The sequence below is a fragment of the Microbacterium sp. A94 genome (genome assembly GCF_051842855.1).
GTDB lineage: Bacteria > Actinomycetota > Actinomycetes > Actinomycetales > Microbacteriaceae > Microbacterium.
The window spans coordinates 341028-567539 of sequence record NZ_JBPXMU010000002.1 but is presented as its reverse complement, the minus strand read 5'-3'; the positions used below and the strand labels follow the sequence as shown (position 1 = coordinate 567539).

General features: G+C 65.1%; 227 protein-coding genes, 3 tRNA genes and 1 riboswitch (2 of these 231 running past the window's edge). Of the genes, 130 read left to right on the top strand and 100 right to left on the bottom strand.

All coding sequences use genetic code 11. From position 1 onward, the window contains the following. On the bottom strand, nt 1-1153 hold the beginning of the coding sequence (locus ACSU1L_RS08635; RefSeq protein WP_439255443.1) for a metallophosphoesterase. It extends 7862 nt beyond the left edge of the window; the window shows 1153 of its 9015 coding nt (coding positions 1-1153); its start codon is at nt 1151-1153; its stop codon lies off the left edge, out of view. A gap of 246 nt (nt 1154-1399) precedes the next feature. Next, nucleotides 1400-1482, bottom strand: a tRNA-Leu gene (locus ACSU1L_RS08630). A 248-nt stretch (nt 1483-1730) separates the two neighbouring features. Between ACSU1L_RS08630 and ACSU1L_RS08625 the strand changes: the two genes are divergently transcribed. From ACSU1L_RS08625 to pknB, 7 genes are read left to right on the top strand one after another with little or no spacing between them, the layout of a single operon-like run. Continuing rightward, entirely contained in the window at nt 1731-2423 is a 693-nt protein-coding gene (locus ACSU1L_RS08625) for an FhaA domain-containing protein (protein ID WP_439255442.1), read from the top strand. Nucleotides 2424-2428: 5 nt separating this feature from the next. Next, nucleotides 2429-2947, top strand: coding sequence for an FHA domain-containing protein FhaB/FipA (locus ACSU1L_RS08620; RefSeq protein WP_439255603.1), 519 nt, complete (start codon nt 2429-2431; stop codon nt 2945-2947). Between the two features lie 7 nt (nt 2948-2954). Beyond that, nucleotides 2955-4280 carry a PP2C family protein-serine/threonine phosphatase gene (locus tag ACSU1L_RS08615; protein WP_439255441.1) on the top strand — a complete coding sequence of 442 codons (1326 nt, stop codon included), beginning with the start codon at nt 2955-2957 and terminating at the stop codon, nt 4278-4280. Then, on the top strand, nt 4277-5662 hold the full coding sequence (locus ACSU1L_RS08610; protein ID WP_439255440.1) for an FtsW/RodA/SpoVE family cell cycle protein: 1386 nt from the start codon (nt 4277-4279) through the stop codon (nt 5660-5662). Before ACSU1L_RS08615 ends, ACSU1L_RS08610 begins: the two co-directional genes overlap by 4 nt. Further along, nucleotides 5662-7116 carry a peptidoglycan D,D-transpeptidase FtsI family protein gene (locus ACSU1L_RS08605; protein WP_439255439.1) on the top strand — a complete coding sequence of 485 codons (1455 nt, stop codon included), beginning with the start codon at nt 5662-5664 and terminating at the stop codon, nt 7114-7116. Before ACSU1L_RS08610 ends, ACSU1L_RS08605 begins: the two co-directional genes overlap by 1 nt. Continuing rightward, nucleotides 7113-8909 (top strand): protein kinase domain-containing protein, encoded by a 1797-nt coding sequence (locus ACSU1L_RS08600; protein WP_439255438.1) that lies wholly within the window; start codon nt 7113-7115, stop codon nt 8907-8909. Before ACSU1L_RS08605 ends, ACSU1L_RS08600 begins: the two co-directional genes overlap by 4 nt. A 46-nt stretch (nt 8910-8955) precedes the next feature. Beyond that, on the top strand, nt 8956-10668 hold the full coding sequence (gene pknB, locus ACSU1L_RS08595) for a Stk1 family PASTA domain-containing Ser/Thr kinase (RefSeq protein WP_439255437.1): 1713 nt from the start codon (nt 8956-8958) through the stop codon (nt 10666-10668). Here pknB and ACSU1L_RS08590 read toward each other — a convergent pair. The 3 genes from ACSU1L_RS08590 to ACSU1L_RS08580 are packed head-to-tail and all read right to left on the bottom strand — an operon-like array spanning nt 10656 to nt 12278. Then, nucleotides 10656-11318 carry an anthranilate synthase component II gene (locus tag ACSU1L_RS08590; RefSeq protein WP_439255436.1) on the bottom strand — a complete coding sequence of 221 codons (663 nt, stop codon included), beginning with the start codon at nt 11316-11318 and terminating at the stop codon, nt 10656-10658. The genes pknB and ACSU1L_RS08590 overlap by 13 nt on opposite strands. Then, nucleotides 11315-11470 carry a hypothetical protein gene (locus ACSU1L_RS08585; RefSeq protein WP_438252446.1) on the bottom strand — a complete coding sequence of 52 codons (156 nt, stop codon included), beginning with the start codon at nt 11468-11470 and terminating at the stop codon, nt 11315-11317. The genes ACSU1L_RS08590 and ACSU1L_RS08585 overlap by 4 nt, the downstream gene beginning before the upstream one ends. A gap of 10 nt (nt 11471-11480) precedes the next feature. Further along, a complete protein-coding gene (locus ACSU1L_RS08580; protein WP_438252445.1) occupies nt 11481-12278 on the bottom strand; it encodes a class E sortase in 798 nt (265 codons plus the stop codon). Between the two features lie 78 nt (nt 12279-12356). Between ACSU1L_RS08580 and ACSU1L_RS08575 the strand changes: the two genes are divergently transcribed. Further along, nucleotides 12357-12596, top strand: a complete 240-nt coding sequence (locus tag ACSU1L_RS08575; protein ID WP_438252444.1) for a cell division protein CrgA — start codon at nt 12357-12359, stop codon at nt 12594-12596. A gap of 156 nt (nt 12597-12752) precedes the next feature. On the opposite strand, the gene ACSU1L_RS08570 is transcribed toward ACSU1L_RS08575, so the two are convergent. Together ACSU1L_RS08570 and ACSU1L_RS08565 are read right to left on the bottom strand one after the other, a co-directional pair. After that, complete coding sequence (locus tag ACSU1L_RS08570; protein ID WP_438252443.1) at nt 12753-13640, bottom strand: rhomboid family intramembrane serine protease; 888 nt, start codon at nt 13638-13640, stop codon at nt 12753-12755. A 25-nt stretch (nt 13641-13665) separates the two neighbouring features. Continuing rightward, the gene (locus ACSU1L_RS08565) at nt 13666-14223 is read right to left on the bottom strand and encodes a peptidylprolyl isomerase (RefSeq protein WP_438252442.1); all 558 of its coding nucleotides are present in this window, start codon (nt 14221-14223) and stop codon (nt 13666-13668) included. Between the two features lie 156 nt (nt 14224-14379). Between ACSU1L_RS08565 and ACSU1L_RS08560 the strand changes: the two genes are divergently transcribed. Continuing rightward, nucleotides 14380-14874 (top strand): DNA helicase, encoded by a 495-nt coding sequence (locus ACSU1L_RS08560; protein ID WP_438252441.1) that lies wholly within the window; start codon nt 14380-14382, stop codon nt 14872-14874. Between the two features lie 29 nt (nt 14875-14903). Then, nucleotides 14904-15365: an aminoacyl-tRNA deacylase gene (locus ACSU1L_RS08555; protein ID WP_438253052.1), complete on the top strand. Its 462-nt coding sequence runs from the start codon at nt 14904-14906 to the stop codon at nt 15363-15365. Nucleotides 15366-15390: 25 nt separating this feature from the next. Here ACSU1L_RS08555 and ACSU1L_RS08550 read toward each other — a convergent pair whose 3' ends face one another. After that, on the bottom strand, nt 15391-15813 hold the full coding sequence (locus ACSU1L_RS08550) for an NUDIX hydrolase (RefSeq protein ID WP_439255435.1): 423 nt from the start codon (nt 15811-15813) through the stop codon (nt 15391-15393). A gap of 111 nt (nt 15814-15924) precedes the next feature. Between ACSU1L_RS08550 and ACSU1L_RS08545 the strand changes: the two genes are divergently transcribed. Genes ACSU1L_RS08545 through ACSU1L_RS08535 form a run of 3 tightly spaced genes read left to right on the top strand, consistent with a single transcriptional unit; the run spans nt 15925 to nt 18256 of the window. Continuing rightward, the gene (locus ACSU1L_RS08545) at nt 15925-17031 is read left to right on the top strand and encodes a zinc-binding dehydrogenase (protein ID WP_439255434.1); all 1107 of its coding nucleotides are present in this window, start codon (nt 15925-15927) and stop codon (nt 17029-17031) included. A gap of 23 nt (nt 17032-17054) precedes the next feature. After that, nucleotides 17055-17804: an SDR family oxidoreductase gene (locus tag ACSU1L_RS08540; RefSeq protein ID WP_439255433.1), complete on the top strand. Its 750-nt coding sequence runs from the start codon at nt 17055-17057 to the stop codon at nt 17802-17804. Continuing rightward, on the top strand, nt 17801-18256 hold the full coding sequence (locus ACSU1L_RS08535; RefSeq protein WP_438252437.1) for a MaoC family dehydratase: 456 nt from the start codon (nt 17801-17803) through the stop codon (nt 18254-18256). The genes ACSU1L_RS08540 and ACSU1L_RS08535 overlap by 4 nt, the downstream gene beginning before the upstream one ends. 71 nt (nt 18257-18327) lie before the next feature. Here ACSU1L_RS08535 and ACSU1L_RS08530 read toward each other — a convergent pair whose 3' ends face one another. Beyond that, nucleotides 18328-19551, bottom strand: coding sequence for an acetyl-CoA C-acetyltransferase (locus tag ACSU1L_RS08530; protein WP_439255432.1), 1224 nt, complete (start codon nt 19549-19551; stop codon nt 18328-18330). 25 nt (nt 19552-19576) lie between these two features. Then, entirely contained in the window at nt 19577-20803 is a 1227-nt protein-coding gene (locus ACSU1L_RS08525; RefSeq protein WP_439255431.1) for an acyl-CoA dehydrogenase family protein, read from the bottom strand. Nucleotides 20804-20915: 112 nt separating this feature from the next. On the opposite strand from ACSU1L_RS08525, the gene ACSU1L_RS08520 reads away from it, so the two are divergent. From ACSU1L_RS08520 to ACSU1L_RS08500, 5 genes are all read left to right on the top strand, one after another. Continuing rightward, the gene (locus tag ACSU1L_RS08520; protein WP_439255430.1) at nt 20916-21584 is read left to right on the top strand and encodes a QsdR family transcriptional regulator; all 669 of its coding nucleotides are present in this window, start codon (nt 20916-20918) and stop codon (nt 21582-21584) included. A 45-nt stretch (nt 21585-21629) separates the two neighbouring features. After that, nucleotides 21630-22031: an acyl-CoA thioesterase gene (locus ACSU1L_RS08515; RefSeq protein ID WP_438252433.1), complete on the top strand. Its 402-nt coding sequence runs from the start codon at nt 21630-21632 to the stop codon at nt 22029-22031. Nucleotides 22032-22128: 97 nt separating this feature from the next. Then, nucleotides 22129-23163: a phosphotransferase family protein gene (locus ACSU1L_RS08510; RefSeq protein ID WP_439255429.1), complete on the top strand. Its 1035-nt coding sequence runs from the start codon at nt 22129-22131 to the stop codon at nt 23161-23163. Beyond that, nucleotides 23163-24377 (top strand): acyl-CoA dehydrogenase family protein, encoded by a 1215-nt coding sequence (locus tag ACSU1L_RS08505; protein WP_439255428.1) that lies wholly within the window; start codon nt 23163-23165, stop codon nt 24375-24377. Before ACSU1L_RS08510 ends, ACSU1L_RS08505 begins: the two co-directional genes overlap by 1 nt. Before the next feature lie 40 nt (nt 24378-24417). Continuing rightward, nucleotides 24418-25992, top strand: coding sequence for an AMP-binding protein (locus ACSU1L_RS08500; protein WP_439255427.1), 1575 nt, complete (start codon nt 24418-24420; stop codon nt 25990-25992). Here ACSU1L_RS08500 and ACSU1L_RS08495 read toward each other — a convergent pair. Further along, nucleotides 25958-26866: a helix-turn-helix transcriptional regulator gene (locus ACSU1L_RS08495; RefSeq protein ID WP_439255426.1), complete on the bottom strand. Its 909-nt coding sequence runs from the start codon at nt 26864-26866 to the stop codon at nt 25958-25960. The two genes, ACSU1L_RS08500 and ACSU1L_RS08495, sit on opposite strands and share 35 nt — an antisense overlap. A 151-nt stretch (nt 26867-27017) precedes the next feature. On the opposite strand from ACSU1L_RS08495, the gene ACSU1L_RS08490 reads away from it, so the two are divergent. Next, entirely contained in the window at nt 27018-27998 is a 981-nt protein-coding gene (locus ACSU1L_RS08490; protein ID WP_439255425.1) for a hypothetical protein, read from the top strand. A 74-nt stretch (nt 27999-28072) separates the two neighbouring features. Here the strand turns inward: ACSU1L_RS08490 and ACSU1L_RS08485 are convergent, their stop codons facing one another. The 10 genes from ACSU1L_RS08485 to ACSU1L_RS08440 form a co-directional block, all read right to left on the bottom strand. Continuing rightward, complete coding sequence (locus tag ACSU1L_RS08485; protein ID WP_439255424.1) at nt 28073-29359, bottom strand: ABC transporter substrate-binding protein; 1287 nt, start codon at nt 29357-29359, stop codon at nt 28073-28075. A gap of 7 nt (nt 29360-29366) precedes the next feature. Continuing rightward, nucleotides 29367-30404 carry a branched-chain amino acid ABC transporter permease gene (locus ACSU1L_RS08480; RefSeq protein ID WP_439255423.1) on the bottom strand — a complete coding sequence of 346 codons (1038 nt, stop codon included), beginning with the start codon at nt 30402-30404 and terminating at the stop codon, nt 29367-29369. After that, on the bottom strand, nt 30401-31279 hold the full coding sequence (locus ACSU1L_RS08475; RefSeq protein WP_438252425.1) for a branched-chain amino acid ABC transporter permease: 879 nt from the start codon (nt 31277-31279) through the stop codon (nt 30401-30403). Before ACSU1L_RS08475 ends, ACSU1L_RS08480 begins: the two co-directional genes overlap by 4 nt. Further along, complete coding sequence (locus ACSU1L_RS08470) at nt 31279-31998, bottom strand: ABC transporter ATP-binding protein (protein WP_438252424.1); 720 nt, start codon at nt 31996-31998, stop codon at nt 31279-31281. Before ACSU1L_RS08470 ends, ACSU1L_RS08475 begins: the two co-directional genes overlap by 1 nt. Next, nucleotides 31995-32756 (bottom strand): ABC transporter ATP-binding protein, encoded by a 762-nt coding sequence (locus tag ACSU1L_RS08465; RefSeq protein WP_439255422.1) that lies wholly within the window; start codon nt 32754-32756, stop codon nt 31995-31997. Before ACSU1L_RS08465 ends, ACSU1L_RS08470 begins: the two co-directional genes overlap by 4 nt. Before the next feature lie 102 nt (nt 32757-32858). Then, the gene (locus tag ACSU1L_RS08460) at nt 32859-33593 is read right to left on the bottom strand and encodes a glucose 1-dehydrogenase (protein WP_439255421.1); all 735 of its coding nucleotides are present in this window, start codon (nt 33591-33593) and stop codon (nt 32859-32861) included. Then, nucleotides 33590-34597 carry an NADPH:quinone oxidoreductase family protein gene (locus ACSU1L_RS08455; RefSeq protein ID WP_439255420.1) on the bottom strand — a complete coding sequence of 336 codons (1008 nt, stop codon included), beginning with the start codon at nt 34595-34597 and terminating at the stop codon, nt 33590-33592. Before ACSU1L_RS08455 ends, ACSU1L_RS08460 begins: the two co-directional genes overlap by 4 nt. After that, complete coding sequence (locus tag ACSU1L_RS08450; protein WP_438252420.1) at nt 34581-35174, bottom strand: TetR/AcrR family transcriptional regulator; 594 nt, start codon at nt 35172-35174, stop codon at nt 34581-34583. The genes ACSU1L_RS08455 and ACSU1L_RS08450 overlap by 17 nt, the downstream gene beginning before the upstream one ends. 45 nt (nt 35175-35219) lie before the next feature. Next, entirely contained in the window at nt 35220-35978 is a 759-nt protein-coding gene (locus tag ACSU1L_RS08445) for an SDR family oxidoreductase (protein WP_439255419.1), read from the bottom strand. A 200-nt stretch (nt 35979-36178) separates the two neighbouring features. Then, nucleotides 36179-37315, bottom strand: coding sequence for an aminotransferase class V-fold PLP-dependent enzyme (locus ACSU1L_RS08440; protein ID WP_439255418.1), 1137 nt, complete (start codon nt 37313-37315; stop codon nt 36179-36181). A 256-nt stretch (nt 37316-37571) separates the two neighbouring features. Between ACSU1L_RS08440 and ectA the strand changes: the two genes are divergently transcribed. From ectA to ACSU1L_RS08415, 5 genes are all read left to right on the top strand, one after another. Then, nucleotides 37572-38072 (top strand): diaminobutyrate acetyltransferase, encoded by a 501-nt coding sequence (ectA, locus tag ACSU1L_RS08435; RefSeq protein WP_439255417.1) that lies wholly within the window; start codon nt 37572-37574, stop codon nt 38070-38072. A 74-nt stretch (nt 38073-38146) separates the two neighbouring features. Next, on the top strand, nt 38147-39463 hold the full coding sequence (gene ectB / locus ACSU1L_RS08430) for a diaminobutyrate--2-oxoglutarate transaminase (protein WP_439255416.1): 1317 nt from the start codon (nt 38147-38149) through the stop codon (nt 39461-39463). Further along, nucleotides 39460-39852, top strand: a complete 393-nt coding sequence (locus tag ACSU1L_RS08425) for an ectoine synthase (protein ID WP_439255415.1) — start codon at nt 39460-39462, stop codon at nt 39850-39852. The genes ectB and ACSU1L_RS08425 overlap by 4 nt, the downstream gene beginning before the upstream one ends. A gap of 132 nt (nt 39853-39984) precedes the next feature. After that, nucleotides 39985-40881, top strand: coding sequence for an ectoine hydroxylase (gene thpD, locus ACSU1L_RS08420; protein ID WP_439255414.1), 897 nt, complete (start codon nt 39985-39987; stop codon nt 40879-40881). A 295-nt stretch (nt 40882-41176) separates the two neighbouring features. Further along, the gene (locus ACSU1L_RS08415) at nt 41177-42253 is read left to right on the top strand and encodes a 3-deoxy-7-phosphoheptulonate synthase (RefSeq protein WP_439255413.1); all 1077 of its coding nucleotides are present in this window, start codon (nt 41177-41179) and stop codon (nt 42251-42253) included. 128 nt (nt 42254-42381) lie between these two features. On the opposite strand, the gene ACSU1L_RS08410 is transcribed toward ACSU1L_RS08415, so the two are convergent. The 13 genes from ACSU1L_RS08410 to dnaA form a co-directional block, all read right to left on the bottom strand. Further along, complete coding sequence (locus ACSU1L_RS08410) at nt 42382-42660, bottom strand: hypothetical protein (RefSeq protein ID WP_438252412.1); 279 nt, start codon at nt 42658-42660, stop codon at nt 42382-42384. A 79-nt stretch (nt 42661-42739) separates the two neighbouring features. Continuing rightward, nucleotides 42740-42812: transfer RNA gene (locus tag ACSU1L_RS08405), tRNA-Ala, on the bottom strand. Nucleotides 42813-42837: 25 nt separating this feature from the next. Beyond that, nucleotides 42838-42911: transfer RNA gene (locus ACSU1L_RS08400), tRNA-Ile, on the bottom strand. Between the two features lie 52 nt (nt 42912-42963). Continuing rightward, the gene (locus ACSU1L_RS08395) at nt 42964-43983 is read right to left on the bottom strand and encodes a DUF4097 family beta strand repeat-containing protein (RefSeq protein ID WP_439255412.1); all 1020 of its coding nucleotides are present in this window, start codon (nt 43981-43983) and stop codon (nt 42964-42966) included. Then, nucleotides 43980-44669 (bottom strand): response regulator, encoded by a 690-nt coding sequence (locus tag ACSU1L_RS08390; RefSeq protein WP_438252410.1) that lies wholly within the window; start codon nt 44667-44669, stop codon nt 43980-43982. The genes ACSU1L_RS08395 and ACSU1L_RS08390 overlap by 4 nt, the downstream gene beginning before the upstream one ends. Beyond that, on the bottom strand, nt 44657-45946 hold the full coding sequence (locus ACSU1L_RS08385) for a histidine kinase (RefSeq protein ID WP_439255411.1): 1290 nt from the start codon (nt 45944-45946) through the stop codon (nt 44657-44659). The genes ACSU1L_RS08390 and ACSU1L_RS08385 overlap by 13 nt, the downstream gene beginning before the upstream one ends. 194 nt (nt 45947-46140) lie before the next feature. Next, nucleotides 46141-46545, bottom strand: a complete 405-nt coding sequence (locus ACSU1L_RS08380; RefSeq protein ID WP_438252407.1) for a DUF3566 domain-containing protein — start codon at nt 46543-46545, stop codon at nt 46141-46143. Then, nucleotides 46542-49127 carry a DNA gyrase subunit A gene (gyrA, locus tag ACSU1L_RS08375; protein ID WP_438252406.1) on the bottom strand — a complete coding sequence of 862 codons (2586 nt, stop codon included), beginning with the start codon at nt 49125-49127 and terminating at the stop codon, nt 46542-46544. The genes ACSU1L_RS08380 and gyrA overlap by 4 nt, the downstream gene beginning before the upstream one ends. Before the next feature lie 38 nt (nt 49128-49165). Beyond that, nucleotides 49166-51211: a DNA topoisomerase (ATP-hydrolyzing) subunit B gene (gene gyrB / locus ACSU1L_RS08370; RefSeq protein WP_438252405.1), complete on the bottom strand. Its 2046-nt coding sequence runs from the start codon at nt 51209-51211 to the stop codon at nt 49166-49168. Between the two features lie 119 nt (nt 51212-51330). After that, on the bottom strand, nt 51331-51822 hold the full coding sequence (locus ACSU1L_RS08365; RefSeq protein WP_438252403.1) for a DUF721 domain-containing protein: 492 nt from the start codon (nt 51820-51822) through the stop codon (nt 51331-51333). Then, nucleotides 51815-52999: a DNA replication/repair protein RecF gene (gene recF, locus ACSU1L_RS08360; RefSeq protein WP_439255410.1), complete on the bottom strand. Its 1185-nt coding sequence runs from the start codon at nt 52997-52999 to the stop codon at nt 51815-51817. The genes ACSU1L_RS08365 and recF overlap by 8 nt, the downstream gene beginning before the upstream one ends. 86 nt (nt 53000-53085) lie before the next feature. After that, nucleotides 53086-54228, bottom strand: a complete 1143-nt coding sequence (gene dnaN, locus ACSU1L_RS08355; protein WP_438252401.1) for a DNA polymerase III subunit beta — start codon at nt 54226-54228, stop codon at nt 53086-53088. Nucleotides 54229-54656: 428 nt separating this feature from the next. After that, nucleotides 54657-56003: a chromosomal replication initiator protein DnaA gene (gene dnaA, locus ACSU1L_RS08350; protein ID WP_438253051.1), complete on the bottom strand. Its 1347-nt coding sequence runs from the start codon at nt 56001-56003 to the stop codon at nt 54657-54659. 367 nt (nt 56004-56370) lie between these two features. On the opposite strand from dnaA, the gene rpmH reads away from it, so the two are divergent. The 10 genes from rpmH to ACSU1L_RS08300 all read left to right on the top strand — a co-directional run bounded on the left by rpmH (nt 56371) and on the right by ACSU1L_RS08300 (nt 63904). Next, nucleotides 56371-56508 (top strand): 50S ribosomal protein L34, encoded by a 138-nt coding sequence (gene rpmH, locus ACSU1L_RS08345; protein ID WP_438252400.1) that lies wholly within the window; start codon nt 56371-56373, stop codon nt 56506-56508. Nucleotides 56509-56513: 5 nt separating this feature from the next. Beyond that, complete coding sequence (gene rnpA, locus ACSU1L_RS08340) at nt 56514-56864, top strand: ribonuclease P protein component (protein WP_438252399.1); 351 nt, start codon at nt 56514-56516, stop codon at nt 56862-56864. Continuing rightward, nucleotides 56861-57211, top strand: coding sequence for a membrane protein insertion efficiency factor YidD (gene yidD, locus ACSU1L_RS08335; protein ID WP_439255409.1), 351 nt, complete (start codon nt 56861-56863; stop codon nt 57209-57211). Before rnpA ends, yidD begins: the two co-directional genes overlap by 4 nt. 3 nt (nt 57212-57214) lie before the next feature. Beyond that, complete coding sequence (gene yidC / locus ACSU1L_RS08330; protein WP_439255408.1) at nt 57215-58279, top strand: membrane protein insertase YidC; 1065 nt, start codon at nt 57215-57217, stop codon at nt 58277-58279. Next, a complete protein-coding gene (locus ACSU1L_RS08325; protein WP_439255407.1) occupies nt 58276-58770 on the top strand; it encodes a protein jag in 495 nt (164 codons plus the stop codon). The genes yidC and ACSU1L_RS08325 overlap by 4 nt, the downstream gene beginning before the upstream one ends. Nucleotides 58771-58801: 31 nt before the next feature. Then, the gene (gene rsmG / locus ACSU1L_RS08320) at nt 58802-59428 is read left to right on the top strand and encodes a 16S rRNA (guanine(527)-N(7))-methyltransferase RsmG (protein WP_439255406.1); all 627 of its coding nucleotides are present in this window, start codon (nt 58802-58804) and stop codon (nt 59426-59428) included. A 719-nt stretch (nt 59429-60147) separates the two neighbouring features. Continuing rightward, nucleotides 60148-61071, top strand: a complete 924-nt coding sequence (locus tag ACSU1L_RS08315; protein ID WP_439255405.1) for a ParA family protein — start codon at nt 60148-60150, stop codon at nt 61069-61071. Continuing rightward, the gene (locus ACSU1L_RS08310; protein WP_439255404.1) at nt 61071-62048 is read left to right on the top strand and encodes a ParB/RepB/Spo0J family partition protein; all 978 of its coding nucleotides are present in this window, start codon (nt 61071-61073) and stop codon (nt 62046-62048) included. Before ACSU1L_RS08315 ends, ACSU1L_RS08310 begins: the two co-directional genes overlap by 1 nt. Nucleotides 62049-62116: 68 nt before the next feature. Continuing rightward, nucleotides 62117-63559, top strand: coding sequence for a sugar porter family MFS transporter (locus ACSU1L_RS08305; RefSeq protein ID WP_439255403.1), 1443 nt, complete (start codon nt 62117-62119; stop codon nt 63557-63559). A gap of 9 nt (nt 63560-63568) precedes the next feature. Further along, complete coding sequence (locus tag ACSU1L_RS08300; protein ID WP_439255402.1) at nt 63569-63904, top strand: tryptophan synthase subunit alpha; 336 nt, start codon at nt 63569-63571, stop codon at nt 63902-63904. 83 nt (nt 63905-63987) lie between these two features. Here ACSU1L_RS08300 and trxA read toward each other — a convergent pair whose 3' ends face one another. The 4 genes from trxA to ACSU1L_RS08280 all read right to left on the bottom strand — a co-directional run bounded on the left by trxA (nt 63988) and on the right by ACSU1L_RS08280 (nt 69244). Beyond that, nucleotides 63988-64311 (bottom strand): thioredoxin, encoded by a 324-nt coding sequence (trxA, locus tag ACSU1L_RS08295; RefSeq protein WP_438252390.1) that lies wholly within the window; start codon nt 64309-64311, stop codon nt 63988-63990. Nucleotides 64312-64371: 60 nt separating this feature from the next. Further along, the gene (gene trxB, locus ACSU1L_RS08290) at nt 64372-65343 is read right to left on the bottom strand and encodes a thioredoxin-disulfide reductase (protein WP_439255401.1); all 972 of its coding nucleotides are present in this window, start codon (nt 65341-65343) and stop codon (nt 64372-64374) included. Between the two features lie 138 nt (nt 65344-65481). Continuing rightward, nucleotides 65482-67095 (bottom strand): murein biosynthesis integral membrane protein MurJ, encoded by a 1614-nt coding sequence (gene murJ / locus ACSU1L_RS08285; RefSeq protein ID WP_438252388.1) that lies wholly within the window; start codon nt 67093-67095, stop codon nt 65482-65484. Next, a complete protein-coding gene (locus ACSU1L_RS08280; RefSeq protein ID WP_439255400.1) occupies nt 67088-69244 on the bottom strand; it encodes a DUF6049 family protein in 2157 nt (718 codons plus the stop codon). Before ACSU1L_RS08280 ends, murJ begins: the two co-directional genes overlap by 8 nt. Before the next feature lie 106 nt (nt 69245-69350). Between ACSU1L_RS08280 and ACSU1L_RS08275 the strand changes: the two genes are divergently transcribed. The 4 genes from ACSU1L_RS08275 to ACSU1L_RS08260 all read left to right on the top strand — a co-directional run bounded on the left by ACSU1L_RS08275 (nt 69351) and on the right by ACSU1L_RS08260 (nt 72877). Beyond that, nucleotides 69351-70862: a class I SAM-dependent methyltransferase gene (locus ACSU1L_RS08275; RefSeq protein WP_439255399.1), complete on the top strand. Its 1512-nt coding sequence runs from the start codon at nt 69351-69353 to the stop codon at nt 70860-70862. A gap of 144 nt (nt 70863-71006) precedes the next feature. Further along, a complete protein-coding gene (locus tag ACSU1L_RS08270) occupies nt 71007-71231 on the top strand; it encodes a type II toxin-antitoxin system VapC family toxin (RefSeq protein ID WP_439255398.1) in 225 nt (74 codons plus the stop codon). Between the two features lie 42 nt (nt 71232-71273). Further along, on the top strand, nt 71274-72326 hold the full coding sequence (locus ACSU1L_RS08265) for an LLM class flavin-dependent oxidoreductase (RefSeq protein ID WP_439255397.1): 1053 nt from the start codon (nt 71274-71276) through the stop codon (nt 72324-72326). A gap of 44 nt (nt 72327-72370) precedes the next feature. Beyond that, nucleotides 72371-72877 carry a GNAT family N-acetyltransferase gene (locus ACSU1L_RS08260; protein WP_439255396.1) on the top strand — a complete coding sequence of 169 codons (507 nt, stop codon included), beginning with the start codon at nt 72371-72373 and terminating at the stop codon, nt 72875-72877. A gap of 125 nt (nt 72878-73002) precedes the next feature. On the opposite strand, the gene pilO is transcribed toward ACSU1L_RS08260, so the two are convergent. The 11 genes from pilO to ACSU1L_RS08205 all read right to left on the bottom strand — a co-directional run bounded on the left by pilO (nt 73003) and on the right by ACSU1L_RS08205 (nt 85081). Then, entirely contained in the window at nt 73003-73566 is a 564-nt protein-coding gene (pilO, locus tag ACSU1L_RS08255) for a type 4a pilus biogenesis protein PilO (RefSeq protein ID WP_438252382.1), read from the bottom strand. Nucleotides 73567-73570: 4 nt separating this feature from the next. Next, entirely contained in the window at nt 73571-74407 is an 837-nt protein-coding gene (locus tag ACSU1L_RS08250) for a hypothetical protein (protein WP_439255395.1), read from the bottom strand. After that, nucleotides 74407-75444, bottom strand: a complete 1038-nt coding sequence (gene pilM / locus ACSU1L_RS08245; protein WP_439255394.1) for a type IV pilus assembly protein PilM — start codon at nt 75442-75444, stop codon at nt 74407-74409. The genes ACSU1L_RS08250 and pilM overlap by 1 nt, the downstream gene beginning before the upstream one ends. A 40-nt stretch (nt 75445-75484) precedes the next feature. Beyond that, nucleotides 75485-76300 (bottom strand): prepilin peptidase, encoded by an 816-nt coding sequence (locus tag ACSU1L_RS08240; RefSeq protein WP_439255393.1) that lies wholly within the window; start codon nt 76298-76300, stop codon nt 75485-75487. Beyond that, nucleotides 76297-77865 (bottom strand): hypothetical protein, encoded by a 1569-nt coding sequence (locus tag ACSU1L_RS08235; RefSeq protein ID WP_439255392.1) that lies wholly within the window; start codon nt 77863-77865, stop codon nt 76297-76299. The genes ACSU1L_RS08240 and ACSU1L_RS08235 overlap by 4 nt, the downstream gene beginning before the upstream one ends. Next, nucleotides 77862-78524 (bottom strand): PulJ/GspJ family protein, encoded by a 663-nt coding sequence (locus ACSU1L_RS08230; RefSeq protein ID WP_438252376.1) that lies wholly within the window; start codon nt 78522-78524, stop codon nt 77862-77864. The genes ACSU1L_RS08235 and ACSU1L_RS08230 overlap by 4 nt, the downstream gene beginning before the upstream one ends. Next, nucleotides 78509-79129: a type IV pilus modification PilV family protein gene (locus tag ACSU1L_RS08225; RefSeq protein WP_438252375.1), complete on the bottom strand. Its 621-nt coding sequence runs from the start codon at nt 79127-79129 to the stop codon at nt 78509-78511. Before ACSU1L_RS08225 ends, ACSU1L_RS08230 begins: the two co-directional genes overlap by 16 nt. Nucleotides 79130-79223: 94 nt before the next feature. Next, a complete protein-coding gene (locus ACSU1L_RS08220; protein ID WP_438252374.1) occupies nt 79224-79685 on the bottom strand; it encodes a type IV pilin protein in 462 nt (153 codons plus the stop codon). A gap of 220 nt (nt 79686-79905) precedes the next feature. After that, a complete protein-coding gene (locus ACSU1L_RS08215; protein WP_439255391.1) occupies nt 79906-81147 on the bottom strand; it encodes a type II secretion system F family protein in 1242 nt (413 codons plus the stop codon). A 2-nt stretch (nt 81148-81149) separates the two neighbouring features. Next, complete coding sequence (locus tag ACSU1L_RS08210) at nt 81150-82928, bottom strand: PilT/PilU family type 4a pilus ATPase (protein ID WP_439255390.1); 1779 nt, start codon at nt 82926-82928, stop codon at nt 81150-81152. Nucleotides 82929-82981: 53 nt separating this feature from the next. Then, nucleotides 82982-85081: a GspE/PulE family protein gene (locus tag ACSU1L_RS08205; RefSeq protein WP_439255602.1), complete on the bottom strand. Its 2100-nt coding sequence runs from the start codon at nt 85079-85081 to the stop codon at nt 82982-82984. Nucleotides 85082-85424: 343 nt separating this feature from the next. Between ACSU1L_RS08205 and ACSU1L_RS08200 the strand changes: the two genes are divergently transcribed. From ACSU1L_RS08200 to ACSU1L_RS08185, 4 genes are all read left to right on the top strand, one after another. Next, on the top strand, nt 85425-86852 hold the full coding sequence (locus tag ACSU1L_RS08200; protein ID WP_439255389.1) for a CCA tRNA nucleotidyltransferase: 1428 nt from the start codon (nt 85425-85427) through the stop codon (nt 86850-86852). A 172-nt stretch (nt 86853-87024) separates the two neighbouring features. Next, nucleotides 87025-88302, top strand: a complete 1278-nt coding sequence (locus ACSU1L_RS08195; RefSeq protein WP_439255388.1) for a GAF domain-containing protein — start codon at nt 87025-87027, stop codon at nt 88300-88302. A 105-nt stretch (nt 88303-88407) separates the two neighbouring features. Next, nucleotides 88408-89958: an acetaldehyde dehydrogenase ExaC gene (gene exaC, locus ACSU1L_RS08190; RefSeq protein ID WP_439255387.1), complete on the top strand. Its 1551-nt coding sequence runs from the start codon at nt 88408-88410 to the stop codon at nt 89956-89958. An 81-nt stretch (nt 89959-90039) separates the two neighbouring features. After that, the gene (locus ACSU1L_RS08185; RefSeq protein ID WP_438252367.1) at nt 90040-90432 is read left to right on the top strand and encodes a DUF779 domain-containing protein; all 393 of its coding nucleotides are present in this window, start codon (nt 90040-90042) and stop codon (nt 90430-90432) included. Nucleotides 90433-90694: 262 nt separating this feature from the next. On the opposite strand, the gene ACSU1L_RS08180 is transcribed toward ACSU1L_RS08185, so the two are convergent. Further along, nucleotides 90695-91837 carry a hypothetical protein gene (locus ACSU1L_RS08180; protein ID WP_439255601.1) on the bottom strand — a complete coding sequence of 381 codons (1143 nt, stop codon included), beginning with the start codon at nt 91835-91837 and terminating at the stop codon, nt 90695-90697. Between the two features lie 71 nt (nt 91838-91908). Between ACSU1L_RS08180 and ACSU1L_RS08175 the strand changes: the two genes are divergently transcribed. Further along, complete coding sequence (locus ACSU1L_RS08175) at nt 91909-92265, top strand: hypothetical protein (RefSeq protein WP_438252366.1); 357 nt, start codon at nt 91909-91911, stop codon at nt 92263-92265. 20 nt (nt 92266-92285) lie between these two features. On the opposite strand, the gene ACSU1L_RS08170 is transcribed toward ACSU1L_RS08175, so the two are convergent. Continuing rightward, entirely contained in the window at nt 92286-92888 is a 603-nt protein-coding gene (locus ACSU1L_RS08170; protein ID WP_439255386.1) for an Lrp/AsnC family transcriptional regulator, read from the bottom strand. Between the two features lie 133 nt (nt 92889-93021). Between ACSU1L_RS08170 and ACSU1L_RS08165 the strand changes: the two genes are divergently transcribed. The 5 genes from ACSU1L_RS08165 to ACSU1L_RS08145 are packed head-to-tail and all read left to right on the top strand — an operon-like array spanning nt 93022 to nt 98242. Next, nucleotides 93022-94605 (top strand): ABC transporter substrate-binding protein, encoded by a 1584-nt coding sequence (locus ACSU1L_RS08165; protein ID WP_439255385.1) that lies wholly within the window; start codon nt 93022-93024, stop codon nt 94603-94605. An 8-nt stretch (nt 94606-94613) separates the two neighbouring features. Next, entirely contained in the window at nt 94614-95672 is a 1059-nt protein-coding gene (locus tag ACSU1L_RS08160) for an ABC transporter permease (protein WP_439255384.1), read from the top strand. Next, entirely contained in the window at nt 95669-96601 is a 933-nt protein-coding gene (locus ACSU1L_RS08155; RefSeq protein WP_439255383.1) for an ABC transporter permease, read from the top strand. The genes ACSU1L_RS08160 and ACSU1L_RS08155 overlap by 4 nt, the downstream gene beginning before the upstream one ends. Beyond that, entirely contained in the window at nt 96598-97410 is an 813-nt protein-coding gene (locus ACSU1L_RS08150; RefSeq protein WP_439255382.1) for an ABC transporter ATP-binding protein, read from the top strand. The genes ACSU1L_RS08155 and ACSU1L_RS08150 overlap by 4 nt, the downstream gene beginning before the upstream one ends. After that, the gene (locus tag ACSU1L_RS08145) at nt 97403-98242 is read left to right on the top strand and encodes an ABC transporter ATP-binding protein (protein ID WP_438252358.1); all 840 of its coding nucleotides are present in this window, start codon (nt 97403-97405) and stop codon (nt 98240-98242) included. The genes ACSU1L_RS08150 and ACSU1L_RS08145 overlap by 8 nt, the downstream gene beginning before the upstream one ends. Nucleotides 98243-98345: 103 nt before the next feature. Here ACSU1L_RS08145 and ACSU1L_RS08140 read toward each other — a convergent pair whose 3' ends face one another. Beyond that, entirely contained in the window at nt 98346-99323 is a 978-nt protein-coding gene (locus ACSU1L_RS08140) for a hypothetical protein (RefSeq protein ID WP_439255381.1), read from the bottom strand. Between the two features lie 167 nt (nt 99324-99490). Here ACSU1L_RS08140 and rpsF point away from each other — a divergent pair, with 167 nt between their 5' ends. From rpsF to ACSU1L_RS08105, 7 genes are all read left to right on the top strand, one after another. Continuing rightward, nucleotides 99491-99859, top strand: a complete 369-nt coding sequence (rpsF, locus tag ACSU1L_RS08135; RefSeq protein ID WP_438253718.1) for a 30S ribosomal protein S6 — start codon at nt 99491-99493, stop codon at nt 99857-99859. Nucleotides 99860-99864: 5 nt separating this feature from the next. Beyond that, complete coding sequence (gene ssb, locus ACSU1L_RS08130; protein WP_438253719.1) at nt 99865-100395, top strand: single-stranded DNA-binding protein; 531 nt, start codon at nt 99865-99867, stop codon at nt 100393-100395. A 66-nt stretch (nt 100396-100461) separates the two neighbouring features. Continuing rightward, complete coding sequence (gene rpsR / locus ACSU1L_RS08125; protein WP_017829850.1) at nt 100462-100716, top strand: 30S ribosomal protein S18; 255 nt, start codon at nt 100462-100464, stop codon at nt 100714-100716. Nucleotides 100717-100727: 11 nt separating this feature from the next. Next, nucleotides 100728-101180 carry a 50S ribosomal protein L9 gene (gene rplI / locus ACSU1L_RS08120; RefSeq protein ID WP_438253720.1) on the top strand — a complete coding sequence of 151 codons (453 nt, stop codon included), beginning with the start codon at nt 100728-100730 and terminating at the stop codon, nt 101178-101180. A 509-nt stretch (nt 101181-101689) separates the two neighbouring features. Beyond that, a complete protein-coding gene (gene dnaB, locus ACSU1L_RS08115; RefSeq protein WP_438253721.1) occupies nt 101690-103063 on the top strand; it encodes a replicative DNA helicase in 1374 nt (457 codons plus the stop codon). A 344-nt stretch (nt 103064-103407) separates the two neighbouring features. Then, on the top strand, nt 103408-103881 hold the full coding sequence (locus tag ACSU1L_RS08110) for an NUDIX domain-containing protein (RefSeq protein WP_439255380.1): 474 nt from the start codon (nt 103408-103410) through the stop codon (nt 103879-103881). 181 nt (nt 103882-104062) lie between these two features. Beyond that, the gene (locus tag ACSU1L_RS08105; RefSeq protein ID WP_439255379.1) at nt 104063-104413 is read left to right on the top strand and encodes a GNAT family N-acetyltransferase; all 351 of its coding nucleotides are present in this window, start codon (nt 104063-104065) and stop codon (nt 104411-104413) included. A 184-nt stretch (nt 104414-104597) separates the two neighbouring features. On the opposite strand, the gene ACSU1L_RS08100 is transcribed toward ACSU1L_RS08105, so the two are convergent. Continuing rightward, a complete protein-coding gene (locus tag ACSU1L_RS08100; RefSeq protein WP_439255378.1) occupies nt 104598-105506 on the bottom strand; it encodes a hypothetical protein in 909 nt (302 codons plus the stop codon). Nucleotides 105507-105662: 156 nt separating this feature from the next. Between ACSU1L_RS08100 and ACSU1L_RS08095 the strand changes: the two genes are divergently transcribed. The 3 genes from ACSU1L_RS08095 (at nt 105663) to ACSU1L_RS08085 (ending at nt 107353) form a co-directional block, all read left to right on the top strand. Continuing rightward, on the top strand, nt 105663-105980 hold the full coding sequence (locus tag ACSU1L_RS08095) for a hypothetical protein (RefSeq protein WP_439255377.1): 318 nt from the start codon (nt 105663-105665) through the stop codon (nt 105978-105980). A gap of 90 nt (nt 105981-106070) precedes the next feature. Next, nucleotides 106071-106664 (top strand): protein-L-isoaspartate O-methyltransferase family protein, encoded by a 594-nt coding sequence (locus ACSU1L_RS08090; protein WP_439255376.1) that lies wholly within the window; start codon nt 106071-106073, stop codon nt 106662-106664. A gap of 38 nt (nt 106665-106702) precedes the next feature. Next, nucleotides 106703-107353, top strand: coding sequence for a GNAT family N-acetyltransferase (locus ACSU1L_RS08085; protein ID WP_439255375.1), 651 nt, complete (start codon nt 106703-106705; stop codon nt 107351-107353). Nucleotides 107354-107385: 32 nt separating this feature from the next. On the opposite strand, the gene ACSU1L_RS08080 is transcribed toward ACSU1L_RS08085, so the two are convergent. The 3 genes from ACSU1L_RS08080 to ACSU1L_RS08070 are packed head-to-tail and all read right to left on the bottom strand — an operon-like array spanning nt 107386 to nt 110321. Further along, a complete protein-coding gene (locus ACSU1L_RS08080; RefSeq protein WP_439255374.1) occupies nt 107386-108087 on the bottom strand; it encodes an NADPH-dependent F420 reductase in 702 nt (233 codons plus the stop codon). Beyond that, nucleotides 108084-109169: an LLM class flavin-dependent oxidoreductase gene (locus ACSU1L_RS08075; RefSeq protein WP_439255373.1), complete on the bottom strand. Its 1086-nt coding sequence runs from the start codon at nt 109167-109169 to the stop codon at nt 108084-108086. Before ACSU1L_RS08075 ends, ACSU1L_RS08080 begins: the two co-directional genes overlap by 4 nt. Before the next feature lie 36 nt (nt 109170-109205). Beyond that, complete coding sequence (locus ACSU1L_RS08070) at nt 109206-110321, bottom strand: LLM class flavin-dependent oxidoreductase (RefSeq protein WP_439255372.1); 1116 nt, start codon at nt 110319-110321, stop codon at nt 109206-109208. Between the two features lie 86 nt (nt 110322-110407). Here ACSU1L_RS08070 and ACSU1L_RS08065 point away from each other — a divergent pair, with 86 nt between their 5' ends. Next, entirely contained in the window at nt 110408-110890 is a 483-nt protein-coding gene (locus ACSU1L_RS08065) for a MarR family winged helix-turn-helix transcriptional regulator (RefSeq protein WP_439255371.1), read from the top strand. A gap of 49 nt (nt 110891-110939) precedes the next feature. Here ACSU1L_RS08065 and ACSU1L_RS08060 read toward each other — a convergent pair whose 3' ends face one another. Further along, the gene (locus ACSU1L_RS08060) at nt 110940-111692 is read right to left on the bottom strand and encodes an SDR family NAD(P)-dependent oxidoreductase (RefSeq protein ID WP_439255370.1); all 753 of its coding nucleotides are present in this window, start codon (nt 111690-111692) and stop codon (nt 110940-110942) included. A gap of 131 nt (nt 111693-111823) precedes the next feature. On the opposite strand from ACSU1L_RS08060, the gene ACSU1L_RS08055 reads away from it, so the two are divergent. After that, nucleotides 111824-112774: an AraC family transcriptional regulator gene (locus ACSU1L_RS08055; RefSeq protein ID WP_439255369.1), complete on the top strand. Its 951-nt coding sequence runs from the start codon at nt 111824-111826 to the stop codon at nt 112772-112774. Here the strand turns inward: ACSU1L_RS08055 and ACSU1L_RS08050 are convergent. From ACSU1L_RS08050 to ACSU1L_RS08030, 5 genes are all read right to left on the bottom strand, one after another. Continuing rightward, nucleotides 112755-113459, bottom strand: a complete 705-nt coding sequence (locus tag ACSU1L_RS08050) for an NAD(P)H-dependent oxidoreductase (RefSeq protein ID WP_439255368.1) — start codon at nt 113457-113459, stop codon at nt 112755-112757. The two genes, ACSU1L_RS08055 and ACSU1L_RS08050, sit on opposite strands and share 20 nt — an antisense overlap. Nucleotides 113460-113475: 16 nt before the next feature. Continuing rightward, a complete protein-coding gene (locus ACSU1L_RS08045) occupies nt 113476-114213 on the bottom strand; it encodes a GOLPH3/VPS74 family protein (RefSeq protein ID WP_439255367.1) in 738 nt (245 codons plus the stop codon). Between the two features lie 102 nt (nt 114214-114315). Beyond that, nucleotides 114316-114915, bottom strand: a complete 600-nt coding sequence (locus ACSU1L_RS08040) for a small multidrug efflux protein (protein WP_439255366.1) — start codon at nt 114913-114915, stop codon at nt 114316-114318. Between the two features lie 86 nt (nt 114916-115001). Beyond that, nucleotides 115002-115751: a MerR family transcriptional regulator gene (locus ACSU1L_RS08035; RefSeq protein ID WP_439255365.1), complete on the bottom strand. Its 750-nt coding sequence runs from the start codon at nt 115749-115751 to the stop codon at nt 115002-115004. Nucleotides 115752-115759: 8 nt separating this feature from the next. After that, nucleotides 115760-116662 carry an alpha/beta fold hydrolase gene (locus ACSU1L_RS08030; protein ID WP_439255600.1) on the bottom strand — a complete coding sequence of 301 codons (903 nt, stop codon included), beginning with the start codon at nt 116660-116662 and terminating at the stop codon, nt 115760-115762. Between the two features lie 219 nt (nt 116663-116881). Here ACSU1L_RS08030 and ACSU1L_RS08025 point away from each other — a divergent pair, with 219 nt between their 5' ends. Together ACSU1L_RS08025 and ACSU1L_RS08020 are read left to right on the top strand one after the other, a co-directional pair. Continuing rightward, a complete protein-coding gene (locus ACSU1L_RS08025; protein ID WP_439255364.1) occupies nt 116882-119623 on the top strand; it encodes an ATP-binding protein in 2742 nt (913 codons plus the stop codon). A gap of 87 nt (nt 119624-119710) precedes the next feature. Then, entirely contained in the window at nt 119711-120148 is a 438-nt protein-coding gene (locus tag ACSU1L_RS08020; protein ID WP_439255363.1) for a VOC family protein, read from the top strand. Here ACSU1L_RS08020 and ACSU1L_RS08015 read toward each other — a convergent pair whose 3' ends face one another. After that, nucleotides 120149-120376, bottom strand: a complete 228-nt coding sequence (locus tag ACSU1L_RS08015) for an RNA-binding S4 domain-containing protein (RefSeq protein WP_439255362.1) — start codon at nt 120374-120376, stop codon at nt 120149-120151. It lies immediately after the preceding gene. Between the two features lie 140 nt (nt 120377-120516). Between ACSU1L_RS08015 and ACSU1L_RS08010 the strand changes: the two genes are divergently transcribed. The 4 genes from ACSU1L_RS08010 (at nt 120517) to ACSU1L_RS07995 (ending at nt 124155) form a co-directional block, all read left to right on the top strand. Next, entirely contained in the window at nt 120517-121755 is a 1239-nt protein-coding gene (locus tag ACSU1L_RS08010) for an MFS transporter (RefSeq protein ID WP_438253736.1), read from the top strand. Next, nucleotides 121752-122753 carry a DUF2804 domain-containing protein gene (locus ACSU1L_RS08005; RefSeq protein ID WP_439255361.1) on the top strand — a complete coding sequence of 334 codons (1002 nt, stop codon included), beginning with the start codon at nt 121752-121754 and terminating at the stop codon, nt 122751-122753. The genes ACSU1L_RS08010 and ACSU1L_RS08005 overlap by 4 nt, the downstream gene beginning before the upstream one ends. Before the next feature lie 95 nt (nt 122754-122848). Further along, nucleotides 122849-123844 (top strand): hypothetical protein, encoded by a 996-nt coding sequence (locus ACSU1L_RS08000; RefSeq protein ID WP_439255360.1) that lies wholly within the window; start codon nt 122849-122851, stop codon nt 123842-123844. Further along, nucleotides 123841-124155: a PadR family transcriptional regulator gene (locus ACSU1L_RS07995; protein WP_439255359.1), complete on the top strand. Its 315-nt coding sequence runs from the start codon at nt 123841-123843 to the stop codon at nt 124153-124155. The genes ACSU1L_RS08000 and ACSU1L_RS07995 overlap by 4 nt, the downstream gene beginning before the upstream one ends. A gap of 58 nt (nt 124156-124213) precedes the next feature. Here ACSU1L_RS07995 and zapE read toward each other — a convergent pair whose 3' ends face one another. From zapE to ACSU1L_RS07960, 7 genes are all read right to left on the bottom strand, one after another. Further along, nucleotides 124214-125215 carry a cell division protein ZapE gene (gene zapE, locus ACSU1L_RS07990; RefSeq protein WP_439255358.1) on the bottom strand — a complete coding sequence of 334 codons (1002 nt, stop codon included), beginning with the start codon at nt 125213-125215 and terminating at the stop codon, nt 124214-124216. Continuing rightward, nucleotides 125212-126135 carry a J domain-containing protein gene (locus ACSU1L_RS07985; RefSeq protein WP_439255357.1) on the bottom strand — a complete coding sequence of 308 codons (924 nt, stop codon included), beginning with the start codon at nt 126133-126135 and terminating at the stop codon, nt 125212-125214. Before ACSU1L_RS07985 ends, zapE begins: the two co-directional genes overlap by 4 nt. Beyond that, a complete protein-coding gene (gene pnuC, locus ACSU1L_RS07980; RefSeq protein WP_438254270.1) occupies nt 126135-126851 on the bottom strand; it encodes a nicotinamide riboside transporter PnuC in 717 nt (238 codons plus the stop codon). The genes ACSU1L_RS07985 and pnuC overlap by 1 nt, the downstream gene beginning before the upstream one ends. Before the next feature lie 73 nt (nt 126852-126924). Continuing rightward, a riboswitch (FMN riboswitch) is annotated at nt 126925-127053 on the bottom strand. Between the two features lie 42 nt (nt 127054-127095). Then, nucleotides 127096-128730, bottom strand: a complete 1635-nt coding sequence (locus tag ACSU1L_RS07975; protein ID WP_439255356.1) for a DUF222 domain-containing protein — start codon at nt 128728-128730, stop codon at nt 127096-127098. Between the two features lie 101 nt (nt 128731-128831). Further along, on the bottom strand, nt 128832-129755 hold the full coding sequence (locus tag ACSU1L_RS07970; protein ID WP_439255355.1) for a DUF808 domain-containing protein: 924 nt from the start codon (nt 129753-129755) through the stop codon (nt 128832-128834). A gap of 39 nt (nt 129756-129794) precedes the next feature. Continuing rightward, complete coding sequence (locus tag ACSU1L_RS07965; RefSeq protein WP_439255354.1) at nt 129795-130631, bottom strand: SDR family NAD(P)-dependent oxidoreductase; 837 nt, start codon at nt 130629-130631, stop codon at nt 129795-129797. 35 nt (nt 130632-130666) lie between these two features. After that, nucleotides 130667-131377 carry a FadR/GntR family transcriptional regulator gene (locus tag ACSU1L_RS07960; RefSeq protein WP_439255353.1) on the bottom strand — a complete coding sequence of 237 codons (711 nt, stop codon included), beginning with the start codon at nt 131375-131377 and terminating at the stop codon, nt 130667-130669. A 145-nt stretch (nt 131378-131522) separates the two neighbouring features. Between ACSU1L_RS07960 and ACSU1L_RS07955 the strand changes: the two genes are divergently transcribed. The 8 genes from ACSU1L_RS07955 to ACSU1L_RS07920 all read left to right on the top strand — a co-directional run bounded on the left by ACSU1L_RS07955 (nt 131523) and on the right by ACSU1L_RS07920 (nt 140623). Next, entirely contained in the window at nt 131523-133121 is a 1599-nt protein-coding gene (locus tag ACSU1L_RS07955; protein WP_439255352.1) for an ABC transporter substrate-binding protein, read from the top strand. A gap of 96 nt (nt 133122-133217) precedes the next feature. Then, nucleotides 133218-134174 (top strand): ABC transporter permease, encoded by a 957-nt coding sequence (locus ACSU1L_RS07950; RefSeq protein WP_438253747.1) that lies wholly within the window; start codon nt 133218-133220, stop codon nt 134172-134174. 2 nt (nt 134175-134176) lie between these two features. Further along, on the top strand, nt 134177-136231 hold the full coding sequence (locus tag ACSU1L_RS07945; protein ID WP_439255351.1) for a dipeptide/oligopeptide/nickel ABC transporter permease/ATP-binding protein: 2055 nt from the start codon (nt 134177-134179) through the stop codon (nt 136229-136231). Further along, nucleotides 136228-137034, top strand: a complete 807-nt coding sequence (locus ACSU1L_RS07940) for an ABC transporter ATP-binding protein (RefSeq protein ID WP_438253749.1) — start codon at nt 136228-136230, stop codon at nt 137032-137034. Before ACSU1L_RS07945 ends, ACSU1L_RS07940 begins: the two co-directional genes overlap by 4 nt. A gap of 28 nt (nt 137035-137062) precedes the next feature. Further along, a complete protein-coding gene (locus tag ACSU1L_RS07935; protein WP_439255350.1) occupies nt 137063-138004 on the top strand; it encodes a dihydrodipicolinate synthase family protein in 942 nt (313 codons plus the stop codon). Continuing rightward, nucleotides 138004-138945 carry an ROK family protein gene (locus ACSU1L_RS07930; RefSeq protein ID WP_439255349.1) on the top strand — a complete coding sequence of 314 codons (942 nt, stop codon included), beginning with the start codon at nt 138004-138006 and terminating at the stop codon, nt 138943-138945. Before ACSU1L_RS07935 ends, ACSU1L_RS07930 begins: the two co-directional genes overlap by 1 nt. Further along, a complete protein-coding gene (locus ACSU1L_RS07925) occupies nt 138942-139685 on the top strand; it encodes an N-acetylmannosamine-6-phosphate 2-epimerase (protein WP_438253752.1) in 744 nt (247 codons plus the stop codon). The genes ACSU1L_RS07930 and ACSU1L_RS07925 overlap by 4 nt, the downstream gene beginning before the upstream one ends. Next, entirely contained in the window at nt 139682-140623 is a 942-nt protein-coding gene (locus ACSU1L_RS07920) for a DUF4862 family protein (RefSeq protein WP_439255348.1), read from the top strand. The genes ACSU1L_RS07925 and ACSU1L_RS07920 overlap by 4 nt, the downstream gene beginning before the upstream one ends. Here ACSU1L_RS07920 and ACSU1L_RS07915 read toward each other — a convergent pair. Then, the gene (locus ACSU1L_RS07915; protein ID WP_439255347.1) at nt 140607-140963 is read right to left on the bottom strand and encodes an AraC family ligand binding domain-containing protein; all 357 of its coding nucleotides are present in this window, start codon (nt 140961-140963) and stop codon (nt 140607-140609) included. The genes ACSU1L_RS07920 and ACSU1L_RS07915 overlap by 17 nt on opposite strands. A gap of 110 nt (nt 140964-141073) precedes the next feature. Between ACSU1L_RS07915 and ACSU1L_RS07910 the strand changes: the two genes are divergently transcribed. The 4 genes from ACSU1L_RS07910 to ACSU1L_RS07895 all read left to right on the top strand — a co-directional run bounded on the left by ACSU1L_RS07910 (nt 141074) and on the right by ACSU1L_RS07895 (nt 145974). Then, nucleotides 141074-143722, top strand: a complete 2649-nt coding sequence (locus tag ACSU1L_RS07910; protein ID WP_439255345.1) for an exo-alpha-sialidase — start codon at nt 141074-141076, stop codon at nt 143720-143722. Between the two features lie 108 nt (nt 143723-143830). Continuing rightward, nucleotides 143831-144385: a peptide-methionine (S)-S-oxide reductase MsrA gene (gene msrA / locus ACSU1L_RS07905; RefSeq protein ID WP_439255343.1), complete on the top strand. Its 555-nt coding sequence runs from the start codon at nt 143831-143833 to the stop codon at nt 144383-144385. Nucleotides 144386-144577: 192 nt separating this feature from the next. Continuing rightward, on the top strand, nt 144578-145186 hold the full coding sequence (locus ACSU1L_RS07900) for a DUF4956 domain-containing protein (RefSeq protein WP_439255341.1): 609 nt from the start codon (nt 144578-144580) through the stop codon (nt 145184-145186). Beyond that, the gene (locus tag ACSU1L_RS07895; protein WP_439255339.1) at nt 145183-145974 is read left to right on the top strand and encodes a polyphosphate polymerase domain-containing protein; all 792 of its coding nucleotides are present in this window, start codon (nt 145183-145185) and stop codon (nt 145972-145974) included. The genes ACSU1L_RS07900 and ACSU1L_RS07895 overlap by 4 nt, the downstream gene beginning before the upstream one ends. On the opposite strand, the gene ACSU1L_RS07890 is transcribed toward ACSU1L_RS07895, so the two are convergent. Together ACSU1L_RS07890 and ACSU1L_RS07885 are read right to left on the bottom strand one after the other, a co-directional pair. Continuing rightward, a complete protein-coding gene (locus ACSU1L_RS07890) occupies nt 145967-147013 on the bottom strand; it encodes an NAD(P)-dependent alcohol dehydrogenase (RefSeq protein ID WP_439255337.1) in 1047 nt (348 codons plus the stop codon). The genes ACSU1L_RS07895 and ACSU1L_RS07890 overlap by 8 nt on opposite strands. 41 nt (nt 147014-147054) lie before the next feature. Further along, complete coding sequence (locus ACSU1L_RS07885; protein WP_439255335.1) at nt 147055-147855, bottom strand: alpha/beta fold hydrolase; 801 nt, start codon at nt 147853-147855, stop codon at nt 147055-147057. 147 nt (nt 147856-148002) lie between these two features. Here ACSU1L_RS07885 and ACSU1L_RS07880 point away from each other — a divergent pair, with 147 nt between their 5' ends. Both ACSU1L_RS07880 and ACSU1L_RS07875 read left to right on the top strand, forming a co-directional pair. Beyond that, nucleotides 148003-148467 (top strand): hypothetical protein, encoded by a 465-nt coding sequence (locus ACSU1L_RS07880; RefSeq protein ID WP_439255333.1) that lies wholly within the window; start codon nt 148003-148005, stop codon nt 148465-148467. 122 nt (nt 148468-148589) lie between these two features. Beyond that, complete coding sequence (locus ACSU1L_RS07875; RefSeq protein ID WP_439255332.1) at nt 148590-150062, top strand: MATE family efflux transporter; 1473 nt, start codon at nt 148590-148592, stop codon at nt 150060-150062. A gap of 32 nt (nt 150063-150094) precedes the next feature. On the opposite strand, the gene ACSU1L_RS07870 is transcribed toward ACSU1L_RS07875, so the two are convergent. After that, a complete protein-coding gene (locus ACSU1L_RS07870) occupies nt 150095-150580 on the bottom strand; it encodes an Lrp/AsnC family transcriptional regulator (protein ID WP_438253763.1) in 486 nt (161 codons plus the stop codon). Nucleotides 150581-150693: 113 nt separating this feature from the next. Between ACSU1L_RS07870 and ACSU1L_RS07865 the strand changes: the two genes are divergently transcribed. After that, complete coding sequence (locus ACSU1L_RS07865; RefSeq protein ID WP_439255331.1) at nt 150694-151929, top strand: trans-sulfuration enzyme family protein; 1236 nt, start codon at nt 150694-150696, stop codon at nt 151927-151929. An 81-nt stretch (nt 151930-152010) separates the two neighbouring features. On the opposite strand, the gene ACSU1L_RS07860 is transcribed toward ACSU1L_RS07865, so the two are convergent. From ACSU1L_RS07860 to ACSU1L_RS07845, 4 genes are read right to left on the bottom strand one after another with little or no spacing between them, the layout of a single operon-like run. After that, complete coding sequence (locus tag ACSU1L_RS07860) at nt 152011-153924, bottom strand: M3 family metallopeptidase (RefSeq protein ID WP_439255330.1); 1914 nt, start codon at nt 153922-153924, stop codon at nt 152011-152013. 22 nt (nt 153925-153946) lie between these two features. Beyond that, nucleotides 153947-154762, bottom strand: a complete 816-nt coding sequence (locus tag ACSU1L_RS07855; RefSeq protein ID WP_439255599.1) for a metal ABC transporter permease — start codon at nt 154760-154762, stop codon at nt 153947-153949. A gap of 38 nt (nt 154763-154800) precedes the next feature. Continuing rightward, on the bottom strand, nt 154801-155520 hold the full coding sequence (locus ACSU1L_RS07850) for a metal ABC transporter ATP-binding protein (RefSeq protein ID WP_439255329.1): 720 nt from the start codon (nt 155518-155520) through the stop codon (nt 154801-154803). Beyond that, nucleotides 155517-156512, bottom strand: a complete 996-nt coding sequence (locus tag ACSU1L_RS07845) for a metal ABC transporter substrate-binding protein (protein ID WP_439255328.1) — start codon at nt 156510-156512, stop codon at nt 155517-155519. The genes ACSU1L_RS07850 and ACSU1L_RS07845 overlap by 4 nt, the downstream gene beginning before the upstream one ends. A 265-nt stretch (nt 156513-156777) precedes the next feature. On the opposite strand from ACSU1L_RS07845, the gene ACSU1L_RS07840 reads away from it, so the two are divergent. After that, nucleotides 156778-157422: a ClpP family protease gene (locus ACSU1L_RS07840; protein WP_439255327.1), complete on the top strand. Its 645-nt coding sequence runs from the start codon at nt 156778-156780 to the stop codon at nt 157420-157422. After that, a complete protein-coding gene (locus tag ACSU1L_RS07835) occupies nt 157419-158015 on the top strand; it encodes a ClpP family protease (protein ID WP_439255326.1) in 597 nt (198 codons plus the stop codon). Before ACSU1L_RS07840 ends, ACSU1L_RS07835 begins: the two co-directional genes overlap by 4 nt. 204 nt (nt 158016-158219) lie before the next feature. Here ACSU1L_RS07835 and ACSU1L_RS07830 read toward each other — a convergent pair whose 3' ends face one another. Both ACSU1L_RS07830 and ACSU1L_RS07825 read right to left on the bottom strand, forming a co-directional pair. Next, entirely contained in the window at nt 158220-158558 is a 339-nt protein-coding gene (locus ACSU1L_RS07830; protein ID WP_439255325.1) for a helix-turn-helix domain-containing protein, read from the bottom strand. Nucleotides 158559-158650: 92 nt separating this feature from the next. After that, the gene (locus ACSU1L_RS07825; protein WP_438253771.1) at nt 158651-159622 is read right to left on the bottom strand and encodes an acetylxylan esterase; all 972 of its coding nucleotides are present in this window, start codon (nt 159620-159622) and stop codon (nt 158651-158653) included. Nucleotides 159623-159860: 238 nt separating this feature from the next. On the opposite strand from ACSU1L_RS07825, the gene ACSU1L_RS07820 reads away from it, so the two are divergent. Both ACSU1L_RS07820 and ACSU1L_RS07815 read left to right on the top strand, forming a co-directional pair. Then, a complete protein-coding gene (locus tag ACSU1L_RS07820) occupies nt 159861-161219 on the top strand; it encodes a cell division initiation protein (protein WP_439255324.1) in 1359 nt (452 codons plus the stop codon). Nucleotides 161220-161315: 96 nt separating this feature from the next. Further along, nucleotides 161316-162137 carry a sulfurtransferase gene (locus ACSU1L_RS07815; protein WP_439255323.1) on the top strand — a complete coding sequence of 274 codons (822 nt, stop codon included), beginning with the start codon at nt 161316-161318 and terminating at the stop codon, nt 162135-162137. Nucleotides 162138-162164: 27 nt separating this feature from the next. Here ACSU1L_RS07815 and ACSU1L_RS07810 read toward each other — a convergent pair whose 3' ends face one another. Then, nucleotides 162165-163079, bottom strand: a complete 915-nt coding sequence (locus ACSU1L_RS07810) for a hypothetical protein (RefSeq protein ID WP_439255322.1) — start codon at nt 163077-163079, stop codon at nt 162165-162167. 248 nt (nt 163080-163327) lie between these two features. Here ACSU1L_RS07810 and ACSU1L_RS07805 point away from each other — a divergent pair, with 248 nt between their 5' ends. Continuing rightward, entirely contained in the window at nt 163328-163993 is a 666-nt protein-coding gene (locus tag ACSU1L_RS07805) for an acyl-CoA synthetase (protein WP_439255321.1), read from the top strand. Then, complete coding sequence (locus ACSU1L_RS07800; protein ID WP_438253776.1) at nt 163990-164349, top strand: hypothetical protein; 360 nt, start codon at nt 163990-163992, stop codon at nt 164347-164349. Before ACSU1L_RS07805 ends, ACSU1L_RS07800 begins: the two co-directional genes overlap by 4 nt. 234 nt (nt 164350-164583) lie before the next feature. Here the strand turns inward: ACSU1L_RS07800 and purB are convergent, their stop codons facing one another. Together purB and ACSU1L_RS07790 are read right to left on the bottom strand one after the other, a co-directional pair. Beyond that, entirely contained in the window at nt 164584-165966 is a 1383-nt protein-coding gene (gene purB, locus ACSU1L_RS07795) for an adenylosuccinate lyase (protein WP_438254272.1), read from the bottom strand. 25 nt (nt 165967-165991) lie between these two features. Continuing rightward, on the bottom strand, nt 165992-166528 hold the full coding sequence (locus ACSU1L_RS07790) for a low molecular weight protein-tyrosine-phosphatase (RefSeq protein ID WP_439255319.1): 537 nt from the start codon (nt 166526-166528) through the stop codon (nt 165992-165994). Between the two features lie 129 nt (nt 166529-166657). Here ACSU1L_RS07790 and ACSU1L_RS07785 point away from each other — a divergent pair, with 129 nt between their 5' ends. Beyond that, a complete protein-coding gene (locus tag ACSU1L_RS07785) occupies nt 166658-166921 on the top strand; it encodes a hypothetical protein (RefSeq protein ID WP_438253778.1) in 264 nt (87 codons plus the stop codon). Further along, the gene (locus tag ACSU1L_RS07780; protein ID WP_439255318.1) at nt 166918-168189 is read left to right on the top strand and encodes a hypothetical protein; all 1272 of its coding nucleotides are present in this window, start codon (nt 166918-166920) and stop codon (nt 168187-168189) included. The genes ACSU1L_RS07785 and ACSU1L_RS07780 overlap by 4 nt, the downstream gene beginning before the upstream one ends. Before the next feature lie 11 nt (nt 168190-168200). Here the strand turns inward: ACSU1L_RS07780 and ACSU1L_RS07775 are convergent, their stop codons facing one another. Next, nucleotides 168201-168599 (bottom strand): phage holin family protein, encoded by a 399-nt coding sequence (locus ACSU1L_RS07775; RefSeq protein WP_439255317.1) that lies wholly within the window; start codon nt 168597-168599, stop codon nt 168201-168203. A 73-nt stretch (nt 168600-168672) separates the two neighbouring features. Here ACSU1L_RS07775 and ACSU1L_RS07770 point away from each other — a divergent pair, with 73 nt between their 5' ends. The 4 genes from ACSU1L_RS07770 (at nt 168673) to ACSU1L_RS07755 (ending at nt 173325) form a co-directional block, all read left to right on the top strand. Next, the gene (locus ACSU1L_RS07770; protein WP_439255316.1) at nt 168673-169752 is read left to right on the top strand and encodes a histidinol-phosphate transaminase; all 1080 of its coding nucleotides are present in this window, start codon (nt 168673-168675) and stop codon (nt 169750-169752) included. Between the two features lie 30 nt (nt 169753-169782). Beyond that, nucleotides 169783-170916: a thiamine pyrophosphate-dependent enzyme gene (locus ACSU1L_RS07765; RefSeq protein WP_438253782.1), complete on the top strand. Its 1134-nt coding sequence runs from the start codon at nt 169783-169785 to the stop codon at nt 170914-170916. After that, nucleotides 170913-171893: an alpha-ketoacid dehydrogenase subunit beta gene (locus ACSU1L_RS07760; protein ID WP_438253783.1), complete on the top strand. Its 981-nt coding sequence runs from the start codon at nt 170913-170915 to the stop codon at nt 171891-171893. Before ACSU1L_RS07765 ends, ACSU1L_RS07760 begins: the two co-directional genes overlap by 4 nt. Before the next feature lie 112 nt (nt 171894-172005). Beyond that, nucleotides 172006-173325 (top strand): dihydrolipoamide acetyltransferase family protein, encoded by a 1320-nt coding sequence (locus ACSU1L_RS07755; protein ID WP_438253784.1) that lies wholly within the window; start codon nt 172006-172008, stop codon nt 173323-173325. Between the two features lie 33 nt (nt 173326-173358). Here the strand turns inward: ACSU1L_RS07755 and ACSU1L_RS07750 are convergent, their stop codons facing one another. Together ACSU1L_RS07750 and ACSU1L_RS07745 are read right to left on the bottom strand one after the other, a co-directional pair. Beyond that, complete coding sequence (locus ACSU1L_RS07750; RefSeq protein WP_439255315.1) at nt 173359-174915, bottom strand: response regulator transcription factor; 1557 nt, start codon at nt 174913-174915, stop codon at nt 173359-173361. 172 nt (nt 174916-175087) lie between these two features. Beyond that, nucleotides 175088-175336, bottom strand: coding sequence for a LapA family protein (locus ACSU1L_RS07745; protein WP_438253786.1), 249 nt, complete (start codon nt 175334-175336; stop codon nt 175088-175090). 271 nt (nt 175337-175607) lie between these two features. Between ACSU1L_RS07745 and ACSU1L_RS07740 the strand changes: the two genes are divergently transcribed. The 5 genes from ACSU1L_RS07740 to ACSU1L_RS07720 all read left to right on the top strand — a co-directional run bounded on the left by ACSU1L_RS07740 (nt 175608) and on the right by ACSU1L_RS07720 (nt 182387). Continuing rightward, nucleotides 175608-176750: a DUF998 domain-containing protein gene (locus tag ACSU1L_RS07740; RefSeq protein ID WP_438253787.1), complete on the top strand. Its 1143-nt coding sequence runs from the start codon at nt 175608-175610 to the stop codon at nt 176748-176750. Next, nucleotides 176747-177859 carry a hypothetical protein gene (locus ACSU1L_RS07735; protein ID WP_439255312.1) on the top strand — a complete coding sequence of 371 codons (1113 nt, stop codon included), beginning with the start codon at nt 176747-176749 and terminating at the stop codon, nt 177857-177859. The genes ACSU1L_RS07740 and ACSU1L_RS07735 overlap by 4 nt, the downstream gene beginning before the upstream one ends. Further along, on the top strand, nt 177859-178530 hold the full coding sequence (locus tag ACSU1L_RS07730) for a GAP family protein (protein ID WP_439255311.1): 672 nt from the start codon (nt 177859-177861) through the stop codon (nt 178528-178530). Before ACSU1L_RS07735 ends, ACSU1L_RS07730 begins: the two co-directional genes overlap by 1 nt. A gap of 95 nt (nt 178531-178625) precedes the next feature. Then, the gene (locus tag ACSU1L_RS07725) at nt 178626-180338 is read left to right on the top strand and encodes a cation:proton antiporter (RefSeq protein ID WP_439255310.1); all 1713 of its coding nucleotides are present in this window, start codon (nt 178626-178628) and stop codon (nt 180336-180338) included. Nucleotides 180339-180362: 24 nt separating this feature from the next. Further along, nucleotides 180363-182387: an FUSC family protein gene (locus ACSU1L_RS07720; RefSeq protein WP_439255309.1), complete on the top strand. Its 2025-nt coding sequence runs from the start codon at nt 180363-180365 to the stop codon at nt 182385-182387. Here the strand turns inward: ACSU1L_RS07720 and ACSU1L_RS07715 are convergent. Beyond that, nucleotides 182358-183143 carry a tyrosine-protein phosphatase gene (locus ACSU1L_RS07715; protein WP_439255308.1) on the bottom strand — a complete coding sequence of 262 codons (786 nt, stop codon included), beginning with the start codon at nt 183141-183143 and terminating at the stop codon, nt 182358-182360. The genes ACSU1L_RS07720 and ACSU1L_RS07715 overlap by 30 nt on opposite strands. 3 nt (nt 183144-183146) lie before the next feature. Continuing rightward, on the bottom strand, nt 183147-183704 hold the full coding sequence (locus ACSU1L_RS07710; RefSeq protein WP_438253793.1) for an HdeD family acid-resistance protein: 558 nt from the start codon (nt 183702-183704) through the stop codon (nt 183147-183149). 203 nt (nt 183705-183907) lie between these two features. Here ACSU1L_RS07710 and ACSU1L_RS07705 point away from each other — a divergent pair, with 203 nt between their 5' ends. From ACSU1L_RS07705 to ACSU1L_RS07640, 14 genes are all read left to right on the top strand, one after another. After that, nucleotides 183908-184957, top strand: a complete 1050-nt coding sequence (locus ACSU1L_RS07705; protein WP_439255307.1) for a metal ABC transporter substrate-binding protein — start codon at nt 183908-183910, stop codon at nt 184955-184957. After that, on the top strand, nt 184954-185787 hold the full coding sequence (locus ACSU1L_RS07700; protein ID WP_439255306.1) for a metal ABC transporter ATP-binding protein: 834 nt from the start codon (nt 184954-184956) through the stop codon (nt 185785-185787). The genes ACSU1L_RS07705 and ACSU1L_RS07700 overlap by 4 nt, the downstream gene beginning before the upstream one ends. Next, on the top strand, nt 185784-186653 hold the full coding sequence (locus tag ACSU1L_RS07695; RefSeq protein WP_439255305.1) for a metal ABC transporter permease: 870 nt from the start codon (nt 185784-185786) through the stop codon (nt 186651-186653). The genes ACSU1L_RS07700 and ACSU1L_RS07695 overlap by 4 nt, the downstream gene beginning before the upstream one ends. A gap of 46 nt (nt 186654-186699) precedes the next feature. Beyond that, a complete protein-coding gene (locus ACSU1L_RS07690; protein ID WP_439255304.1) occupies nt 186700-187107 on the top strand; it encodes a Fur family transcriptional regulator in 408 nt (135 codons plus the stop codon). 53 nt (nt 187108-187160) lie between these two features. Continuing rightward, on the top strand, nt 187161-188159 hold the full coding sequence (locus ACSU1L_RS07685; protein ID WP_438253798.1) for a permease: 999 nt from the start codon (nt 187161-187163) through the stop codon (nt 188157-188159). Beyond that, nucleotides 188152-188943, top strand: a complete 792-nt coding sequence (locus ACSU1L_RS07680) for a TIGR03943 family putative permease subunit (protein WP_439255303.1) — start codon at nt 188152-188154, stop codon at nt 188941-188943. The genes ACSU1L_RS07685 and ACSU1L_RS07680 overlap by 8 nt, the downstream gene beginning before the upstream one ends. Next, entirely contained in the window at nt 188933-190543 is a 1611-nt protein-coding gene (locus ACSU1L_RS07675) for an Ig-like domain-containing protein (protein ID WP_439255302.1), read from the top strand. Before ACSU1L_RS07680 ends, ACSU1L_RS07675 begins: the two co-directional genes overlap by 11 nt. A 4-nt stretch (nt 190544-190547) precedes the next feature. Continuing rightward, nucleotides 190548-191210, top strand: a complete 663-nt coding sequence (locus ACSU1L_RS07670; RefSeq protein WP_439255301.1) for a DNA-3-methyladenine glycosylase — start codon at nt 190548-190550, stop codon at nt 191208-191210. A gap of 136 nt (nt 191211-191346) precedes the next feature. Next, nucleotides 191347-191583 (top strand): 50S ribosomal protein L28, encoded by a 237-nt coding sequence (gene rpmB / locus ACSU1L_RS07665; RefSeq protein ID WP_438253802.1) that lies wholly within the window; start codon nt 191347-191349, stop codon nt 191581-191583. Beyond that, nucleotides 191583-191753 (top strand): 50S ribosomal protein L33, encoded by a 171-nt coding sequence (gene rpmG / locus ACSU1L_RS07660; protein WP_438253803.1) that lies wholly within the window; start codon nt 191583-191585, stop codon nt 191751-191753. Before rpmB ends, rpmG begins: the two co-directional genes overlap by 1 nt. Nucleotides 191754-191755: 2 nt before the next feature. Then, nucleotides 191756-192061 carry a 30S ribosomal protein S14 gene (gene rpsN, locus ACSU1L_RS07655; protein WP_438253804.1) on the top strand — a complete coding sequence of 102 codons (306 nt, stop codon included), beginning with the start codon at nt 191756-191758 and terminating at the stop codon, nt 192059-192061. A 282-nt stretch (nt 192062-192343) separates the two neighbouring features. Further along, nucleotides 192344-193168, top strand: coding sequence for a type IV toxin-antitoxin system AbiEi family antitoxin domain-containing protein (locus ACSU1L_RS07650; RefSeq protein WP_439255300.1), 825 nt, complete (start codon nt 192344-192346; stop codon nt 193166-193168). Nucleotides 193169-193643: 475 nt separating this feature from the next. Further along, entirely contained in the window at nt 193644-193931 is a 288-nt protein-coding gene (locus tag ACSU1L_RS07645) for an HU family DNA-binding protein (RefSeq protein WP_438253806.1), read from the top strand. 79 nt (nt 193932-194010) lie between these two features. Further along, a complete protein-coding gene (locus ACSU1L_RS07640) occupies nt 194011-196023 on the top strand; it encodes a cytochrome c oxidase assembly protein (protein WP_439255299.1) in 2013 nt (670 codons plus the stop codon). Between the two features lie 52 nt (nt 196024-196075). On the opposite strand, the gene ACSU1L_RS07635 is transcribed toward ACSU1L_RS07640, so the two are convergent. Continuing rightward, nucleotides 196076-197134, bottom strand: a complete 1059-nt coding sequence (locus tag ACSU1L_RS07635) for a hypothetical protein (protein WP_439255298.1) — start codon at nt 197132-197134, stop codon at nt 196076-196078. A 70-nt stretch (nt 197135-197204) separates the two neighbouring features. Between ACSU1L_RS07635 and ACSU1L_RS07630 the strand changes: the two genes are divergently transcribed. Next, nucleotides 197205-198590: an ATP-dependent DNA helicase gene (locus ACSU1L_RS07630; protein WP_438253809.1), complete on the top strand. Its 1386-nt coding sequence runs from the start codon at nt 197205-197207 to the stop codon at nt 198588-198590. Nucleotides 198591-198593: 3 nt separating this feature from the next. On the opposite strand, the gene ACSU1L_RS07625 is transcribed toward ACSU1L_RS07630, so the two are convergent. After that, nucleotides 198594-199241: a heme oxygenase (biliverdin-producing) gene (locus ACSU1L_RS07625; RefSeq protein ID WP_439255297.1), complete on the bottom strand. Its 648-nt coding sequence runs from the start codon at nt 199239-199241 to the stop codon at nt 198594-198596. A gap of 48 nt (nt 199242-199289) precedes the next feature. After that, nucleotides 199290-199604 carry a DUF2470 domain-containing protein gene (locus tag ACSU1L_RS07620; protein WP_438253811.1) on the bottom strand — a complete coding sequence of 105 codons (315 nt, stop codon included), beginning with the start codon at nt 199602-199604 and terminating at the stop codon, nt 199290-199292. A 99-nt stretch (nt 199605-199703) separates the two neighbouring features. Between ACSU1L_RS07620 and ACSU1L_RS07615 the strand changes: the two genes are divergently transcribed. Genes ACSU1L_RS07615 through ACSU1L_RS07605 form a run of 3 tightly spaced genes read left to right on the top strand, consistent with a single transcriptional unit; the run spans nt 199704 to nt 202430 of the window. Continuing rightward, nucleotides 199704-200990, top strand: coding sequence for a serine hydrolase domain-containing protein (locus ACSU1L_RS07615; protein WP_439255296.1), 1287 nt, complete (start codon nt 199704-199706; stop codon nt 200988-200990). Nucleotides 200991-201019: 29 nt separating this feature from the next. Further along, on the top strand, nt 201020-201847 hold the full coding sequence (locus tag ACSU1L_RS07610) for a tryptophan-rich sensory protein (RefSeq protein WP_439255295.1): 828 nt from the start codon (nt 201020-201022) through the stop codon (nt 201845-201847). Nucleotides 201848-201881: 34 nt separating this feature from the next. After that, nucleotides 201882-202430 (top strand): Dps family protein, encoded by a 549-nt coding sequence (locus ACSU1L_RS07605; RefSeq protein WP_439255294.1) that lies wholly within the window; start codon nt 201882-201884, stop codon nt 202428-202430. Nucleotides 202431-202445: 15 nt separating this feature from the next. On the opposite strand, the gene ACSU1L_RS07600 is transcribed toward ACSU1L_RS07605, so the two are convergent. After that, nucleotides 202446-203624 carry a 4-hydroxybenzoate 3-monooxygenase gene (locus tag ACSU1L_RS07600; RefSeq protein WP_439255293.1) on the bottom strand — a complete coding sequence of 393 codons (1179 nt, stop codon included), beginning with the start codon at nt 203622-203624 and terminating at the stop codon, nt 202446-202448. A 90-nt stretch (nt 203625-203714) separates the two neighbouring features. Continuing rightward, the gene (locus tag ACSU1L_RS07595) at nt 203715-204464 is read right to left on the bottom strand and encodes an IclR family transcriptional regulator (RefSeq protein WP_439255292.1); all 750 of its coding nucleotides are present in this window, start codon (nt 204462-204464) and stop codon (nt 203715-203717) included. A gap of 106 nt (nt 204465-204570) precedes the next feature. Here ACSU1L_RS07595 and ACSU1L_RS07590 point away from each other — a divergent pair, with 106 nt between their 5' ends. The 3 genes from ACSU1L_RS07590 to ACSU1L_RS07580 are packed head-to-tail and all read left to right on the top strand — an operon-like array spanning nt 204571 to nt 207636. Beyond that, a complete protein-coding gene (locus tag ACSU1L_RS07590) occupies nt 204571-206451 on the top strand; it encodes an FAD-dependent monooxygenase (RefSeq protein WP_439255291.1) in 1881 nt (626 codons plus the stop codon). Between the two features lie 44 nt (nt 206452-206495). Further along, nucleotides 206496-206936, top strand: a complete 441-nt coding sequence (locus ACSU1L_RS07585; RefSeq protein WP_439255289.1) for a MarR family winged helix-turn-helix transcriptional regulator — start codon at nt 206496-206498, stop codon at nt 206934-206936. 43 nt (nt 206937-206979) lie between these two features. Further along, nucleotides 206980-207636 (top strand): nucleotidyltransferase domain-containing protein, encoded by a 657-nt coding sequence (locus ACSU1L_RS07580; RefSeq protein WP_439255288.1) that lies wholly within the window; start codon nt 206980-206982, stop codon nt 207634-207636. A gap of 206 nt (nt 207637-207842) precedes the next feature. Here ACSU1L_RS07580 and ACSU1L_RS07575 read toward each other — a convergent pair whose 3' ends face one another. Genes ACSU1L_RS07575 through ACSU1L_RS07550 form a run of 6 tightly spaced genes read right to left on the bottom strand, consistent with a single transcriptional unit; the run spans nt 207843 to nt 215109 of the window. Next, nucleotides 207843-209414, bottom strand: coding sequence for an FAD-dependent oxidoreductase (locus ACSU1L_RS07575; protein WP_439255287.1), 1572 nt, complete (start codon nt 209412-209414; stop codon nt 207843-207845). Then, complete coding sequence (locus ACSU1L_RS07570) at nt 209411-210769, bottom strand: FAD-dependent oxidoreductase (protein ID WP_439255286.1); 1359 nt, start codon at nt 210767-210769, stop codon at nt 209411-209413. The genes ACSU1L_RS07575 and ACSU1L_RS07570 overlap by 4 nt, the downstream gene beginning before the upstream one ends. After that, the gene (locus ACSU1L_RS07565) at nt 210766-212160 is read right to left on the bottom strand and encodes an FAD-dependent oxidoreductase (protein ID WP_439255285.1); all 1395 of its coding nucleotides are present in this window, start codon (nt 212158-212160) and stop codon (nt 210766-210768) included. The genes ACSU1L_RS07570 and ACSU1L_RS07565 overlap by 4 nt, the downstream gene beginning before the upstream one ends. Continuing rightward, a complete protein-coding gene (locus tag ACSU1L_RS07560; protein WP_438253823.1) occupies nt 212157-213527 on the bottom strand; it encodes an MFS transporter in 1371 nt (456 codons plus the stop codon). Before ACSU1L_RS07560 ends, ACSU1L_RS07565 begins: the two co-directional genes overlap by 4 nt. Before the next feature lie 50 nt (nt 213528-213577). Next, nucleotides 213578-214369, bottom strand: coding sequence for an SDR family NAD(P)-dependent oxidoreductase (locus tag ACSU1L_RS07555; RefSeq protein WP_439255284.1), 792 nt, complete (start codon nt 214367-214369; stop codon nt 213578-213580). Nucleotides 214370-214377: 8 nt separating this feature from the next. Further along, nucleotides 214378-215109, bottom strand: coding sequence for an SDR family NAD(P)-dependent oxidoreductase (locus tag ACSU1L_RS07550; protein ID WP_439255283.1), 732 nt, complete (start codon nt 215107-215109; stop codon nt 214378-214380). Between the two features lie 104 nt (nt 215110-215213). Between ACSU1L_RS07550 and ACSU1L_RS07545 the strand changes: the two genes are divergently transcribed. Beyond that, complete coding sequence (locus tag ACSU1L_RS07545; protein WP_438253826.1) at nt 215214-215969, top strand: IclR family transcriptional regulator; 756 nt, start codon at nt 215214-215216, stop codon at nt 215967-215969. Between the two features lie 10 nt (nt 215970-215979). Here ACSU1L_RS07545 and ACSU1L_RS07540 read toward each other — a convergent pair whose 3' ends face one another. Next, nucleotides 215980-216894 carry a LysR family transcriptional regulator gene (locus tag ACSU1L_RS07540; protein ID WP_439255282.1) on the bottom strand — a complete coding sequence of 305 codons (915 nt, stop codon included), beginning with the start codon at nt 216892-216894 and terminating at the stop codon, nt 215980-215982. Between the two features lie 120 nt (nt 216895-217014). On the opposite strand from ACSU1L_RS07540, the gene ACSU1L_RS07535 reads away from it, so the two are divergent. The 10 genes from ACSU1L_RS07535 to ACSU1L_RS07490 form a co-directional block, all read left to right on the top strand. Then, complete coding sequence (locus ACSU1L_RS07535) at nt 217015-218052, top strand: amidohydrolase family protein (protein WP_438253828.1); 1038 nt, start codon at nt 217015-217017, stop codon at nt 218050-218052. A 15-nt stretch (nt 218053-218067) separates the two neighbouring features. Further along, a complete protein-coding gene (gene ligK, locus ACSU1L_RS07530; protein ID WP_439255281.1) occupies nt 218068-218760 on the top strand; it encodes a 4-carboxy-4-hydroxy-2-oxoadipate aldolase/oxaloacetate decarboxylase in 693 nt (230 codons plus the stop codon). 2 nt (nt 218761-218762) lie between these two features. Beyond that, nucleotides 218763-219698 (top strand): amidohydrolase family protein, encoded by a 936-nt coding sequence (locus ACSU1L_RS07525; protein ID WP_439255280.1) that lies wholly within the window; start codon nt 218763-218765, stop codon nt 219696-219698. A 2-nt stretch (nt 219699-219700) separates the two neighbouring features. Further along, nucleotides 219701-221020 (top strand): protocatechuate 4,5-dioxygenase subunit alpha/beta, encoded by a 1320-nt coding sequence (locus tag ACSU1L_RS07520; protein WP_438253831.1) that lies wholly within the window; start codon nt 219701-219703, stop codon nt 221018-221020. A gap of 3 nt (nt 221021-221023) precedes the next feature. After that, nucleotides 221024-221986 (top strand): Gfo/Idh/MocA family oxidoreductase, encoded by a 963-nt coding sequence (locus tag ACSU1L_RS07515; RefSeq protein WP_439255279.1) that lies wholly within the window; start codon nt 221024-221026, stop codon nt 221984-221986. After that, nucleotides 221983-222981, top strand: coding sequence for an aldo/keto reductase (locus tag ACSU1L_RS07510; protein ID WP_439255278.1), 999 nt, complete (start codon nt 221983-221985; stop codon nt 222979-222981). Before ACSU1L_RS07515 ends, ACSU1L_RS07510 begins: the two co-directional genes overlap by 4 nt. Beyond that, nucleotides 222978-223682: a substrate-binding domain-containing protein gene (locus tag ACSU1L_RS07505; protein WP_439255277.1), complete on the top strand. Its 705-nt coding sequence runs from the start codon at nt 222978-222980 to the stop codon at nt 223680-223682. Before ACSU1L_RS07510 ends, ACSU1L_RS07505 begins: the two co-directional genes overlap by 4 nt. Nucleotides 223683-223813: 131 nt before the next feature. After that, complete coding sequence (locus ACSU1L_RS07500; protein ID WP_438253835.1) at nt 223814-224638, top strand: IclR family transcriptional regulator; 825 nt, start codon at nt 223814-223816, stop codon at nt 224636-224638. A gap of 87 nt (nt 224639-224725) precedes the next feature. Beyond that, nucleotides 224726-226030, top strand: coding sequence for a cytochrome P450 (locus ACSU1L_RS07495; RefSeq protein ID WP_439255276.1), 1305 nt, complete (start codon nt 224726-224728; stop codon nt 226028-226030). A gap of 1 nt (nt 226031) precedes the next feature. Next, a protein-coding gene (locus ACSU1L_RS07490; RefSeq protein ID WP_439255275.1) for a PEP/pyruvate-binding domain-containing protein crosses the window boundary here: on the top strand, nt 226032-226512 show its 5' portion. Its footprint extends 593 nt past the window's final position; the window shows 481 of its 1074 coding nt (coding positions 1-481); the start codon lies at nt 226032-226034; its stop codon lies beyond the right edge, outside the window.

The following is a 226512-nucleotide window of genomic DNA, read 5'->3' as shown; positions in this document are numbered from 1 at the left end:
CGAGGTTCGCGGCGGTACGGATCTGAAGCGGGGCCTCTTCTGAGCCATCTCCGGTGACACCGGAGATCGGTCCCTCGGGGAGTGACTCGAAGGCTCCCGGGTTGGGGTGCCTCAGGACGGAATCCCAGCGCCACGGGCTGGAGAAGTCCCAGCCGAGCGACTCATACGTGGCTTGGACGGCAAGGTCGTCGGCTGAGGTGGCAGTGCCGTTCTTATTGAACGGACCTGAGCCTTCCGGTGCCTGACCATCCAAGAGAACGCCGTCATTCACGAGGTTGTTCTCGGTGAGGAATCCTGCCTCACGCGGGCGCGAGAACACTCGGCCCATCTCCACTTCGTCGCCTCCGCTGGCGATCTTCACTGATCCGCCGAGAACGACGTTCTCCGCGATCCGGGTGACCGGATTCAGCTGCGAGTTCGCGTTACCGGCGTACGCGGCGACCATCCCACCGAATGCACCAGCACCGGTGGTCGCGATGTCGACCCGCACGAGGTTCTTCGTGATCTCCACGCTCTTGCGCACATACCCGGCGATGCCCGCTGGATAGCGGGCACTCGTCACCGACGCATCCACACGGTTTCCGGTGATCACGGTGTCGGTGTCGGCGGTCGCAGCGATACCGCCCGCGTAGTCGTGCCCCGTCGAGAGCACGGCACCGCGGACCGCGCTGCCCTCCACTCGAGCGCCGTTGATCGCGTCGACAGCGATGCCCGCCACGCGCTGTCCGTCGTCGCTCTGGCCCACTACCCCGTCGAGACCGAGATCATGAATGACACCGCCGTCAAGCGCACGAACGAGGGCGAGTTCGGTGCTCGCGGAACTGGGGACGTAGACGATATCGCTGATGGTGAAGCCTGCGCCGTCGAGGACTCCCGTGAACCGGTCGATTCCAGGGAAAGCACGACCCTCGTAGGCGATGTCTGCGGTCAGCTGGTAGTACGCACCGGCATACGCATCTGCATCCGCGTTGATTGCTGACGCCATCGCGTCGAGTTCTCCCGCCGACCCGATGAGGTAGGGCACGTCAGCGGTACCGTCACCGCCGACTCCCTCCAAAGGCCCAGCGGCGTAAGCCGGTACGACCGGTGCCGCGATGAGCGCGCCGACGAGAAGGACGGCAGCGGTAGGACGCAGCAAAGACTGAAATGACACGGAGTTTCCCTCGGGATGCCGATTCCGACGAGTCCGCGCCAGGAATCGGGGTGCTGGGAAAACGCGCGGACGTCATCGAAACAACCAGCACCGGATGACTCAGCCGTGACCGGAAGGTGAACGCGCGAGATCCTGCTGTTTCCTTAGAAGAAGCTCCGATGGTGTATCGCGCGTGGGGCTATAGGCATCCAGAAACGAAAAGGCCCGGCTCCTAAAAGGAACCGGGCCAGTCGTATTTCATTCGCGTGCGCGAGGGGGGACTTGAACCCCCACGTCCATAAGGACACTGGCACCTGAAGCCAGCGCGTCTACCATTCCGCCACTCGCGCGAGCGTCTTGCTCCGAAGAACTCAACTTCACAACAATATCACGCGATTTCCTCTGCTCCGAACCATAGCGGCGGCCACCAGCATCCGCCCGTCAGACCGCGAGAAACACCCTGCTGCATGAGAAACGTGCTGCCACGCCCTGTCTCGTGCTGGAAAGTGTTTTTCGCGGCCGCGACGCCCCACGCGGGCACACATCCAGCTCACCTGGCTACGATGTGTCTACCGGTCAGCCATGCCAGAGGAGCCCAGTGGGACTACTTGACAGCTTTGAGAAAGGTCTTGAGCGCGCCGTAAACGGCGCATTCGCCAAGACCTTCCGCAGCGGCATCCAGCCGGTCGAGATCGCCTCGGCCATCCGCCGTGAAGCTGACATCAAGGCCGCCGTCGTCAGCCGCGACCGCATCATCGCCCCCAACAGCTACGTCGTGCGCCTGAGCGCCGACGACTTCGACCGGATGCACGCGCTCGGCGGAGCACTCACCGACGAATTGCACGCTCTGCTTGACACCCACGCGAAGTCACAGGGCTACAGCTTCGCCGGCCCCGTCTCGATCGCACTCGAAGAGGACGAAAAAGTCGCCACCGGCACCGTGCGCGTCAACTCCGGAACCGTCGAGGGCCGCGTCAGCTGGCAGGGCGTCATCGATGTCGAAGGCCATCGTCATTCCCTCACCCGCGCCCGCACCGTCATCGGACGCGGCAGCGACGCCGACATCACCATTTCGGATGCCGGATCCAGCCGCAAGCACGTCGAAATCCTGTGGGATGGTGAACGCGCCATGATGCGCGACCTCGGTTCCACGAACGGCACGAAGGTCAACGGCACCAAGGTGCGCGAAGCGCCGCTGCCCACCGACACCACGCTCACGATCGGTCGCACCGACCTCGTCTTCAGAATCGTCCCCGTAACCATGGATCGCACGTCGGGAGTGAATCGATGAGCGAACTGAGTCCGTTGGTCCTCCTGCTGCTGCGCATCGGCTTCCTCGTGCTGCTGTGGTTCTTCGTGTTCGGCGTCGTCTACTCGCTGCGCGCCGACCTGTTCGGCGTGAAGGTGCGAAAGCTTCCCGCCGAAGTAGCACCCGCTGGCCCCGCCCCGGCCTCGGCACCTGCCCCGGTCGCACCGCGACCGCAGTCGACGCCGCGCACCACGGGAGCTGCCACCACCAGCACCGTGTCCAAGCTCGTCATCACCTCCGGTCCCAAAGCCGGACTCGAGCTTCCCCTGGGCACGCAGCCGATGACCATCGGCCGCTCCAGCGAATCCGGCCTCGTCATCCGCGACGACTACACCTCCAGCCACCACGCGCGCCTGCTGCTGCGCGGCGACACCTGGATCATCCAGGACCTCGACTCCACGAACGGCACCTTCCTCGCCGGAGCGCGTGTGAGCGGAGCTCCGGCACCCATCAGTATCGGCGACCCCATCAAGGTGGGCGCCACGACGTTCGAGCTGCGAGCCTGACGCGGACATGGTGTTCGAAGGCTCGAGTGCCGCGATCTCCCACACCGGGAAGATCCGCTCCAACAACCAAGACTCCGGCTTCTCCGGCGACAACCTCTTCGCCGTCGCCGATGGCATGGGCGGCCACGCCGGCGGTGACGTCGCATCCACGATCACGATCCAGCACCTCGAACGCCTCGACCGGGCCTATGAGAGCACCGATGACGCGCAAGCATCCCTGCAGGCCGCTGTCACCACGGCAGCAGGCGACCTCATCCGTGCCGCCAAAGAGCGCCCGGAACTCGCCGGCCTCGGCACCACCGTCAGCGCGATCATCATGGTCGACGATCACGCCGTCATCGGCCACATCGGCGACTCGCGCATCTACCTCTACCGCGACGATGCACTGACCCAGATCACTGCAGACCACACCTTCGTGCAGCGGCTCGTCGACTCCGGCCGCATCACCCCCGAAGAGGCCCGCTACCACCCGCGTCGCTCCGTGCTGATGCGCGTGCTCAGCGATATGGACCACGATCCAGAGCTCGACCTCTTCGTCATGCCGACGCTTCCGGGCGATCGCTGGCTGCTGTGCTCCGACGGGCTCTCCGGCGTCGTCGACGAAGTACACATCCTCAAGGCCATGCGCCTGGGCCTTCCCCCCGGCCGCACCGCCGACAACCTGCTCAAACAGGCCCTCGACGGCGGCGCACCCGACAACGTCACCATCGTGCTCGTCGAAGTCGGCGGTGCGCACCCGCTCTCCTCAGGACCTGCCACCATCGTCGGTGCAGCAGCCACTCCCTCCGGTGTTTTCATCCCGGCCGCTCGCGCCGCCCGCACGAACTGGCTGCACCCCGTGCGCCAGGCCGCGAACGAGCCCTCGCACTTCGAACCGGACGACGATTACCTCGAGGAGCTCATCGAAGAAGACCGCCGACGCGCGAAGCGTCGACGGATCGGCTGGATCGCCGGGCTCATCGTCTTCCTGCTCGCTCTCACCGGGGCGGGCATCCTCGCCTACAACTGGACGCAGACCCGTTACTTCATCGGCGCCGACGAAGACAGCGTGGTGATCTTCCAGGGCGTGCAGCAGAGCATCGGTCCGATCTCGCTGTCCACCGAGCTCGAAGACACCCACATCCTGCTCGCCGATCTGCCGCCGTATCAGCGTGCCTCCGTCGAGCGCACGATCAACGCCCGCTCGCTCGCCGATGCGATGGCGATCGTCGACCGGCTGCGCGCCGGCGCTGAAGCCGTCGTCGGCGAACCGCTCCTGCCCAGCCCCACACCGACCCCGGAGCCGACCACGCCTGCGCCCGCACCCACGACTGACGGGGAGGATGCCGGATGAGCGCCGACGTCGCCGCCGACACCGCGGTCATCAAAGCCCTGAAGCGGATCCGGATGCCGCAGACGCAGCGCAACCGGGAATTCTGGCTGCTGCTGTTCGCCTGCGCGATCAGCGGTGCAGCACTCACGCTGGTTCAGTTGGGCGCGCTCAAACTCATCGATCCGTTCATCCTGTTCATCGGCGGGGGGCTCGCGGTTCTCGCCTTCGCCCTGCACTTCGTGCTGCGGTTCGTGGCATCCGATGCTGATCCTTTCGTCCTGCCGATCGCGACCCTCCTCACCGGTCTCGGCATCGCGATGATCTACCGCCTCGACATCGCCGAGCACCTCACCGGATGGGCGGCGTACTCGACGAAGCAGCTGGTCTGGACGGCGATCTCCCTCGGCGGCGCCATCGCCGTGGTCATCCTGCTGCGCAACTACCGGGTGCTGTTCCGGTACACCTACCTGTTCGGCCTCGCCGGCATCCTGCTGCTGCTGCTGCCGTTCGTGCCGGGACTGGGCGTCTCCGAAGCGAACGCCGATGTCTGGGTGTCGCTCGGCGGACTGTTCTCGTTCCAGCCCGGTGAGATCGCCAAGATCTGTCTGGCGATCTTCTTCGCCGGCTATCTGGTGCGCACCCGCGAGAGCCTCACCTCGGTCGGCAAGTCCTTCCTCGGGATGACCTGGCCGCGGATGCGGGAGCTCGGACCCGTCATCGTCGTCTGGGTGATCTCACTCGGCATCATCGTCTTCCAGCGCGACCTCGGCACCGGAATGCTCATCTTCGGCATGTTCATCGCCATGCTCTACGTCGCCACCGGCAAGACCAGCTGGGTGCTGATCGGGTTGACGCTCGTGGCGGCCGGAGTGTTCGTCGCCACGCAGATCCTGGCGTACGTGCGCGGCCGCTTCACCAACTGGCTCTTCGCCTTCGACCCCGAGATCGTCGACCCGCAGGGCCCCGGATATCAACTGGTGCAGGGCATCTTCGGCCTTGCACACGGCGGCCTGATCGGCACCGGGCTCGGCCAGGGGCGCCCCGACATCACCCCTCTCGCCCAGAGCGACTACATCATCCCCAGCCTCGGCGAGGAACTCGGTCTCATCGGCCTGTTCGCGATCCTCTGCCTGTACATGGTGTTCGTCAGCCGCGGTGTGCGCATTGGTATCGCAGGTCAAGATGACTTCGGCAAGCTGCTCTCGATCGGCCTGTCGTTCACGATCGCGCTGCAGGTGTTCATCATGGTCGGCGGCGTCACCCGGGTCATCCCGCTGACCGGTCTCACCACGCCCTTCCTCGCCGCCGGTGGATCGTCGCTGGTCGCGAACTGGCTCATCGTCGCGCTGCTGCTGCGCATCTCCGACGGCGTTCGCCGCCAACCCCGGGTGGTGATCGGCTGATGACGAAAGAACTCCGACGCCTCAGCATCGTGATGCTGTTCATGTTCCTCGCGCTGTTCGCGGCGACCAGCTGGATCCAGGTGGTCGAGGCCGAGAACCTCGCCCAGGCCGACCGCAACACCCGCTCACTGCTGGACAGCTACGAGATCCAGCGCGGGTCGATCATCGCCGACGGTACGCCGATCGCCTATTCGGTGCCGTCTGAGGACGAGTACCGCTACCAGCGCATGTATGCCGACTCTGCGATGTGGTCCAGTGTCACCGGGTTCTTCAACCCGGCATTGCAGTCATCCACGGGCATCGAGAACGCACTGAACGCGGATCTGTCCGGTACCGGCGCAGGCGCCTTCTTCGCCGAGATCGAACGCATCGTCTCCGGCCAACCGCAACGCGGATTCAGCGTCGAACTGACTCTGGATGCTCCGGCTCAGCAGGCGGCGTTCGAAGCACTCGGCGACCTGCAGGGCGCCGTCATCGCGATCGAGCCGGCAACGGGCCGCATCCTCGCGATGGTCTCCAGCCCTGGGTACGACGCGAATCAGCTCGCCGTGCACAGTGCCGGTCAGGCCGAAGCGGCCTATGACGCTCTGGATGCCCAGAAGCCGAACCCGCTCATCAACCGTGCGCTCGGCGAACTCAACCCGCCAGGGTCCACGTTCAAGGTGCTGGTGGCCGCTGCCGCATACGAGACGGGCGAGTGGACCCCGCAGTCGACGCTGCCGAACCCGGCAAGCTACACACTGCCGGGAACGTCGACCGCCGTGCACAACGCGTGGAACGGCACCTGCGGACCCGGCGCGACGGTGACGATCGCCGAGGCCCTCCGCCTCAGCTGCAACATTCCCATGGCGCAACTCGCGGTCGAGATCGGCAACGCCGCGATCTTCGAGACGGCCGAGAAGTTCGGGTTCAACCAGAGTTTTGAAACTCCCCTCGTATCTGCCGTGTCGAGCTACCCGCGTGGCCTCAGCGCCGACAAGACGGCTCAGACCGGATTCGGGCAGAGGTCGGTCACCGCGACGCCGCTGCAGGTCGCCATGATCTCCGCCGGCCTCGCCAACGATGGCGTGGTGATGAACCCTCGCCTCGTGGATGCTGTGATCGGCAACGACCTGTCGGTGGTCCGTGAGTACGAGAACACCGAGTTCGGCCGGGCCGTAGATACTGACGTCGCCAAGAATGTGACCGATTCCATGGTGGCCAGCGTCACAAACGGCGCCGCAACGGGTGCAAGAATAGACGGGATCGACGTTGCCGGTAAGACGGGGACGGCCGAACACGATCCAGACGATCCGTACACACTGTGGTTCACCGGTTTTGCACCGGCGAACGATCCGCAGATCGCTGTAGCGGTCGTCGTCGAAAACGGCGGCGGAATGGGACAATCGGGAACCGGCGACACGCTCGCCGCCCCGATCGCGAAGAAGGTCATTGAGGCGGTGCTTTACAAATGAGGCCGACGCAGGGTGTGTCGTTCGGTGGTCGATACGAGCTCCAGTCGCGTATTGCGATCGGTGGGATGGGCGAGGTCTGGGAAGCGACAGATCACGTCATCGGACGGACCGTCGCCATCAAGATCCTCAAGGACGAGTACATGGGGGATCCGGGGTTCCTCGAGCGCTTCCGCGCCGAGGCCCGGCACGCCGCACTCGTCAACCATGAGGGCATCGCGAGCGTGTTCGACTACGGCGAGGAGAACGGCAGTGCCTTCCTCGTCATGGAACTCGTCCCCGGTGAAGCGCTGTCGACAATTCTCGAGCGCGACGGGGCACTGAGCGCCGACAAGACGCTCGACATCGTCGCCCAGACGGCATCCGCTCTGCAGGCAGCGCACGCAGCCGGTCTCGTGCACCGTGACATCAAGCCGGGAAACCTGCTGATCACCCCGGATGGGCGCGTCAAGATCACCGACTTCGGCATCGCCAGAATCGCCGATCAGGTACCGCTGACCGCCACCGGGCAGGTCATGGGCACCGTGCAGTACCTCTCTCCCGAGCAGGCCTCCGGCCACCCGGCGTCGCCGGCGACGGACACCTACTCGCTGGGCATCGTCGCGTACGAGTCTTTGGCCGGCAAGCGTCCGTTCACGGGCGAATCGCAGGTCGCGATCGCGATGGCGCAGATCAACGAGCAGCCTCCGCCGCTGCCGCCGACCGTGCCGATTCCCGTGCAGAACCTGGTCATGGCGATGATCGCGAAGAAGCCGGCAGATCGACCTTCCTCCTCGGCGACGGTCGCCCGTGCGGCGCAGGCTCTGCGCCGCGGCGATCTGAACTCGGCAGCAATCGCTGTTCCGGCGATCGCCTCCGGCGGAGTCGCGGCAGACGACGCCACCCGCATGCTCACGGCCACGGGCGATGACGGTGCCACGCGCATCCTCGCGACCACCGCCCAACTGCCCGCAGGCGGCGACGACGAGGTGCGCCCGAAGAAGAAGCGCAGTCCCTGGACCTGGCCACTCATCGCGCTCATCACGCTGCTGGTGATCGTGCTCGGCGGCACGGTCTTCGCGCTCATGGATCAGGGTGAGACGCCGGGACCGGCGCCCTCGTCTTCCACGCCACAGACCCCGAAGCCCGAACCGAGCACGCCCGCCCCGACGCCGACACCGACGCGCGTCAACGTCGACTCCCTCGGGCTGACCGGGCTGACCTGTGATGAGGCGACCGCGAAACTCAGCGAGAACGGCTTCACTTCCACCCTCGTCAGCTGCATGCCCGGCGACCCAGCCAGCACCGATGAAGACGTCAACAAGGTCTACGAGGTGGCCCCGGGCGGCAACGTGGCAGTCGACCAGACGATCACCCTCACCCATTACAGCGGCCGCACCCCACTGACGGCGCCCAGCGATGTTCCGATGATCAACGGCAACCCGAGCGAAGTCGAGGCGGGCTCGACCGTGACCATCACCTGGGGTGCCGGGTTCTCGTGCCCCAGTGGCACAACCGTGGCCGGATACACCCTGAATCTGAAGGAGGGGGCGACATTCGCCGACGGATCGGGACCCTCGTTCGGGGCGGACGTCCGCAGCGTTCAGGTGATCGTCGCCGAGGATGCAGAGCGGATGATCGTCTCGTACGCCGGCATCTGCAGCGGCGGCGGCGAACCGCGCACCTCGGACGACTCGAACGACCTCTCGGTCACGATCGCCCAGCCGGAACCGGACCCGACACCGACCACCGGTCCGGAAGAGGGCGGCGCCGGAGATAAGAACGAGTCGAACGGAAACGGCGCCAAGACCGACTGAGGGTAACCTTAGTCAATCGAGGTCACCAGCCCAGGGGGAATCTTCAGTGTCCACAGAGCCACGCATCATTGCCGAGCGCTACCGCGTGGACGAGCTCATCGGCCATGGCGGGATGGCAAAGGTCTACCGCGGCTACGACATCACGCTCGGTCGCGAGGTCGCGATCAAGATTCTTGACCCGGATCTCGCTCGTGACACTGCTTTTCGCACCCGGTTCCGCTTAGAGGCGCAGTCGGCATCTCGCATGTCGCATCCGTCGATCGTTCGCGTTTTCGACGCGGGCGATCCGACCTCTGCCGGTGACGGTGCCATCCCCGCCGGCGCTCCCGGCAGTGAGCCGTACATCGTCATGGAGCTCGTGCAGGGTCGGCAGCTGAAGGACATCATCGCCGAGGGGCCGGTTTCCACCGAGGATGCCCTCCGCTACATCGACGGCATCCTCGAAGCCCTGGACTACTCGCACCGCGCCGGCGTCGTGCACCGCGACATCAAGCCCGGCAACGTGATGGTCACCGACAAGGGCCAGGTCAAGGTGATGGACTTCGGGATTGCGCGCGCGGTCTCGGACTCGTCGTCGACCGTTGCGGAGACGACCCAGATCATCGGGACGGCCGCGTACTTTTCACCGGAGCAGGCCAAGGGCGAGCCGGTGGATGCCCGCGCCGACCTGTATTCGACCGGCATCGTGCTCTACGAGCTACTGACGGGTCGTCAGCCGTTCCGCGGCGAATCACCGGTGGCGGTCGCCTACCAGCACGTCAGTGAGACGCCGGTGCCGCCCACCGAGGTCAATGAAGACGCACCCGGCGCGCTCGATCCGATTGTTCTTCGTGCGCTGGCCAAGGATCCCTATCAGCGCTATCCGGATGCTGCGAGCTTCCGCGCTGCGCTCGACAGCGCGGTGGCCGGCAAGGCTCCCACCAAGAAGCAGCTGGGCGCGCTGACCAGCGAGTTGTACGGACCGTCGCCGCGTCAGGCGCAGGAGACTGCCCGTTCGCTGCGTCAGCTCAGCACCGACACGACGATGGCGCGCACGCAGTCCGGACCGCCGGTGGTCTGGATCTGGGCCGGTGTCGCTCTGCTTGCGGTACTGCTGGTGTCGGTGCTGCTGTGGGTTCTGCTGATGCCGCGGGGCGAGCAGATTCCCTCTTCGTCGCGCATCGTGCCCGATCTGGTCGATGTCTCCGCCCAGCGCGCACAGGACGACCTCGAAGACCTCGATCTGCTGTGGACGAGCGTGTCCGAGCAGAGTTCCGAGATCACCGAGGGGAATGTGGTGCGCACCGACCCCGCCGCCGAACAGACGGTCGAGGTGGGCCAGACGATCACGCTGTATGTCTCTGCCGGTGCGGAGACGGTGCTCGTGCCGCCGCTGGTCGGACTGTCGCAGCAGGCGGCCTCCGCAGCTCTCGAGGCCGCGGGTCTGCAACTGGGCAATGTGATTCCCAGCAACGATGCCGACAGTGCCGCCGAAACCGTGCTCGAGACGCAGAACGTGCAGGAGGGTGATGAGGTCGCCCCGGGAACGATCGTGAATCTTGTGGTCGCCAGCGGCCGAATCGCGCTGGCGGATCTGACCGGTTACACCATCGACGGCGCCACAAAGGCGCTCGAAGCTCAGGGACTCACGCCGCTGCCGACAGCTGTCGGCGAGTGCAACGCTGACAAGGGCGAGGCGCCCAATACGGTGCTGACGATGTCTTTGGCGCCGGGCGATGTGCCGGTGCACTCAGAGGTTGAGCTGCGCTACTGCGAGTGACGGGCAGGCAGGGCGCTCAGCCCGACTGACGCCTGCTCGGCATCGAATGCCGAACCGCCGGCGATCGCAACCTCAGCAAGCCAGTTGGCCAACAGCCGGTAGCCGTGCTGGGTGAGCACGCTCTCCGGGTGGAACTGCACCCCGCGGATTGGCAATTCGCGGTGGGCCAGCGCCATCACCGTGCCTGATCGCGTCCGCGCTGTGACGACCAGTTCTGGTGCGAGATCGTCCGCCGCGAGAGCGAGGGAGTGGTAGCGCCCGACATCGAAGGGCGCGGGGATGCCGTCGAACAGGGCGGATCCGTCATGGCGCACCTCAGAGACCATGCCGTGCATGAGCTCCGCGGCCTCGGTGACCGCGGTGCCGAAGGCGACGCCGATCGCCTGATGCCCGAGGCACACGCCCAGAAGCGGAGTCCTCGCGGCCGCAGCGATCTGCACAACGGCTACGGAGGCGCCGGCATCCTCGGGTCGACCGGGGCCCGGCGAGAGCATCACCGCATCGAAACGGGGCAGAAGACGCGCGAAGCCTGCTGCGGTCTCGGCATCCGCCTCGATCATCTCGGTCTCGGCACCGAGCTGGTGCAGGTAGCCGACGAGGGTGTGCACGAAGCTGTCGTGGTTGTCGACGACGAGCACCCGCACGCTCACTCCAGGTCGACCTCACCCGGGGTGATGAGCGGGCTCACCCAGGGGAACACGTAGAAGAACAGCCCGTACAGGATTGCGGCTACCGCGATGAGCAGGATCAGCACCCGCAGCCACCACGGGCCGGGCAGGATGCGCCAGATTGCTGCGTACATCAGATTCTCCTCACCACGACGGGGTCGCGACTTCGTCGACGGATGCCATGGATTCCGGGGCGCCCTCGGCGCGGGGCTGGAAACCTTCGAAAACCGCGTAGCCGACGATCCGCTCGGCGAGCGAGTACAGCGGCGAGCACGCGGTCAGCGTCAGATAGCGCTCACCCGTGACGGCCCCGGGTACCTGCGGTACATCCAGGAGCACGTCGACCTGATCGGGCTGGACGTACTGGAGCGTACGGAAGCGGTACGTGTACCAGCCCTCCTGCGTTTCGACGACGATCGCGTCGTCCAGCTTCAGCTTGTCCATGCGGTTGAGTGGGAAGCCCCAGGTCGTGCGGTGGCCGGCGACGGAGAAGTTGCCGACCTGACCGGGCATGACCGACTGGTTGTAGACGCCGATCCAGCCGTTGTCGAGGGTGACGGAACGGCTGGTCCCGCCCGCGATCTGCACGTTGTAGTCGTCGCCGAACCGCGGGATGCGCATCTGCGCGAGGTATTCGCCGCTTTCCGGATGCTCCATCAGCGGCGGCTCGTACCAGGTCTGACCGGTGGTCTCGTCTTCGATGACCGGCGGAGGCTCGGGCGGAGGAAGCTGTTCCCACTCCTGGGTGACCGCTTGGCCCTCGCTGTTGCTCTGAGCGCTGATGATGATGTCGCCGATCCACATCTGCCAGGCGACGAACAGCAGAACCAGCACGCCGGCTGTCAGCAGCAGTTCGCCGAGAACGCTGGTGAAGGTGGCCTGTGGTGCACGACTGCGCCGTCGGTGATCACGCCGGGTCAGCGGCACGGCGGAGGCAGTCATAGGGGTGATCTTATCTCTCGGTGATGAACGTGAACCCGAGAAGAGAATGGATCGGCCTGTGATGGGTAGAATGACCCCATGGCACGTGACCGCAAGAATGAAGAACCCGTCGTCGAGCGCGCGGAGGGCGAACAAGCCCCGAACGCCGCATGGTTCAAACCGGTGATGCTGGGCTTCATGCTGCTGGGCCTCGCGTGGATCCTCGTCTTCTACATCTCGGGGATGCAGTTCCCGATTCCGGGTATCGACTCCTGGAACCTGGCCATCGGCCTCGGCATCGCCATGATCGGCTTCCTCATGACCACCCGCTGGCGCTGACGCCGCATCCAGATTCTTCGAAGGGCCTCCGCGGTGCGGGGGCCCTTCGTGCATGTCGCCCAGAGTTATCCCCAGAGTTATCCACACCTGGGGAGAATTACACGGTTGTTATTCACAGGGGTGGACAACCCTGTTAACAACTCCTGAACTGGGCTGTTAAGTCAGAATCAGCGGAGCGACGAGGAACACGAGCGCCAGCAGCACCAGGGCCACGGCGATCAGCAGCAGGATCTGCCAGCGCCGCTGCGAACGCTTGCGGGTGCGCAGCACGATGAGGCCGACCAGCGCGCCGACGACAGCGCCGCCGAGGTGCGCCTGCCAGGCGATGTTGAAACCGGGAACGAATCCGATCACCAGGTTGATGCCCAGTAGCACGAACAGGCCGGTCATGTTCGCACCCAGATGGAGCCCGATCACCAGCAGCGCGCCGAACAGCGCGAACACCGCGCCGGATGCCCCGACGGTGACGGTGCCCGGGGCGATGAGCCCGACGGCGACCGAGCCGCCGATCGCGCCCAGCACGTAGAGCGCGAGAAAGCGCCAGCGACCGAGCATGGGCTCCAGGCTCCGGCCGATCATCCACAGCGCAAGCATGTTGAGGCCGATGTGCCAGATGCCGCTGTGGACGAGTGCAGCGGTCAGCAGGCGCCACGGCTGGAACGGGGCACCGGAGAGTTCCGGCAGCAGATAACCGATCCAGAACTGCAGCCACGCGGTGACATTCAGGCCCGGCACCAGTTGCAGCAAGCCGACGAAGCCCGTGACAGCGATGATGGCGTAGGTCATCATCGGTTTGCCGGACTGCACGGCCGTGATCGTGCTGCTGCGACGGCTGCCCCACTGGCGCTGCGCACGCTTCTGCGCCGGGGTGCGGCCCTTGCGCTCGGCCTTCATGCACTCCGGGCAGATGACGCCGACCGGCGCCTGGGTCTGGCATTCATGACAGACGGTGCGCATGCACCGCTGACAGAGCACGAAGCTCTGCCGATCCGGATGGCGATAACAGTAGTTCTCGCGATTGCTGGTGAACTCAGGCGTAGTCATCCGGATCGGCCAGTACTGACGTGGATCAGACGGCGGCGATGTCGACCGACTGCAGGACGACATCCTCGATCGGGCGGTCACCGGCACCGGTCTGCACCGCGGCGATCGCGTCGACGACCTTCTTGGAAGCGTCATCGGCGACCTCGCCGAAGATCGTGTGCTTGCCCTGCAGCCACGGCGTCGGGTCGGTGGTGATGAAGAACTGCGAGCCGTTGGTGCCCTCGGCCTTGCCGGTGATGGCGTTACGACGCTGGCCGGCGTTGGCCATGGCGAGGATGTAGGGCTCGTTGAAGTTGAGCTCCATATTGATCTCGTCGTCGAAGTTGTAGCCGGGGCCACCCACACCCTGACCGAGCGGGTCGCCGCCCTGGATCATGAAGTTCGGGATGATGCGGTGGAAGATGACGTCCTTGTACAGGGCGCCCTCGCCGGGCTTGCCGGTGGCGGGGTGCGTCCAGTCCTGAGTTCCGTCGGAGAGACCGACGAAGTTCTTGACGGTCTTGGGTGCGTGGTCACCGAAGAGGTTGATGACGATGTCGCCGTGGTTGGTGTGCAGAGTTGCAACGTGAGAGTGCTGAGCCATGCATCCATTCTCGCAGAGCTTCATATGACTTCGCTCGTGGCGGACGATGACGTTAGCGTGGAGAGTAAGAGTTGACAAGGGTCGGAAATTCCAGCCCGCAATACAGACTCGTCTGGCAAGATGGGGAACCCATACGCCAATGGACAGGAGAGCATCGTGAGCCTCACCCGCAAGCGGAAGAAAGAACTGCGCCGTCTGCAGAACGACGCCAATGAACTCTGGGAGTCTCAGCAGGTGCTTGTCGGCCACGCTGCAGACGTTGCCCGGGAGGCAAGTCGTCAGCTCGGCAACCTCGGCCGCGAGCAGGTTCTCCCGGTCGTGCAGGACACCTACAATCGCCGCTTCGCCCCGACAGTCGACCGCGGACTGAAGCTCGGCCGCCAGGTCGTTGACGACAAGGTCGTCCCGATCGTCGGCGGCGTCGTCGGCACTGCGCTGTCGGCGTGGGATGTCGCGAACGCAAAGCGTCAGGGTCTGTCGTTCTCGCATCACCCCGCCCCGAAGAAGAGCGGCCCCGGTGTCGGCTCGATCATCGCGATCGTTCTCGGTGCTGCCGCCGCAGCCGGTGTGCTCTACGCCGCCTGGCAGGCGCTGCGCGCGGATGATGAGCTTTGGGTTGCTGACGACCCGCTCTCCGCTCCGGACGCGTGAGTCCGTCTGCATCTGACCCGCATTCGCGGGTGCGGGATGCCGCGGCTGCTCGCGGGCTCGACATCGAGATCCGCGAGCGCCCGGCGGCGAACAGCCTGCATGAAGCGGCGGCCCTGCTGGGGATCGACCCATCCGGAATCGTGAAGACTCTGGTCGTCAAGCGCGCGGATGACACCTACCTGTTCGCGCTGGTACCGGGCGGACGATCGATCTCGTGGCCGAAACTGCGCGCCCTGGTGGGCGTGAACAAGCTGCGCCTGCCCGAGCCTGAGCTCGCTCTGGCAGCAACCGGCTACGAGCGCGGCACGATCGTTCCGATCGGCAGCAGCACCGACTGGCCGATCTACGCCGACGAATCAATCGTCGGCCAGCAGGTCGCGATGGGCGCGGGAGCACACGGCTTCAGCCTGTTTGTCGATGCGGATGCGCTGATTGCCGCCTACGGCGCGACGGTCGCCGATATCTCGGAGCCCGAGAAGCCCCGCTCCTGAGCGCCGCCCCCGTGCGGGATCCGCGTCACAGGACCTCGCCCATGTGCAGAGCGATGTCGACGAGCTTCACGCGCTGCAGCTCTGCAATGCTGGGAACCGTGAACCAGCCGGCCATGTCGGTGGAGCCATTCTCCTCGAAGCGGAGTTTTCCGCCGGAGATCTTGGCGCGATAGACAATGCGCAGGGTGTGCAGCGGCACGTCAGCCTTCTTCACGCGCCTGCCCGCGGGGATGACTCGCGAGTGGACGCCGAGAAGCTCCTGTACATGCACGGTGTAGCCGGTTTCTTCGCGCACCTCGCGGCGCACGGCATCCTCTGGATCTTCACCGGCTTCGAGGCCGCCGCCGGGCATCGTCCAGGCGACGCGGCGCCCTTCGGTCCAGCGCGCCAGCAGCACCTTCCCGTCGTCATCGGTGACGACGGCGTATGCTGCGACCCGCAGATCCATGTTCACACCCTACTGGCGTCACCGTGATCTGATCGACTGGATTACATACCGCCCAGTCGGTATGATTATCGAACCGCGATGCATCGGAGCATCGCGCGCGAAGGAGACCGGATGCTAATCCGTGGAGCCGTACTCGAGACATCCGGATCGAAAGCGCCCTTCGCGAGGTCGAATCCGTTCACGATCGGTGAGGTGGAGCTGGATCAGCCCGCCGCCGGCGAGCTCCTTGTCCGCATCGAAGCGGCCGGCATCTGCCACTCCGACCTCAGCGTCGTCGACGGCAACCGCACTCGCCCGATACCGATGCTGCTCGGACACGAAGCGGCGGGCATCGTCGAGCAGCTCGGGCCCGGCGTCTCTGACATCGCCATCGGCACGCGTGTTGTGATGACGTTCCTCCCGCGCTGCGGCTCCTGCGAGAACTGCCAGACCGACGGCAGACTGCCCTGCATCCCCGGATCGGCGGCGAACAGCGCCGGCACGCTGGTCGGCGACGGCATCCGACTCCATCGAACGGCCACCGGCGAGAGCGTTCATCACCATCTCGGCGTCAGCGCCTTCGCCACGCACGCGGTTGTCAACCGCCAGAGCGTCGTGGCTGTCGAGTCCGATGTCCCCGCCGAAATCGCCGCCCTGCTCGGTTGCGCCGTGCTCACCGGCGGCGGCGCGGTCATCAACGCGGCCCGCCCCGCGCCCGGCGAGCGCGTGATCGTGGTCGGTCTCGGGGGCGTCGGCATGGCAGCACTCCTGGTTGCCATCGCCCTCGGCCACGACGTCATCGGTGTCGACGCCGTGCCCGCCAAACTCGATCTCGCGCGGGAACTCGGTGCCTCAGCGGCGTTTGAGCCGGCCGCAATCATCGCCGCCGGGCACCAGGCGTCCGTCGTGATCGAAGCGGCAGGGTCAGCACGGGCCTTCGAGACGGCTCTCGCCCTCACGGCCCCCGGCGGAACCACGGTGACCGTCGGCCTGCCCCCGCCCGACGCCACCGCCACCGTCTCGCCACTGCAGCTGACCGCCCAGGCCCGAACCATCATCGGCAGCTATCTGGGTTCGGCCGTTCCGGAACGCGATATTCCCCGCTATGTCGACCTCTGGCGCACGGGGGCATTGCCGCTGGAACGACTGATCTCATCGAGAATCACCCTCGACGACCTGCCAGAGGCGATGGACCTCCTGGCCTCCGGCACCCAGCTGCGCCAACTGCTCACCTTCTGAATCACCCACTGAGAGGACACTTTATGACTCGCACTGCCATCGTGACCGGAGCCGCGCGCGGTATCGGCGCTGCCACCGCCATCCGTCTGGCCGCCGACGGATGCGCCGTCGCCGTGCTCGATCTGGACGAAGCCGCCTGCGCCGACACCGTGCAGGCCATCACTGATGCTGGCGGACAGGCCCTCGCCGTCGGCGCAGACGTCTCCGATGCTGCTGCCGTCGCCGCCGCCGTCGACCGCATCGCCGCCGAACTCGGAGCCCCGACGATCCTGGTGAACAATGCCGGCATCATCCGTGACAATCTGCTGTTCAAGATGACCGAGGATGATTGGGATCTTGTGCTGTCGGTGCATCTGCGCGGCGCGTTCCTGATGAGCAGGGCGGTGCAGAAGCATCAGGTCGACGCCGGCTGGGGTCGGATCGTCAACCTGTCGAGCACCTCGGCGCTCGGCAACCGCGGGCAGGCGAACTACTCCGCAGCCAAAGCCGGGATGCAGGGGCTCACCAAGACCCTCGCGATCGAACTGGGCCGCTACGGAGTCACCGCCAACGCGATAGCTCCCGGATTCATCGTCACCGATATGACGCGTGCAACCGCCGAGCGGATGGGCGTGGGATTCGACGAGTTCGTCGAGCACATGGCCAAAGAGGTTCCGGTGGGCAGGGCAGGAGCCCCCGACGACATCGCGGCCGCCGCGGCGTTCTTCTGTTCCGAAGAGGCGAGCTTCGTGTCGGGTCAGGTGCTCTATGTGGCAGGCGGGCCGACCGCATGAGCATCGTCGCAGATCACCCGTCCGCACTCGCCGATATGGTCGGCCGCAGCGCAACCGGCGACTGGTTCACCATCGACCAGGAGCGCATCCAGGCGTTCGCCGATGCCACGGAGGACTGGCAGTGGATTCACCTGGACGCCGAGCGTGCAGCATCCGGTCCTTTCGGCGCAACGATCGCGCACGGCTATCTCACCCTCTCGCTGCTGCCGCGCCTGACTGATGGCCTGCTCCAGGTCAGCGGAGCATCCATGGTCGTGAACTACGGACTCGACAAGGTGCGATTCCTGCAGCCGGTGACCGCCGATTCGCGCGTGCGCGCGATGACCGAGATCACCGCGGCGGATGGCGGGGCGCAGGGCTGGCGGGTGAGCGCCCGCACCACGATCGAAATCGAGGGGTCCGAGCGTCCGGCGCTGGTCGCCGAGACCATCGCCCTGTTCATTCCGGCGTAGTCGGCAGACGAACAGACGAGGCGCGACCCTCAGCGGGTCGCGCCTCGTCTGTCGCTGTGTGGTGTGCCTCGTCAGACGCGCTCGAGCACCATCGCCATGCCCTGCCCGCCGCCGACGCACATGGTTTCCAGACCATAGCGTCCGCCGGTAGCGGCCAACCCATTGATGAGCGTCGACGTGATGCGCGCGCCCGTCATCCCGAAGGGGTGACCGACCGCGATCGCCCCGCCATGCACGTTCAGCCGCTCCTCGTCGATGCTCAACTCGCGAGCCGAGGCGATCACCTGCGAGGCGAAGGCCTCATTGATCTCCACGAGGTCGATATCGGCGATGTCGAGCCCCGCCCGGGAGAGCGCGCGCCGCGAAGATTCCACGGGCCCCAGCCCCATGATCTCCGGCGACAGCCCGCTCACCCCGGTCGAGACGATCCGTGCCAGTGGTTGAAGTCCCAGCTCCTCCACCACCCGTCCCGACACGATCACCACGGCCGCTGCCCCATCGTTGAGTGGGCAGCAGTTGCCGGCCGTCACAGTGCCGTCCGGACGGAAGACCGGCTGCAATCCGGCGAGCGACTCCGTTGTGACCCCGGGGCGGGGCCCATCATCAGCCGACACCACCGTGCCGTCCGCGAGGCTCACCGGGGTGATGTCACGCCCCCAGAAACCAGAGGCGATCGCCGCTTCGGCCCGCTGCTGCGACCGTGCGGCGAAAGCATCCTGCTCCTCGCGGGTGATCCCGTGGATCTGCGCAACGTTCTCCGCGGTCTGCCCCATCGCGATATACGGATCGGGGAGCCGTCCGGCCGCCCGCGGGTCGGTCCATGCGGCAGCGGCGCCCCCCGAACGCGCCGTGGAGAGCGCGACGGCTTCATCGAATACCCGATTCTGAATCACCTGCCCCGGTGACACGTCTGCCATCCCCTGGCCGTAGCGACTGACCATCTCCACACCCGCGGACACGAAGATGTCTCCCTCGCCGGCCTTGATCGCATGGAACGCCATCCGGGTGGTCTGCAGTGAAGACGAGCAGTACCGGTTCACGGTGGTGCCCGCAACCGTGTCGAGCCCGAGCAGCACCGAGACGATGCGCGCAATGTTGAACCCCTGCTCGCCAGCCGGCTGGCCCGTGCCGAGCATCAGGTCATCGATGCGCGCCGGGTCCAGGCCCGGCACCTGGTCAAGTGCTGCCTGCACCATATTCGCGGCGAGGTCGTCACCGCGAAGTGACGTCAGTGAGCCCTTGCCCGCGCGGCCGATCGGTGAGCGGGCGGTGGCGACGATGTATGCCTCGGTCATGAAATTCTCCTGGTTTCGTAGCGGATCAGACGAATGCCGGGATGCCGGTGATGGCACGTCCGACGATGAGGGAGTTCATGTCATAGGTGCCCTCGAAGGTGTAGACGGCTTCGGCGTCGGCGAAGTAGCGCGCGACCCCGTAGTCGAGCTGGATGCCGTTTCCGCCGCAGATCTCGCGGCTGCGGGCCACGACCTCGCGCATCCGCTTGGTCACGAATGCCTTCGCCATTGCCGAGTGATGATCGCGCTGCTCACCCTCATCCTGCAGTTGAGAGACGCGCATGCACAGGGCGATGGATGCCGTGATGTCGGCGAGCGAGTCGGCGAGCTTCTGCTGCACGAGCTGGAACGACGCGATCGGTTTGCCGAACTGCATCCGCTGTTTCGCATAGGCCAGGGCGCCTTCGTAGGCACCGACGGCGACGCCGAGTGCCTGCCACGCGACGTCTGCCCGGGTAAGCCGAAGCACAACGGCGAGGTCGCGGAAGCTGTCGATGCGCTGCAGGCGGTCGCTCTCTGCAACCACGACGTTCTCCAGCACGATGTCCGCGTTCTCCACTGCGCGCAGCGACTGCTTGCGTTCGATCTTCGTGCCGGTGAATCCGGCGGTCGGGGTGCGCACGAGGAAGCCCTTCACCTGGTCGTCGGCGACATCACGCGCCCAGATGACGACGAGATCGGCGAAGGCGCCGTTACCGATCCAGCGCTTGGCACCGTTGAGCACCCACTCCTGTCCGCGGCGCTCAGCCGTGGTCTCCAACCCTTTCGCGGTGTCGGATCCGTGTCCGGGTTCGGTGAGACCGAACGCTGCGACCTGCTCACCGGCGGCGAGAATGGGCAGCCATTCCGCCTTCTGCTCATCGGATCCGCCCACCGCGATGGCGGTCATCGCGAGTCCCGAGTGCACGCCGATGAAGGTGGCCGTCGAGGGGTCGGCGCGCGAGATCTCCATCGCCACCCAGCCGCGGAAGACCGCGCTGTTGTCGAACTGCTGCGTCTCGGGGAAGGCGTTGCCGTAGAGGCCGAGCTCGGCGATCTGCGGCACGAGGCGGCGCGGACTCTCCGCACGCTCCCAGTGCTCATCGGCGAATGGGCGGACCTCGGTATCGAGAAACGCCCGGATCCCGCGCAGTGCGTGCTGCTCGGTGTCGGTCAGTCGGGTCTGGAAGTCGTAGAAATCGACGTCGAGAAGATCCGCGGGTGCAGGATCTGTCGTCGCCGCGGAGGTGGTTGCGGTCAGGGTGGTCGTCATGGGGGCTCCGATCGTCAGTGATCAGAATCGAGTATGCATCATTATTCAAAACGTTGCACTACAAATTCAGAAACGTTGCAAACAGACGCCTCGACCCGGGTAGAGTGCTGGCATGACCCGCACGGCCGCGCCCGCCATCACCCCTGCATCCACCATTACCGTGGCCTCGATCGCTGATGCCGGACTCACGGCAGCGCCCTCCTGGCTCTCCGAGCGCCTGAACACCCACGCCGATGCCCGCCGCGCCTTCGACTGCGCCCGCGAGATTTTCATCACCGGAGAACGCATCGACATGGGTGGTTTGGCCGCATCCCTCGGAATCGAGCGAACGTCACTTTTCCGCTGGGTCGGCAATCGTGACGCGCTGCTGGGCGAGGTGCTCTGGTCGCTCGCGACGCCCACACTCGCACAGGCTGATCATGCGACCGCTGATCTCAGCGGCGGAGATCGCATCGCGGGCATCCTCACGCACTTCGTGGATGATCTGATCACCGCCGAGTACTTCCGCCGATTCCTGCGGCGAGAGCCGGCGCGTGCGCTGCGCCTACTGACCACCAAAGAAAGTCCGATCCAGCGGCGCTATGTGGCGACCGTCGAATGGCTGGTGCATCGCGAACTCGGCGACGAGCCTCTCGGCGGCGCGATCGACCCGGCCGGCCTCGCCTACCTGCTGGTGCGGATGTCGGAGTCATTCACCTACGCGGATCTGATCTCTGGCGATCCCCCCAGCGCCGCACGCGCACGCACCGCGTTCCGGCTGCTGCTGCGTGTCGACGACTGACGAGCCTGCTGATCGAGCCTGCCGACCGAATCGAGGAGGATTCGCATGTCTGAATACCGCGTGCATGAGCCGTTCGCGACCCGCTGGAGCGACAACGACCAGTACGGTCACCTCAACAACACCGTCTACTACCTCGCGATGGACACGGTCATCAACACCTGGATGATCCGGGAGGGTGCCCTGGACCCTCAGGGCGACGCGATCGCCCTGTGCGCAGCATCGTCCTGCGAGTTCCACGCCCCGGCATCGTTCCCCGAAGCGCTGTCGGTGGGCATCGGGATCGAACGGCTGGGAACGACGAGCATCACCTGGAGCCTCGGCATCCTCCGCGATGACGAGCAGATCGCAACGGGTCGTTTCGTGCACGTGTTCGTGGATGCCGCCACCCGCCGACCCACACCCGTCCCGGCATCCATCCGGCAGGCGATCGACACGCAGCTGCGCTGAGCGGCGCGCATCCGTATCGGAATCGCTCGCACACAAACCGACCATCCGGTATGCTGACCTCGACGGCTCATCGCAGAGTCGCAGGAGGGTGGCGCAGATGCCTGAGGTTCCCGGTCTCGACGTGACGGCGCTGACCGCCTGGTTGGCACAGACGCACCCTGAACTCGCCACGTCGGCCGCACTGCGCGCATCCGTCATCGCCGGCGGGCGCAGCAACCTCACCTACGCCATCGACGGCGGTGCTGTTGCGCTGATCCTGCGACGTCCACCACTCGGGCACGTGCTCTCCAGCGCGCACGACATGGGCCGTGAGCACCGCGTCATCTCCGCGCTGTCTGCGACCCCGATCCCCGTTCCGGTCGCCATCGACCTGGTCGACGACACCACCGGAACCATCACCGGCACCCCGTTCTTCCTCATGGAGCGCGCTCCGGGACAGGTGCTGGTCTCGCCCGCGCAGAACGCCGAGTACGCCCCGGCGGCGCTGCGATCACTGAGCATCGAGCTCGCCGAGCACCTCGCCGACCTGCACGCCGTCGACCCCGGCTCGGTCGGTCTCGCTGATTTCGGTCGACCGGACGGCTACCTCAAACGTCAGCTGTCCACCTGGCGGCGCCAGCTCAAGGCATCCCGATCCCGCGCGACCCCGCACCTCGATCGGCTCCAGGCCTCGCTCGCCGATGGCATGCCCGAAACCACACGCACCGGCATCGTGCACGGCGACTATCGTCTCGACAACGCGCTGGTAGACGGCCCGGTCACCGCGCCCCATATCTCCGCGATCCTCGATTGGGAGATGGCAACGCTCGGCGACCCCCTCGTGGACCTCGGCATCTTCGCCCTGTACTGGGACATCGCCCAGCTGCCGGGCGCGGAAGCCGCCGTCGCCAGTGCCGTGGACCCGGATGCCGGCTACCCCAGCTTCGACGAACTCGCCGACGTCTACGCCGCCCACGCCGGAACCACCCTCCCCGATCTCGCCTGGTACCGCGCATTCGCCGCCTACAAGCTGGCCGTCATCCTCGAGGGCATCCACTACCGCTTTCGCACCGGATCCACCGTCGGCGAAGGATTCGACAGTATCGGCGGGCTCGTCGAGCCACTGGCCGAGAAAGGACTGCAGGTGCACTGATGGATTTCGCTCCGGACGCACGAACCACGACGATCACAGCGCAGGTGCGCACTTTCCTCGATGAGGAGGTGCTCCCTGCGGAGGCCATCCTCGACGAGCAGCTGGCCGCCACCCCGGATGACTGGTCGTTCCGGCCCATCGTGCGCGAACTCCAGCAGAAGGCGCGCGAGCGCGGCCTGTGGAATCTATTCCTGCCCGGAGATGCTTCCGAGACCGGGGCTGCTGGATTGACGAACCTGCAGTACGCCGCCGTGGCCGAGCTCACCGGGTGGAGTCCACGCCTGGCACCCGTCGCCTTCAACTGCGCGGCGCCCGACACCGGGAACATGGAGGTGCTGAACGACTTCGGCACCCCCGAGCAGAAGCAGCGCTGGCTGACGCCGCTGCTGAACGCCGAGATCCGCAGTGCGTTCTGCATGACGGAGCCGGATGCCGCATCCAGCGATGCGACCAACATCGGCACCCGCATCCGCCGTGATGGTGACGACTACGTCATCACGGGCCGCAAATGGTGGTCGACTGGCGCGATGAATCCGGATGCCGCGATCTTCATCGTGATGGGCAAGACCGATCTGGATGCGGCTCGTCACCGGCAGCAGTCGATGATCCTCGTGCCGCGCGAGACGCCGGGTGTGCGGATCGTGCGCCCTCTCACTGTCTTCGGTTACGACGATCGGGATCACGGCGGCCACGCCGAGGTGGTGTTCGACGAGGTGCGCGTGCCGGCATTGAACCTGATTGCCGCTGAGGGCGACGGCTTCGCCATTGCGCAGGCACGACTCGGACCCGGGCGCATCCACCACTGCATGCGTGCCATCGGCATGGGTGAGCGGGCGCTGTCCTTGATGACTGCACGCGCCAACGCGCGACACGCATTCGGCCGGCCGCTCGCCGAACAGGGCGTCATCCGGGAATGGGCGGCCGAGGCGCGCATCCAGTTGGAAGCGCTGCGACTGCTGGTGCTGAAGACCGCGTGGCTCATGGACACCGTCGGCAATCGCGAGGCGATGACCGAGATCCAATCGATCAAGATCGCCGTTCCCCGTGCCGTGCAGACCATCATCGACCGTGCCATTCAGGTGCACGGCGGTGCTGGTGTGTCCGGTGACACCCCCCTGGCCGAGCTCTACGCCGGTATCCGCTCGCTGCGCATCGCCGACGGCCCCGACGAAGTGCACCTTGCCAGCCTCGGGCGCGCGCAACTGCGCCGCTGAGCCACTCGCACCCGACAGCATCCACGTCAAAGGAGACATGATGACCCACAGCCCTGACCCCGCGATCGATGGCGCCGGCTTCCCGACGCTGTCGGTTGCCACCATCCTCGCCGAATCCGCCGTGCGTCATGCCGATCGGCCCGCAGTGCTCTTCGCCGGCACCACGACCACCTATCGCGAGCTGTGGGATCAGACCCGCGCCTATGCCGGGGCGCTCCGTGATCGGGGCATCGGTCGGGGCGACCGGGTGGCGATGCTGATCCCGAACGTGCCCGACTTCGCCCGCGTCTACTACGCGGTGCTGTCGCTGGGCGCGATCGCCGTGCCGGTGCATCTGCTGTTCAAGTCAGAGGAGATCTCCTATGTGCTGCGGGATGCCGAGGCCGACCTGCTCGTGGCCGCAGCACCTCTGCTGGCTGAAGCTGTTCCGGCCGCGCAGCAGGTCGGTGTGCCGCTGGTGACGGTGCTTCTGCCCGCAGATGCCGGGGTGGCGCTGCCGCGCCTGGAAGTCGAGGCGGCAGCATCCACCCCCATCGTCCGGCACGAGGCGACCAGTGCGCTCGATCCCGCAACGATTCTGTACACGAGCGGCACCACCGGCACCCCGAAGGGGGCGGTCGGCAGCCACCTGTCGATCATCGAACAGGTGCACTGCACCCTGATCGATGCCTTCGACCTCCGAGCCGATGACGTCGTGTTCGGCGGCCTGCCGCTGTTTCACACCTTCGGTCAGACCGCGGTGATGAACATGGCTTTCCGCGTCGGGGCATCCGTCATCCTGCTGCCGCGCTTCGATCCGGATGAGGCTCTCGCGCTGATGGTGGCGCAGCAGGCGACGGTGTTCACCGCCGTTCCGACCATGTATGTCGGGATGCTGGAGGCAGCACGACGCTCACCCGGTCGGCCGCCGTTGCGGTATGCCGTCTCCGGAGGCGCAGCTCTGCCGGTCGCCGTGCTGGAAGCATTCCACAGCGCCTATGCGGCCGAAGTTCACGAGGGTTATGGCCTGACTGAGACCGCACCGACGGTGTCATCAAACCCGCTGGGAACGCCCATCCGCCCCGGAACCGTCGGGCGCGCGATGTGGGGTGTCGATGTCGCGATCGCCGACCCCGAGATCGATGAGCGCGTCGTCCTGATCGATGACACGGACGCGCTGGGAGAGGTGGTCGTACGCGGCCACAACCTTTTCAAGGGGTATCTGGGCAGGCCCGACGCATCGGCAGGGGCGGTGGTGGACGGCTGGTTCCGCACCGGCGACCTCGGCACGTATATCGACGGCGTTCTGACCATCGTCGACCGCAAGAAGGACATGATTGTCCGCTCCGGCTACAACGTGTACCCCACCGAGGTGGAGGCGGTGCTCGCCCGGCATCCTGACGTCGCCGTCTCGGCTGTCTTCGGTATCGCCGACGACGTCAAGGGTCAAGAGGTGCACGCCGCCGTCGTCGCCCGCGAGGGTGCGTCAGTGGATGCCGATGAGCTGATCGCCTTCGTCCGTGAACACATCGCCGCATACAAGTATCCGCGCGTCGTGCATCTGGTGACCGAACTGCCTCTGGGCAGCAGCGGCAAGGTTCTCAAGCGCGAGCTGGTGGAGGAGTACTCGCGCTGAGTTCACTCGGGGCGAGCGCACCCGGAACGACATGGTGCAGGAGCGACAGCCCCTCCCGCGATGTCGAACCGGCTGGGGCGGTGTGCGTCACGAGCACCTGCGAATAGTTGCCCGGCGATTGCAACGACTGCTTCGTCACCGTGAGCGCGCCCACCAGCGGATGGCGCAGTTCGTAGACGGCGGTGCTGCGGGCCTGCACGCGATTATCTGCCCACAGTCGAGCGAACTCGGGGCTCTTCATCGACAGCATCCCGATCAGCGATGCCAATCCGGTGTCGTCCGGGTACTGGCCCACGGCCAGGCGGAGGTCGCCGACCACGGCACGACTCTTCGCCGTCCAATCCACATAGAGTGCCTTCAGCGCCGAGTCGAGGAAAACCAACTCAGCCAGCACAGGACGCGAGTGCGGATGCTGTGGGGCATCGAAGCTGAGATGCGGGGTCAGCAGCGCGTGGCCGACGTGATTCCACGCGAGAACCTCGCTGCGTCGCCCGAGCACCATCGCCGGGATGTCGGGCATCGAATCGATGAGTTCGAGCAACGCCGGATCGGCTGATTCCGCTGTGCGCACGGCACGCATCCGCAGCGTCCCGTCGTTATGGCTGGCCAGGGTGTGCAGGTGCGCACGCTCATCATCGTTGAGCAGCAGTGCGGCGGCAAGGGAGTTCAGCACCTGCGCGGATGGTCCGCCTGCCTGCCCCTGCTCGAGGCGCGTGTAGTACGAAGAACTGACGCCTGCCAGCATCGCGAGCTCTTCGCGGCGCAGTCCCGCCACGCGGCGATTGTCGCCGTACAGGGTCAAGCCCGCCTGCTCCGGCGTGATCCTCGCACGGCTTGCACGCAGGAACATGCCCAGCTCATTTTTCTCCGCCATCTCCCCATTGTGCCCGGGTCAAGCGGCGGCGGGGTATCCCTCTCGGGGATACCCACACGGCGGGCTGGTGCCTCCGATCAGGCGACCGCACAGTGGAATCCGGGCATCCCCCGCACCAACGCCAACACACCAACCAAAGAGGTACTCACTCATGTTCACCACCCGATTCGCCACTGTCAGCCTCGGCCTGCTTACCGTCGGGGCGGCGCTCGCCCTCAGCGCCTGCTCTGCACCCGCAGCATCGAGCGAGGCGACACCCGCGACACTCTTCTCGAGCGCGACCGATGCCACCATCGTTGCGTCCTTCGACCTCACCGCCGGGCAGCTGCCGGAGAACATCGTCCGTGCCGCCGGCGACGGCGTTGCTGTCACCTTCGCGGCCAGCCGTCAGATCGCAGAGATCTCCGCCGCCGGAGACATCGACATTCTGGGTACGCTGCCCGCCCCCGCCGCGGGAGGCACCGCCACCCCGGTGCTCGGTTTCCCGCTGGCAACCGGCCTCGCCTACGTCGACGGCTCGTACTTCGCGCTATATGCGACCGGCGAAGCAGATACCACCGGATTGTGGGAGCTCGACGGGGACGGGGAGTTCGATCTGATCGCAACGCTGCCCGCCACAGGCCTGCCGAACGGCCTCGCCTATGACGAGGAACATGATCAGTTCCTTGCGGCCGACTCGGTGCTCTCGGCGGTCTACAGCATCACGCGCGACGGTGAGGTGTCGACCTGGTCAGATGACGCCGCTCTCGCCCAGGGCGGGTTCCTCGGTGCGAACGGAGTGCAGCTGCACGGCGGTGACGTCTACGTCTCAAACCTGGATGCCGGAACCATTCTGCAGATCGACATCACCGCTGACGGGACTGCGGGCGAGATCAGCGTCGCCGCCGACGACCTTGTCGGCATCGACGACTTCGCCTTCACCGGACGCGAAGACCAGATCGTCGCGACGCTCGACCCGAGCAGCGAGGTCGTCCTCGTCCACGATGGCGAACGCACAACGGTGCTGACTGAGCACGACGGTCTCAGCAACCCGACCTCGGTGCTCGTGCAGGAAGGCACGATCTACGTACCCAGCGCCGCCTATGTCACTCAGGACAACCCGAACCTGTTGACCGCAATTCTTCAGCCGTAGTCGCCTCCGGTACGCAGAGGACGAGGAGTGGCTCGGATCTCAGGATCCGAGCCACTCCTTTCGTGTGTGAGAGGTCAGGATCCGGGCACGCCCTCAGCCGTGAGCGCCACCGGCGCCGGTTCGACCGACGTGACGGTGCCGCCCTCAACCATGTAGGTCGCGCCAGCGTAGTCCTGCACACCCTGGTCAACCAGGCTGATGCCAACACCCAGATACGCCGCATGGTTGTCTTCGCTGAACGACAGCGGCAGGATGCCGTTACCGGCGAGGTCACCGGAGCGAACAGCATCCACCAGCGCCTCGCGGGTCGGGTTCTCGCCCGCTGCGGCCAGCGCCTCGGCGAACAAATACGCCACGCTCATGCCGTAGATCGTGTTTCCGTCGAACGGTGCGCCGGCGTTGTACTCGTCGTTGACCTTCTGGAACAGCGTGACCCAGTCACTGTCACCGTCCAGGGCCGGCAGGTAGTTCGTCCCCACGAACCCCTGCAGCACCTTCGGGCCGACGTCCTCACCGAGGTAGCCGATCAGAGTCGGATAGTCGGCGCCGGACGACGACGAGAACCACTGCGGGAACCACCCGAGCTGCGCGGCCGTGCCCACCGCCAGGGCCGTGAACCCATTGATCGTGCCGAGGATGTTGATCTCGCACCCGGCCGCCTTCAGGGCACCGACCTGCGCGGTGACATCCTGGTTCGACGTCGAGTAGCGCTCGATGTGGGTGAGGCCGCCCTCGCCGAGAACGAGCTCAGCGCCCTCGATCATCTCGTCTCCGAAGTCGTCGTCCTGCCCGAGCAGGCAGACCTTCTTGTCGGGGTACTCGTCAGTGGCGTACTGCGCGAGCGCGGCGGACTCGACGATGTAGTCGGCGTTGAACCCGAAGGTGAACGGGTACTTCTCCGGCTGATTCCAGTTCGTGGAACCGGACGCGACGAACAGGTCGGGTACCTCGTTCTGATTGAGGAAGTCGAGCACGGCCATGTGCGGCGCGGTGCCGAGGCCGTTCACGATCGCGAAGACCTCATCCTCCTGGACGAGTTCTCGAACCACCGTCTGGGTGGTGGCGGGGTTGTAGCCGTCGTCCTTGACGATGTACTCGATCTGTCGGCCGTGCACGCCGCCCTGCTCGTTCAGGTAAGCGAAATATGCGGTCACTGCGGCCGAGATCGATGAGTAACCGGCAGCTGCCGGACCGGTCAGCGGTGTGTGCGTGCCGATCGTGACGGTGTCGTCCGTGACACCCGGAACGGCAACAGCAGGATCGTCAGCGGGGGCGGGAGTGCTGCAGCCGGCGAGCGCGATCGCGACGGCGGATGCCGTCACGAGTGTCGCGATCCGCCGGAGCGGGGAGTGCTGTGACATGGTTCACCTATTTCTGTGGGTAGGGAATTGCAGATCGGATGCGAAGACTGGCGAGGCCGCCCGGGCGGGCGATCATCGTGATGATCAGAAGAGCGCCGAACACGAGCAGCGGCAGGTTGCCCGCAAGTCGCTGGGCGACCTCTGCCGGCAACGGAAGCGCTGCCGTTCCGGTGCCGATGACCCAGGGCAGCATGACAATGAGAGCAGAACCGATCGCGGCGCCTCCGATGCTGCCGAGGCCGCCGAGCACCGCGGCGACCAGCAGTAGCAGCGAGAACGCGAGCGTGTATGCGCCGGGGCTCACCGACTGCGTGATGAAGCAGAGCACCGCACCGCCTGCCCCGGCCGCCACTGCACTCACCACGAACGCGGTGACCTTGACCTGCGCTGCGGCGACGCCGTTGAGTCGGGCTGCGGTCTCATCGTCGCGAACGGAGCGCATCCGTAGTCCGAGGGCACCGCCGCGCAGCACGGCCAGCACGGTCACCACGATTCCTGCCACGATGATGGCAACCCAGGCCTGCCACTGTTCGAGCGCGATGATCGTGCGCAGCGCGTCGGGAACGCCGTCATAGGCGATCTGCAGTCCCTGATCTCCTCGGAAGACTCCAGAGAACACGGCGGTGACGGCGGGGACCGCGATCACGAGCGCGAGCGTCACTCCGGCAAGATACGGTCCGCGCAGACGTGCGGCGGCAAGCCCGAGCAGCAGGCCGAGGATCCCTGCCGCCACAATCGCGACGAGGAACGACACCAGAAAACGCACCACGCCATCGATGCCGGCTTCCGTCAGCGCATTCGCCGTGAGGGCATACCCATAGCCGCCGGTGGCCATCAGGGCCGCGTGTCCGAGCGAGAGCTGGCCGCTCTGCCCGACCAGCAGCGTGAGGCCGGCGACCGTGCAGAACGATGCCGCGATGGTAGCGAGCTGGAAGTTGCGATAGGGATCGAGCAGGAAAGTGGCGCCGATCGCGAGGATGGTGAGGATCACACCGAACACGATCGTGCGACGTGTACCGCGCAGTGCGCGCAGGATGCGGTTCATGCGCTGCGCGCCTCTCGTAGGGAGAACACTCCGCCGGGCTTGAGTAGGAGCACCACGACGAGCAGCAGGAGCACGCCGATCGGTGCGACGGTGGCGCCGAGGTATCCGGTGACGAGTGTCATCAGAACACCGACGATCAGTCCGCCGAGCATTGCGCCGACGGGGGAGTCCAGACCACCCACCACGGCGACGGCGAACGCGTAGACGAAGAGCATGTCGGTGGAGTGCGGGTTGAGGCCGAGTTCGGTGGGCACCAGCAGGATGGCGGCCAGCGCTGCGACAGCGCTGGAGAGCATCCATCCGATCGTCACCATCCTGTTCACTCGCACACCCAGCACGCGCGACACCTCGGGGGAGAATGCCGCGGCGCGCAACTGCAGGCCGAGTGATGTGCGGGTGAACAGGAGGGCGAGAGCAGCCATCACCGCGAACGCGACGACAAGAATGAAGATGTCGTTCGGAGAGAGCAGGGGCACGCCGCCGACAATGATCGGTGCATCGTCGAACGGCGCGGTCATCGGCCGATACTGCGGGCCGAACAGGATGCCGAGCAGCGATTGCAGCACCATGACGAGACCGATCGCGATGATGACGCCGGTGAGGGGATTGGCGTGCGGCGCGAAGCGCATGACCCCGCGTTCCACCACCAGACCCACCACCGCTCCGGCGATGAGTCCTGCGCCGAGACCAGCGAAGTAGTTGCCGGTGAGGCCGCTGACCGCGAAGGCGACGTAGGCCGCGACCAGGGCCATCGCACCCTGCGCGAAGTTGATGATGCGCGCGGCGCGCCAGATCAGCACGAGCGACAGTGCGAACAGCGCGAAGATCGCGCCGCGGGCGAGGCCGGTGGCAAGCAGGAAGGCGAGACGATCCATCAGAACCCCAGGTAGGCGTGTCGTACGGCGGCGTCGCCGGCAAGCTCGGATGCCGGAGCATCGGCCACCAGGCGACCGAGATCAAGCACCACGCCACGGTCGGCGATCGACAGGGCGCTGGTGACGTTCTGCTCGGCGAGGAGCACGGTGATTCCGCGCTGCTCTGCCGCGTCGCGGAGGGTGGCCATCAGCTGAGCGACGACCAGTGGCGCCAGTCCCAGCGACGGCTCGTCGAGGACGAGCACGCGCGGCTCGGAGATGAGCGCACGGCCCAGGGCGAGCATCTGCCGCTCCCCTCCGGAGAGCTGATGGCCGTCGGCGCTGCGCCGGCGGGCAAGCGGCTCGAACAGTTCGAGGATGCCGGCGATAGCGCGCTCGCGCGCAGCTGGGCGGTGGCGCCACAGAGCGCCCAGGCGCAGATTCTCCTCGACGGTCAGCTCGGCGACCACGCTCTGGCCTTCCGGAACGAGGGCGAGGCCGCGCCGGGCGCGGTCTTCGGTGCGGAGCCTGCCGAGGTCGGTGCCGTCGAGTGCGATCGAACCGGATGCTGCAGGCACGAGCCCTGCGAGTGTGCGCAGCAGCGTCGTTTTGCCGGCGCCGTTGGCCCCGAGAAGCGCGACCACCTCACCGGGGCGGAGGTCGATGCTGACCTCGTGCAGCACCGGGGCACCGCCGTATCCGACGGTGAGGTCGGTGATGGTGAGAGCGGCGCCGGTCATGCCGACAGCTCCTCGGGCGAAGCGTCTTCTGCTTTGACGCCGAGATAAGCCTCTTCGACCCGGGGATCGTTGCGCACCTGATCGGGTGCACCCTGGGCGATCACGCGTCCGAAGTCCAGCACCACGATGCGGTCGGCGATGCCCATCACGAAGTCGACGTGGTGCTCGACGAGCAAAACAGCGCACCCGGTATCTGCGACTCCGCGGATCACCTGGGCGAGAGCATCGATGTCTTCGACTCCGAGACCGCCGGCCGGTTCGTCGAGCAGCAGCAGCGAGGGGGAGGCCACGAGTGCTCTGGCGAGCGCGACGCGCTTACGGTCGGGGTACGCGAGGGCGGCGACCGGGCGATCAGCCATGGCAGTGAGGTTGTGAGCTTCGAGTTGCGCTGTGACAGCGGTCTCGGCATCCCGCTCCCCCACCACCGGGATGCGAATGTTCTCGCGCACGGTCAGGCTGCCGAACAGACCGAGGCCCTGCAGGGTGCGCGCGAGCCCCCGTGCCGTCAGGCGTGCGGTCCGGCGCGGGGCGGGGCGACCATCGATGGTGACTTCGCCGCGAGTGCTGACCAGTGCGCAGATCGCGTTGAACACCGTTGTCTTTCCGGCGCCGTTCGGGCCAATCAGCGCAACGATCTCGCCGGGGCGCACGTCGAACGAGACGTCGTCGACGGCGGTCAGGCCGCCGAACGTCACGGTGAGATGGCTCACCTCGAGTCGGGCGGGTTCCTGCTTGGACTGCAGGGTATGGGTATTCATCGGCACCTCTTCGTGTCGCTGGTTCGACCACTGTACCTTAGAAACCGACCGGGCGGTATGTGAATGTTGCAGAAGGGTTTAGCGACGGGTTTTGCGACGGGTTCAGCGGTGCGGGATGCCGGCGATCATGCCGCCGTCGACGACGAACTCCGCGCCGCTGGTGAACGACGACGCATCGCTCGCGAGGAACACGATGGTGCCCGCCAGGTCTTCCGGCTCGCCGGGACGCCCGAGCGGGATGTCGAGATGCGCCGGGTCGATCCTGGTCGTCATCGACGTGTTGATGAACCCCGGATGCACCGAGTTGACCCGGATCCCGAACGGCCCCAACTCGACCGCGAGAGATGCCGCGAGCCCGCGCACCCCGAACTTCGCCGCCGTGTAGCCATGCAAACCTGCGCTGCCGCGCATCCCCTCGACCGAGGAGATGTTGATGATCGATCCCTTGCCCTGCTTCTTCATGGCCGGAACCACCGCGCGGCAGCCGAAGAAGGTGCCGGTGAGGTTGACCGCGATCACGGCATTCCACTTCTCGGTGCTGAGGTGCTCAATCGGGGCGGCGTTCGCGATGCCCGCGTTGTTCACCAGAACGTCGACGGCGCCGAAGGCCTGCACCGCAGCATCCACCGCGGCCGTCCACTGCACCTCATCGGTGACATCCAAGGAGACGAACAGCGCGCGATCACCCAGCTCGGCGGCAAGAGCCCGTCCGGCATCCTCGAGGATGTCTGCGATCACGACCCGACCGCCCGCGGCGTGCAGCGCACGGACGTACGCCTCTCCGATGCCGCGCGCACCACCGGTGACCAGCGCCACCCGGCCATCGAGCTCGTTCATGATGCGATCTGAATGACCACGCGGCCCACGGTCGTGCCGGTCGCGAGCTTGGTGATCGCCGCCGGCGCATCGTCGAACGCCACCACACTGTCGATCACCGGCGCGATCTTCCCCGCCTCGAACAGCCGGATCAGCTCGTCATGCGCCTCGTCGACCAGATGCGGCAGACGCTCCTGATACAGACCCCAGTACAGCCCGAGCACGGCGTAGTTCTTCACCAGGGCGTGACTCACTGTGAGCTGGGGAATCTCGCCACTCGCGAACCCGATCACGACGATCCGGCCCTCGAAGGCGACGGCACGGGTGGATGCGGTGAACGCGGCACCACCCACCGGATCGAACACGACGTCGGCGCCGTGCCCGCCAGTGATGCGCTTCACTTCGGCGACGATGTCGTCGCCGCGCAGGATGACGTGCTCTGCGCCCGCCGCCCGCGCGACTTCGGCTTTCGCCTCGGAGCCGACGACGCCGATGACTCTGGCACCCGCGGCTACGCCGAGCTGCACGGTGGCAGCCCCGACTCCACCCGCCGCGGCATGCACGAGCAGCCACTCGCCCGCTTGCAGCTTCGCCCGCCGGTGCAGCGCGAACCATGCCGTTTGGTAGGCGATGTTCAGACCCGACGCGGCGTTGAAGTCAAAGCTCTCCGGAATGGCATGCACGGATGCCGCATCCACTGCCGCGTATTCGGCGAGAACGCCGATCTTCCCCGCGACGACCCTGTCGCCCACAGCGTGTGTGGAGACACCACTGCCCACGCCAACCACTGTCCCGCTGCACTCCACCCCGGGAATGAAGGGCAGCTCGGGCTTCACCTGGTACTCACCGCGAGCAAGCAGCACATCCGGGAAGTTCGCTGCGACTGCCGCGACCCGGATGAGCACCTCACCTTCGGCGGGCACGGGTGTTGGCACACTCTGCTGTGTCAGCGCTTCGGCGGGTTCACCGAGACTGGTGACCTGCCAGGCGCGCATGGACTGCGGAACTTCAGTGGGGGACAGCATCCGTTCTCCTCAGGCTGGTGAGAAACAGGTCGGTGAGCTGCTCGGCGATGAGCGTCTTGCCTTCCGGTCCCTCGGGTGAATACCAATGCGACAGATAGTGCACGTCGCTGAAGAAGTGCGCGACGAGCAGGGCGACCGGAATGTCATCACGGAAGATGCCCTCACGCTGTCCGCTCCCGATGAGAGCGGCGAACTCGTCGTGGTATCCGCGGCGTCGGCGCGTGACATCCTGCTGTCTGGGCGCCGAGAGCATGTTCATGCTGCGGAAGAACACCGCCCCTTCGGCGATGTGATCGATCGAGGTCTCCAGCACGTCGACGCACGCTGCCCGCAGGACCTCGTCTGTGGCCCCACCGCGCGCGATGATCTCATCGAGGTGCGCCCTCTGCAGCGTCAGCAGCGCATCGTAGATACCGAAGAGCAGATCATCCTTCGATTCGAAGTAGTGGTACATCGCACCCTTGGTGACGCCCGCGGCCTCGACGATCTGCTGAACGCTCGTGTTCGCGTACCCGCGAGTGGCGAACAACTCGACGGCAGCGCGCGTGACATTCTCTGCGACGTGTGAATCCTTCATACCCTCATCTTTCCGTGAATCATGATCGGCCGGCGCATTCGCGCGTCACAGCGGGCGGATGCTTGCTCCGCCATCGATCGACACGGTCTGTCCGGTCATCCACGCGGCATCATCAGAGAGCAGGAAGGCGACGGGGCCGGCCACATCATCCGGCTCACCCAGTCGTGCGAGCGGGTAGCCGGCCGCGACCTCGCCCTCGCGTCCTTCGTACAGAGCTCGAGCGAACGCCGTCTTGATCACGCCCGGTGCGACCGCATTAACGCGGATGCCCGGGGCGAGCTCGTACGCAAGCTGCGTCGTGAGGTTGATGAGCGCCGCCTTGGAGATGCCGTAGAAAGCGATGCCCGGGCTCGCGCTCAGGCCCGCCACCGAGGCGATGTTCACGATGCTGCGGCTGAGGCCGGCGGCAAGCGCGGCACGCGTCCAGTCGAGTGCAGCGACCACGTTGACCTCGAGGATCTTGCGTGCGGCGTCTGCATCGACGTCGACGATAGGCCCGTAGACGGGATTGATGCCGGTGTTGTTCACGAGATGGTCGAGTCGGCCATGCTGGGCTGCGATGTGCGCGAACACCGCGGCACGGTGATCAGCATCGTCGGCGCGACCGGCGACAGCGGATGCCGCGGGTCCGAGCTCTGCGACGGCAGCGCCCAGCGCCTCCTGCTTACGGCCGGTGATGACGACTGAGCCGCCCTCGGCGACGATGCGCTGAGCAATTGCGAAGCCGATGCCCCGGCTGGCTCCGGTGATGAGCGACACGGTGTTGTTGAAGCGTGCGCGGGCGTCGAACTGTGCTGCGGACATGGCGCCTCCTTGCGCAATCTACATACCGTCCAGTCGGTTTGAGCAACTGTAGCATGTGTGCTCGTGCGACCCGCGTCCCGAGGGGTCGCATATGGCCGCTTCGACCGGCGCGAAGCGACCATATGCGACACCCGCCCGGCGCGAAGCGCGCCATATGCGACCCCCGCCCGGCGCGGCGCGCGCTCATCCCACGGAGACGGTCAGCCGCCGATCCGGTCCAGTGCCGCCTGCAGACGAGCGACAGTCCCGTCGACGTCGGAGAGCTTGTCCAGCCCGAACAGGCCGAGGCGGAAGGTGGAGAATCCGGCCGGTTCCTCGCAGTGCAACGGCACCCCGGCAGCGATCTGCAAGCCCTGCTCACGGAACACGGCGCCGGACTTCAGCGCGGGGTCAGCGGTGTGCACGACGACGACACCGGGGGCATCGAAACCGGATGCCGCCACCGAGGGGAATCCGCGCTCGGCCAGCAGCGCACGCACCCGCGCGCCCAGCTCGATCTGCGCCGCACGCAGTGTCTCGAATCCGCGTTCACGGGTCTCGAGCATGGCGGCGAGGTTGCGCACCAGCGGATCCGTCGGCATGGTCGCGTGGTACGCCGCACGCCCGGCGCGATACTCGTCGGCGATGAACAGCCACTTGGCGAGATCGATCGCGAAGCTGGTCGAGGGACGGCTGGTCACAGCATCCCGACCAGCCTCACTGAGCATGACGAAGCCCGCGCACGGCGAACCGCTCCACCCCTTCTGCGGCGCGCTGAGCAGCACGTCGACACCGAGCGCCTGCATGTCGACCCACATCGCACCCGATGCGATGCAGTCGAGCACCAGCAGGCCGCCGACCTCATGGGTGGCATCGGCCAGAGCGCGCACGTACTCATCGGGAAGGATCATGCCCGCTGCCGTCTCGACGTGCGGGGCGAAAACCACCTCGGGCTGGCGCGAACGGATCGCCGCGACGACCTCATCGATCGGCGCCGGCGCCCAGGCGGCCTGCACGTCGTCCGAATCCGGACGCGCGGACAGCACGGTGACGTCGTCGCTGATGCCACCAGCATCCAGAATCTGCGACCAACGGAACGAGAACAGCCCATTGCGGACGACCAGGGTGCGTCGCCCCGTGGCGAGCTGGCGCGCCACCGCCTCCATCGCGTAGGTCCCTCCGCCCGGGACGATCGCCGCAGTGTGCGCGTTGTACGCCTGCTGCAAGATCTGCAGGGTCTGCTGCATCACGTCGACGAACCGCGCCGACATGTGATTGAGCGAGCGATCGGTGAACACCACCGAGTACTCGAGCAGGCCATCCGGGTCGATATCTTCGTGCGGCAGATGCGAGGTCATGCGCCCAGCATTCCACAGGCGGAGGCCGCGCGGCAGATCCCCGATCCGGAGAAACGATTTGAGGTCAGCGGATGAGCATGACACTGTGGAAGGCAGACCGACGCTGTTCGCAGCACCGATCACAACCCCCTATGGATATGAATTCTCACGCGATGCACGCCCCGATTTGGGATGGTGACACGCTCTGACTTCCCCCGGCTCCCCCGAGCCGAGCACGTCAGCACCGGCCGCGCATAACGATGCGAGGTCGAGTGGGGTGAGCCTGATTCGTCCACCGCGCATCGATGAGGGAATCGACCTCTGGCGCATCGCCCGCGACTCGCAGACGCTCGATCTGAACTCGTCCTACGCCTACGTCCTGTACGCCAGAGACTTCGCGGCCACCTGCCGTATCGCGCTGGTCGACGGGCATCCGGCCGGGTTCGTCATCGGCTACCGCCGTCCCGCTGACGCCTCCTGCCTGTTCATCTGGCAGGTCGCCGTCGACGAGAACTTCCGCGGTCTGGGCCTAGCCGGGCGGATGCTCGATGATCTCCTGCACGACGACAGTGTTCATCCGCGCGTGCGCACACTGCAGACCACCATCACCGATGACAATGTCGCATCCCAGCAGACATTCCGCAGTCTCGCTCGTCGCTGGGGAGATGCTCCGGTCGTCGTCACCCCGCTTTTCGAAAGCGCGCATCTGAGCGTCGATGAACCGGATGCTGCGCACCATGAACCTGAACGGCTATACGAAATCGGTCCGCCGGTGTAGTCGTCGCCATCCGCCCGACCCCGGGCGGCGTGCACTCCCCGCACGACAACAACCAGGAGGAGAACAACCACAAAATGAATATTTTTACCCAGCTGGAATCCGAAGTCCGCAGCTACTCGCGCTCATGGCCCGTCGTGTTCGACCGCGCCGTTGGCAGCACGATGTACGACGAGTCCGGCACGGAATACCTGGACTTCTTCTCCGGCGCTGGCGCGCTGAACTACGGTCACAACAACCCGGAGTTGAAGAAGGTCCTCATCGACTACCTGGCCGATGACCGCGTCGTGCACTCACTCGACATGTTCACGAGCGCACGCCGTGACTTCCTCGAAGCCTTCAACGACGTCATCCTGAAGCCGCGTGAGCTCGACTACAAGGTCGTCTTCCCTGGCCCCGGCGGCGCGAACGCTGTCGAAGCCGCCCTGAAACTCGCCCGCAAGGTGACCGGCCGCGAATCGGTCGTGAACTTCACCAACGCCTTCCATGGCATGACGCTCGGTGCCCTCTCGGTCACCGGAAACTCGCTCAAGCGCGGCGGCGCCGGTGTACCGCTCGTGCACGCGACCCCCATGCCGTACGACGATTACTTCGACGGCGACTACCCGGACTTCTTCTACTTCGAGCGCCTGCTGGATGACTCCGGCAGTGGCCTGAACACCCCCGCCGCCGTGATCGTCGAGACCGTTCAGGGCGAGGGTGGCATCAACGCCGCGCGTGCAGACTGGCTTCGTCAGCTCGCGGCGCTGTGCAAGCAGCACGAAATCCTGCTCATCGTCGACGACATCCAGATGGGCTGCGGCCGTACCGGCGAGTTCTTCAGCTTCGAAGAGGCCGGCATCGTCCCCGACATCGTGTGCCTCTCGAAGTCGATCTCCGGATACGGCATCCCGATGGCGCTGACCCTGATCAAGCCGGAGCTCGACGTCTGGGCGCCCGGCGAGCACAACGGCACCTTCCGTGGGATCAGCCCGGCGTTCATCACCGGTGCGGAGGCGATTCGCCGCTACTGGTCAGACAACACGCTGCGCGATTCGACCGTCACCAAGGGCGTGCGCGTCGAGGGTCGCTTCAACATGTTCGTCGCGCAGTACCCGCAGCACGAACTCGTTGCCAAGGGGCGGGGGCTTGCTCGCGGGCTGCAGTTCCCCTCGGGCGAACTGGCGGATGCCGTGTGCCAGGAGGCGTTCGCGCGGGGCCTGCTCATGGAGACCTCTGGGCCCGAGGGCGAGGTCATGAAGATCCTCCCGGCGTTGACGATCACGGACGCCGAGCTCGACCGGGGCCTCGACATCATCGATGAGTGCATCCGTGTCGTACTGGGCGAGCCCGATCCGGATGCCGCGACCGAGACCGACCTGAATGTCCAGAGCAAGGAGCACACACACGCATGATCGTCCGAACCATCGACGAGATCACCGACACCGACGCCGACATCAAGAGCGAGAACTGGCGCAGCAAGCGCATCGTTCTGGCGAAAGAGGGCGTGGGCTTCTCGGTGCACGAGACCACGCTTTACGCCGGAACCGTGAACCAGTTCTGGTACGCGAACCACATCGAGGCGGTGTTCATCGTGGAGGGCGAGGGAGAGATCACCGACCTCGCCACGGGTGAGACGCACCAGCTCGCGCCGGGGTCGCTGTATCTGCTGAACAACCACGACAAGCACGAGGTGCGTCCGCGCACGCAGATGCGCACCGTGTGTGTGTTCAACCCGCCGATCACCGGTCGCGAGACCCACGACAAGAACGGCGTGTACCCACTGGTCACCGAAGAGGTGTGACCCGGGTGCGGGCCGAATCCCAGACGACCCCGGCGCTCTGCGGCGTGTCATCCGATCGACACGCCGCAGGGCTGTCCGACCGTCTGGGATTCGGCCCGTCCCCCATCCATAGAAGAGACAGGAGAACGACGCATGACAGCCCCGACGACCGCTGAGGATCTGTTCCCGACTCGGTTGACATCCCCCAGCGACTTCATCGAAAGGACCCAGCCCGCAGTGTGGGGCTCGGTCAACGACGGCCCCTTCTCGGCAGCAGAGCTGGAAGCGCACGAGAAGCGCGGATTCACCATTCTCGACGACTTCATCACGGCTGATGACGTCGCCCTGTACTCGAGCGAGCTCGATCGCCTCGCGGCGGACCCGGCGCTGCAGAATGATCCGCGGAAGATCACGGAGCGGACCACGGGTACTGTGCGCTCGGTGTTCGAGGTCGAGAAGCTGAGTTCGGTCCTCGACGACCTCGCGCGCAATCCGCAGGTGCTGGACCGTGCCCGGCAGATCGTGGGATCTGAGGTGTATCTGCACCAGACGCGGATCAACTTCATGCCGAGCTTCACCGGCACCGGGTTCTATTGGCACTCCGACTTCGAGACATGGCACGCCGAGGATGGCATGCCTGTTCCGCGATCGGTGAGCCTGTCGATCGCACTGACCGACAACTACCCGTACAACGGCGGACTCATGGTGATGCCAGGCTCGCACCGCACATTCGTGCCGGCGGTGGGCGAGACCCCGGACAACAACCACGAGCAGTCACTGCAGGCGCAGGAGGCAGGCGTGCCCAGCCATGCGGCGATCACCGCGATGGCCGAGAGGTACGGCATCGATCAGTTCACCGGCGCCGCAGGATCTGCCCTGTGGTTCGACTCGAACATCATGCACGGGTCGGGGAACAACATCACCCCGTACCCGCGATCGAACGTGTTCATGGTGTTCAACAGCGTCGAAAACGCGCTGGTCGAGCCGTACGCTGCGAAGTCGCCGCGCCCCGAGCACATCGCCAACCGCGACTTCACACCGCTGCGCTGAGCCTGCTGTGCCGGATCCCAGACGGTCGGGCATCCGCTCGGCGTGTTGACCGAATGACACGCCGTGGATGCCCGGAACGTCTGGGATCCGGTCCGGGAACTCTCCGGGATGGGGTAAGGTCGTGGGCATGACAACCCGTTGGTATGCGTATTTCGAGTCGGCTCTGGAGGGGCCGGCGCCGATCTAGCGCGCACCGACACCTTCAGAGCCGACAAGCCAGAGCATTTGCTCTGGCTTTCGCCGTTTCGGCGGGCTCTGCATCCGGGTCCGCCTACACAGGATAGGACCCAGGAACATGAACGCCACCGTCACCACCGACACCACCGCCGATCTGCATGTCGCGCAGTTCACCACGCTGCCGACGCCCGGTGACATCGCCGCCGAACTGCCGGTGGGCGATGAGCGCGCATCGCTCGTCGCTCGCACCCGCGACGAAGTGCGCGCGATCATGGCGGGCGAGGATGACCGCCTGATCGTCGTGGTCGGGCCGTGCTCGATCCACGATCCCGCAGCCGGACTCGAGTACGCCGGTCGACTGCTGCGCGAGGCCGAGCAGCACCGCGATGACCTGCTGATCATCATGCGGACGTACTTCGAGAAGCCCCGCACCACAGTCGGGTGGAAGGGCCTCATCAATGATCCGCACCTCGACGGCAGCCATGACATCGAGGCCGGGCTTCGCATGGCCCGCGGGTTCCTCCGCGATGTCACCGCTCTCGGTGTCCCGTGCGCGACGGAGTTCCTCGAGCCGATCAGCCCTCAGTACACCGCCGACCTGATCACGTGGGGTGCCATCGGCGCGCGGACTACGGAGAGCCAGATCCACCGGCAGTTGGCATCCGGTCTGTCGATGCCGATCGGTTTCAAGAACGGTACGGATGGCGGACTTCAGGTGGCGCTGGATGCCGCGGCCGCAGCATCCGCTCCGCAGGCGTTCCTCGGGATCGGCGCCGACGGGCGGGCAAGTCTCGTCTCGACGACCGGAAACCCGGATACGTCCGTCATTCTGCGCGGCGGAGCCGATGGCCCGAACTACGATGCGGAAACCGTGCGGCACGCATCGGCACGCCTGTCTGCCGCGATGCTCACCCCCCGCGTGATCATCGACGCCAGCCACGGAAACAGCGGCAAGGATCATGTGCGTCAGGCCGAGGTCGCGGTGGAGATCGGTTCGCAGATCGCCACGGATGGCGCGGCGATCGCCGGCGTGATGCTGGAGAGCAACCTCGTCGCAGGAGCGCAGAAGCTCGATGTCTCGGTGCGTGGACGTCTCGTGTACGGCCAGAGCGTGACGGATGCCTGCATGGACTGGGATGCTACGGCCGCTTCACTGGCCGCCCTCGCCGGCGGCGTCCGCTCCCGGCGCGGCTGATCGCGCTGCTGGCCTCGCCCCCACCCGACCCCACTCTGGCTCCGGTCGCAGTTGGTGCTGCTAAAACTCGCTGAGAGCAGCACCAATTGCGACCGGAACGGGAAGAGGGGTTCTGCCGAACGGGGGAGTCAGACGGTGCTGCGCACGTTGAGCAGCTGCCAGCCTTCGGGAACTTTGGCGTGCAGGGCATCCATGTCTTCGGCCTCGATCTCTTGGATCGAGTCACGTCGCGAGAAGGTTCCCGTCGACTTGAGAATTTGGGCGCCCTTGATCATCTGCACAGGTGCAGAGACGAGGTCGAACCCATCCGGTCGATGCGTGGCGAGCTCGGTGTGGATGCCGGCGATATCAGCCGCCTCGACGTCAAAGGACTGAAATTCCACGGGACGCATCAGACCGATCAGCACACTTCGATCCTACGGTGAATCGGTCGGACGAAAGCCCAGGAACGAGAGAACCCCCGGCCGAAGCCGGGGGTTCCGATTGTGGAGCCTAGGAGATTCGAACTCCTGACATCCTGCTTGCAAAGCAGGCGCTCTACCAACTGAGCTAAGGCCCCTCAAGGGGTATTAAATTGTGACGAGTGGGGCTACCTGGATTTGAACCAGGGACCTCTTCATTATCAGTGAAGCGCTCTAACCAACTGAGCTATAGCCCCGTCAACCTCGTAAACATTACCGGAGATTGACGGAAAATCCGAATCGAGCCCGTCAGTCGCCCGAGCGAAGAATCGCGCTGCCCGCAGAGACCGTTGCATCGATCGTGTGCTGCGATGAACTCGAGGTATCCAGCCGGTTATCCAGGCTTCCCGCGCTGACATCCTGCGTGACATCGTACGACTCATCGGGCACGGTCAACTCCAGTGCTCCTGCGCTGACATCGATGCTCACCGTGCGCGGGGCATCCCCGGTCAGATCGGCGACCAGTTTGCCCGCCGAGAGCGAGAACTCCGCCTCGGTGACGTCGGCCAACTCCAGATCGGCGCGTCCCGCGCTGAGTTCGACATCGACGGATGTCGCGGATCCCTCCATGCGCAAGATTCCGGCGCCGACCGCGATGCCTACCTCGCCGAAGGACCCATCGATGGTGAGGCTGCCGGCGCTGAGATCGAAGTCGGCGTCCAGTCCGGAGTTGTTCAGGCTCTCCGGCAGTGTGAGGATCACACTCTCTTCGTCGAACCAGTTGTCACCGAACCAGTTGCCGCCTAACCAGCCGTTCCCGAACCAGCCGAAGCCGTGATCAGGTCCGCGCACGATGAGTTCATCACCATCGCGATCCAGACGCCAATTGCCACCGCGGGTTCCTGTCACCTCCAGCGTCGCCTCGTCAACGTCGCCGAACCGGGTGCTCACAGCACTCGCTCCGACCTCGAGATCGATACTCTCGATGCCCTTGACGTCGACTGTCAGGACGTCGCCGCTGACCGTACTGCTACTACGCGATACATCGTGCACTGCTGCGACGGCGGCCGTGGCGCCGGTGCCCAGCAGCACCACGCCACCGAATACCGCAACGGCGATGGCGGCGGCGCGTGCACCAGCCCCGCTGCGCGGGCCCTGCGAAGACGGGGACTGTGAAGACGGGCCCTGTGAAGACGGCGCCGGCGGAACGGATGCCGCGGGCGGAACGGGCGGGCTCTGAACACCGGATGCCGGCGCACCAGATGATGCCGGCGGAGGCGTCAGCGGAACGTCATGTCCGCCCTGCGGGTTCTGCGGTTCGGTGTTCATCGTGTCGCTCCTGGCTGGTTTGCGGATGGCGCTGCGCTACCCGAGTTCTCAATGTGAGCGAGTGCTGCGAGCACGCGCCGGTTGCCCGATTCATCCTGTTCGAATCCGAGCTTCTGGAAGATGGCCGTGATGTTCTTCTCGACGCTGGCGGCCGAGAGGAACAGCATCCCGGCGATCGCCTGGTTGGACTTTCCCTCGGCAATCAGTGCCAGCACGGTTCGTTCGCGTTCGGTGAGCCGCAGCATCCGATCGTCACGGTTGCGCCGGGTCAGAAGCTGCGCAACTACCTCGGGGTCGAGTACCGTCGCCCCCTCGGCGATCCGCGCCACCGACGCGAGGAACTCGGCGACATCGGCGACCCGATCCTTCAGCAGATATCCGAGCGGTCCGCCCTGCGCTGCGATCAGATCGCTGGCGTAGCGTTCCTCGACATACTGCGAAAGCACGAGCAGCGGCAGCGACGGGTGGGTCTTGCGCAGTCCGAGCGCTGCCCGGATGCCCTCATCCGTGAATGTCGGCGGCAGCCGAACATCCAGAATGCACAGCTCCGGATTCGCGTCCTCGACCGCGTCTGTCAGACCGACGGTGTCGTTCAGGGCTGCGACCACCTCGTGGCCGGCATCCTCAAGCAGGCGAACGAGTCCTTCCCGAAGCAGGACCGAGTCCTCACAGATCAAGATGCGCATGGCACACTCACCTCCACGGATGTCGGACCGCCCTGCGGGCTTTCGATGCGGATCGTCCCGCCGGCTGCAAGAACGCGGTTCGAGATGCCGTCGAGACCGCCACCGGGCTGCACCTGCGCGCCGCCGATGCCGTTGTCTTCGACGCGCGCCCAAAGCACACCGCCCTCACGCTGCCGCACCACGACCCGTGTTTCACTGGCCCGGGAGTGCTTGGCCGCGTTCGTCAGCGACTCGGCGATGACGAAGTACACCGCCGCCTCAGCATCCCGGCATCCGGCGTGAGCACCCGTCGACGCGCCATCCATGCGGACGTCGAGGTTGACGGGAATATGCGACCTGCTGGCCAGCGCTGACAGCGCGGCATCCAGCCCTCGATCATCGAGAACAGACGCATGGATGCCGCGGGCAAGCTGTCGCAGCTCGGTGATCGCAGCCTTCGTGGATGTGTGCGCCTCATTGATCAGCGCCTTCGCGGTCGCCGGATCGTTGTCGATCTTCTGCTGCGCGAGACCGAGAGTCATACCCACCGAGACCAGCCGCGGCTGGACGCCATCGTGGAGGTCCCGCTCGATGCGGCTGCGCTCGACATCCGCCGCGCGGACCGCGCCTTCGCGCTGTGCCGAGGTGGTGCGCACGCGCTCGGTGAGCTCGGCCTCTCTGCTGGGAACCACCAGACTGCGTGTGATCACGCGGTGCACAAGCGCGAATCCGATGATGCCGGCGGCAGCCGCCAGAACACCGAGGAAGCCGACCACCGGCGCCCAGGCGGCTGACATTGTCGTGCCGAACGGCCCCGCGGTGTCTTCGGTGCTGAACAGGGGAGTGAAGGCGAAGATCGCCGACCACACCAGACCCCAGAACAGGCGAATCACCAGCGAGCCGAAGATGCACGCGATCGCGAAGTTCGCTACTGCGCGCCACATCGAGCCGTCGATGCTCTGGCGTCCGAGCGAGCGGATCCAACCGCCAAATCCAGGGGTTCTGCGCTGGCGTGCCTGCAGATCAGGGATGTCCAGATCGTACAGGCTTCTGACCCGCACAACCTCGAACCACCCGATGCCGTACACCGCGTAGACGAAGCCGACCAAGAACAGGGCGCCGATTCCGAGAGCGAACAGCAGTCCGACTCCAGCGCCGAAGAAGCCCGCAAGGATGCCGAGGATAATGCCGCCGAGACTGCCGAGCGCGGCAAGATGCAGAACGGTCAAGAAGATGCGCAGCGGCGGAGTCACCCGAGGCGGTGTTTCCGCGGCTGGGGAAGCTGTCTGAGTGGTCATGTTTCAAAGGTAGGCCGCGCTTCACCCCGTCAACACCGTGCCACCCAGCATCCCATCTTCGGGTTTTCCCTACTCTTTAACCTCCTCCAACCTGCGAGTGGCCATTTGTGGCGCTTCGCCGGGGCGAAAGCGAGCCACAAATGGCCACTCGGAAGGAGGTAAAAAGGAGGTAAAGAAGGAGGTAAAAGGGGGTACTAATTGGACATGAAGCCGACGAGGAGGCCGCCGGTGACCTTCACGGCGAGGTTGTAGATACCGGCCACGACGGCACCGAGCACGGTCACCACGATCAGATTCAGAATCGACACGACGGCAGCGAACGCCATGACCTGCGGCAATCCGAGCAGCGACGAGATCGACACGGCACCCTCAGTGATGTTGCCGATCAGCTCATCCGCCTCGCCCAGAAGGCCAGTGGCCTGCACGACCATGTAGATCAGGAAGAACGCGACCATGGTCACGATCGCCAGCGCAACCGCCGCCAGGAACGACAGCTTCACGGCCGACCAGAAGTCAATGTAGACCAGGCGCAGGCGGACCTGCTTGCCACCGGTTTTGCGCGTCGACTTCTTCGCCAGCTTGTCGGCTACTGTGCTCATGCGTCGGTACTTTCCTCGGGGGTCTGGGTGGATTCGGGAGCCGCATCTTCGGGTGCTGACTCCTCCTCTGCCTCTTCATCGGCGAGGCCCCGCTCACTGTTGCGGGCAATGGCGAGGATGCGGTCCTTCTCGGACGTCCGGGCGAACACCACTCCCATGGTGTCTCGACCCTTCGCAGGCACCTCGGCCACGGCAGAGCGTACCACCTTGCCGCTGGACAGAACCACCAAAACCTCGTCGTCCTCATCCACGATCAGACCGCCGGCGAGCACCCCACGATCGTCGTTGAGCTTGGCGACCTTGATGCCAATACCGCCGCGACCCTGAACGCGATATTCGCTGATCGAGGTGCGCTTGGCGTATCCCCCATCGGTGACGACGAACACATAACCGTCCTCGCCAGCGACGGATGCTGACAGCAGATCGTCCTCGCCCCGGAAGCTCATGCCCTTCACACCCTCGGTCGCACGCCCCATCGGACGAAGGGCCTGATCGGTCGCGTTGAAGCGCAGCGACATGCCATGGCGGGAGATGAGCAGGATGTCATCGGTGTTGTCGACCAGCATCGCGCTGACCAGTTCATCGCCCTCGCGCAGACGGATGGCGATGACGCCGCCCTGACGGTTCGTGTCGTAATCGCTCAGGCGCGTCTTCTTCACAACGCCAGTACGAGTGGCGAGCACCAGATAATCCGCCACCTCGTAGTCGCGCATCGCGAGAATCTGTGCGATGTTCTCGTCAGGCTGCAGCGCCAGCAGGTTCGCGACGTGCGTTCCCTTCGCGTCACGACCGGCCTCGGGTGCCTCATAGGTCTTCGCCCGGTAGACGCGGCCCTTATCGGTGAAGAACAGCAGCCAGTGGTGCGTCGTCGTCACGAAGAAGTGCTCGACGACATCATCCGCGCGCAGCTGGGCGCCCTTGACACCCTTGCCACCGCGGTGCTGCGAACGGTAGTTGTCGCTGCGCGTGCGCTTGATGTATCCGTCGCGGGTGACGGTGACGACCATCTCTTCTTCAGCGATAAGGTCTTCCATCGACACATCGCCGTCGAAGCCCTGCAGGATGTGCGTGCGGCGCTCGTCGCCGAAACGCTCGACGATTCCCTCGAGTTCTTCGCGGATGATCGCGCGCTGACGCATCTCATCGGCAAGGATCGCCTTGAAGTCCTCGATCTGCAGTTCGAGCTCAGTGGCCTCATCGACGATCTTCTGGTGCTCGAGAGCTGCGAGGCGACGCAGCTGCATCGTCAGGATCGCATCCGCCTGGATGTCATCGATGTCCAACAGCGTCTTCAGTCCATCGCGCGCCTCATCGACCGTGGGCGAGCGCCGGATCAGAGCGATGACCTCGTCCAACGCATCGAGCGCCTTCAGATAGGCGCGGAGGATATGCATCCGCTCTTCGGCCTTGCGCAGACGGAAACGAGTCCGCCGGACAATCACATCAATCTGGTGAGCGATCCAGTTCGAGATGAAGCCGTCCAGCGCCAGTGTGCGCGGCACACCGTCGACGATCGCGAGCATGTTCGCGCCGAAGTTGTCCTGCAGCTGGGTGTGCTTGTACAGGTTGTTCAGCACGACCTTGGCGACAGCATCCCGCTTGAGAACTACGACGAGACGCTGACCGGTGCGGTCACTGGTCTCATCGCGGATGTCGGCGATGCCGGTGATCTTGCCGTCACGGGCGAGGTCACCGATCTTCACCGCGAGGTTGTCCGGGTTGACCTGGTAGGGCAGCTCGGTGATCACGAGGCAATTGCGGCCCTGGATCTCCTCCATGTTGACGACCGCGCGCATCGTGATCGAGCCGCGCCCGGTGCGATAAGCCTCCTGGATGCCCTTGGACCCGAGAATCTGCGCGCCGGTCGGGAAATCGGGTCCGGGAACGCGCTGGATCAGTCCCTCGAGAAGCTCGTCACGGGACAGGTCGGGGTTGTCGAGCGCCCACAGTGCGGCGGCTGAGATCTCACGCAGGTTATGTGGCGGGATGTTGGTGGCCATACCCACCGCGATACCGACCGAGCCGTTGACCAGCAGGTTCGGAAAGCGCGCAGGAAGAACCGTCGGCTCCTGCGTCTGACCGTCGTAGTTGTCCTGGAAGTCGACGGTCTCCTCTTCGATGTCACGCACCATCTCGAGGGCCAGCTGCGCCATCTTCGTCTCGGTGTAACGAGGAGCTGCAGCGCCCATGTTTCCGGGAGAGCCGAAGTTTCCCTGGCCCTGAGCGAGCGGGTAGCGCAGCGACCAGGGCTGAACGAGACGGACCAGGGCATCGTAGATCGCCGTGTCACCGTGCGGGTGGTACTGACCCATCACCTCACCGACGACACGAGCGCACTTGGAGAACGACTTGTCGGGGCGGAATCCGCCGTCGTACATGCCGAAGATGACCCGGCGGTGCACAGGCTTGAGACCATCACGCACGTCGGGGAGCGCACGGCCGACGATGACCGCCATCGCGTAGTCGAGGTAGCTGCGCTGCATCTCCGACTGCAGATCGACCTGGTCGATCTTGCCGTGTTCGTGGAAGGGCTCTTCGCGACCGGATCCGGTCGCTTCGCCGGTCGAATTGTCGTCAGTCATGTGTTTCTTTCAATCGTTCGCTGAGCGTTGCCGACGGGTCAGATGTCCAGGAAGCGGACATCCTTCGCGTTTCGCTGAATGAAGCTTCGTCGGGACTCGACGTCCTCGCCCATCAAGACACTGAAGATCTCGTCAGCGGATGCCGCGTCTTCGATGGTGACCTGGCGAAGGGTTCGGGTGGTGTGATCCATCGTGGTTTCCCACAGTTCCTTGGCGTTCATCTCGCCGAGACCCTTGTAGCGCTGCACGCCGGAATCCTTCGGGATGCGTTTGCCGTTGTCCAGACCGTGCTTGAGCAGCGCGTCGCGCTCAGCGTCCGAGTAGACGTATTGGTGCGGCTGATTCGACCACTTCAGGCGATAAAGCGGCGGCATCGCGAGATACACGAATCCGGCCTCGATAAGACCGCGCATGTAGCGGAACAGCAGCGTCAGCAACAGGGTGGTGATGTGCTGGCCGTCGACATCGGCATCCGCCATCAGAACGATCTTGTGATAGCGAGCCTTGGAGATATCGAAGTCCTCGCCGATGCCCGTGCCGAAGGCCTGGATCATCGCCTGAACTTCACGGTTTCCGAGTGCTTTGTCGAGCCGCGCGCGCTCGACGTTCAGGATCTTGCCGCGAAGGGCGAGAATCGCCTGCGTGTGCGGATCGCGACCCTGCACGGCAGAACCACCGGCCGAGTCACCCTCGACGAGGAAGATCTCACTGATCGACGGGTCCTTGCTCGTGCAGTCCTTGAGCTTGTCCGGCATGGCGGCCGACTCGAAGACGCTCTTGCGGCGAGCAGTCTCGCGCGCCTTGCGGGCAGCCATCCGAGCAGTTGCCGCATCGATCGCCTTGCGAATGACGTTCTTGGCCTGCGCGGGGTTGCGATCGAACCAGTCACCGAGCTGATCGCCGACGACCTTCTGCACGAAGGCCTTCGCTTCGGTGTTGCCGAGCTTGGTCTTGGTCTGACCCTCGAACTGCGGCTCACCGAGCTTGATCGAGATCACTGCGGTGAGACCCTCGCGCACGTCGTCACCGGAGAGGTTCTCTTCCTTCTCCTTGATCAGATTGTTCGCCCGGGCGTATTTGTTGACGAGTGTCGTCAAGGCCGCGCGGAAACCCTCTTCGTGCGTGCCACCCTCGTGAGTGTTGATCGTGTTCGCGTAGGTGAAGACGTTCTCGGTGTAACCGGTCGTCCACTGCATCGCGACTTCGAGCGAGATCTTTCGATCGGTGTCTTCGGATTCGAAGTCGATGATCTCCTCGGTGACGACCTCGGCGTGACGCACCTTGTTCAGATACTCGACGTAATCGACAAGTCCGCGCTCATAGAGGAACACATCGCTGCGCTGCTTGCTGACCAGAGCGCCCTCTTCTTCGACCTCGTACGTTGCACCTTCGCGCTCGTCAGAGAGTTCGATGCGCAGGCCCTTGTTCAGGAACGCCATCTGCTGGAAGCGCGTGCGCAGCACGTCGTACTCGAATTCGACCGACTCAGTGAAGATCTCGGGATCCGGCCAGAACGTGATGATGGTTCCGGTCTCGTCAGTCTCGGGACCCTTGACCAGGGCCTGCTGCGGGTGACCACCGTTGGCGAAACGGTGATTCCAGACGTGTCCCTGACGCCGGATCTCGACGTCGAAACGCGTGGAGAGAGCGTTGACGACGGAGGATCCGACACCGTGCAGTCCACCGGAGACGGCATAACCGCCACCGCCGAACTTTCCACCGGCGTGCAGAATGGTCAGCACGACCTCGACGGTCGACTTGTTCGGGTCGGAAGAGTGCGGGTCGACCGGGATTCCTCGACCGTTGTCAAAGACGCGAACACCGCCGTCGGGGAGTATCGTCACCCGGATCGTGTCGCAATACCCGGCCAGGGCCTCATCGACGGAGTTGTCGACGATCTCATAGACCAGGTGGTGGAGTCCGCGCGGGCCCGTGGACCCGATGTACATGCCGGGCCGCTTACGAACGGCCTCAAGACCCTCAAGAATCTGAATGTCGTCGGCACCGTAATCAACAGCAGCATTCTCGTCGGGGGTGACCCCGGTTGTCGATTCAGGCTCGTCAGCAGGTGATTCAGGCGTCATCAGAGGGCATTCTCCACATCGATATCTCGAATGTCCAGTCTAGCGGGTCTGCCCGTCGAAAGCCTCGCTAGACGCCCGTGTATGGCCCTGAAATCGATCGAGGGGCGTCCGTTGATGCCCTACCCGTAGGTATCGCGCGGACCGCGCCCTGGAACGGCTCTCGGCCCCCATTTCCAGGAGGGAACGTCCGGGCCGATGAAACGAAGGTTGTTGACACCCGCTTGCGGATAGCGTCGGCCGATCTCCGTGAGGATAGTTGCGCGCATGAACTGCAGGTTTTTCGCCCACGCCGTCGAGTCGCATTTGACCGTCAGCATCCCGTTCTCGAGACCGACCGGTTCGGAGTGCTTGGCGGTATCGGCACCGGCAAGATCTGCCCACTGGCGAACGAGGTCTTCGCGGGCGAGTGTGATCTCCCAGCCGGAATCTCGACTGAGCTTGTCGAGCACCGCGCCGAGGGCGCCCGGATCACGCCCGGGAGTGAACGGAGCGTTCTCGTCGTCATCACGGATGCGACGCTTGCGCTTCCACGATTTCGAGCTCGGCTTGAGTCCGCGAAGACGCAGATATGTCGCTACCGTCTCGGGGGTATCGGACGCTGCGTCACTCATCACCGTCATCCCCCTTTCGCTCATCGGAGATCGTGCCGGCATGGATGCGCACCACATGACGGTGCAGCTCATCAGGAATATCTTCCTCGACTGCGGCCGTGACGACCACCTGTTCATAGCCGACCGTGAGAGCCGCCAGACGCTTTCGCCGATCGGCGTCGAGTTCGGCGAACACGTCGTCCAGAATCAGCACCGGGTCGCCGGCCGGTGATTCTTCGCGAAGCAGTTCAGCGGATGCTAGCCGCAGAGCGAGTGCGACCGACCATGATTCGCCGTGCGAGGCATAACCCTTCACCGGGAGCTCGCGCACTCGCAGCACCAGATCGTCACGATGGGGTCCGACCAGGGTCAGTCCGCGCTCAAGTTCTTTGGAGCGTTTGGCCTGCAGCGCGGCGCGGAACATCTCGGCGCCCTTCGCCAGACTCAGCGAACGATTATTCGGGTCAAAGGCGGCATCTTCGCCTTCTTCCGGGTCGCCACCGCGAACGGAGAGTGCCCAATCCATCTCGGGATGGTGATGTTCGCCGGCGATCGCGGCATATGCCGAAACCAGCGGGGTACGCAGATCTGCTGCCAGACGCAGACGTGCGTCGATGATCTCGGTGCCCAGAAGAACAAGTTTGTCGTCCCACACCTCGAGGGTGTTGAGTCCTTCGCCCCGGATGCCCCGGGCGCGAGCAGACTTCAGCAGCGCGGTGCGCTGCTTCAGAACCCGGTCGTAATCGGCCAGCACCGCCGACATTCGCGGGGTGCGCTGAATCAGCAACTGGTCGGCGAAACGCCGGCGTGCTGACGGGTCACCGCGCACGATCTGCAGATCTTCCGGAGCGAAGAGAACAACATGCGCATACCGGGGGAGTTCACTGGTCTTCGAAGCGGAGCCGTTGATACGCGCCTTGTTCGAACCCTGCCGGTTGATCTGGACTTCAGCGAGAACCTTGCGTTCTCCGACCGAGAGCCGAGCACGGATGACAGCGAAATCTTTGCCATCGCGGACCATCGGGGCATCTGATGACACCCGATGGGAGCCGAGCGTTGCAAGAAAAACGATTGCTTCGGCGAGGTTGGTCTTGCCCTGGCCGTTTCGGCCGACCAGAACATTGGGACCCGGATGCAGCGCGAGTTCAGCGGTCGCGTAATTGCGAAAATCCGCCAGGCTCAGGTGCTCCACAATCACGTGATCAGCCTACCTTTCGCCTCTGACACCGGCTCCTGATCTGTCGCGGTCCGTGAGTTATCGCGGTCGCTGAGCCTGTCGAAGGGTCAGCGCAGCAGAAGGTTCGGCTGAAGCAGGTACTTGTACGAGTCGAGCCCCGCCTGATCGACCGACGTCTGGCTGGTGATCAGCACAGGGCTGAGCTTGTTGGCGTTGTCGCTCGAGGTGAACGTGACACGGACGAACTCGCTCTTGACCGCGCCGAGAGCTTCGGTCAAGTACTGCGGATTGAGGCCGAGAGTGACATCGTCGCCACCGGAGAGGTGAGCATCCACCGACTCTGAAGCTCGCGCCTGCTCACTGCCGGAGGCATCCATGGTCACGCTGTCGGAAGTGAACGTGAACCGGAGCGGAGCAGCACGATCAAGGACGAGGGCCACGCGGCGAACAGCCTCGATGAGATCTGCGGTGTTGACGACCGCGTAGTGATCGGTCTGCTCGGGGAACAGGCGACGAACCGGAGGGAAATTGCCCTTGATCAGCAAAGAAGTAACGGTCTTGTTGCCTGAGGTGAACGCGATGATCTCGCGATCGCCCGCTCCGGAGAACGCGATCTGGATGTTTCCTGCGTGGCCGAACGTCTTTCCGACCTCGGTCAGAGTGCGCGCTGGAACGAGGGCCGTCTGCTCGGGTGTCTCACCGTCCCACGGAACGTTGCGAAGCGAAACGCGATAGCGGTCAGTTGCGACCAGGCTCAAATTCTGCTCGGAGACTTCGAGCTGCACACCCGTCAGAACCGGAGTCACATCATCACGGGATGCGGCGAAGGCGACCTGTGCGATCGCGGTGCCAAAATCGTCAGCGGGGACGACGCCCGAAGAACCGGAAACCTCAGGAATCGACGGATATTCCTCAACCGGCATGGCTGCCAGCGTAAATCGCGCCGAACCGCACGTGACAGTGATCCCGCCATCGTCTTCGACGGCGATCTCGATCGGCGCATTCGGAAGCCGGCTGGCGATGTCAGAAAGCAACCGCCCGTGAACGAGGATCGTGCCGGGTGTTTCGACTGTCGCTTCGATCGTCGTACGAGCGGATGCCTCGTAGTCGAATGCCGAAAGTGTCAACCCATCGGCGCCGGCTTCTATGAGCACTCCAGCCAGAATCGGCTGCGGATTGCGCTGCGGCAACAGCTTGACGACGAAGGACACTGCTTCGCTGAAGACATCGCGATTGACCTGGAACCTCACGGGCGCTCCCTCGTCGTAATTACAAAACCTGACGATCATGGGCCCATGCGTCAGGGGGTTCCCATCGTATCCCCACAGCCGCGCTGCGCCATACGCGCAGTTCTGCACACCCTTGAGGTGATCGGATCGCGCTCTTTCAGGATTAACTTCTTAACAGTGTTAACAGCTGTGGATACTGTGGATAACTCGGTGGATATCAATCGCGAGTAGGGAACTACATGCGTGTGAGATGTGGAAATGCTGAGGAATCCGCATCAATACGCGATGGCCCGCGACCGGTGAGGTGTGGGAGTTATCCACAGGTTGAGGAAAATCTCACACGATCGTCCAGATGTTAAGCGGATTCATCCACAGGTTATCCACATGTGCAAACCGGCATTTTTCTGCGACTCGCGGGTGAATTGACACTCCTCGGCGCGGAAAATGAGTCAGCGCCGGCCGAGCTGAGTCGTAATTTCCGTCACCTGGTTGTAGATCGAGCGTCGTTCTTTCATCAGATCGCTGATCTTCTTATAGGCGTACATGACCGTGGTGTGATCGCGGTTTCCGAACAGCTGACCGATCTTCGGCAGCGAGAGGTTCGTACGCTCCCGGCACAGGTACATGGCGATCTGACGCGAGGTCGCGATCTGCTGCGATCTGCTCGAGCCGTAGAGATCGTCGACAGTGAGCTTGAAGTAGCGAGCGGTGGCCGTGATGATGTCGGTCGGCGAGATGATGTTGTCCTCGGCCGTATCGATGATGTCGCGCAACACCGTCTGGGCGAGTGAGATGTCCAGCGAAGACCGGTTCAAGCTCGCGAACGCCGAGACACGGATGAGAGCGCCCTCGAGTTCACGGATGTTCGATGAGACGACAGTGGCGATGTACTCCAGTACCTCATCCGGAATATGCAGGGCTTCGCTCTGCGCCTTCTTACGGAGGATCGCGATGCGGGTTTCCAGGTCGGGCGCCTGCACATCGGTGATCAGGCCCCACTCGAAACGACTGCGCATACGATCTTCGAACCCGGTGAGGTGTTTGGGCGCGACATCACTGGTGATGACGATCTGCTTGTTGTGATCGTGCAGCGTGTTGAAGGTGTGGAAGAACGTCTCCTGTGTCTCTGCTCGTCCCTGCAGGAACTGGATGTCATCGATGAGGAGGATGTCGACGTCGCGGTAGCGCGCTTGAAATGCGGATCCGCGGTTGTTCGCGATGGAGTTGATGAAGTCGTTGGTGAACTCTTCACTCGAGACGTAGCGAACCTTCACGCCCGTATAGAGAGACTGTGCATAATCCCCGATGGCGTGCAGAAGGTGCGTCTTGCCGAGACCCGAATCGCCATAGATGAACAGCGGGTTGTAGGCCTTCGCCGGAGCCTCGGCGACAGCGACGGCTGCAGCATGAGCAAAACGGTTGGACTGCCCGATGACGAAGTTATCGAAGGTGTACTTCGGGTTCAGTCGTGACTCATGACGCATCGGGGTCGGCTGATCAATGGTGTAGTCCGTGCGCGGAGCGTCGGGGCGACCGAAATCAGCAACGGCGATCGGAGCGGTCTGCTGGTCTGCGAGCTCGTGGTTCACCACGACCCGGAACGAGGTGACCTCCTCGCCGAGGTGAGCGAGAGCTTCCATCACGGGAACACGCAGTCGCTTGTTGATCTGGGCTGCGGTGAGGTCGTTTGGAACATCGAGATAGAGCGTTGCGCTCATGACGCCGGCCGGGACAGCGAGGCTCAGGAATCCCTGCAACTGGGGGGTGACGCGATCATCCTGATCGAGCAGGTCCATCACCTGGCTCCAGATTGGAACGTCAGGCTGGGCAGGAGAGGACATGGTGCTCCGGGAAAAGGCTCGCGGAGGGTAGTCGAATTCGGACAGATCCCCCCTGTGGATAACTTCGGATGCAACGGTAGTCACCCAAGCTGTGAACGGCAACCTGCCACGGAAAATCAATGGTGTGTCGAGTCGACCGGGTGAGCGAGGGTTGTGGATAATTAACGTGCGGAGCGTTGCAGCTCAGACCGGTCGTGGCGCGGAGATTTGCTCTCTGCGCCGGTAAGACGTACCCTGAATCGGTTGACTTATGCCCGAAAAAGGGCAGTTCCCTATGTCTCCGGTCGTACACATCCGGTGACAGCGTTCCCGGAGTGATTCCATGAGCAAGCGTACGTTCCAGCCCAACAACCGCCGTCGCGCCAAGAAGCACGGCTTCCGCGCCCGCATGCGCACCCGCGCCGGCCGCGGCATCCTTGCGGCCCGCCGCGCGAAGGGCCGCGTCGAGCTCTCGGCGTAAGCCTCGTGCTCGCCCGTCCGTTCAGACTGACGCGAGGAACCGACTACCGGTTGGTCGTCCGTCGCGGGGTCCGATGCGGGGGCGCTCGCGTCGTCACCTCTGTTTTGGCGACGGGTGAGACACGTGAACCCAGATTCGGGTTCATCATCAGCAAACAGGTAGGCACTGCCGTGATCCGCAATACCGTGCGCCGAAGGCTCAAAGCCGTGTGCGCGGAAGCGCTCTCAACAGTGCCCGAGGGCACGGATGTCGTCATCCGTGCCCTTCCTGCGTCTGCCACCGCGACATTTGCCGAGCTCAACGCGGATGTGACGCGCTGTCTGTCACGGCTGAGCCGCACCAGGACATCGTCATGAGCGCGCTGCCGTCTTACGCTTTCGGGTCGGCTCATCTGCATGCCGGCGATCTGGCTCGCAGCATCCCGCTGATTCCCCGTAATCTCGTGCTCGGGTTCCTCAGCGCCTACCGTGCCGTCATTTCGCCGATCTATGGTGATGTATGTGCGTATTACCCGTCCTGCTCGGCTTACGCTGTAGGTGCGGTGCAGCAGCACGGCGCAGCAAAGGGCGCAGTGCTCTCGGCATGGCGCATTCTGCGGTGCAACCCCTGGACAAAAGGCGGCGTCGATGACGTTCGCCCCCATGACCATTTCCGACACGACCTGACCGCCCGAGGTTTCGTCGTACCTTCTCGAAAGGACTGAACAGTGGGTCTTGACCTTCTGCTCGCCGCTGCGGAGAAAGCACCCGAATCCGGTGGCTTCGATCTTCTCGGCACGATTCTGTGGCCGTTGAAGTGGGCCGTTGAGCTCATCCTCGTCGCCTGGCACTGGCTGTTCACCGCTGTCGGTCTTCCCGATGCAGCGGGTATCACCTGGATCCTTTCTATCGTCGGTCTCGTCATCGTCGTGCGCGCTTCGGTCTTCCCGCTCTTCGTGCGGCAGATCAAAAGCCAGCGCAAGATGATGGAAATCGCGCCGGAGATGAAGAAGGTTCAGGCGAAGTACAAGGGCAAGAAGGACCAGCTCTCTCGCGAGGCCATGAGTCGCGAGACCATGGCGCTCTACAAGCGACATGGCACGTCTCCGATGTCGAGCTGTCTGCCGCTGCTGGTGCAGATGCCGGTCTTCTTCGCCCTGTTCAGCGTGCTGAACGACGTCACCAAGCACGCGGATGCGGGCGTCGGTGGCGTCGGTCTTCTGAGTTCGGCGCTCACCAAGCAGTTCTACGACGCGACGATCTTCGGCGATGTGTCGCTGCACGGTACCCTCGGCCACGCGGTCGAGACTCAGAACACGATTGCCATCGTGATCCTCGTGATCCTCGTCGTGCTGATGATCGGTTCGCAGTTCTTCACGCAGCTGCAGATCATCTCGAAGAACCTCTCTCCCGAGGCCAAGACCGGCCAGGCGTACCAGATGCAGAAGATCATGCTCTACGTGCTGCCACTGGGCTTCATCTTCTCGGGTGTCTTCTTCCCCCTCGGTGTGGTCGTGTACTGGTTCGTATCGAACCTGTGGACGATGGCGCAGCAGTTCCTTGTCATTCGTGAGATGCCCACCCCTGGTTCTGAGGCGGCGAAGGCTCGCGAAGAGCGTCTGGCCCGCAAGGGCAAAGCGATCGATTCCTCTGGAAAGGTCGTCCCGATGGCGGCTTATGAGGCCGAGCAGCAGCGCATGCTCGACGAAGTTGAGAAGGCGAAGCAGAACGCACCGAAGCGACAGCAGCCCGTCGGTAAGAAGCGTGCGAAGAAGAAGGGCCCGAACGCATGACCAGCGACAACACAATGGAGCGGGCAGAGCCCACTACCGAACAGCTCGAGCATGAGGGTGATGTCGCAGCCGACTTCCTCGAAGAGCTGCTGGACATCGCTGACATCGATGGCGACTTGAACCTCGACGTCCGACAGGGCCGCGCCTACGTGTCGGTCGAGTCCGAGGACGAGAGCATTTCCGTGCTGTCGAATCCGGATACTGTTCAGGCGCTGCAGGAGATCACACGCCTGGCCGTGCAGAACAAGACCGGTTCGTTCTCGCGATTGATTCTCGACGTGGGTGGGTCACGGGATGCCCGCCGCCAGCAGCTGGAGAAGCTGGTGGATGCTGCCATGATCAAGCTCGATGAGGGTGCGTCGAAGGCGTCACTCCCGTCAATGTCCAGTTACGAACGCAAGCTCGTGCACGACATTGTTGCGGATCGGGACCTCATCTCAGAGTCGTATGGCGAAGGGCCGGACCGGCACACCGTCATCCGTCGTCGCTGATGTTTCACGTGAAACATCAGGAAGGATGAACATGTCTACCCTTGAGGATGAGCCGGAAGTTGCGGCATCCCTTTTCGGTGATCGCATCAATATCGCACGTGCTTTCACGACGTCGCTTGCTGCACAGGGGGAAGAGCGCGGTCTTATCGGGCCGCTGGAGCTTCCTCGGCTGTGGACCCGTCACGTTCTGAACAGTGCGATTGCTGCACCGCTCGTGCACGGCTCTACCGCAGATATTGGTTCCGGAGCTGGGTTGCCCGGACTCGTGATCGCTATTGCCCGACCCGATGTGAAGCTCACGCTCATCGAACCGATGGAACGACGAGTCACCTGGCTCAATGAACAGGTGACGGAGTTGGGACTGGACAACGTTACTGTTCTGCGTGCTCGAGCAGAAGACGTGCGAACCTCGGAGAAGTTCGACGTTGTGACCGCGCGCGCGGTGAGCGCGCTGCGTACACTCATCCCATTCACTGCACCGCTGCTGCGGGATGGGGGAGAGCTCGCCCTTCTCAAGGGAAAGAACGCTGAGGCCGAGATAGACGCCGCCGCAAAGCAGATCAAGAAATTCAAGCTCAGCGATGTACGGGTCGAGGTTCTCGGCGAAGGCGTACTGGCGGAGACTACTCGCGTTGTTCGTGCGGTCGTTCGAGGCTGATCCCACCGAGGCGAACTCTGCGGTTTGGGTGACTCGGGGCGTGCTCCGGGATGCCGGTTCACTCGCAGAACGGGTACCCTCCCCGCAAGCGGGGACCCCTCCCGATGCTCGCTCATCCGGAATCCCTGCGCCCTTTCAGGGCGGACAGGGATAGCTACTTCATCTGTCACCCTTTTGGGGTGGTACAGGTGAGATTTTTCACGTGAAACACGGGCCGCCTGTCCTGAGTAGGGATCGCGCAGGACGCATGGTCGGGTACGTGCCGTTTCACGTGAAACATCCATCAATGTGACCGGTCGACGGCTGGGAGTAGTGGCCAATCCATTCCTCGCCGCGGAGACAACGTCACGTTTCTCAAAGATCCCCGTTTCACGTGAAACATTCCAAATATTCACCCGGGGGGACCGTGCGTCCCTACTGTGCCCGGTATCTAACGCAGTCGTAGAGCGAAGCGAGACGCCGCCACCCCCGATCCAATAGTTGCCGCGTCGAGTGTTCATGCGAATAATGCGAGGGCGCAGGGATGCCGTGCGAACGAGCATCGGGAGGGGTCCCCGCTCGCGGGGAGGGTGCCCGCTCTGCGAGAGAGTCGGCATCCCGGAGCCCGGAAGTACCCGCCAAAAGCCCTAAAATACCCGCCAAAAGCCCGGAAGTACACCCCGATTCAACCAACGTCTCACGTAGCGATTAGAGTAGAACGCGGTCCTCGAAAGGAGTGGATGTTTCACGTGAAACAGTCTGAAAAGGCAACGCCAAGCAGTACTTTTGGGGTCGATACACCACTGGCACGAGAACTTGCCGATCTGAGCGCCCGACGTCAGGCGTTGGAGACGACAGCGGTGGAGTTCTCTGGTGGCACCCGTGTTCTTACGGTGTCGAACCAGAAGGGTGGCGTCGGTAAGACTACGACTGCCGTGAACATCGGTTCTGCGCTGGCGAACCTCGGTGCGAAGGTCCTTGTCATTGACCTCGACCCGCAGGGCAATGCATCCACTGCACTGGGCGTACCGCACAATGCCGAGACCGCGAGTATCTACGACGTTCTGATCAACGACGTGCCGCTGGCTGATGTCGTGCAGCAGAGTCCCGAGTCCGAGAACCTGTTCTGTGCTCCGAGTACCATTCACCTCGCCGGTGCTGAGATCGAGCTCGTCTCGCAGGTTGCTCGAGAACACCGACTTCGCCGGTCGTTGGATCAGTACTTCACGTCGAACACCGTGGATTTTGTCATTATCGACTGCCCACCATCGCTCGGACTGCTCACAATCAACGCTTTTACCGCGGCATCCGAGGTATTCATCCCTATTCAGTGCGAGTATTACGCGCTAGAAGGCCTGAGTCAGCTGCTCGGCAGCATTCAGATGATCCAGAAGCACCTCAATCCTGAGCTGCATCTTTCGACGATCCTGCTGACGATGTACGACGGACGTACTCGCCTTGCCCAGCAGGTCGCGGACGAGGTGCGCACCCATTTCCCGACCCAGGTGCTGCGCACCGTGATCCCGCGCTCCGTCCGCGTGTCGGAGGCCCCAAGTTTCGGCCAGACGGTGATCGCATACGACGGTAGCTCCGCCGGTGCGATCGCATACCGCGAGGCTGCTGTCGAAATCGCGTCCCAGAAGACGCAGAGCAAGGAGAACTGATGGCCAAGCGCACTGGATTGGGCCGTGGAATCGGCGCACTCATCCCCACCGCAGATCAGACCGCACGCCCGGTCGATGTGTTCTTCCCGGGTGGTTCACTTCCGCCGGCAGCTGCAGGGGCAGTCGCCACGGTCAACACAACAGTCGTGGAAAACGCTGATCTCGCAGAAGTTCCTGGCATCCATCTGATCCAGGTCGACCCGAACAAGATTGTTCCGAACCCGCGCCAGCCGCGCACCCATTTCGACTCGAGTGATCTGGCCGAGCTGGTGCACAGCGTTCGTGAGTTCGGCGTGTTGCAGCCGGTGGTTGTGCGCAAGAACAGCGACGGCGATTTCGAGCTCATCATGGGGGAGCGGCGTACGCGCGCAGCGCGCGAGGCCGGCCTCGATGTCATTCCCGCGATCGTCCGTGAGACCGCCGATGAAGATCTCCTGCGCGATGCGCTTTTGGAGAACCTGCACCGTTCTGAACTGAATCCTCTGGAAGAGGCATCCGCGTATCAGCAGCTGCTCGAAGACTTCGGTATCACGCAGGAGCAGCTCGCTACCCGCATCGGGCGCTCCCGTCCACAGATCAGCAACACGATCCGTCTGCTGAAGCTCCCCGTTCCGGTGCAGCAGCGAGTGGCCGCAGGTGTGCTCACTGCGGGCCACGCGCGCGCTCTGCTCTCCCTTGATGACGCCGCTGCAATGCAGAAGCTTGCAGACAAGGTCGTGAACGAGGATCTCTCCGTACGTGCCACTGAGGAAGCCGCCAAGTCGGTCCCGTCTGCCGGTACAAAGACCCCGAAGCCCCAGCCCGGCGCGCGGCGCGCATATCTCGACGAGGTTTCCGGAAAGCTCGGTGATCGCCTGAACACGCGGGTGAAGATCACACTTGGTGCACGAAAAGGCCAGGTTGCGATCGAATTCGCATCGATCCAGGATCTGAATCGCATCCTTTCCGAACTGGGCGAGGACGGCTACGGATCCTGATCGACTGAATTCTTCCTCGCGTTCAAGCGTGCCTGACTCCTAGAGTGAGCACAGACGGGGGAGAGCACATGTCAGAGAAGAAGAGCACGGCCGGACGCCTCAGCGGACGGGTTGTCGGCATCAGCATCGCCGCAGCACTCGGTGGATTCCTGTTCGGGTTCGACACCGCGGTCATCAATGGGGCGGTGGATGCTCTCGCCGGAGCATTCAAGCTGGGCCCGGGTCTGCAGGGCTTTGCCGTTTCGTCGGCTCTGATCGGTTGCGCGATCGGTGCCTGGTTCGCCGGTAGCCTCGCTAACCGGCTGGGCCGGATTCCAGTCATGGTGATCGCCGCCATTTTGTTCCTGGCATCCGCTCTTGGTTCGGGCTTCGCCTTCGGTGTCATTGACCTGATCATCTGGCGGGTCATCGGCGGTCTCGGCGTCGGCGCGGCCTCTGTCATCGCACCGGCCTACATTGCCGAGGTATCGCCGGCGAAGGTCCGGGGGCGCCTGGGGTCGCTCCAACAGCTCGCCATCGTCACCGGTATCTTCACGGCGCTCCTCTCCAACGCGCTGCTGGCAAACATCGCAGGTTCCGCGGCTAACGTGCTGTGGCTGGGCATCGATGCGTGGCGATGGATGTTCATGATTGAGGCCATCCCTGCCATTGTTTACGGTGTGATGGCTCTGCGGCTGCCGGAATCTCCGCGTTTCCTGGTGGCACGCGGCGATATCGACAAGGCCTCGCAGGTGCTTTACGACTTCTCCGGCGAAACCGATGTGAATCTCAAGATCGAGGAGATTCGCAAGACGCTCAATGTCGAGCAGCGCGAGTCGCTCAAGGATCTGCGCGGTGACAAATTCGGGCTGAAACCCATCGTCTGGGTGGGCATTCTGCTGAGTGTGTTCCAGCAGTTCGTGGGCATCAACGTCATCTTCTACTATTCGACGACGCTCTGGCTGTCGGTCGGGTTCGATGAATCCAGTGCTCTGATGACGTCGGTGATCACGTCGATCACCAATATCGTCGTCACGATCATCGCGATCTTGCTGGTCGACAAGGTTGGTCGGCGCCCGATGCTTCTGACCGGATCGGTCGGCATGGCGGTCACCCTCGGGATGATGGCGGTGGCGTTCTCGTTCGGCACTCTGCAAGACGGAAACGTCGTACTTCCAGACCCGTGGTCGGTGATCGCCCTGATCTGCGCGAACGGTTTCGTGGTCTTCTTCGGTGCAACATGGGGTCCACTGGTCTGGGTTCTGTTGGGGGAGATGTTCCCGAACAACATCCGTGCCGGTGCACTTGCCGTTGCCGCCGCTGCGCAGTGGGTGGCGAACTTCTTCATCTCGACGACGTTCCCGGCGTTCGCCGAGATCGGACTCACCTTCGCGTACGGGTTCTACGCATTCTTCGCAATCGTGTCGTTCTTCTTCGTCTACTTCCAGGTGCCAGAGACCAAGGGACGCGAGTTGGAGACGATGACGGATGTCGTTAACCTGCCGCGCCGCGGGGGTCGTAAGCGCGCGTAGGCTGGATGCATGTCAGAAGCTGTTCCGCGCCGTGCCAGTCTCGAAGTTCTTCGAGCGGAGGCCGCTGACGAGCTCGCTGTGCTGATTCAGGAGCGCCTCCTCAACGGTGAAGACCCCTGGGATTTCATGGAGGAGCTGCCGAGCGTGGACGAGCTGGTGGTCTACCTGCTGCGCGCCGACAACATCATGGCCAACGACGGTGTGCGCCCGAATGCCGCCCGCAATTACCGAGTGATGCGCCAGATCGCTTTGGAGTATCCCGATCTCACAGAGGCCGTCTGGGGACTGCTCGACGAAGGCTCACGACACCGCAAGTGGGATACGACCGTCGCTGACGCATCCTGAGCCGCACCCCTCACCGAACCCAAAAAGCATCGGGCCCACGTCGACAAGACGCGGGCCCGATGCCGTTATAAAAGGGGAGAAACTCAGCCGATGAACGCGGCGAGATCCTTCTCGAGCGCGGGCTTCGGCTTCGCGCCGATGATGGTCGTCTTGACCTCGCCGCCCTGGAAGACCTTCATCGCCGGAATCGACGTGATCTGGTACTTCATAGCCAGCTCGGGGTTTTCGTCGACGTTGAGCTTGACGATCGTGATCTTGTCAGCGTTCTCGGCCTGGATCTGGTCGAGAACGGGCGCGACCATGCGACACGGTCCACACCATTCGGCCCAGAAGTCTACGAGCACAGGCCCCTCGGCCTGCATGACGTCCTGGTCCCAGGTGGCCTGGCTTGTTGCCTTGGCAGTCATCAGATTCTCCTTATTCGAGGTTCACCGACTGCAACAGCAGCGGTGTCGGTTGTGTTCCCGTCAGGCGATGATTCCCGCGGCCTGAGCCGCGGGAATCTCGACCGAAGCATCCTCGAGATCTGCGAGGAAGTGCTCCGCGTCGAGTGCTGCCACGGTTCCGGACCCGGCAGCAGTGATCGCCTGACGGTATGTCGGGTCGATCACGTCACCGGCGGCGAAGACGCCGGGTACAGACGTCTTCGAGGACCGGCCGTCGACCCAGATCGTGCCCTCGGGGGTGAGGTCGAGCTTGTCGTGGACGAGGTGCGTGCGCGGGTCGTTGCCGATCGCGACGAACAGGCCGTCGAGCGCGAGGTCCGAAACTGAGCCATCGACTGTCGAGCGCAGCTTCACACCGGAGACGGCAGCCTCGCCGACGACGTCGGTGACTTCGCTGTTCCAGATGAACTCGATCTTCTCATTCGCGAACGCGCGCTCCTGCATGATCTTGGAGGCGCGCAGGGTGTCCTTGCGGTGGATGACGTACACCTTCGAGGCAAAGCGGGTGAGGAACGTGGCCTCTTCCATCGCCGAGTCGCCGCCACCGACGACGGCGATGGTCTTCTCACGGAAGAAGAAGCCGTCGCAGGTCGCGCACCAGGAGACCCCGTAGCCGGACAGGCGCTCTTCGCCCTCGACGCCGAGTTTGCGATAGGCCGAGCCCGTCGCGTAGATCAGCGACTGCGTCTCATGCACTGCCCCGCTGCCGAGCGTGACGGTCTTCACCGGGCCGTCGAGATCGAGCGAGGTGACATCGTCGTAGACGACCTCGGTGCCGAACTTCTCGGCCTGCTCTTGGAACTTCGTCATGAGCTCCGGGCCCAGAATGCCCTCGGGGAAGCCGGGATAGTTCTCCACGTCGGTGGTGTTCATCAGTTCACCGCCGACCTCGACAGAACTGGCGATAAGCAGCGGCTCGAGATTCGCGCGGGCCGCATAGATGGCGGCGGTGAATCCGGCTGGGCCTGACCCGATGATGATGACCTTGCGCATGTGCTCTCTCTCTTCGCCTGGCAGGAGGTTCGACTGCTTCAACCAATGGTAACCGCGCGGCATTCCCGCAGGCGGAGCAGCAGAGGCAGCAGCCGGAGCAGCCGGGCAGCGGAAGGAGCAGCAGAAGCGCAGAAAACCTCAGCGGCCGGGGAGGAAACGCTTGAGCATCGTGCCGGCGACCGCGAGCTCGGGAGCGCGCATCACGGCGAGCAGTGCGATGTAGACGATCACGACGACCGCGCCGATGATGCAGGTGCCGATGGCGCCGAGCAACTGGCTCGACAGCGTCCAGCCGCCGATGCCCCCGAGCAGCAGGAACACTCCCCATCCGGCGAAGCCGGCGGGCACAGCGGCGAGGGCGAACCGGCCGAAGGCCAGGAGCCATGATCTGACCTGCAGACCACCGATCTTGCGGTGCAAGAGCCAGGTCGCGATGATTGTCTGGATCGTGCTGGCGACGGACTGGGTGAGCGCGATTGTGGCGGCGAGTCCAGTGATCTCGATCACGCCGGTGTTCAACAGCCAGAGTGCGACGAACGCGCCTCCCACGATGAGCACACACTGAAACAGCGTGAACCAAAACGGGGTGCGTGTGTCGTCGTAGGCATAGAAGGTGCGCTGCACGATGAACAGCACCATCAACGGAAGCAGTCCGACGAGGTAACAGAGCAGCACGATCGCGGCATCAATCGAGTTCGGCGCCGTATTGGTGAAGACACGGGACGCCGGAAGCGCTGCAGCCGCGACGGCGGCGACGGCCGCAAACATGAAGAAGCTGAGGGTGCGAATGCTGCGCCCGATGTCCGAGCGAACTTCATCGTGCCGGCCCGCAGCGGCGTGCTCGCTGATCTGCGTGAAGTAGGGGGTTCCGATCGATATCACGATGATCGAGTAGGGGAGCATGAAGACTAGCCACGCGTACTGCATTGTCGCAACAGAAGCGCCGTCCGCGGACGCAAGATAGGCGATTCTGTTCTGCACCGTTCCCGCGGTCAGGCTGGCTATGGCCATCAGGAAGGTCCAACCGGCGAGCTTGCCGACGTTGCCGAGGCCGACGCCACGCCAGCGGAAGTCTGGCCGCAGCGAAAGGCCGGTGCGTCGCCAGAACAGGAGAAGCACGACCGCCTGAATAACGATTCCCAGCGTGGCGGTGCCTCCGAGGCCCGCGATCATTGCCGGAGTCCAACCCTCGACGCTCGTCATCGTTTCACCGAACACAGCTCCGAGAACCAGGAAGCCGATGATCGACACGATGTTATTGACTACCGGAGCCCAGGTGAATGGTCCGAACACACGGCGAGCGTTGAGCGCCTCGCCCAGCAGGGCATAGAGACCGTAGAACAGGATCTGGGGGAGGCACCAGTATGCGAATGCCGTCGCCAATGCGTACTGGGCCGGCGTTGCATCTGCCGAGACCCAGATCAGCCAGGGGGCAGCTATGGTGGCCAGGCCCGTCACGACAACGAGCACCACAGTGCCGAGCGTGAAGAGCTTCGAGATAAAGGCGTTGCCACCGTCGGCCTGCGCGCTTGCTTTCACGATCTGCGGCACGATTACGGCGGTCAGAATGCCAACAGATATCAGCGAAAAAACACTGTTCGGCAGCTGATTAGCGATTCCAAACGCATCAGCGGCGCCTGAGCCGACCGAGCCGATCACTGTCACCAGCACAATGCTGCGCAGCAGCCCCGTGACACGCGAGACCATGGTGCCGGCGGCGATGACCGCACTCGCGCGCCCGAGACTACTCACCGGTCACCTGTTCCTCCGCAGCATCCGAACGTGAAGAAGCATCCGATGAATCGGCATCCCGCCGCCGGCGAATCACGGTCCGCACGATTCCGAGGATCAGCAGCACCCCGATGATTCCGCCGAGGATGCCGAGGCCGATGCCCTCCCATTCGGCGCGCACGGTGACTTTCGCGGTCTGGTCGGTGCCGATCGGCACGCCGGTGGGGGAGCTCAGACTGAAGCTCACTTCGAGCTCGCCGCTTCCGACGCGCGCTTCGACGGGAACCTTCACCCGCTCGTTGCTCGCCGGCTGCGCCACCACTTCGGTGAGCGGCTGCACGTCGAGACGGGCATCTGAGGGGAGCGAGGTGAGTCGCACGTTCACTCGCCAGGGAAGATCGTTGCGCACCCAGACGGGCAGCGGCGCCGCCGCCGTGAACAGCTGGACGGGGCTCGGCTGCTGAACGCTGACCGCATTCAGTGTGGTGCGGGTCTGTTCCTGGTGGGCGGTTGCGGCTTCGGCATACTCTTCGGATGCTCCGACACCGATCAGACGCAGAATCTGCAGGCGTTCGGGCGCGAGCATGACCTGAGGGTCGTCGAGTATTGAGGAGAACGCGGTGAGGTGGGTTTCCTCTGCGAGCATCTGGCCCAGGGCCGCGGCACGATCTGTCGAGGCGCCTCCGGCGAGGGTCACGGATGCCGGCGCTACAGCGCGCAGTTCGGAAAAGCTCAGGGGGGCGGCGATCGCGCTCAGTGACAGGATCGTCTCGCGCAGGGCGTCCGCAGGTCGACTCTCGTCGCGGTCGAGTCCGATCAGCAGGGGACTTCGCACATCGGTGAAGCTGAGCTCGGCGATTCCCTCCGCGACCTTGCGCTCGCGCGCTTCGGCATCCTCGGTGGTCGCGGCTTCGGAGAGGGCTTCAGAAGCGCGGGCATCCAGCACCAGCAGCCGGTGACCGTCGATCTCCACGGCAGCACTGGTGGGCGCGGAGACGGCGGTAGACGGGATGATCGTTGTCGCAGCGGTCGTCGCATCCGATTCGAGATAGCTTGCGAAAACCTCGATATCTGCGGTTCTGAGATCTCCCAGCGGCCAGAGGATGCCGGATTCAGCACCGTCGATCGCGATCAGCTCATCATCGGTCGGAATCTCGGGCGCGGCCGGTGTCGACGATGGTGTCGGAGTGGGCGTGGCCGTGCCCGTGCCCGGAGCGGCAGTGCTCGGAGTGGGCGAGGGGAGTTCGACGAAGTTTTTCTCGTCGATGTATGGCGAGAACGACAGCGGCGTCAGCAGCCCGGGTAGTCCCGATTGGGCTTGCACCGTGGCATCCGCATCGCCACTCTGTAGGGCGAAGCGCTCGTTGGGGAGCGTCTCTAGTCGCTCGAGCCAAGCGGTCGCCGTCTGCGGGGCTGCCGACCCGAGCACTCGGATAGCGGCGGGAATCAACGGATCGATCGCCAGGGCGGCCGGGGTGCCGGCAATGCCGTCCAGCTGGGCGGTGAGCGCGCCATCGGCGGCGGTGAGCGTGGTGAGTTCTTCTGCGGTCAGCAGGCCGCCGTCTGCGGGAGTGGCCGTGAGGGGGACGATGACCGACACCTGGGCGGTGCTGTCGGCGTTGACGATGAGGACGCTCGTGGCGGTGAGGTCGGCAGCATCCGTCTCTCCGGCGTTCTCGCTGTCAGCACTGTGCAGAGTGACCCGAAGCGGGTAGACGCCCTCGTCGAGCTCTCCCAGTGCCGCGGCTGGCGTGACGACCGACATCGTCGCTGACGCGGATGCTGCAACGACCGTGGAGCTTTCGCTGTTGACCGGAGCGAACGTGCCGGTGGAAGCGCCGGCATCAAGCCACGACGCCAGGGCTGCACTGTCGGTGATCGGTGTGCGGTTCAGTTCGACGGTGACGAGGCCGGCAGGGAAGTCCGTGTCGGTGTCATTGGTGATGGTGATGCTCGCCAGCAGCGGAGATCCGGGCTCGATCACGCCGTGCAATCCGGTGGAGAGTGAGATCTGCACCGCGTCGGAAATGACTTCGTCGATCGCGGCAGAGGCGGGGGAGACGGCGAGGAACTGCGGGGTGACGAGGAGTCCGGCCGCGAGTGAGAACGCGACGAAACCGCGTGCACAGCGCTGCGCGCGCACACGACTGCCGATTCGGGGGCTGATCAACGTCTCTGGTCTTCCTCGGGCGCCGTGGCGGCCAGCCCGTGAGTTGTGACCCTGCAATTCTAGGCGGGCGTCATCGGGGAAGCCTGAAGGCGCGTAAAGTGACGCCGTGTCTGTACCTCTCCCGCCCAAACCCGACCAGCCGCTGGTCGCCGCCCTCGCCGCCGACCTCACCGCGGCGGACTTCTTCTCTGAACCGCTGCGCCGGCTCTGGGGCGAAGAGGCCGACGACGCGCTCGGACGTGGCGTTCGCGAACCGGTGCTGCGCGCGATCGCGCGCGATGTGGGACCGTTGGCGACGCTTGGCCGGTTCTTCGTGCTCGGGATGCCGCAGCCGAGCGATCTTGTCGCCGCCGCGCTGCCGCGGCTGGGCCTTTCGGGCCTGGTGCGTCTGGGTTTTGTGACGATCGGTGATGATGCGGATGCCGTGCCCTCGGTGCTCGTGCGTCCGCAGTCGTTCGTCGACGCGGATGGCATTGGGGAGTGGTGGATCGCCAGCGACCTGGATGAGCTCGCGCTCGGCACGGAGTTGCCGGCTGATCACGTGCTGGGCGTGGGTGGAGCATCCCGCACGCTTGCCGAGCTCATCATGCCGATTCCGGTGGCTCGTGCGCTGGATCTGGGCACCGGATGCGGTATCCAGGCGCTGCTGGTCGCCCGGCACGCCGATGAGGTTGTTGCCACGGACATCTCGGCGCGGGCGCTCGCTTTCGCTGAGCTCAATGCCCTGTTGAACGGGGTTACGAACATCACGTTCCGGTCGGGCAGCATGTTTGAGCCCGTTGCTGGCGAGCAGTTCGATCTGATCGTCTCGAACCCGCCGTTCGTCATCACGCCGCGCGTAGATGGTGTGACCGCTTACGAGTACCGCGATGGCGGGCTGATCGGCGACGCGCTGGTGGAGCAATTCCTGCGGGCGGTGCCGGAGCACCTCGCCGTCGGCGGTGTCGCGCAGCTGCTGGGGAACTGGGAGTCGCGTGCAGCGATCGACCCGGGCCTCACCCGGCTTGAGTCCTGGATCGACCCGACGCTGGATGCCTGGGTCATCGAGCGGGAGGAGCTCACACCGCTCGGATACGCCGAACTGTGGATCCGCGACGGCGGCACCACGCCGCGCGATGGCGCTTTCGACCGGATGCTGACTGCCTGGCTGGACGATTTCACCGAGCGGCAGGTCACCGCGGTCGGGTTCGGATACATTCTGTTGCGCCGCCCGGCGTCGGCGGATGCCCCGCGCCTGCGCCGTTTCGAGAAGGTTTCACAACCGCTGTCGGGGACCGGTCGCGCGCTGCACAGCGGCCTTATCGCGCACGACTCCTTAGCCGACGGCATCCCGATGACACTGATCACGGCGCCCGATGTGACGGAGGCGCGGCACTTCATGCCCGGCAATGACGATCCGAGCGTGATCGAGCTCCGTCAGGGCGGTGGCTTCGGTCGCACGATCTCGGTCGACTCCGCGCTCGCCGGCTTTGTGGGCGCCTGCGACGGCGAGCTGCAAGTCACGCAGATCGTGGCGGCGCTGGCCGACCTGTTCGAGGTTCCGTTGGCAGACCTGTGGACGGATCTCGAGCCGCGCATCCGCCAGCTCGTGCTGGACGGATTCCTCGTCGCGGGGTGACTGGGGCGGCGCCGGGACTCCCGGGCCATCGGGACCTCCGGGCCCGCGGGCCCGCCGCGTTGGGAGGAGTTCGCACGCATGGGCGGAGTTTTCCGCACATCCTCACGGATAGCGCAGGCGAGTCGGCGCGAGACTTTGCTTCGGGTGCTCGATTCTCTCCCTGGATTCTGGAAGGACTTCGACGCTGCGGCATCCGATGGGTACGGCGAACTGACCGCCAGCACGACACAGGCGATGCGTGTCAAAGATGCTCTCATCGCCGGCCATGCGCAGAGCCTCGGAGTTCCCGTTTTCACCCGGGATGTCGGGTTCACGAGGTTCGCGTCCGTTGAGGTCAAGCTCATCGAGGGCGATGATGGTGCGGTCTGAGAAGAAGGAATGCCACCGGCATCCATTCGGTTGCATACGAGCATGAAGGCTTTCGGATTCCTCTCGTTCGGGCACTATGCCGACGTCCCCGGCTCGGGCACTCGCACGGCGGGAGACATGCTGCATCAGAGCATCGACCTCGCTGTCGGCGCCGATGAGCTCGGCGTCAACGGTGCCTATATGCGCGTGCACCACTTCGCCCGACAGGCCGCGTCGCCGATGCCGCTGCTGGCCGCGATGGCTGCGAAGACGGAGCGCATCGAGGTCGGCACCGGTGTCATCGACATGCGCTACGAGAATCCTCTGCAGTTCGCAGAGGAAGCGGCCGCGCTCGACCTGATCGCCCGGGGCCGCATTGCGCTTGGTGTGAGCCGCGGCTCACCCGAGACGGCGCTGCGTGGGTATGAAGCCTTCGGCTATGTCGGCAGCGAAGATCCCCGCGGTGCTGATCTCGCCCGGGACAAGTTCGATTTCTTCCTCGAGGCGATCGATGGTGGAGCCGTCGTACAGGGCGATCCGCAGCAGGTCGGTGAGGGGCGTTACCTGGCGATCGAACCGCAATCCCCGGCGCTGCGCGATCGCATCTGGTGGGGCTCGGGTTCGCGAGCGACCGCGGAAGAGACTGGGCGCCGGGGCCTGAACCTCATGAGTTCGACGCTGCTGACTGAGGCGACGGGAGCAGAGTTCCACGTGCTGCAGCGCGAGCAGATCGACCAATACCGCGCTGCGTACCAGGCCGCCGGCCACACTCGTACGCCGCGGGTATCAGTCAGCCGCAGCGTGTTCCCGCTGGTGTCCGACAAGGACCGCGCGTACTTCGGAATGCGCAATGCCGACAACGGCGACCAGATCGGCATCATCGACGGGTTCCGCTCGACGTTCGGCAAGACGTACGCGGCAGAACCGGATGCTCTGATCGCGCAGCTGCGCGCAGACGAAGCCGTCATGGCCGCTGACACGCTGATGCTCACCGTCCCGACGCAGTTGGGGGTCGACTACACCCTGCACGTGCTCGAATCCTTCGCGAAGTACGTCGCCCCCGAGCTGGGGTGGAAGCCCAACACTGAGGGACCGGTCGAGGGATACGCGATCTGAGGAGCCCTCATGAGTCCGGCAGTTCGTGTGACAGCATCAAGATCGTGACAAGCGCCCTGGGGAAGCCATCGATCCGTTCCTACTCGGAGACAGATGCCGCCGCAACGCTGGCTATCTTCATCGACGCAATCACCATCACTGCGGCGCTCGACTACTCCCCGGAACAGGTGCAGGCGTGGGCGCGGCCAGGGCAAAGAAACACCGTGAGCTGGAACCTGTCCATGTCCGGCAGAACCACCTTCGTTGCCACTGTGAACGACGAGGTTGCCGGGTTCTCCGACATCGATGAGCACGGCTACATCGACATGCTGTTCGTTGCACCCCGCCACCAGAGAAAGGGAATCGCCCGAGCGCTGCTCGCTGAGGCCGAACGACGAGTCCGCGAACACGGAGGAACATGCCTGACCGCTGATGTGAGTATCACTGCACGGCCGTTCTTCGAGAGCTCCGGCTTCTCGGTCGAGCAGGAGCAGCATCCTGTCAGGCAGGGAGTGAGCCTCGTGAACTTCCGAATGAGCAAGTCACTACCCTCGGTCGTCGTGTCAGGCTGACCCCGCCTCGATGGGCTGAACCCGCACGGATGGGCGGAAAACGCAGCGATGGGCGGAGCCTCAGCAACTGAAGCTCCGCCCATCCGTGCGATCTCCGCCCAACACTGCGGCGGGAACAGCAGCTATTACCGCGGCTTGAGCACCCAGGTGATCCCATTGAGGGTGAGCTGAGCATCATCCGGGCCGGTGTACTGGCTGTCGACGACGGTGATCAGGCGCTGCGAGCCCTGCACGTTACCGGCGAACTGCTCGAGCTGACCACGGTCGCCATATGCCGACAGGGTGACGTTGACCGCGATCAGCGTGCCGCTGGCCGTTGTACCGATCGGCACACCCTCCGGTGCCGCGTAAGCGTGAGGAGTGTCGAACGACAGGTTACTCATGGTCACGCCGGTCGATTCGGCCGCGGCGTTGATCTGGTCGATCAGGGCCTGCTGCGAACGGTTTGCGGGCACCTTCGTCTGCAGATGAGCCAGCTGTCCCCGGTACTCATCGATGCGCGCATGGTCTTCGGCGAGGGCGGCGTTCTTGCGCTCCTGCACGAGGTTGATCTGCTTGATCGATGCGGTCTGCGCATTAGCGGTGGAGATGCGGTCGAGCTGCGGCTGCACACCGACGAACCATCCCGCCATGAGGATGATCACGGCGAGCAGACCGATGGCGACCAGTGTCAAACGATATTTGGACATGTTGTTATTCCCCCGCGCCTGTCGCGTCTTCGGTCAGCTCGTCCGAGCCTGCCGCCTCGCCATCAGCGGGTGCGGCCGGAGCCACCTCGGGCAGTGCGACACTGGCCTCCAGTGCACTGTGCAGCGCGGCGAGCTGCTCCGCGTCGAGCTCTCCGACGCGTCCGGTCCCACCGAGAGCCGCAGCGTTCAGCTGCACGGAGCCCGTGATGACGTAGCCCTCGTCGTTCTGGCCGGAGACGGCCGAGACGGTGGCTGTGGAGTACCCCGTGAACGCCTGAAGTGCATTCAGCAGCGGCGTCGGCGAGTCGAAGACTTCGGCGGCAGCGGTGAAGCTGATCTCGATGACTCCGGCGTGGTCGAGGCCGGTCACGTCGAGCGCAGATGCACTGCTCGATGTCGTGGACACACCCTTGACAGTGATCACTTCTGAGGTGATCTCGACGCCCTCAGGCATCGCCATGTCGAGTTCGCGCATGAGCCGTGCCCAGTCTGTCTCGGAGTACAGCGCCGAGTATTCCGCTGTCTCGTAGTCGACGAGCAGCGCCTTGATTCCGGACACTTCGGAATACTGCTTCTGTTCGATGAGCAGCTGCGCCTTGCGCGCATTCTCGTCAGCCAGCGCACCCTCGGCGGCGTTGGCCAGGAACGAAACAGCCAGGGCACTAACCGCGGCGATCAGAGCGAGACCCACCAGACCCAGAGCGAGCAGTCTGGACGTCGCGTTCTCCTTGCGACGCACTCCGACGATCGGAGGCAGCAGGTCGACACGGGCGATGGTCGCGACGCTTGACTGCGCCGCGCGCCGCGGCTGTGCCGGAGCGGACTTTCCTAGTTTCTTCATCACTTCCCTCCCACGGTGACACCCAGCGGCGCCGCCAGTTCCAGTGCCCAGCGCTCAAGCCCCGACGCACGCAGCTTGCGGCTGACCGAGAACGACTCGAGCGGGTCGCCGTACGAGGTGGGCACGCCCAGCGCGCGGGTCAGCACGGGGGCGAGCCCGGTCAGGCGGCTTCCGCCACCGGTGAGCACGACATTCGAGATCGGCTTGGTCGGGTGCGCGTTGCTGTAGAACTTCAGGGTGTTCCGGATGCTGTCGATCAAAGCGGCCACGGTCTCTCGCAGCACGGTCTCCGCTTCGATATCGCGCGCGGTGGCGGCGCCACCCTGCAGACCACGGCTGATTTTGTCCTGCTCAGCTTCGGCGAAACTGATGCCGAGCGCCCGCTCGATGCTGCGAGTGACGTCGTCACCGCCGCTGGGCACCATACGCACGAATTCGGGCATCGCACCGTTGGAGATCACAACGGTCGTGCTGGCCGCGCCGACGTTGATGATCGCCTGGGTGCCGCTTCGGGCATCCGCCAGAGTGCGCAGCAGCGCGAAACCAGAGAAGTCGATCGCGTCGACGTAACGGCCGGCCTTCTCGATGGAGTTGACGGTCGCTTCCAGGCTGCTGCGCGCTGTCGCGACGAGCAGACCCTCCTGCTTCTGGTCGTGGTTGTCGGTGACCGAGCGCAGCGGCAGGAAGTCGAGGATGGCGTCGTCGAGGTCGATGGGCACCTGGCCTTCGACAGCGAATCGCAGGGCGGCCTTGCGACGGGCGCCGGCGATGTCCGGGAGGACGACCTCACGAACGACGACCTTGCGGTTGCTGATGCCGAACACGACCTTGTTGGTCGTGAAGCCGCCAGCTTTCCACAGGTCCTTGATCGCGGCGACACCGCGACGCTCATCGATGATCTCGCCATCGAAAATGGTGCCCTCCGGCACGTTGACGGCTGCAAACTTGCTCAGCTTGGGGCGCTCCGAATAAGGAGCGTCGACCTGCACGCCCCGCAGTCCGCGTCTGCTGAGGTCGAGCGCGACTACTCCTGCCATGTGTGTCCTCCGTAGTGTGTTGACGATGATTCCTGGCGGGTCATGACAGACCGACCAGAGAGAGGTAGAGCCCGGCTATCGCGGGGCCGGCGAAGATGCCGATCCACGATCCGCCGAGCATGAACGGCCCGAAGGGAAGACCGGATTTCCGGTCAGCTTTTCGGGCAAGCATGAGGGTGACACCGACGACGCCGCCGATGAGAAAGGCGCTGAAGCCGCCGATGATGAGCTGCGGCCAACCCAGCCAGCCCAGCAGCATCCCGAGGACGCCAGCGAGTTTCACATCGCCGCCGCCCATTCCGCCGCGGTATCCGACGGCGAGCAGCAGATATAGGCCACCGAGAGCCGCGAAACCGATCACGGCCGTGATCAGGCGGGGATAGTCGCCGGTGAGAACGGATGCCAGCACGAGAAGCGCTGCAGTGACGACATACGAGGGATAGGTGATGACGTTAGGGAGCAGCTGATGGTCAAGATCGATCAACGCCAGAGCGATCCCGGTGGCGGCCCAGAACAGCAGCACCGGCAGCACCGCGAAGGGATAGCATCCGGCGTACGCGCCCCACATGACGGCGGCGAAGGCTGCCGCCGTGGCAACTTCAACAGCGGGATAGCGTGCCGAGATTCCTGCCGAACAGTAGCGGCAACGTCCGCGGAGGATGAGGTAAGAGAGCACCGGGATGTTGTCGAACCAGGCGAGTGGATGCTCGCACCCGGGGCACGCGCTGCCGGGGCGCACGATGCTGACCCCGCGCGGTACACGCCACACGACGACGTTGAGGAAGGAGCCGATCAGCCCGCCGAACAGTGCGGCGAAGGTGACGGCAAACCACGCCGGAATCAAAGCCTCGGTCATCCGATCTCCTTGTAACCGCCGAGGGTCGAGCCCGAGGTGATGGCCGGAGCGTTCCACTTCTGGGCGGAGGAGCCGTTGCAGGTGAGTAGGCGGATGTGTGACCAGGCGTAGCCGGGTTCGGGAACCGCGGCCAGGCAGAGCGCAGGGTTGTCGGCGAGTTGGAACGTGTAGCTGGTGAGCGTGGAGCCGGTGTCAGCATTGCGGATGAACTTCTGCGCGTGCGACAGCGATGCGACGTTATCGGGCTGATTGCACGTGGTGAAGTGGACGTCGGTGTTTCCGGAGCCGGTCGGACGCGCCGTCAGGCAGTACGTGACGTTGCCCGGTGCGATGACCGACAGTGACTGTGGCGCTGACGTTGCGGCGCCGACCGGCTCGTCGTAGAACCACTTGTGGTTCCACAGCATGTTGTCGCCGGTTCCGGTCGGGTCCTGCTTGCACGGGTACACGATCATGAAGTTTTTCGAGATCACCGCATCCGTGACGTCCATGCAGCGGCCGAACTCGCTGAAGTTCACGATCTGGTGGGTGCCGTGGCTGGCACCGCCGGCACCGACGCTGGGCGTCGGATTGAAGACGCCGGTTTTGGTTGTGTTCTCCACGAGAGTCGTGCCGTTGAGTCCGAGCCAGCGTTGGCTGCGGTCGTCGTTGTCGCGGTTCTGCCCGACCCAGGAGCCGGGGAAGTCCCAGCTCCACAGCTGGTTGCCATAGGCGTCATCGTTCGTTGCCGCACACGAGCGCAGAGTGGCATCCACGGCGCTGTTGTTGGTTCCGGTGGGGGTGGGCACCCACTCCTGGCCGGTGACGCACAGCACGGTGGGCGCTCCGATCGTGCTGGCAAGCTTCAGGCGATAGTCGGTGTCGTACACCCACATGTTGACCTGGTCGTCATTGCATTCCGCGACAGGAACCATGGCAACGCTGCTGCCCTCGGTTGCCGTTGCGGCTTTCAGGCAACTGGCGGTGTCGGTGCTGTGGATGAGCCCGCCCGGGATGTTCACGTTGGTGGTGGTGAATCCGTAGAGGGCGGTGATGGTGCGGTCACCGACAGATTCTGCCAGTCCGCCGACCGCAGAGTCGGCGCCCGCAGAGACCATGCGCACGAACTTCGGCTGTGCGCCAGGGTCGTCTGTGAGCGGGAAGGGCATCGCATTGGTGGCGAGCCAGGCATCGCTCTGCCCGGTGGGGTCTTGCTCGAAGTACTGCAGTTCCACGGTGTAGCTGAGCGTGCCGTCGCCGTCGCCATCAACTGTGCCGGTAAGGCTCTGGGGAAGCTTGGTCGGGTCGCCGTAGGTGATTGCCGACGCACCGACACCGACGGTCTTCGTGTTCGAGCGCAGTACCGAGAGTGCCGATTGGATGCCGGACTGTGCAGCGTAGCCGGTGCGGGTGTTCTTCTGCGCGACCTGAGCGGACTGCGCCTGCGAGAGCAGCACGCTTAGCAGAACCAGCATCACACCGCCGGCGAAGACGGTGAACAGCACACTCATGAGTAGGGCGGAACCTGACTCGCGGGTGGCGCGATTGCGCACCGGGCCCATGATCATCTGTGCCAGTCGGATCATGAGCGGTAGTCCGTTCCTGCGCAGACGGGGGTCATACTCTGACCTGCCGCGCCGATCGCGTTGGAGGTCGAGTCGACGGTGCTGTTCTTCGCGTAGATGGTCGCCGAGGTCTCGGTTCCGGCGGCTTCGGAAAGACCGGCGAGCGTGTGAACGGTGAGTCCCTGATAGTGGGTGGTGGTACCGCCATCTGCGGCGATGGTGCGGAATGGGTAGACGTTGGTGGATTCGCCGCGGATGTCGCTGACCAGAACGTTCCAGGTGCCCGTCGACGGGGCGCTGGCAGCATCCCAGCTGCGCATCGCGAGTTTGCCGTCGCCTGCGGTGTAGCGCAGCTGCGTGCAGGTGTCGACGCCGGTCGACGTCGATGCGGCATCGGTACGCCATTCCACGTAGGAGGCGCCAGCGTTGCTGCCGGGGTAATTGATGGAGTCGGCATAGCGCACCGAGCGCTCGATGCGCTGCATGGCGATACCGACAGAGCTCGAGGTCTGTGCGTCGACGCGTGCCTGGGTGGATGCTCGAGACACCGAGACGACTCCGGCGAGGAACACCGCCAGGAACACCGAGAAGACGGCCATGGCGACGATCAGCTCGATGAGCGTATAGCCCTGCTCGTCTCGCCGGTCGAGTCGGCGCGGTGCGGTCAGTCGGTTCGCCATGTGAGGTCGCCCTTCGTGTCGAACAGCCCGGTGGTCGTGTAGCGGCAGGTGTCGCCGCCGTCGCACTTGCCGGCATAGGTCACGACGACGACGGCGCGAATGAGCTGGCTCATGTCTGCGGCAAGAGGAGAAGTGGGGCCCGGGTCTTGGTCGGCGCCGGGCAGAGGAGTGCAGAGGCCGCCGGTGGGCAGCTGATAGCAGGTGCCGATCAGTACGACCGAGTCGTAGTCCGACCCGCTGCGGGTGATCGTCTGCTCGATCTCGATCGCTGTGGTGGGAGATGCTGTGGCAGACCAGGCGGGATAGGTTTCGGCGATGCCGGGAACGCCGGATGCGGCGTTCCATGCGGCGGCGACGGATGCTTCGGAGCGTCCTGCGACGAGGCTGCTGAGCTGCGCGCTGGATGTCGTCATACGCACCACCTGGTCCATGCGCTCGGTGGCGACGGAGACGGCAGCCTGGGTGCGCTGTTGCTGGGTGGACAGGTGCAGGCCGCGGATGGTGAAGGCGCCGACCGCGACAGCGACGGTCATCAGCAGGCTGATGGCGATGATCACCTCAATGAGGGTGAATCCTTCTTCACGCTGTGATGTGCGGGGGCGCATCAGCATGCTCCTTCGGTGTTTCGGGGGCCTGACGGTTTTGTGCCTGCACGGAGAACCGTGCAGGCACAAAACGCGGTGAATCAGCTTGCGCGGATTACGGGGTGGGCGTGCCCGCGTCCCAGTTGCCCGAGCCGGTTTCGCTCGTGTACACGTACGGGGCGCCGTCGAGGTTCTCGTTGTTGCCCTCGATCGAGTAGCTCTGGTCGCCGTTGATCGTGATCGTGACGTAGTTGCCATCGGAGATCGTGCCCTTGGCAAATTCATCGGTGCCGTCGGAGAGCGTGAAGGTCGAGTCGCCAACCGCGCCGCCGGTCTGCGACACAAGGTTGAGGCTCCCGTTGTTGGCGGTGGCGGCCTGCTCGACGGCCAGCGCAGCGTTGGTGATGTCACTCTCAACCGATGCCTTCCATGCGCCCTGACGCATGTTCAGGAAAACCGGGATGGCGACAGCGGCCAGGATGCCGATGATGATGACGACGACGAGGAGCTCGATCAGGGTGAAGCCCTTTTCGCCGTTCTGGCGCTTGGCCATGACGTCTGCAACACGCTTGTTCATGTGTGTTCCTTTTCAAGAAATAGTTCGGGGGATTGTCGACGTGTGTTTAGTCGGCAGCCTTGAAGCTAGCAATTCTTCACGCATTCAGGCAACAAATGTCATTCCGGGCGTGTCATAAAAATCCCAGGTCAGATCAGATTTTTCTGGGTCGATCAATCAAAGTGTGGCGCATATTGTGAAATAGCCACACTTTTACTGAAACAAATTGAATTCGAGAGATCTATAGCGACTGAATATCCTGGAAGATCATGAACATCGGCATGTAGAGTGCGACGATCATGAAGCCGAGCAGCCCACCCATGAGCACGATCATGAGCGGCTCGATCATGGCGGTCAGCTGCGAGCTCATCGTCTCGACCTCGTCGTCATAGAAATCGCCCGTCTTCGCGAGCATCGTGTCGATCTCGCCGGACTCCTCACCGATGCCGACCATCTGCACGAGCATGTCGGGGAAGACCTCGGCCTCGGCCATCGCCTCGGCGATCGGACGACCCTGGCGAACGGCATCCTGCACGCTGATGAGCGCCGCATTGATGACGTAGTTGTCAGACGTCGCGCCCACGATCGACAGCGACTGAAGGATGGGCACGCCCGAGGTGAGCATCGTGGAGAAGTTGCGGGCGAAGCGGGTCAGCGCGATCAGCTTGTTGAGCTTGCCGAAGACCGGAAGCTTCAACTTGATCGGATCGACCACACGGCGCACGGCCTCGGTGTTCTTGCTGCGGCCCCACCAGATGCTGAACGCGATGATCGACACGATGAGGATCGGCGCGACGATGGGCATCGCCTCCGATAGGTCGACGAGTACCTGGGTCGGGCCGGGGAGGGCGCTGCCGAGGTCGGCGAACATGCTCTCGAACACCGGCACGATGAAGATCAGCATCGCGGCGACCGCAACCAGGGCGACGATGAGCACCACGACCGGGTAGGTCATGGCCGACTTCACTTTGCCGCGCAGTTTGGTCTCGGCCTCGAAGTTGTCAGCGACCATCAGCAGTGAGCGATCGAGGAATCCGCCCGCTTCACCGGCGCGGATCAGGTGCACCATGATCGGCGGGATGATCAGCGGGAACTTCTCGAGCGACACGGACAGGGCAGAGCCGCCCTCGACGTCAGTGGTGACCTCGACGAGGGTGCGCTTGAGCTTGGGGTTCTCCACCTGATCGGTGACGATCGACAATGCACGAAGAATCGAGACACCGGCGTTGACCATCGTGGCCATCTGCCGGGTGAGGACGGCGAGGTCCTTGAGCGAGGGGTTGCGCTCCAGGCCCGGAATGTTGATCTCACGCTGCAGGCCGGTGCCGCCGCCCTTGGCCACGAGCTTGTCGGGAATGATGCTCTGCGCCTTGAGCTGCTGGATCGCCTGGCCCTCGGAGGGGGCATCCAGAACACCCTTGACGGTTTTGCCGCCGGCGTCGATGCCTTTGTAGGTCCACTGCTGGGTTTTGGTAGCAGCCATTTTCAGTTCGCTCCGCTCCGGCCGCCCACCGACTGGCGGGTGCCCTCAGGTGTCATGTCGACGTTCGCTGCCCGGCTGATGCCACGGTTGCGCACGAGCTGTTCGAACTCGGCGACATCCTGCGCGATCTCAACAGCGACGCCGTACTCGATGTCGCCGGCGAGCACGAGACGCGCGAGGTCCTGATCGAGGGTGTGCATGCCGATATCGGTTCCGGCCTGCAGCGCGGTGCGCAGCTGGTGCGTCTTCCCCGCGCGGATCAGCGCCTGGATCGCAGGGTTCACGAACATCACTTCGGTGGCTACGGCGCGGCCCTTGCCACTGGCTCGGGGGATCAGGGTTTGCACGATGACAGCGCGCAGGGTCGCGGCGAGCTGGGTGCGCACCTGCGCCTGCTGGTGCGCCGGATAGACGTCGATGATGCGGTCGATGGTCTGTCCGGCATCCTGCGTGTGCAGTGTGGCGAACACGAGGTGACCGGTCTCGGCTGCGGTGAGGGCCGTCGAGATGGTCTCGAGGTCGCGCATCTCACCGACCAGGATGATGTCAGGGTCCTGACGCAGCGCGTGCTTGAGAGCGTCGGAGAAGCTGTGGGTATCAGCGCCGACCTCGCGCTGATTGATGATCCCGCGCTTGTGGTTGTGCATGAACTCGATCGGGTCCTCGACCGTGATGATGTGCGAGGCGCGGCTGGAGTTCGCCTTGTCGATGATCGCGGCGAGCGTCGTGGACTTTCCAGAACCGGTCGGTCCGCACACGAGGACCAGGCCACGGGGCAGGTTGGCCAGTTCGACGAGTTCGCGCGGAAGACCGAGCTTCGTCACGGACTTGATCTCGGTCGGGATGATTCGAAGCGCCGCGCCCAAACCCCGCTGGTCCTGGAAGATGTTGACGCGAAAACGCGCGATGTCACCGACGGAGTAGGCGAGGTCGAGTTCGAGTTCCTTCTTGAAGACGCGCATCTGCTCGGCGGGAACGAAGCCGTCGATCACACGCGCGATGCGGTCGCGGTCCCAGATCGACGTCTCGGCAACCGACTTCAGCTGCCCGTCGATGCGCACGACCGGGGTGGACTCGGCGACGAGGTGAAGGTCAGAAGCGCCCAGGTCGAGAACAGCGGCGACGGATGCCACGAACTCCGGATCGACCTCCGGGTTCTGCCCGATCAGCACCGCTTCGATCTCGTCGAAACGGCTGGCAATCGGCGGCTTCGACATCGTCTGCTCGGTGAAATCCGGAAGCGACGCGTCGTGTGCGGTCGGGAAGTGCGCCGGGGCGGCGAAAGCGGAAGGGGTGCTGAAATCAGACATCGACGTGTCGAGAATCTGGGTGACGGCCGCCGGCTCGGGCGCGCGCTGCGGCTGCTGCATCGGCGGCATCGTCGGCAGCGCAACGGTGAGGTCCTGAGGAATGAATGCTGCGGGCGCTGCGGCCGCGGCAGGCGCAGGCTGAGAGCGACGCCGGATCGGAGCATCGTCGGCGTACATCGGTGCCGGGTCGAACGCGCGCTGCTGAACCTGTTGGGGCTGAACCGGCTGCGAGTAAACGGGCTGCTGCTGAACGGGCTGGGGCTGAGTGCGCTGCAAGGGCTGCACGGGCGCGGGCTGCACGGGCTCGGGCTGCACCTGAATGGGCTGCACCGGCGGCGTCATAGCGGGCAGCGTCACACCGGGGACGCCGTTGAGGAACGAGCGCAGCTCGGAGTCGACCTCGGACCCGCCCAGCAGTGCGTCGAATCGGGAGCCGCCCAAATCAGACGCGAACTCATTGTCGTTCGCCACTAGTGCTGCCTTTCGTATGTGGAACTGTGTGCTTATCTACGCCGGGAAGGCGATCACACGGTGACTCGGAGAATTTCCTCGATGGCGGTGTGGCCGAGTAGCACCTTTGCCCAGCCATCCATCCGGAGCCGGACCATGCCGTTCGCCTCGGCGTACTCGGCGATTTCTGCGGTGGGAGCGTTGGCGACCGCCATCCGCTCGATCTCCTCATCGACGGCCATGACCTCGTGCAGGGCGATACGACCGCGATATCCGGTGTTCGAGCACTGCGAGCATCCATTGGGCCGATAGACCGTCGGCGCACCCTGCATCGGGTCGATGGGCACGTTGAGAACGCGAAGCTCCATCTCGGTCGCTTCGGATTCGATCTTGCAGCGCTCGCAGAGACGGCGAGCGAGTCGCTGCGCGACCACCGAGTCGAGGGCGGAACCGACGAGGAACGGCTCGACGCCCATCTCGATGAGACGGGTCACCGAGCTCGGAGCGTCGTTGGTGTGCAGGGTCGAGAGCACGAGGTGACCGGTCAGGGACGACTCGATCGCGATCTTCGCCGTCTCCTCGTCACGGATCTCACCGAGGAGGATCACATCGGGGTCGGATCGCAGGATCGAGCGCAGCGCCGAGGCGAACGTGAGGCCGGCACGATTGTTGACCTGCACCTGATTGATCCCGGGCATCCGATACTCGACCGGATCCTCGACGGTGATCACGTTCACCGTGGGCTTGGCGATGGTCGCGAGTGTTGTGTAGAGCGTGGTCGATTTTCCGGAACCCGTCGGACCTGTGACGAGCATCATTCCGTAGGGCTTGGAGAAGCTCTTGCGGTAGATGTCCATGTTGCGATCGAGCATGCCGAGGTCGGAGAGCTTGAGGCTGGCGACCGGTGAGTCGAGCACACGTGCGACGATCTTCTCGCCCCACACCGTCGGCAGCGTCGCGACGCGGAGGTCGACAGTTCGACCACCGTGCGTGATCGAGATGCGACCGTCCTGCGGCTTGCGACGCTCACCGATGTCGAGGTCGGACATGACCTTGATGCGGCTGATGACGCCGGGGATCATCGAGCGCGGCACACGCTGCACTTCGGTGAGCACACCGTCGATGCGGTAGCGAACGCGCAGCTCTTCGCGACCGGGTTCGATGTGGATATCCGAAGCGCGGTCCATGATCGCCTGGCTGATGATGAGGTTGACGAAGCGGATGATGGGGGCTTCGTCGTCGGCCGCGGCATCGGCGACGTCCTGTGTCCACTTCTCCGTTTCACCGGCGGCTTCGCCTTCGAACGCGGAGGTGAGCTCTTCCAGCTCGGAGTCGACGCGGTGGTAGCGGTCGATGGCCGCGAGAATCGCGTCGCGCTCGGCGACGACGGGAACCACCGGCATTCGAACAACGGCTGCGACGTCATCCAGCACGACGACATTCTCGGGATCGGCCACGGCGACGACGAGTCGTTCACCGACCCGCGAGATGGGCAGCACGATCTGGCGGCGGCACATCTGATCGGGGATCAGGTCGACGACGGTCGGCTCGACAGTGAACTCGGTCAGGTCGACATATGCGAGGCCGAGGCGTTCGGCCAGCGCTATGGCGAGCTCGCGCGGAGTCTCGGGCTCAGCCTCGGGTGCGGGTGCGGGTGCGGGTGCGGGTGCGGGTGCGGGTGCGGGTGCGGGTGCGACAGTCGGCGGTTCGGAAACGGCGGGGGCCCCGGGGGTGGTGGGGGCCGGGTGAACAATCGGTGCAACGACGGCGGGTGCAACGGCTGCCGGCGCAACGACGGCTGGGGCAACGGGCTCGGATACGGCTCGGGCATCGAGAGACGCCACCGACTCGGCGCGACGACGAGCGCGTCGAGATGTCGGCTCCGGTGCGGGGGTACCGGTCTGATGCGCGGAGAGGTGCTGGTTCGCCGACCTCGGTTCCACGGCGGGGGAGCGCGGAACCGAGGCCGAGGTGTGTGCCGGAGAAGTGTGGGCTGTCTGCGCGTTCTGCGCGTCGCCGGTGAGCAGCGACTTCCAGATCAGGTCACGTGTCGTGGGCGCGCCGTCGGGGTTGACGGCAGCTGTGTCGGGGTACGACGGCGGAGCATCCAGTCCTGAGGATCGCGCATAGTGCGCTCCCTCAGCGGGTGCCTCCGATCGTTCCCGACGGAACATCGCCACGAATCTCTCCGGTTCTGTTGTGTTGTGATGTGAACCTGCTTCGCCGTGCGGGGGGACACGGCGAAGCAGGGCACTGCTAACCGCAGGCACGCCAAATAGCGCGTCAATCACGCGGTTTGTTTCCAGCGATTCGGGTCGCTCGAAACAGCACAGGAGGGCAGATCCGGCCGGAACGGCACGGATCAGAAGCCTCGCAACAACCAACTATGCATTAAGTTTGGGTTCTATACAATACGAACCGTACCGAAACTTATAAATACTTATAAAAATCTGCCCCAGCGTGCACACGCGCCGGGCTGACGACGGGGGCAAGAGCTCCCCCGGTACGCTGGAACCCATGCTCAATATGGCCGAGGGGCTCGCGCGCCTGCGCGACCTTGCAGAAGGACCCGTCGTTTCGGCGCTCGCCACAACGTTCCAGGCCGCGGGCTTCGAGCTCGCTGTGGTCGGGGGGCCGGTGCGTGACGCGCTGCTGGGCCGAGTGACCCACGACCTCGACTTCACGACGAACGCCTCGCCGGATGAGATTCTCGAGCTCGTCAAGCCAATCGCAACCGCGCACTGGGACATTGGTCGCGCATTCGGAACCATCGGCGCCCGTGTGCAGGGCGAGCAGGTGGAGATCACGACGTACCGCGCCGACAGCTACGACGGGGTGACGAGAAAGCCCACCGTCGAGTTCGGCACGGCGATCGACGGCGACCTGGTGCGCCGCGACTTCACCGTGAACGCGATGGCCCTGCAGGTGCCGGCGGTGAAGCTCGTCGACCCGACCGGCGGCGTCGAGGATCTCGTCACCGGAATCCTCCGCACCCCCACCGACCCGAATGTGAGTTTCGGTGACGATCCGCTTCGGATGCTGCGTGCCGCCCGCTTCAGCGCACAGCTCGGTTTTGACATCGAAGAGGCGACGCGCGACGCGATCGTGCGACTGCGCCAGACGCTGAAGATCGTCAGCCCCGAGCGCATCCAGAGCGAGCTCGTACGGCTCATGCAGACCGACGACCCGGTCCGGGGCATCCGTGTTCTGGTGGAGACGTCGCTGATCGACGAGTTCCTGCCCGAGGTCACCGCGCTGCAGCTTGAGGTCGATGAGCACCATCACCACAAGGACGTCTATGAGCACTCGCTGACGGTGCTGCAGCAGGCGATCGAGTTGGAGCATGTGCGGCATCCCGATGCCGAACCCGATGTGCCACTGCGGATCGCTGCCCTGCTGCACGACATCGGTAAGCCGCGCACGCGCAAGCTCGAGCCCGGGGGAGCCGTCAGCTTCCATCACCACGATGTCGTGGGCTCGCGGATGGCGCGCAAGCGCCTGCAGGCACTGCGCTTCGACGGAGAGACGACGGATGCCGTCACCGCTCTGATCGAGTTGCATCTGCGATTCTTCGGCTACGCCGAGGGCGCGTGGACCGATGCCGCCGTGCGCCGCTATGTGCGCGATGCCGGCTCTGTGCTGGAGCGTCTGCACATTCTCACTCGTGCCGACGTCACCACTCGTAATCGTCGCAAGGTCGCGCGGCTGGCCGGTGCATACGATGACATCGAAAAGCGCATCGCGGACCTGCGCGAGCAGGAGGAGATCGACTCCATCAGGCCAGAGCTCGATGGCAATCAGATCCAACAGATCCTGGGCATCACGCCGGGCCGTGAGGTCGGCGAGGCGTACAAGTTCCTGCTCGAGGTGCGCCTCGATGAGGGCGTGATCGGTGCGGATGCCGCCGAGCAGCGCCTGCGCGAATGGTGGGCCGCGCGCGGCTGAGTGCCGGCTTTTGAAGCGGGGGTGACTGCCGACCATCGGTCGATCGGCACGGATGGGCAGACAGGGGCTCGCCGTGCTCGTACACTGGGACCACACTCGGTCATCGACGATCGGAGACATAGTGCCATCGCCGTGGTCAACATCACGTGATAACTCCCCGGAGGCATCACGGTTGATCATCGAGCGTGCGCACGAAGAACTTGTCGCCGGCAATCTCGACGACCGTCGCCTGGAACACATCCGCCCGCTGGTGCGCGACTCCTGGGAGAGATCCTGGAAGCGGCGCATCGGAGCCGAGGATCTGCCGCCGCTGGCGCTGTCGGCAGAAGAGCTGCAGCTGTTTCGTCAGCAGCATCCGCTCGCGAGCGTCATGGACATGATCCGCGGACTGCTCCTTCCGGGAGATCCGGAAGAATCCGGCGTGATGGTCGCTGTCGGCGATCATGCCGGACGTCTGCTGTGGGTGGAGGGCGACCTGCAGAAGCGGTTGCTCGCCGGGGAAGCGGGACTGGTCGCGGGGGCGAACTGGGCCGAAGATACGGTGGGAACGTCCGCTCCCGGAACAGCGATCGCCCTGGGCGAATCGGTGCAGATCCACGAGGCGGAGCACTACAACCGTCTGGTGCATCCCTGGTCGTGCACGGCGGCGCCGGTGTTCGACCCGGAGACGAAGCGGATCCTCGGGGTCATCGACGTCACGGGCGGACCCGAGGTGGTCACGCCGCAGGCGCGCTTGCTGGTGGATGCCACCGCCCGGGCCGTGGAATCCGAGCTTCTCGTGGCACGACTGCGGTCGCGAAGCAGCGCCCCGGCCACCCCTCGCCGCAAACAGAGACGTGCATCGGCGCCGACCCGCATCGTGCTGCAGGTGCTCGGGCGTGACCGCGCGCGGCTGGAGGTCGCCAGCAATGACGCCGAGACGATGATCGACCTGAGCGCACGCCATGCCGAGATTCTGCTCACGCTTGCGAACTACCGGCAGGGGCTTTCTGCCGACCGCCTCGCCGAACTCATCTACGGCCCCGGGGCATCCGTCGACACGCTTCGGCCCGAGCTCGTCCGCCTGCGAAAAGTGCTGCAGCGCATCGCCCCGGAACTCGTACCCGAATCCCGGCCCTATCGACTGACCGTTCCGCTCGAGACCGATGCTCGTAACGTTCTCTCACTGCTCGATCGCGGCGCGCACCGGGTAGCGCTGACGGCATACCGCGGGCCGGTGCTTCCGGATTCCGCGGCGCCCGCGGTGGAGGAGTTCCGCGAATCCGTGCGCGCGGCGCTGCGTGAAGTCATGCTCACCGAGGCCAGCATCGACGTGCTGCTCGCCTACATCGAGATCCCCGAGGGCGCCGAAGACGAAGAGGTGCTGCGCCTGTGTCTGGAGATGCTGCCGGCGCGCTCGCCGCGGCGTGCAGGCCTGGTGAGTCGAATCGAGAAGCTGGAGCGCGGCTGAGCGCAAGCGGATGCAACGTGCCGCATCCTGGCGCAACGTTGCGGGGTTTACCTTCGACCCAACGCCGCGCAGTCCAGATGCTGCGGCCCGTCGAAGGAGACGCAGATGACGATCGTCGAAGAGACCGTGTCCACCGCTTACGCTGCACCAGGTTCAGCCGGTGCCATCGCAAACTATCGCCCGCGCTACGGCCACTACATCGGCGGCGAGTTCGTCGAACCCATCAAGGGGCAGTACTTCGAGAACGTGAGCCCCGTCAACGGCAAGCCGTTCACCGAGGTCGCCCGCGGCACCGTCGAAGACATCGACCGCGCCGTCGACACGGCATGGAAGGCGTTCTCCTCCTGGGGTAAGACCAGCCCGGCCGAGCGCAGCCTTGTCCTGAACCGAATCGCCGACCGTATGGAACAGCACCTGGAAGAGATCGCGGTCGCAGAGACCTGGGACAACGGAAAGCCGGTGCGCGAGACTCTCGCAGCCGACATCCCGCTCGCCATCGACCACTTCCGCTACTTCGCCGGCGTGCTGCGTGCACAGGAGGGCTCGCTCAGCCAGCTCGACGAGAACACCGTCGCGTACCACTTCCAGGAGCCACTGGGTGTGGTCGGCCAGATCATCCCGTGGAACTTCCCGATCCTGATGGCGGTGTGGAAGCTCGCCCCCGCGCTCGCCGCAGGTAACTGCATCGTGTTGAAGCCGGCCGAGCAGACTCCGGCATCCATCCTGTATCTGTTCGAGATCATCGGCGATCTGCTGCCGGCCGGCGTCATCAACATCGTCAACGGCTTCGGCATTGAGGCGGGTGCTCCGCTCGCGCAGCACAAGAAGATCCGCAAGATCGCCTTCACCGGTGAGACGACGACCGGCAGGCTGATCATGCAGTACGCCTCGCAGAACCTCATTCCGGTCACGCTCGAGCTCGGCGGAAAATCCCCCAACCTGTTCTTCGAAGACGTCGCGCGCTCGACCAACGACTCTTTCTATGACAAGGCACTCGAGGGCTTCGCGATGTTCGCGCTGAACCAGGGCGAGGTCTGCACCTGCCCGTCACGAGCCCTCATCCAGCGCTCGATCTACGACGGATTCCTGGGCGACGGCCTGGCCAGAGTGGGAAAGATCATCCAGGGCAACCCGCTCGACAAGAACACGATGATCGGCGCACAGGCATCCAACGACCAGCTGGAGAAGATCCTCAGCTACATCGACATCGGTAAGCAGGAGGGCGCGAAGCTGCTCACCGGCGGAGAGCGCGTTGACCTCGGCGGCGACCTCACCGACGGTTACTACGTCGCGCCGACCGTGTTCGAAGGCACGAACAGCATGCGTATCTTCCAGGAGGAGATCTTCGGCCCGGTACTCGCCGTGACGAGCTTCGACGACTACGACAACGGGATCGACATCGCCAACGACACTCTGTACGGACTCGGTTCCGGCGTGTGGACGCGCAGTGGAGACACCGCCTACCGCGCGGGCCGTGCCATTCAGGCCGGGCGCGTATGGACGAACACGTATCACCAGTACCCGGCGCACGCCGCGTTCGGCGGATACAAGCAGTCCGGCATCGGGCGGGAGAACCACCTGAAGATGCTCGACCACTACCAGCAGACGAAGAACCTCCTCGTGTCGTACGCCGAGGGGCCGATGGGCTTCTTCTGACCCTTCGACAGGCTCAGGGACCACGACCTCGGGTGGGCGTCGCCGCTGGCGCCCACCCGAGAACCACCGAAGGAGATCGACATGGTGAGCATCGGGACCTACCATCGGGTGGCGGTGACGGATGCCGCGGCATCGCTGCTGCGCGAACTCACCGCGCAGCATGGTCCGCTCATGTTCCATCAGTCCGGCGGATGCTGTGACGGCTCAAGCCCGATGTGTTATCCGGTGGGCATGTTCATCACCGGGCCGAGTGATGTGCTGCTGGGCGACATCGACGCCGGACTGGATGCGCCCATCGAGGTGTACATGTCCGAATCGCAGTTCGAGTACTGGAAGTACACCCACCTGACCATCGATGTCGTACCCGGCCGTGGTGCGGGATTCAGCGTCGAGGGACCGACCGGGATGCGGTTTCTGATCCGGTCGCGGATGCTGAATGACGCGGAGCTGGCGTACTTCGGATTGCGCGACTGAACGCACCGGTCAGACGCGCGTGGCGGATGACCGCGCTGCTAGGGGTTTGACGGCCTGCAACCTCCCTGCAACCTCCTGCAACCTCGTTTGGTATACCGTCTGACTCATACGCCGCGATCGTTCAGTCCCCAGCTGACAAGTGGCGTCGGACGGCTCAGCCGTCCACAAGGAGGGAGTTCGTCTTCTTCTGTATCCCAAGGGGGGATGGGGTGGGCGCAGTTCCCCAGACAGCGCCCACCCTGATACCTGCTCGTGCCGGTGCTCAGCGCGCGAACTGCATCCAGAACCAGACGATCCCGAAGCACACCACGGCGACGATCGGAATCCAGCGGCCGCTGCGCTTGAGGCGCCGACCGCTGTGCGCGACGCCGGGCGGCGGGGTCAGCATCCCGGCCGGTGCCGCAAAGGGAAGCGCATGCGTTCCCGCGATCGGCGCCTGCGCGGGAGCAGTGCTCTGCGCGGGGGCATCGCTGTGCGCGGCGGCCAGTCGCTCGTCGCGCCACCGGGCCCACTGGTCGAATTTGGTGATGAGCGCGCCGACGGCGCCGAACAACCATGCCCAGGTTGCCGGATCCAGTGTGGACGCCGCACGCTTGGTGTACAGGAACAGCCAGTCATCGACGATCTCGACATCGAGCTGCGCCGCGTTGTCGACGAAACGCGCCATGATGTCCGGGGTGAAGAGGTAGAGGGCATCCGCCTCATAACCCTCGGGGCAGTAGAGCGTGAAGTACCGGTCGAAGTCGCCCTCGAGCGAGAGGCGCTGCTCCTTCTGGAACGATGCCGGAAGGTTGGTGCCGAACCCGTTGTTGCCGAGGGCATCCAACACGATATTGGGCAGCGGCACATCCAGCTTCACCGCGACGTACCCCCACGAGTGCGTGGTGGAGTGCTTCCCTGACCCGGTCGTGTACTGGTAATTGCCGAACTCGACGAAGCGCGGCGAATGCCCGCGCACCAGGCGGTCAGAATGACGGGAGCGACCGATGTTGAAGATCATTCCCGGCAGCTGCGGATCATTGATCCGATCCTCGTAGGTCATGTTGTTCGCGGCAGCGAACTGGCTGAGGCGGTATCGAGCGATTCGAGCGCTGCGGTTGGTCGACCAGATCAGAAGACCGAGTCCGATCGCAAGGAACGCGATGATTACGACAGGCAGCAGGATGAAGGGCGGCCCGCCGTTGCTGAGCCCCGCGAGAAGCAACGACGTCATCGGAAGCAGGATCGCGAGGAAGACGATGCCGATGACGGAGAAGATGATGATCATCAGGACCTTGGTCCCGGTCATCGACGACGAGCGCCGCGCGCGCATCGCAGACACGAACGCCCTCACGGCGCCTGGGGCGACCGGATCGGTGAGCGGTCGGGCGTCGAACGCGATCGGCTGGGAGCTGGAGGCGGGCATGGTCACCCGTCCACGGTAACCGCAGGAGCCTGATGGTCAGCGACTGCGCGTGGTGTTGCCATAATCAAGGGGTGAGCACGCAGACACTTCTCCCGTCACTGGACGGACGTACCTTCAAGATGACCTCCTCGACGACGTCGGTCGTGAACCACGACGCGCCGAGCACATTCCGCTACTTCGAGAAGGATGGCGTCGTCTGGGGTGACTACATCGGTGACACCGTCACCTTCGGCCAGTTCGTCGGCACGCGCACCGGGAACGTCATCAGCATCAACTTCGTTCACGTGCTGGTCGCGGACGGCTCCGTTGTCACCGGATCGGGTGACAGCGACATCGAGCAGGACGAAAACGGGCTGCGCCTGGTCGAGCACTACGAGATGTTCGATAAGCCGCAGCTCAGCATCTGCGTCGAGGTTCCCGCGGCCTGACGCCTACCGCGGCCTGACGCCTACCGCGGCGGCAGCGGTTCCCGGGCTCCGGGAGCCGGTGTCCATCGCGTCATCCCCATCGTCCCTGCTGGTTCGCGCTGGGGGATGTCGGTGGGCAGGATGAATGTCCGCCGCACCACCTCGTCCAGGATCACCACGCTGACGACGGTGCGTACCTCGGGCAGCTGCGCGATCACCGCGGTGGAGAAGTCATGCACCCCACCGACGTCGGTCGCACGGATCATCAGCATCGCGTCGTGTTCGCCTGTGGTGACGGCACAATATTCGACCTCAGGCATTTCGAGCACCCGCTCGCGGAATGCCGGCCAGGATTGCGGATGCACGGTGACGAAGACGTGTGCGCCGATGGAGAGGCCGACTTTCGCCGGGTCGACGGATGCTGAAAAACCGGTGATGACTCCGCTGCCCATGAGTGCTTCCACTCGCGAATAGGCGTTGGCACGCGAGACTCCGACGCGTTCGGCCAGCGCCGCCATCGAGATTCGACCGTTCTCGCGGAGAGCCGCGAGGATGCGGTAGCCGACGTCGTCGAGCGCAGGCGACGCACTTCGTCCAGTGGATGCCGAATCGGTGGGCCGAATATTGGACGTAGTGTCTGCCATCCTCGGATCCTAGAACAATTTGTTTCACAAGGTCTGGTCTCATTGGACATTTCGTCACGCATCATGACAATCTGAACTCGGTCGTCCACAGCCGTCCGACCTTTCCCAAACACTCCCTTCCCTAGGAGGGTCTATGTCCTCGTTGTCTCGCAAGTCCCTGATCGCCATCGGTGCAGTCGCGCTTTTGGCCGTCACCGGATGCTCTGGCGGAAACTCCGCGAATGGTGGGGGCAACAGCTCTGCCGCCTCACTCGTGATCGACACCGCGTTCTCGGTCGAGACCGCCGACCCCGGCCACAGCTACGACCCGACCGGCAACATGTTGGCGAAGGCGCTCTACGAGACGCTGGTCGACTTCGAGGGATCTGACGTGTCGACACCGATCCCGGGCCTTGCCTCCTGGGAGCAGAACGACGACGCGACAGAGTTCACCTTCACGCTTGAGGGCGAGCGCAGCTTCTCCGACGGAACGCCGGTTGAAGCGAAGGACGTCGTGTTCACCCTGCAGCGGATCCAGGGCATGGTCGAAGCCAAGCCGAACTTCCTCCTGAACGGCGTCACGATCGAAGAGGTCGACGACAAGACGATCCGTTTCACCACCGAGACCCCGCTGCTGCAGCTGCCGGCGATCCTCGCGAACCCTGCTCTCGGCATCGTCAACGCCGACGTCGTGATCGAGAACGGCGGCACCACAGACGGCACCGACACCGCCCAGGCATTCCTGGATGGCACCTCGGCCGGATCCGGACCGTTCGTGCTCGACACGCTCGACCTCGCGTCGCAGATCGTGCTGACCGGCAACGACGAGTACGACGGCAAGGAAGACAGCGCCTACGACCGCGTTGTGATCCGCAACGTCAGCGAGAGCGCCACGCAGCTCGCCAACCTCAAGGGCGGCGACACGATGGTCGCCATGGACCTCAACGGCGACCAGGTCGCCACGCTCGGCGATGACCTGAACGTCGACGCAGTCCCCTCGGGTCAGTCGATCTTCCTGCTGCTGAACCAGTCGGCCGACAACGCGGGCGAGCTCGCGAACGTCAAGATCGCCGAGGCGATCCGTTACGCCCTCGATTACGACGCGCTGCTGGAGCTCGCCGGGGCCGGTTCCGTGCAGGCCACCGGCGTCATCCCGCCCGGGTTCGAGGGTGCACTGGATGCCGGTGTCGAGCAGGATCTCGACCGCACCCAGGCGGCGCTCGCCGAGGCCGGATACACCGGGCAGACCCTGAAGCTGCAGTTCCCGAACGACTACCCCGTCGGTGGTGTCGAATTCACGCCTCTCGCCGAGCGCGTGCAGGCCCAGTTGAAGGACGCCGGCATCAACGTCGAACTCGCTCCCGCACCGTTCGCGACCGAGCTCGACGCCTACGTCAACGGAACCGAGGGCTTCGGCCTGTGGTTCTGGGGCCCGGACTACGCCGACTCGGCAAACTTCCTGCCTTTCGGTCCGGGACTGAAGGTGGGCCTGCGCTCCGGCTGGGCCGCCGAGGCGAACCCCGAGATCGCCGCCCTTGCCGCTGAGGCGGCCAGTGCGACCGACGCCGACGAGCGCACCGCCGCCTTCACGGAGTTCGCCGAGGCCATGCAGGCCGAAGGCCCGTTCGTGCCGCTGATCGTGCCCGGTCGCAACATCGCGACCGCCGGTGACGTCACCGGCGCCGTGTACAACTCGGTGTGGGAGATTGACATCGCCGAGATCGCACCCGCCGGCTGAATGACTCGATGAGTACTGCCACCATCGCGCGCAGGCGCCCGACCCGCTCTCCGCTGGTCGGGTACCTGCTGCGCAGACTCGGCACTTCGGTGCTGCTGCTGATCGGCGTCACGATCGTGACGTTCCTGCTGACCAACCTCGTACCCGGCGACCCGGTGTCGGCCGCGCTCGGTGAGGGTGCAGCGCAGAACCCCGAGACGCGGGCGGCGTTCATCAAGGCGCACGGTCTCGATCAGCCGCTCATCGTGCAGTACTTCATCTATATGGCGAACCTGCTGCAGGGCGACCTCGGCACATCCCTCGTGACCGGGCGCGCGGTGACGGCAGATCTCGCAACAGCCGTTCCGGCGACGATCGAAATTGCCGTCTGCGCGATCGTCGTCAGCCTCGCGGTCAGCATCGTGCTCGGCACCCTCGCCGCGTACCGGCGCGGGCTCGTTACCGACCAGGTCGTGCGCGTGGTCACCCTGGTGGGACTGAGCGTTCCGACGTTCTGGCTCGCGCTGGTGAGCTACTACTTCTTCTTCCTCGAGTTGGGGATCGCACCGGGATCCGGACGCGTCTCGCCGTCGATCACGCCGCCGCCGCGCATCACCGGCTTCTACACGATCGACTATCTGCTCAACGGCGACAGCGTCGGCTTCTTCGACGCAGCCGCTCACCTCGCCCTTCCGGTGATGGTGCTCTCGCTCGTGACCATCGGACTGCTGACCCGGTTCGTGCGCACCTCAGTGCTCGAGGTCCTCGACAGCGACTACGTGCGCGCCGCCCGGGCGAAGGGTCTCTCCGGCACTCGTGTCGTGCTCGACTACGTGCTGCGCGGAGCCGCACTGCCGATCATGACTGTCGTGGGTGTCGCCTTCGGTGCGCTGCTGAGTGGCACCGTGCTCGTCGAATCGGTGTTCGCCTGGCCGGGCCTGGGTACCTACGCCTACAACGCGGCCGCCAACCTCGACCTCACCGGCATCATGGGTGTCGGCCTGGTGGTCGGTGTCATCTACCTCGTCATCAACCTGATCGTCGACCTGCTGTACGGCGTGCTGGATCCGAGAGTGAGGATCGCATGAGTGCATTCGACGACCGCCGCGTGGCATCGCGGTGGAAGATCCGCTTCCGCTGGCCGCGGGCCTGGCGCACGCCCCTGGGCATCATCGGCTCGGTCATCGCCCTCGCCTGGGTGATCATCGCCTTCACCGCGCAGTGGTGGGTGCCATTCGGCCCGAACGCCCAGGTGCTGCCGCGCCTGCAGGCGCCCGGGGTCGACACCCTGATGGGCACCGACGGCAACGGCCGCGACATCTTCTCCCGGCTCATGACTGGTGCGACCGTGACGATTCCGCTCGCGCTCACCCTCGTGGTCGCCGCCCTCCTCATCGGCACGGTCATCGGAGCGCTCGCCGGCTACTTCGGTGGGTGGCTCGATGAGACCCTGATGCGCATCACCGATCTGTTCATGGCCTTCCCCACGGTCATCCTCGCGATGGTGGTCGCCGCATCCCTCGGACCCTCGCTGTTCAATGCGGTGATCGCTGCGGTCATCGTCTCGTGGCCGCAGTACGCCCGTGTCACGCGCAGCCTGGTGCTGAGCCTGCGGCGGCAGAACTACGTGATCGCGGGGCGCCTGCTCGGGCACTCTCCGGCACGGAGCCTGTTCGTCGACATCCTGCCGAACATCGCCGGCCCCGTGCTGGTGCTGGCCACGCTTGACATCGGAACCGCCATCCTGCTGCTGTCCGGCCTGTCGTTCCTCGGTCTGGGGGCCCAACCGCCGACGGCCGAGTGGGGATCGATGATCTCCGCCGCCATGCAGAACTTCGACGCCTGGTGGCTGGGCGTGTTCCCCGGTCTTGCGATCCTGACCGTCGTGGTCGCTTTCAACTTCCTGGGCGACGCCATGCGCGACGTGCTGGATCCCACCGCTGAGATCACTCATGAGAACCAGGCCGAGCTCGTGACATCTGCGGCGCCGGCATCCGTGAAGGGAGCGAGCGCATGACCTCGACCGCCCTCAGCATCCGTGATCTGCACATCTCAATCGGCCGACCCCTCGTACATGGCATCTCGCTCGACCTGGAACGCGGTCGCGTGCAGGGTCTGGCCGGCGAGTCCGGTTCGGGCAAGACCCTCACCTCACTCGCCGTGCTCGGCCTGCTGCCGCCCAAAGCGACGACGACGGGTTCGATCCGCCTCGGTGATGAAGAACTGCTCGGGATGCCCCGCCGCGCGCTGAACCGCGTTCGCGGCAATCGCATCGCGATGGTGTTCCAGGACCCCTCGGCGTCACTGCATCCGCAGCTCACCGTCGGCAAGCAGCTCACCGACCACATGCGCGTGCACCTGGGGCTCAAGGGCAAGGCGGCCGAGGCTCGCGCTGTCGAGATGCTCGAGCGGGTGCAGGTGCCGCGCGCGGCCGAGTCGCTGGGGCGCTACCCGCATCAGTTCTCCGGAGGTCAGCGGCAGCGCATCGCGATCGCATGTGCTCTGGCCTGCGATCCGGATGTGCTGCTCGCGGATGAGCCGACCACGGCGCTTGATGTCACCGTTCAGGCCGGCATCCTGCAGCTGCTGCGCGATCTCGCTGTCGAACGCGATCTTGCCGTCCTGCTGGTCACGCACGACCTTGGCGTTATGAGCGCGATCGCGGACGATGTCGCGGTGATGAAGGACGGTCGGATCGTGGAGCGCGCGGATCGGGCGACCCTGTTTGCCGACCCGCAGCACGAGTACACGCGGACGCTCCTGGCGGCGCTTCCCGGCTCGCGGATCGCCTCCGAAGATGGGATCGAAGGAGCAGGCGATGAGTGACGCACTGGTGCTGGATGCGCAGGACATCGTCGTCCGTTACCCCGGAAACCCGCCGGTCGTCGCGGTTGATGCCGTCTCGGTTCAGGTCGCGGTGGGGGAGACGGTCGCTCTCGTCGGCGAATCGGGAAGCGGCAAGTCCTCGCTGGCCCGCGCGGCAGCGGGAATCGAGAAGACTGCTGGCGGTTCGGTGCTGTTCAACGGGATGCCCGTGACCACGATGGGGCTGCGGCGTCGCTCGCTCGCGCTCACCGGCATCCAGATGGTGTTCCAGGATCCGTCGACGTCGTTGAACCCGCGGCGGCGCATCGGCGAACAGATCCAGGACGGCATCCAGACCGCTGTCGCCCGCGGCGATGAGGGTTCGCGCGTGGAGGAATGGCTGGAGCGCGTCGGGCTGAACCCCGCGTGGACGAGCCGTTTCCCGCACCAGTTCTCGGGCGGGCAGAAGCAGCGCATCGCGATCGCCCGCGCATTGGCCGCTCGGCCCAAGCTGCTCATCGCGGACGAGCCGATCTCGGCTCTGGATGCGTCGACGCAGACGAGCGTCGCCGCGCTCATGCGCGATCTCGTCGCCGAGGTCGGCGCCGGGATGCTGTTCATCTCGCACGATCTCGCGGTGGTCCGGCGCATCGCCGATCGGACGCTCGTGATGTACGCAGGGCAGGTGCTGGAGTCGGGTAACACCGCGGAACTGTGGGCCGACCCGCAGCATCCGTACACCCGGTCACTGCTCGCCGCGATCCCGGAGCCCGACGGCCGGGGCCGCATCCCCGAAGCGCCTACGGCCGCAGATCGTGCGGCCTGGAACTCCACCCCGCCCATCGCGCGCTGAGGCCGCCGCGGGCCGCGCCCGGGGTTGAGCTCGCGAGAAACAGTTTCCCGCATGAGAAACGTCGTAGGAACACCTGTCTCATGCAGGAAACTGTTTCTCGTGGTCAGCGGTTGATCGTGTCGGCGTCCCAGTGCAGGCTCGCGCCCTCGGGGATCGGCAGCGCCTCAAGCGCAGCATCCGCGCAGAGCGCTTGAATCAGCGCCGCCGAGCCGGCGACGATCGTGGAGTCGTAGTCGATCTCGCTCACCATCACCCAGGCGCGGTCAGCCGGCCACAGGATGCTGGGATGCTGCGCCTCCGGCGCGAAGCCGTGCTCCTCAGCCGGACGGTCGCGCCACGGCACACCGAGCACCCAGTCCGGGTCGGCGAACACGGCCGGGGCGGCGGAGAAGAGCACGTGATCGCGGCTGGGGAGGGAAAGCCGCTGGCCCTGTGAGATCTCGTCCGAGACGATGCCAGGCTGCCACTTCGCCTTGCGGAACGGGTTGTTGAAGCGGTCGTGGAAGCTCTGCTGCAGAACCTGCGCATGTGCCGGGTCGTCCGTGAACTCGAGGAAGGCGCGACTTGAGGTCTCACCGAAGTGTCCGACGAACCCGCCCCATCCTTCCCAGATCGCAGCGAAACCGGCATCCGGGGTCGACGTGTGCACGATGAGGTGCCGCGCGATGGCGGCGAGCAGAGTCGGTGGAATCTCTCCCTCGAAGGGCGACGTGAACTCGCGGCCATCCGGAGCGATGCGCGTGCGCCAATCGCCGTCCGGCGGGGTCTTCACCAGACGCTGCCACTGGGCGAGCGCGTGCATGGTGGTGCCGAAGGCGTCGGCGGTCTCGGCCCAACTGGCTGGCGTATCGACGAACAGTTCGCTGAGGCGGGCGTGCTCGGCATCCGGCATCCGGTTCCACTCGTCCATCGTCGGAACGGCACGATCCGGCAGTGAGCGCACCTGCGCGGGGTGGAAGACGCGCGCATAGGCCTCAAACCCGCTCGGAACAACACTGTGCATCGTGTTGTTCTCGGCCAGATCCTTATTGAGCCGCTCGCGCAGCCAGTCGCCGACAGAGACGTCCGAGATCCACTCCATACCGTCCACGCTATCGACCGTGTTCGCGACACGCCCGCGATTCCGTTAGACTGTTCAGGTTGTCTGTCTATCGGCCCGCATTCGGCGGTCTGCGGCGGACACGTGCACACACCCTCCTGCTCTCGGGAAATTCCCGGAAGCCGTTCTAGTCCGAAGGAGGTGGGTAAGTGACGCACCAGTACGAACTCATGGTCATTCTGACCCCCGAGATCGACGAGCGCCAGGTAGCCCCTACGCTCGACAAGTTCCTCAAGGTCATCACCAACGATGGTGGCACTGTGGACAAGGTCGACATCTGGGGCAAGCGCCGTCTTGCATACGAGATCCAGAAGAAGACCGAGGGCATCTACGCCGTCGTCAACTTCACAGCAACGAGCGAGACCACACAGGAGCTCGACCGTCAGCTGGGCCTGAACGAGCAGATCATGCGCACTAAGGTTCTTCGTTCAGAAGAAGCTCAGGCGATGGTTGCTTTCGAAGCTAAGCGCTCCGAAGAGAAGGCTGCTCGCAAGGCCGCCAAGGCAGCGAAGGCCTAAGACTCATGGCCGGCGAAACCGTCATTACCGTTGTGGGAAACCTCACGGCCGACCCCGAGCTGCGTTACACGCAGAACGGGCTGCCGGTGGCGAACTTCACCATCGCATCTACCCCGCGCAGCTTCGACCGTGCCGCGAACGAGTGGAAGGACGGCGACGCGCTGTTCCTCCGTGCGTCCGTCTGGCGCGAGTTCGCTGAGCATGTGGCGGGTTCTCTGACCAAGGGCATGCGTGTTGTCGCGCAGGGGCGCCTGCGTCAGCGCTCCTACCAGGACCGCGAAGGCAACCAGCGCACGTCGATCGAGCTGGAGGTCGACGAGATCGGCCCCTCGCTTCGGTACGCGACAGCGCAGGTTACCCGTGCGGCTTCTGGCGGTTCTGGCGCGGCTTCCGGCGGTGCCGGTGGCGGCGGTGGACAGGTGCGTCCCGCGCAGCAACAGCAGGCGTCGTCAGAGCCGTGGTCTACCCCCGGCTCGTCGACAAGTGCGGATGCGTGGAGCACTCCGGGCAGCTTCGGCGACGACACCCCGTTCTAAACAACTTCTGGATCCGGACGCTTCGCTCGTTGAAGTGACCGGCATCCGCTCATCAAAGGAAAAACCATGGCTGGAAAGTCGAGCGGCGACCGCCGCAAGCCGCGGAAGGGTGGCAAGCCCACCGCTCCCGCGAAGTCGATCCGGGTTGGCGTCATTGACTACAAGGACGTCGCAACCCTTCGCAAGTTCGTCTCGGAGCGCGGCAAGATCCGCGCCCGTCGTATCACCGGTGTTTCGGTGCAGGAGCAGCGTCTGATCGCCACCGCGATCAAGAACGCACGCGAAATGGCGCTCCTGCCCTACGCTGGCGCAGGCCGGTAAGGGGTAACGACATGGCAAAGCTGATTCTCACGAACGAGGTTGCCGGGCTCGGAAGTGCCGGTGACGTTATCGAGGTCAAGAACGGGTACGCCCGCAACTACCTCATCCCGCAGGGCTACGCCACGGCGTGGACCCGCGGTGGTGCCAAGCAGGTCGAGTCGATTCAGGCTGCCCGCAAGGCTCGTGCGATCCACGACCGCGACGAGGCTGTGGCTCTCAAGGACGCGATCGAGGGCGCGAAGGTTCGCCTGGCTGTCAAGGCCGGCGCTACCGGACGCCTGTTCGGTTCGGTCAAGACCGACCACGTTGCCACTGCTGTTGAGGCTGCTGGCATCGGTTCGATCGACAAGCGCAAGGTGACCATCACCGCGCCGATCAAGTCGACGGGCATCCACGAGGCGACCGTGCGTCTGCACGACGACGTCGTGGCCGTCATCACCCTTCAGGTTGTCGCGGCCAAGTAGTCCGCAACACCTTCGCAGAACGCCTTCTACCCTCGGGTAGGGGGCGTTTTGCTGTGTGTTGGAGGTGTCCGTGCGGGGTGACAGGGGTGGATGCCCCCGGAAAATAGGGAACGCGCCCGAGAAAATCAAGACTTGACTTCTCCCCAGGTTGTACACATCCCACACACTCATCGCTCAACCTTCAATCAGGTGTTTAAACAGAATCTCATCCACAGGCTGGGGAAACTCTAAACCGCTGATCAGAGCGAATAAATCGGCAAAAATCCACCTGTCACCACAGGGTTATCCACACCTGTTTTACACAGACACTCCCACGTTCTCCGCAAACTGTCCACAGGGTTATCCACAGGCCATGTTGCGTGTGGATGAGGTCGCTCGTAGCGTGGACGAGCGACCAGATGTCGGTGGTGTGTGGTTCGCTCATTTCGACCGCAGAGGACACCGCGGTCGCAAGGGTTGCGGGCCCGATCCCGGGCCGCATCAGCCACCAGCGCACCGAAGGGAGCACCGTGTCGATTGCCGACATCTCGGAGGACCGTCTCGGAGGACAGCGCAAACCGGAGCGCGTGCCGCCGCACGACCTCCTCGCCGAGCAGAGCACCCTGGGCGGAATGCTTCTGTCGAAGGATGCCGTCGCCGATGTGATCGAGACGCTCAAGGGCGCCGACTTCTACATCCCCAAGCACGAGCTCATCTTCGAAGCGATCCTCACCCTGTACTCGCACGGTGAGCCCACCGACGTTGTCGCAGTCACTGACGAGTTGATCAAGACCGGTGAGCTGGGACGCGCCGGTGGCGCCGACTACCTGCACACGCTCACCTCGATCGTGCCGACCGCGGCGAACGCCGGGTACTACGCCGGCATCGTCGCCGAGCGCTCGATCCTGCGCCGCCTCGTCGATGCGGGCACGCGCATCGTGCAGCTTGGCTATGACGGCCAGGGCGATGCGACCGATCTTGTCAATAACGCGCAGGCCGAGATCTACGCGGTCTCCGGTACGCAGACCGCGGAAGATTACGTTCCGCTGACTGTTGCGGTGGATGCTGCGATGGAAGAGATCGAGGCGGCCAGTGGCCGTGACGGCTCGATGACGGGCGTGCCCACCGGGTTCAAAGAACTCGATGAGCTGACGAACGGTCTGCACGGCGGTCAGATGATCGTCGTGGCAGCGAGGCCCGCTGTCGGCAAGTCGACGCTCGCGCTCGATTTTGCTCGTGCTGCGGCGATCGGGCACAACCAGCCCGCAGTCTTCTTCTCCCTCGAAATGGGCAAGAGCGAGATCGCGATGCGTCTGCTCAGCGCAGAGGGCGCGATTCCGCTGCAGCACATGCGCAAGGGATCGCTCGATCCGCGCGACTGGACGACGGTCGCTGCGACCCGCGGACGCATCAACGACGCGCCCCTCTTCATCGATGACAGCCCGAACATGACGCTGGTCGAGATCCGTGCGAAGTGCCGCCGCCTCAAGCAGCGCGAGGGCCTGCGCCTGGTCGTCATCGACTACCTGCAGCTGATGACGAGCGGCAAGCGCGTCGAGTCGCGCCAACAAGAAGTCTCGGAGTTCTCGCGTGCGCTGAAGTTGCTCGCGAAGGAGTTGCAGGTGCCGGTCATCGCACTGTCGCAGCTGAACCGTGGTTCTGAGCAGCGCACGGACAAGAAGCCGCAGATCAGCGACCTTCGTGAGTCCGGGTCGATCGAGCAGGATGCCGACATGGTGATCCTGTTGCATCGTGACTCGGTCTACGACAAGGACATTCGCCCGGGTGAGGCCGACCTGATCGTAGCCAAGCACCGTAACGGCCCGACCGCGACGATCAACCTGGCATTTCAGGGTCACTACTCAAGGTTCATGGATATGGCGCCTGGCGGGGACTTCAACTGAGCGTAGGTTCCGCGTATAGATTGCGGATTCCACGCGACTTTGCGGACGATTCTGCGAATCCGCAAACTAGCGCGGAATCGTTGCGGTGACGTACTGTCCCTTCTCGCTCGAGTTGACAGCGACCGAGACGCGAAGCCTCCGGAATCTGTGACGAACGAGACCACCCGGTGCCGACGACTTGTCTCACGAGACATGTCAGTAGTTGCGTTCCGGACTCACGCCTCGACTTGTCTGCCGGAAACGTCGCGCGGCCCGTTTCGGCAACCACTTAACTGGCGGGTTGGACGGACCTCGAGCGACGATCGGTGACCTGCCCAAAACGACCGATTTCGGCAGCCGCGGGGATGAAGCTGGATGATGGAGACATGTCGGTTAATCGTTCCTACATTCGCGTCAAGGCCATGCTGGTTGTACCTGACCCCGATGGCTCTCGTCATCTCGTTAGCGTCAACGCCCCAACCGTGGAGAATCCGGCTGGATATCATCGGCTGGTCGGAGGGAGTGTCGAGCTAGGCGAGACGCATCGGGAGGCGATAGTCCGCGAAGTGAATGAGGAGCTTGGAGCGCGCATTGTTGGTCTCAACCACCTCGGCATGATCGAGAACATCTTTCGCTTTAACGGAGAGGTCGGTCACGAAATCGTCGCTTTGTACTCCGGCACGCTCGATCCGACACCTGCCGAAGAAGGAGGGACACTCACCGAGTCAGACGGTTCGATAGTGCCTGTGGTGTGGCGCCCATTCGACGACGCGGGCCTCACTGTGCCTCTATATCCCGCCGGGGCCAACGATTGGATTCGCTCTTCGCTCAACGCCTAGGAGGTCCGCACCCACACGGCCCAAGGTGTTGCGGTCAACGTCATCGGCGGCCGAGCGTCGCGATCCGCTCAAGCTGCCATAAACGATCGTTTGCGGCGGTACTGATTGATGCGTGACCGACCGTAGACGGCCACAGTGAATAGGCTTCGGTCGTGTCGGTACGCAGAGCAGTAGAGGCAAGGTGCTGCGTGCATTCCTTGCTGAGCAACTGGCCAACGGGGCGATCCTCCTCATCTCAGAACTTGACGGTGCGGCCGCCGGCTACCTGCTCGCAGAAATTAGTGCGCGACCGGCGAATCCATTCCGGCATGCGTCCAAGAGCCTGTACGTGCACCACATCGCGGTTGACCCTGCCCTGCAGCGTCGGCGCATCGGTCAGGAACTGATCGACGCTGCTGTGGCTATCGGACGAGCAGAGAGCGTTGATGCCATGAGACTCGACTCGTGGTCCTTCAATACGAGCGCTCACGCATTCTTCGAGGCGGAGGGATTCACGCCACTCAACGTGGTCTTCGAGCGAAAGCTGCTCTGACAGCCAGCAGCGGCAGCTCGGGCGCACCGAACCCGTTGCCGAAGGCCGGTTCTGGAGAACCTTTGCGGCATCCCGTTCCGCCAACGCGGTGCGACCGCGCCTGCTTCCGGACGAAGTTTCGGACAACCTCGACCAGGAAGCGCTGCGGTACTGAATGGTCAGCCGCTTACGGTCGGCGGGAGCTTCAGTTGGACCGCGGATCCGAACCAGCCTCGCTTTTCGGCCTCGGTGGCAATGACTCGACCCAGTCTTCAACGGCAAGTGCTTCATTGCTGCCTTCAGCGAGCACCTCGACCTTGGGGTTTACGTCGTTGCCCCAGAGACTCTTGCGCCAATCCTCGGCATCGGTCATGCCGTCACCGGGCATGATCACGATCAGTTTTTCGATCGTCGGAAGGTTCCACATGACGCGATTCAGTCGTCTTCCGAGCACCTTCAAGGTGCTTTCGTTCCACGCCGACATCTTCTCAAGTACCAGCGTGGGCTGATCGCCCTGGCGCACCAGATGATCGACCACCGGCGGTTGCCCCCGGCCGCTTCCTGTACCCCCGGGGACGCGGGCATTCTTCTCGACCGTCGCCACTCCCGCTCCCTGCTTAAGCGAAGACAGCCATGCGGGGTCTTTGGCTTTCGCGACGGTGGGGCGTGCCTCGGTGGTCGGCGCACTTGATTCCGGATCCAGATCTGCCTCCTTCTGCGCATCTTTGAAGGCCTTAGTGTTGCCGCTCATGTTCTTGAGCTGTTCCTCAAGCTCCACGACGGTGTCGTCGTCGACGGCTGCCCGCAACGTGCGGAGGAACTCAGACATTTCGTCTTGGTCAAATTCAAGCGGGACACCGGCTATCTCAAGCATCTTCGGGAGGCGTCCGATCACCATGAGCGCGAGGAAGAGCGCCGCGATGATCACGAGGGCCGTGCCGCCGAGTTCCGGAGAACCGTTGCGCAGTAACAGCAAGGCTCCCCCCGCGGCAGACGCGATCCCCAGCACCCCGAACAGAACGCGCTGGTATGTCGGAATCTCTGCGGCCCCGCGCCTTCCGATGGGCGGCGTCTTTGCGCCCGATGCTCCTTTGGCCACCGTCTGCTTCGTCATGGTTGCACCCTATCGGTCGCGTGTCTGCGCTCGTGCTGGTTGCAAGCGCCGAGGGCACGTTTCCAGCTGGACCTTAGGTCCGCCGCTAGTCGGCACCCTCACTCGGTAGTTCCGGTGCGCACACCCCGCGCAAGCGTCCTTGATAGCTTCGAGAACATGGTCTTGTACGGTGGAGTCGCGGCAATAGTCGGAGTCGTGCTGTTCCACGTCGCGCTCGGGATGACCCTGCGAGCGAACCCGGTCACCAAAATCCTGTTCCACCGAAACGCCGCGGCCATCCCAAGCGGTTCAGTCGCGCTGCGCGCCCTGGGCGCGGGTCTCATCGTTCTCGGAGCGGTTCTGCTCGGCACGATCGCCTGGTACTGGCCTTTCATTGTTGTCCTGACCGGCCCGGTCGCGGCGTTGATAGTCATCACCCTCCACAACCGGAAAGTCACGAACCGGTCGGCAGGACGCAACGCCGTCGCTCAGTAAGACCCCTCGCCGGGCGAGCCGGAAGCCGCTGCCGAAGCATGCGTCAGGGAGGCGTTCACGAACGCAGTCGTCCGGCGTAGAATCCGCCGCATGCCCAACATCATGGTCAGTGACGAGACACGCGAGCGCGTGCGCGCCGCGATGATCGCTATCCCGCGTGCCGACTTTCTGCCGGATGCCGTTCGGCACCTTGCCGACTCCGATCGTCCGGTTCATATCGGGTGGGATGCCACGAACTCGCAGCCATCGACGGTCGCGCGGATGCTGGATCTGTTGGCCGCGCAACCAGGCGATCGCGTGCTCGATGTCGGCAGCGGCTCCGGCTGGACGACCGCGATCCTCGCCCGCATCGTCGGCCCAAGCGGCACCGTCATCGGAGTCGAACGGATTCCCGAGCTGGTGCAGTTCGGACGGGAACGACTCGAGGCGACCGGTGTTGATGCCAGCATCGAAGCTGCGACCGTCGGAGTCCTCGGTCTTCCGGCATCCGCCGCGTTCGATCGCATCCTCGTCTCCGCCGATTTCGAGCGGATGCCCGATGACCTCGTCTCGCAACTGGCAGAGCAGGGGCGCATGATCGCCCCGATCGGCGGCCTGATGACAGTGGTCGACAGGCTCGACGGTCGCGTACGCAGCCGCACGGATGCCGGACTCTACAGCTTCGTCCCGTTGCGCGACGAGTGAGATTTCAGCCGCGGGTCCCGGGCGAGTAGTGTTCCCGCATGGAACTGGAAGACATCTGGCCGCTGTTCGGGCTGGAGATCACGACTCCGCGGTTGGTGTTGCGGCCGGTCAGGGACGCCGATCTGCCCGGACTCGCGCAGGCCGCGCTCGACGGTGTTCATGAACCCGAGCGCACGCCGTTCAGTGTCCCGTGGACCGACGCCGATCCCCGCGATCTTCCCCGAAACCTTGCCGCGTTTCAGTGGAGCTTGCGCAACCGCGTCGCTCCGCACCACTGGACCGTCGCATTCGCCGTCCATTTCGAGGGCCGCGTGGTGGGGTCGCAGGACCTCTCCGCGTATGACTTCGCCAGTCGGCGCACGGTGGGCACGGGATCCTGGCTCACCCAGTCGGTGCACGGCCGCGGGCTGGGAACTGAGATGCGCGCAGCGCTGCTGATGTTCGCATTCGATGTGCTCGAGGCCGAGTGGGCTGAATCGGGCGCCGCGAGCTGGAACGAAGCATCCCTCACCGTCTCGAAGAAGCTCGGCTACGAGCTGAACGGAGTCACCCGGGTCTCGCCGCGCACCGGAGAACCCGTCGACGAGCAACGGGTGCGTCTCGAGAAGTCATCATTCGTCAGGCCCGAATGGTCCATCACGGTGCGCGGAGCCGAGCCCGCCCTCGCCCAGTTGGGGGTGCATGGGTAGTGGGGTGCCGGGCGCGGGACGAGCTGGCCGGTTCAGAGCGCGGTGCGAGTGGGAGAGCGCTCGGCGGCGGCGAGGTCGATGAGTTCGCGAAGATCATCGATCGGGAGGTTGGCGCCGAACGTGGGGTTTCCCGGCTGTAGGAGGACACCTGTGGCAAGTGGCCCGGTGATGATCGGGTCGAACCCCAACACGTCGATGAACTCTCCGACGCGTATGAGGTCGATGTCCCGGTCCCCGGCTATCGCAATGGCCTTTCGGTCTGCGGAGTCGGCAGGCTGGGCCTCTTCCTCAAGGTCGTGGTACCCCATGTGGTTCAGCGCCTTCACGACGCGTGAGCCGGAAAGAAACTCTTGGACGATCTCGCTCGTCGACGTGCGCGGGTCATTCAAGTCGTCTCTGATGCCATCCGTCTCCCACCAGTAGTTCATGGCGTCGATCACGAGCTTGCCTTCGAGCTCGGCCACCGGAATGCGGCGGTACTTTCCAAGAGGGAGGGCGAGCACGACTATGTCGGCCTCTCGGGCAGCCTCTTCTGGGCGGACGGCGGTCGCCCCCGGCACGAGTACTTCGATCGTGAGCGCGATCCGCTCTGGGTCTCCAGAGCCGGCGATGAGCACGCGGTAACCTGCGCTGACGGCAAGGCGGGCAAGTGCCGTGCCGACCTTGCCAGCTCCGAGGATGCCGATGGTCGTGCCGCCGCGGGAGTTGGTGTCCATATCGCTCCTCTCATTCATCGCCGAAAGGCCTCTCCGGTCACGGACGATCGTGCGGGCGTCTCAGCAAGCAGTTCACGCACCATCGGGATCACCTTGCTGCCGTACAGCTCGACGGTGCGAAGGCGTGCGCTCGCGGACATCGCGCCGCCGGCTGAATAGATGAGGTCGAACCGACCGGCATCCAGGGTGCGGATGGCGCTCGCCATCTTTCGAGCGACAGTCTCCGGCGAGCCGATGTACAGCGACCCGTGCTCAACGTCGGCCTCGAAGTCGGAGCGAGTCAGGGGCGGCCAGCCGCGCAACGCACCGATCCGGTCTCGGACCACCTTGTACCCGGGGTAGAAGATCTCCTTCGCCTCTTCGTCTGTCTCGGCGATGAAGCCGGGGGAGTGCATACCCACCGGGTAGGCAGTGGTGCCCAGCTGCTCGGTCGCCCGCCGATACAGATCGACATACGGGGAGAAGCGGGCGGGTGCGCCGCCGATGATGGCGAGCATGAGCCGGAACCCGTAGTGCGCTGTGCGGAGCACGGACTGCGGTGAGCCACCGACGCCCACCCACGTGCGCAGCCGGCCCGAATCCGTCTTCGGGAAGACATCCGCCTCCTGCAGCGCGGCGCGTGTCGTCCCTTCCCAGGTGACGGGCTTCTCGTCGAGTAGGGCGTGGAACAGGTCGATCTTCTCTTCGAAGAGCAGCTCGTAGTCGGAGAGGTCATAACCGAAAAGCGGGAAGGACTCCGTGAAGGATCCTCGCCCAAGGATGATCTCCGCGCGCCCGTTCGACAGAGCGTCAACGGTCGCGAAGCGCTGGAAAACTCGCACCGGGTCGTCGGAAGACAGTACAGTGACGCCGGATCCGAGCCGGATGCGCTCGGTCGCCGTGGCGATCCCCGCCAGCACAGTCTCCGGAGAGGAGATCGCAAATTCGGGGCGATGGTGCTCTCCGATCGCAACCGCGTCGATTCCCACGTCATCGGCGAGTATCGCTTCCGCCACGGTGGCGCGAATCGCTGCACCATATGAGACGACATTGCCCTGGTCATCGCGGGGCAGGTCTCCGAACGTATCGATGCCGAACTCGAGCTGGGTGAAGTCGCTCATGATCTCTTTCTTCTCGTGATCTCAGGTCTCGTGATTTCAGGCATGGACGGCTTTGCCGCCCTTGACGATCTCTTCAGGAGCGCGTCCGGTGAGGTGCCATTCGCTGGGATTCTCGTCGAGCAACTCGCGCACTCGAGGCGCGACGCGCTCGCCGAAGAGGCGGATGCTGTGCTCACGAGCGCCCTTCGGCAGATGCAGCAGGTCGTACTTCAGATCGAAGCGGGACAGATGATTGGAGCGGACGTTGCTTGCGACCTTCTGCGCCACCGTCTCTGGTGATCCGACGAACAGCGCCCCGGTGTCGACCTCAATCTCGTACCGCTCGGCGGTGGGCGGGTAGAACCCGCGCTCCTTGCTCAGTGCGGTGACAACGGGCTGCCAGTACTTCCAGTGCATGTTCTTTGCTTCCTCATCGGTGTCGGCGATGAAGCCGAGGGAGTGCTGACCGATCGGCAGTTCCGCTCGTCCGAACTGCGAGAGAGCGCGCAGATACAGCTCGGCGTGCCCGGCGAAGCGGTCGGGGCGTCCGCCGATGATGGCCATCATCAGTGGCAGGCCGTGCCGTGCCGCGCGGACGACGGAATCGGGGCTCCCGCCGATTCCCATCCACGCGGGGATCCCTCCCTGCGGCATCCGCGGATGCAGGCGCACGTTCTCAAGTGGCGCACGATACTGGCCCGTCCAGGTGACACGATCCTCATGCATCAGCCGCAGGAACAGGTCGAGTTTCTCGTTGAAGATCTGCTCGTACTCGGCGATGTCGTATCCGAACAGCGGAAACGACTCGATCGCCGATGCGCGCCCGAGCACCAATTGCGCCCGTCCGTTGGAAAGGCCATCAACGGTTGCGAACTGCTGATAAAGCCGGACCGGGTCCTGCGTCGAAAGGACGGTTACCGATGTTCCCAGCTGGATGGTCGATGTGGCCTGCGCCGCGGCGGCGAGGATCACGGGAGTGGCCGCGTCGACCATGCCCTCCCGGTAGTGCTCCCCGACGCTGAACACATCGAGCCCGACCGACTCTGCCAGCTGCGCCTCATCGACGAGCAACCGGAGCGTTTCAGCATCCGACAGCACTCGCCCGTCGTCGGTGGCGATGTCGCCGAAGGAGTTCAGTCCGAACTCGATGTCACCGATCTGAATTGCCATCATCAGCGCCCTTCTCGTCATCGGGCCATCCGAGTTGACGTGTCAATGCTGCAACATGGGTATTGACGTATCTATTCCAGGGAGACGAGATGGCCGAGAATCACCGGACGATGCCCACGCGAGAGCAACTGCGCATCTGGCGGGACTACATCGAGACGGCCAACACGCTGCGCGCACGCCTGGACAGTCGTTTGCAGAGCGAGTCGTCGCTGTCGGCGGGGGACTATCAGGTGCTGCTCGCTCTGACAGAGGCGCCGCGGCGCACTCTGCGGTCTTCGGAGCTGGCGGCGCTGATCGGATGGGAGCGCAGTCGACTTTCGCATCACTTGGGACGGATGGAGAAGCGCCGGCTGATTGGGCGAGTGCCCTGTGTTGACGATGTGCACGGAGTGGATGTCACCGCGACGGAATCTGGTCGAGCGGCCTTTCGGACCGGATCCGTTCCGCACCTGCGAGCGGTGCGCGAGCTCTTCGTCGAGGCTCTCACCCCGCAGCAGCTCGCTCATCTCGATGACATCTCCGCCGCGCTTCGGCGGCATCTGGGCGTGGATGGCCCTGTCTCGAAGGAGTGATGGTGGCGGCGTTACGGCACCAGGTGAGCACTCAGCCGCCACGCATCTGTTAGGTCTGATTCTCTCCACCGTCGACGTAGAGGTTCGCGCCTACGACGTAGCTGCTCTGTTCCGAGGCCAGGAAGGCCACGACGGCGGCCGCTTCCTCAGGCCGGCCCATGCGGCCCTTGGCCACGGTCGCGGCGACATTCTCCATAACGGCTCGGGCGGTCTCTTCGTCCCCGAAAGCGGCGGTCCCGCCGGGAGTCTCGATCCAGGCTGGCGAGATCACATTGACACGGATGCCGCGGTCCTTCAGCTCGGTGGACCACGTTCGCGCGAACGACCGAACGGCTGCTTTTGACGCGGCGTATGCGCCGAATGCGTCCATGCCTCGGTCAGCCGCGGTTGAACCGGTCAGGATCACTGATGCCCCATCGTTGAGCAATGGCAGTGCCTTCTGCACGGTGAAAAGCGTGCCGCGGGTGTTGATCGCGAAGGTCTGATCGAAATGTTCCTCTGTGGTCTGTTGCAGGGTCGCGAACGCTCCGATCGCCGCGTTCGCAACGAGCACGTCCAGGCCTTTCCCCCGTGTCCGGACCGTCTCGTATAGGCGATCCAAATCTGCCATCACGGCGATGTCGCCGACGACCGCAGTGGCTCGATCTCGTCCTATGGTCTCGACGGCCGCTTCCAGCTCGGCCTTGCGCCGACCGGTGATGAATACGTGCGCGCCTTCGTCCGCCAGCCGAACACCGGTGGCCAGGCCGATCCCTGTGCTGCCGCCTGTGACGATTGCAGTCTTGCCCTCAAGTTGTCCCATGTGCGTCTCCAACACTGTGTGTCTCCGTCACTCTCGGTCGATGTGATCAGCACCCATACTGCAGGGGAAATAGGTACTATTGATCAATAGAAGTCCACCATTCTTTACAGATCGTCCATAGGGGGTGCTCGATGCTCGGATTTCAGGACCCTATGGCCGACGCGATCGGCCTGCTCCGGCCCCGCACGGTGGTGGGACCCAATCTTCGCGCCGCGGGGGATTGGGCGTTACGGTTCGACACGTTCCTGCACGTGCGCATTGGCGGTCTTGTGCGAGGAACGTGCTGGTTAATCCTTGATGGGCACGAACCCGTGCTCCTGAAGGAGGGGGATACTTTTCTGCTGGGCAACCCGCCGTCCTACGTGCTGGCCAGCACGCTCGACGCGACCCCGCGTCCCGCGGAGCCGGTGTGGGCTGATGCCGAAGACGGGTTTGTGCGGATTGGCCAGGAGGTCGAAGAAGACCTCTACCTCTGCGTCGGACACATCGGATTCGACGACAGCAACGCTGCGCTCCTCACCGATCTCTTGCCACCGCTCGTGATCGTGCGTGCCGCTGACCCTCAGGGTAAACGGCTCGCACAGCTGATCGATCTTCTTGCCACTGAAGTCACGATCGCCGCAGTCGGCGGCGCACTCGTGCAGAATCACCTTGCTCAGATCCTGCTTGTGCACATGCTGCGCGTTCATGCCGGTCAGACAGACCGCCCCACAGGGTGGCTGGGTGCTCTGAACGAGGACGGCATCGGTAGCGCGCTGCGCGCGATGCACTCGGACGTGGCGCACTCCTGGAATCTCACAGAGCTCGCCGGAATCAGCCATATGTCGCGCTCCGCATTTGCCCAAGCCTTCAGAAGCAGCGTGGGGGTGCCGCCGTTGGAATACCTCATCCAATGGCGTATGAGTCTCGCCCGTGATGCTCTCGCTCGCGACACCCTGTCGATCGCTGAGCTCTCACGTGAGACCGGGTACCGGTCTGAGAGCGCGTTCAGCACCGCATTTCACCGCGTGATCGGCGTCTCTCCCGCGCAGTATCGGACCCAGGCGCGCCAGTTGACGAGACCTACCGCGGCCGGAAATTGACAGTAGCGCCCTGTGTGCGCCGACGCTCGAGGTGTTCCTCTTTCGCATGACGGGTTGTCCTGTCAGAAGCAGCGAATGAGCGTCCGATCTCGTGAGCCTGTACGAGTGCCGCTTCTCGATTCGGCGCGTTGTGGTCGCCTTCTACATCGTAAATTAGATGGCTTTCGACATCGTTGATTCCGCAGTAGGCGAAGATGCCGACGTCCAACTGTGTGCGCATCGCGTCGTCGTAACCGTACTTTTCGTACGTGGTCTGTTTCGAGCCGCCGACACCGATGAGCACTGTGGGTGTCGATGGAAGGAGCCCGTGAAGCGGCGCTCTGCCTCGGTCCTCGACTCCCCTACCGTATTGGTATGCCCAACCCGCCGTGAACACCCGCTCTATCCACCCCTTCATGAGGGCGGGCATCGACCACCAGTACACGGGGAAGACGAACGCGAGTCGGTCAGCCTCCTCGACCCGTCGATGTATTTCTTCGATCCCGGGCGGGACTGGACCACCCCAAAAATGGGCGTGATCCTCCGCGGTGAACCTCGGATCGAACTGCTCTCGGTGCAGGTCCAGCACGTCGATCGTATGGCCCGCCCGCATGAACGGATCATGGAAGGAATCCATCACAGCCGCGGGGTACCTGTCGCGGAAGGGGTGGGAAAAGATAGTCAGCAGATGCATGACGAGGTCCATTCAGAGCGATAAGCGGTCATCCGCGAGGTAACACGGCTGCGGCGACGACGACACTGTTCACGATCGTCGCTGTGACGGTACGCGTCACAGCGTTCGTCACAGCATCCGCGCCCCAGTTTCCTGCCGTGAGCTCCGCGGCGCGCGTGATCATCGGAGATGTCCACGGGATATCGCGGTCGAACTGGGGCAGGGTTCCGCTCCCGTAGAGCAGCGCCGCGAGCGCCGCGACGCGGGGTGTCGCCGGTGCTCCGTCGACGAGCACGGCTCGGACATCGGCGAGCAATTTGTCACGGCGGTGTCCGTTGCCATCCTTGAGCGCGGAGCTGTTGAATAGGCCCAATGTCTTGCGGGCCACTCGCTGAATGTCTCCGCGTTCGACGAGTCGGTCCAGCAGCGGCTCCCGCAGAGTGGGGCCTACCGCAGCGAGCACGGTTTGCACACCTCGCGGCTTCTCTGCGACATACTCCCAACTGGCACGAAGTAGGTGGTCAGCCGGCGGGCTCTCGGCGATGGCCTCCACAATCGTCCCCCCGGTTCGTCCGCTGCCGGTCCGAACGTGCTCACCGAGGGCGAGGTCGGTGAGCACGGCGCCCGCGAGCACGTAGTACAGCGTGCCCTCACCGGCGATTGCCCCGATCCCGGGTTGAAACAGGAGAAGCAACAGGTCTTCTGCCAGCGTCGGATTCCCAGACAGCGCTGATTCATCTGTACTTTTCGAGGAGGCCGGTTGTGGGCCTCTAGGCACGTCAATCATCGAGTCGGTTCCCTTCAGGTCGATGGATCTGGTCGGTGGTAGGGCTATGTCGCCCGGTCGAAGTTGGTACATCGTGTAGTTCCATTCCATGCGCACCCCGGCTCACACCAGGAAGACGACCGTGAGAGCGAGCCAGGCCGAGACGCTGGAGATCGTCGTCCAGAGAACGATGGCCGCAGCCTGCCAAAGCAGGACCCACGCTCGGGGTGATCCGCTCGCAACAAGGATCGCGGACGTGACCTGGGTGGGGAGCGCCAGCGGGCCGAGGAGGCTCGCACCGGGAACTCCGAAGCGAACGAACCAGTTGTTGAGGCGTTCGCGGCCCTTTGCGCGGCCCTTTGACTCGGGTTTGGTAGATGTCGCTGCCGCCAGTTGCTGCGCTGTTGCGGGCTGGCTGCTGCCGAATGCCGTGGATTCCATGGCCCCCGCGGCCGCGTTGACCCGTTCCCTGCGGTTGACGATGGCGCTGCGTGCCCGCGACGTGAGAAGCACCGTGAGGAGGACTGTGGCGAAGTTTCCCGCGGCGCCGGCGAGTCCCGCGACGACCGGGTTGAGTCCGCCGACAATGCCAATCACGGCAGCGATATCCCCTTCGATGGCGGGGATCGCGCCGGCAAGCATGATCACTAGTGGCTGAATAATCTCGGGCACCTGGGCCACGAGATTTTGGAGGTTGCTGATGAGATCCTGGAAGAAGTTCATGATCTGGATTTCCTTTCTTGTCGTGTCGATAAACCCGAGCGGTTCTCGAGTTGACCCTTATTAGAAACCGTGTTCTCAGAACAAGGTCAAGTCGCTCCGGGGTGCATGTGCTGGCCGGCGTCGCGGGCGAGGATGCCTGCGCGAGCGAGGACATCAATCTGGGCAGGGTTGTAGAGCTCCGCAATCGCCTCGATGAATGTCTGCTGCGTCACGCGCTCGCTTTTCGACAGATGCCCCGCCGGGTCTGAAAGCCATGGATAATCGATCAGGTTCCGTGCGAGCGCAGGTGCAAGCCGTTCGGCGAGCCGCTGCCGGATCGCTTCATCCGCATCCGCGGGAAGTCGTTTGATCTCGTCCCCGAGAGCATCGGTATCAGCATCCACCTCCACCATGCGCCGCAGATCTGCGAGCGCGTCCTCGTCGTAGAGCTGGGTGTAGATGTGGACGATCGAGCTGTCCGAATCAGACAGGTGCGCTGCCACCGACGCGAACCCCGAGGGCGCATCGGCCGGTGCGTCATCGCGCAAGATCTCAGCGATATCAGCCCGCACCTGTTGCAGACGCGCGATGCGTGCCGCCAGTTCCGCGTCCACCGCGCGCAACGCATCCGGCATGCCCTCATCGCTCGCGCCGACGGGCCCCACCTTCGCAAGCGGTACTCCCAGCTCGACCAGTCGTCGGATTCGGAGTACGCGCACGAGGTGGTGCACCCCGTATTGCTTGTATCCGTTGTGCCTGCGTTCAGGCTCGTCGAGCAGGCCGAGCCGATGGTAATGCCGAATAGTGTTCATCGTCGTGCCCGCCATGTCAGCAAGCTCGCGAGTGCTCCAGGCCATGACGTCTCCTAGACCCTTCCGGGTACTCTCAGCAGAGTCTTGTCGGAGACGTCTCTGTGCGCTTCACGGGTCGAGTCGAGGAATGCGAGCAAAGCCACGTTGACCTCTTCAGCGTGTGTCCACAGCAACCCATGCGGGGCACCGTCAACTTCGACATACTGTGCGTCGGGCAGCGCCTGGCGGAAGCGGTGGGCAGTGGCGTCGATAGGGAGGATCCTGTCGGCGGTGCCGTGCAGAATCAGGCTCGGCTTGCCACTGGCGCGGACTGCGGCAACATCGGTGCGGAAGTCCTCGATCCACGAGGGGACGACGGCGTAGGCTGCGACGGGAGAGCTGGAGATGGCGACATTCCAGCTCGCGGTAACCGCCTCCATGCTGATGCGACTGCCCAGATTCTCGTCGAGGTTGTAGAAGTCGGCGAAGAACTGCGAGTACCAGGCGAAGCGATCGCTTCTCGCGGCTGCTTCGATTTCGTTGAAAACCATCCGCGGCACGCCCCCGGGGTTATCGTCGCGCGCGACCAGGAAGGGCTCCAGCGAAGCGAGGAACGCAAGCTTCGCGACCCGTTCGTGTCCGTGTCTGGAGACGTAGCGGGCGAGTTCGCCCGTGCCCATCGAGAATCCGACGAGCACGGCCTCGTGGAGGTCGAGGCTTTCCAGCACGTTGTGTAGATCGTCCGTGAACGTGTTGTAGTCGTAGCCGAATCCGACCTTTGAGGACCGGCCGAAACCTCGACGATCATAGGTGATGACGCGGTACCCCGCGGCGAGCAGTACGCGCGTCTGACGCTCCCAGCTGTGTCCGTCTAACGGATACCCATGGATCAGGACTACGGGCTGACCTACCCCCTGATCCTCGTAATAGAGCTCGATCGGCGTGCTGTTCTCAGTGCCAACGGTGATGATTCCCATGTTCTCGTCCGTTCTGTGGTTCATTTCGGATGGATGACGTGCGGCAATTCAGTCGCGCCAGTTCGTCGTAATGTCAGGCTCGCACCGCAGGTGCGGCGTTCGCGTCGGTAGAACCTCCGCTTCCTCAGTCGGCGCGCGGCCGGCTACAGCTGGCTTGCACTGTTCGCATCGGTGACAGTTGCGTAATATGAGCGCCAACGTGCTCTGAGAGGAGCTGCCTTGGTCGACCTGTTGGGCCGACGCGCCGAGCGCGAAGCAGTCGAAGGGCTCCTCTCCGACGCGCGAGCGGGGCGAAGCGGCGTGCTTGTGGTGCGCGGGGAGGCCGGGATCGGGAAGACTGCGTTGCTCGAATTTGGCCGTGATACGGCGGCTTCATTGGGGTTTCGCGTGGAGTCTCCGATCGGCGTGGAAGTTGAGTCGCAGTTCGCGTTCGCCGGCCTCCACCAACTGTGTGGGCCGTTACTGGATCGCGTCGATGCGCTACCCGAACCTCAACGGGCTGCCCTCGGTGTGGCATTTGGGCAACGGGACGGCACCGCACCAGACCGATTCCTGGTCGGGTTGGCCACACTCAACCTCCTCGCTGAGGTTGCAGAGGAAGGTCCGCTGGTTTGTCTCGTTGACGATGCGCAGTGGCTCGATCAAGCGTCCGCGCAGGTACTAGCGTTTGTGGCGCGGCGGTTGGCGGCTGAGCGTCTGGCGTTGGTGTTCGCGTTGCGTGACCAGTCGGGCGGTGAGTCACTCGCTTTCGCTGGTCTGCCCGAACTGCAGCTGCGCGGACTCGGCGAGACTGATGCGCGAACGCTGTTTGCCGGCGTCATCCACACACCCGTGGATGGTCGGGTGCGCGACCGGATCGTGGCCGAGGCGCATGGCAACCCTCTGGCGCTGCTGGAGTTTCCTCTGAGCGCACCGTTAGCACAACGCGCCGGCGGCTTTGAACTGCCTGACGTGGCGAGCGTTCCCCGTCGCATCGAGGACAGCTTCCAGCGCCGCTCAGGTGGCCTGCCGCCTGAGACACAGATGCTGCTGCTGGTTGCCGCGGCCGACCCAACCGGCAGCACGGCACTTCTGCGGCGTGCTGCTGCGCACTTGGGGATCGACCCGCAGTCAGCGGCAGCTGCCGAAACCGCCGGATTGCTGGAGATTGACACGCGTGTGCGGTTCCGGCATCCGCTCGTGCGCTCCGCGGTCTACCAAGCCGCGACGCCCCCGGACCGCCGACAGGCGCACTCCGCGCTCGCTGCCGTCACCGAGCCGGGGACAGACCCAGACAGGCGTGCCTGGCATCGCGCACAGGCGGTACTGGGAACCGACGAGGATGTCGCCACGGAGTTGGAGCGTTCTGCCGACCGTGCGCGTGCACGTGGAGGTCTGGCCGCCGCCGCTGCGTTTCTTCAGCAAGCAGCCGAGCTGTCTCCGGAGCCGATCCACCGTGCCAGACGGGCACTGGAAGCAGCGCACGCCAAGCATCAGGCCGGTGCCTCTGAGGCCGCGCTGACATTGCTCGCGCTAGCGATGACCGGCCCACTGGATGCCCTGCAGCGCGCACGTCTTGAGCGGCTGCGTGCCCAGGTCGCGTTTCACCTCACGCGTGGGCGGGACGTGCCGCAGATGCTGCTGGACGCTGCTCAGAAACTCGCGCCGCTGGACGCTGCTCTGTCTCGCGAGACGTATCTTCACGCGCTCGACGCGGCGATTATTAACGGCGGCCGTGTTGCGGCAAGCATTGCCGAGGCGGCTCTCGTAGCTCCCGAACCAGGGATCCCCATGCGACCCGTGGATCTGCTTCTGGACGGGATCGCAGTGGCAGTGAGGCGGGGGTTCGCCGAAGGCATCCCCAAGCTTCGGCCCGCGCTGGAGGCGTTCCGCGACGCCACGGCCGAAGATAGTGTGCCGGACGATCACAGCCGCTCATGGCTCTGGCTGGCGGGTCGAGTCGCCGTCGGAATCCTCGAGGATGATCTCGCCCATTTATTGGCTGCCCGCAACGTCGACTTGGCGCGTTCTGCCGGTGACCTGACCGCGCTCCCCGCCGCCTTGAGCTTCCAGGCCAACGTCCTGGTCATCAGCGGTCAACTCTCTCACGCCAGCGGACTGGCCGCAGAAGCGACCGCGATCAGTGAATCGACCGGTGGTGTGCCGCTACGTCACGCACACGTTATCTTGGCCGCCTGGCGTGGCGATCGCGCTGCGGCGACCGAGTTGAACGAGCTGACGTCCCATGATGTCAGCTACCCCAAAGACGGGGTCGAGGTCGCCTTGGCAAAGTACGCGATGGCGGTGCTCCACAACGGGCTCGGTGAGTATTCGCTCGCGCAGGAGGCTGCCGCATGGGCGCGCGATTCAGGCGAGCTGTCGCTAAGTACCACGGCCCTTCCTGAGCTGATCGAGGCATCCGTTCGCTCAGGTGACCCCGATCGCGCGGCGCTTGCTCTCGAGCAGTTGAGTTTGCGCGCGCGTGCTTGCGGGACGTCGTGGGCCCTCGGTCTCGAGGCACGTTCACGGGCGCTGACTATCAGCGGGCCCGCCGCTGAGGAACACTATCTCGAGGCGATTGCGCGCCTCGAGGAGTCACGGCTGGCCGCGGAAGCCGCGCGTGCCCACCTCGTCTACGGAGAATGGCTACGCCGTGCAGGGCGACGTCAGGACGCCCGGAAGCAGTTGCGCACCGCTCATGACCTGCTGTCGAGCATGGGCGCAGAGGCATTTGCCGCGCGTGCGGAGCGCGAGCTGAACGCCACCGGGGAGTTTCCGCGCAAGCGGACCGCCCAACCTGCCGACGAGCTCACATCTCACGAGCTGCACGTGGCGAGGCTGGTCGCCACGGGCGCGACATCTCGGGAAGTTGGGACGCAGCTGTTCCTGAGCCCGCGCACGATCGAAGCCCACCTGCGCAACATCTTCCGAAAGCTCGGTATTACGTCCCGCCGGCAACTCCGAGAACTGTCACTTCTCTGACTCGACCGTAGGTATCCTCGCAGCCGTGCCCATCGGAATCGTCGCATCCCCTGGTGACGTTGGACGGTCCTCGGTAGCGTTGGCCGCATGTCCATCAGGTTCGAGAACGTCGGGATCGCTGTGCGCGACCTCGAAGCGACGATCGCGTTCTTCACAGACCTCGGACTCACCGTGGTCGGACGCGACACCGTCAGTGGCGAATGGGCCGATACGGCCGTCGGGCTCGACGGCAATCACGCGAAGATCGCGATGCTCGAGACGCCAGACGGCCACGGCCGCATTGAGCTCTTTGAGTACATCCACCCCGAAGCGATCGAGACCGAACCCACTCTTCCCAACGAGATCGGCATGCATCGCGTCGCCTTCTCCGTCGACGACATTGACGAAGCGCTCCAGGTCGCGGCCCGACACGGATGCTACCCGCTTCGAGGTGTCGCGAACTATCAGGACGTCTACAAGCTCACTTATCTCCGCGGTCCGAGCGGGATTCTCGTGATGCTCGCCGAGGATCTGACGAAGGGCTGATCAGGGCCTCACGCGAACCGTGCGCCCCTCGAACGACACCAGATCGCCGTCGTGCAGCTGGCGTCCGCGCCGCCGCTCCTCTTCGCCATTGACGCTGACGTACCCGTCGATGATGACCTCTTTGGCGTCGCCGCCGGAGTCGAGAAGTCCCGAGAACTTCAGGAACTGGCCGAGGCGGATCATTTCGCCGCCGATGGAGATATCGGCGATCGGGTCGGTGCTGGTCACTCCTGAATGTTATATGGCGATACGTGCCATCCGTTTTGCAACGTGGCATTTTCGGGCATACTGTGAGTCTCGCACTCGCTGTGCCCGACGGTGAGATGCGTGAGGCGCTGCGGCGATGAAGCCGCGGAGGAGGAAGACCCATGAGCACTGTGCTGCCCGCACCACCGCGTACGACCGACCGTCGATTGATGACGTGGCTGTTCGTCATGAACGCCGCACTCCTGGCTTGCTACGCGAGTTTCATGGTCATCTTCATCCCCGACCAGGTGCAGCAGATCGACCCGGCGAACAAGGTCGCCAACCTGGCGATCGTGATGACTGCCGCCTCGATCGGTGCGATCATCATCCACCCGCTCATCGGCGCGTTCTCCGACCGCACCCGCAGCCGCTTCGGCCGGCGTGCGCCGTGGATGGTCATCAGCGCCGCCACCGCTGCGCTGTGCATGGTGCTGCTCTCCGGCGCCGGCCAGCTCTGGACACTCGGCGTCTACTGGGTGCTCGTCATGCTCGCGTTGAACGCGGTCGCCACCGCGCAGGCCGCAATCGTCCCGGACCGCATCCCGCGCGAGCGCTTCGGGGTGGCATCGGGAGTCCTGGCGATGGGGACGTTCGTCGGAATGGGCCTGGGCGTCGCCGGCGCCGGATTCTTCGCGAACAGCATCGGCATCGGCTACGCCACCTTCGGTGCGGTGATCCTCGTGGTCACGCTGCTGTTCACCATCTTCAACCGCGACTTCTCCTCGCGCGATCTTGAGGTTCCGCGCTTCAGCTGGAAGGAGTTCTTCGCGAGCTTCTACGTCAGCCCGAAGCTCTACCCCGACTTCTGGTGGGCGTTCGCCGGCCGCTTCCTGCTGATCCTCGCGTACCAGAGCGTGCAGTCGTACCTGCTGTACATCCTGCGCGACTACATCGGCGTCTCCGATGCAGAATCCACCGCTCTGAGCACGCCGCTGACCGCCGTGATGCTCGTTGGTGCCCTCGCGACAGCATTCATCACCGGCAAGATCAGTGACCGGATACAGCGCCGCAAGATCTTCGTGATCGTGGCGTCGCTGATCATGGCCGCCTCGCTCGCTATTCCTCTGTTCGCACCGAGCATCGGCGGCATGTTCGCGCTCGCGTCGATCTTCGGACTCGGTTACGGCGTCTACATGAGCGTCGACTCAGCCCTGATGAACGAGGTGCTGCCCAAGGCGGAGGCAGCCGCGAAGGACCTCGGCATCCTGAACATCGCCACGACTCTTCCCCAGGCGATGACCCCGGTGATCGTCTGGGCCCTGATCGCTATCACCGGCAGCTACACCGCGGTGTTCATCGCCGGCATCGTGTTCGCGATCGTGGGCGCACTGTCGGTCATTCCGATCAAGAGCGTGCGATGAGCGATCACGAGATCACCGAGCCGGTTCGGCTCACCGATGATCGAGGGCGGTTGAATCCGGCATCCATCGGGTGGGCGAGACAGCAACTGCACGACACCGACGGGGTCGGACGCGGATGCTACGGCTGGGGTCGCACGAAACGTTGGGAGTATTGGGGGATCGTCACCCCGACGCACATCTTCGCACTCACGATCGGCGGGCTCGACTACGCGAACGTCCGCCAGGTGTGGGTGCTGGAGCGCGCGACGCTCACCGCGATCGACGCCTTCGAGATCTCGCCGCTCGGCCGCGGGCTTTCGATGACCGGAACCCACGGAGCCGGAGTGAACACCTCGCGCGGGCGCACGATAGATCTTCGTTTTGAAGATTCGGATGCCGGCACCAGACTGCTCGCGAGCACTCCGCGCGTGCAGGTCGAAGTGCTCGCGGAAACCCGCCCGGGGCACGAGGCGATGGGGCTGGCGTCACCGCACAGTAGGTTCCTCGTCGACTACACGGTCAAGGACGTCGACCGCCCCACCAGCGGAACGATCACGATCGACGGCGTCCGGCACGATGCATCCGGATTCGCCGTGCTCGACCATGCCCGCTCGCGCGGCCCATACCGCACGGACTGGAACTGGGGCGCCGCCGTCGGCGAGGTGGATGGCAAACGGATCGGCATCAACTTGGGCGGGGGAGGACCAGACGGCCTCCGCAATGGCATCTCGCACACCGGCGTGACGATCGACGGCCGCGTCCATAAGATCCCCACAGTGCTGGAGTGGGAGTTCGATCCGTCGAACTGGATGGCGCCGTGGCGCATGACCACCGACCGCATGGAACTGACTTTCACGCCCTTCTATGACCGCTATGCGCGCACGAACCTGCTGCTGATCCGCTCGACGACGCACCAGTGCTTTGGAGTCTTCACCGGTCGGGTGCAGACCGATGAGGGCGAATGGCTCACGATCGACGGCCTGGAGGGCTGGGCAGAGGACGTGCACAACCGCTGGTGAGGCGGGGCGCGTTGGCACGCGCTGCCGAAGTTGCGAGCGCGCCACAGATGATGCAGTATCTAGATACAAAATGTATCTAGATACTAGGGGTGGGCATGGCGTCAATCGATGACTGGCCGGAGCGCGACAAGAAGTGGGCCTCGCGATACATGGTGGCCGTCGCGCACCCCCGTGTTCCCTCGGCGGCTCGCGAAGAACGGGCGCGTGAGCTGATTTCGTCGCTGCACGCGGCAGACGTGTCTGCCGATGTTCTCTTCGGCGACCCGGTGGAAATCGCCCGGGAAGATGTTCGTGCGCTCGGGACTGAGGATGAAGCCGTTGCCGCTTCAGAGGGTGGCGGGCTGCGGCAGGCGCTCGCCTACACGGGCACGGCCCTCACGTTCTTGGGCGCTTCGAGTGCGCTGGTGATGTTGACTCGCGGTGTGTGGCGAACCGACATCGGCGTCGGGCAACTGTGGGTCGTGCTCGGCATTGCCGCCGCAGCGATCGCCGCGAATCTCGCCTGGACGCTCTTCATCGCCGGCAGAGCAAGATGGGCGATCGGCTTCGGCGTCGGAGGTGTTGCGGTCATGCTCGCCTGCGTCGGCGTGGCTGCGAACGCGGACCCCGACCATACGCTGTTCGCCGACGTGCCGATCTGGATGCTGATGATTGCCATGGTGCTGCCCGGTGTCGCTGTACTCCTGGTGGCGCGCGCGGTTCCTCGGCGGCCCCTCCGTTCCGCCTGGTCGGATGACGAGTGGCTCGCCCGCTTTCGTGGCGCAATGCGCAGCCGCGGAATCTCCGAGAAGGCCGCTCGGGAGCATGAGCGCAGTGTTCGAGCTGCCGCGCACGGGGACTGTTACGGAGAGTTCGGCCATCCGGTCGCGTTCGCGCGGTCTCTGGCCGCTGAGGACAACAGCGCAGCAGTACGCCGCTGGCGCTGGAGCACTTCCTTCGGCGTCGGGGTCCCGCTGATGCTGTGTGTCCTGATTTCGTTCACCGGGTCCTTCGGTGCGTGGAAGGAGCCCGCCATGCTCTTTCTCTTCATCAGCAGCGTTGTCACCGGTTACATGAACTGGCGGCATCGACCGAGAGGACAGGCGCAGTGAGCCTCGCATCCTGGCAGCGAGCGTCATTGCCGATGTTGATCCTCAGCGTGCTGGCGGCGCAGCCCCGACATGGGTACGGCATCTCGCAGGCGCTCGTCGAGGGGGGCCTCCAGCCGATCAAGGGTGCCCAGCTGTATCCGACTCTCGTGAAGATGGAAGCGGATGGTGCGATCTCCGCCGTGTGGGAGCCAGCCGCTTCGGGCCCTGCTCGCAAGGTCTACTCGGTCACCGATCTCGGACAGGAGAACCTCGCGGCCTTGCGCGCCGAGTGGGAGGTGTTCCTCGCAGCGTCTCGAGCGCTCGGCGTCTGAGCGGTGCACGTCCGGCCGTGTGCGCGTCAGGCCGTATGCGGGTCAGGCCGTATGCGGGTCAGGCCATTCGTCTGTCGGCGGTTTGCCGCAGCAACTGCATTCGGCTGACCATGCGAAAGGCGTCGGGCCGAGCGGTCGCTGCGGCGAGGAACTCGGGCAGCGTGTGCGTCGAGACGAAGGTCGTCGCAACGCCGAGGTCAGCGATCACGTCGACGGCGTTGATGAAGCGCTGCTGCGCTTCGCGGTCGACGACATCGAAGGCGGGCACGTCGGTCACCACCCAACGCGGATGGATGCGCGCCCACTCCAGATACTCGATTGTCGAGGTCGGCGTCTCGCAGAGCTGATGGAACGAGATCCACAGCTCGTCTTCGCGGATCGCGAGCACCGGAAACTCGCGGCCCCGCACAGGCGAGAAAGTCGCCTCATCTTCGGCTGGCGCAGGTTCTGGGACGGTGTGCGTCCACGTGCCGGCGGCGAAACCGCTCGAATGATCTTGAGGGGTGGCGCGGTAGTCGGTCGGACCAGCGAGCTCGAACGTCTGCATATTCTCGGTGATGAGCGCGATTCCCGGTTCGAACATGTGGTGCCAGACAGGGTTCGGCAGCAGGTCTTCGGGTGCATAGTTCGACGTGGCGAACACGATCAGATCCTGCCGGAAGACGTGCTCCAGCAGCCGGGTGAGCAGCCGGGCGTCCCCGGAATCGTGCACGTGGAATTCGTCGAAGAACAGCACGCGGGAATCGCCCACGACATCGTCGATCGCGCGCTCGACGGCATCCTGCTCGTCGCGCCGGCGATGGATGCTGCGGTGCAGAGCATCCAAAAATCCGTGGAAGTGCACGCGGGTCTTACGCGGCGTCGGCAACGCGTCGAAGTAGGCGTTCGCGATCCACGACTTCCCGCGTCCGGCTGGCCCGTGGATGAACAGGCTGCCATCCGCGCGGGTGACGCGTGCGAGCTCAGCGATCAGCTCGCGCTGCGTATCATCGAGCGCGAACCCGGCGGATGCTGCCTTCGCCTCGATCGTGGCGAGAACCCGGGAGGATGTGACCCTCACACGAACCGCACGGTCTGCTGCAGTCGGGTGCGCACATCGAACAGTTCGTTGCCGCCGATGTCGCGCGCACCCGGCACGCCGCGGCGGAGTACGGTCGCCAGCGCGCTGCGCCGCACGACGACCACCGGGATGCCACGCACCTTGCCGAGCTCGTTGATCGCCTGATCGAGATCGTCATCCGGCAGCACCACGATCGCCCCGCCGAAGCGCACGCGCGCGGCCTTGGCGATCACGCGCATGCGGGCGAGCAGGGTCGCCACTGGCGCCCGACCGTCCACGCCGCGTCCGATGATCTCGCCACGACGGAACCGCACGACCTCGCTGAAGTCCTCAGACAGGATGCCGTAGAGCCCGGACGGGCTGAGCACGACGTGGTCGAGCTTGGCATCGGCATCCGCCCCCGCTTGAACGTCGTGCCACACGGTGAATCCCATGCCGAGATCCGAGACGGTGCGCGCTGTCGCTTCCTCGGCGAGGGCGTCGGCGAGCAGCCGCCGCACCTCGCGCGGTGCGGATCGCACCAGTGCCGGGTCATAGGGGTCGGGCACGTCGACGCCGTGGCCAGCCCACTCGCGGATCAGTCGCAGGTAGCGCTCGCGTCGCCAGCCTCCCGGATGCCCGTACGAGCGAGCGCGCGGACGCGTGTCGGTCTGCGGGCGGGGCGGCTGCCAGCCGTCCCAGCCCGGTTCATCGGATGCTGCCGAGAAACCGTGCCCGCGGTCATATGCGGCACGGCCCTCGGGGGTGCCGATGAGATCCCAGGCGCGCTGCACCTGGATGAAGTCGGCGGCATCACCGCCGGTGTCTGGGTGCGTCTGACGCAGCCTCAGCCGGTACGCGCGACGCAGCTCATCGTCTGTCGCCGTCGGGTCGACGCCGAGAACCTCGTAGGCAGACGCGGAAAGGGGGCTGTCGAACATCAGTCCCTATTGTCCTCCACTTCGACCACGCGGGGATCCGGCATGATCGTGTCGATCTTCGGTTTGGCGTTCGTGTGCGCCCGCCACCAGACGACGAAGCCGACCGCGGTGAAGACGCCGTAGAAGACGTACATGAACCCGGTGGCGTAGTAACCGGCGCTGAACAGCAGGGGTACGCCGACGATGTCGACCGCCACCCAGATGAGCCAGAACTCCGTCCATCCCTTGGCCATGCCGTACGTCGCCAGGAGTGAACCGACAAAGGTCCAGGCATCCGCCCACACCGGTTCGTATGATCCGAGCACGCGGAACAGCGGCGTGAGGGCGAGGGTACCGAGCACCATGACGAGGACGAGACCGATGCGCGCACCGCTCGGCGCCCAGCGCGGGGTCACCTGACCGTTGTCGGCTCTCGCCTGGCGCCAGCGGATCCAGCCGTAGATCGCGACCGCGATGAACATGACCTGGCGTCCGGCCTGACCGAGCAGATTCGGCAGGGAGTGTTCGGGGCTGAGGATCGACCCGAGGAACACTGTCAGAAGCAGCAGGTTTCCGACGATGCCGACGGGCCAAGCCCAGATTCTGCGGCGCATGCCGCCGAGCGCGCTTGCGAGACCGAAGATGTTGCCGACGACTTCGCGGATCAGCAGCGTTTGCCCGCCGGGCAGCATCCACTGGGAGTTGAAGGCGTCAACGAGCCAGCGCAGAAGTTCCACGGTCATCCTCTCGGCGTCGGTGCTGCCGAGGGTGATGAGGGTCGATCTTTCGCGTCACCGCGAAATGTCGACCATCGTGCTTCTCCCATCCAGACTGTGACTGTCGGTACCGGAATTTCACCGGTTCAACCTCGGCCCCGGAGGGCTTCGGGTCGCGGACTATGACCGCCGGTTCGGAATTACACCGACCCCGGAGCACGTGTGTGTTCACTCGGAACAATACCCTGATGGGGCGTGTGAGCACTCACCAGGTGGCCCACGCGGCGACGCGCTCGGTGTCGAGGGCTTCGTCGACGGCTCGATAGTCCAGGTGGGGCGATCGCCATTTTCCGTAGGGATCCCACCAGGTGGGACCGCGGACTTCGGGCACCCCATTGCGCATGCGAACCTGCCAGATTTGCTCATCCAGGGTGCGGTGGTGATGCCAGCACAGGGGGACCCCGTTGCTTGTGTGGGTCGGCCCGCCGCGGGCGTGTTCGATCACATGATGGATCTCGCACCATTCCGCACGGATGTCACACCCGGGAATGAGGCATTTTCGGTCGCGGAGCACGATTGCCTGGCGTTGACGGCCAGTGAAAATGCGCGCACTGGTGCTGATCGCGACGATCGCGCCATGCTCGTCGAAGAGCACTCGTTCGACCCCGCCTGCACATGCCGCATGGTCGGCGGCGCCGAGGGGGACGTCGTATCCGGCGCCCTCCACGGTGGCTCGCCCGGTGCGGTTGGCGAAGTCTTCGTCGCGTACGGACACGACGAGGGTGGGCGCAGCGCCGCCGAGTGTGGGCATGCCTCCGGATGCTGCGGTGACCATCACGATGCTCGCGAACGCGTCGTGCCGCTTCTGCGCATGCGTGCGCAGATCGGCCGCCTCTGGTGGAGGCGATGCGGCTTTGTGAGCCGGGAGACCATCGGCGCGGTCGAAGAGACCCGCATCATCATCGGCGGCCGCGGCAGCAGGCGTGGTGCTGTACTCAGCGCCGGCGTCATTGCTGCCCTCGTCATCACTCACGTCGTCGTCGGAGGGGCGGAATCGCACGCGGCCTCCAGCGCGAGCCTCGTCATCCGCTTTCGGGTTCATCAGGCTGTCGACCAGCTTCTCCAGCTGTGCGGCGACCTCCGGGAGCAGCTCGCCGCGCACAGGCACGGATCCGTCCCGCAGGCGTCCGATCGTGAAGTAGCGGCGTCGCTTGCCCGCACGGTCTTTCGGCTCGGCGCCGTCCGGGTCGAGGCGGGCGATGATGTGCGCAGTGAGTCCGGCCAACTCATCGGTCGTCGGCGGCGGTGCGCTCTCGCCACCGTCACCGCGCGCGGCACTGTCCGCGCCACCGTCCGCGTCATCACCACCATCGCCGTCCAGCGGGAGCCCAGTCGCGAACCGCGCAAGCACCGCATCTGCGGCCAAGCGATCGGCGAGCCCGATCCGCGCGGCTTTTTGCAGTGGCACCGTGCAGGCCAAGAACCCGCTCACTGACATCGCCCCATCAGCCAGCGCTGCGGCCAGCTGGGGAAACCGCCCCGGCAGCAGCCCGCCCGATGTGATGTCGAACTCCCGGTGCACGGCAGTGGCCGCGGTGACGTACCGGCGGGCTGCATACCCGTCGACAAGAAGCGTTCGCCGCAACACCTCGGCAGCATCCCGGCATCCGAGCTGTGTGCTCAGCCGTGCCGCACGTTCACACTGATCCCGCTCAACCACACGATTTGTGGCCTCGACGATCGCCCCATCCAACCGGCGTTGGATACGCCCCATAGCCTGCACGACGTCGAGAAGCTCACCATCGTCGACGAGCCGTACCCCGCCACGCGCCGCAGAATCCGTCATCGCGTCGGCCAGCTGCCGGTCGATGCGCTCCAACTGCTCTGCGAGGGATGTCATACTCCTATTGAACAGGGGGCCACCGACATTGAAATGCCAGGTCAGGAGCTATTCAGGAACTGTGGATAACTCCTCATCCGGAGCGGGCTGTGGAGAACAGGTCACGCCGCTGCGGCCACCTTCATCGGCGAGTCGCCGCCCTCGGTGAACGACGGTCGCTTGCCCAGCATCCGCCCGATCAGCAGGACGATACCCACGACGATCAGGCCGACCGCGAGCCCGGCGATCGCCGAAACCAGCGTCTCGCCGATCCATGCCACCACGCCGCCCAGCGGCAGCAGCAACTCGTGAATCCCGTGCAGCATGTCGCTGAAGAAGACCAGTCCCACCTCGCCGAGATTTGCCAGCAGCAGGTGCCCACCGACCCACAGCATCGCGACGGTTCCCACGACGCTGATGACCCGGAACACCGCCGGCATCGACCGGACGATCCGAGCACCGGCATGGCGTACACGCCGGGAGTCGTTCTTCGCCATCTTCAGCCCGATGTCATCGATCTTCACTAGCAGTGCGACAGCGCCGTAGACGATTCCCGTCATCATCGCCGCTATGACGGCGAGGATGGCCAGGGTCATCCCGAAACTCAGGCCAGCCTCGAGGTTCGACAGTGAGATGAGCATGATCTCGGTGGACAGGATCAGGTCGGTGCGAATCGCACCCCACACCAGTTTGTTCTCGTTACGGGCACCCTCTTCGACATGGCCGTGATGGAAGCCGAACCACTCCAGCACCTTCTCGGAACCCTCGAAGCAGAGATACGCACCGCCGATGATCAGCAGATACGGCAGCACCCACGGGGCGAACGCCGTCAGCAGCAGGGCGATCGGGATGATGATGACGAACTTGTTCACCAGTGAGCCGAGCATGATTTTCGCGACCACGGGCAGCTCGCGTGCCGGTGTGATCCCCTGCACGTACTGCGGGGTCACTGCGGCATCGTCGATCACGACACCGGCGGATTTCGCCGACGCTTTGAGCGCTGCGGCGAGAATGTCATCGACGACGGCGAGCAGACCAACCGACATGTGCGTCCCCCAGGGGTTCAGAAAAGCGAGAGCACCAGACTACCTACCGGCGTGCCCGGTGAACTGGTCCATCGATGAGTACACCTTGAATACCCGATCGGCCACGAGATCCCATGCCCGCGTCGGCAGAATTCCGCGCAGTGCCATCGCGAGTTTCACGGTCCACGGGCGCAGCACCATGGGCGTGCCCTTCAGCATCCCGTTCCATGCCGCTGACGTGGCACGTCGCGGAGTCATGATCGGCGTCAGCAGCGGACCGCGCGCACCCTCGAACATGCCGGTCGATACGAAACTCGGGCAGAACGTGGTCACCTTGATGTGCCGGTGCCCGGCGGCTTGCAGCTCGAGGCGCACGGATTCACCCCACCCGATCAGTGCCCATTTGGATGCCGCGTACACGCTCATATTCGGATTCGCCAGCGTTCCCGCGGCGGAGGCGATGTTCAGGATGCGCTTCGGGCGTGAAGTGTCTGCGATCATCGCCGGCAGTACTTCGCGGGTCAGCCACATCGCCGCCAGCGTGTTGATGCGCATCGTCGCTTCGATGTCGCGCTCCGGATCGTCCTCCCAGAACGGGCCACCGCGCACGATCCCGGCATTGTTGATGATCACATCGGGCGTGCCGAAGTCGACGCGCACCTGCTCGATGCCGCGGGCAATCTCCTCCTGGCGCGATACATCCACCCGGTAGGCGCGCACCCCGATGCCGGACTGTGCAAGCTCCGTGGCGAGGGCGGTGGCGGCTTCTTCATCGATATCCCACAGCGCGACGGCGCGCGCGTGTGCGGCGATCGCGCGCCGGGCATAGATCTCACCCATTCCGCGCGCGGCGCCGGTGATGAGGACAAGAGCATCAGTGATCGGATTGTCAGCCATACGATCACCGTAGGACACCGGATGCTCCGGCGCGATCAATCCAGTTGAGCGAGGCTCCGCTGCAGCGGAGCGTAATGCTCCACGACGGCCTGCCGATATGCTTCGACGTCTCCGGCGCGCGCCGCGCGCAGCATGTCGCCGTGCGCCTTCGCGGTGTGGTGGATATCGGCGGGAGGTGCAATGCCGAGTTGGGGGAGCGCGGCGGTGTGCACGTCCCAGAAGGCGCCCACGAGCTGGCCGGCCAGGTGATTGCCGGTCGCATCGAACAGTGCGGTGTGGAAGATCCGGTCCTCTTCGAGGAAGAGCTTGCCCTGCTCGGCTTTCTCGATCATCGCGGTAACGAGTTGATCCAGCTCGGGGTCTTCTTCCCCCTGAGCCGCATCGACCACGCGTTCGGCCATCGACAGATCCAGCGCCAGGCGCACCTCGACTACTTCGCGCAGCGCATCCAGTGAACCCTCGGGATTCAGCACGCCCCGGAAGACGAGCGTCTCGACCATGGGTGCCAACGACATCCCTCCGACATAGGTGCCGTGGCCGTGGCGCACGTCGACGATGTCGAGCGTCGAAAGGGTGCGGATCGCCTCGCGAACCGACGATCGCGAAACGTCGAGGGTCTCGCACAGCTCGGCCTCAGTCGGGAGCGGGTCACCGGGGGAGAGCTCCCGCGAGAGGATGAGCTGTTTGATCTGGTCCGCCGTGGTGGAGCGCCGCATGCGTGACGCTCGACTCTGGGTGGAGTTCATCTTCTGGACCTCTCGTACTGCGTAATGTGCATTCGCGACGACGACTCGATCATCCCACTCTTGTGCTTCGGACGATCATGTGTTTAGAGTACATCAGACATCAGATGTCCTCAAGATGTCCGACACCCCCCACCCTGGAGCACACATGAACCGAAACATCACCCGCAGTCGCGGTGGTCGATTCGCCATCGCGGTTGCCGGCACAGTCGCCACAGCCGTCGTGTTGGCCGGCTGCAGCGCCGGAGCAACCAACGCACCCGAACCCGGAGCAGCATCGGGCGAAATCGACCCGAACGGCATCATCGAAGCCGGAATTTCCTACGCCCTCAGTGGCAGCTTCGATCCGATGGTGGCATCCGGTGCCGTCACCGTCGCAGCGAACTGGCACATTTTCGAGGGTCTCGTCGATCTCGATCCCGCGACGCGTGAGGCCTATCCGGCGCTCGCCGCCGATATGCCCACAAAGGTCGACGACACCACCTATGAGATCGACATCCGTGAGGGTGCGACCTTCCACAACGGTGATCCGGTCACCGTCGACGACGTCATCTACAGCTATGAGCGCGTCCTCGACCCGGCCAACAACTCGCTGTTCACCAGCTACATCGACTTCATCGACACGGTCACCGCCGTCGACGACGACACCATCCGGATCACCACCGACTTCCCGTTCTCGCTCATCGAAGATCGCCTCGGAATCGTCAAGATCGTCCCGCAGGCGCTCGTCGAGGAAGACCCGGAGGCGTTCGGCGCCAACCCGGTCGGCACCGGCCCGTACTCGCTCGTCTCAGCCACGCCCGAGGACAAGGTCGTGTTCGAGCGTTTCGAGGACTACAACGGCACGCGCCCCGCGCTCGCTGCCGGCATGAACTGGAACCTGCTTGCGGATGCATCCGCTCGTGTCACCGCGATGTCGACCGGCACGATCCAGGCGATGGAAGACGTCCCCTACATCGATGCCGAGGGTCTCGCGGCCACGGTCGATGTTGAGACGGTGCAGTCATTCGGTCTGCTCTTTGCGATGTTCAACACCAAGGCCGCACCGTTCGACGACGTGCGCGTGCGCCAGGCACTGTTCTACGCACTCGACATGGACAAGATCATTGAGACCGGCATGCTCGGCAACGCCGAGGCTGCCACCTCGTTCCTGCCCAAGGATCACCCGGACTACCAGGAGGCGTCGACCGTTTACACCTACGACGCCGACAAGGCCACGGCTCTTCTCGAAGAGGCGGGCGTATCCGATCTGTCGATCGACCTGCTGATGACCGACACCGGTTGGGTGAAGGAAGTCGCGCCGCTCATCAAGGAGTCCCTGGATGCCGTCGGCATCAAGGTCAACCTCGAGATCCTGCAGTCGGCAGCCGTCTACGAGCGCGTCGACTCGGGTGACTACACCGTCGCAATCGCACCGGGAGACCCCTCCGTCTTCGGAAACGACCCCGACCTGCTGATGAACTGGTGGTTCGCGCCCGGCGTCTGGACTGAGACCCGCACCCAGTGGGCTGACACGGCGGAGTTCGCCGAGCTCCGCGGCCTGATCGAGGGCGCAGCGCAGCAGGAAGGCGCCGAACAGGGCGAGACCTGGGGCCAGGCCTTTGATCTCATGTCGGAGCAGGTCAGCCTGTACCCGCTGTTCCACCGCCAGCTGCCCACCGCATGGAACGGCGCAGAGCTGAGCGGCTTCCAGCCGGTCCCGACCACCGGACTGTCGTTCCTCGACGTGGGCGTGATCGCCAAGTAACCGGCTCGCATCCCACCGCGGGGGTGCGCTTCCCCCGGGCGCACCCCCGCACCCCCCGCGAACCCAGAACCCCGAACCAACCGGAAGGAACGGCACGTGTCCAACACGCTCCGTCTCATCGGCAGGCGTCTCCTCCAACTGCCGCTGATGATCCTCGGCATCACATTCCTCGTTTTCTTCGTGATGTCGTTCTCGCCCGTCGATCCCGCGCGCAACGCGCTGGGCGAAACCGCATCGCCGGAGGCGCTGGAGGCCTACCGCGAATCGCACGGGCTGAACCTTCCCCTGCTCGTGCGCTACGTAAACTTCCTGTTCGGCATGGTGCAGGGCGATCTCGGCACCTACTCCGCCCGCAGCCTGCCGGTGATCGATGAGGTCATTCGCGCCTTTCCCGTCACCCTGGCGCTGACTTTTCTCGGCCTCATCATCGCGGTGATCGTGGCATTCCTGATCGGTGTGCTCGCCGCCGTCTACCGCGACCGCTGGCCCGACCAGCTGATCCGCGTCTTCGGTGTGGCAGCGCTGTCCACTCCTTCCTTCTGGCTGGCGATCCTGCTCATCCAGCTGTTCACCCTCGGACTCGGGGTGCTGCCGGCATCCGGTCCGCTTCCGGATTTCTGGACAGACCCGGCTGGCTGGCTCGCACGCATGACGCTTCCCGCTCTCGCGCTTGCCGTCCCCGTGATCGGGCAGCTCTCCCGTGTGGTGCGCACCTCGATGGTCGAGGAGCTCGACCGTGACTACGTGCGCACAGCCCTCGGTGCGGGCATCCCGCGCGTGGTGGTCGTCGGCCGCAACGTGCTGCGAAACGCCTTGATCACCCCGGTCACCGTGCTCGGCCTGCGTATCGGCTACCTGCTCGGCGGCGCCGTCGTGATCGAGATCATCTTCGCCATTCCCGGGATGGGAACCCTCATCCTCAACGGCGTGACCAACAACGAACCCAACCTCGTACAGGGTGTGACACTGGCCGTCTCGCTCGCCTTCGTCGTGATCAACATCATCGTCGACCTCCTGTACGTCCTCATCAATCCCCGAATCCGGGCGGTGTGACCATGCGACGCAAACTCACTGAACGACTCTCCGCTCCAGGACTGCGCCTCGGCGGCCTGTCTCTGGGCGCCATCATCTGCATCGTGTTGCTCGCGATCGTCGCACTGGCCGCGGTGTTCGCGCCGCTGGTCACAGCGTACGATCCGCTTGCTTCCGGCGCGCCGGTGCAGCCTCCGAGTGCCGACCACTGGTTCGGCACCGACCGGCAGGGCCGCGACATCTTCTCCCGGCTCGTGTACGGTGGCCGCTACTCGCTGGTGATCGGGCTCGGCGCGACTGCGATCGCGCTCGCCGCGGCCTGCGTCCTGGGCACCATCGCCGCCACCGCGCCGAAGTGGATCTCCGAAGTGCTGATGCGCATCATGGACGTTGTGATGTCGTTCCCCGGCATCGCGCTCGCCGCGGTCTTCGTCGCCGTGTTCGGAAAATCGCTGCCGGTGCTGGTCCTCACGATCGCGTTCCTCTACGTGCCGCAGCTCACCCGTATCGTCCGCGCCAACATCCTCGACCAGTACGGCGAGGACTATGTCTCATCCGTGCGCGTCATGGGTGCGCGCACCGCACGCATCATCGTCAAACACGTCGCCCGCAACGCGATGGCTCCGGTGCTCGTGTTCGCCACGGTTCTCGTCGCCGATGCGATCATCTTCGAGGCGTCGCTGTCGTTCCTGCAGGCCGGCGTCCCCGACCCCGAGCCCAGCTGGGGCAATGTGATCGCGGCTGGCCGCAGCCTGCTGATGGCGGGGGCCTGGTGGGCGACATTCTTCCCGGGCATCGTGATCATGATCACGGTGCTGTGCCTGAACATCCTGTCCGAGGCGATGACCGATTCGATGGTTTCGCCACGTGCGCGCAAGATCACGGTGGATGCTGCCAACACCGAAGAATCCACGAGCGACCTCGAAGAGCTTGCCGCCGGTCCAGACGACACCAATGTGATCGTCACGATCGATACCGCCGTCAACCTCTCCGTGCCCAGCGGCGTGCCCGATGTGCTGGTTCCCGGCACCCCGGTCGTGCCACTGGAGGAGCGCCTGGCGCAACTGCGCGAGCGAGAGCTGGCCCGTACCGATCGCTTCATCTACACCGGTGACGACGCACCGCTTCTGGACGTGCAGGACCTGTGCATCTCGTTCCCCCGCCACGGCGATGTCGATGTGGTCGATCACGTCAACTTCACCGTGCGCCCCGGCGAGACGGTGGCGCTGGTCGGTGAATCCGGGTGTGGAAAGTCGATCACGTCGCTGGCGATCATGGGCCTGTTGGATGCCAAGGCGAACGTGCGCGGAAAGATCATGTTCGACGGCCAGGATCTGCTCCAGATGGACCAGAAAAAGCGCAACGCGCTCCGCGGGCACGACATCGCCATGATCTACCAGGACGCCCTGAGCTCCCTCAACCCGGCCATGCTGATCCGCGCGCAGATGAAGCAGCTCACCTCACGCGGCGGCACGCGCAGCGCCGAGGATCTGCTGGAGCTCGTCGGCCTCGACCCGAAGCGCACGCTCGCCTCGTACCCGCATGAGCTCTCCGGCGGTCAGCGTCAGCGCGTGCTCATCGCCATGGCACTCACCCGCGACCCGCGGCTGGTGATCGCCGATGAGCCCACCACCGCGCTGGATGTCACGGTGCAGGCGCAGGTCGTCGAACTGCTCATGCGCCTGCAGCGCGAGCTCGGCTTCGCGATGGTGTTCGTCTCGCACGACCTCGCGCTGGTGGCTGAACTCGCTCACCGCATCACCGTCATGTACGCCGGCCAGGTGGTGGAGCAGGGCACCACACGCGAGGTGCTCACCCAGCCGGTGCACGAGTACACCCAGGGCCTGCTGGGAGCCGTGCTCTCGATCGAGGCGGGATCGGACCGCCTGCATCAGGTGTCCGGTGTTGTGCCGTCACCGCGCGACTTCCCGGCCGGCGACCGGTTCGCACCGCGCTCGTCCGACCCGGCGCGCTACGCGGGGGTCACCCCGGTCCGCCGCCAGATTCCCGGCACCGAGCACACCTACTCCGCGCATCCTGACGATGCGCCTGTCGAAGCGATCGGAGCGGGACGATGAGCGAAACCGTCATCGAACTGAAGGACGTGCACGTGCGCTACAAGTCGCGCAGCTCCACGCTCTTCCACCGGGAATACGTGGATGCTCTCGCCGGTGTCTCACTGAACGTGAAACGCGGGGAGACCCTCGGAATCGTCGGTGAGTCCGGCTCCGGCAAGTCGACGTCGGCGAAGGTGCTCATCGGCCTGGAGAAGCCGACGAGTGGACAGGTCGTGTTCGCCGGCGAACCGGTGCGATCCTTCACCCCGGCCGTTCGCAAGCGCCTCGGCCGCATCCTCTCGGTCGTCTTCCAAGACCCCGCGACGGCGCTGAATGCCCGGATGACGGTGCGCGACGCGCTGCTAGACCCGCTGCAGGTGCACCGCCTCGGCTCCGTCGCATCGCGCGGGCGCAAGATCCGCGATCTCATCGGGCTGGTGGGGTTGCCGGCATCCGCTCTGGATGCCCTACCCAGTCAGCTCTCCGGTGGACAGCGCCAGCGCGTGGCGATCGCCCGCGCGCTCGTTCTCGACCCGCAGGTGATCATCGCCGATGAGCCGACCAGCGCGCTCGACGTTTCGGTGCGCGCGCAGATCCTGAACCTGCTCACCGACCTCAAACAGCAGTTGGGGCTGGGGATGGTCTTCATCTCTCACGACATCCAGACCGTGCGGTACCTCTCTGACGAGATCGCCGTCATGAACAAGGGGCGCATCGTCGAGTTCGGCGACGCCGCCGCTGTGTTCGACAACCCCACCGATGACTACACCAGAACGCTGCTGGGCGCCGCGCCCTCGCTGCTCGAACCGACCTCGTCGCACTGACGAACCCACGAGATAAGACCGGAACCACATGTCTGCTTCAACGCCCACCTTCACCGGCGTCATCCCACCCGTCGCCACCCCGATGCTGCCCGATCACACTATTGATCACGCCTCGCTCGAGCGGCTGGTCGATCACCTGATCAGCGCGGGCGTCTCCGGGCTGTTCGCGCTCGGCTCGACCGGCGAGACCGCCTACCTCACCGATGACCAGCGCGTCGCCGTGCTGCGCACGATCGTCGCCACCTCAGAGGGCCGCGTGCCGGTGATCGCCGGGGCGATCGAGCTCACCGCCGCCCGCACAGCCGAACTCGCCCAGAAGCTCGTCGCAGCCGGCGCCGACGCGATCGTCACGACGGCGCCCCTGTACACGCTGAATTCGCAGGCCGAGATCGCCGAACACTTCCGCACGGTCGCCGCGGCGATCGGCGTGCCGCTGTGGGCCTACGACGTGCCGGTGCGGGTGCATTCGAAGCTCAGCCTCGAACTGCTGCTCCAGCTCGGCAGCGAGGGCGTCATCCACGGGGTGAAGGACTCGTCCGGAGACGATGTCGGCTTCCGTCGTCTACTCGCAGCGAACGAGGCCGCCGGCCGTCCACTCACTCTGCTCACCGGCCACGAGATGGTCGTCGACGCGATGCTGCTCGCCGGCGCCGACGGCGTCGTTCCCGGACTCGCAAACGTCGAGGCTGAAGGATACGTGCGGCTTTTCGCGGCCGCCGGTCGTGGTGATTGGGATGCTGCGCGCACCGAGCAGGAGCGCATCAACCGCATCTTCGACATCGTGTTCCAGCCCGCCGGACTTTCCGGCGATGCCACGGGGGTCGGTGCCTTCAAGGCCGCCATGCATGCCCGCGGCCTGATCGATCACGCCACCATGGCGAACACCGTCGAATCGTTGGATGATGCAGCGGTGCAGAGGGTGCGCGGCATCCTCGCCGAGCTGGAACTGCTGCCCGCCGCAGTCGTGTGATGACCGAGGTCGTGCTCGCCGTCGACATCGGCGGAACGAAGACCGCGGCTGCCCTCGCTGGCCGTGACGACGAGCCCCTGACCACGCGGGTGGCACCGACGCCCGCAGCTCACGGACCCTCGGCCGTCATCGCGACGGTCCTCGAGCTCGCGCAGCTCTTGCTTGCGGATGCCGCGCCGGGCACCCGACTGGTCGGGGTCGGTATCGGCACCGCGGGCGTCGTCGATACGACGACGGGAACGATCGTCTCGGCCACCGACACCTTCGCCGACTGGCCGGGCACCCGCGTCGCCGACCTCGTGCGCCATGGCCTCGGCGAGCTGCTGAATGCCGAGGCCCCCGTCGCCGTCCAGAATGACGTCGACGCACACGCACTCGGCGAATTCCGGCACGGCGCCGCAGCCGGAGCATCCAGTGCACTGATCGTTGCCGTCGGCACCGGCGTGGGTGCAGGCATCATCGCCGATGACCGGCCGCTGCGCGGCGCGCACCACGTCGGTGGTGAGATCGCGCACATGCCCGTTCCCGGTGCCGAACATCTGCGATGCCCCTGCGGGCGGCTCGGACACCTGGAAGCGCTGGGATCGGGCATCGGCATGCATCGCCACTACCTGTCCCTCGGCGGAGACCCGGAGGCCTCGGATGCCCGGGGCGTGGCGGCGGCCGCGGCATCCGGTGATCCGATCGCGACCCGCGCGCTCGCTGAGTCGGCGGCCTCCGTCGGCCGTGCCCTCGCAGGCGCCGCAACGCTGCTCGACCCGGAGCGCATCGTCGTCACCGGCGGTGTGCCGAGCATCGGTGCGGCCTGGTGGCAGCCCATGCTCGCCGCATTTCGGGCCGACGCGATCGACGCCCTGCAGAACACCCCGATCCTGCCGGGTACGCTCGGCGACGATGCTCCGCTGCGCGGAGCCGCAGCATCCGCCTGGAGGAACCGATGAGATTCGACGACACCCTCGCCCTCCTGCACGGCGGCCTGATCGTTTCGTGCCAGGCGTACCCCGGCGAGGCCATGCGCGATCCGAACACGATGGCGCAGATCGCCGCCGCGGCGATCGTCGGTGGAGCATCCGCGATCCGCGTGCAGGGCATCGCCGACATCCGTGCGGTCGCAGGCCTCCCCGTGCCGATCATCGGGCTGTGGAAGGACGGCGAGTCGGACGTGTTCATCACTCCGACCCTCGGCCACGCGATCGCAGTGGCGGATGCCGGTGCTGACATCGTCGCGATCGACGGCACCCGGCGCCCGCGGCCCGACGCTCTGACACTGGCGGAGACGATCGCCGGCCTGCGCGCGCACTTCGCCGAGACCGGGCGTGACGCGCTCATCATGGCCGACTGCGGATCGCTCGACGACGCGATCGCCGCAGAAGAAGCCGGCGCCGACATCCTCGGTACGACCCTGTCGGGCTATTCGGGGGAGCGGCCGAAGACGGAGGGCCCGGACCTTGAGCTGATCCGCCTCATCGCCTCGCGGTGCTCCCTGCCCATCTGCGCCGAGGGGCGCATTCACACTCCGGCGCACGCCGCCGCCGCCGTTGCCGCCGGAGCATTCACGGTGTGCGTCGGCACGGCCATCACCCATCCGTCGACGATCACTTCCTGGTTCGTCGGTGCCGTTCGCGGTGCTGCCGATGGTGCTGCTGCTGATGGTTCTGTTCGCGGAGCGGATGCCGAGTGACCGCCCCGATCCTCGTCAGCGCCTATCCGGTCTCGCCGGCGTTCGTGGAGTGGGACCCGGAGCTGGAGGGTGAGCTCCTGCCCGCCATCTGCGCCCTCGACGGCGTCGCGGGGCTGGAGATCCCCTGGATCGGCGGCATCCACAAGTTCGACAACGACTGGTTCCTCGCGAATGTGCCGGCCGTTGCGTTAGCCGTGACGCCCATCCCGTTCGTGATGGGGCAGCTGGCCGCAGACCGGGGGTACGGCATCGCATCGGCGTCTGTGGGTGGGCGGGCTGCCGCGCTTGCCGACCTCAGGCGTGTGGCTGCTGATGTCGCCCGGATCGTCGATGAGAGCGCGGCATCCGTCGCCGTCGTGACACTGCACTCGGCGCCCCGCGCTGACTCCGGATCGGTCGATGCCCTCGCCCGGTCGCTGGGGGAGATCGCATCGTGGGACTGGCGCGGCGCGCAGCTCGTGATCGAGCACTGCGACGCGCTCGTCGCCGGGCAGACGCCCGAGAAGGGATTCCTGACAGTCGAGCAGGAGATCGCCGCGATCACGCAGGCGAGCGTCGACATGGGCCTGTGGATCAACTGGGGCCGCTCGGCCATCGAACTGCGCGATGCGGATGCCGTCACCGCGCAGATCGCGCAGGTCGCTGCATCCGGCCACCTGGCGGGCCTGGCCCTGTCGGGTGCCGCGGCTGGGGAGAGCCCCTACGGGTACCCGTGGATCGATGCGCATCTGCCGATCCGGTCGACGTATCCAGCGTCGGAGTCGCTATTGGATGACGCACAGGTGGCCGCGGCGCTCGCCGCCGCTGGCGACGTGCCCTGGTTGGGCCTGAAGATCGCCCGACGCGCGTCGGATGCCACCGCAGCGGATGCCCTCCGGACGGTGCAACGCAATCTCGACGTGCTGCGGGCGCCGGTTCCCCTCAGCGTCCGATGCTGAGGCCGGGCTTGCGCTGGTGCACGGAGAAGTAGCGCAAGCCGTCCGGCCCGGCGATGAAACGGCGCTCGGAGCGGGGCGGCAGCCACACCATCGCGCCGGGCTGCAGCCCGATCGCGTCGCCTGCGGTCTCGAGCATCCCTGATCCATCGAGCACCACGATGAGCACGTCTAGCGCGGGTCCGACGTGCCGCTGGATCTCATCTCCTGCGGGCAGAACGATGACGTTCGAGTCGAGGCCGCGCGCGGCGGGCTCCAGTTTCCAGACTGCTCCGGCGGCCACGGCATCCGCTGCGGCGAACGCGTCGCCGACGATGCGGGGAAGGTGCGGCTCGACATCCATGGCTCCAGCATCCCACTGAAAATCGACCCTTGTCGGGCAGGACCGTTCTCGCTACAGTATGAGCATCTGACATCAGATGTCTTACCTCGCACGTACAGAAAGGTCTGTCCATGCACTATCGCCCCCGCTCCTCCCGCAGGCGTTCGCTTGCCCGAGTCTGCACAGCAGGTGCTGTCGCTCTCGCGCTCGTGTTCCCCGTATCCGCGGCCCACGCCGCAGCCGCCCCCGGCTACCTCACCGATCCGACCTCTGCCCCTGGCAGCTACTCCGAGCAGAACATCGGCGCGGACCGCACTGCGGACAACTTCTTCTACCGAATCCCCGCGCTCGCCCACCTGGGCGACGGAGTGATCCTGGCATCCTGGGACGCGCGACCCGGCAGTGCTGCCGACTCGCCGAATCCGAACTCGATCATCCAGCGCCGCTCCACCGACAACGGCCAGACCTGGAGCGATCTGCAGATCATCGCGGCCGGGCAGACGGCCGCACCCCGGCACGGCTACTCCGATCCGAGCTACGTCGTCGATCACGAGACGGGCCGCGTCTTCGCGTTCTTCGTCTACTCGAAGGATCAGGGCTTCTGGGGGAGCGTCTACGGCAACGACGACGCGAACCGCCAGGTCATGAGCGCCGCTGTGATCCAATCCGATGACCAGGGGCTCACCTGGAGTGAACCGCGACTGATCTCCGACGTCGTCAAGACCTCGAACGGCACGACCAGCAACGGCGTGTACAGCCCGGTCGCCGGCGACGTCCGTGGCGCCTTCGCCAGCTCCGGTGAGGGCATCCAACTGAAATACGGCGAGCACGCGGGCCGCCTCATTCAGCAGTACGCCGGCGAGATCCGCCAGGCGAACGGCTCCACCCTCATCCAGGCGTATTCGGTCTACTCCGATGACCACGGCGCGACCTGGCAGCGTGGCGAGTACACCGGCAACGCGATGGATGAGAACAAGGTCGTCGAACTCTCCGACGGCAGCGTCATGCTCAACTCGCGCGACAATGCCCGCGGCACGCAGCGCAAGGTCGCGATCTCCACGGACGGCGGCGTGACCTACGGTGCAGTCGCCCGTGATGCCGAGCTGCCCGATCCCACGAACAACGCCTCGATCACGCGTCTGCACCCGGACGCCGCCCAGGGGAGCGCCGACGCGAAGAAGCTGCTGTTCACGAACTCGAACAGCACGACCGCTCGGGCCAACGGCGGTGTGCGCCTCTCCTGCGACGACGGCGAGACCTGGCCGGGGCTTCGGACGATCGAGACCGGCACCTTCGGATACTCCACCGCCACCGCGATCGGCGACGGCCGCATCGGCGTGCTGTGGGAGGCCGGGTACACCAACACCATGCAGTTCTCGTCATTCGACGAGGCCTGGCTGAACGCGGTGTGCGCACCCTTGTCTGTGCCGCAGGCGACGCTCGAACCCGGTGTCGCTACCGCCGTGCCCGTCACCGTGACCAACCAGGAGGCCGAGCCTCTCAGCGGTACGGCCTCGTTCTTCGTCGGAACCGGATGGACGGCATCCGACGCGCTGATCGACAACCTCGCGCCCGGCGCCAGCGTCACCGTCGATGTCGAGCTCACCGCGCCCGCCGGGGCATCCAACATGCAGAAGCTGCAGGCGGCCTTCACCGCATCCGATGGCCGGGTCAGCCAGACCACGGCGACGATGGTGCTGCCGCGCGAATCGATACTCGGCGCGACGCTGAGCCTGACGAATACGTCGGCGGCTCGCGACATCATCGCCGACCCCTACCGTGCGGGCGACGTGCTGTCGTTCCGCACGCGCGTGGTGAGCACTTCGAACGAGGCGACGATCGTGACGCCGGCGGAGAGCGCGTTCACCAACGGTTTCGCACCGACGGCGTGCCGCTGGAAGAATCTGCCGGCCTACGACGCGTACAACTGCAACACACCCACGCGCACGTTGACGCAGGAAGACATCGACCGCGGCTGGTTCACGCCGTCGTTCTCGTTCACGGTCGCTCCGGTGGACGGATCCGTCGCGGCTGTGACCGTGTCGCACGAGGGTGCTCCTGTGCTGTTGCGCGACGGTGTTCTGGATGCCACGATCACCGGCGATCGCACAGACACCGACCGTGACCTCGCCACCGATCCCTACGCGGTCGGCGAGCAGGTGCCGTACTCGTTCCGGGTCGACAGCACGTCGCCGGTGACCGCCGCGGTCGTGCCGACAGCCGGTGCCTTCTCGCCGTTCCTGCCGGCCGGTGCGGGCAACTGCCGGTACCGCGCTCTGCCGGCCGGGGACGGATACACCTGCTCGACTCCGCGCCACACCGTCACCCAGCAGGACATCGATCGCGGCTACTTCGTCGGCGACACGACCTGGAGCGTGCAGGCGGCCGGGCAGTCGAACCAGGAGATCACCGTCGCCGCCGGCGAAGTCGATGTGATCGCGCGCAACCCGCACCTCACGGTCACGGTGAAAGGCATGTGGGATGACGCGGACGGCAACGGGTTCGCTGCAGAGGGCGACACCGTCACCTGGACTCGCACCCTCACCAACGACGGCAACGTCGCGTTGGATGCCGTGACCGCAGACGGCGTCGAACTTGGTGCCATCGCCGCGGGAGCGAGTATCGAGCTCGACCCGGTGACGGTTACGCTCACCGCTGCGGACGTGCAGGCGCAAACCGCTGCTCCTGCTGTGCTCGAGGTGGCTGCCGCCAACGGTGCCAAGGCCGCGGTGATCGACACGAAGGTGGCACCGGTGGCACTGCCGACCGTGTCGGCATGAGCCCGTGGATTCTGCTGAGCTGAGCGGTATCTGATCATTCGGGAGGGGCAGACGCGTCTGCCCCTCCCGAATTGCGTCAGACTGGTTAAACGACAAGGAGCGTTCACCATGACTGACACTGACACTGACACTGGCACCATCACCCGCACCCCCGGCGCTGAAACAGCGGTTCTCGCTGGAGGCTGCTTCTGGGGCATGGAAGACCTCGTCCGTCGCCAGCCGGGTGTGCTCTCCACCCGCGTCGGCTACACCGGCGGCGACAACGACCACGCGACCTACCGCAATCACCCCGGTCACGCCGAGGCGCTCGAGGTCGTCTTTGATCCGGAGGCGACGACGTTCCGTGACATCCTGGCGTTCTTCTTCCAGATCCACGACCCGTCCACCCTTGACCGTCAGGGCAACGACATCGGTTCGAGCTACCGCTCGGCGATCTTCCCACTCGGCCCTGAGCAGGAGCAGATCGCGCGCGAGACCATCGCGGACGTCGATGCATCCGGTCTCTGGCCAGGCAAAGCCGTCACCACGATCGAGCCCGAAGGCCCCTTCTGGGAGGCGGAGCCGGAGCACCAGGACTACCTGATCACTTACCCGAACGGTTACACCTGCCACTTCCCGCGCGCCGGATGGGTGCTTCCGCGCCGGGTTGAAGAGAGCGACTAAGAGGCCTCTCCCCGCAGCTTCACAGCGATCTGACGGGGCTGATTCGGGATGATGAGAGAGTTCTCATCCCGTTCTCCTGTGCGACTTACGCCGTTTCCCTAACGTTCATATAAGAACGAAGCGCCCTCGCGCTTCAGGGAAGGGAAACTCATGTTGTCACTCTGGTTGGGGTTGGCCTCAAACATCGTCGGAATGACGGTCCTCGTCTATGTCGTCTACTTCCGCCGACACTTCCGCCGCGATCTTGTGCTGGCCTACATCGCCCTCAGCATGGGAATCTTCGCCGTCACCCTGCTCCTGTCCGGCAGCGGGGCCGGGATGGGGCTCGGGCTGGGACTCTTCGGCATTCTGTCGATCATCCGGCTGCGCTCTGACACCCTCACCCAGGAAGAGGTCGCCTACTACTTCATCTCGCTGGCCATCGGACTGGTGAACGGATTGCATCCCGATCCCGCGTGGCTCGCGCCGACCGCGACCGCTGCGCTGGTGCTGGTGATGTTCCTCGCGGACCACCCGCGCTTCGCCATCCGCACCGAGCGGCAGACGGTGACCCTGGAGCGCGCGTACCCCCTGAAGAAAGACCTGATCCAGGCGCTGGAGACTCTCCTGGACGCGCAGGTGCTGCGCACCATCGTGATGGAGCTCGACATGGTGCGTGATCTCACCGTCGTGGATGTGCGCTTCCGCTCCCATGTCGCCTGCCGGCATGAGGAAGAGAAGGGTTTCGTCGATGCCGCTGAGCTGACCGGACCGGAACTCACTGTGCGCAGCCACGCGGAACAGGCAGTGCTGTCCCGATGAAAGCTCTCCTATCGCGTTCCCGCGCCGTGCTGGAGGACGCCGTGAAGGCTCGAGAGCCCATCGGACTGGGTGAGGTCGTCTCAGAGGCCGCCCTGCAGACCCGCGTCGACCGGAAGTTCCTGCTGAGGCCCGAGGAGTTCACGGCATTCGCGGCGCGGTTGGGCGATGCATTCCGGATCATGGAGATCGATGGGCTGCGCACCTTCCGCTACGAATCGGTGTACTTCGACACGCACGACCTGGCGCAATATCGCGCGCATCGGCAGGGGCGCAGGCGCCGTTACAAGGTGCGCTCGCGCACCTACGCCGATACCGGACTGACGATGTTCGAGATCAAGACGAAAGGGGCGCGTGGTGCGACGGTGAAGCACCGTCGAGAACAGGACATGCAGGATGCGGGTCGGCTGACCCCGGCGAACACCGAGTTTTTGGGAAATGTGCTGGCCGAAGAATATGGCGAGCGGATGCCGGAACTCGGACCGGTGCTGGAGAGCACCTACACACGCGGCACGTTCGTCAGTCCGATCGACGGCGAGCGCGTCACGTGCGATGTGGAGCTCAGCTACGCGGACACGGATCAACGCATCGATGGACCCGATCTCATCGTCGTCGAAACGAAGTCAGCCGACGGTCGCGGCGTATCCGATCGTGCGCTCGCCGAATTGGGCATCCGTGAGGTGAGCATGTCGAAGTACTGCATCGGCATCGCGCTGCTGCACCCGGCACTGCCCGCGAACCGGTGGAGTCGCCTGCTTGCGCAGCGGTTCGGTGCCGTGGGTGTCAGCTGATCGTTGAGATGTCGATGACGAAGCGGTATCGAACGTCAGCGGCGAGCACGCGCGCCCAGGCCTCGTTGACCTGATCGGCCGAGGTGATCTCCACCTCAGGGGCGATGCCGTGCTCAGCGCAGAAGTCGAGCATCTCCTGCGTCTGGGCGATGCCGCCGATGTTAGAGCCGGCGAACGAGCGGCGTCCGCCGATCAGCGTCCCCGCGCGCACCGACATCGGCTCGGCGGGGGCGCCGACGTTCACGAGCGTGCCGTTCAGTGCCAGCAGCTTCAGGTACGCATCAATGTCGATCGAGGCGGAAACAGAGTTGATGATGAGGTCGAATGAGTTCCGCAGCGTGCGGAAAGTCTCGCGATCCTCGGTCGCGAAGTAGTGGTCGGCGCCGAGCTTCAGCGCGTCATCCTTCTTGGCTTCCGAGCGTGAGAGCACGGTGACCTCGGCGCCCATTGCATGTGCGATCTTGACGGCCATGTGGCCGAGCCCGCCGAGTCCGATCACGGCGACCTTCTTGCCCGGGCCTGCGTTCCAGTGCCGCAGCGGCGAGTACGTGGTGATGCCGGCGCACAGCAGCGGAGCAGCCTTCTCGTACGGGATCGACTCCGGCACCCGCAGCACGAAGTCTTCGGTGACCACGACCGATGTGGCGTAGCCACCCTGGGTGATCGTGCCATCGACGTCGGTGGCGCCGTAGGTGCCGATCGCACCCTTCAGGCAGTGCTGCTCTTCGCCCGCCGCGCAGTTCGCGCATTCGCCGCAGGAGCCCACCAGACAGCCGACTCCGACGCGGTCGCCGATGGCGAACTTCGTCACCTCGGATCCGATCTCAGCGACGGTGCCGACGATCTCGTGACCGACGGTCAGCGGGTACTGCTGGGGCCCCCAGTCGCCCTGCACGGTGTGGATGTCGGAGTGGCAGATACCGGCCCAGCGAATGTCGATGCGCACATCATCCGGGCCCACGTCGCGGCGTTCGATCGTGCCGGGAACGAGCGGATCAGTGGCGGAGGTGGCGATGATGGCGGGGATGACAGTGGACATGTCTTGAGCGTAGACCTGGACGCTGCGTCCGGTGGGCATCGTCAACTCGCTGCGAGGAACTCCAGTGCGGCGTTGCGGAAATCACGCGACCCTGGCGCGTTGAAGTGGTGACGCCCGGGGATCTCGAAGAATCGGGCATCCGGTGCCTGGGCGGCGATCTGCCGGGAGCCTTCGAGCACAGCATCCTGCGATCCGGTGGCGAACAGCAGGGGCTGAGTGGGTGCCGTCGTGGGGTCCGGGTCGACGGTGCTAGATCGGCGCATGCCCTCAGCCAGCGCCAGGAGTGAATGCAGATCGTTGGATGCCACCCGCTCGGTCAGCTTCACGTAGTTACGGGTGGCGATGTCTTGAACAGGTTCGCCGTGGTCGAGGTATGCGCGCACCTGGGGGATGTCGAGCCGTTCGAGCGGGATGCCGTCCGGCACTCCGCCGAGGACTGCCCGGCTGATGCGCTGCGGCAGATCGCGCACGACTTCCCAGCCCACCCGTGCGCCGAGCGAGTATCCGACGTAGCGCGCATCCTCCACGAGGTAGGTGTCCATCACCGTTTCGATGTCGGTGGCGAGGGTGCGAACCGCGAAGGCATCAGGATCGTGCGGTTTGTCGCTGTTGCCGTGACCGCGCTGATCGATGCCGATGACGCGGTAGCCCGCAGTGCTGAGGTCGCGGATCCACCCGGTCAGCACCCAGTTGTCGCGGGTGTTTGATGCGAAACCATGCACGATCACGACCGTGGGGGCGTCGAAGTCTCCCCAGGAATAGGTGGCGAGGCGGGTGCCGTCTGCGGCATAGACGAGTTGGGCATCCGGCATGCTGGTCAGTTCAGAAAGAGGTGCGGCCACCTCTCCATCATGCTCCTTCTCACACGCGTTCGGCGGGCGTGCACCGTTTGAATAACATCATCCTTGCGGTGGATGCTGTTGTCTGCGGCCCTGCGTAGTGTTGAGTTCACGGAGGATGACCGGGGGGTCAAAATGTCGTCTATAGGTGTGTTTCGTGATTTGGCAGAGTTCTTCCTGCCGATCGGTTACGTCGGTGTCGCCATCGCGGTGCTGTGTGCGATCGTCGCGGCGATCGCATTGGCGCGCGGCGCGGCCGGTGCCAGCGGTGGGGCCGTCGCGGTCTGGCTGGTCGGGGCCATGCTGAGTCTCGCCTCCGGCTTTGCCGGGATGTGGATTCCTGCGTTGATCTCGGTCGGAGCGCTCATCGTGGCGCTTGTGGCCGGAGGGCTGCTGCGGGGAGTTGTGAATGCGTTCGCTGCGCCTCCGGAGCCGGTGCGGCAGGCGCGACCTGCCCCCGTCCCGACGGCGGCGCCATCTGCGACGACGCCAGTGGTTGCGAGTGCTTTAACGGCTGCGACAACGGCTACGCAAACGAGTATTCCAACGGCAACGACTGCGACAGTTGCTGCCTCGAACGCAGCCCCCGGAGCACAGCCGGCTCTCGCCGCATAGCCCCAGCGGGAACGGATTTCGGGAACCGGCTTCCGGAACCGAATCGATTCGATAAGCTGATGCTCCGCCGGTTCTCGGCGCTCTGACCTGTCCTCTCGCGTTCCGGAAGTCCTCTACTCCGCATGGCCACCACTCTCACCACGGGCCGCCCGTGGCGCGTCATCCTCGCCTTCTCCGTACCGTTGCTCATCGGCAACGTCGTCCAGCAGCTCTATCAGGTGGTCGACACGATCGTTGTCGGCCGCGAGCTCGGTGTGAACTCGCTTGCCGCGGTCGGGGCGACTGGGTCGCTGCTGTTTCTGCTGCTCGGATTCGCCTGGGGCATGACGAGTGGTTTCGCGATCCCGACCGCCCAGGCCTTCGGCGCGAAAGACCACGACGCTGTCCGCCGTTCGGTGGCCACCGGCACCGTGCTCGCCGCGATCGCCAGTGTGATCATCACCGTTGCGGGGCCCCTCCTGGCGGAGCCGGTACTGGTGCTCATGCAGACCCCGCCGGAACTTCTGGCGGAGGCTGCGCTGTTCACGCAGATCAGCTTCCTCGGCGGTGGCGCGACGATGTTCTTCAACTACCTGTCCGCCATCATCCGAGCGATCGGCGACTCGCGTACGCCGTTGATCTTCTTGACCATCGCCTGCGTGGTCAACGTTGCGCTCGTGATCATCCTGGTCGGGCCGGTGGGCTGGGGTGTCGCCGGTGCGGCACTGGCGACTGTCGTCTCGCAGGCGATCTCGGTCGTGTTGTGCCTCGAGTTCGTGAGGCGCCGGATGCCGGCGCTGCACGTGCGCCGTGCCGACTGGAGGATCACCAAGGCCGATCTGATCGAGCACCTGCGTCTGGGGCTGCCAATGGGATTCCAGGCCTCGATCATCGCCATCGGTACCCTCGTCGTCCAGGTCGCCCTGAACATGCTCGGCGCTGAGGCTGTCGCCGCCTACACAACGGCATCCCGTGTCGACAGTCTCGCAACTGCGCTGCTGGCATCCCTCGGTCTCGCCGTGTCGATGTATGTGGCGCAGAACTTCGGCGGACGCCGCCCCGACCGCATCCGAGCCGGCGTCGTGCAGGCGACGTGGATGGCGATTGGTGCGTCAGTGATCTTGGGGGCCGTGCTGATCGCGTTCGGCACCCACCTGGTGCGCCTGTTCGTCGGCGAGGGATCGGACGAGGTCGTCGAGCTAGCACACCTCATGCTCGTGATCAACGGCGCGACCTATTCACTGCTGGGCGTGCTCTTCGTGATCCGCGGTGCACTGCAGGGGCTCGGGCAGGCGCTGATCCCGACCATCACCGGTATCGTCGAGCTCTTCGCTCGTGTCGGAGCGGCAGTTCTGCTCGGCGCCATGCTGGGATTCGGCGGCGTGGCGATGAGCAACCCCCTGGCCTGGATCGGTGCTGTGGTGATCCTGATCCCCGCCTATGTGCGCGCACATCGCGCGCTGGCAAAGATGCCGGTCGACCCGGACGAGCTCACCCTCACCACCCCGATCGCCATCCTCGGCCCCGACAACAGCTCGCTGAACGTGGACGCCCTCGTCACGCAGGCGGTCCCCGTCATCGTGCAGCGGCGCTGGCGGAAGCTGCTGCGCCGCTAGCGGAGGCTGCGCCGCTAGCGGAAGCTGCGCCGCTAGCGGTTCGGCAGCACGCCGCGGCCGTCACGCAGCTCGAACACCAGCTGCGTCTCGGTGCCGCGGACGACGGAGTGCACGGTGATGTGCTCCAGCACGATGTCGCGGAGCGCGGCTGCATCGCTCACCGCGACATGCACGAGGAAGTCATCGACGCCGGCGACATGGAACACCTGAAGCACGCGCGGAATCTCAACGAGCGCGTCGAACAGAGCGTTCACCTTCGCGCCGGTGTGATTTGCCAGCCGCACTTTGATGATCGCCTGCAGACCGAATCCGAGAGCGGCCTCATCCACCCGGATGCGCACATCGCGGATCACGCCGCGATCGCGCAGAGCCCGCACGCGGTGGGCACAGGTTGATTCGGCCAGGCCCAACTGCTTCGCCAGCGCCTTGTTCGTGGTGTCGGCGCGGGCGCTGAGAACTGTGAGGATCTCGAGATCGATCTCATCGAGGGATGCCGCCGACTGTTGTGTTTTCGACAATGGGTGTCTCCATCTCCCGCCGTATTTCGTTCAGAATTCTGGAATGTACGTGAAACTCGGCGAATACTGTCGAAGTCTCGCACTCTCATTGGGTTTCGGGCAATGATGGAGGGATGACTGCACCCCTGCATCCCGACACCGTCGCCGTGCACAGTGGCCGCGCCGATCTCGCCGAACTCGGCGTACACGCCCTGCCCATCGACCTCTCCACGACGAATCCGCTGCCCGACATCGAGCGCGGCGGCGACTCCTACGAGGCGATGGCGACCGGAGGGCGTCCGCCTGCTGACGGCAGCATGGTCTACGCGCGTCTGTGGAACCCGACCGTCGCACGTTTCGAAGATGCCCTTGCCGAGATGGAGCACGCCGAGGCTGCGGTTGCCTTCTCCTCGGGGATGGCGGCGATGACTGCGGCGATCCTCGCGATGACCTCGGCGACCGGAAAGCGTCATGTCGTGGCCGTCCGCCCGCTGTACGGCGGCACCGACCATCTGCTCGGCACCGGACTGCTCGGAACCGAGACGACATACTGTCATCCCTCTGAGGTCGGTGTCAGCATCCGCCCCGATACCGGGCTGGTGGTCATGGAGACGCCGGCGAACCCGACCCTCGAACTCGTCGACATCGCCGCGGTGGTTGCCGCGGCCGCAGGCGTGCCTGTCGTCGTCGACAACACTTTCGCGACGCCGATTCTGCAGAACCCCCTCGATCACGGGGCCGCGATGTCGCTGCACAGCGCGACGAAGTACCTCGGTGGCCACGGTGATGTGATCGCCGGTGTCATCGCCTGCAGTGAGGAGCACACTGAGGCGCTGCGCCGTGTTCGTGCGGTGACCGGTGGCCTGCTGCATCCGCTCGGCGCCTATCTGCTGCACCGCGGTCTCACCACCCTGCCGGTGCGGATGCGCCAGCAGCAAGCGAATGCGCAGCAGATCGTGCAGTGGCTGATCGATCAACCGCAGGTGGACGAGGTGTTCTTCCCCGGCCTCAATGGGGATGAAGAGGGGATTCTCGATCGGCAGATGCGCGGCACAGGTGCGATGATCGCGATCCGTCTGAGCGGAGGTTATGCGGCGGCGAGTGCTGTTGCGGCCGCCACGCAGCTGTTCACCCATGCGGTGTCGCTGGGCGGGGTGGATTCGCTCATCCAGCATCCGGCTGCTCTCACGCACCGACCGGTCCCGGAGGATGCCCGACCCGACGCCGATGTGCTGCGCCTGTCGATCGGACTCGAGAACGCTGGCGACCTCATCGCCGACCTCGCACAGGCGTTCGCGGCGATTGCTGCTGCGCCCGCTGCGCCCGCTGCCGCCGCCAACTCTGCGCCCGGCGCCGCGCACAACTCCTGAGAACTGGTCGCGATCTGGCCGGAATCGACGCTTGGCCCGCCGAAACCGCGAGTTTTTCAGGAGTTATGAACGGGTCGGCGCTTAGGCCTCGCCGGCGAGCCACTTCCCGAACGCGTCGAAGGAGTACGGGCGTCCGAGCAATGACGCAACGAGGTCGGCGGCGTCGGCCGCACCACCCCGGGCGAGAATCTCGTCTCGGTAGCGGCCGGCGATACCGGGCTCGAACAGATCGTCGCGGTCGAACGCGCTGAACATGTCCTTCGCGATCACCAGGCTCCACATGTACGTGTAATACGCGGAGCTGTAGCCGGTGAGATGCCCGAACCCTGACTGCATGTGGGTGTCGGGGAGTCGCGCGATCACCGAGTAGCGGTCGGAGAGCTCTGCGACAGCGGCGTCAAGATCTGCCGGACGTTCCTGGTGCAGTCGGTACGAGACGGCGGCGTAGAACATCTGCGTGCGCACCCAGCGACCGCGGTCGGAGTCGGCAGCTTCGCGCATGCGGGAGACGAGATCAGCCGGGATCGCCTCGTCCGCGGGGTTCACAGCGAAGCTGCGGAGGATCGAAGCATCCCACGCCCATTCCTCGAGCATCTGCGACGGCGCTTCGACGAAGTCCCACTCGGTCGCAACGCCGGAGAACCGTGCCCACGTCTGGTCACCGCCGAGCACGTGGTGAAGCAGGTGGCCGAACTCGTGGAACAGCGTCTTGACCTGCTCATGCTCCATGAGCCCGCGCGGGAAGTTGCACACCAGAACGCCCTCGGGCAGCTGCACACCCCGGACACCGCTGACGAGGTCGAACTGAGCAGCGTGCTTGTACTTGCCCTCGCGCGGGTGCAGGTCCAGGTGAATACGACCGATGCGTTCGCCGCGCTGCAGCACGTCGTAGCTCGTGACGTCCGCTGCCCAGGCCGGAGCATCCACCGCCCGGTATTCCAGGCCGAACAGCCGACCGGTGACAGAGAGCAGACCCGCCCGCACCCGGGCGAAGTCGAAGTACTCGCGCACATCCTGCGCGTCGACGTCGTACTGCTCGCGGCGCACGAGCTCGCCGTAATAGTCGGAATCTGCGCTGGTGATGGTGGTCGCTTCAGGGTCATCCTGTCGGGCTCGAGCCAGGAGCGCTTCGGCATCTGCGTTCGCCCGATCGGCCGACAGGTCACTGATGTGGTCGATGAACTCGGCGATCGCGTCGCCGGTGCCGATCATCTTCGTCTCGGCATCGAAATCTGGCCAGGACGGATAACCGAGCATCGTGGCCTGCTCATGACGCAGATCCAGCAACTCGTGCAGCAGTGCATCGTTCGCCGGCCAGCCGCGAGCGGCGTAAGCGCGGGAGAGCTCCGCGCGCGCGGCGCGATCGTGCGCGTAGGTGCGAAACGGTCGGAAGTCCGGGTAGTCGGTCGTGATCTCGACGAGCCCATCGTCGCCGGCCGGATGCGCGACACGGAAGTCCTCGGGGAGACCATCGAGACGCTCGGGGGAGATCCGGATGCTGCGCACATCGTCGCGGACGTTCCGGGAGAACTCCTGCTCGATCACGGTGATGCGCGCCGCGATCTCAGATAGGCGGGCGCGGGTGGCATCGTCCCGGTCCACGCCGCCGCGGCGGAAGTCCCGCAGGGTGAGTGCGAGCAACCGCGCCGCTTCGGCATCGAGTCCTGAGGGGTCCAGAGTGGCGAACACCTCATACAGCGCGCGATCCTGATCGCGTGCGGTGACAAGGGCCGCGGCATCCTGCATCCGATCCTCGGCGAGGGCGCGCACGCTGGCATCCGGGTGAACCTCCGAGAGCAGCTCGGTCACGCTCGCCGCATTCCTGATCGCCGTCTCGCCGACGTTCCACAGCTCGAGCGTCTCCAGCGGCGTGCGATCGGCACCGTCTTTGAGGCGGTCGACGACCTCACGCGCTTGGGCGAGGGAGGAATCGGCGCGCTCGGCGACGAAGGTCGCCCAGTCATCAGCGGGCAGGGCGAGAGGTTCCACAGGCATTTCTCCAGCCTATGGTGGGCGGCTACCGCCCCGCCCGCACCCGCCGCCGCAGTCGCTTACCGATCACGCCCTGGTGCGGAGCGAAGAGGTACGCCAGCGCGAACGCGCAGCCCTGCACGACGACGACGAGCCCACCGGATGCCGCATCGATCCAGTAGCTCAGGTAGATGCCGATAACGCTGCACAGTGCCGACATGACGGGTGCGATCACCAGCATCCGTCCGAAGCGATCGGTGAGCAGATGCGCGGTGGCGCCGGGGATGATGAGCATCGCAACGACGAGCACCACACCGACCACCTGCAGGGCGACGACGGCCGTCAGCGCGAGCACGCCGAGCAGCAATGCGCCCAGCATCCGCGGTGACAGCCCGATCGCGAAGGCGTGTGTGGGATCGAAGGCATACAGGGTCAGATCCCGGCGCTTGACGATCAGCACGACGAAGGCGATCGCGGCGAGCACGATGATCTGCAGCAGATCGACTTCGGAGACGCCGAGGATGTTGCCGAAGATGATGTGGTTGAGATCGGTCTGGCTCGGGGTGACCGAGATCAGCACGAGCCCGAAGGCGAACAGTGTTGTGAAGACGATGCCGATCGCGGCATCCTCCTTCACCCGGCTCGTGCCACGGATGAGCCCGATGAGCGCCACAGCGAGAAAACCGAACACCAGCGCGCCGAGCGCGAACGGTGCCCCGACCACGTAGGCGAGCACGACTCCGGGCAGCACCGCGTGCGAGACGGCATCGCCCATCAGTGACCAGCCCACCAGCACCAGCCAGCAGGAGAGGAGGGCGCACACGACGGCCGCGATCACGGTGGTCACGAGCGCACGCACCATGAAGTCGTACTGCAGGGGCTCGAGAATCCAGTCGAGGATCACGGCGCCTCCAATCCGAAGGCCCGCGACAGGTTGGTGGGCTCCAGCGCCTCGGTGACAGTGCCGTGGAACAGCACCCGCCGAAGCAGCAATACCGCTTCATCTGCCAGCGATGGCAGCGCGTGCAGGTCGTGGGTGGAGACCAGCACGGTGTCGCCGGCCGCCGCGAGCTCGCGCAGCAGCCGAACGATTGTCGCCTCGCTGCGCTTGTCGACACCGGCGAACGGCTCATCGAGCAACAGGATGTCGGCACCCTGGGCGATCCCGCGAGCGACGAACGCACGCTTGCGTTGGCCGCCGGAAAGCTGTCCGATCTGCCGGTCGGCGAGGTCGGTGAGCTCCACTCGTTCGAGGGCTTCGTCAACGGCCGTGCTGTCAGCCGGGCGCGCTCGCCGCAGCATCCCCTGTGCGCCGTAGCGACCCATCATCACCACATCCCGCACCGAGACCGGAAACGACCAGTCGACGTCCTCGCTTTGCGGGACGTATCCGATGAGCCCGCGCCGGCGAGCGGATGCTGGATCAGCGCCGTGCAGGCGCACCTGCCCGGTGTCCGGACGCACGAGCGAGATGATCGTCTTGAACAGCGTCGACTTCCCGGAGCCGTTCATTCCGATGAGCCCGGTGACGCGGCCGGCCTCGACGCTCAGCGACACGTCATCCAGCGCCAGCAGGTCGCCGTAGCGGACCGTGACCCCGGTCACCTCGATCGCGCTCATGATCCGTCGCCGTTGCTTCCGCCGTCGTCGGGGTCGCTGGCGCCGCCGGTGTTGTCGTCGGGGTCGTTGCCGTCGTCGCCGGCGGTGCGGCCGGTGAGTCCAGCAACGATTATGTCGGCGTCGTGGCGGATGAGCTCCAGATAGGTCGGGACCGGGCCGTCGGCGGTGGAGAGGGAGTCGACGTACAGGGTGCCGCCGAACGCGGCATCCGTCGCTTCGACGACCTGCCGCATGGCCCGGTCGGAGACGGTCGACTCGCAGAACACCGCCGGCACGTCATTGTCCTTCACAAACTCGATCACCGCGGCGATCTGCCGCGGCGTCGCCTGCTGCTCGGCGTTGACCGGCCAGATGTAGGCCTCGGTGAGTCCGGCATCCTGCCCGAGGTACGAGAACGCGCCCTCGCAGGTGACCAACGCCCGTTCATTCTGCGGAAGCTCGGCGAGCTCTGCGGCGAGATCGTCCTGCACCTGCTGCAGCTCGGACTTGTAGGTCTCGGCGTTCGCGGCGAAATCATCGGCGTGCGCGGGGGAGAGCTCTCCGAACGCCTCGGCCATGTTGTCGACGTACAGCTGCACGTTTGACGGGCTCATCCAGGCGTGCGGGTTCGGGGCATCGGAAGAGTCGATCCCGATGACTTCCACCCCTTCGGAGACCACGATGTGGTCAACATCGACCGATTCGACGAACTGCTCGAACCACGCTTCGAGGTTGAGCCCGTTGTCGAGGATGAGGTCGGCCTCGGCTGCCTTGCGCACATCCCCGGGCGTGGGCTCATAGGCGTGGATCTCGGCGCCCGGTTTCGTGATCGATTCCACGCGCAGATGCTCGCCGGCAACATTCTGCGCGATATCTGCCAGGACGGTGAAGGTGGTCAGTACGACCGGACGGTCATCGTCATCGAGAGCGCCCGGCCCGGAGCATCCGACCAGTGCGGATCCGGCGGCGAACACCGCGAGAAAACTCGCCGCGATGCGTACATTTTTAGGCACACCGAAAACGTACCTTTTAGGTGCACCGAAAACAAGCGGGTTGGCCCGGGGCGGGCAGATGGATGCAGGGATGCAGGGATGCAGGGATGCGCGGATGCAGGGATGCACGGATGCAGGGCGATCGAACGGATGCAGGGCGAAACGCCGGTGAATGGCCCGACATCCGTTCGATGGCCCTGCAAGTGTCCCGACATCTCTGCCCACAGCAGAGCCGCTCAGGGCGGATTCGGGCCCTGGCGATTGTCGCTCGTCGCACGCTGGAGGCATGAGCGAAGAAAACCCGACCCCACAGTTCAGCCCAGATGCCCGACGCGCGCTGTTTCATGAACGCATCCTGGTGCTCGACGGCGCCCTGGATGACGACAACGGCACGCTGCTGATGACGCAGTTGCTGAACCTGTCTGCGGAAGACCCCGTCGCCGACATCGCGCTGTGGATCCACTCACCCGGCGGCTCGGTGCCGTCGATGCTCGCGATCCGCGACATCATGAAGCTGATCCCCAACGACGTCGCGACGCTGGCGCTCGGCATGGCGGCCAGCGCGGGGCAGTTCCTGCTCTCTGGCGGCACCCAGGGCAAACGTCGTGCGCTGCCGCACGCCAGGATCCTCATGCATCAGGGATCTGCCGGGATCGGCGGTTCCGCCGGGGAGCTCGAAACGCAGGCCGATGACCTGCGGCACATGCGCGACACCGTACTCGGGCTCATCTCCGACGACACCGGCCAGCCACCCGAGCGCATCTTCGATGACTCGCTGCATGACCGCTGGTACACCGCAGCACAGGCGCAGGAATACGGGTTCATCGACGAGATCGTTGACTCGATAGCGCAGGTATTGCCCCGCCGCAGAGCGCGAGTCGGGTTGGGAACGGATGCTGCGGCATCCGCCCCGGAAGGAGTGAAGTCATGACCAGTTATACGATCCCGAACGTTATCGCGCAGCATCCGCGGGGCGAGCGCGTCATGGACGTCTACTCGCACCTGCTCGCCGAACGTGTCATCTACCTCGGCACGGGAATCGACGCGGGTGTCGCGAACGCACTGATCGCACAGCTCCTGCACCTCGACGCAGATAGTCCTGACGCCGGCGTCCAGCTCTACATCAACAGCGAGGGCGGCGACCTGGGAGCTGCCCTCGCGATCTACGACACGATGCAGCACATCCGTCCGGCTGTTGCGACGACGGTCGTCGGTCAGGCAATCGGTCCGGCGGCACTTCTCGCTGCTGCCGGTGCGCCGGGCCAGCGTGCGGCGCTCGAGCATGCGCGGATCGTGCTGCATCAGCCGGCCGGGCAGTCCCGCGGGGCGATCCCCGACCTGATCCTCGCCGCCGACGAGGTGGTGCGGGTGCGCGCCGACATGGAAGCGGTGCTCGCCAAGCACACCGGGCGCACCGTCGAGACGCTGCGCGCCGATACCGACCGGGATCGGGTGTTTACGGCATCCGCTGCTCTGGAATATGGACTGATCGACACAGTGCTGGGGGAGCGCTCGGCGGGGTGATGGCCGGTGTTACGGATGGCGGCCGGTGTTGCCGGCGTCGGCCGGTGTTGCGGATCGCGGATGCTGTCACGTCTGTCGGACGAATTCGTCGAATCCCTCCGACATCTGCAACATCGTCCGACATCCGTAACACGGCGGATGACAGGCGCCACAGGCGGATGCCGGGAGGTCAGCCGGGCGCACCAGGCGGATGCCGGGAGCCGATCAAGCGGCGAGGCTGAATGCGCCGGTCAACGCCAGAGCGGGTGCCGGAACCGCGGCCATGCGCAGCTCATCGGCCACAGCGCTGGTCAAGTCGATGAGATTCGTCTCCAGAGCCCCGGAGATCGCGGCGATCATCTCGCTGGACGGCTCCTTCAGCCCGCGTTCGACCTCGGAGAGGTACTGCGGTGAGACTCCGGCCCGATCGGCAGTCTCGGTGAGCGTCTCTTCGCGCTCGTGTCGTCGACGCCGCAGTTGGTCACCGAGCATCTGGCGCCAGAGCGGTTCCGGGTCATTCTGATGACGACGCGGCGGGCGGGGAAAGGGGACGATCTCGGCCATGGTTCACGCTAACGCCGAAATCGGTCGCGGTGGCAGTTTTTCTGCTCAGGGCAGAACCCGCCCCCTCCGAAACCCCGAACACGAACCAAACGTCACCCGGCGAGCTGCTCGGCGAGGAACGCGGCCTGTTTCTCCCAGTGCAGGCCCTGTCCGCCTTCGTGCTCGTTGAAGGGGTAGTCGACGATCTCGCGGGAGCCGCCCCAGTGGTTGTAGGCGGCGAAGACTGTCGACGGCGGGCAAATGGGATCCAGCAGCGCCACAGAGAACAGGGTCGGAGAAGTCGCGCGCTTGGCGAAATTGACGCCGTCGAAGTACGACAGCGTTTCGAAGGCCGTGGCGGATGCTTCGCGCTGCACAGCCAGGTAGCGGACGATCTCCTCGTAGGGATCGCGTCCGGTCATGCCGACGGCCCGTTCGAAGTGGCACAGGAACGGCACCTCGGGCATCGCAGCGACCAGCCCGGTGGAAAGACCAGCTGCGGCGATCGCGATGCCGCCGCCCTGGCTGATGCCGCTGATCGCGACGCGGGACGCATCAACACGGTCGAGTGAGCGGATGGCGTCGATGGCGAGCACGGCATCGGTGAAGACGCGGCGGTAATAGTAGCTGTGCGGAGATTCGATTCCGCGCGTCAGATATCCGGGCACCGCGGGGCCCGAGCCGTGTGGATCTGCCGTGACGCCACCGGTTCCCCAGTTGCTGCCCTGGCCGCGGGTATCCATCAGGAAGTAGGCGTAACCGGATGCTGCCCACCCGAGCCGCTCGTGCGGCAGGCCCCGTCCACCGCCGTAGCCGACGTACTCGATCACGGCGGGGAGTGGTTCGTCACTGTCTGCTGGCAACAGCAACCAGCCGCCGATCGGGTCTCCACCGAAGCCGCTGAATGTGACGTCATAAACTTCGACGGACTGCAGCGGAGAGTCGATTCGCCGGAGCTGAATCGGCTCAGCGAGGGCGCGGGACTCCGCAAGAGTCTGCTCCCAGAAGTCGTCGAAGTCAGCGGGCTCGGCGACGGCGGGGCGATAGGAGCGCAGCTCCTCGAGGGGTAGGTCAAAACGCGGCATTGCGGAATCCTTCAATCGGGGGTCGCACGGCAGTTTATCGGTGGGGTGCCCTGTGAGATGCCTCGCGCGATCGCCGGAGAACAGGGCTGGTCGCCGATCCCCGGGCAAGTTAGTCTTATAAATGGAGTCTTGTGCTCCACTCTTCCCCCCACGCAGCGACCGCTCGTGCTTGCTTCGACGCCTCGGTGTTCGGTGTTCGGTGCTTGAGCGGTGCGCCCCGCCAGAAAGGTGTTCCTTCGTGAACGACTCCGCCGACAACAGCAACGACGAGCAGGGAGCCGATTTCTTCGATCAGCTCACGCAGGGACAGGCGCGCGAGCAGGGCACCTTCACGATCGGATTCCGCGGATACGACCGCGGCGAGGTGGATGCTGCGATCGCCGGCCTGCGGATGCAGGTGCAGCGTGCGGATGCTGAACTGGCCCAGGCGCGTTCGGGTGTGAGCCGCGACGTTGCATCGGTGCGCTCCGAGGTGGAGGCCGCACGGATCGAGAGCGAAACGCGCATCGCGGAGCTCGAGGCTCAAGCGGCAGAGCGCACCACGGCGCTTGAGGCCGAACTGGCCGCAGCTCGCGCCCAGGCGGATGACGCTGAGCAGCAGGTCGTGACGCTCACCAGCGAGCTCGTCGACGCCCCGAAGAGCGAAGCCGACGCTGAGGGATCGCGGTTGCAGTTCGAGGCAGTGCTGCGCGTCGCCGAGGAGCAGGCTTCGGTCCTGATTCAGAACGCTGCCGTGCAGGCCGAACGCCTGCTTGAGGCTACCCGCGCCGAAGCAGACACGCGCCGCGCCGAGCTCGACGTCGAGGTGCAGCGGGTCACCAAGCAGGCGCAGAACGACGCCGATCAGGTCCGGTTGCGTATCGACACGGAGTACACCGCCCATGAGGCACGCATTCAGCGCGAAGCATCCCATGCTGCTGAGAAGGTCGTTCAGGCCGAGCAGGAAGCGGCAACCGTTCGCACCGAGGCGGAAAAGGGCTCGGCGGCGCTGCGTTCGATGGTTGCCCGCGAGACCAGCCAGCAGCGTGCGGATGCTGAGCGCGAGGTGCGCGAGATGAACGCGCGCGTGCTGGAGTTCGAAGAGACCCTGACCCGCCGGCAGGACGAGGCGCAGCAGGAGTTCCTGCTCCTGCACAACCAGGCGGTCGCTCATGCCGAGCGCATCACCAACGACGCGAACGAGCAGGTGGAGTCGGCGCTGGAGCACTCCAAGCGCATTTCAGCGAAGGCCGACGACTATGAGCGTCTGATGCGTTCGCAGGCGGGCGCCATCGAGGCTGACGCCCAGATGCGTGCTCGCGAGACGCTCGATCGGGCACGAGTGAAGGCGCAGAAGATCGTCAGCACCGTCATCGGGCACACCACGGATGTGCTGCGTGACTCTGAAGATCGCACGCGCCAGCTGCGCTGGCAGCAGCAGCAGCTGAACAGCTTCATGGCTGAGGTTCGTGAACTCATCCGTCCGGATGGTGTCTTCAATTCGGATTCTTCGGCTGAGGATGAATCAGACGAGGACGAGATCGAGGATGCTGAGACCGAGCTCGACGAGACCGAGGATGCTGACCGGGTCGAGGAGAAGGACAACGCCAAGGCCTGAGTGAATTCGGATTCTTCGGAGGGCGCCGCAGCAGATCAGCTGCGGCGCCCTTTCGTGTTTCGTCCCTCCGGCCCGGGAGCGCCGTAACCTGGGGGTATGTCACAGATGGTGAGCATGGCTGAGTTGGCCGAGCTGATGAGTTCCGACGTGCGCATTCTCGACGTGCGCTGGAGTCTGGGTCAGCCGGATCGTAGAGCGGATTATCTCGAGGGACACATCCCCGGTGCGGTGTACGTCGACCTGGAATCTGAGTTGTCCCGGCCGGGCCGGCCCGACGAGGGACGACACCCGCTGCCGTCGACCGAGCAGGTTCAGGATGCTGCGCGGAGCTGGGGCATCAACGACGGCGACGTCGTCGTCGCCTATGACGATGCGGGCGGTTTGCCGGCGGCTCGCGCCTGGTGGCTGCTGCGTCAGGGCGGCGTCGATGTGCGAGTGCTCGATGGTGGCTGGGCCGCCTGGTTGGCGGCCGGTGGTGATGTCGAGACAGGATCTGCCGAGTACACCCGCGGTTCGGTGACGTTGCAGGATGTCGCAGGGCGCAGCCTCACGATCGATGAGGCGGCACAGTTCCCGGCATCCGGCGTGCTGCTCGATGTGCGTACGCCGGAGCGCTACCGGGGCGAGGTCGAACCGATGGACCCCATCGCAGGACACATCCCGGGTGCGGTGAATCTCCCCACCACGACGCACCTCGCTGAGGATGGAACGCTGCGTGACCTCGATGAGCTGCGCAGGAACTTCGCCGCTGTCGGTGTGCTCGATGGCACGCCCGTGGCCGCGTACTGCGGTTCGGGCATCACGGCCGCTCACACAGCGCTGGTGCTCGCTGAGGCCGGGATAGACGCGAAGCTCTTCCACGGCTCCTGGAGTCAGTGGTCGAACACGCCGGGGCGCCCGATCGCAACGGGAGAGTAGCCGCCGCTTTCCCCAGACCTGCAGATCTCACTCCCGCGCGTCGTACCCCCAGCGCAGGATGAGCATCCCGGGGCCCCACCCCTGGCGTACCTGATGGATCGCCGTTGCCCCATCGAGGCAGAGTGGCGTCACGGTCGTATCGTCTGGCGTCTCCTGGACCTCTTCCAGCCACGTCGGTAGCGCGTCAGGATGGAATTTCGTCCACAGCATCAGGTCGCGGCACCGCCTGGCCACGCCGTGACCGGTCTCGCTGGTGCCTGGGTAGCCGGGCGGGTACTCCAGCTTCCATTCGATCATCGCGGTCTGCGCCGGACCCAGCGGACGCTCGAGTTCCATCATTGCTCCGTGTACCTCACCGCTCGGGTGCGAGTAGCGGCGTGAGATGCGTCCGCCCCCGAGCATGCTGAACAGCGGCGCGGGAGTGGGGGCCCCCGGGGTCATATCGATATAGGGCACGTCGGTGATGGTTCCGGAGGTTGACTGTAGCAGCGTGCGGGTGGTGCGGGATATCACGAAGCCGTCTGCTCCGACCTCGGTGACAGCAGTGGTGGAAACGTCGCGTGCGGGGTCGAGCACAGCTGCCCCCAGTCCGGTGAACGTTTCAGCCGTGAGCTGTTCCAGGCGATCGTGCGCCAGCGGGTATTGCACGCGTCCTATCGGCCCGACCCGGTGCGTGGGTCCGATCAACGACACCAGGGCGCCGCGTTCCAGCGCGAGCAGCGACTCGATCTCTTCGACTGCTGCGATCGACCGTGGCCCTTCTGGCCGACGTGCGCCCGAGCGCCAATAGCTGAGCGTGGCCGCCGCGATCGGATTCCCCCCGTCTGCCAGACGCTCGCGAAGCCAGGTCATCGTGACCCCGCGCTCCACGATCGCCGCACGGAAAAGCGTGGCGAACTCCGGCCGGTGAACGCCGGTAACAACTTCTTCTTCGAACTTCACAGACGACCCCAGGTGTGTGAACGAGCAATCGGTATCTTTGAGCCTAAGACCAAGCGCAGACATCGGGGCCCGGTGTCAGGAGCGAGGTCATCGGCAGAACCCCCCTGCATATGGTGCGTGGTTCGGCGCTGCTCTGGGGGCAGCGCCGAACCCGCATGCTGCCGCTCGCGTCCGGCAGCCCGGTTGGAGTGCGTACTCTTTCGCGCGCGTAGACTGGACATATCATCCCGGAGAACCGAGGAATCGTCATGTCTGCCCCAGTTCGCACATTCACCGTGCGTCGCGTTCAGTTGTTGCGCGCATTTTTCGCCGCCGTATCTGCCCTCATGATCACGTTCTCCTCCGACCACTCCGCTGTGGTCGGCTTCTCCGTCTTTGGCGGCTTCGTCGCAGCGAGCGGAATCGTTCTCGTTCTCGGTGCTTGGCTGGCCGTGCCCGCCGGGGCACGCGGGTCGCTGATCCTGCTAGCCGTGATCAACCTGGCCGCCGCGGCCGTCAGCAGCGTGCCGGCCCTGCGGGTGGATGCGGCCTTCTTCATCGTCGTGATTGTGTGGGCCGCGGCATCCGGTCTGGTCGAACTTATCGCGGGCCTTCGCGCGCGTCGCACGGATGCGACGGCGAAAGATGCCATCACGGTCGGCGCGCTCGGGCTTCTGCTCGCGATCATCCTGCTCGTCATTCCGGTGGGTTATTCGCTGCAGTACAGCGTCGAGGGCGCCGGTGAGCTGACGTTGACGGGGATCATTCTCGCTGTGGGCATGCTCGGCGGGTACACCGCGATCGTCGCGGTCTTCCTCGCGATCGCCGGATTCTCGCCACTCCGTGCGGAAGAGACGCCCCGGGGCGAGACGACGAAGGATGCCGATTCCGCTGCCGCCGCAGGCGAGCGGATCGAGAGTGGAGGAGCCGCGTGAGCGAGAACAAGCCCAACCGCCGAGAGCTGCTGCGCCCGCTGCACCTGCTCGGAATCGCCCTCGTGTGCGGTGTCTTCGCAGCCGTGGTCACGCTGGTGTCGGCCGGTGCCTTCACTGATCGGGTGAACACGTTGATCGCCAGTGGCAACTACGACGGGCTGACCCCGGTCGTTCTGGGCCTGGTCGTCGGCGGTGGCGCGTTCATCGTCACCCTGCTGGTCATGTCGATGCTGATTCTTGCCGTGGACCCGCGTGAGTACGAAGGAAAGACGCTCGACCGGCCCGTCCTCTACGACGAAGAGCCTGACGACCAGCCGAGCACCGACTCGACCGGAACTGACTCCACGAAGTCCTAGCTCCGGGGCCTGCCCGCGTCTCGCGACCGCGTCACACTAGTGGCGGGTTCGGCGCGGTTGCACCCGCCCTTTGTATGACGCGCGGCCGTTCCGTGTCACACAAGTGGTGACCTTGGCAGATCGCGACCCGCATCTTCTGTAACACGGGCCTACCCGCGGGCAACACGGGCCCACCCGCGGGCAGCACAAGCCCACCCGCGGGCAGCACAAGCCCGCCCGCGGGCAGCGCGCGAACTACTTGGCGAGGCGCTCCGCGATGCCGGTGTAGCCCGCGGGAGTCAGCGCGAGCAGACGCTGCTTGGCTGCATCGCCGATCTCGAGACCCTCGACGAAGGATGCCAGCTCCGCCGCCCCCACACGGTGACCGCGGGTGAGCTCCTTCAGCAGTGCATACGGGTCCTGGATGCTCGAGCGTCCGGCGACGACCTCGGCACGGATGACGGTCTGGATCGCTTCGGCGAGAACTTCCCAGTTCACGTCGAGGTCGGCCAGCAGTACCTCGCGCGCCAGGGAGATCTCGTTCAGGCCGCGGCGCAGGTTGTCCAGCGCCAGCAGCGAGTGCCCGAAAGCGACGCCGATATTGCGCTGGGTCGTGGAATCGGTGAGGTCCCGCTGCATGCGCGAGGTCACCAGAGTCTGCGAAAGTGATCCGAGCAGGGCCGCCGAGAGCTCGAGGTTCGCCTCGGCGTTCTCGAAGCGGATCGGATTGATCTTGTGCGGCATCGTCGACGAGCCGGTCGCGCCGGCAACCGGAATCTGCGTGAAGTAGCCGATCGAGATGTAGGTCCAGATGTCGGTGGCGAGGTTGTGCAGGATGCCGCCGGCATGACGCATCCGGTCATAGAGCTCGACCTGCCAGTCGTGCGACTCGATCTGGGTGGTGAGGATGTTGAATCCGAGGCCGAGCCCCTCGACGTAGGAACGCGCAACCTGCGGCCAGTCGACGGAAGGATCGGCGGCGAGGTGTGCAGACCAGGTTCCGGTCGCCCCGGAGAACTTCGCCAGGTAGTCGGATGCCGCAATCTGAGCGCGCACGCGCTCCAGACGCCACGCGAAGACAGCGAGCTCCTTGCCCATGGTCGAGGGCGTTGCGGGCTGCCCGTGCGTGCGGGAGAGCATCGCGGCATCCGCGTGTTCAATCGCCAGTTCGCGCAGCTTCGCGATCACGCCATCCAAAGCCGGCAGCCAGACGTTCTCGACCGCGCGCTTGACGGTCAGTGCGTACGAGACGGAGTTGATGTCCTCGCTGGTACAGGCGAAGTGGGTGAGCTCGGCGATCGAGTCCAGCTCGAGCGTCGACAGCCGGTCGCGCACGAGGTACTCGATGGCCTTCACGTCATGGCGGGTGACGGCTTCCTTCTCGGCGAGCCAGTCGATCTCAGCCTGGCCGAAGTCGCGGTACAAGCCGCGCAGGCGGTCCTTGTCAGCATCCGACAGCGGAGACGTCTCGAACAGCGAACGATCAGTGAGGGCGATCAGCCACTCGACTTCCACCTCGACCCGCGCACGGTTCAATCCCGCCTCGGAGAGGTAGTCGCCGAGGGCGGCGACAGCCGGACGGTAGCGTCCGTCGAGGGGGCTCAGCGGCTGGACAGGGAGAGCATTCGGGGAAGTCAGGGCAATCCTCCTGATCGGGCCCCACTCAGTTCTGGGGCGTGGTGCGGGGCGTCGTGCGGCTGGGACGCAGGGCGGGTTCGAGCTGACGAAACAAGCCGCGGGTCGCGGTCTCAATCATAGCCAGCACCGCATCGAACATCGCCGTGTCGGCGTAGTACGGATCGGGCACGTCCATGCCGTCGGCGTCGCGGTCGAAGGAGAGCAGCAGAATGACTTTGCCGACCTGGTCCTCGTCGCGCGCCCACTCACGAAGAATGCGCTCGTGCGTGCGATCGAGTGCGACGACGAGATCGTTGTCGGCGAAGGATGCTGCGGTGAACTGCTTCGCGCGATGCTGCGAGCCGTCGTATCCGCGGCGCTGAAGCGTCTCGATCGTGCGATGATCGGCGCGCTCGCCGACATGCCACTCGCCGGTGCCAGCACTGCTCGACACGATTCGCGAGCCCAGCCCCTGGTGTTCAGCGAGGTCGCGAAACACCACCTCCGCCATGGGCGATCGGCAAATATTGCCCGTACACACGAAGATGACGCGGAAGGGGTCCGGCGATGTCACGGGATCCATTCTGCCGGTCGTGGCACCCCCTGCACAGCGATGACGTCCTATTTCACACAATCCGGCGTTGCAGCGGGCTGTGCACAGTTGCTGGGTTCTGCCCTCCGCACCGCGGGGTGAACCGGGCAGGGTTGGCACATGTTCACCTACGACATGGCGGTAGCACCCGCCACGGGGACACTCTTGGAGTGGATCTCGGCAATCAGAGCAGTACAGAAGGCGATCAGTGCGCTCGAAGACGCAGGAGCGGCGCTGATCCCGCTCCTGTACGAGAGCGAGTGGCAGGCCGACGGTGTGCGCCGCCTGCATGAGCTGATCGTGCAGCTGAAGGCGGGCACGGCCGCGGAAGCGGGGGACTTGGGCACCCGCCTCTGGGAGATCCAGTCGAGGCCGACACCATGAGCGGCTCGGTCACCATCACGCACGGCGGCGCCATCGCGGTTGATCCGGAGGCGCTGCGGTCGGTGTCGCGCGGACTGCTCGCCATTGTCCCCACTCTCATCGAGGCGAGCTCCGCGGCGCGCACCGCCTACGGACATGTGCTGAACATGCCGGGTGTCCGGCCGCGAGTAAACATGGATGCCCTCTGGGCCACTGCTGACCGTGCCGAGGCCATGAGTCAGCAGTGTCAGATGGCGGCCGAGAACACGCTGCTGATGGCTGACGTCTACGAACTGGTCGAGTTGAAGGCGGAGCTGGCGGCCCTCGAGATTCGAGAGGGTGCAGAAGCCGAGGCGATCATGGCGCGCATTGCCGAACTCGAAAGGTCCGATCCGCGAGTCCCCGATATGGAAGCCTGGCTTCTCAAGGGATGGGACGAGGGGCGGTATGAGGGGCTGCTCGAACAGCAGACCGGTCTTCCGTTTCTCGACGCCTCTCTGCTTTTCCTGCTCGCCTCGCGTATCGGTTCGAGCCGGATGGGTGCGCTTCGGCCGGGCGCGACGCTTTCGGGCGATGCCGCGCCGGTAACGGTGACACCGGTCAACACCAGCTCTCCGATCGCGCCACCGACGAGTCTGGCGGAAGCATTCCGCCGCTTTCCTGAGACCAAGGAGGCACAGTTCAAGGTCGAGAAGTACACGATGGTCGACGGCGAAGAGCGGTTCGTGCTGTACGCAGAGGGCACATCAGCCCTGATGGGCGGCAATCCGCTCGACATGAAATCGAACGTCGAGCTGTACTTCGGTAACGAGTCCGCGTCGCACCAGGCGAGTCTCGACGTGCTCGCCGCGGCCGGTGCGAAGCCCGGCGACCGTGTCGACGTGTACGCCCACTCGCAGGGTGCGATCAACGCCGCCTATCTGGCCACGCAGAGCGAATTCGATGTGCGGGTTCAGGTGACAGCGGGCAGTCCGGTGCATCCGGCGCTTGAGGAGAACCAGCTGCTGATCGAGCTGCGCCATACCGATGACCTCGTCAGTGCGCTGGCTGGCGGGGGCGGGCCGGGAGGGACAGGTTCCCCGGACAGCTTCGTCGCGAGCCGCATCGGCGACCCGGCCTATCACCCGCATGACCTGCTGATGAAGACGCACTACCTCGACACGTACATCGAGACGGCAGAGATGGTGGATGCCTCGGGAGACGTGCGACTCGACGCGATCAGGGAGAACTGGCGCGAACTCAACCAGGCCGTGTCGATTGAATCAACGGAGTACGTGACCAGCCGATAGCCGGCGTCAGCTCAGCGGCGCTTCTTCTTCTGCGGACGCAGGATCGCTCCGAAGACGGCGTTGATGACCGAGATGATGATCGCAGCCAGTACGCCCCACCAGAAGTCCCCGACCGTGAGGCCCCAGCCGAAGACCGAGGTGATGGCCGCGGTGAGCCACAGCAGGAACCCGTTGACGATGAAGGAGATCAGTCCGAACGTGAGCAGATAGAGCGGGAACGCGACGATCTTGATGACCGTGCCGATGATCGTGTTCACCAGGGCGAAGATCGCCGCCACTGCCAGCAGCGTGAGCACGAGCTGCAGTGTCTCACCAGGGGCGAACGCTCTGATCGACACCTGCAGGGCGGGGATCAGAGTCACCACCCAGAGGGCGAAGGCGTTGATGACGACTCGAATGATGAAGCGCATGGTGGAATCAGTCTCGCATGGTGATCGACTGTGCGCGCGGAGATTTGCGAGCCAACGCTCGTAGACTCAGAGCGTGACTGAGCCGATTCTTCCCCGCATCCGTCCTGAAATCGCGGCATTGGCGCCGTATAAGCAGGGCCGTCAGGCGGGTCCCGATGCGTTCAAACTGTCCAGCAATGAGAACCCCTTCGACCCGCTGCCATCGGTCGTGGCGGCACTGCAGAGCGCCACTCCGATCAACCGCTATCCGGATGCCGCAGCGACCCGCCTGCGCGAACGTCTGGCCAGCCGCTACGGCGTCGGCAGCGATCAGGTGCACGTCGCCAGCGGCAGCGTCGCGATCCTCTACCAACTCGTGCAGGCCGTGGCATCCGTGGGTGATGAGGTTATCTATGCCTGGCGCTCCTTCGAGGCCTACCCCGGTCTACCGCTGGTCGCCGGTGCGACCGGCATCCCGGTCCCGCTGACCGAGGACTCCCGCCACGATCTGGACGCCATGGCGGATGCGGTCACCGAAGGCACCCGCGCGATTCTCGTGTGCACCCCGAACAACCCCACCGGTCCGATCGTCACGAGCGCGGAGTTCGAGGCCTTCGTCGCCCGGGTCCCCGCCGATGTGCTGATCATTCTCGATGAGGCATATGCCGAGTTCGTCACCGCGGAAGACGCTGTCGATGGCCTCGCCGAGCGCGTCTACGAGCAGCATCCGAACGTCGTCGTGCTGCGCACCTTCTCCAAGGCATACGGCCTGGCGGGCCTGCGCGTCGGCTACGCGATCGGCCACACCGCGGTGCTCAATGCGGCGCGCGCGACCGGCATTCCGCTCTCGGTGACTGCGGCCGCCGAAACCGCGGCGCTGGCCAGCCTCGACGCGGAAGCAGAACTCCTCCAGCGCGTCGCCGTGCTCGTCGAGCGCCGCACAACGGTGATCGCGGCGCTGCGTGCACAGGGCTGGGACGTGCCCGACAGCCAGGCGAACTTCGTCTGGCTGCCCACGGGCGAGCGCACGGACGAGGTCGCCGCGGCCTTCCTCGACGCCGACATCGTGGTGCGGCCGTTCTCGGGCGACGGCATCCGTATATCCGTCGGAGAGCATGAATCCGTGGAGAAGGTCCTACAGGCTGCGCAATCCGTTGTGGAGCGCCGACAGTGATCCGTGCATCTGCTCGGCTAGCGTAGAACGGTGACCTCCTCAGAGACCGATATCGTCCGCGTCCTGGAGGCGGACGGCCGTTTTTCGCCCAGCCCTGCCGCCGAGAAGTACCTGCCGTTGATCGAGGCGATCAGCGACTCGGACCTCGAGCAGTTCTATCGAGACATGGTCGTCATCCGCGCGATCGATGACCAGGCGACCAACCTGCAGCGGCAGGGACAGCTGGCGCTGTGGCCGCCGAGCCGCGGTCAGGAAGCTGCCCAGGTCGGCTCCGCTCGCGCCGCGCGCACCCAGGACACCCTGTTCCCCTCCTACCGTGAGCACGCGGTCACCCGCATCCGCGGCGTCGACACCCTCGGCATCATCAAACTGATGCGCGGCGTCTCGCACGGCGGCTGGAACCCGATGGATCCAGTGAACGGCAACACCCGGCTGTACACGCTCGTGCTCGGCTCGCAGACACTGCACGCCACCGGCTACGCCATGGGTCTCACCTTCGACGGAAAGACCGGCACCGGAGACGTCGACCGTGACGAAGCCGTCATCGTCTACTACGGCGACGGCGCCTCCAGCCAGGGTGACGTGCACGAGGCGATGGTGTTCGCCGCCAGCTACCAGGCGCCGACCGTCTTCTTCCTGCAGAACAACCAGTGGGCGATCTCCGTGCCCGTCGCGACGCAGACACGGGTGCCGTTCACGCAGCGCAGCTCCGGCTACGGCATCGAAAGCATCCACGTCGATGGCAACGATGTTCTCGCCAGCTTCGCGGTCTCTCGGGTCGCGCTGGACGAAGCGCGCGCAGGCAAGGGCCCCCGCGCGATCGAAGCCGAGACATACCGTCTCGGCGCGCACACGACCAGCGATGACCCGACGAAGTACCGCGAAAGCTCCGAGGAGCAGGCCTGGGCTAAGCGTGATCCGATCACGCGCATGCGTGCCTTCCTCGAGGGCAAGGGCGCGGCCGCTTCGCTCTTCGAAGAGGTGGATGCCGAGGCATCCGCTGCCGCCGACGATCTGCGCGTTCGCACCCTGGAGCTCGGCACGCCCCCGGCGAATCTGATCTTCGACCACGTCTACAGTGAGCCGCACCCGCTGATGGCTGAGCAGCAAGCGTGGCGTGAAAACTACGAAGCGTCGTTCGGCACCGAAGGAGGTCAGGCATGACGCTTGAGACGATGCCGTTCAGCAAGGCACTCAACGCAGGCCTTCGCAAGGCGATGGAAGACGACCCGAAGGTCCTGCTCATGGGCGAGGACATCGGAAAGCTCGGCGGGGTCTTCCGTATCACCGAGCACCTGCAGCGCGACTTCGGCGACAGGCGCGTGCTGGACACCCCGCTTGCGGAGTCAGCCATCGTCGGCACGGCGATCGGACTGGCGATGGGCGGCTTCCGTCCGGTGTGCGAGATCCAGTTCGACGGGTTCGTATTCCCCGCATTCGACCAGATCACGTCGCAGCTCGCGAAGATGACCAATCGGCACGAGGGCGCCCTGTCGATGCCGATCGTGATCCGCATTCCCTACGGTGGGCACATCGGCGCGGTCGAGCACCACCAGGAGAGCCCCGAAGCCTACTTCTCGCACACTCCGGGGCTGCGGGTGGTCTCGCCCTCGACGCCGAACGATGCGTACTGGATGATCCAGGAAGCCATCCACTCGAATGACCCGGTCGTCTTCCTCGAACCGAAGAGCCGCTACTGGCACAAGGGCGAGGTCGATGTTGCACAGTCAGCGGCGGGGCTGCACGCCTCGCGCGTGGTGCGCTCGGGCAGCGACGTGACCCTGGTCGGCCACGGTGCGATGGTCACGACGCTGTTGCAGGCGGCTGCGCTCGCCGAAGGCGAGGGAACCAGCTGCGAGGTCGTCGATGTGCGCTCGCTGTCGCCCGTCGACTACGGCCCGATCCTCGACTCTGCTCGCAAGACCGGACGCATGATCTACGCCCAGGAAGCCCCGGGCTTCACCAGTGTCGGCAGTGAGATCGCAGCGACCGTGATGGAGCGCGCGTTCTACGCTCTGGAGGCACCCGTGCTGCGGGTGTCCGGGTACGACGCGCCGTTCCCGCCAGCGAAACTCGAGGGCACCTTCCTGCCCGATGCCGACCGCATCCTCGAGGCCGTCGACAGGTCGATGGCCTACTGATGTCGTTCACAACTCCTGAAGAATCGGCCCTGCGGCCGACCGGTGACGCCGTTTTTCCCGATTCCCGCGTATTTTTCAGGAGTTGTGAACGCGGCGGACGAGAGGACCAAGCATGAGCACCCAGAACTTCAACCTTCCAGACGTCGGCGAGGGCCTGACCGAAGCCGAGATCGTCAGCTGGAAGGTGGCCCCCGGAGACACGGTGGCGATCAACGACGTGATTGTCGAGATCGAGACGGCGAAGTCGCTGGTCGAGTTGCCTTCGCCGCATGCCGGCACCGTGGGGGAGCTGCTCGTCGAGGAGGGCAAGACCGTCGAGGTCGGATCTCCCATCATCACCTTCGTTTCGGATGCTGCGACACCTGCCGGCGCTGCCCCCGCCGCTCCTGCGGCTGAAGAGGCCGGCGGCTCGGTTCTGGTCGGATATGGCACCGGTGCGGGCGCGACCTCACGCCGCACCCGCCCCGCCGTGCGCCCGGTGCGCTCGTCCGTCGGCGTGATCGCCAAGCCGCCGATCCGCAAGCTCGCCCGTGACCTCGACGTCGATCTATCGTCGGTGACGGCGACCGGAGCCGACGGCGAAGTCACCCGGGATGACGTCATGAAGCACGCCTCGCAGGCCAGTGTCTTCCGCAATATCGAGACTCCGGAGTGGAGCACCGTGCGCGAAGAGACCGTTCCGGCACCCCAGAACGCCTCGGTGGGTCTGGCTCGCGGCATCGCCCCTGCGGGCCGGACCGAGTCGATTCCGGTCAAAGGCGTCCGCAAGGTCAGTGCTTCGGCGATGGTGCAGAGCGCGTACACCGCGCCGCACGTCACGGTGTGGAAAGAGGTCGATGCGACCCGCACCATGGAGCTCGTCAAGCGGCTCAAGGCCTCGCCGGACTACGCCGACATCAAGGTCTCACCGCTGCTGATCGTCGCTCGCGCCGTGATCTGGGCGGTCCGTCGCAACCCGATGGTCAACGCCGCATGGGTCGAGACCGAGGACGGCGCCGAGATCTCGGTGCGCCACTACGTCAATCTCGGCATCGCCGCGGCGACGCCGCGTGGGCTGCTGGTGCCGAACATCAAGGACGCGCAGGATCTCAGCATGAAGGATCTCGCCCGCGCGCTCAACCGACTCACGCTGACCGCGCGCGACGGCAAGACCCCGCCGGCTGATCAGCAGGGCGGCACGATCACGATCACCAACATCGGCGTGTTCGGGATGGATGCCGGAACCCCGATCATCAACCCGGGCGAGGCCGGGATCGTGGCGATGGGCACCATCAGCCAGAAGCCATGGGTCGTCGACGGTGAGGTGCGGCCGCGGTTCGTCACGACTGTCGCAGGCTCCTTCGATCACCGCGTCATCGATGGGGACAGCATGAGCCGTTTCATCGCCGATGTCGCCAGCATCCTGGAAGAGCCCGCCCTGCTCGTGGACTGACGGGCAGGCGCCCCGGCCGGGCATTCAGAGCGCTCAGCTGGGGACCGCGGGATTCGCGATGCTCGGCAGGAGATCTGCGGCTATTCGGATCGCTTCCTGGCGGGTGGAACAGCCGAGCTTGCGGTAGAGCGAGCGCAATTGCGACTTGATCGTGTTCGGTGAGACATGGAGAGCTCGAGCGATCGCCGCCGTTGTTCCATGTGTCGTGATCGCTTCGAGAACACGTTTCTCACGGCCGGTCAGCTGCGGGCGCGATCGGAGCAGGACATGCTGCAGGTCAGAGATGTTTGCCGTCATGCTTTCGGATGACTGCGCAGGCACGCGCGCGGTGACGCGTTCGATCAACACGCTGGGAACCGATGCGAAGAGCCGGCGATGGTCAGGGTTGGCTCCCCACCGGGCCACTTTCGCCGCGGTGTACTCATCGAGGTCTCCGGCGCGAGCACACTGCAGCCAAGCTGCCAGCAGAGCGCACTCCACGCGTTGCCCTAAGCCCAGCGTCGGGTCGTTGCTCAGAATGCGAATCCCGTTTGCGGCGGAGCCGAAGTCATCCGTATGCAGCGCCAATCTCACCGCAGTGAGCTGGGTGAACAGCCCCTGATGGGCACCATCTTGAGCCAAGATCTTACGCGCGGATCCGAACTCCTCGGCTGCGGTCAGCGCCTCGACGGCAGCAGACGTCATGACATCGGAAGCGAAGGACCCGGGGCGTGCCGCATGCGTTTGGCTTGCGAGCTGCAAAGCCTCGAGAGCTTCGTGCGGGTGGTCGTGTGCCAGTAGAGCGCGCGTTCGTGCGAGGAGCGCAAACGGCCAGGTCACTTCGATGCTGTCGTAGGGCTCGAGCGCAGATATCTTCTCGTCGAGGTCGGCTGTCATCCGGTCGGCGCTGATGAGCGCGCTTGCAGCGACCAGGGTGGCGGTGCTGGATCTCACATGTGCCGGCGACGGAGGCGCCTGCATGAAGGCATCGGCCAGCGCGCTGTCGGCATTGTCCAGGGAACCGCGGACGGCGTGCGCGAGCGCGGTGCGGCTGAGCGTCAACCGGACGGCGTCATCCTGGATCGACAGCCGTGCCAGTTGCGTCGCACTCGAGAGCTCCAGGAGCGCACGGGCAGTGTCTCCCGCGCTCAGAAAAGTAGATCCGATCTGCAGGTGGTAGAACCAGAGCGGGCCATCGGTTCGGTCGCGCGAACAAGCACGGGTCTCGATGATTCGATGGGCGAACTGTCGGGCGTAATCCAGTGCTTGGGACTCATTGCCCTTCATGCGATGCGCGATCATATGCCCGAGGATCAGGAGATCGAGCTGGTCGGGGCTCAGCGCACGCGCTGTATCGGGATGAATCGCCGGCAACGACCACGTGGCAATGCGCGACGACGTGTATGACATCGGGTCAGTGATCAGAAGAACGGGGTGTTCTTCAATGACATCTCGAGGCAGGGCGCTCACCGCGGCGCGCATGAGATCCCAATCGGTGTTGAACAACGGCCAGCAGTGGAACAGGATGCTGCGGGCGATGAGTTCGTGGTTGCCGGTGCTGAGCGCGCGCTCAACCTCGACCTTCGCGGCGATAGCGTCGTTGGGGTTCACCTGAGTGGCCCTCTTCTCGTCAAGAGTGCGGTGTCATCACCGGCCCGTCGGCAGCGCTCGGGGGAGACTGCCGACGAAAAAGATCCGGTTCGCGTCCACCATCCCATAAATACTGTCTGGCGTGTCTCACGGGGTAAAAGGAGACGGCCGCCCGGCGCCGGGCGGAAACGTGCTACTTCCGTCGTGGTCGGAACCAGGGGAAGAGCGAACCGATGACGACGCCGGCGAGCAGAACCGCGAGGAACCATCCCCAGGCGGGCATGGTGAACTGAAGAAAGAGAAAGCGCAATGTAGCGGGGCCGACATTCGAGAAAACAAACGAAAGCGCGGCAATTCCCAGAAGAATGGCGATGATCGCCTTAGTGCTGTTCACTGCGCGATCTTTGCCGGTTGCGCCCGACTCTGGCTGCTGGTTCGTCATGCGTACTCTTTCTTCACTCTGTCGGTGGAAAATGAGCGATTCCCGCGAAGGGGCCTCTCAGAACGGACATTACCCACATTTGCCGCGCACCCGCGAGAGGGTGAAGCGCGGGTGATGCTCTGATGAATTGAGGGGTGATGAAATTTCGGCATGGGGACGGCAGCAATGCCCCGATGAGGACAGAGATGTGGGTGGTTCCGTCCGGGGTCCCGGTGAGCTGTATGCTCACACCTGTGGCCGATGTTCCCTTTTCCCAGCGTGGGGAGTCCTGATGGCGAGCACTGTGGAAAATGACGAAAGTGTGAGCCGGTCGCAGACGACTCCGGCGAAACACCTGCCTGCCTTCTGGCGTCAGCATTGGAGGCTTTCGGACAGCGAATCCTTCGCCCTCATTCTGGCGGTTGGTGCTTTCGTCGTGAGCGGGCTGATCGCTGTTTCGGTTTTCTGGGGACGAGAACTCCCGATTTCTGGTCGTCAATCAGTGGGCGAATTCGCTGCGATCAGCGCTGCGATTGCGGCAGTGCTCTCTTTCGCCGGGTCGCGGTTGGCGGTGCGCTACCGATTGCGGTCGCGATCTGACCGGGCCACGCGGCTGCGTTTTCAATGGTTCGATCTGGTGGCTTTGTCGCTCGCTCATGGCGTGATCGCGCTCTTGGGCTCCCTCGGCCTCGCCACGGTTATGCAGCAGAGTTTTCTGGGAGCTACGCTCTACGCTAATCCTGCCGCGGCAATCGTCGCCGCGTTGACGGCGCTGAGCGCCTTCTGCGCCTACCTCAGCGGGACGGCCATGTCCCCTCGGCACCTGTCACTGGTGCTCGCGGTATTCCTCGCGGTGGGAATGATCACGGCGATGTTGAGTTCCAGCGACCCGCGGTGGTGGCAGCTGAACCTCTCCGCACTCGGGATCACACACGATATCTCGTCGCTCACTTTCAACCTGACGCTGATCGTGTCGGGTGTCATCATCACCACGATCGCTCGCTTCGCAACAGCCGGCCTGCCGTCTTCCACCTCATCTGAGCTTCGTCGTCGCCGCATCGTTTGGGCGCTCTTCGTGCTCCTGGGCGTAATGCTGTCTTGCGTCGGACTGTTCCCGGTCAACCGGTTCCTCGTCATGCACAACACGGTGGCAACAGGGATGACAGTCGCCTTCGCGGTACTGACGATCGCGCTTCCGTGGCTCGTTCCCAGCATGCCCCGGATCTTCCTCCTGCTGGGCTTCGTCTACGTCGCCATCATCATCGGGCTGGTGGTGCTGTTCGTGACGGGCGTCTACAACCTCACCGCCGTCGAACTTGTATCGTCCGTGCTCATCTTCAGCTGGATCATCCTCTTCCTGCGCAACGTCGAGCCGAGCGGACAGCACGTACCTGACGTCAGCGGACACGCCCGGGACCCCGAGGAGCGACGATGACCGACCCCGACGACGGCGCGACCCTCACCCGCCGAGTGCGAGAGCTGGAAGCCGAGAACACCAGACTCAAGGGTGAGAGAGGCTCGTCGAGTCCCCTCGCGGGCGGCCGCTGGCGCGCCGTGGTCTCGGCTGTGTGCATCGTGGTGGCGTCGGTCCTTGTTCCGGCATCGATTATCGGCGGATGGGCTCGGATGCAGTTGGTCAGCGAGGATGCGTTCGTCGAGACGCTCGCACCGCTCATCGATGATGACGCTGTACAGGACCTCATCATGGAGGAGACGATGTCAGCAGTGCGCGCACAGGTGGACTTCCACGCGCTGACAGACGAGGTCTTCGATGCGATCGCCGATCTGGGCGTGCCGTCCAGCGCAGCAACTGCCCTCGATATCCTTCGCCAGCCAGCGGCGGAAGGTATGGCTGGGATCGTGGAATCGACTCTGGCGACCGCGGTGGCATCCGACGTCTTCTCTGACGTGTGGGCGACCAGTCTGCGGGGCGCGCATCGAGCATTCACTCTGGCATCCACGTCTGACGGCGGCGGCATTATCGTCCTGTCACACGACCGTGTGGGAATCGCCACGGGACCTCTCATCGCGGAACTCAAAGAGATGCTCGTCGATCGCGGTGTCGGCGTCGCTGCGATCATCCCCGAGACTGATCGCATGATCGTGCTGGGCGACGGCGAGACGCTTCGTACCATTCGTTCCACCCATGCGCTGATTGAGGCGATAGGGCAGTGGCTGCCGCTCGTGGCGATCGGGCTCTTCGGCCTGGGGATCGGGCTTGCTCGCCGCCGGAGCACGGCAGTCCTCGGCGCAGGGGTCGGTGCGACGATCGGAAGTGGGGCGCTCGGGGTGGTACTCCTGATCGGTTCCGCCGGCGTCCCCCTCGTCGCAGCGGAACTCGGTTTCGTGTCGCCCGGAGTCGAAGCGATCTACGGGCACCTCACTGATGGCATCGTGCGCGGCGTGTGGCTGATCGTGGTCATCGGCATCATCACCGCTATCGGTGGATGGTTCTTCGGGCGCTCCTCGAGCGCGCTGAGTTCCCGGAGCGCTGTCGTAGCCGCGACCACATCGATACGACAGAGACTGGAGGCGCGGCACTGATGCTTTCTCTGCTCGGAGACATCCTGACGCTCGGCATCGGCGTCGCGATCAGCCCCCTCGCAATCGTTGCGGTCATCCTCATGGCAACCTCGGGTAAAGGTCGCACAAACGGCACGGCTTTCGTGCTGGGCTGTTACACGCTTGCCGTGCTGTTGGTCGGCGCGCTCGTCCTCATCGGACGTGCATCTGGCTCAGATGAGGCAGACTCCGGCGCTAACATCACCGTGGATGTTCTCGAGATCCTGCTCGGCGTGGGCCTGCTCGCCCTGGCCGTGCATCAGTGGAGCAAACGTTCAGAAGTCGAGCCGCCGAAATGGCTCATGGGCCTCGATCAGCTGACCATCGGGAAGGCTTTCCTGCTTGGCGTACTGCTCTCCGGTCCGCTCTCACCGAAGGACGTGCCCCTGCTGATCGCGGCGAGCGGAAGAATCTCGCAGGCACATCTTCCCGCTCAGGAAGTCATCCCGGTGATTCTCCTTTTCGGTCTCATCGGGATCAGCGCGGTTGCGGTTCCGTGGCTGATCAGTGTTATCGCGCCGGGTTCGGTAGAGCGTCGCCTGACCGGTGCGCGGTCGTGGCTGTTGGCGAACCATTCCGTGGTGATGACGGTGCTCTTCGTGATTCTCGGTTTCAAGTTGATCGGCTCAGGAATAGCCGACCTTGCGGGCTGACCGATGGAGTCCGCGGGAGAGCGCGATGCGCGCGTGAATAGTGGTTCAGGTATGACGAATCTGCGGCCTCAGGACGATGGCGGGGAGAGTGCACGGTGTCGGTAGAACTTTTGGTCGTCATTCTTGCCGGCGTGCTGGTGATCGTGCTGGCGCATGTGCTCTCGAGTCGGATCGGTGTCGCTGGACCGTTGATCTTGGTGGCGATCGGTCTCGCCGTCGGCCAGCTGCCGTGGGTTTCTGCCATCTCTGTGGCGCCGGAGCTGATCCTTGTCGGCGTGCTTCCTCCGCTGCTTTACTCGGCGGCGGTCTCGGCCCCGGCGATCGAGTTTCGTCGCGATCTGAGCACCATCAGCGGTCTCTCGGTGCTGCTTGTGATCATCAGCTCACTCGTCTTGGGGCTCTTCTTCTTCTTGATCATTCCGGAGATCGGCTTTCCGCTCGCCGTTGCGCTGGGAGCAATCCTGAGTCCAACGGATGCTGTTGCGACGTCAGTCGTTCGCAAACTCGGTGTGCCGAGGAGAGTCGTCACGGTGCTCGAAGGCGAGAGCCTTCTCAATGACGCGACCGCTCTCGTCCTGCTGCGCACCGCGATCGTCGCGGTGGCATCGAGCTTCTCGCTGTTGGCGGCAGTCGGATCATTCATCTGGGCAGTTTTCGCGGCGCTCGTGGTCGGGGCATTCGTGGGGTTGCTGGCGCTGAGACTGCGCGCGTGGACCACCAGCGCGACCGCCAATACCGCGATCGGGCTCACTGTCCCCTACCTCGCTTATCTGCCGACCGAAGCTCTCGGGGGGTCCGGTTTGGTCGCCGCCGTGATCGCCGGAGTTGTCTGCGGACAGGGGGCGTTGAGGTGGTTGACCCCGGAGCAGCGCACATCGGACAAGCTCAACTGGCGCACAATCGAGTTCTTGCTCGAGGGTGCGATCTTCCTCATCATGGGGTTGGAGCTGTACGGAATCGTTGAGGACAATCGTGCGGCCGACGAGGGTCTGCTCGCCGGCCTCGGCATCGCCGCGCTGGCCTTTGTCATTCTGATGCTGGTGCGAGCGCTCTACGTCATCCCGGTGCTGAGCCTGCATACCGCACGGGTGAGACGTGCAGTGCAGGGCCGCATAGATGCGAGCACAACCATCCCGCAGGACGACGACGAAAGTCGCTCCTCCCGCTGGCAGAAAGTCATCGGATCGCGTGCGGCACGCAATTCGAAGCGCCTCGGAAAGTTGCGCGCAGATGTCAGCTATTTCGAATCGTCCCCGCTGACCTGGAAGCACAACACGATCATCGTGTGGGCGGGAATGCGCGGTGCGGTGACCCTTGCTGCCGCACAGACACTGCCCGAGAACACGCCGAAGCGTGACCTGATCATCTTCATCGCCTTCGTGGTTGCGGCAGGCAGCCTTCTGCTGCAGGGCCTTACTCTGCCGTATCTCGTTCGCCTGCTCGGTCTGCTCCGGCCCACTGGCGGCGGTCCGCCCCGCGCCGAGATTCGCGAGATCAATCGGGAGCTGAGGAAGGCAGCCAGCACAGCTCGGGAGAATCACACGCTCGTACGTGCGGATAAGACGGAGTTCCCCGATGGGGTTTTCGCTCTTCCCGGTTCCTGGTTCGTAACCGCGCGCGACCCCGCAGCGCAGCCCGACAGGGCGGATGAGCTGGCCTTCGAACTCGCGCTCGTCGCAGTGATGCGCGCGCGTCTTCACGAGCTGGGGCGGTCGGGGCGGCACACGACGAGCGCGCTGCGATATGCCCTTGACGAGCTCGACGCGTACGAGATCAGCGTCACGCTTCAGCTCGGAAGCGAGGAATAGCAGTGGAAACGCGCCAGGTCGGCATTGACTGCTGAGGCACGGCACAGCCCGTGGGTCCGTGCGCTGGTGCGCGTCACTCCGGCGCGGATCCAGTGGGAGCGCGTCGGGCTGGCGGCTGTCGGTGTCACCGTGCCCGTCGGTCTCAGCCTGCTGATCGATCCGCGGGATGCGACAGTCATCGGGGCCGGCGCTTTGGCGTCCATGGGCGCGCTGGTGGGATCGGTGATGGATACCGGCGCCGCCGGCGCCGAGCGAGTACGACGAATCACGCTGGTGACGGCCGCGGCATCCATCGGCTTCGCCCTCGGTGTCCTGGTTTACGGTCATTCCATCTTTACCCTCGTGGCAGTGATCCTTGCCACGCTCATCTCCGCGCTGTCTGGAGCAATCGGCCCGGTAGCCTCCAAAGCCGGACTGTACTTTCTGGTGTATGCGGTCACCGCCGCCAACGCAGATTTCGGCCTCGACCCCGCGTGGCAGGCGCCCTTGATCTTCCTTGCAGGCGGGCTGTGGCGGCTGTGTCTGACGGCAGTGTCGGCCGCGCTTATCGGAGTGAGGCTTTCTCCTGAGCGACGAGCCGTTGCGCAGGTGTACACGGCGCTGGCCGCCCAGCTGGCGGCACAGTCGGAGGCAGCAGCCAGCGGTGCGGGGCAGAAGCTGACGAACGCTCTCGACGATGCATACGACACGCTGGTTGCATCACGAACGAACACCGCCGAACGAGACATCCGCTGGCAGGAACTGGTCGCCATCCTCAATGCCTCGGCTCCCGTGGTCGATGCGGCGATCGCCGTGGCAGCGAAACAGGTGGTCGCGCCGAAGGAGACGATTACCTATCTGCGCGGGGTCGCCGCGTGGATCGCTGATGCACGCCACCCGCTTCCGGAGCTTCCGGGGGCGCGCTCGGCGGGTGCCGAGGTCGTCGCCCTCCGCACGGCCCTCGAACGCGTGGACCGAGCCGTCGCTCAATTTTCTGCCGCCGGATCGGGACGTGCAGAGCAGTTCGTCGCTCCTGATCTTCCTGCGAGGCAGACGTTCGCTGATCTGGTGCACCGGGTGGAAAGGCCGCTGTCTGCCGGAGCGGAGACGTGGCGCTTCGCTGGTCGGCTCGTTTTGTGCATGGCGATTGCGCAGGGAGTGTCCATCGGGCTGCATCTGGATCGCCCCTATCTGGTCATGCTCGCGGTCGCGCAGGCGATGAAACCAGACTTCGGGTCGATCTTCGCACGGGCAGTCCAGCGTGGGTTCGGCACGATGATCGGTGTTGCCGTCGCCGCGCTGACGATTTCTCTGGTTCCGCAGGGAGGCTGGCAGATCCTCGTGATTCTGCCACTGGCAGCGCTGATTCCGATCGCGATGCCGCGAAACTTCGGACTGTTCTCTGCGATCATGACGTCGCTGGCAGTGCTGCTGGTGGAGCTTCATGCCGGAGCAAGTGCGGGGCTTGTCAGTTCACGACTGATGGACACGGTTCTGGGGTGTGCGATTGTCTTGCTGATCGGGTATCTGCCGTGGCCGGCGACGTGGCGGGCGCCCCGCAACCTGGCGAAGAACGTCGCCGGGCTGGCTCGATCCATCGCGCAGTACGCGGGGATCGCGCTGGAGGATCAGGTGACTGACAGTGATGCGCAGCGTACGGCCGCAGCTCGCCGCGCGCTCTACCGCCAGATCTCGGACATGCGCACGTTGGTGGCTCGATCCCTGGCCGAACCCAGAATTGCCGATGCGGCGTCCGCGTGGATGCTGGAGATCGCCGCTTTGGAGCGGGTCACGGATGCGATCACCGCGGCAGCGACGACGCAGATCGCTTCCTCCACCACCGTCGATCGGCAAGCCGCGGAACGTGCTCAGGCCGCGCTGCTGGAATTGGCGGATGCGATCGAGACCGGTCGCGCGCCGCAAACGGTAGAGCCTTCCGACTCGGGGCCGCTCGCGCTGATGGATGACGAGATCTCATCAGCGCGAGCGGCGGCTTCTGCGTGGTCAACGCGCAACGCGAGATCACACAAACGGGTTCACCTACGCCGCGAAGCGGGCACGGAGCAGTGAAAGCTCGTCGGCGGTGAAGCCGGCCGAGCGGAGATATCCAGCAGCATCGCCATGGTGATCATCCACCCAGGCGAGAGCCTGTTCGATTGCTTGCGGCGGGGTACCGGTGATCAGCAAGCGAAGAGCGGGAGTGATTTCAACGCCGTAGCTCGAAACTGCGTGGATCATTCCATCGGCCCAGGCCCCCGCGAGGTTGTTCTGGGAGGCGGCATAATCATCGATCACTGCCGCGCGCTCGACGCCTCCGGCATCGAGCATGAGGGCAGTCGCAAGACCGGTGCGGTCTTTGCCTGCTGTGCAATGCACCAGCACAGCGCTCGCAGATGACCCCTTCTCTGCGACAATCAGGCGAGCGATCTGCACGAATGCGTCCGCGCTGCCGGCAAGCATCTGCGTATAGAGATCCCCCAGGGTGGGAACGTCAAAATGCGCTGGCGGCGTCTTCGCTGAGGAAGAGCCGTTGCCCAGCTGCATCGCCATATCTGCCATCGCACCCTGGAGAATCGGCAGCTCCACGACAGTGATCGGGCGCGAGTCGGGGATGCGGTCGGGGGCGACAGTGCGCTCTGCCTGCGTACGAAGATCGACGATCACGCCGACGGTGGTCGCAGCAAGAGCCTCCAGCCCCTTCGGCGTCAGCGACGCGAGAGCATCCGAGCGCAACAGCACACCAGGTGGCGTTACGCCACCGCCTCGGAGGGGCAGGCCGGCGGTGTCACGGAAGTTGTACAGGCCCTCGATCGGGGATGCGGTCATGGCTCAGCCCTGCTTGCCGAATGTGAATGCACGCACGATGTTCATGATTCCCAGGACGCAGAGCGAGATGCCGAGGATCCACCACAGCACGGCTGCGCCCCACATCGGCGAGAACATCAGCATGATTCCGGCGAGGATGCTGATGATTGCGAACACGATCGACCACGCCTTGGAAGCGGAGCCGCCGAGTGCGGACAGCGCGACGACGCCCTCCACGATCCACATGACGCCGACCATCACCCCGAGCAAGACGGCCAGTGCAACGGTCGTCTGCGAAAGATTTGCGAAGGCCACGATGCCCGCTATGACGAACACCGCGCCCAGGACGATATGGCCGACCCTCGACCACGCGCCCAGGCCCTTGCTGAACACGCCGAGGCATGCGTACACCAGGCCGGCAACAAGTGCGTAGATCGCGATGATCGCGGCGACGACGATCGCCGTCCTGCCGGGCCATACCAGGATCAGAACGCCAACGATGAGGGCGAGGACGCCGCCCACACCCAGTGCCGTGCGGATGCCAGTGAATGCGGGCTTGGGGGTAACAGCTTCTTTAGTCATTCCAGTTGCTCTCTCGTTGCATTTTCAACGACGATTCGAGGAATCGTTGGGCGATCATCTGCTCGCATAGTCAGCATTGCGAGCAATCCCGTAAGTTGCCATGACCGCTAGGAAAGTTCATCCCTGTGCTCACCCGATTCTTCACCCGTGCTCGCCCAGCGACCATGGTGAGAATGGTTATCATTAGCGTGTACAGTAGACGAATGCACAAGCCCTACCTCGCCACCGCATTCCTGGCAGCATCCGCCCTCGTCTTGGCTGGATGTTCGTCCGATCCCACCGCAGACAGCGCGGATGACTCCGTTGTCCGCGTCGTCGCCACGACCAATGTCTACGGCGCACTGGCCGAGCAGATCGGCGGTGAGCGGGTCGAGGTGTCCTCGCTCATCACCTCCGCTGCGCAGGATCCGCACTCCTATGAGGCCTCCGCTCGCGATCGCCTCACTGTGCAGGATGCTGACCTCATCATCGAGAACGGTGGCGGCTACGACTCCTTCATCGATGCGTTGATCGGCGATTCCGACGTGCATGTGCTTATGGCGGTCGAGTCCGCACACGGCTACCCGGGCAATGAGGGCCATGAGGACCACGCGGACGAAGAACACGGCCACGAGGGCGAAGAGCACGCGGACGAAGAACACGGCCACGAGGGCGAAGAGCACGCGGACGAAGATGAACACGACGACCACGGCGATCATGACGACCACGCGGGCCACGGCCACATCGAGGGTTTCAATGAGCATGTCTGGTTCGATCCGCACACCATGATCCACGTGGTGGAAGCCATCGCCGTGGAGCTGAGCGAGCTCGACCCCGACGGCGCTGCCGAGTTCACGGCCGCGTCTGACGCGATCATCGAGGAGCTGGAGGGTTTCGAAGCAGAACTCGAGACGCTCGGTGCCGAGTTCACTGGATCGTCCGTCTTCATCACCGAACCGCTGCCCGGCTACATCGCCGCCGCTGCTGGGCTCACGGACGTGACTCCGGAGGGCTTCGCCGAGGCAGTGGAAGAGGGCAACGACGTGGCCCCGGCGGCACTGCTCGCCGCGCTCGACGTGATCGACAGCGGGGATGTGCACGTCGTCCTGACGAACGCGCAGACCGGAGGCAGCGAGACCCAGCGTGTCGAAGACGCGGCCGAGGCTGCCGGCATCCCCGTCGTGGCTTTCACGGAGCTCCTCGAGGATGGATCGTCGTACGCTGAGTGGATGCAAGATGCGATCCAGAACCTCGCCGACGCATTGCGGTCGTGAGTACGGGCGACACTGAGCGAGCTCCGATACTCGAGATCCGCGGCGCCGCCCTTCATCGCGGCAACCGCGAGCTGTGGTCCGGTCTCGACCTGAGCGTGGCGCCGGGGGAGTTCATCGCCGTGCTCGGGCCCTCCGGCTCCGGCAAGACGACCCTCCTGCGGGCGATCCTCGGGCTGCAGTCGCTCAGCGAAGGCAACATCACGGTAGCGGGCGCTCCCGTGCGACGAGGCAACCCGCGCATCGGATACATCCCGCAGCAGCGGCCGCTGCCACCGGACACCAGCATGCGTGCCCGCGACGTGGTCGCACTCGGTGTCAGCGGAACGCGGTTCGGTCTTCCGGTTCCGCGCCGCGGCGATCGAGAGCGCGTGGATGCCCTGCTCGAAGGCGTCGGCGCCGCGCACTACGCCGAGCGTCCGGTCGGCTTGCTCTCCGGTGGAGAGCAGCAACGGCTGCGAGTCGCGCAGGCCCTCGCCGATGAACCCGCTCTCCTCCTGTGCGACGAGCCCCTGTCGAATCTTGATCTCGCGAACCAGCTCGGCGTCACGGAGATCATCGACCGGCACCGGCACGATCGCGCAGCCGCCGTGCTGTTCGTCACGCACGACGTCAACCCGATCCTGGGCCGCGTCGATCGCATCCTCTACATCGCGGGCGGACGCTTCGTGCTCGGCACGCCCGACGAGGTGCTGCAGAGCAGGGTGCTGACCGATCTGTACGGGACCCCCGTCTTCGTGCTCCGCGCCGGCGACCGTCTTGTCGTTGTCGGAGTCCCGGATGCCGAGCCGCACCACGATCACGGCGACATCGACGCTGGAGAGAACGCATGATCACCGCGCCCCTGCTCGGCTGGAGCGATGTCTTCTCCTTCCAGGATTACGGCGCGCTCGTCGCGCTGCTGTCCAACTCGATCATCGCCGGTGCGGTGCTCGGCATCGTGGGCGGGTTGATCGGCGTCTTCGTCATGCAGCGCGACCTCGCGTTCGCGGTGCACGGCGTGAGCGAGCTGTCGTTCGCCGGTGCCGCCGGCGCCCTGCTGTTCGGCGGTAGCGTCGTGGCCGGTTCCCTCGGCGGTGCCCTCGTGGCGGCGATCCTGATCGGCATCCTCGGCGCCAGAGCCCGTGATCGCAACTCGATCGTCGGAGTGCTCATGCCGTTCGGCTTGGGCCTGGGCATCCTGTTCCTCTCGCTCTACGACGGACGCAGCGCCAACCGATTCGGCCTGCTCACCGGTCAGATCGTGTCGGTGTCGAGCCCCGATCTCGGCTGGCTGATCGGCATCAGCGCGTTCGTTCTGGTGAGCCTGCTGTTGATGTGGAACCCACTGCGGTTCGACTCGCTGGACGGTGTCGCCGCCGCCGCGCGGGGCATCCCGACCCGGGCGCTGAGCCTGGCGTTCATGGTGCTGCTCGGGCTCATCGTCGCCGTCGCCGTGCACATCATCGGTGCGCTGCTGGTGATGGCGCTGTTGGTCACCCCCGCCGCTGCGGCGATGCGCATCAGCGTCGGTCCTCTGGTGGTGCCGCTGCTGGCCGCGCTGTTCGGGTTCATCTCGGCCGTCGGCGGAATTCTTCTCGCCTTGGCCGGCACGCTGCCGGTGAGCCCGTACATCACCACCGTTTCGTTCCTGATCTACGCGGTGTGCTGGGTCGTGCATCGCCAGCGCGAGCGCGTGCGGAGGCATGCTCATGCGTAGTTCCGCTCTCAGCCGCACGCCATAAACCGCGGCCTAGACTCGAGACATGGCTCAGCGAAACACCTGGCAGCGTGAACGAGTGCGCGAAGCACTCGCGGATGCGCGCGGTTTTGTGAGCGCGCAGAGCCTGTTCGCCACGCTTCGCGGAGAGAACACCGGCATCGGTCTGGCCACCGTTTACCGTGCTCTGTCTGGGCTCGCGGCATCCGGAGACGCCGACTCGCTGCAGAGCCCTGAGGGCGAAGCTCTCTACCGTGCCTGCTCGACCGAAGGACACCACCACCACCTGATCTGCCGGTCGTGCGGGTTGACGGTCGAGATCGAAGCGAAGGACGTCGAGGCCTGGGCCAAGCGCACGGCATCCCTGCACGGCTTCAGCGAAGCCGAGCACGTCGTCGACATCTTCGGGTTGTGCACCCCCTGCACCAAGCAGCGCGCGGCGGGGGCTGAGTGAGCACGCTCGCCGGAAAACGCCCTTCGCCCGGCTCAGGGAGCGGAGCGACCGGGTTGCCGCGGCGGCGGACACCGCGCTCGCCATGGATCGGTGTCGGCATCGGCGCCATCATCATCGCCGCGCTGTTCCTGATCGACCGCTTCGCCCCGGCCCTGTTCCAGGATTCCCTGCCCACACGTGCCCAGGACGGACTCACGCTGGCGTTGAGCGTCCTCATCGAGGCGCTGCCGTTCATCGTGCTCGGCGTCGTCCTCTCGATCGTCGTGCAGGTGTGGCTGCCGCCCGATGCCATTCAGCGCTGGCTGCCCCGCCAGGGCTGGGCGCGGCGTGCCGTGCTCTCGCTGCTCGGGATGCTGATCCCGGTGTGCGAGTGCGGAAACGTGCCCTTCGCCCGTGGCCTGATGATGCGCGGACTCGCGCCTGCCGAAGCGATGACCTTCCTGATCGCGGCGCCCATCGTCAACCCGATCGTCATCATCACCACGCATGCCGCGTTCGGTTGGGACGGCGGCATCCTCGTCGCGCGCCTCGTCGGCGGCTACCTCATCGCCAACCTCATCGGCTGGATCTACAGCCGCCACCCCTCACCGGATGCCCTGCTCACGCAGCAGTTCACCGCCACCTGCGAGCGCGTCTCGCATGAGCACGGCACGCCCACCAAGCGCAGCCTCACGCAGTTCCTCGTCGAGCTGCGTGCGGTCATGCCCGCGCTGGTGATCGGCTCGGCGCTCGCCGGAGCGGTGCAGGTGCTGATTCCGCGAGATGTTCTGCTGTCGATCGGATCGAACCCGGTGCTGTCGATCCTCGCGATGATGGCATTGGCGATGACGGTTGCGATCTGCTCGAACGTCGATGCCTTCTTCGCGCTGTCGTTCGCGTCGACGTTCTCGTCTGGCGCGCTGATCGCGTTCCTGCTGGTCGGACCGCTCGTCGACGTGAAGATGCTGGCGCTGTTGCGCACCACTTTCACCGCCCGGACGCTCGCCGGAGTCGTCGCGGTGGTGCTTGCCTGTTCCTTCGCGATCGGAATCGGGGTGAACGTCTTTGGCTGATTCACCTGCGCCATCGCGTTGGCGCGCCATCGGCTCGCGCTGGCTCGGTCTCGGCCTTGCAGTGGTCATCTCCATCGTGACCCTGGGCCTCGGAATCGCGGGCCAGCTCACGCTCTACATCAGCCCCGAGTCGATCTGGTTCGCCTGCGCCGGTGCTGTGGTGGTGCTCGCCGGCGCCGTGTGGTCCTGCGCGCTGCCGCTCGGTACGGAAACCGATCACGGTCACGATCATGGCGAGATGGATGCCGCGGATCCAGACGTACCCGCGACTTCACGACGCCGCTCGCTCGGCGTCGCGGGCGCGGTGACCGGCGGGGTCGTGGCCTCCGGTGTCGTCATCGCAGCGCTCGTCCTTCCGCCGGCATCCCTGTCGGTGGAGCTTGCCATGTCGCGCTCGGATGCGGGCGGCGCGCTGTTCGCGGGTGCGGACACGCCGACACTCGGAGTTGCCGACACCACGGCCTTCGGGATCGGCGAGTGGTCGAGCGTGTTCGCCACCGCATCGCGTCCCGAGTCCTATGACGGCTCGACGGTCACGCTTACCGGCTTCGTCACGCCGAGCCAAGACGCGGATGCTGTCAACCTGACGCGCATGGTGATCACCCACTGCGTGATTGACGCTCAGCCGGCCGCGGTTCCGGTCAGTGTTGATGCGGCTGAGTACGGAACCGGGCAGTGGATCGAGGTCACCGGCACCGTCAAGGCCGCCGAGGACGGCTCGTTGCGCGTCATCCCGACCTCGGTCACCGAGATCGACGAGCCCGGGGATCCCTATGAGTACTGAGGGTCATTCGCCGCCGCCCCAGACTCGAGCTGAAGCACGCGCTGCGCGCGAGGCAGCTCAGCGTGCGGAGATCCCGCCGGTTCCGGTTGCTGAGGTTCCGGTCGTGGAGAGCGTCGGCGTGCCCGCGGAGGCTCTGCCGGTGCCGGATCCCCCTCCGTCGTCTCCGTCGTCTCCGTCGTCTCCGTCGTCTCCGTCGTCTCCGCCGTCGAGCGAACGGAGCGAGACCACGCGGCCCGACACGCGCCGCTTCCGCCTGGCGCTGTTCGGCGTCGTCGGCGTCCTCGCTGTCATCGTCGCCGGCCTGAGCGCGCTCAGCCTTGCCCAGGGGCCACGGCTCACCGAAGTGCAGGTCGAACCCGCCGAGGCGATCGAGCTCTCCGGCAGTCGGGTCGTGCTCACCGCCAACCAGGCGCTGGAGCCAATCGACGCCTCGCAGGTCACGGTTGATCCTGCCGTGCCGTTCACGGTGGATGCCGCCGGCCGGAGCATCGGCATCCGATTCACCGTCCCCCTCGACGACGCCACCGACTACACCGTCCGCGTCGCCGATGTCGTGGGAACCGGCGGTGGCCCGGCATCTGAGCTGACAGAGAGCTTCACGACGCCGGCATCCGAGATCTTCCTCCTCAACCGCACCGACGAGGACGACACGATCTTCCGCACCGACCTCACCGGCGAGAAGGCGATCCCGGTGTTCTCCCACCCGCGAATCAACGACTATCGGGCCACATCGACCGGCCTGGTCGTCGCGGTCGAGGACGACGGCGGTTCGCGCATCCTGATCATGAACCGGCAGGCCAAGAACGTGCGCGAGCTGACGCTGCCCGGAGACGGCTATGTCAGTTCGGTGCAGGTATCTGATCGGGGCGGGCTGGTCGGCTACATCTATTCGGACCGCACGATCAGCGAGGACAGTGGCCGCGCGAGCGTGCTGGTGACCCAGTCTCTCAGCGAAGACAGTGAACCGCAGATCGTGACGGTCGGCGACGACGAGGCCAGTATCGCGGAGTGGCAGTTCGTGCCGGATTCCGCTGCGGTGCTCTTCATCGACTTTGCCGGGACGCTCTCGCTGGATGATCGCTCGGGGGATGCCGGTGCGCAGAACCTGGGCATCGTAATGCGACTGCTCGGAGTCTCCCGCGGCACCTACACCGCCATCGTCGAGAAGATCGACGGCAGCACGGTCGAACTGAACCTGGCCGATGGCTCGGAGACGCCGCTGGCAGCATCCGATCCCGACTATGGCGCAGCCACCACGATCACTCCGTTCCCCGGTGGCACGCTGCGGCACATCGTGGCGCGTGACGAGACGGGGCTCCCGACCGGGCAGGCGATCATCCGCGTCGACGAGGCCGGTGCCGCCACACCGCTTCTCGAGGTGGCATCCGGCAGTGCGATCCTGCAGGCGTGCGCATCGCCCAGCGGGCAGTATGCGGCGGTGACTGTTGCGCCGAACCTGATCGACAACGCGTACGACGACATGGGTGTCGCGCTGCCGAAGGCGCTGGAAACCCACTTGATGGATCTGCGCTCGGGCGAGGAGCTGGTTGTTCTGACCGGCTTCGACGTCTCCTGGTGCCAGATGGCGCCGGCATTCTGAGGTCATGACGCTGCGCCTGGCGACACGAGCCGATCTCGAGGGCCTCCCGCTCGATATCGCGCCGAGACTGCTGGGCGCGCAGCTGCAGACCGTGGTCGATGGTGCCGAGGTTCACCTGCGTATCACCGAGGTCGAGGCCTATCACGGGCAGGGCACCGGCCCCACACCCGATCCCGGTTCCCATGCGCGCATGGGCCGCACGGCCCGTAACGACACGATGTGGGGCGAGCCCGGACACCTCTACGTTTACCTCAGTCATGGCATCCACTCGTGCGTGAATGTGGTGTGCGGACCCGACGGCCTCGCCGGCGGAGTGCTGCTGCGCGCCGGGTCAGTCATTGCAGGGGCGGATGCCGCGGCATCCCGATCCGGCAGAACCGGACGCGACCTCGCTCGCGGACCCGGACGGCTCGGGCAGGTCTCCGGACTCCGGCACGCTCTGCACGACGGCATCGACGCGATCACCGGCGACACCCTCAACGGTGCTCGCGCGCAGTTGTGGCTCGGGGATCCGGTCACCGGGATTGCTGCCGGACCGCGCGTCGGCGTCGCGGGCATCGCGGGAACCAGCGCGTTCCCCTGGCGATTCTGGATCGATGGTGACCCGTCGGTCTCGCCGTTCCGCTGGGGACGCGGCGCGGCGGATGCTCAGGCCATGCTAAACTGACTCTTTGTCTGCGCACACTCCTGTGCGCAGTTCGCGTGTCCTTCGTTCGCCGAGCTTTTGCAGAAGCGTCGGGGGCATGCAGACAAGGGATCTTGGGTGAGGCCGTCCGGCCTCACGGTAATGAAGGAGTAATCACATGGCAGCAGTGTGCCAGGTGACAGGAGCTGTTCCCGGCTTCGGTCACAACATCTCGCACTCGCACCGCCGGACGAAGCGTCGCTTCGACCCGAACGTGCAGAAGAAGACCTATTTCGTGGCCTCGCTCGGCCGTAAGATCACCCTGAACGTGTCCGCCAAGGGCATCAAGGTGATCGACGTGCGTGGCATCGAGAACGTCGTCAAGGACCTCCAGGCGAAGGGTGTCAAGCTCTAATGGCTAAGAAGTCTCAGGACGTTCGTCCGATCATCAAGCTGCGTTCGACGGCAGGCACTGGTTACACCTACGTGACCAAGAAGAACCGTCGTAACACCCCCGACCGCCTCGTGCTGAAGAAGTACGACCCGGTCGTCCGCAAGCACGTCGATTTCCGCGAGGAGCGCTAAACATGGCGAAGAAGAGCAAGATCGCTCGTAACGAGCAGCGCAAGGTCATTGTCGAGCGTTACGCAGAGCGTCGCCTCGAGCTGAAGAAGACACTGGTCGACCCGAATGCAACCGACGAGGCCCGCGAGGCCGCACGTATCGGTCTGCAGAAGCTTCCGCGCAACGCTTCGCCGGTGCGCGTGCGTTCGCGTGACGCCATCGACGGACGCCCCCGCGGAATGCTGACGAAGTTCGGCATCTCGCGCGTGCGCTTCCGCGACATGGCACACCGTGGCGAGCTGCCCGGTATCACCAAGTCGAGCTGGTAAGCATCGCTTTCTAGGGGCGAGGTTCTTCGGAACCTCGCCCCTTTTGCGTGCCCGGGGTGGAGTTGGACCCGCAGCGTTGGGCGGAGTTCGCAGCGTTGGGCGGAGAATCCGCGGCTGGGGCTCCGCCCAACACTGCGTTCTCCTCCCGAGCGTGCGGATGCTGATGGCGATGATGGCATCGCTGTCGCAAGTTCTTCTGCACGCTTCCGAGGCCGACGTGTTTCTCCACCGAACGTGCGATCTCCGGATGTGCTGGGGTGTTGGCAGCGTCATGATCGAGCGATGGATCCGATCCTCGAGCTTCAAGACCGCGGTGGCGTGGCGCGCGTGGACACCCTGCGCCGAGCCGGCGTCAGCACACATGCGCTGCGCAGAGCGCGCGAACAGGGCTGGATACTTTCGGTGTGCCGGGACTGGGTGGCGTTGGCCTCGGCCGACCCGATGCTGGTGACTGCTGCGCGACGAGGTGTGGTGCTCAGCTGCGTCACGCTCGCCGCGAGAAGAGGGCTGTGGGTGCTCGAGGCCTCTGACCCGCACGTTGCGGCGCCGGCGAACTCGGGTCATGCGAAGGTGGAGCGCGGCGTCATCCACTGGAACGAGCCGTTGTTCCCGCGGGATCCCGACTCGTGCGAAGACTCGATCGAGAATGCGCTCGTCCTCGTGGCGCGATGCCAACCGCATGAGTCGGCGCTGTCGGTATGGGAGTCGGCGCTGAAGAAGGGCAAGCTCGACCATGCCCTTCTCAATCGCACCCCGCTGCCTCCGGTCGCGCGCCGTCTGCTCGCCGAGGCACGGCCCTTCGCGGATGCGGGGACCGAAACCATCTTCTTCACACGGTTGCGTTGGCTGAAGCTGCAGATCGTGCCGCAAGCCTGGCTGCTCGGGCATCCGGTAGATTTCCTCATCGGTGACAGGCTCGTGGTGCAGATCGACGGCGGTCACCATGTCGGCGCGCAGCGCACCAGCGACATCGCGCATGACGCACTCCTGAAGCTGCACGGGTATCACGTGATCAGGGTGAGCTACGCGCAACTCATGGATCACTGGCCGCAGGTTCAGGCACTGATCATGGCGGCCGTTGCCCAGCGTCTCCATCTGGCCCGCTGACCTGAGCATCAGCATCCCGATGCTCTTGCGCCTTCGGCCAGAGCAGAACGCGGCCGCACTCGTAGGCGGAACAGCGGCCACACGCATAGGCGGAACGCGGCCGCACTCGTAGGCGGAACGCGGCCACACGCATAGGCGGAGAACGCACGCATGGGCGGAGAATTTGCGGCTGAAGCTCCGCCCAACGCTGCGTTTTCCTCCCAACGCGGCGGTGCAGCATCCCGGCGCGGCCGTGGCGCAGCGGTGGCGCAGCAGGCCCTCCGCAGCACCCAACAATGCGCCCGCAGCCACCCCAGACACCCGCAATTCTGTGACTGAAGTGGCAAAAGTGACGCGACACGCGCACAAAAACCCCAAAACCCGCGAAATGACGCGGAAATGTCGATGGTGGTTGATACATTCGAGGCGGTCACTCGACCAGGAGCATCCGCTCCGATAACCCAATCAATGCGACACTTCGTCGCTGGAGGATGACATGGCTGACAAGTCCATCACCAAGACCGAGCTCGTCGCGAGCATCGCTTCCGCCACTGGCCAGAGCCAGGCCACCGTCTCGGGCGTCCTCGACTCGCTCTTCGCCACGGTTTCTGACGCTGTTGCCAAGGGCAGCAAGGTCTCGATCCCGGGCTGGATCGCTTTCGAGCGTGTCGAGACCGCAGCTCGCACGGGCCGCAACCCCCAGACCGGCGCCGAGATCAAGATCCCCGCTGGCCAGCGCGTCAAGGTGACCGCTGGTTCCAAGCTGAAGGCAGCCGTCAAGTAAGACTGCTCCGCTCGTAAGGCCGTCCCTCCGGGGGCGGCCTTCGTGCATTCTCCGGGCCGAGCGAGCTTAGGCTGGAGGGGTGACTTCCCTCGGCTCCCGCACCGCGCAGTCCTCGGTGTACCGTGCGGGCGGCATCCTCATTCTTGCGATCGCCTCCGCTGTCGCCCTCATCGCCGGTCTCGCCTTCGGTGGCGGTGCCGCAGAGCAGCTGCTGCAGGACCCCGGTGCGCTCGTGCGCTGGGGGCTGCCGGTCGCTCGCACCGTGAATAATCTCAGCGCTGCGGTGATGATCGGTTCGATCGTGCTCGCACTGTTCGCCCTCAAGGCGGGGGACAAGCCCTTTGAAACCGCGATGGATGCCGCATCCATCGGCGCCGCCATTTTCACCGTTTCAGCGGGAGCGACCGGGTTCCTGACCTTCCGCAGCGCTTTCTCCGGCATCCAATTCAGCCTTGACGATCAGTTCGGCGAGCAGCTCGGGCGCTTCTTCTTCGAGCTGCCCCTCGGTCAGGCCTGGCTGATCACGATGCTCATGGGCGCGGTCGTCACGATCCTGCTGTTCGCTTGGCGCACCTGGACCTTCGTGCTGATCACCGCTGTCATCGCCGTGGCATCCCTGCTGCCGATGGCCACCCAGGGGCATTCGGGCGAGCTGTCCGGACACGTGCTCGCCGTCAACTCGATTCTGCTGCACACGATCGGCGCCGCGGTATGGCTGGGCGGTCTGATCCTGCTGGTCATCCTGCGTGGCGCGCCGGGTGTCAAACCCGTCGCGCTGGTGAGCCGGTACTCGAGCCTGGCGATCGCTGCGTTCTTCGTCGTCGCGGTCTCCGGCATCGTCCGCTCGATCGTCGGACTCGGCGACTGGGCGGGGCTGTGGACGCCGTACGGCCTCATTATCCTCGCCAAGGTGGTGCTGCTGGGCGCCATGGGCCTTCTCGGCGCCTGGTACCGCGCGCGCCTGATTCCGCGGCTGGACGGCGAGCGGGCATCGCGCTGGTTCTGGATGCTGGTGCTGTGCGAAGTCGCACTCATGGGCCTGGCATCCGGTGCTGCCGCGGCGCTGGCGCGTACACCTCCGCCGACCGGCGATGTCGCCGCTATCCGCAAGACGCCGGCCGAAATCCTGAGCCGCGCTCCGCTGCCGCCGGAGTTCACCATCGACATGTGGTTCACCGGGTGGGACTTCGACATCCTCTGGGTCGTCGCCACAGCACTCGGACTTTTCTTCTACCTGGCCGGAGTCTGGCGGATGCACCGGCGCGGCGATCGCTGGCCGATCCACCGCACCGTGTTCTGGGTGCTGGGCCTGATCCTGCTGTTCTGGGTCACCAATGGTCCGCTGAACCTGTACCAGGAATACCTGTTCAGCGTGCACATGCTCGGGCACATGGTGCTGTCCATGGCGATCCCGCTGCTGCTCGTCTCGGGGGCGCCCATCACGCTGGCGCTGCGCAGCATCCACAAACGGGATGACGGCACCCGCGGCGCACGCGAATGGATTATGTGGGCGGTGCACTCGCCGTTCTCGCGCATCATCACGCACCCGTTCGTTGCGGCCGGTATCTTCATGGGTTCGCTGTGGGCCTTCTACTTCACCGACCTCGTGCGCTGGGCGATGTACGAGCATCTGGGCCACGAGTGGATGATCATCCACTTCCTGATCTCGGGCTACCTGTTCGTGATGTCGCTGGTCGGCATCGACCCGGTCCCGTATCGCCTGCCGTACCCGGGCAGGCTCATCACCCTGATCGCCATCATGGCGATGCACGCCTTCTTCGGCGTCGCCATCATGATGCAGGAGGGGCTGATGGTCGCGGAATGGTTCGGATCGATGGGGCGCACCTGGGGCCCGACACCGATGGAGGACCAGTACATCGGTGGCGGCATCGCCTGGTCGGTCGGTGAGATTCCGACGTTGATCTTGGCGATCACAGTGGCGATCCAGTGGAGCCGGGATGACGTGAAGATCCAGCGCCGCAGCGATCGTCACGCCGACCGCACCGGCGAGGCCGAGCTCGAGGAGTACAACGCCCAGTTGGCGCAGCTCGCCGATCGTGATCAGCTCCGCGCGGAGCGCGAGAGCGGCTGAATCCGGTACGCGGCTGGCTCGAGTCCGGCCGAATCCGGCCGAGTCCGGTGCCCTACTCGCCCGGCGAGCCGACCCGAATGGATGCCGAGCCGTCCGGCAGGATCACGATCGTGCCGTCCACCTGGAACGGCACGTCTTCGGACACATGCTGGATCGAGCCATCGAAGAGCGAGCGGATGTCGACCTCGATGTGCGCGACGGCTTCTGCCGCGGGAATCCTCCAGTGCGCGCCGTCCGGTTCGACGGTCACGGTCGGCTGAGAGCTGATCGACCACTCCGGAAGGCTCGCGAGTCGGTTCTGCACCTCGAGCCCGAAGGGGCAAGCCGTGGGCAGCAGCACCTGTTGCGTCGTGCACTGGGTGAGGAACTCTTCCACGCGCGTCTGCACGACCTCGACGAACCCCTCGGTGGGGGTCGTCTGCAGATCGACCGGGGTCTGCATCAGTGGAGAGTCGGCGAGGATGCTGACGCCGCGCGATGCGGATATCGCGGTGTCCACGGTCACGGAGTACACACCAGGAGTGAACACCAGCAGTGAGAGGGGATCGAGAGGGTCAGCATCCGCGCCCGCCGGAGAGATCTGATGCCGATCGATCTGGAAGCCGTTGACCGCGAACTGGTCGGCGCCCAGGACGCTCAGCGATATTGCGGCCAGCGGCGTGCGGGTGAAGCGCCAGTTCGGAGTGACGCCGACCCAGCCATCCTGCTCCACCTCGAAGGTGCTCGTTCCGGGGTGGGTGCCGGCGACATAAGACACCGTGACCGAGGTAACGCCGTCCGCAGCCTCTTGAGACACGACGGTGATGTCGCTGAGCGGAGCGAGCGCAGCACGGCGTAGCAGCGCCTCCGAGGAGACAGGATCGATGCCGGCCTCCTCGACGGTGAGGCGATCGATGGCGACGCCAGGAACAAGCAGCGCATCGGCGGCGCGGCCCTCGGAGAGCAGATCGAGGTACCGCGTGACAAAGGCCGCCGGACCGTAGAACTGGGTGTACAGCGCCAGCCCACCGGCGCCGAAAGCAGCGAGAAGCAGGATGCCCACGAGGGTCAGAATCGTGAGGTCGGTACCCAGGCGGCGCACACGCGGCGTCCTCGTCCCGGGCTGATCCATGGCGCCAGTCTAGAAGCAGCCCGCTGTGACAGTGCCGAGCGCCGCCGGATGGCGACGTACGATTAGTGTCGTGTCCTTTCCCGCACTGTCCGATGAGCAGCAGGAGCTGTATCGACTGATCGAAGACACCAGGGAGCACGTTTTCATCACCGGACGGGCCGGCACCGGAAAATCGACGCTGCTGCAGTACTTCGCCTGGAACACCGAGAAGCAGATTGCCATTTGCGCCCCGACCGGTGTTGCGGCCCTCAATGTCGAGGGCCAGACGATCCACTCGCTGTTCCGCCTACCGATCGGGCTGATCGCCGAGAGCGAGATCGAGCAGAACGACGCCACCCGTCGCATCCTGAACGCCATCGATACCCTCGTGATCGACGAGATCTCGATGGTCAACGCGGATCTGATGGATGGCATGGATCGAGCTCTGCGCCAGGCGCGCGGACGTCGTGCCGAGCCGTTCGGTGGCGTGCAGGTCGTCATGTTCGGGGATCCGTACCAGCTCGCGCCAGTGCCGCCGCGCGGCGACGAGTTGCGCTATGTGCAGGATCACTACCGCTCATTCTGGTTCTTCGACGCCAAGGTGTGGGCGGGGGCGACGATGGGCGAGGCGGATGGGCTCATCGACCTCGGCCGGTACGGCGCGCAGCTGCACGTGCGCGAACTCGTACAGATCCATCGACAGTCCGACGATGGCTTCAAATCGATGCTGAATGCGGTGCGCTACGGGCGAGTCACCGCCGAGATCGCCGAGGTGCTCAACACCCAGGGCACGCGCACGCCACCCGACCCGGAGCCGGGGGAGGTGCCGATGATCACGCTCGCCACCCGAAACGACATCGTCAACAACATCAATCGTCGTCACCTGGCAGCCCTCGCTGGTAAGGAGCAGACCGCCCGGGCTGAGATCAATGGAGATTTCGGGCGAGGGGATGCCTCGTACCCGGCGGATGCCGAGTTGAAGCTCAAGATCGGCGCGCAGGTGATGTTCCTGCGCAACGACGTGTCGATGACCGGCGAGCCGCCGCGCTGGGTGAACGGCACCATCGGCACGGTCAAGCGCATCCTCGGCGGCGCGGTACGGGTGGAGATCGACGGCGAGGACGTCGATGTCGAGCCGGCCGTCTGGGAGAGGTTCCGGTACTCCTACGATCCGAGCGCCAAGACCCTCAGCCGTGACGTGATCGCCGAGTTCATGCAGTTCCCGCTGCGATTGGCGTGGGCGGTGACGATCCACAAGTCGCAGGGCAAGACCTACGACCGGGCGATCATCGATCTCGGTGGCGGCGCATTCGCTCCGGGACAGACCTACGTGGCGCTGTCGCGGCTCACATCACTCGACGGGCTGTACCTGTCGCGACCGCTGCGTCCCAGCGATATCAAGGTCGATGAGGACGTGCGCCGTTTCATGCGCGAAGCGTGGGAGAAGGCATCCACTCCCGAGGTCGACGGCTCCTGACACTTAGGCGGCTGCGCGCGCCCGATCGAGGTCTTCGAAAAGCTCGGTGTTGAAGCGGTACGCCAGCAGCACCTCGTCGATGACGCGTTCGCGTTCCGCATCATCCCAGGGCGCAGCATCCAACTGCTCGCGGTAGACGTCCTTGAAAGACTTCGGGTCGGCGATGTCGTCGAACAGGTAGAAGCCGATCCCGTTCGTTTCGAACCCGAACCGGCGCTGCATGACCCGGCCGATGAACACGCCGCCGGACAGATCGCCGAGGTAGCGAGTGTAGTGGTGCGCGACGAACCCGCCAGGCCAGGCGGCACCGACCTCGCGGATGCGCTGCACGTAGCGCTGGGTGGTCGGCAGCGGTGTGATCTGCTCGCGCCAATCGGCGCCGACGAGGAACTCCAGGTCGGATTCCAGGGCAGGTAGCCGGGTCAGCTTGTCGGTGATGAAGACGGCCGCCACCGGGTCGTTTTTCATCTGCTGACCCATCGACTCCAGCGCGTCGTAGATGAAGTAATGCTGCGAGACCAGGGCGATGTAGTCCTCGCGGGAGCCCTCGCCCTTCAGCAGGTCGGACATGAAGCCCGCGTGCTCGCTTTGCGAGTGCGATGTCGAGGAGCGTTCACGCAGGGCCGCTGAGAAGGAGATGAGTTCCGCCATGCGCTCAGTGTAAGGGTCGCCTAACTGAAACAGAAGGGTCGCGCTCGATCAGTCATGCGGACGCGCGGCCACGCCGAGTCGCGCGCACGCTTGGTCGTACAGTGCGACGATCTCGCGGCGCACGTCTGCGCGCTCCGTGATCGAGCCACCGAGCCACGGGATATCCAGCTGCTCCGGGATTCCGGCGCGCACGATCTGCCAGATGCCGCCGGTGCCGGTGAAGTCGATCATCTCGGCGCTCGTGATCTTCAGATCGGATGCCGCGGCGTTGGCCTGTGAGATGAGGAGGTTGTCTGCGGCATGGTCGTTATTCATGTGGTGGAGAACGGCTGAGACGACGTCGTCTTCGAAAATATGGGGCACCTGTTTACTGTACGTCTCCCCGAAGTGGACCGCTTCGGTGACGAGTTTGCAGGTGAGCGCTTTAGACTCGGGGCAGAAACCATCCCGGGAGCCATCTTCATGCACCTTCTTCCGTCGCGCCGCTGGCGTGCCGCCACCGCGGTTGCCGCAGCGCTCGCTCTTGTCCTGACTGGCTGTTCGGCGCCCGCGGACAACTTCTCCTACACGCCCCCCGAGCAGGTTGACCAGGCATTGCCGGAGGGCACCGTCGCCCAGATGCAGGCGGCGGTCGAGAATGCGATCTCCGCAACCGGGTCAACCGGTGCGATCGTCGGCGTGTGGGTGCCATGGAGTGGCACCTGGGTGACGGCCCTGGGGACGCAGTCGGTCGAAGACCAGACCGAAGTCACCACGGATATGACGTTCCGCATCGCGGATACCACCCGGATGATGACCTGCGACGTCCTGTACGGCCTCGCCGATGACGGTGTTGTCGAGCTCGACGGGATCGTGCCGGACTATGTCTCCGGTGTTGCGCACCTCGAAGATGTCACCCTGCTTGACCTGTGCAACAGCACCAGCGGGGTGGGGTCATCTGAGGCCGCCGTTTCCGGCATGTGGCTGAACACCCCGGAGCGGGTGTGGGCGCCGTTGGAGCTGGCATCCTTCGGTCTCGGGCAAGACCCGGCCACACCGCACACGACGTACCGCGATTCGGATGCCGGATACCTGCTGCTCGGCCTCGCCCTCGAGCGGGCATCCGGTAAGAGCGCTGCGCGGCTGATCTCTGAATACGTCACCTCGCCGCTGGGCCTGGCAGGCACAGCGTTGCCCGCAGCGACCGCGGCCAAGCCCGGGAGTAACTCGCTGAGCGGAAACTACCTGCCGCCGATCGAGGGCGGCTACAACTGTGCGGCCCCGGTCGACATCACCACAGCGTCGTCGAGCATGGGATACACCGACTCGGGCGTCGTCTCCACGATCGACGACCTCGGAAGCTACGTTCAGGCCGCAGCGCGCCAGGCGTTGCGCCCGGAGGATGCCGAACCCGACCGGTTCGCGAATCCGCTTCCCACAGCTCCCGGGGCTCCGTCCTGGTATCAGGTCACCGGTGGTGCGTACCTGGTTGGGTCGATGATCGGCCAGCACGGGTGGACACCGGGATACGCGAGCTCGGCATACTCCGACCCGACGACGGGCTTCACCGTGGCCGTGGTGCTCAACAACTCCAGCGCCGGATCCGCGCCTGCTGCCTACCTTGCATGGGAGCTTGCGGCGATCGCGTCGAAGGCTCCGGCCGCCAGCGGACAGACCGCGCCGGAGTTCGGTCTTCCGTTCACGGCCGAGCAGTACCACGACACCATCGCGAACCTCACGACCTGCGCCACGCCGCCGGCCGCGGAGTAGGAGCGGGCGGATCCCTTTACGCTGGGGGCATGAACCAGACGCAGCAGTCTGATCGCGCTCGCCGCATTGTCGTCGCCCTGGCGGTTGTCGGTGCTGTGGTCGCCGCGCTATTCGGGTCCGGGGTGTTCGGAGGCGTCAGCATTGCGGATGCTGCGGGCGGTGCGTTCGCTGCGGATGCCACGGTGCTCGCACCTGCCGGCCTCGCGTTCGTAATCTGGTCTGTGATCTATCTGGGACTCCTCGGATACGCGCTGTGGCAGTTGTTGCCGGGGCAGGCGGCGAAGCCGCTGCATCGCACGGTCGGGTACGGTGTTGCGGCATCCGCCGTGCTGAACGCCGCGTGGATCGCGTGCGTGCAGGCCTGGCGTATCGCCGAATCGTTCGTGCTCATCGTGATTCTGCTCGGCGTGCTGCTGGTGACGTTCGTGCGCGTATGCCGTCGGTCTCGACGGGGCACCCTGGCCGAACTGGTGCTCGTGGACGGGATGATCGGACTGTACCTCGGCTGGGTGACGGTGGCGTCCGCGGCGAATCTGGCGGCATGGTTGGCAGACATCGGACTGGGCGCGTGGGCTGGAGAGTCGAGCGTGCCCGGGGTGATCACGCTGATCGTTGTGGGACTCATCGCCGTGTTCACGGCGTGGCGTGGCGGCCGGTTGGCGCCGGCCATCGCGACCGGGTGGGGGCTGGCGTGGATCGCTGTCGGACGCTGGTCGGGGGAGCCGGAGGCGCCGGTGGTGGCGACAGTGGCGGTCTCGCTGGCGGTCGTCGCACTCGCTGTTGCGGTGTCGCGATTGCGCGCACGCGTGACAGCGTCGCCGGGGCGAGAGCGTTTGTCAAGCCCGTCTGTCGGATGAGCTGAGCGCAATACGGTCGCCTCAGGAGGTCAACATGGCTACGAACAAGACACCCGCAAAGACCAACGCCCGAGGAGGCTCGGGGTCCAAGCGTACGAAGCGTCAGAATGCCGAGAAGGGATTCGTCGCGTCCAAGGAGCTCAGCGCGCACTTGCAGGCCGTGCTCGTCGATCTGATCGAACTGTCGTCGCAGGGCAAACAAGCGCATTGGAATGTTGTCGGGCGCAATTTCCGTGACACGCATCGCCAACTGGACGAGATCATCGAGGCTGCGCGCATGTTCAGCGACACCGTAGCTGAGCGCATGCGAGCGATGCATGCGGTTCCGGATGGACGCAGCGATGTCGTTGCATCCACCACCACGCTTCCGGAGTATCCGCAGGGCGAGGTCGACACGGCAGAGACCGTCGACCTCATCACGGTGCGTCTTGAGGCCACCGTAGGCACCATGCGTGAGGTGCACGACGGTGTCGACTCCGAAGACCCCACGAGTGCCGACATCCTGCACGCCATCATCGAGAAGCTCGAGCAGTTCGCGTGGATGGTCAGCGCCGAGAACCGTAAGCCTGCGGCTGGCAGCTGACCACCATCGGGGAACTCAGCCCAGCGGCCAACCGGTGTATGCCTCGGCGAGGTAGGTGCGACCGGCTTCGGAATCGACGAGCGAGCGCAGCTCACCGATCTGGCGACGCTGGTCGAACTCGTTGTGCTCGGGCAGGCTGTGCAGCATGCTCGTCATCCACCACGAGAAGTTCTGCGCCTTCCAGATGCGGCGAAGGGCTGCCTCGGCGTAGCCGTCGATCAGCCGGGTGTCATTCTCGGTCAGAAGCGCGTTCAGCGCGTCGGCGAGGATGACGACGTCGGCGATCGCGAGGTTCATGCCCTTGGCGCCCGTCGGTGGCACCGTGTGTGCGGCGTCGCCGACGAGGGCTGCGCGGCCGCGGCGCAGTTCTCGGGCAACGAAGCTGCGGAAGCGCAGGACGTCGCGCTGGAAGATTGTGCCCTCCTTCAGTGTCGTGCCCGGTACTCGCGACTGCAGCGTCTCCCAGATCTGCGCTTCACTCAGGGAGTTTGGATCGGCGTCGGGGTCGCATTGGAAGTACATCCGCTGCACCTCGTGGCTGCGCTGGCTGATGAGGGCGAAGCCGTTCTCGGAGTTGCTGTAGATGAGCTCATCCGCGCTGGCCGGTGCTTCGCAGAGGATGCCGAACCACGCGAACGGGTACTCGCGGAAGTAGCCGTCCCGGGAGGTGCCGGCGATGGCAGGGCGGACCGCGGAGCGCGACCCGTCGGCCCCGACCACGAAGTCCGCCTCGATGACGAGTTCTGCGCCGTCAGCATCCGTTGCGATGACGCGGGGGTGGTCGGTATCGACGTCTTCGACGCGGGATGCCGTGACGCCGAAGCGCAGGTCCTGGCCTGCTTCCAGACGCAACGCCAACATGTCCTTCAGCACCTCATGCTGCGGGTAGAGCCAGACGCTGCGCCCGACGAGTCCGGGGAAGTCGATGCGGTGGCCCTCGCCCTGGAAGCGCAACTCGATGCCGTCATGGCGATGACCGACGGTGTGCACGCGGGTGTTCGGGTCGATCCGCGTGAGCAGGTCGACGGTGCCCTGCTCGAGGATGCCGGCGCGGATGGTCTGCTCGATCTCTGCGCGGGAGCGCTGGTCGATGATGACGGATTCGATGCCGGCTTCGGCCAAGAGGTGCGAGAGGATCAGGCCCGCGGGGCCAGCCCCGACGATCGCGACTCGGGTGCGGATGCTGGTGCTCACGGTGTCTCCTTCGACGGTGCCTAATGGATGCTACGCACCAGTGTGCCGCGAAGCATCGAGTCACCTCGGCACAATCCCATTGAACGAAAGTCAGCGCGGCTGGCGCAGGTCCTGTTCGATTGCCCGGGCGGCGCCGATCAGCGCGTTGATCGCCGGCGTCGGTGCGGTGTCGCGGGGGAGGATAACTGACAGGGCGGCGATGACCTCGCCGTGATCGCGTACCGGCACGGCGACGCCGGTCGAGACGGCCTCGACGGAGCCGGGGGCAACGACGTAACCCCGCCGCCGGATCGAGGTGAGCTGCGCGCTGAGCGTCTCAGCATCCGTCACCGTCTCGGGTGAGACGGCGCGAAGGGGGCCGCTCAGCACGTGCATACGCACCTCGGGGTCGGCGTGCGCGAGCAGGACGAGGCCGGATGAGGAGGCATGCAGGGGCAGGCGCCCGGCGACGCGGGTGATGTTGGCGCCGGCATCCGGGTGGGAGAGGCGCTCGAGGAACAGCGCTTCCTCGTGCTCGAGCACGGCCAGTTGGGTGTGCTCGCGGATCAGGGCCTGCACCCGTTCCATGTGCGGGAGTGCAGCCTGGCGCAGACGAAGTGCGGTCGAGCCGCGCAGGGCGAGTTCCCACAGGCGCATTCCGAGGCGGATGCGCATCTCTTCGTCGCGCTCGAGCAGCCCCGCTGCGACCAGGTCTCCGACGATCCGGTGCGCGGTGGATGCGGGGAGGCCTGCGCGTTCGGCGATCTCGGTGGCGGTCTGGATGGTCCGCTCGGTGGTGAATGTGTCGAGGACGCGCACGATGCGCTCGGTCATCGAGTCGCCGGAGCGGGAGTTCGCCATGGGGCTAGCTTCGCACGCACGGCGCGTGTACAATCGTTGGCACCCCAACTATCCCGAATCCTCGGAAACTTTCTCCGGCCGACCCGGAGTGATCAAAGGAGATCTGATGCAGTTCTACCGCGACGGTTACCGCCCCGGAGACCCCGACATCCAGCCCGCAGCTGCCCAGGTGGCACGTCGCGGCGACGGGTTCCCCGAGCGGGTCGACGTGCTCATCGTGGGCACCGGGCCCGCCGGCACGGTGCTTGCGGCCCAGCTGGCTGAGTTCCCCGACATCACCACGCGCATCGTCGAGCGCCGCGAACAACCGCTGCAGGTCGGGCATGCCGATGGTGTGGCGTGCCGCACGGTCGAGATGTTCCAGGCTTTCGGACTGGCAGATGCGCTGGTGCGCGAGGCGTACTGGGTGAACGAGGTGCGCTTCTGGGGGCCGTCCGAGCAGGATCGCTCGAAGATCGTCCGCACGGGCTGGGTGGAGGACACCCCCGAGGGGCTCAGCGAATTCCCGCACGTGATCGTCAACCAGGCGCGGATGCAGGAGTACCTGCTTGAGCACGCCGCGAACTCGGCGAGCAAGCTCGAAGCTGACTACGGTATCGAGTTCACGGGTTTTGAGATGAACGACTCCGAGTATCCGGTGACCGCCCGGCTGCGCCGGGCCGATGGCGACGAGTTCGTCGTGCAGGCGAAGTACGTGATCGGATGCGACGGCGCTCGCAGCAACGTGCGCCGCTCACTTGGAATTGAGCTCCAGGGCGACGCTGCCAACCACGCCTGGGGCGTCATGGATGTTCTGGCAACCACCGATTTCCCGGACTGGCGCACCAAGAACGTCGTGCAGTCGGCCGGCAAAGGAAGCCTGCTCATGATCCCGCGCGAGGGCGGCAACATGGTGCGGTGCTACGTCGATCTCGGTGAGGTCGCGGCTGGTGACAGCGACATCCGCAACAAGACAGCCGAGGAGCTGCGCGAGGTCGCGAATGCCATCCTGCATCCGTACACGATCGACGTGCGGCAGGTCGCATGGTCGAGCGTTTACGAGGTCGGCCAGCGTCTCGCCGATCGCTTCGACGATCTGACAGCGGATGCTCCGGCGGATGCCGTTCCGCACCTCTTCGTCGCCGGCGACGCCTGCCACACGCACAGCGCGAAGGCTGGCCAGGGGATGAACGTCTCGATGCAGGACGCCTTCAACCTCGGGTGGAAGCTCGCCGCCGTCCTGCAGGGGCGATCGGATGCCACGCTGCTGCGCACATACTCCGAGGAGCGCCAGACGATCGCCGCCGATCTCATCGCGTTCGACAAGTACTGGTCGACCTTCATCGCGCAGCCGGCGCTGGATCCCGAGCATCCGGAGCGCGGCGGTGTCTCGCCCGCCGACATGCAGGCGGAGTTCGCTCGCCAGGGCCGATACACGGCAGGACTCGCGACGAAGTACACGCCGTCGACACTTACCGGGGCATCCGACCATCAGCAGCTTGCGACCGGATTCGAAGTCGGCGCACGCTTCCACTCGGCGCCCGCGCGGCGGGTCGCAGATGCGCGCCGGATGGAGCTCGGTCACTCGCACCGTGCCGATGGTCGCTGGCGCATCTACGCCTTCGGCGACGCCTCTGGGGCGGCACTGCGGGAGTTCGCCACGTGGCTGAGTGACGGAGCGGACTCGCCGGTGCGCGCGTTCACCGCAGCGGATGCCGATATCGACAGCGTCATCGACGTGCACGCCGTCTTCCGCGGCTCACACCATGACATCGACGTCACGGCTCTGCCCGAGCTGCTGCTTCCGACGTCGGGTCCGCTGGGGTTGCAGGACTGGGAGAAGGCGTGGGCCACCGACGCCAAGGACGACATCTTCGCCGCTCGCGGGATTGCGGCGGAGGGTGCGATCGTCGTGGTTCGTCCGGATCAGTACGTAGCCCACGTGCTTCCGCTGTCGGCGCGCGAGGAGCTGACCGAGTTCTTCGCGGGGTTCCTGCTGCCAGCGTGAACCTGCGTCGCTGATCGAGATTGGCTGAGAGGATGGATGCCGTGATGACCATGGCCGACCTCCCCGAGCCGCAGCGCCACGTCGGAAACCTCATCCGTCGCGCGCAGCAGCTGCACCTGGCGACCTGGGCGCGCGTGGCTTCGAGCGAGATCACGAGCGCGCAGTACAGCATCCTCGCGGTGCTGGACCGTCTCGGCGAGGCGAGCCAGCGTGAGCTGTGCGACGAGGTCGACCTCGACCGATCGACGATCGCCGACCTTGTGCGGCGCATGGAGAAGGCCGGGCTCATCGCGCGCCGCCGCGCCGAGGGGGATGCGCGCCGGAACGTCGTCACGCTCACCGAGCTCGGGGAAGCGGAGCGTGCGCGCCTCGTGCCCCTGGTGATCGAGGTGCAGCGCGAGCTCACCGCGAACCTGGGATCCAGTGAGGTCGACGGGCTCTTCCGCGGGCTCTGGCAGATGTTGGAGACCGCGCCGCGCTCGTGACTGCTCGGCATGGTTGCTGAGGTTCGAGCGGTAGCCTCGACACATGCCCTCCTCCGTATTCGCCGCCGCAACTCCGTGGGCGCCGCTGACGCCGGAGCGCGCCGCCGCCCTGCTCGCGGGTAGCGAGGTGCGCTGGTGGCTGTCTGGTGGAGTCGCGCTGGATCGCTGGCTCGGCCAGCCGGTCCGCGAGCGTTCCAACATCGACGTGAGTGTCGTCGCATCCGACCTCGCGGCGCTCATCGCAAGCCTGCCTGCCGGATTCAGTGCCTGGGCGCCGGCCGAGGGCGAGGACGAGTACATTCCGTTCGCGGATGCCCCGACGGATGCTGACCTTCAGCCGGTGCTCGTGCGTGATGACGAGCAGGATGCTTGGGTGCTGCAGATCAACGCCGAGGACGGCGCTCCGCGCGCCTGGACGTACAAGCGTGACCCGCGACTAACCCTTCCATGGGATCGTGCGGTGCTCGACATCGCCGGCATCCCCACCGGTGCGCCTGAGGTGCAGCTGGTCTGGAAGGCGCTGCGCCCGCGCCCGGAAGACACGATCGACAAGGATGCGGTGCTGCCCAGTCTCTCGCCGGAGGCGGTCACGTTCTACGAGACGGCGCTGCTGCGCATCCACCCGCACTCGACGTGGGCGATCCACGTGCGCAGCCCCTTCGCGCCAGCGAAGGCAAGTTGGAACAAGAAGAAGCCGTAGCCCGCCCCGCGAGAAACGCCTTTCTGCATGAGAAAGGTGCTGCTGGCCCATGTCTCATGCTGAAAGCCATTTCTCGCGGACGGCTGGGCGACTTTACGTGAATTGAAGCGACTCGTCAGTTGAATTCACGATAAGTTGACACGTCGCTCGCGTCTAGGCCGGCGCGCGTCGATCGTCACAAGAAGAACCGCCCCGGAAACCGGGGATCACTGGATGACGCTCAGCTCCGAAACCGGCGTCTCGAGAACGGATCCCTTCGCCCCGACGGAGGTGAGATCGGTGCGCGGGGAAGCCTGAGCGGCGTGGCGTCCGGCGATCCGACCAGAGACCATCGCCCAGCCGATATGCAGACCGTGGTTCAGCAGCTGCAGTCCACCCTGCCCCGTGGACCCGGCGGCGTACAGCCCGGGAATCGGAGCGCCCTCCGGCGTCGTGACCTTCAGCGTCGTGTCGACGGCGAGCCCGCCGTCGGCAAGAGTGATGTAAGACTGCATCGGACCGAGCGCGTAGTACGGGCCCTCGCTGATACCCGCGCCGAACGAGGTGCGTCCGAACTCCGGGTCCTCTCCTGCCGCCCCATACTCGCGAACCTTCTGGATCGTCGTGCGGAGCCGGGCCGGGTTGATCCCGGCCTTCGATGCGAGCTCCTCGATCGTGTCGGCCTTGTGGAACATGTCAGGACGGTAGCGTGCGTAGTCTCCGACGTAGGCGTAGGCGACACCGGGGAACGTCGAAACCGGGTTCGGCCACGCTGAGAACCGCTTTGCGAGCGCTTCGTCGAACACCATGAATCCCCGGTTGCTATCTGCCGCGACTCCGCGAGCAAGCAGCTTGTCGGAGTCTTCATTCGCGACGCGCTGTCCTTGCTCGTTGACGAGGATGGCGCCGGCGGCGTACATGGTGTTGTTCGGCCCGACCCAGCTCGTGAGCGCTCCGCGCAGGAGCACTGCGAGGAGGCGCTTGGGTAGTCGCTCGGCGACCAGGCGCACCAGGCGCGAGACTGACGGATGCGACGGCAGCAGCTTGATCGGATCAGGGAAGCGCCCTGGCGGGAAGCGCAGCCCCTCATAGAGGCGGTCCATCTGCAGCATCACGCCGCCGACGTCGCTGCCCAGACGGAACCCGTCTCCCGTGTTGCTCTTGTTCACGGCGGGCACGCGCGCGGCGTCCTCACCGACATACGCTGCCTTGAGATCGGTCGCGGCAGAGTAGTCGCCGGTCGCGAGCACGACAGCACGACGGCCGAAGTACTCCACGCCGTTCGCGCTCGCGCCGATGACCTCGCCATCGGCGTTGCGCAGCAGCCGGTCTACGCGGACGTTCGTGACGACCTGCACGCCACGCTTGCGCGCCTCGCGCAGCAGGGCCGTCACATACGCGCCCGCGTTAGGCAGCACGTTGTGCATGCGGGGCTTCTCGTATGGAGGCTCGGGAGTCGGGCCGAGGAACTGCACGCCGATACTGGAGAGCCATTCGAGTGTTGCCCCGGCATTCTCGGCCAGCACGCGCCTCAGTGCGACGTTCTCACGCGCCTCGTCCTTGCCGTTGGCGACCTTCATATCTTCGATGAACAGATCGATCGAATCGTTAACGCCGGCGCGGTATTGGTACGCGGTGTTCGCCGCGGTGAAGCTGCCCACCGACATTCCGGTGCTGCCACCGGGTCGGGCGCATTTCTCGAGGACGATGCTCTTCGCACCGCTGGTCGCGGCGGAGATCGCGGCCGTGAGACCAGATCCGCCGCCGCCGATGACCAATACGTCTGTCGTCACACTCATGCGTGCGTCCTTTCCAAGAGGGCAGCGTCAGCGGCACTGCTGCCAGCCCACCGTCCAGTGATGTAAGCGGGGGCCAATCCGCCCGCGTATCCGACGTTCGACAGTCCGCCGATATCTGCCCCTGCCGCATAGAGCCCGGGGATCGGTGCACCGTCCGGATCGAGCGCCTCCCCGCGCGTCGAGATCGACACGCCCCCGAAGGTGAAAGTGATCGACGGCTGCACCATGAGCGCATGGAATGGTCCGGTCTGCGGAGCTCGGGCGCTCGCTGAGACGGGGATGCCCGATGCCCAGCCAGCACCGGTATCGGCCGCGGAGCGATACGCATCAAGAGTGGAAGCGAGGGTCGTGGCATCCACACCCCAGGAGACGATCTGCGCGATAAGACCATCGAGCGTGTCGGCGCTCGCCCACAGTCCACCGGCCGCTTTCGCCGTCTCGAACCTGTCGGTGGCGCCGAGGCCGGGGAACGGTTCCTGCCGCGCTTCGGTGAGGTGCACGTGCTCGTCGAAGATCAGTACTCCGCGACTTTCCGGCTGGCCGAGCACGACCTGATTGATGATCTCGTCACCGAGCGTCTCGTCGACGAAGCGCTCGCCGCGGAGATTCACGAACAGGGTGGACCCTGAGTAGTACTGCGAGTACGGCAGGTAGTGCTCTGGTTCGAAGGTCTCCAGCGGCCAGGGAACGAGGTGGCCGTAGTACGACGCCATGGATCGACTGCCGCCGGCGCCCGCCGCGCGGGCCATGCGCAGGCCGTCTCCCACATTCCCGACGTGCGAGCGCATCAGCAAGTTGTCGGCCTGCGGGCCGATGTAGCGGGTCAGCATCTCCGGGTCACGACCGAACCCGCCGGTCGCGAGTATGACACTCGCCGCCCGGTACTCGACCGGGCCGTCGGCGGTTGACGCGACGACACCCGTCACGCGGCCGCCGTCGATGAGGAGTTCCCGCACCGGAGCGTCGGCCACGATCACGCCGCCGGCAGTGGTGACGGCATCCCGGCACGCTGCGAGAATCGCGTGGATGTCGGTGGAGTACCCGATCCCGAAGGTCATGATGTCGCTCGTCGGCTCGTCGGCCACTCGTGCACCTGTTGCACGAACCTCCGCGATCGCATCCGGGAAGTCCGTCACCACGCGCTCGCCGAGAATCGCATCGCCCTGGGGGATACGGCGCTGATACGAATCCAGGTCCGGCGCTGTCCACAGCATCCCCGCCGACAGTGCCGCCGATCCACCGAACGTCGCTGACTTCTCCAGCACTGCGACTCGCGCGCCTGCGCGTGCGGCCGCTGCCGCGGCGGACGAACCGCCGATGCCCGAGCCGACCACGATGACGTCGAAGGAGTTCACGCCGCAGCTCCCGCGTCGGATGTCCCGGACCGCTCCGCAGCCTGACAGGCAACGTGCAGTCCGAAGATCGCGCCCTTCCCGAGCGAAGTGCCGGTCATGTACGCCGCACCGTGGAAGCCGCCGACGACTTCACCGATCGCGTAGAGCCCCGGGATGACCTCACCCTCGACATCGACGACCTCGGCATCCGGTGTGACCTTCACCCCGCAGTACGTCGTCGTCATGAGTGACTTCGCCGGGTAGGCGTAGAACGGCGCCTTCGTGATCGTGCCCAACTCGCCGATTCCGTTGCAGAGGCTCTCCCGGCCGAGTTCATCTGCTGTGCCATCGGCCACCGCGCGGTTGTAGCGCGCGACCGTCTGAACCAGCTGATTGCCATCGATGCCGACGATCTCCGCGAGCTCTTCGAGAGTGTCGGCGTGGTGCAGGTGACCGAGCGACTCGATCGCCTCCATATCTTTCAGCGGGATGCCGGGGTGCGACTTCGCGCGGACGTCGGCGTCGAAGATCTGCACTCCGAGACCGTCTTCCTCGTCGAGGACCGCGCGGCCCAGAGTCTTGTACGACTGCGACTCGTCGGTGAAGCGCTCGCCCGCCCGGTTCACGATGATCGCGCCCATGTAATAGGCGGTGAGCAGTTCATGCACATGGCCCGTCTCGGGGTGCGAGCCGTACGTTCCGCTCACGAAGGACATATCGGCCATGTCTGCGCCGAGCTTCCACGCCATCCGCAGGCCATCTCCGGTGTTGCCTTTGCCACCGAAGGGGATCGCTGCAAGTTGCTCGGGTGCGAAGATTTCCATCAGTTCGTTGCCGCGGGTGAACCCGCCGGTCGCGATGACCACGCCCTGGCGGGCGATCACGTCGATCTCGCCATCGGATGACGCAAGGGTCGCGCCCGTGACGCGGCCGGATGCGTCTGTGATCAGACGAACCGCGCGATGTTCGCGCAGCGTCGTGCCCCCGGCCGTGTCGAATTGCTCGTGCAGTCCTGCCATCACCTCGGTGATCGCCGTGTTGTGGCTCCGCTTCGCCGACTGGCCTGAGCTGATCTCGATCTCGCGGAACTGCACGCCGTGCTCCTTGAGCCAGTGATACGCCGCATCCTGACGATCCAGATACGCGTGCAGGAGGGCGGGGTCGTTGCGGAACTCACCGACCTCCTGCATGTCCTTGAGGAACAGCTCGGTGGAGTCCTCTTCGCCCTCTTCGCGTTGCTCTTCGGTGTCGCTGAAGGCGAACCAGCCGCCGCTCATCACGGTCGACCCGCCGAGGTCAGCGGTCTTTTCAGCGAGGATGACGTCAAGGCCGGCTTCTGCCGCGGCAGTGGCAGCGGTCTGCCCGGCGATGCCGCTGCCGAGGACGAGAAGATCTGCGGTGCGCGTGGTCATCGGTTCGTCCGTGCCGTTCGCTGGGGGGCGCGTGCCGTGTTCTGCGCAACGCCCAGCTCGTCGAGCGGCGTCTTGTAGGTCTCGCGGCCGGAAGCGATCGCGATCGCCGAGATCACACACGCGATGCTCGTGAACACGGCGGCCGGCCACCAGGCGTCGCTGTTCGCGGTGGAGATGGCCTGGATGATGACGGGCGAGAATCCGGTCAGCACGAGTCCCAGTTGCAGACCGACGGCCATACCGGTCACGCGGTAGCGCACGTTGAACAGCTCGCTGAAGTACGCCGGGTACACCGAGTTCGTCGCCGCGAAGCCGATTGAGACGCACAGCAGCACGCCGACGAAGATCATCGGGATGTTCGCCTCGCCGACTGCCCAGAAGAACAGCCAGACAGCCGCGGCGCCGAAGAGGTTGCCGCCGATCAGTACGGGCTTGCGACCGATCTTGTCGCTGAGGCTGGCGAACAGGGGCTGCGTGACGAGCGCGACGACATAGCCGACGATCACGACCCACAGCATGGTGCCAGCTTCGATCCCGGCGATGTTGGTCGCGTACGTCAGTCCGTAAACCGGAACGGTGGTGCTGATCACGACGAGGAAAGCGGCGAAGATGACGCGGACCACGTCGGCAGGCTGATGGCGGAGCACCTCGCCGAGCGGGATCTTGGCAGTGGTTCCCATCTCCTTCTCGACGGTGAACGCTTCGGTGTCGCGCACCGTGCGACGGATGATGAGGCCGACGACAAGGATGAGTGCGCTCAGCCAGAACGGTACGCGCCAGCCCCACGAGAGCAGCTGGTCTTCGGGGAGGGCCGCGACGCCGATGAATGCGAGCGTGGCGAGGATGTAACCCACCCAGATGCCATTGATCGCCCATGAGGTGTAGAGCGCTCGGCGGTCCGCCGGAGCGTGCTCGAGGGTCAACGAGGATGCGCCGGAGAGCTCACCGCCCACGGACAGGCCCTGGCACAGGCGCAGCACGATGAGCAGCGTGGGGGCGAGGATGCCGACGCTGTCGTACGAGGGCAGGCAGCCGATGAGGAACGTCGCGATACCCATGACGAGCAGCGTCAGGATCATGATGTTCCGTCGGCCGAAGCGGTCGCCCAGGTGGCCTGCGAGGAAACCGCCGACCGGGCGCGCGATGTACGCCACGCCATACAGTCCGAGGGCGTAGAGCAGGCCCGTGGCGCCGGCATCCGGGAAGAAGACGCGTGCGAAGACGAGCGCCGACGCGGATGCGTAGATGTACATGTCGTAGTACTCGAGCGCGGAGCCGATGAAACCCGCGAGCGAGGAGCGCTTGCTCTGGTTTCCCGGAGCGCGCATGCTCGCCGTTTCGGTGAGGATTTTTGTCTTCGTTGACATCGGGAGGTTCCTGATTCTGTGGTTGTTCGGTGGATGGGGAAGCTGGTCGCTCAGCAGGTGAGCATGCCGCCGTTGACGTCGAGGCTCGCGCCCGTGATGTACGAGGCGTTGTCGCTGATGAGGAACTCGATCGCGTCCGCGATCTCACTCGGCTGGGCGAAGCGTGCCATCGGAACCTGCCCGATCATCTGCTGCGCCTCGGCCGATGGCACCCCGCCAGTCATCTGCGTCTGTACGAATCCGGGCGCGACGCCGTTGACGCGGATGTGGAAGCTCGAGAGCTCACGCGACAGTGAGGCGGTCACGTTCTGCAGAGCGCCCTTCGAGGCGGCGTATGCGATGGATGACGGAAGGAAGGGCGGGAATGTGTCGCTCGGGAGACCGCCGGTGCCGAGGCGCGACGCGATCGAGAGGATATTGACGATGGATGCCGATCCGTCTGTTGGCATGTGCCGGAAGGCTTCTTGCACCAACAGCAGCGGCGCCTTCACATTGACGGCCATCACGAGATCCCATTCGTCAGGAGAGACGTCGTAGAACGGACGCTTGCGACCTTCGTCCTTGGGAGAGATTCCGACCCCGTTGACGAGAACGCTCAGCGTCCCGAGTTCGCGGGCGGCCTCGACGGCGGCGCGGTTCGTTTCGGGGCTGGTGAGATCTCCGGTGACCACTCGGTGGCCACCGTTCGGTGTGGGAAGGGATGCTCCGACGGCTTCGGCCGAATCGGCGGAGGCGTCGGCGATAACGACCCGGTAGCCGACCGAGGCGAGTCGCTCGGAGACGATGCGGCCAATGCCGCCGCCTCCGCCCGTGACGATCGCGCTGCGCGTGGTGGTGTTCATAAGTGCTCCTAGTAGGTGGCCCGGCCACCGGAGGCGTCGAAGACGAAGCCCGTAGTGAACGAGGAATCGGGAGAGGCGATGTAGGCGACAAGGCCGGCGATCTCTTCGGCCGTGCCGAACCTGCCCATCGGAATGAGCGACTTCTGCACCTCGCGACGCTCTGCCGTCATCCCCTGGATAAGGGGGGTGTCGATGGATGCCGGGGCGATGGCGTTGACGGTCACGCCGCTTGCCGCGTACTCGCGGCCGATCGCCTTGACCATGCCGATGACTCCCGCCTTTGATGCGGAGTAGGCGGCCATCTGCGGGTTGCCCTCCTTGCCGGCGATCGAGGCGATGTGGATGATCCGGCCAAAGCCCTGTGGCACGAGGTGCGCAAGTGCGGCCCGCGTGACGGCGAACGCACCGCCGAGGTTCAGTCCGACGATCCGGGAGAAGGTTGCTTGATCGGTCTCGAGGGTGGGGGTGACCGGGCCGAGGATGCCGGCGCAGTTCACGACGATGTCGAGGTGCGCGAGGTGTGCGGATGCTTCGGCGATGGCACGCGCGACGCCTTCGGGGTCAGTGACGTCTATCGAGCTGGTAGTCGCGCCGAGGTCAGCGGGCCATTGTGCGGTGGCGAGATCAAGGGCGACGACCTCGATGCCGTCTGCGACGAGTCGGCGCACGATGGCCGCGCCCATTCCGCTCGATGCGCCGACGACGATAGCGCCGCGGTCTGCGTCTGTTCTGATCGGCATTGAATCCTCAAACTTCATCGTTCGTTGGGGTACGGAGTTTTTCCCGGACGTTGCGATGATAGAGGGATATTGCGCGCTAAGCAATGCAAGGTAGTCTGTTTTGCGTGATACGCAAAGATGCTCCGCGAGTTGAGTCCGTCCACCGGGCGCTTGTCCTGCTGAAACTCCTGATCGAAGAAGGAAATCTGGGGGTGACGGAAGCGGCAGCGGCGCTCGATGTCAATGCCTCGACTGCGCAGCGTCTGCTCGCGACGCTCGTGCAGGACGGCTTTGCCGCGCAGGGGCGCGATCGTCGGTACTCGGTCGGGCCCGCTCTGCATAACCCCGGCCTTTCGACACGGATTCCGCAGCTGACCGATCGACTGCGTCCGGCGCTGGAAGACCTCTTCGAGCGCACGGGGGAGACTGTGCATGTCGCCGCGCTCGTCGGCACGCGCATTCTGCACTTGGACGGCATTGAGGCGCGCACGCACATTCTGCGCTTCGGACTGCGCGTAGGAGTGTGGCTCCCAGCGCACGTCACGTCCGGTGGAAAGGTTCTGCTGGCGGATCTGACCGACGAAGAGGTCGACGCGCGTTACAAAGTCGCCCTGGCGAGCCCAAGAGCGCAGCACGTCGGTGTCGACCTGGATTCGCTTCGGGAGCAGCTCGATGATGTGCGCCGATCGCGGATCGCATGGAACTTCGAAGAGAGCGAGCCGGGCGTCGCCGCGCTGTCGATCTCGGTCGGGGAATTCGGAGGTCAGCGCGTGGCCTTCAGTATTGCGCTGCCGATCGCCCGCTTCACCCGCGAACTCGGCGAGAAGTGGATGCAGGATCTCATCGAGGTGGCGGACGCCGTCGCCGGGCGGCGTTCCTAAGAAGAATCCGTCACGCGGGCCTGCGCCGGTACTCGCCGGCGGCGACGGCGTCGAGCACCACGTGACGGAACCACTTCTGGGCCGGTGACAGGCTCGCCTCGCGCCGGGTGTACAGCGAGACCGGCGTCGACTGCGCGGGCCACGGAAGATCGGTGATCCGCAGCCCTTGGAACCATCCGCTGAACACCTCGGCGACGTGCCTCGGCAGCAGTACGACGAGGTCGGTGGCCTGCAGCACAGCGGGCACCGTCGCGTACTCCTCGACCGTGAGCGCGACCTGCGACATGAGTGCGTGCTCGGTCAGCACCTGAAGCGGGAACACGTGCCCTCCGCGCGCTGAGACGCGCACGAAATGACGTCCGGCGAACATGTCCGTCCCGGTCAGGGGTAACGGATGCGCAACTGAGGTCAGCGCCACGTATTCGACGGCCCGCACGTGCGTGCGCCACAGCCGCGGACTGCCGATCATCGAAACGGTCATCGCCAGGTCGATCGTGCCGCGGATCAGTCCGTCCTCGACCTGGTCAGAATCCAATCGCTGCACCTGCAGGTGCGGACTCGCCGCTTCCCGGGCGAGTGCCGCCATGATCGGCGGCAGGAACGTCTGCTCGCCGATCGAGGTGAGCCCGAGCGCCAGCTCGCCGCTGAAACCGGCGGGCTCGAACGCATCCGGATCGCTGACCGTTTCGTCGATCTGCGCGAGGGCTTCGTGCAACGGGGCGAACAGCGCAGTGGCTTTCGCCGTCGGCACCATGTCCCGCCCCTCACGGCGGAACAGCTCATCGCCGAACTTCTCGCGCAGGCGCCGCAGGGTGTAGCTGACCGTCGGCTGCGTCACGTGCAGGCGTTCGGCAGCGGCTGTCACGCTGCGCAACTCGTAGAGCACGACGAAGGTGCGCAGCTGGTTGAGATCCGCCATGACCATGTATAGAGCGTATCTATAGTTTGGGTGCAAAACATCTATTGGACTGTATGGAAACGGCGACCTAGAGTCGTGAGCAACAGCATCCGAGTGACAGCATCCGAGTGACAAGGACGACACACGTTGATCATTGACATCCACGGCCATTACACGACGGCTCCCGCGCAGGTCGGCGCTTGGCGTGAACAGCAGATCGCCTTCACGAAGGGCGAGGGTGACGCTCCTGACCCCGCCGCGCTCGAGGTCAGCGACGACGACATCCGCGAGAGCATCGAGAAGAACCAGCTCCGCCTGATGAACGAACGCGGCAGCGACCTCACCGTCTTCAGCCCGCGTGCATCGTTCATGGCGCACCACATCGGCGACCGTGAAGTCAGCGCGACCTGGGCACGCATGTGCAACGACCTCGTCGCACGCGTCAGCTCGCTGTTCCCCGACCGGTTCATGATGGGCGCTATGCTCCCGCAGTCCCCGGGCGAGGACCCGAAGACCACCGTCGCGGAGATCACTCGCGCCGTCGAGGAACTCGGGGCTGTCACGGTCAACATCAACCCCGACCCGTCGGCCGGCCGCTGGACGTCCCCGGCGATCACCGACCGGTCCTGGTACCCGATCTACGAGAAGCTCGTCGAGTACGAGCTCCCGGCCATGATCCACGTGAGCTCCACGTGCATGCCCGACGTGATGCACACCACCGGTGACCACTACCTCAACGCCGACACGACGGCCTTCATGCAGCTGATCCGCGGCGGCGACACCCTCTTCAAGGATTTCCCCGACCTGAAGCTCGTCATCCCGCACGGCGGCGGGGCGATCCCTTACCACTGGGGCCGCTTCCGCGGACTCGCGATGGCACTCGGCAAGCCCGAGCTCGAGGAATACCTGCTCGACAACGTCTACGTCGACACCTGCGTCTATCACCAGCCCGGTATCGACCTGCTGACCGACGTCATCCCCACCGACAACATCCTGTTCGCGAGCGAGATGATCGGCGCGGTCCGCGACATCGATCCGCGCACCGGTCACTACTTCGACGACACCAAGAAGTACGTCGACGCCACCGCGAACCTCACCGACACCCAGCGGGCCCAGGTCTTCGAGGGCAACGCCCGCCGCGTCTACCCGCGCCTTGACCGCGCCCTGACCGCTCGCGGTCTCTGAGAACGAGAGAAGAAAATGCGACTGAATAACCTCGGCATCGTCCACACGAACATCCAGCGCCCCGACCCCGATGACGTCGCGCGCCTGTCGAAGTTCGGCGTTGCGACCATCCACGAGGCGACGGGCCGCGTCGGCCTCATGCGCCCCTACATTCGTCCCGTCTACAAGGGTGCGGCGATGTGCGGTCCCGCCGTCACCGTTCTGCTGCAGCCCGGCGACAACTGGATGTTCCACGTCGCTGCCGAGCAGGTGCAGGAGGGTGACGTGATCGTCGCCGGCTGCACCACCGAGAGCGAAGACGGATTCTTCGGAGACCTGCTCGCCACCTCCCTCACCGCTCGTGGCTGCAAGGGCCTCGTAATCGACGGCGGCGTTCGCGATGTCGAGGACCTCGAGAAGATGGGCTTCCCGGTCTTCTCCCGCGCGATCAACTCCAAGGGCACCGTCAAGGCCACGCTCGGTTCCGTCAACGTGCCGGTCGTCGCCGCCAACGCCCTGGTCAACCCGGGAGACGTGATCGTCGCCGACGTCGACGGTGTCGTTGTGGTTCCGCGCGAGCTCGTCGGCGCAGTCGCGGATGCCAGCCAGAAGCGCGAAGACAACGAAGAGGAAAAGCGCCAGAAGTTCCGCGACGGTGTCCTCGGACTCGACCTGTACGGCATGCGCGAGCCGCTCGCCAAAGCCGGCCTGGAATATGTGGGGGACTGAGCATGGCGCACGGTGACACCACGGGTGACTTCACGAAGTCAGAAGGCTGGCTGGACTGGTACGACGGTCCCACGAAGCCGACGTTCACCCTGCCCGCGGGTGCCGTCGACGCGCACTGCCATGTCTTCGGCCCTGGCGCGGAATTCCCCTACGCCCCCGAGCGCAAGTACACCCCGTGCGATGCTTCGGCCGAGCAGCTGTTCGCGCTGCGCGACCACCTCGGCTTCGACCGCAACGTCATCGTGCAGGCCACCTGCCACGGCGCAGACAACTCCGCACTCGTCGACGCGCTGAACCGCAGCGAGGGCCGTGCCTGTGGCGTCGCCACCGTTCGCCGCGACGTGACCGACGAGCAGCTCGCCGAGTTGCATCAGGCGGGCGTCCGCGGTGTGCGCTTCAACTTCGTCAAGCGTCTCGTCGACCGGGTCCCCACCGACTCGCTTGACGACATCGTTCAGAAGATTACGCCGCTCGGATGGCATGTGGTCATCTACTTCGAGGCAGAGGACCTCCCCGAGCTCTACGACTTCTTCTCCAGCATCCCCGCCCCCGTCGTCGTCGACCACATGGGTAGGCCTGACGTCACGAAGGACGTTGACGGCGAAGAATTCGGACTGTTCTTGCGCTTCATGCGGGAGAACGACAACGTGTGGACCAAGGTGTCATGCCCGGAGCGGCTGAGCGTCGCCGGTCCCCGCGCCCTTAATGGTGAGCAGCAGGCGTACAGTGACGTCGTGCCGTTCGCCCGTCGCGTGGTTGAGGAGTTCCCCGACCGCGTGCTGTGGGGCACCGATTGGCCCCACCCCAACCTGAAAGACCACATGCCTGACGACGGGCTGCTGGTCGATTACATCCCCCAGATCGCGACGACGCCCGAGCTGCAGAAGAAGCTGCTCGTGGACAATCCGCGCCGCCTCTATTGGCAAGAAGGAGAATGACCATGGCACTCGACAAGCCGTACAAGGACATTCCGGGCACCACGATTTATGATGCCGACCAGGCCCGCAAGGGCTACCACCTCAACCAGTTCTCGATGTCGCTGATGAAGCCGGAGAACCGTGCGCGCTTCCTCGCCGACCAGGAGGCCTATCTCGACGAGTGGCCGCTGAACCCGGTGCAGCGTCAGGCCGTGCTCGACATGGATATGAACACCATGATCGCTGAGGGCGGGAACATCTACTTCCTCAGCAAGATCGGCGCCACCCACGGGTTGAGCTTCCAGCAGATGGCTGGCTCCATGACCGGCATGAGCGAGGCCGCGTACCGCGACATGATGGTCGGCGGTGGGCGGCGCCCCGAGGGTAACCGTCTGAAGGATCTGGACGGCTGGACCCCTCCTGCGCCCGGCGAGAAGGCCGAGACCTTCCGTCCGAATGCGCCAGCGAAGTACACCTCGGCGTTGTTCACCTCGCACGTGCCGGCTATCGGTGCCGCGATGGATCTCGGCAAGACCGAAGAGCCGTACTGGAAGAAGGTTTTCGACGGCTACCAGTGGACGCGCTCGTGGGTGAAGGACGAGAAGCCCGACGTCGTCATCCTGGTTTACAACGACCACGCCACTGCCTTCGATGCGTCGATCATTCCGACCTTCGTGCTCGGTACGGGCGCCGAGTATCCGGTTGCTGATGAGGGCTACGGCCCGCGTCCGGTTCCGGACGTCAAGGGTTACCCGGAGCTTGCTGCGCATATCGCCCAGTCGGTGATCCAGGATGACTTTGACCTCACCCTCGTCAACGAGATGGTCGTCGATCACGGCCTGACCGTTCCACTGTCGCTCGTGTTCGGTGAGCTCAGCCCCGAGGAGCAGTGGCCTGTGCGGGTCATCCCGCTGGCGGTGAACGTCGTGCAGTACCCGGTGCCGTCCGGACGTCGTTGCTACGAGCTGGGCAAGGCACTGCGCCGAGCGCTGGACAAATGGGACGGCGAAGAGCTCAACGTGCAGATCTGGGGCACCGGCGGCATGAGCCACCAGTTACAGGGCCCGCGCGCCGGCCTCATCAATGAGGAGTGGGACAACGCGTTCCTGGATCACCTCATCGAGGACCCGCTGGGGCTGACCGAATGGCAGCACATGGAGTACGTTGACGAGGCGGGCTCTGAGGGCATCGAACTCGTGGACTGGCTCATCGCCCGCGGTGCGATGGATGACCAGTTCGGTGGGGATGCCCCGGAGCTGAATCACCGGTTCTACCATGTGCCCGCGTCGAATACGGCGGTCGGACACCTGGTGCTGACCAACCCGTCCGCCCAGAAGGAGTAATGCATGACTGACAAGATTCGCGTTGCCGTCGTCGGCGCTAACGGGGCCTTCGGCATGAAGCATCTCGATGGCCTGAAGAACATCGAGGACGCCGAGGTGACTGTTGTCAGCGCCACCTCGCAGGAGAAGGCGGATGCCGTCGCCGCGCAGTACGGCGTCGCGAACGCCGTCGTCGGTCTCGAGGCCGTTCTTGAGCGTGATGATGTGGATGCTGTCATCCTCGCGACACCGACCGGGATGCACGCGGAGCAGACGCAGGCCGCGCTCGCCGCGGGTAAGCACGTGCAGGTCGAGATTCCGCTGGCCGATTCGTTGGCGGATGCCGAGGCTACGCTCGCTGCGGCCGAAGCGGCAGAAGCATCCGAGCTGGTCGCGATGGTCGGCCACACGCGCCGCTTCAACCCCTCGCATCAGCTCGTGCACAACCGGATCGACGCAGGTGAATTCGCCGTGCAGCAGATGGATGTGCAGACGTACTTCTTCCGCCGCACCAACACGAACGCCAAGGGCGAGGCGCGGTCGTGGACCGACCACCTGCTGTGGCATCACGCAGCGCACACGGTCGACCTGTTCGCGTACCAAGCGGGCAAGATCGTCGAGGCTCACGCTGTCCAGGGGCCGATCCACCCGGACCTCGGCATCGCCATGGACATGGGAATCCTGCTCAAGAGCGAGACCGGGGCCATCTGCACGCTGTCGCTGTCGTTCAACAACGATGGACCTTTCGGCACGTTCTTCCGCTATATCGGCGACACCGACACCTACATCGCCCGCTACGACGACCTCTTCACCGGCAAGGAAGAACAGATCGACGTGTCGAACGTCGCCGTCAGCATGAACGGCATTGAGCTGCAGGATCGCGAATTCATCTCGGCGATCCGTGAGGGACGTGAGCCCAACTCCTCGCTTCGGCAGGTCATCGACTGCTACCGGGTGCTCGGCCAGCTGGAGAAGCAGCTCGCGTGACTGTGCTTGAGGGTGGCGCGCGGGCGCTTCCGCGGATGGGGCTGGGCTGCATGAACCTGAGCCACGCGTATGGCGTGCCCCCATCCGAGGAAGAGGGGCTCGCACTGCTGCGTGCTGCTCTCGATGACGGCGTGACGCACCTCGATACGGCCACGCTCTACGGTGCCGGTCGTAACGAGGAGCTCGTCGGTCGCGCTCTGCGTGGACGCCGCCACGAGGTCGTGCTGGCCAGCAAGGGCGGCATGGCGATGGTGGATGGCGTCAAGGTCATCGATGGGCGGCCTTCGACCTTGGGTGCGCAGGTGGATGCTTCGCTCTCACGCTTGGGCGTGGACCACATCGACCTGTACTACCTGCACCGGTGGGACAAGACCGTACCGATCGGCGAGAGCGTCGGCGCCCTTTCCTCTCTCGTGGATGCCGGAAAGATCGGCGCGATCGGGCTTTCGGAGGTGTCTGTTGAGCGGCTGCGCGAGGCGCAGGCGGTCGCTCCCATCGCCGCCGTGCAGAACGAGTACTCGCTGTGGAGTCGGAACCCGGAACTCGGGATGCTCGAGGCCACGAGTGACGCCGGGATCGCGCTGGTCGCGTTCTCCCCGGTCGCACGTGGGTTCCTCAGTGATTCTGTTGCTGATCCAGGTGAGTTGGCGGAGAAGGACATCCGTCGGGCGATGCCGCGGTTCTCTTCTGACAACTGGCCCGCGAACGAAGCACTGCTGCCCAGATGGCGCGCGCTCGCCGCAGAGGCTGAGTGCACCCCAGCGCAGCTTGCGCTCGTATGGCTGCTGTCTCGGGGCGAGCATGTCGTGCCGATTCCGGGCACCACGAGCGTCGACCACATGCGCGAGGACTTCGCTGCCCTGTCGCTTTCGGTGGATGCCGCGCTGCTGGCGCGTGCCGGTGAGCTGATCTCCACTTCCACCGTTTCGGGTCCGCGCTATGCGCCCGGTCCTGCCGCCGAGGTGGATGCGGAAACTTTCGAGGACGCATCGTGAAGGCGATTTCCTCGATGGCGACCCGGCGGGTGCTGGCGGATCTGACAGCCGTCACAGCTGCGACCGGGCTCGCCCGTGTCGACATCGAGTCGGTCGGGGGAGTGGATGCTGCGGACCGTGTGGCGGCGGGCGAGGCCTTCGACCTCGTCTTCCTCGCGCAACCGGCGCTGTCTCGTCTGGCCGACGAAGGGCACGTGGATGCCGCCACCGTGGTGCCGCTCGTGCTCTCTCAGGTGGCGGTGGCCGTTCCAGCGGTGGGCGCGGGGCCCGCGGGGCTACCGGCGGGGGCGGCATTCGACTCTGCCGAGGGCGTGCGCGAGGCGCTGCGCGGCGCGAACCGCATCGGCTATTCGACGGGCCCCAGCGGCGCAGCGCTCGTGTCGATGATCGAGGAGTGGGGGCTTTCTTCGGAACTGGAGGGGCGTCTCGTGCAGGCGCGTCCGGGGGTTCCCGTGGCCCGCTCATTGGCCGAGGGCGAGGCCGATCTTGGGTTCCAGCAGCTCAGTGAGCTCGTCGGACAGCGCGGCATCCGCATCCTCGGCGTCATGCCCTCCGATTGTGCAATCGACACCGTCTTCGCGGGTGCGGTGGCAACGGCATCCGTCGACCAGGAGCGCGCCGGTCGGGTGCTGAAATTCTTCGCGTCGCCGGCGGCTGCGCCGATCAAGGTGCAGAACGCGTTCGGGGTGCCGGGGCGCTGACGTCGCCCTCCCGTTCGGCCGGCACGCGTGTCGGTCGGCGCCCCTGTTTGCCTGGCACACGGTGGCGCGGCCCAGAGCCTCGCGCGTACACTTCCACTCACCGGAAGCGGTTCGTCACGAGGAGGTGGCCGATGGCTGGACGTACATCCGAGCCAGGGCAGAGCGTCGCAGGGCGGGTGCTCACGATTCTGGCGCTCTTCGAGAGGTCGCTCTCACCGCGAAGCCTGACCGAGATCAGCACCGAGACCGGACTGCCGTTGAGCACGACCCACCGCCTGGTCGCTGAACTGGAAGCTTGGGGCGCGCTGCAGCGGGACGACAACGGCCGCTACCAGATCGGGCTGCGGCTGTGGGAACTCGGCCAGCACGCGGGACGTCAGGTGCGCGAGATCGCCCGCCCGCTGCTGCAGGACCTCTTCACCCTCACTCAGGAGACGGTGCACATCGCAGTCAGGGAGAATGCCGAGGCGCTGTACATCGACCGTGTATACGGCACTAGGCGTGTACCGCAGGCTTCGCGCGTCGGTGGCCGACTGCCGTTGCATGCCACCGCAGTCGGCAAAGTGCTGCTCGCATTCGAGGAGCCATGGGTGCGCGAGGCGATTATCACGCAACCGCTCGAAAGACGCACAGCGCTGACGCACGTCGATCCGGATGCGCTGCGCGCTGAGCTCGCAACGGTGCGGTCGCAGAGCTTCGCCACGACCGTCGACGAAACCAGGCTCGGGGCAACATCGATCGCCGTACCGGTGTTCCAGCTGGGGGTGGTCGGCGCTGCCCTGGGGCTGGTCACCACGACAGATGCCGCGTCATCGATTGAGCGTCATCTTCCGGCGATGAGGGGGATCGCGCGACGCCTCGAAGCGAGTGTCGGCGGCTTCCCGTTGCAGACACTTCAGCAAGCCGCTTCCACTGGGCGGAAGTCGACCACCCGGAAGCCTGATCCGAAGCGTTAGATGAACAGTAGTTCCGGCGGCCCACCTTTACTTCACGGAAGGTCGTCGGAATCCCAATGCATCAGGTGCTGACACGAAGGAGTCGTCATGGCGCTCTCGCCAACCGAAGCCCGAGCCGCAGCTGCAGCCGGCTGCCCCATTGATCACAGTGCAGCCGCTCAGGCTGAGGCCGCCCACGATCGTCACGGCTATGAGCCGTTCGATATGAAGAACCCGTTCCCGTCCTACGCCGAACTGCGTCGCAACGAGCCAGTCATGTACGACGAGCGCATCGACTGCTGGGTCGTTACCCGCTACGCCGATGTGAAGTCGACGTTCGAGAACTGGGAGACGTTCTCCAGTGAGAACGCGCAGGCACCGGTCCGTGAGCGCGGCCCGCAGGCCACGCAGATCATGAAGGACGGCGGCTTCACCGCCTACTCCGGACTCTCCGCTCGCATGCCTCCCGAGCACACCCGCATTCGAGCCATCGCACAGCGGGCGTTCACCCCACGCCGTTTCAAGGCACTCGAGCCCACGATCCGCGAGAACACCCGTGCCGCGCTCCAGGAGATGCTCGCGAACCCCGACCGCACCGGCGATTTCTTCGCCCAGGTCGCCTATGACATCCCCACGATCACGATCCTCACTCTGCTCGGCGTCGACCCTTCGCTCGTTCCCACCTACAAGCGCTGGTCGGATTCCCGGGCCGCGATGACCTGGGGAAACCTCGACGACGAGGATCAGATCCCGCACGCGCACAACCTCGTCGAGTACTGGCAAGAGTGCATTGCGCTAGTGACGGCCGCACACGCAGATGGCGGCGACAGTCTGATCGCCGACCTCGTCACGGCGCAGGACGGTGGAGCGGAGATCACCGATCACGAGATCGCCTCACTCTGCTACAGCCTGCTGTTCGCAGGGCACGAGACCACCACGACCCTGATCGCGAACTGCATTCGCGTGCTGCTGTCGCATCGCGATCAGTGGGAGCACCTCGTCGACGACCCCAGCCGCATCCCCAGTGCGGTCGACGAGGTGCTCCGCTTTAGTGGCTCGATTGTCGCCTGGCGCCGCCGTGCGCTGGCCGACACCGAGATCGGCGGCGTGGCGATCCCGAAGGGCGCGAACGTCCTGTTGGTCATGGGCTCCGCCAACCGCGACGCCGAGGTCTTTGAAAACCCCGACGCTTTCGACATTGACCGCAGCGACGCCCGCAACCACCTGTCCTTCGGCTTCGGCATCCACTACTGCCTCGGCAACATGCTCGCCAAACTCCAAGCGAAGATCGCCCTGGAGGAGACCATCGCCGCGGTCCCTGGCCTGCAACTGGCCGAGGATGCCGACATCGACTTCCGTGAGAACCTCTCGTTCCGCGTGCCGCTCTCCGTACCTGTCACCTGGGAGGCTTGACATGAACGACTACCTCTTCATCCGCTTCTTTGACGAGGCAGGTGCGACGACAATCGAAAACCTCGGTGGCAAGTGTGCATCGCTGGTGAATCTCACATCGGCGGGGATGCCGGTTCCTCCCGGCTTCGCCGTGACCACTGCTGCATACACTTCCTTCGTGGAACTCACCGGCCTCGCCGATGAGATCGATCATCTGCTCGAGGGACTCAACGCCGACGACGTGTCCGAGGTCGACGCCGTGTCGGAGAAGATTCGCGCCGAATTCTCCACCCGTGAGATTCCGGATGCCATCGTCACCGAGTTCGATCGCGCCTACGCCGCACTGCAGCAACGCTTCAGTGAAGAGCAGCCAGTGGCGGTGCGCTCGTCGGCCACGGCTGAAGACCTACCGGATGCGAGTTTCGCCGGACAGCAGGACACCTACCTGTGGCTACGCGGTCGGGATGCTGTCGCTGAGCATGTGCGCCAGTGCTGGGCCTCGC

Coding starts and splice junctions, on each gene's coding strand:
- ACSU1L_RS08615 (WP_439255441.1), top strand. CDS start 2,955: ATGGTGTTCGAAGGCTCGAGTGCCGCGATCTCCCACACCGGGAAGATC.
- ACSU1L_RS08610 (WP_439255440.1), top strand. CDS start 4,277: ATGAGCGCCGACGTCGCCGCCGACACCGCGGTCATCAAAGCCCTGAAG.
- ACSU1L_RS08605 (WP_439255439.1), top strand. CDS start 5,662: ATGACGAAAGAACTCCGACGCCTCAGCATCGTGATGCTGTTCATGTTC.
- ACSU1L_RS08600 (WP_439255438.1), top strand. CDS start 7,113: ATGAGGCCGACGCAGGGTGTGTCGTTCGGTGGTCGATACGAGCTCCAG.
- ACSU1L_RS08585 (WP_438252446.1), bottom strand. CDS start 11,470: ATGTACGCAGCAATCTGGCGCATCCTGCCCGGCCCGTGGTGGCTGCGG.
- ACSU1L_RS08580 (WP_438252445.1), bottom strand. CDS start 12,278: ATGACTGCCTCCGCCGTGCCGCTGACCCGGCGTGATCACCGACGGCGC.
- ACSU1L_RS08575 (WP_438252444.1), top strand. CDS start 12,357: ATGGCACGTGACCGCAAGAATGAAGAACCCGTCGTCGAGCGCGCGGAG.
- ACSU1L_RS08570 (WP_438252443.1), bottom strand. CDS start 13,640: ATGACTACGCCTGAGTTCACCAGCAATCGCGAGAACTACTGTTATCGC.
- ACSU1L_RS08565 (WP_438252442.1), bottom strand. CDS start 14,223: ATGGCTCAGCACTCTCACGTTGCAACTCTGCACACCAACCACGGCGAC.
- ACSU1L_RS08550 (WP_439255435.1), bottom strand. CDS start 15,813: ATGGATCTGCGGGTCGCAGCATACGCCGTCGTCACCGATGACGACGGG.
- ACSU1L_RS08545 (WP_439255434.1), top strand. CDS start 15,925: ATGCTAATCCGTGGAGCCGTACTCGAGACATCCGGATCGAAAGCGCCC.
- ACSU1L_RS08540 (WP_439255433.1), top strand. CDS start 17,055: ATGACTCGCACTGCCATCGTGACCGGAGCCGCGCGCGGTATCGGCGCT.
- ACSU1L_RS08535 (WP_438252437.1), top strand. CDS start 17,801: ATGAGCATCGTCGCAGATCACCCGTCCGCACTCGCCGATATGGTCGGC.
- ACSU1L_RS08530 (WP_439255432.1), bottom strand. CDS start 19,551: ATGACCGAGGCATACATCGTCGCCACCGCCCGCTCACCGATCGGCCGC.
- ACSU1L_RS08525 (WP_439255431.1), bottom strand. CDS start 20,803: ATGACGACCACCCTGACCGCAACCACCTCCGCGGCGACGACAGATCCT.
- ACSU1L_RS08520 (WP_439255430.1), top strand. CDS start 20,916: ATGACCCGCACGGCCGCGCCCGCCATCACCCCTGCATCCACCATTACC.
- ACSU1L_RS08515 (WP_438252433.1), top strand. CDS start 21,630: ATGTCTGAATACCGCGTGCATGAGCCGTTCGCGACCCGCTGGAGCGAC.
- ACSU1L_RS08510 (WP_439255429.1), top strand. CDS start 22,129: ATGCCTGAGGTTCCCGGTCTCGACGTGACGGCGCTGACCGCCTGGTTG.
- ACSU1L_RS08505 (WP_439255428.1), top strand. CDS start 23,163: ATGGATTTCGCTCCGGACGCACGAACCACGACGATCACAGCGCAGGTG.
- ACSU1L_RS08500 (WP_439255427.1), top strand. CDS start 24,418: ATGACCCACAGCCCTGACCCCGCGATCGATGGCGCCGGCTTCCCGACG.
- ACSU1L_RS08495 (WP_439255426.1), bottom strand. CDS start 26,866: ATGGCGGAGAAAAATGAGCTGGGCATGTTCCTGCGTGCAAGCCGTGCG.
- ACSU1L_RS08490 (WP_439255425.1), top strand. CDS start 27,018: ATGTTCACCACCCGATTCGCCACTGTCAGCCTCGGCCTGCTTACCGTC.
- ACSU1L_RS08485 (WP_439255424.1), bottom strand. CDS start 29,359: ATGTCACAGCACTCCCCGCTCCGGCGGATCGCGACACTCGTGACGGCA.
- ACSU1L_RS08480 (WP_439255423.1), bottom strand. CDS start 30,404: ATGAACCGCATCCTGCGCGCACTGCGCGGTACACGTCGCACGATCGTG.
- ACSU1L_RS08475 (WP_438252425.1), bottom strand. CDS start 31,279: ATGGATCGTCTCGCCTTCCTGCTTGCCACCGGCCTCGCCCGCGGCGCG.
- ACSU1L_RS08470 (WP_438252424.1), bottom strand. CDS start 31,998: ATGACCGGCGCCGCTCTCACCATCACCGACCTCACCGTCGGATACGGC.
- ACSU1L_RS08465 (WP_439255422.1), bottom strand. CDS start 32,756: ATGAATACCCATACCCTGCAGTCCAAGCAGGAACCCGCCCGACTCGAG.
- ACSU1L_RS08460 (WP_439255421.1), bottom strand. CDS start 33,593: ATGAACGAGCTCGATGGCCGGGTGGCGCTGGTCACCGGTGGTGCGCGC.
- ACSU1L_RS08455 (WP_439255420.1), bottom strand. CDS start 34,597: ATGCTGTCCCCCACTGAAGTTCCGCAGTCCATGCGCGCCTGGCAGGTC.
- ACSU1L_RS08450 (WP_438252420.1), bottom strand. CDS start 35,174: ATGAAGGATTCACACGTCGCAGAGAATGTCACGCGCGCTGCCGTCGAG.
- ACSU1L_RS08445 (WP_439255419.1), bottom strand. CDS start 35,978: ATGTCCGCAGCACAGTTCGACGCCCGCGCACGCTTCAACAACACCGTG.
- ACSU1L_RS08440 (WP_439255418.1), bottom strand. CDS start 37,315: ATGACCTCGCATCTGCCGCACGAAGATATCGACCCGGATGGCCTGCTC.
- ectB (WP_439255416.1), top strand. CDS start 38,147: ATGAATATTTTTACCCAGCTGGAATCCGAAGTCCGCAGCTACTCGCGC.
- ACSU1L_RS08425 (WP_439255415.1), top strand. CDS start 39,460: ATGATCGTCCGAACCATCGACGAGATCACCGACACCGACGCCGACATC.
- thpD (WP_439255414.1), top strand. CDS start 39,985: ATGACAGCCCCGACGACCGCTGAGGATCTGTTCCCGACTCGGTTGACA.
- ACSU1L_RS08415 (WP_439255413.1), top strand. CDS start 41,177: ATGAACGCCACCGTCACCACCGACACCACCGCCGATCTGCATGTCGCG.
- ACSU1L_RS08395 (WP_439255412.1), bottom strand. CDS start 43,983: ATGAACACCGAACCGCAGAACCCGCAGGGCGGACATGACGTTCCGCTG.
- ACSU1L_RS08390 (WP_438252410.1), bottom strand. CDS start 44,669: ATGCGCATCTTGATCTGTGAGGACTCGGTCCTGCTTCGGGAAGGACTC.
- ACSU1L_RS08385 (WP_439255411.1), bottom strand. CDS start 45,946: ATGACCACTCAGACAGCTTCCCCAGCCGCGGAAACACCGCCTCGGGTG.
- ACSU1L_RS08380 (WP_438252407.1), bottom strand. CDS start 46,545: ATGAGCACAGTAGCCGACAAGCTGGCGAAGAAGTCGACGCGCAAAACC.
- gyrA (WP_438252406.1), bottom strand. CDS start 49,127: ATGACTGACGACAATTCGACCGGCGAAGCGACCGGATCCGGTCGCGAA.
- gyrB (WP_438252405.1), bottom strand. CDS start 51,211: ATGACGCCTGAATCACCTGCTGACGAGCCTGAATCGACAACCGGGGTC.
- ACSU1L_RS08365 (WP_438252403.1), bottom strand. CDS start 51,822: ATGAGTGACGCAGCGTCCGATACCCCCGAGACGGTAGCGACATATCTG.
- dnaA (WP_438253051.1), bottom strand. CDS start 56,003: ATGGACCTGCTCGATCAGGATGATCGCGTCACCCCCCAGTTGCAGGGA.
- rpmH (WP_438252400.1), top strand. CDS start 56,371: ATGAGCAAGCGTACGTTCCAGCCCAACAACCGCCGTCGCGCCAAGAAG.
- yidD (WP_439255409.1), top strand. CDS start 56,861: ATGAGCGCGCTGCCGTCTTACGCTTTCGGGTCGGCTCATCTGCATGCC.
- ACSU1L_RS08325 (WP_439255407.1), top strand. CDS start 58,276: ATGACCAGCGACAACACAATGGAGCGGGCAGAGCCCACTACCGAACAG.
- rsmG (WP_439255406.1), top strand. CDS start 58,802: ATGTCTACCCTTGAGGATGAGCCGGAAGTTGCGGCATCCCTTTTCGGT.
- ACSU1L_RS08315 (WP_439255405.1), top strand. CDS start 60,148: ATGTTTCACGTGAAACAGTCTGAAAAGGCAACGCCAAGCAGTACTTTT.
- ACSU1L_RS08310 (WP_439255404.1), top strand. CDS start 61,071: ATGGCCAAGCGCACTGGATTGGGCCGTGGAATCGGCGCACTCATCCCC.
- ACSU1L_RS08305 (WP_439255403.1), top strand. CDS start 62,117: ATGTCAGAGAAGAAGAGCACGGCCGGACGCCTCAGCGGACGGGTTGTC.
- ACSU1L_RS08300 (WP_439255402.1), top strand. CDS start 63,569: ATGTCAGAAGCTGTTCCGCGCCGTGCCAGTCTCGAAGTTCTTCGAGCG.
- trxA (WP_438252390.1), bottom strand. CDS start 64,311: ATGACTGCCAAGGCAACAAGCCAGGCCACCTGGGACCAGGACGTCATG.
- trxB (WP_439255401.1), bottom strand. CDS start 65,343: ATGCGCAAGGTCATCATCATCGGGTCAGGCCCAGCCGGATTCACCGCC.
- ACSU1L_RS08265 (WP_439255397.1), top strand. CDS start 71,274: ATGAAGGCTTTCGGATTCCTCTCGTTCGGGCACTATGCCGACGTCCCC.
- pilO (WP_438252382.1), bottom strand. CDS start 73,566: ATGTCCAAATATCGTTTGACACTGGTCGCCATCGGTCTGCTCGCCGTG.
- ACSU1L_RS08250 (WP_439255395.1), bottom strand. CDS start 74,407: ATGAAGAAACTAGGAAAGTCCGCTCCGGCACAGCCGCGGCGCGCGGCG.
- pilM (WP_439255394.1), bottom strand. CDS start 75,444: ATGGCAGGAGTAGTCGCGCTCGACCTCAGCAGACGCGGACTGCGGGGC.
- ACSU1L_RS08240 (WP_439255393.1), bottom strand. CDS start 76,300: ATGACCGAGGCTTTGATTCCGGCGTGGTTTGCCGTCACCTTCGCCGCA.
- ACSU1L_RS08235 (WP_439255392.1), bottom strand. CDS start 77,865: ATGATCCGACTGGCACAGATGATCATGGGCCCGGTGCGCAATCGCGCC.
- ACSU1L_RS08230 (WP_438252376.1), bottom strand. CDS start 78,524: ATGGCGAACCGACTGACCGCACCGCGCCGACTCGACCGGCGAGACGAG.
- ACSU1L_RS08225 (WP_438252375.1), bottom strand. CDS start 79,129: ATGCGCCCCCGCACATCACAGCGTGAAGAAGGATTCACCCTCATTGAG.
- ACSU1L_RS08220 (WP_438252374.1), bottom strand. CDS start 79,685: ATGAACAAGCGTGTTGCAGACGTCATGGCCAAGCGCCAGAACGGCGAA.
- ACSU1L_RS08215 (WP_439255391.1), bottom strand. CDS start 81,147: ATGGCTGCTACCAAAACCCAGCAGTGGACCTACAAAGGCATCGACGCC.
- ACSU1L_RS08205 (WP_439255602.1), bottom strand. CDS start 85,081: ATGTTCCGTCGGGAACGATCGGAGGCACCCGCTGAGGGAGCGCACTAT.
- ACSU1L_RS08200 (WP_439255389.1), top strand. CDS start 85,425: ATGCTCAATATGGCCGAGGGGCTCGCGCGCCTGCGCGACCTTGCAGAA.
- exaC (WP_439255387.1), top strand. CDS start 88,408: ATGACGATCGTCGAAGAGACCGTGTCCACCGCTTACGCTGCACCAGGT.
- ACSU1L_RS08185 (WP_438252367.1), top strand. CDS start 90,040: ATGGTGAGCATCGGGACCTACCATCGGGTGGCGGTGACGGATGCCGCG.
- ACSU1L_RS08180 (WP_439255601.1), bottom strand. CDS start 91,837: ATGCCCGCCTCCAGCTCCCAGCCGATCGCGTTCGACGCCCGACCGCTC.
- ACSU1L_RS08170 (WP_439255386.1), bottom strand. CDS start 92,888: ATGGCAGACACTACGTCCAATATTCGGCCCACCGATTCGGCATCCACT.
- ACSU1L_RS08165 (WP_439255385.1), top strand. CDS start 93,022: ATGTCCTCGTTGTCTCGCAAGTCCCTGATCGCCATCGGTGCAGTCGCG.
- ACSU1L_RS08160 (WP_439255384.1), top strand. CDS start 94,614: ATGAGTACTGCCACCATCGCGCGCAGGCGCCCGACCCGCTCTCCGCTG.
- ACSU1L_RS08155 (WP_439255383.1), top strand. CDS start 95,669: ATGAGTGCATTCGACGACCGCCGCGTGGCATCGCGGTGGAAGATCCGC.
- ACSU1L_RS08150 (WP_439255382.1), top strand. CDS start 96,598: ATGACCTCGACCGCCCTCAGCATCCGTGATCTGCACATCTCAATCGGC.
- ACSU1L_RS08145 (WP_438252358.1), top strand. CDS start 97,403: ATGAGTGACGCACTGGTGCTGGATGCGCAGGACATCGTCGTCCGTTAC.
- ACSU1L_RS08140 (WP_439255381.1), bottom strand. CDS start 99,323: ATGGAGTGGATCTCGGACGTCTCTGTCGGCGACTGGCTGCGCGAGCGG.
- ssb (WP_438253719.1), top strand. CDS start 99,865: ATGGCCGGCGAAACCGTCATTACCGTTGTGGGAAACCTCACGGCCGAC.
- rpsR (WP_017829850.1), top strand. CDS start 100,462: ATGGCTGGAAAGTCGAGCGGCGACCGCCGCAAGCCGCGGAAGGGTGGC.
- rplI (WP_438253720.1), top strand. CDS start 100,728: ATGGCAAAGCTGATTCTCACGAACGAGGTTGCCGGGCTCGGAAGTGCC.
- ACSU1L_RS08110 (WP_439255380.1), top strand. CDS start 103,408: ATGAAGCTGGATGATGGAGACATGTCGGTTAATCGTTCCTACATTCGC.
- ACSU1L_RS08100 (WP_439255378.1), bottom strand. CDS start 105,506: ATGACGAAGCAGACGGTGGCCAAAGGAGCATCGGGCGCAAAGACGCCG.
- ACSU1L_RS08095 (WP_439255377.1), top strand. CDS start 105,663: ATGGTCTTGTACGGTGGAGTCGCGGCAATAGTCGGAGTCGTGCTGTTC.
- ACSU1L_RS08090 (WP_439255376.1), top strand. CDS start 106,071: ATGCCCAACATCATGGTCAGTGACGAGACACGCGAGCGCGTGCGCGCC.
- ACSU1L_RS08085 (WP_439255375.1), top strand. CDS start 106,703: ATGGAACTGGAAGACATCTGGCCGCTGTTCGGGCTGGAGATCACGACT.
- ACSU1L_RS08080 (WP_439255374.1), bottom strand. CDS start 108,087: ATGAATGAGAGGAGCGATATGGACACCAACTCCCGCGGCGGCACGACC.
- ACSU1L_RS08075 (WP_439255373.1), bottom strand. CDS start 109,169: ATGAGCGACTTCACCCAGCTCGAGTTCGGCATCGATACGTTCGGAGAC.
- ACSU1L_RS08070 (WP_439255372.1), bottom strand. CDS start 110,321: ATGATGGCAATTCAGATCGGTGACATCGAGTTCGGACTGAACTCCTTC.
- ACSU1L_RS08065 (WP_439255371.1), top strand. CDS start 110,408: ATGGCCGAGAATCACCGGACGATGCCCACGCGAGAGCAACTGCGCATC.
- ACSU1L_RS08060 (WP_439255370.1), bottom strand. CDS start 111,692: ATGGGACAACTTGAGGGCAAGACTGCAATCGTCACAGGCGGCAGCACA.
- ACSU1L_RS08055 (WP_439255369.1), top strand. CDS start 111,824: ATGCTCGGATTTCAGGACCCTATGGCCGACGCGATCGGCCTGCTCCGG.
- ACSU1L_RS08050 (WP_439255368.1), bottom strand. CDS start 113,459: ATGGACCTCGTCATGCATCTGCTGACTATCTTTTCCCACCCCTTCCGC.
- ACSU1L_RS08045 (WP_439255367.1), bottom strand. CDS start 114,213: ATGATTGACGTGCCTAGAGGCCCACAACCGGCCTCCTCGAAAAGTACA.
- ACSU1L_RS08040 (WP_439255366.1), bottom strand. CDS start 114,915: ATGAACTTCTTCCAGGATCTCATCAGCAACCTCCAAAATCTCGTGGCC.
- ACSU1L_RS08035 (WP_439255365.1), bottom strand. CDS start 115,751: ATGGCCTGGAGCACTCGCGAGCTTGCTGACATGGCGGGCACGACGATG.
- ACSU1L_RS08030 (WP_439255600.1), bottom strand. CDS start 116,662: ATGGGAATCATCACCGTTGGCACTGAGAACAGCACGCCGATCGAGCTC.
- ACSU1L_RS08020 (WP_439255363.1), top strand. CDS start 119,711: ATGTCCATCAGGTTCGAGAACGTCGGGATCGCTGTGCGCGACCTCGAA.
- ACSU1L_RS08010 (WP_438253736.1), top strand. CDS start 120,517: ATGAGCACTGTGCTGCCCGCACCACCGCGTACGACCGACCGTCGATTG.
- ACSU1L_RS08005 (WP_439255361.1), top strand. CDS start 121,752: ATGAGCGATCACGAGATCACCGAGCCGGTTCGGCTCACCGATGATCGA.
- ACSU1L_RS08000 (WP_439255360.1), top strand. CDS start 122,849: ATGGCGTCAATCGATGACTGGCCGGAGCGCGACAAGAAGTGGGCCTCG.
- ACSU1L_RS07985 (WP_439255357.1), bottom strand. CDS start 126,135: ATGTTCGACAGCCCCCTTTCCGCGTCTGCCTACGAGGTTCTCGGCGTC.
- ACSU1L_RS07975 (WP_439255356.1), bottom strand. CDS start 128,730: ATGACATCCCTCGCAGAGCAGTTGGAGCGCATCGACCGGCAGCTGGCC.
- ACSU1L_RS07970 (WP_439255355.1), bottom strand. CDS start 129,755: ATGTCGGTTGGTCTGCTCGCCGTCGTCGATGACATTCTCGCCGCAGCG.
- ACSU1L_RS07965 (WP_439255354.1), bottom strand. CDS start 130,631: ATGGCTGACAATCCGATCACTGATGCTCTTGTCCTCATCACCGGCGCC.
- ACSU1L_RS07960 (WP_439255353.1), bottom strand. CDS start 131,377: ATGAACTCCACCCAGAGTCGAGCGTCACGCATGCGGCGCTCCACCACG.
- ACSU1L_RS07955 (WP_439255352.1), top strand. CDS start 131,523: ATGAACCGAAACATCACCCGCAGTCGCGGTGGTCGATTCGCCATCGCG.
- ACSU1L_RS07945 (WP_439255351.1), top strand. CDS start 134,177: ATGCGACGCAAACTCACTGAACGACTCTCCGCTCCAGGACTGCGCCTC.
- ACSU1L_RS07940 (WP_438253749.1), top strand. CDS start 136,228: ATGAGCGAAACCGTCATCGAACTGAAGGACGTGCACGTGCGCTACAAG.
- ACSU1L_RS07935 (WP_439255350.1), top strand. CDS start 137,063: ATGTCTGCTTCAACGCCCACCTTCACCGGCGTCATCCCACCCGTCGCC.
- ACSU1L_RS07930 (WP_439255349.1), top strand. CDS start 138,004: ATGACCGAGGTCGTGCTCGCCGTCGACATCGGCGGAACGAAGACCGCG.
- ACSU1L_RS07925 (WP_438253752.1), top strand. CDS start 138,942: ATGAGATTCGACGACACCCTCGCCCTCCTGCACGGCGGCCTGATCGTT.
- ACSU1L_RS07915 (WP_439255347.1), bottom strand. CDS start 140,963: ATGGATGTCGAGCCGCACCTTCCCCGCATCGTCGGCGACGCGTTCGCC.
- ACSU1L_RS07910 (WP_439255345.1), top strand. CDS start 141,074: ATGCACTATCGCCCCCGCTCCTCCCGCAGGCGTTCGCTTGCCCGAGTC.
- msrA (WP_439255343.1), top strand. CDS start 143,831: ATGACTGACACTGACACTGACACTGGCACCATCACCCGCACCCCCGGC.
- ACSU1L_RS07900 (WP_439255341.1), top strand. CDS start 144,578: ATGACGGTCCTCGTCTATGTCGTCTACTTCCGCCGACACTTCCGCCGC.
- ACSU1L_RS07895 (WP_439255339.1), top strand. CDS start 145,183: ATGAAAGCTCTCCTATCGCGTTCCCGCGCCGTGCTGGAGGACGCCGTG.
- ACSU1L_RS07890 (WP_439255337.1), bottom strand. CDS start 147,013: ATGTCCACTGTCATCCCCGCCATCATCGCCACCTCCGCCACTGATCCG.
- ACSU1L_RS07875 (WP_439255332.1), top strand. CDS start 148,590: ATGGCCACCACTCTCACCACGGGCCGCCCGTGGCGCGTCATCCTCGCC.
- ACSU1L_RS07865 (WP_439255331.1), top strand. CDS start 150,694: ATGACTGCACCCCTGCATCCCGACACCGTCGCCGTGCACAGTGGCCGC.
- ACSU1L_RS07860 (WP_439255330.1), bottom strand. CDS start 153,924: ATGCCTGTGGAACCTCTCGCCCTGCCCGCTGATGACTGGGCGACCTTC.
- ACSU1L_RS07855 (WP_439255599.1), bottom strand. CDS start 154,762: ATGGTGCGTGCGCTCGTGACCACCGTGATCGCGGCCGTCGTGTGCGCC.
- ACSU1L_RS07850 (WP_439255329.1), bottom strand. CDS start 155,520: ATGAGCGCGATCGAGGTGACCGGGGTCACGGTCCGCTACGGCGACCTG.
- ACSU1L_RS07840 (WP_439255327.1), top strand. CDS start 156,778: ATGAGCGAAGAAAACCCGACCCCACAGTTCAGCCCAGATGCCCGACGC.
- ACSU1L_RS07835 (WP_439255326.1), top strand. CDS start 157,419: ATGACCAGTTATACGATCCCGAACGTTATCGCGCAGCATCCGCGGGGC.
- ACSU1L_RS07830 (WP_439255325.1), bottom strand. CDS start 158,558: ATGGCCGAGATCGTCCCCTTTCCCCGCCCGCCGCGTCGTCATCAGAAT.
- ACSU1L_RS07825 (WP_438253771.1), bottom strand. CDS start 159,622: ATGCCGCGTTTTGACCTACCCCTCGAGGAGCTGCGCTCCTATCGCCCC.
- ACSU1L_RS07815 (WP_439255323.1), top strand. CDS start 161,316: ATGTCACAGATGGTGAGCATGGCTGAGTTGGCCGAGCTGATGAGTTCC.
- ACSU1L_RS07805 (WP_439255321.1), top strand. CDS start 163,328: ATGTCTGCCCCAGTTCGCACATTCACCGTGCGTCGCGTTCAGTTGTTG.
- ACSU1L_RS07790 (WP_439255319.1), bottom strand. CDS start 166,528: ATGGATCCCGTGACATCGCCGGACCCCTTCCGCGTCATCTTCGTGTGT.
- ACSU1L_RS07785 (WP_438253778.1), top strand. CDS start 166,658: ATGTTCACCTACGACATGGCGGTAGCACCCGCCACGGGGACACTCTTG.
- ACSU1L_RS07780 (WP_439255318.1), top strand. CDS start 166,918: ATGAGCGGCTCGGTCACCATCACGCACGGCGGCGCCATCGCGGTTGAT.
- ACSU1L_RS07775 (WP_439255317.1), bottom strand. CDS start 168,599: ATGCGCTTCATCATTCGAGTCGTCATCAACGCCTTCGCCCTCTGGGTG.
- ACSU1L_RS07760 (WP_438253783.1), top strand. CDS start 170,913: ATGACGCTTGAGACGATGCCGTTCAGCAAGGCACTCAACGCAGGCCTT.
- ACSU1L_RS07755 (WP_438253784.1), top strand. CDS start 172,006: ATGAGCACCCAGAACTTCAACCTTCCAGACGTCGGCGAGGGCCTGACC.
- ACSU1L_RS07745 (WP_438253786.1), bottom strand. CDS start 175,336: ATGACGAACCAGCAGCCAGAGTCGGGCGCAACCGGCAAAGATCGCGCA.
- ACSU1L_RS07740 (WP_438253787.1), top strand. CDS start 175,608: ATGGCGAGCACTGTGGAAAATGACGAAAGTGTGAGCCGGTCGCAGACG.
- ACSU1L_RS07735 (WP_439255312.1), top strand. CDS start 176,747: ATGACCGACCCCGACGACGGCGCGACCCTCACCCGCCGAGTGCGAGAG.
- ACSU1L_RS07730 (WP_439255311.1), top strand. CDS start 177,859: ATGCTTTCTCTGCTCGGAGACATCCTGACGCTCGGCATCGGCGTCGCG.
- ACSU1L_RS07715 (WP_439255308.1), bottom strand. CDS start 183,143: ATGACCGCATCCCCGATCGAGGGCCTGTACAACTTCCGTGACACCGCC.
- ACSU1L_RS07710 (WP_438253793.1), bottom strand. CDS start 183,704: ATGACTAAAGAAGCTGTTACCCCCAAGCCCGCATTCACTGGCATCCGC.
- ACSU1L_RS07705 (WP_439255307.1), top strand. CDS start 183,908: ATGCACAAGCCCTACCTCGCCACCGCATTCCTGGCAGCATCCGCCCTC.
- ACSU1L_RS07695 (WP_439255305.1), top strand. CDS start 185,784: ATGATCACCGCGCCCCTGCTCGGCTGGAGCGATGTCTTCTCCTTCCAG.
- ACSU1L_RS07690 (WP_439255304.1), top strand. CDS start 186,700: ATGGCTCAGCGAAACACCTGGCAGCGTGAACGAGTGCGCGAAGCACTC.
- ACSU1L_RS07675 (WP_439255302.1), top strand. CDS start 188,933: ATGAGTACTGAGGGTCATTCGCCGCCGCCCCAGACTCGAGCTGAAGCA.
- ACSU1L_RS07670 (WP_439255301.1), top strand. CDS start 190,548: ATGACGCTGCGCCTGGCGACACGAGCCGATCTCGAGGGCCTCCCGCTC.
- rpmB (WP_438253802.1), top strand. CDS start 191,347: ATGGCAGCAGTGTGCCAGGTGACAGGAGCTGTTCCCGGCTTCGGTCAC.
- rpmG (WP_438253803.1), top strand. CDS start 191,583: ATGGCTAAGAAGTCTCAGGACGTTCGTCCGATCATCAAGCTGCGTTCG.
- rpsN (WP_438253804.1), top strand. CDS start 191,756: ATGGCGAAGAAGAGCAAGATCGCTCGTAACGAGCAGCGCAAGGTCATT.
- ACSU1L_RS07650 (WP_439255300.1), top strand. CDS start 192,344: ATGGATCCGATCCTCGAGCTTCAAGACCGCGGTGGCGTGGCGCGCGTG.
- ACSU1L_RS07645 (WP_438253806.1), top strand. CDS start 193,644: ATGGCTGACAAGTCCATCACCAAGACCGAGCTCGTCGCGAGCATCGCT.
- ACSU1L_RS07635 (WP_439255298.1), bottom strand. CDS start 197,134: ATGGATCAGCCCGGGACGAGGACGCCGCGTGTGCGCCGCCTGGGTACC.
- ACSU1L_RS07625 (WP_439255297.1), bottom strand. CDS start 199,241: ATGGCGGAACTCATCTCCTTCTCAGCGGCCCTGCGTGAACGCTCCTCG.
- ACSU1L_RS07615 (WP_439255296.1), top strand. CDS start 199,704: ATGCACCTTCTTCCGTCGCGCCGCTGGCGTGCCGCCACCGCGGTTGCC.
- ACSU1L_RS07610 (WP_439255295.1), top strand. CDS start 201,020: ATGAACCAGACGCAGCAGTCTGATCGCGCTCGCCGCATTGTCGTCGCC.
- ACSU1L_RS07605 (WP_439255294.1), top strand. CDS start 201,882: ATGGCTACGAACAAGACACCCGCAAAGACCAACGCCCGAGGAGGCTCG.
- ACSU1L_RS07595 (WP_439255292.1), bottom strand. CDS start 204,464: ATGGCGAACTCCCGCTCCGGCGACTCGATGACCGAGCGCATCGTGCGC.
- ACSU1L_RS07590 (WP_439255291.1), top strand. CDS start 204,571: ATGCAGTTCTACCGCGACGGTTACCGCCCCGGAGACCCCGACATCCAG.
- ACSU1L_RS07585 (WP_439255289.1), top strand. CDS start 206,496: ATGACCATGGCCGACCTCCCCGAGCCGCAGCGCCACGTCGGAAACCTC.
- ACSU1L_RS07580 (WP_439255288.1), top strand. CDS start 206,980: ATGCCCTCCTCCGTATTCGCCGCCGCAACTCCGTGGGCGCCGCTGACG.
- ACSU1L_RS07575 (WP_439255287.1), bottom strand. CDS start 209,414: ATGAGTGTGACGACAGACGTATTGGTCATCGGCGGCGGCGGATCTGGT.
- ACSU1L_RS07565 (WP_439255285.1), bottom strand. CDS start 212,160: ATGACCACGCGCACCGCAGATCTTCTCGTCCTCGGCAGCGGCATCGCC.
- ACSU1L_RS07560 (WP_438253823.1), bottom strand. CDS start 213,527: ATGTCAACGAAGACAAAAATCCTCACCGAAACGGCGAGCATGCGCGCT.
- ACSU1L_RS07555 (WP_439255284.1), bottom strand. CDS start 214,369: ATGAACACCACCACGCGCAGCGCGATCGTCACGGGCGGAGGCGGCGGC.
- ACSU1L_RS07550 (WP_439255283.1), bottom strand. CDS start 215,109: ATGCCGATCAGAACAGACGCAGACCGCGGCGCTATCGTCGTCGGCGCA.
- ACSU1L_RS07540 (WP_439255282.1), bottom strand. CDS start 216,894: ATGGTCATGGCGGATCTCAACCAGCTGCGCACCTTCGTCGTGCTCTAC.
- ligK (WP_439255281.1), top strand. CDS start 218,068: ATGCGACTGAATAACCTCGGCATCGTCCACACGAACATCCAGCGCCCC.
- ACSU1L_RS07525 (WP_439255280.1), top strand. CDS start 218,763: ATGGCGCACGGTGACACCACGGGTGACTTCACGAAGTCAGAAGGCTGG.
- ACSU1L_RS07520 (WP_438253831.1), top strand. CDS start 219,701: ATGGCACTCGACAAGCCGTACAAGGACATTCCGGGCACCACGATTTAT.
- ACSU1L_RS07515 (WP_439255279.1), top strand. CDS start 221,024: ATGACTGACAAGATTCGCGTTGCCGTCGTCGGCGCTAACGGGGCCTTC.
- ACSU1L_RS07500 (WP_438253835.1), top strand. CDS start 223,814: ATGGCTGGACGTACATCCGAGCCAGGGCAGAGCGTCGCAGGGCGGGTG.
- ACSU1L_RS07495 (WP_439255276.1), top strand. CDS start 224,726: ATGGCGCTCTCGCCAACCGAAGCCCGAGCCGCAGCTGCAGCCGGCTGC.